This is a genomic window from Nocardioides potassii (genome assembly GCF_021648885.1).
GTDB lineage: Bacteria > Actinomycetota > Actinomycetes > Propionibacteriales > Nocardioidaceae > Nocardioides > Nocardioides potassii.
The window spans coordinates 672,741-897,809 of sequence record NZ_JAKJHZ010000005.1; the positions used below are offsets into that span (position 1 = coordinate 672,741).

General features: G+C 71.8%; 217 protein-coding genes and 4 tRNA genes (2 of these 221 running past the window's edge). 146 read left to right on the plus strand and 75 right to left on the minus strand.

The genetic code is table 11. The annotated features are described in order from the left end of the window. The 3 genes from L2K70_RS07775 to L2K70_RS21850 all read right to left on the minus strand — a co-directional run. A protein-coding gene (locus tag L2K70_RS07775) for a hypothetical protein (protein ID WP_236401000.1) crosses the window boundary here: on the minus strand, nt 1-124 show its 5' portion. The gene continues 35 nt to the left of window position 1, outside the view; only the first 124 of its 159 coding nucleotides appear in the window; the start codon lies at nt 122-124; the stop codon falls past the left edge of the window. After that, nucleotides 124-1,836 (minus strand): nitrite/sulfite reductase, encoded by a 1,713-nt coding sequence (locus tag L2K70_RS07780; protein ID WP_236401002.1) that lies wholly within the window; start codon nt 1,834-1,836, stop codon nt 124-126. Before L2K70_RS07780 ends, L2K70_RS07775 begins: the two co-directional genes overlap by 1 nt. Before the next feature lie 76 nt (nt 1,837-1,912). Further along, the gene (locus L2K70_RS21850; protein ID WP_372477476.1) at nt 1,913-2,002 is read right to left on the minus strand and encodes a putative leader peptide; all 90 of its coding nucleotides are present in this window, start codon (nt 2,000-2,002) and stop codon (nt 1,913-1,915) included. A 215-nt stretch (nt 2,003-2,217) separates the two neighbouring features. Between L2K70_RS21850 and L2K70_RS07785 the strand changes: the two genes are divergently transcribed. Beyond that, nucleotides 2,218-3,654 carry a glycine hydroxymethyltransferase gene (locus tag L2K70_RS07785; RefSeq protein ID WP_236401004.1) on the plus strand — a complete coding sequence of 479 codons (1,437 nt, stop codon included), beginning with the start codon at nt 2,218-2,220 and terminating at the stop codon, nt 3,652-3,654. A 227-nt stretch (nt 3,655-3,881) separates the two neighbouring features. Here the strand turns inward: L2K70_RS07785 and L2K70_RS07790 are convergent, their stop codons facing one another. From L2K70_RS07790 to L2K70_RS07800, 3 genes are read right to left on the minus strand one after another with little or no spacing between them, the layout of a single operon-like run. Further along, complete coding sequence (locus L2K70_RS07790) at nt 3,882-4,271, minus strand: hypothetical protein (RefSeq protein ID WP_236401006.1); 390 nt, start codon at nt 4,269-4,271, stop codon at nt 3,882-3,884. Further along, nucleotides 4,255-4,962, minus strand: coding sequence for a response regulator (locus L2K70_RS07795; protein ID WP_236401008.1), 708 nt, complete (start codon nt 4,960-4,962; stop codon nt 4,255-4,257). The genes L2K70_RS07790 and L2K70_RS07795 overlap by 17 nt, the downstream gene beginning before the upstream one ends. Then, nucleotides 4,959-6,566, minus strand: a complete 1,608-nt coding sequence (locus L2K70_RS07800) for a sensor histidine kinase (protein ID WP_236401010.1) — start codon at nt 6,564-6,566, stop codon at nt 4,959-4,961. Before L2K70_RS07800 ends, L2K70_RS07795 begins: the two co-directional genes overlap by 4 nt. A gap of 158 nt (nt 6,567-6,724) precedes the next feature. On the opposite strand from L2K70_RS07800, the gene L2K70_RS07805 reads away from it, so the two are divergent. Further along, a complete protein-coding gene (locus tag L2K70_RS07805; RefSeq protein WP_236401012.1) occupies nt 6,725-8,089 on the plus strand; it encodes a cation:dicarboxylate symporter family transporter in 1,365 nt (454 codons plus the stop codon). A 118-nt stretch (nt 8,090-8,207) separates the two neighbouring features. Here the strand turns inward: L2K70_RS07805 and L2K70_RS07810 are convergent, their stop codons facing one another. The 3 genes from L2K70_RS07810 to glgA all read right to left on the minus strand — a co-directional run bounded on the left by L2K70_RS07810 (nt 8,208) and on the right by glgA (nt 10,410). Beyond that, complete coding sequence (locus tag L2K70_RS07810; protein ID WP_236401014.1) at nt 8,208-8,471, minus strand: endonuclease domain-containing protein; 264 nt, start codon at nt 8,469-8,471, stop codon at nt 8,208-8,210. Next, a complete protein-coding gene (locus L2K70_RS07815) occupies nt 8,468-9,076 on the minus strand; it encodes a hypothetical protein (RefSeq protein ID WP_236401016.1) in 609 nt (202 codons plus the stop codon). The genes L2K70_RS07810 and L2K70_RS07815 overlap by 4 nt, the downstream gene beginning before the upstream one ends. A gap of 146 nt (nt 9,077-9,222) precedes the next feature. After that, nucleotides 9,223-10,410, minus strand: a complete 1,188-nt coding sequence (gene glgA / locus L2K70_RS07820) for a glycogen synthase (RefSeq protein ID WP_236401018.1) — start codon at nt 10,408-10,410, stop codon at nt 9,223-9,225. 72 nt (nt 10,411-10,482) lie between these two features. Between glgA and glgC the strand changes: the two genes are divergently transcribed. After that, the gene (gene glgC / locus L2K70_RS07825; RefSeq protein WP_236401020.1) at nt 10,483-11,736 is read left to right on the plus strand and encodes a glucose-1-phosphate adenylyltransferase; all 1,254 of its coding nucleotides are present in this window, start codon (nt 10,483-10,485) and stop codon (nt 11,734-11,736) included. Here glgC and L2K70_RS07830 read toward each other — a convergent pair whose 3' ends face one another. Genes L2K70_RS07830 through L2K70_RS07850 form a run of 5 tightly spaced genes read right to left on the minus strand, consistent with a single transcriptional unit; the run spans nt 11,737 to nt 14,418 of the window. Beyond that, a complete protein-coding gene (locus tag L2K70_RS07830) occupies nt 11,737-12,942 on the minus strand; it encodes an RNA polymerase sigma factor (protein WP_236401022.1) in 1,206 nt (401 codons plus the stop codon). It abuts the gene before it with no gap. A 23-nt stretch (nt 12,943-12,965) separates the two neighbouring features. Beyond that, the gene (locus tag L2K70_RS07835; RefSeq protein ID WP_236401024.1) at nt 12,966-13,325 is read right to left on the minus strand and encodes a YciI family protein; all 360 of its coding nucleotides are present in this window, start codon (nt 13,323-13,325) and stop codon (nt 12,966-12,968) included. A 16-nt stretch (nt 13,326-13,341) separates the two neighbouring features. Next, complete coding sequence (locus tag L2K70_RS21600; protein ID WP_236401026.1) at nt 13,342-13,701, minus strand: YciI family protein; 360 nt, start codon at nt 13,699-13,701, stop codon at nt 13,342-13,344. Further along, complete coding sequence (locus L2K70_RS07845; protein WP_236401027.1) at nt 13,698-14,057, minus strand: YciI family protein; 360 nt, start codon at nt 14,055-14,057, stop codon at nt 13,698-13,700. The genes L2K70_RS21600 and L2K70_RS07845 overlap by 4 nt, the downstream gene beginning before the upstream one ends. A 10-nt stretch (nt 14,058-14,067) precedes the next feature. Continuing rightward, entirely contained in the window at nt 14,068-14,418 is a 351-nt protein-coding gene (locus L2K70_RS07850) for a YciI family protein (RefSeq protein ID WP_236401028.1), read from the minus strand. Nucleotides 14,419-14,552: 134 nt separating this feature from the next. Here L2K70_RS07850 and pgm point away from each other — a divergent pair, with 134 nt between their 5' ends. Beyond that, nucleotides 14,553-16,196, plus strand: coding sequence for a phosphoglucomutase (alpha-D-glucose-1,6-bisphosphate-dependent) (gene pgm, locus L2K70_RS07855; RefSeq protein ID WP_236401029.1), 1,644 nt, complete (start codon nt 14,553-14,555; stop codon nt 16,194-16,196). Here pgm and L2K70_RS07860 read toward each other — a convergent pair. The 3 genes from L2K70_RS07860 to L2K70_RS07870 all read right to left on the minus strand — a co-directional run bounded on the left by L2K70_RS07860 (nt 16,177) and on the right by L2K70_RS07870 (nt 18,739). After that, on the minus strand, nt 16,177-16,527 hold the full coding sequence (locus L2K70_RS07860) for a hypothetical protein (protein WP_236401031.1): 351 nt from the start codon (nt 16,525-16,527) through the stop codon (nt 16,177-16,179). The two genes, pgm and L2K70_RS07860, sit on opposite strands and share 20 nt — an antisense overlap. 163 nt (nt 16,528-16,690) lie before the next feature. Continuing rightward, nucleotides 16,691-17,002, minus strand: coding sequence for a hypothetical protein (locus tag L2K70_RS07865; RefSeq protein ID WP_236401033.1), 312 nt, complete (start codon nt 17,000-17,002; stop codon nt 16,691-16,693). 87 nt (nt 17,003-17,089) lie between these two features. After that, nucleotides 17,090-18,739: an acyl-CoA dehydrogenase family protein gene (locus L2K70_RS07870; RefSeq protein WP_236401035.1), complete on the minus strand. Its 1,650-nt coding sequence runs from the start codon at nt 18,737-18,739 to the stop codon at nt 17,090-17,092. An 85-nt stretch (nt 18,740-18,824) separates the two neighbouring features. Here L2K70_RS07870 and L2K70_RS07875 point away from each other — a divergent pair, with 85 nt between their 5' ends. The 3 genes from L2K70_RS07875 to L2K70_RS07885 all read left to right on the plus strand — a co-directional run bounded on the left by L2K70_RS07875 (nt 18,825) and on the right by L2K70_RS07885 (nt 21,520). Beyond that, complete coding sequence (locus L2K70_RS07875; RefSeq protein ID WP_236401037.1) at nt 18,825-19,790, plus strand: YihY/virulence factor BrkB family protein; 966 nt, start codon at nt 18,825-18,827, stop codon at nt 19,788-19,790. A gap of 95 nt (nt 19,791-19,885) precedes the next feature. Next, on the plus strand, nt 19,886-20,881 hold the full coding sequence (locus tag L2K70_RS07880) for a potassium channel family protein (protein WP_268930345.1): 996 nt from the start codon (nt 19,886-19,888) through the stop codon (nt 20,879-20,881). 15 nt (nt 20,882-20,896) lie between these two features. Beyond that, entirely contained in the window at nt 20,897-21,520 is a 624-nt protein-coding gene (locus tag L2K70_RS07885) for a hypothetical protein (RefSeq protein WP_236401040.1), read from the plus strand. A 1-nt stretch (nt 21,521) separates the two neighbouring features. On the opposite strand, the gene L2K70_RS07890 is transcribed toward L2K70_RS07885, so the two are convergent. The 3 genes from L2K70_RS07890 to L2K70_RS07900 form a co-directional block, all read right to left on the minus strand. Further along, nucleotides 21,522-22,421, minus strand: coding sequence for an NAD(P)H-hydrate dehydratase (locus L2K70_RS07890; protein ID WP_236401042.1), 900 nt, complete (start codon nt 22,419-22,421; stop codon nt 21,522-21,524). Next, complete coding sequence (locus tag L2K70_RS07895; protein WP_236401044.1) at nt 22,421-23,170, minus strand: histidine phosphatase family protein; 750 nt, start codon at nt 23,168-23,170, stop codon at nt 22,421-22,423. The genes L2K70_RS07890 and L2K70_RS07895 overlap by 1 nt, the downstream gene beginning before the upstream one ends. Before the next feature lie 61 nt (nt 23,171-23,231). Beyond that, on the minus strand, nt 23,232-24,014 hold the full coding sequence (locus L2K70_RS07900; protein WP_236401046.1) for an IclR family transcriptional regulator: 783 nt from the start codon (nt 24,012-24,014) through the stop codon (nt 23,232-23,234). Nucleotides 24,015-24,149: 135 nt separating this feature from the next. Here L2K70_RS07900 and L2K70_RS07905 point away from each other — a divergent pair, with 135 nt between their 5' ends. Together L2K70_RS07905 and L2K70_RS07910 are read left to right on the plus strand one after the other, a co-directional pair. Further along, nucleotides 24,150-25,511 carry an MFS transporter gene (locus L2K70_RS07905; RefSeq protein ID WP_236401048.1) on the plus strand — a complete coding sequence of 454 codons (1,362 nt, stop codon included), beginning with the start codon at nt 24,150-24,152 and terminating at the stop codon, nt 25,509-25,511. Next, the gene (locus tag L2K70_RS07910; protein WP_236401049.1) at nt 25,508-27,127 is read left to right on the plus strand and encodes an arylsulfatase; all 1,620 of its coding nucleotides are present in this window, start codon (nt 25,508-25,510) and stop codon (nt 27,125-27,127) included. The genes L2K70_RS07905 and L2K70_RS07910 overlap by 4 nt, the downstream gene beginning before the upstream one ends. Nucleotides 27,128-27,227: 100 nt before the next feature. Here L2K70_RS07910 and L2K70_RS07915 read toward each other — a convergent pair. The 3 genes from L2K70_RS07915 to L2K70_RS07925 form a co-directional block, all read right to left on the minus strand. Continuing rightward, nucleotides 27,228-27,302, minus strand: a tRNA-Val gene (locus L2K70_RS07915). A gap of 32 nt (nt 27,303-27,334) precedes the next feature. Further along, a tRNA-Cys gene (locus L2K70_RS07920) sits at nt 27,335-27,405 on the minus strand. Between the two features lie 36 nt (nt 27,406-27,441). Then, nucleotides 27,442-27,514 (minus strand) — tRNA-Gly (locus tag L2K70_RS07925). A gap of 117 nt (nt 27,515-27,631) precedes the next feature. On the opposite strand from L2K70_RS07925, the gene L2K70_RS07930 reads away from it, so the two are divergent. From L2K70_RS07930 to pyk, 12 genes are all read left to right on the plus strand, one after another. Further along, nucleotides 27,632-28,450 (plus strand): aminotransferase class IV, encoded by an 819-nt coding sequence (locus L2K70_RS07930; protein ID WP_236401051.1) that lies wholly within the window; start codon nt 27,632-27,634, stop codon nt 28,448-28,450. 64 nt (nt 28,451-28,514) lie between these two features. After that, nucleotides 28,515-28,865, plus strand: a complete 351-nt coding sequence (gene hisI / locus L2K70_RS07935) for a phosphoribosyl-AMP cyclohydrolase (protein WP_236401053.1) — start codon at nt 28,515-28,517, stop codon at nt 28,863-28,865. Continuing rightward, the gene (locus tag L2K70_RS07940) at nt 28,858-29,484 is read left to right on the plus strand and encodes a Trp biosynthesis-associated membrane protein (protein ID WP_236401055.1); all 627 of its coding nucleotides are present in this window, start codon (nt 28,858-28,860) and stop codon (nt 29,482-29,484) included. Before hisI ends, L2K70_RS07940 begins: the two co-directional genes overlap by 8 nt. A gap of 44 nt (nt 29,485-29,528) precedes the next feature. Next, a complete protein-coding gene (locus L2K70_RS07945) occupies nt 29,529-29,729 on the plus strand; it encodes an HGxxPAAW family protein (RefSeq protein ID WP_236401057.1) in 201 nt (66 codons plus the stop codon). 78 nt (nt 29,730-29,807) lie between these two features. Further along, nucleotides 29,808-30,605 carry an indole-3-glycerol phosphate synthase TrpC gene (gene trpC, locus L2K70_RS07950; protein ID WP_236401059.1) on the plus strand — a complete coding sequence of 266 codons (798 nt, stop codon included), beginning with the start codon at nt 29,808-29,810 and terminating at the stop codon, nt 30,603-30,605. After that, the gene (gene trpB, locus L2K70_RS07955) at nt 30,602-31,888 is read left to right on the plus strand and encodes a tryptophan synthase subunit beta (RefSeq protein ID WP_308195754.1); all 1,287 of its coding nucleotides are present in this window, start codon (nt 30,602-30,604) and stop codon (nt 31,886-31,888) included. The genes trpC and trpB overlap by 4 nt, the downstream gene beginning before the upstream one ends. Continuing rightward, nucleotides 31,885-32,691: a tryptophan synthase subunit alpha gene (trpA, locus tag L2K70_RS07960; protein ID WP_236401062.1), complete on the plus strand. Its 807-nt coding sequence runs from the start codon at nt 31,885-31,887 to the stop codon at nt 32,689-32,691. Before trpB ends, trpA begins: the two co-directional genes overlap by 4 nt. Beyond that, the gene (locus tag L2K70_RS07965; protein ID WP_236401064.1) at nt 32,678-33,307 is read left to right on the plus strand and encodes an SCO family protein; all 630 of its coding nucleotides are present in this window, start codon (nt 32,678-32,680) and stop codon (nt 33,305-33,307) included. Before trpA ends, L2K70_RS07965 begins: the two co-directional genes overlap by 14 nt. Nucleotides 33,308-33,325: 18 nt before the next feature. Further along, entirely contained in the window at nt 33,326-34,360 is a 1,035-nt protein-coding gene (gene lgt, locus L2K70_RS07970; RefSeq protein ID WP_236401066.1) for a prolipoprotein diacylglyceryl transferase, read from the plus strand. A 146-nt stretch (nt 34,361-34,506) separates the two neighbouring features. Further along, nucleotides 34,507-39,090, plus strand: coding sequence for a glutamate synthase large subunit (gltB, locus tag L2K70_RS07975; protein ID WP_308195755.1), 4,584 nt, complete (start codon nt 34,507-34,509; stop codon nt 39,088-39,090). A 35-nt stretch (nt 39,091-39,125) separates the two neighbouring features. After that, a complete protein-coding gene (locus L2K70_RS07980; RefSeq protein WP_236401067.1) occupies nt 39,126-40,586 on the plus strand; it encodes a glutamate synthase subunit beta in 1,461 nt (486 codons plus the stop codon). Between the two features lie 148 nt (nt 40,587-40,734). Then, nucleotides 40,735-42,180 (plus strand): pyruvate kinase, encoded by a 1,446-nt coding sequence (pyk, locus tag L2K70_RS07985; protein WP_236401069.1) that lies wholly within the window; start codon nt 40,735-40,737, stop codon nt 42,178-42,180. Nucleotides 42,181-42,345: 165 nt separating this feature from the next. Here the strand turns inward: pyk and L2K70_RS07990 are convergent. Beyond that, a tRNA-Leu gene (locus tag L2K70_RS07990) sits at nt 42,346-42,421 on the minus strand. Nucleotides 42,422-42,461: 40 nt separating this feature from the next. Here L2K70_RS07990 and L2K70_RS07995 point away from each other — a divergent pair. The 7 genes from L2K70_RS07995 (at nt 42,462) to L2K70_RS08025 (ending at nt 48,961) form a co-directional block, all read left to right on the plus strand. Continuing rightward, entirely contained in the window at nt 42,462-43,109 is a 648-nt protein-coding gene (locus tag L2K70_RS07995) for an ANTAR domain-containing response regulator (protein ID WP_308195756.1), read from the plus strand. 171 nt (nt 43,110-43,280) lie between these two features. Then, nucleotides 43,281-44,444, plus strand: coding sequence for a branched-chain amino acid ABC transporter substrate-binding protein (locus L2K70_RS08000; RefSeq protein WP_236401071.1), 1,164 nt, complete (start codon nt 43,281-43,283; stop codon nt 44,442-44,444). Between the two features lie 92 nt (nt 44,445-44,536). Beyond that, a complete protein-coding gene (locus L2K70_RS08005) occupies nt 44,537-45,508 on the plus strand; it encodes a branched-chain amino acid ABC transporter permease (RefSeq protein ID WP_236401073.1) in 972 nt (323 codons plus the stop codon). Continuing rightward, the gene (locus L2K70_RS08010; protein WP_236401076.1) at nt 45,505-46,644 is read left to right on the plus strand and encodes a branched-chain amino acid ABC transporter permease; all 1,140 of its coding nucleotides are present in this window, start codon (nt 45,505-45,507) and stop codon (nt 46,642-46,644) included. Before L2K70_RS08005 ends, L2K70_RS08010 begins: the two co-directional genes overlap by 4 nt. Then, nucleotides 46,637-47,590 carry an ABC transporter ATP-binding protein gene (locus L2K70_RS08015; protein WP_236401077.1) on the plus strand — a complete coding sequence of 318 codons (954 nt, stop codon included), beginning with the start codon at nt 46,637-46,639 and terminating at the stop codon, nt 47,588-47,590. The genes L2K70_RS08010 and L2K70_RS08015 overlap by 8 nt, the downstream gene beginning before the upstream one ends. Further along, the gene (locus tag L2K70_RS08020; RefSeq protein WP_236401079.1) at nt 47,580-48,290 is read left to right on the plus strand and encodes an ABC transporter ATP-binding protein; all 711 of its coding nucleotides are present in this window, start codon (nt 47,580-47,582) and stop codon (nt 48,288-48,290) included. The genes L2K70_RS08015 and L2K70_RS08020 overlap by 11 nt, the downstream gene beginning before the upstream one ends. A 101-nt stretch (nt 48,291-48,391) precedes the next feature. Beyond that, complete coding sequence (locus tag L2K70_RS08025; protein WP_236401081.1) at nt 48,392-48,961, plus strand: GNAT family N-acetyltransferase; 570 nt, start codon at nt 48,392-48,394, stop codon at nt 48,959-48,961. Between the two features lie 16 nt (nt 48,962-48,977). Here L2K70_RS08025 and L2K70_RS08030 read toward each other — a convergent pair whose 3' ends face one another. Further along, on the minus strand, nt 48,978-49,439 hold the full coding sequence (locus tag L2K70_RS08030; protein WP_236401083.1) for a hotdog fold thioesterase: 462 nt from the start codon (nt 49,437-49,439) through the stop codon (nt 48,978-48,980). Between the two features lie 42 nt (nt 49,440-49,481). On the opposite strand from L2K70_RS08030, the gene polA reads away from it, so the two are divergent. Continuing rightward, the gene (gene polA / locus L2K70_RS08035) at nt 49,482-52,196 is read left to right on the plus strand and encodes a DNA polymerase I (protein ID WP_236401085.1); all 2,715 of its coding nucleotides are present in this window, start codon (nt 49,482-49,484) and stop codon (nt 52,194-52,196) included. Here polA and L2K70_RS08040 read toward each other — a convergent pair. Further along, nucleotides 52,190-53,458, minus strand: a complete 1,269-nt coding sequence (locus tag L2K70_RS08040) for a lipopolysaccharide biosynthesis protein (RefSeq protein ID WP_236401087.1) — start codon at nt 53,456-53,458, stop codon at nt 52,190-52,192. The two genes, polA and L2K70_RS08040, sit on opposite strands and share 7 nt — an antisense overlap. 50 nt (nt 53,459-53,508) lie before the next feature. Next, the gene (locus L2K70_RS08045) at nt 53,509-54,216 is read right to left on the minus strand and encodes a class I SAM-dependent methyltransferase (protein WP_236401090.1); all 708 of its coding nucleotides are present in this window, start codon (nt 54,214-54,216) and stop codon (nt 53,509-53,511) included. Between the two features lie 23 nt (nt 54,217-54,239). On the opposite strand from L2K70_RS08045, the gene L2K70_RS08050 reads away from it, so the two are divergent. Together L2K70_RS08050 and L2K70_RS08055 are read left to right on the plus strand one after the other, a co-directional pair. Continuing rightward, nucleotides 54,240-55,964: an MmpA family trehalose lipid delivery protein gene (locus tag L2K70_RS08050; protein WP_236401092.1), complete on the plus strand. Its 1,725-nt coding sequence runs from the start codon at nt 54,240-54,242 to the stop codon at nt 55,962-55,964. Between the two features lie 36 nt (nt 55,965-56,000). Beyond that, on the plus strand, nt 56,001-56,189 hold the full coding sequence (locus tag L2K70_RS08055) for a hypothetical protein (protein WP_236401093.1): 189 nt from the start codon (nt 56,001-56,003) through the stop codon (nt 56,187-56,189). Here L2K70_RS08055 and L2K70_RS08060 read toward each other — a convergent pair. Genes L2K70_RS08060 through L2K70_RS21605 form a run of 3 tightly spaced genes read right to left on the minus strand, consistent with a single transcriptional unit; the run spans nt 56,177 to nt 60,832 of the window. After that, nucleotides 56,177-57,289: a glycosyltransferase family 4 protein gene (locus tag L2K70_RS08060; protein WP_236401096.1), complete on the minus strand. Its 1,113-nt coding sequence runs from the start codon at nt 57,287-57,289 to the stop codon at nt 56,177-56,179. The genes L2K70_RS08055 and L2K70_RS08060 overlap by 13 nt on opposite strands. 1 nt (nt 57,290) lies before the next feature. After that, nucleotides 57,291-59,366, minus strand: coding sequence for a hypothetical protein (locus tag L2K70_RS08065; RefSeq protein WP_236401098.1), 2,076 nt, complete (start codon nt 59,364-59,366; stop codon nt 57,291-57,293). After that, complete coding sequence (locus L2K70_RS21605; protein WP_236401100.1) at nt 59,363-60,832, minus strand: glycosyltransferase; 1,470 nt, start codon at nt 60,830-60,832, stop codon at nt 59,363-59,365. Before L2K70_RS21605 ends, L2K70_RS08065 begins: the two co-directional genes overlap by 4 nt. Before the next feature lie 167 nt (nt 60,833-60,999). Between L2K70_RS21605 and L2K70_RS08075 the strand changes: the two genes are divergently transcribed. After that, the gene (locus tag L2K70_RS08075) at nt 61,000-61,845 is read left to right on the plus strand and encodes a 2OG-Fe(II) oxygenase (RefSeq protein WP_236401102.1); all 846 of its coding nucleotides are present in this window, start codon (nt 61,000-61,002) and stop codon (nt 61,843-61,845) included. Next, entirely contained in the window at nt 61,842-63,560 is a 1,719-nt protein-coding gene (locus L2K70_RS08080; protein WP_236401104.1) for a hypothetical protein, read from the plus strand. Before L2K70_RS08075 ends, L2K70_RS08080 begins: the two co-directional genes overlap by 4 nt. Before the next feature lie 15 nt (nt 63,561-63,575). Here L2K70_RS08080 and L2K70_RS08085 read toward each other — a convergent pair whose 3' ends face one another. Next, the gene (locus L2K70_RS08085; protein WP_236401106.1) at nt 63,576-64,808 is read right to left on the minus strand and encodes an acyltransferase family protein; all 1,233 of its coding nucleotides are present in this window, start codon (nt 64,806-64,808) and stop codon (nt 63,576-63,578) included. A gap of 141 nt (nt 64,809-64,949) precedes the next feature. Between L2K70_RS08085 and L2K70_RS08090 the strand changes: the two genes are divergently transcribed. Genes L2K70_RS08090 through L2K70_RS08105 form a run of 4 tightly spaced genes read left to right on the plus strand, consistent with a single transcriptional unit; the run spans nt 64,950 to nt 70,267 of the window. Then, on the plus strand, nt 64,950-65,852 hold the full coding sequence (locus tag L2K70_RS08090; RefSeq protein ID WP_236401109.1) for a PorA family protein: 903 nt from the start codon (nt 64,950-64,952) through the stop codon (nt 65,850-65,852). Between the two features lie 34 nt (nt 65,853-65,886). Further along, nucleotides 65,887-66,876, plus strand: a complete 990-nt coding sequence (locus L2K70_RS08095) for an AAA family ATPase (protein WP_236401110.1) — start codon at nt 65,887-65,889, stop codon at nt 66,874-66,876. Next, complete coding sequence (locus L2K70_RS21610; protein ID WP_236401112.1) at nt 66,873-68,033, plus strand: DUF58 domain-containing protein; 1,161 nt, start codon at nt 66,873-66,875, stop codon at nt 68,031-68,033. Before L2K70_RS08095 ends, L2K70_RS21610 begins: the two co-directional genes overlap by 4 nt. After that, nucleotides 68,030-70,267, plus strand: coding sequence for a transglutaminaseTgpA domain-containing protein (locus tag L2K70_RS08105; protein ID WP_236401114.1), 2,238 nt, complete (start codon nt 68,030-68,032; stop codon nt 70,265-70,267). The genes L2K70_RS21610 and L2K70_RS08105 overlap by 4 nt, the downstream gene beginning before the upstream one ends. Here the strand turns inward: L2K70_RS08105 and L2K70_RS08110 are convergent. Both L2K70_RS08110 and L2K70_RS08115 read right to left on the minus strand, forming a co-directional pair. Continuing rightward, entirely contained in the window at nt 70,205-71,023 is an 819-nt protein-coding gene (locus tag L2K70_RS08110; protein WP_236401116.1) for a class I SAM-dependent methyltransferase, read from the minus strand. The two genes, L2K70_RS08105 and L2K70_RS08110, sit on opposite strands and share 63 nt — an antisense overlap. A 91-nt stretch (nt 71,024-71,114) precedes the next feature. Then, nucleotides 71,115-73,160 carry an Ig-like domain-containing protein gene (locus L2K70_RS08115; RefSeq protein ID WP_236401118.1) on the minus strand — a complete coding sequence of 682 codons (2,046 nt, stop codon included), beginning with the start codon at nt 73,158-73,160 and terminating at the stop codon, nt 71,115-71,117. Nucleotides 73,161-73,340: 180 nt separating this feature from the next. Between L2K70_RS08115 and L2K70_RS08120 the strand changes: the two genes are divergently transcribed. From L2K70_RS08120 to L2K70_RS08130, 3 genes are all read left to right on the plus strand, one after another. Beyond that, on the plus strand, nt 73,341-74,267 hold the full coding sequence (locus tag L2K70_RS08120; RefSeq protein ID WP_236401120.1) for a phosphotransferase family protein: 927 nt from the start codon (nt 73,341-73,343) through the stop codon (nt 74,265-74,267). 195 nt (nt 74,268-74,462) lie between these two features. After that, entirely contained in the window at nt 74,463-75,950 is a 1,488-nt protein-coding gene (gene rpsA / locus L2K70_RS08125; RefSeq protein ID WP_236401122.1) for a 30S ribosomal protein S1, read from the plus strand. A 114-nt stretch (nt 75,951-76,064) separates the two neighbouring features. Beyond that, nucleotides 76,065-76,907 carry a patatin-like phospholipase family protein gene (locus tag L2K70_RS08130; RefSeq protein WP_236401124.1) on the plus strand — a complete coding sequence of 281 codons (843 nt, stop codon included), beginning with the start codon at nt 76,065-76,067 and terminating at the stop codon, nt 76,905-76,907. Nucleotides 76,908-76,981: 74 nt separating this feature from the next. On the opposite strand, the gene L2K70_RS08135 is transcribed toward L2K70_RS08130, so the two are convergent. Further along, complete coding sequence (locus tag L2K70_RS08135; protein WP_236401127.1) at nt 76,982-77,140, minus strand: hypothetical protein; 159 nt, start codon at nt 77,138-77,140, stop codon at nt 76,982-76,984. A gap of 93 nt (nt 77,141-77,233) precedes the next feature. Between L2K70_RS08135 and L2K70_RS08140 the strand changes: the two genes are divergently transcribed. Both L2K70_RS08140 and L2K70_RS08145 read left to right on the plus strand, forming a co-directional pair. Further along, nucleotides 77,234-78,184, plus strand: coding sequence for a GlxA family transcriptional regulator (locus tag L2K70_RS08140; RefSeq protein ID WP_236401129.1), 951 nt, complete (start codon nt 77,234-77,236; stop codon nt 78,182-78,184). A gap of 120 nt (nt 78,185-78,304) precedes the next feature. After that, on the plus strand, nt 78,305-79,609 hold the full coding sequence (locus tag L2K70_RS08145; protein ID WP_308195759.1) for an aspartate aminotransferase type Ic: 1,305 nt from the start codon (nt 78,305-78,307) through the stop codon (nt 79,607-79,609). Nucleotides 79,610-79,613: 4 nt separating this feature from the next. On the opposite strand, the gene L2K70_RS08150 is transcribed toward L2K70_RS08145, so the two are convergent. Continuing rightward, a complete protein-coding gene (locus L2K70_RS08150) occupies nt 79,614-81,455 on the minus strand; it encodes an ABC transporter ATP-binding protein (protein WP_303645853.1) in 1,842 nt (613 codons plus the stop codon). A gap of 88 nt (nt 81,456-81,543) precedes the next feature. Here L2K70_RS08150 and L2K70_RS08155 point away from each other — a divergent pair, with 88 nt between their 5' ends. From L2K70_RS08155 to L2K70_RS08165, 3 genes are read left to right on the plus strand one after another with little or no spacing between them, the layout of a single operon-like run. Next, nucleotides 81,544-81,966: a MarR family winged helix-turn-helix transcriptional regulator gene (locus L2K70_RS08155; RefSeq protein ID WP_236401133.1), complete on the plus strand. Its 423-nt coding sequence runs from the start codon at nt 81,544-81,546 to the stop codon at nt 81,964-81,966. Continuing rightward, nucleotides 81,963-82,559, plus strand: coding sequence for a dephospho-CoA kinase (gene coaE / locus L2K70_RS08160; protein WP_236401135.1), 597 nt, complete (start codon nt 81,963-81,965; stop codon nt 82,557-82,559). The genes L2K70_RS08155 and coaE overlap by 4 nt, the downstream gene beginning before the upstream one ends. Nucleotides 82,560-82,600: 41 nt before the next feature. After that, complete coding sequence (locus tag L2K70_RS08165) at nt 82,601-83,923, plus strand: glycoside hydrolase family 3 N-terminal domain-containing protein (protein ID WP_236401137.1); 1,323 nt, start codon at nt 82,601-82,603, stop codon at nt 83,921-83,923. Nucleotides 83,924-83,935: 12 nt separating this feature from the next. Here L2K70_RS08165 and L2K70_RS08170 read toward each other — a convergent pair whose 3' ends face one another. Next, on the minus strand, nt 83,936-84,898 hold the full coding sequence (locus tag L2K70_RS08170; protein ID WP_236401139.1) for a sigma-70 family RNA polymerase sigma factor: 963 nt from the start codon (nt 84,896-84,898) through the stop codon (nt 83,936-83,938). Nucleotides 84,899-85,105: 207 nt separating this feature from the next. On the opposite strand from L2K70_RS08170, the gene L2K70_RS08175 reads away from it, so the two are divergent. The 3 genes from L2K70_RS08175 (at nt 85,106) to L2K70_RS08185 (ending at nt 87,629) form a co-directional block, all read left to right on the plus strand. After that, nucleotides 85,106-85,804 (plus strand): 5-oxoprolinase subunit PxpA, encoded by a 699-nt coding sequence (locus L2K70_RS08175; RefSeq protein WP_236401141.1) that lies wholly within the window; start codon nt 85,106-85,108, stop codon nt 85,802-85,804. 392 nt (nt 85,805-86,196) lie between these two features. Next, nucleotides 86,197-86,790, plus strand: coding sequence for a 5-oxoprolinase subunit B family protein (locus tag L2K70_RS08180; protein ID WP_236401143.1), 594 nt, complete (start codon nt 86,197-86,199; stop codon nt 86,788-86,790). Beyond that, nucleotides 86,787-87,629 (plus strand): 5-oxoprolinase subunit C family protein, encoded by an 843-nt coding sequence (locus L2K70_RS08185; protein WP_236401145.1) that lies wholly within the window; start codon nt 86,787-86,789, stop codon nt 87,627-87,629. Before L2K70_RS08180 ends, L2K70_RS08185 begins: the two co-directional genes overlap by 4 nt. A gap of 3 nt (nt 87,630-87,632) precedes the next feature. Here the strand turns inward: L2K70_RS08185 and L2K70_RS08190 are convergent, their stop codons facing one another. Next, nucleotides 87,633-88,934, minus strand: coding sequence for a DNA polymerase IV (locus tag L2K70_RS08190; RefSeq protein WP_236401147.1), 1,302 nt, complete (start codon nt 88,932-88,934; stop codon nt 87,633-87,635). A 162-nt stretch (nt 88,935-89,096) separates the two neighbouring features. Between L2K70_RS08190 and L2K70_RS08195 the strand changes: the two genes are divergently transcribed. Together L2K70_RS08195 and L2K70_RS08200 are read left to right on the plus strand one after the other, a co-directional pair. Continuing rightward, nucleotides 89,097-90,131 (plus strand): DUF4192 domain-containing protein, encoded by a 1,035-nt coding sequence (locus tag L2K70_RS08195; RefSeq protein WP_236401150.1) that lies wholly within the window; start codon nt 89,097-89,099, stop codon nt 90,129-90,131. A 53-nt stretch (nt 90,132-90,184) separates the two neighbouring features. Continuing rightward, a complete protein-coding gene (locus tag L2K70_RS08200; protein ID WP_236401152.1) occupies nt 90,185-91,648 on the plus strand; it encodes a glutamate-cysteine ligase family protein in 1,464 nt (487 codons plus the stop codon). Between the two features lie 12 nt (nt 91,649-91,660). Here L2K70_RS08200 and L2K70_RS08205 read toward each other — a convergent pair whose 3' ends face one another. Beyond that, nucleotides 91,661-92,101 (minus strand): hypothetical protein, encoded by a 441-nt coding sequence (locus L2K70_RS08205; RefSeq protein WP_236401153.1) that lies wholly within the window; start codon nt 92,099-92,101, stop codon nt 91,661-91,663. A 127-nt stretch (nt 92,102-92,228) separates the two neighbouring features. On the opposite strand from L2K70_RS08205, the gene L2K70_RS08210 reads away from it, so the two are divergent. The 4 genes from L2K70_RS08210 (at nt 92,229) to L2K70_RS08225 (ending at nt 96,003) form a co-directional block, all read left to right on the plus strand. Then, complete coding sequence (locus tag L2K70_RS08210; RefSeq protein WP_236401155.1) at nt 92,229-92,627, plus strand: universal stress protein; 399 nt, start codon at nt 92,229-92,231, stop codon at nt 92,625-92,627. Between the two features lie 104 nt (nt 92,628-92,731). Then, on the plus strand, nt 92,732-93,298 hold the full coding sequence (locus L2K70_RS08215) for an HhH-GPD-type base excision DNA repair protein (protein ID WP_236401157.1): 567 nt from the start codon (nt 92,732-92,734) through the stop codon (nt 93,296-93,298). A gap of 95 nt (nt 93,299-93,393) precedes the next feature. Continuing rightward, nucleotides 93,394-94,908 (plus strand): RNA polymerase sigma factor, encoded by a 1,515-nt coding sequence (locus tag L2K70_RS08220; RefSeq protein ID WP_372477477.1) that lies wholly within the window; start codon nt 93,394-93,396, stop codon nt 94,906-94,908. 99 nt (nt 94,909-95,007) lie between these two features. Further along, entirely contained in the window at nt 95,008-96,003 is a 996-nt protein-coding gene (locus L2K70_RS08225) for a M28 family metallopeptidase (RefSeq protein ID WP_236401159.1), read from the plus strand. 4 nt (nt 96,004-96,007) lie between these two features. Here L2K70_RS08225 and L2K70_RS08230 read toward each other — a convergent pair whose 3' ends face one another. After that, nucleotides 96,008-97,183: a CapA family protein gene (locus L2K70_RS08230; RefSeq protein WP_236401161.1), complete on the minus strand. Its 1,176-nt coding sequence runs from the start codon at nt 97,181-97,183 to the stop codon at nt 96,008-96,010. 96 nt (nt 97,184-97,279) lie between these two features. On the opposite strand from L2K70_RS08230, the gene L2K70_RS08235 reads away from it, so the two are divergent. Next, nucleotides 97,280-97,822, plus strand: a complete 543-nt coding sequence (locus tag L2K70_RS08235; protein WP_236401162.1) for a hypothetical protein — start codon at nt 97,280-97,282, stop codon at nt 97,820-97,822. A gap of 15 nt (nt 97,823-97,837) precedes the next feature. Here L2K70_RS08235 and L2K70_RS08240 read toward each other — a convergent pair whose 3' ends face one another. The 3 genes from L2K70_RS08240 to L2K70_RS08250 form a co-directional block, all read right to left on the minus strand. Beyond that, nucleotides 97,838-98,665, minus strand: coding sequence for an EamA family transporter (locus L2K70_RS08240; RefSeq protein WP_236401164.1), 828 nt, complete (start codon nt 98,663-98,665; stop codon nt 97,838-97,840). Further along, the gene (locus tag L2K70_RS08245; protein WP_236401166.1) at nt 98,665-99,141 is read right to left on the minus strand and encodes a DUF456 domain-containing protein; all 477 of its coding nucleotides are present in this window, start codon (nt 99,139-99,141) and stop codon (nt 98,665-98,667) included. Before L2K70_RS08245 ends, L2K70_RS08240 begins: the two co-directional genes overlap by 1 nt. A 108-nt stretch (nt 99,142-99,249) precedes the next feature. Continuing rightward, on the minus strand, nt 99,250-99,504 hold the full coding sequence (locus L2K70_RS08250) for a DUF7455 domain-containing protein (RefSeq protein WP_236401168.1): 255 nt from the start codon (nt 99,502-99,504) through the stop codon (nt 99,250-99,252). A 293-nt stretch (nt 99,505-99,797) separates the two neighbouring features. Here L2K70_RS08250 and L2K70_RS08255 point away from each other — a divergent pair, with 293 nt between their 5' ends. The 4 genes from L2K70_RS08255 to L2K70_RS08270 all read left to right on the plus strand — a co-directional run bounded on the left by L2K70_RS08255 (nt 99,798) and on the right by L2K70_RS08270 (nt 105,278). After that, a complete protein-coding gene (locus L2K70_RS08255; RefSeq protein WP_236401170.1) occupies nt 99,798-101,870 on the plus strand; it encodes a DNA gyrase/topoisomerase IV subunit B in 2,073 nt (690 codons plus the stop codon). Between the two features lie 109 nt (nt 101,871-101,979). Continuing rightward, complete coding sequence (locus L2K70_RS08260; protein WP_236401172.1) at nt 101,980-103,563, plus strand: GMC family oxidoreductase; 1,584 nt, start codon at nt 101,980-101,982, stop codon at nt 103,561-103,563. Next, nucleotides 103,560-105,074 carry an aldehyde dehydrogenase family protein gene (locus tag L2K70_RS08265; RefSeq protein WP_236401175.1) on the plus strand — a complete coding sequence of 505 codons (1,515 nt, stop codon included), beginning with the start codon at nt 103,560-103,562 and terminating at the stop codon, nt 105,072-105,074. Before L2K70_RS08260 ends, L2K70_RS08265 begins: the two co-directional genes overlap by 4 nt. Nucleotides 105,075-105,083: 9 nt before the next feature. Next, nucleotides 105,084-105,278 (plus strand): hypothetical protein, encoded by a 195-nt coding sequence (locus tag L2K70_RS08270; protein WP_236401177.1) that lies wholly within the window; start codon nt 105,084-105,086, stop codon nt 105,276-105,278. Nucleotides 105,279-105,288: 10 nt separating this feature from the next. Here L2K70_RS08270 and L2K70_RS08275 read toward each other — a convergent pair whose 3' ends face one another. The 5 genes from L2K70_RS08275 to L2K70_RS08295 all read right to left on the minus strand — a co-directional run bounded on the left by L2K70_RS08275 (nt 105,289) and on the right by L2K70_RS08295 (nt 111,187). Continuing rightward, nucleotides 105,289-105,540: a DUF4242 domain-containing protein gene (locus L2K70_RS08275; protein ID WP_236401179.1), complete on the minus strand. Its 252-nt coding sequence runs from the start codon at nt 105,538-105,540 to the stop codon at nt 105,289-105,291. Nucleotides 105,541-105,638: 98 nt separating this feature from the next. Then, the gene (locus L2K70_RS08280) at nt 105,639-106,133 is read right to left on the minus strand and encodes a beta-class carbonic anhydrase (RefSeq protein WP_236401181.1); all 495 of its coding nucleotides are present in this window, start codon (nt 106,131-106,133) and stop codon (nt 105,639-105,641) included. Between the two features lie 20 nt (nt 106,134-106,153). Next, complete coding sequence (locus L2K70_RS08285) at nt 106,154-107,941, minus strand: MFS transporter (RefSeq protein WP_308195762.1); 1,788 nt, start codon at nt 107,939-107,941, stop codon at nt 106,154-106,156. An 8-nt stretch (nt 107,942-107,949) separates the two neighbouring features. Further along, nucleotides 107,950-108,675 carry an LppX_LprAFG lipoprotein gene (locus tag L2K70_RS08290; RefSeq protein WP_236401184.1) on the minus strand — a complete coding sequence of 242 codons (726 nt, stop codon included), beginning with the start codon at nt 108,673-108,675 and terminating at the stop codon, nt 107,950-107,952. A gap of 4 nt (nt 108,676-108,679) precedes the next feature. Then, a complete protein-coding gene (locus tag L2K70_RS08295) occupies nt 108,680-111,187 on the minus strand; it encodes a DNA gyrase/topoisomerase IV subunit A (protein WP_236401186.1) in 2,508 nt (835 codons plus the stop codon). 142 nt (nt 111,188-111,329) lie between these two features. On the opposite strand from L2K70_RS08295, the gene L2K70_RS08300 reads away from it, so the two are divergent. The 3 genes from L2K70_RS08300 (at nt 111,330) to L2K70_RS08310 (ending at nt 115,804) form a co-directional block, all read left to right on the plus strand. Next, nucleotides 111,330-114,035 carry a bifunctional acetate--CoA ligase family protein/GNAT family N-acetyltransferase gene (locus L2K70_RS08300; protein ID WP_236401188.1) on the plus strand — a complete coding sequence of 902 codons (2,706 nt, stop codon included), beginning with the start codon at nt 111,330-111,332 and terminating at the stop codon, nt 114,033-114,035. A 63-nt stretch (nt 114,036-114,098) separates the two neighbouring features. Next, nucleotides 114,099-114,680 (plus strand): DUF5998 family protein, encoded by a 582-nt coding sequence (locus tag L2K70_RS08305; protein WP_236401190.1) that lies wholly within the window; start codon nt 114,099-114,101, stop codon nt 114,678-114,680. A gap of 8 nt (nt 114,681-114,688) precedes the next feature. Continuing rightward, the gene (locus tag L2K70_RS08310) at nt 114,689-115,804 is read left to right on the plus strand and encodes an alkaline phosphatase family protein (RefSeq protein ID WP_236401192.1); all 1,116 of its coding nucleotides are present in this window, start codon (nt 114,689-114,691) and stop codon (nt 115,802-115,804) included. A gap of 6 nt (nt 115,805-115,810) precedes the next feature. Here L2K70_RS08310 and L2K70_RS08315 read toward each other — a convergent pair whose 3' ends face one another. Beyond that, nucleotides 115,811-116,473: a thymidine kinase gene (locus tag L2K70_RS08315; protein WP_236401194.1), complete on the minus strand. Its 663-nt coding sequence runs from the start codon at nt 116,471-116,473 to the stop codon at nt 115,811-115,813. A gap of 64 nt (nt 116,474-116,537) precedes the next feature. Then, nucleotides 116,538-116,999, minus strand: a complete 462-nt coding sequence (locus L2K70_RS08320; protein WP_236401196.1) for a hypothetical protein — start codon at nt 116,997-116,999, stop codon at nt 116,538-116,540. Nucleotides 117,000-117,042: 43 nt separating this feature from the next. Between L2K70_RS08320 and L2K70_RS08325 the strand changes: the two genes are divergently transcribed. Next, nucleotides 117,043-117,858 (plus strand): sulfurtransferase, encoded by an 816-nt coding sequence (locus tag L2K70_RS08325; RefSeq protein WP_236401197.1) that lies wholly within the window; start codon nt 117,043-117,045, stop codon nt 117,856-117,858. Nucleotides 117,859-117,861: 3 nt separating this feature from the next. Here the strand turns inward: L2K70_RS08325 and L2K70_RS08330 are convergent, their stop codons facing one another. Together L2K70_RS08330 and sepH are read right to left on the minus strand one after the other, a co-directional pair. Beyond that, nucleotides 117,862-118,698 carry an MOSC domain-containing protein gene (locus tag L2K70_RS08330; protein ID WP_236401199.1) on the minus strand — a complete coding sequence of 279 codons (837 nt, stop codon included), beginning with the start codon at nt 118,696-118,698 and terminating at the stop codon, nt 117,862-117,864. 9 nt (nt 118,699-118,707) lie between these two features. Further along, on the minus strand, nt 118,708-119,673 hold the full coding sequence (gene sepH / locus L2K70_RS08335) for a septation protein SepH (RefSeq protein ID WP_236401201.1): 966 nt from the start codon (nt 119,671-119,673) through the stop codon (nt 118,708-118,710). Nucleotides 119,674-119,853: 180 nt separating this feature from the next. On the opposite strand from sepH, the gene L2K70_RS08340 reads away from it, so the two are divergent. Then, nucleotides 119,854-120,489 (plus strand): trimeric intracellular cation channel family protein, encoded by a 636-nt coding sequence (locus tag L2K70_RS08340; RefSeq protein ID WP_236401203.1) that lies wholly within the window; start codon nt 119,854-119,856, stop codon nt 120,487-120,489. An 18-nt stretch (nt 120,490-120,507) separates the two neighbouring features. Here L2K70_RS08340 and L2K70_RS08345 read toward each other — a convergent pair whose 3' ends face one another. After that, the gene (locus tag L2K70_RS08345; protein WP_236401205.1) at nt 120,508-121,842 is read right to left on the minus strand and encodes a D-arabinono-1,4-lactone oxidase; all 1,335 of its coding nucleotides are present in this window, start codon (nt 121,840-121,842) and stop codon (nt 120,508-120,510) included. 152 nt (nt 121,843-121,994) lie between these two features. Here L2K70_RS08345 and L2K70_RS08350 point away from each other — a divergent pair, with 152 nt between their 5' ends. From L2K70_RS08350 to L2K70_RS08360, 3 genes are all read left to right on the plus strand, one after another. After that, a complete protein-coding gene (locus L2K70_RS08350; RefSeq protein ID WP_236401207.1) occupies nt 121,995-123,134 on the plus strand; it encodes a ferrochelatase in 1,140 nt (379 codons plus the stop codon). Then, nucleotides 123,131-123,949 carry an inositol monophosphatase family protein gene (locus tag L2K70_RS08355; protein ID WP_236401209.1) on the plus strand — a complete coding sequence of 273 codons (819 nt, stop codon included), beginning with the start codon at nt 123,131-123,133 and terminating at the stop codon, nt 123,947-123,949. The genes L2K70_RS08350 and L2K70_RS08355 overlap by 4 nt, the downstream gene beginning before the upstream one ends. A gap of 215 nt (nt 123,950-124,164) precedes the next feature. Next, nucleotides 124,165-124,455, plus strand: coding sequence for a DUF4193 domain-containing protein (locus L2K70_RS08360; RefSeq protein ID WP_121143038.1), 291 nt, complete (start codon nt 124,165-124,167; stop codon nt 124,453-124,455). Nucleotides 124,456-124,537: 82 nt separating this feature from the next. Here L2K70_RS08360 and L2K70_RS08365 read toward each other — a convergent pair whose 3' ends face one another. Together L2K70_RS08365 and L2K70_RS08370 are read right to left on the minus strand one after the other, a co-directional pair. Next, nucleotides 124,538-124,864: a DUF4235 domain-containing protein gene (locus L2K70_RS08365; RefSeq protein ID WP_236401211.1), complete on the minus strand. Its 327-nt coding sequence runs from the start codon at nt 124,862-124,864 to the stop codon at nt 124,538-124,540. 10 nt (nt 124,865-124,874) lie between these two features. Continuing rightward, the gene (locus tag L2K70_RS08370; protein WP_236401213.1) at nt 124,875-125,345 is read right to left on the minus strand and encodes a DUF3093 domain-containing protein; all 471 of its coding nucleotides are present in this window, start codon (nt 125,343-125,345) and stop codon (nt 124,875-124,877) included. A 27-nt stretch (nt 125,346-125,372) separates the two neighbouring features. On the opposite strand from L2K70_RS08370, the gene dut reads away from it, so the two are divergent. Genes dut through L2K70_RS08390 form a run of 4 tightly spaced genes read left to right on the plus strand, consistent with a single transcriptional unit; the run spans nt 125,373 to nt 127,663 of the window. After that, nucleotides 125,373-125,867, plus strand: a complete 495-nt coding sequence (gene dut, locus L2K70_RS08375; RefSeq protein ID WP_308195763.1) for a dUTP diphosphatase — start codon at nt 125,373-125,375, stop codon at nt 125,865-125,867. Nucleotides 125,868-125,894: 27 nt separating this feature from the next. Then, entirely contained in the window at nt 125,895-126,524 is a 630-nt protein-coding gene (locus L2K70_RS08380) for a DUF3710 domain-containing protein (RefSeq protein WP_236401215.1), read from the plus strand. Between the two features lie 3 nt (nt 126,525-126,527). Further along, the gene (locus L2K70_RS08385; protein ID WP_236401217.1) at nt 126,528-126,890 is read left to right on the plus strand and encodes an OB-fold nucleic acid binding domain-containing protein; all 363 of its coding nucleotides are present in this window, start codon (nt 126,528-126,530) and stop codon (nt 126,888-126,890) included. Beyond that, nucleotides 126,887-127,663: a DUF3159 domain-containing protein gene (locus L2K70_RS08390; protein ID WP_236401220.1), complete on the plus strand. Its 777-nt coding sequence runs from the start codon at nt 126,887-126,889 to the stop codon at nt 127,661-127,663. Before L2K70_RS08385 ends, L2K70_RS08390 begins: the two co-directional genes overlap by 4 nt. A gap of 27 nt (nt 127,664-127,690) precedes the next feature. Here L2K70_RS08390 and L2K70_RS08395 read toward each other — a convergent pair whose 3' ends face one another. Together L2K70_RS08395 and L2K70_RS08400 are read right to left on the minus strand one after the other, a co-directional pair. Then, nucleotides 127,691-128,362: a potassium channel family protein gene (locus L2K70_RS08395; RefSeq protein WP_236401222.1), complete on the minus strand. Its 672-nt coding sequence runs from the start codon at nt 128,360-128,362 to the stop codon at nt 127,691-127,693. A gap of 15 nt (nt 128,363-128,377) precedes the next feature. Further along, the gene (locus L2K70_RS08400) at nt 128,378-129,040 is read right to left on the minus strand and encodes a potassium channel family protein (protein WP_236401224.1); all 663 of its coding nucleotides are present in this window, start codon (nt 129,038-129,040) and stop codon (nt 128,378-128,380) included. A 55-nt stretch (nt 129,041-129,095) separates the two neighbouring features. Between L2K70_RS08400 and L2K70_RS08405 the strand changes: the two genes are divergently transcribed. From L2K70_RS08405 to L2K70_RS08415, 3 genes are read left to right on the plus strand one after another with little or no spacing between them, the layout of a single operon-like run. After that, nucleotides 129,096-131,150 carry an APC family permease gene (locus L2K70_RS08405; protein WP_236401226.1) on the plus strand — a complete coding sequence of 685 codons (2,055 nt, stop codon included), beginning with the start codon at nt 129,096-129,098 and terminating at the stop codon, nt 131,148-131,150. Continuing rightward, nucleotides 131,140-132,354 carry a class I SAM-dependent RNA methyltransferase gene (locus L2K70_RS08410; protein WP_236401228.1) on the plus strand — a complete coding sequence of 405 codons (1,215 nt, stop codon included), beginning with the start codon at nt 131,140-131,142 and terminating at the stop codon, nt 132,352-132,354. Before L2K70_RS08405 ends, L2K70_RS08410 begins: the two co-directional genes overlap by 11 nt. A 37-nt stretch (nt 132,355-132,391) precedes the next feature. Next, entirely contained in the window at nt 132,392-132,748 is a 357-nt protein-coding gene (locus L2K70_RS08415; RefSeq protein ID WP_236401230.1) for a hypothetical protein, read from the plus strand. Here the strand turns inward: L2K70_RS08415 and L2K70_RS08420 are convergent. Next, a complete protein-coding gene (locus tag L2K70_RS08420; RefSeq protein WP_236401233.1) occupies nt 132,745-133,275 on the minus strand; it encodes an AAA family ATPase in 531 nt (176 codons plus the stop codon). The two genes, L2K70_RS08415 and L2K70_RS08420, sit on opposite strands and share 4 nt — an antisense overlap. Nucleotides 133,276-133,429: 154 nt before the next feature. Between L2K70_RS08420 and L2K70_RS08425 the strand changes: the two genes are divergently transcribed. The 5 genes from L2K70_RS08425 to L2K70_RS21615 all read left to right on the plus strand — a co-directional run bounded on the left by L2K70_RS08425 (nt 133,430) and on the right by L2K70_RS21615 (nt 139,651). After that, complete coding sequence (locus L2K70_RS08425) at nt 133,430-136,264, plus strand: aconitate hydratase (protein ID WP_303645854.1); 2,835 nt, start codon at nt 133,430-133,432, stop codon at nt 136,262-136,264. A gap of 1 nt (nt 136,265) precedes the next feature. Further along, nucleotides 136,266-136,856: a hypothetical protein gene (locus L2K70_RS08430; protein ID WP_236401237.1), complete on the plus strand. Its 591-nt coding sequence runs from the start codon at nt 136,266-136,268 to the stop codon at nt 136,854-136,856. A gap of 251 nt (nt 136,857-137,107) precedes the next feature. Further along, nucleotides 137,108-138,454, plus strand: coding sequence for a hypothetical protein (locus L2K70_RS08435; RefSeq protein WP_236401239.1), 1,347 nt, complete (start codon nt 137,108-137,110; stop codon nt 138,452-138,454). Beyond that, nucleotides 138,441-138,947 (plus strand): SigE family RNA polymerase sigma factor, encoded by a 507-nt coding sequence (locus L2K70_RS08440; protein ID WP_236401242.1) that lies wholly within the window; start codon nt 138,441-138,443, stop codon nt 138,945-138,947. The genes L2K70_RS08435 and L2K70_RS08440 overlap by 14 nt, the downstream gene beginning before the upstream one ends. Continuing rightward, nucleotides 138,944-139,651: a thioredoxin-like domain-containing protein gene (locus L2K70_RS21615; RefSeq protein ID WP_236401244.1), complete on the plus strand. Its 708-nt coding sequence runs from the start codon at nt 138,944-138,946 to the stop codon at nt 139,649-139,651. The genes L2K70_RS08440 and L2K70_RS21615 overlap by 4 nt, the downstream gene beginning before the upstream one ends. Before the next feature lie 18 nt (nt 139,652-139,669). Here L2K70_RS21615 and L2K70_RS08450 read toward each other — a convergent pair whose 3' ends face one another. After that, entirely contained in the window at nt 139,670-140,506 is an 837-nt protein-coding gene (locus tag L2K70_RS08450; RefSeq protein WP_236401246.1) for an alpha/beta fold hydrolase, read from the minus strand. A 124-nt stretch (nt 140,507-140,630) separates the two neighbouring features. Between L2K70_RS08450 and L2K70_RS08455 the strand changes: the two genes are divergently transcribed. From L2K70_RS08455 to L2K70_RS08495, 9 genes are all read left to right on the plus strand, one after another. Beyond that, on the plus strand, nt 140,631-140,933 hold the full coding sequence (locus L2K70_RS08455; RefSeq protein WP_236401248.1) for a thiamine-binding protein: 303 nt from the start codon (nt 140,631-140,633) through the stop codon (nt 140,931-140,933). Then, nucleotides 140,933-141,337 (plus strand): YjbQ family protein, encoded by a 405-nt coding sequence (locus tag L2K70_RS08460; RefSeq protein ID WP_236401249.1) that lies wholly within the window; start codon nt 140,933-140,935, stop codon nt 141,335-141,337. Before L2K70_RS08455 ends, L2K70_RS08460 begins: the two co-directional genes overlap by 1 nt. 14 nt (nt 141,338-141,351) lie before the next feature. After that, on the plus strand, nt 141,352-141,879 hold the full coding sequence (locus L2K70_RS08465) for a hypothetical protein (protein ID WP_236401252.1): 528 nt from the start codon (nt 141,352-141,354) through the stop codon (nt 141,877-141,879). A gap of 10 nt (nt 141,880-141,889) precedes the next feature. After that, nucleotides 141,890-142,486 (plus strand): GNAT family N-acetyltransferase, encoded by a 597-nt coding sequence (locus L2K70_RS08470; protein ID WP_236401254.1) that lies wholly within the window; start codon nt 141,890-141,892, stop codon nt 142,484-142,486. A gap of 118 nt (nt 142,487-142,604) precedes the next feature. Beyond that, entirely contained in the window at nt 142,605-142,937 is a 333-nt protein-coding gene (locus tag L2K70_RS08475; RefSeq protein WP_236401256.1) for a hypothetical protein, read from the plus strand. A 25-nt stretch (nt 142,938-142,962) separates the two neighbouring features. Next, nucleotides 142,963-143,436: an NUDIX domain-containing protein gene (locus L2K70_RS08480; RefSeq protein ID WP_236401259.1), complete on the plus strand. Its 474-nt coding sequence runs from the start codon at nt 142,963-142,965 to the stop codon at nt 143,434-143,436. After that, a complete protein-coding gene (locus L2K70_RS08485; protein ID WP_236401261.1) occupies nt 143,433-144,356 on the plus strand; it encodes an SMP-30/gluconolactonase/LRE family protein in 924 nt (307 codons plus the stop codon). The genes L2K70_RS08480 and L2K70_RS08485 overlap by 4 nt, the downstream gene beginning before the upstream one ends. Before the next feature lie 16 nt (nt 144,357-144,372). Next, complete coding sequence (gene dxs, locus L2K70_RS08490) at nt 144,373-146,274, plus strand: 1-deoxy-D-xylulose-5-phosphate synthase (RefSeq protein ID WP_236401263.1); 1,902 nt, start codon at nt 144,373-144,375, stop codon at nt 146,272-146,274. A gap of 64 nt (nt 146,275-146,338) precedes the next feature. Then, nucleotides 146,339-147,823, plus strand: coding sequence for an amino acid permease (locus tag L2K70_RS08495; RefSeq protein WP_236401264.1), 1,485 nt, complete (start codon nt 146,339-146,341; stop codon nt 147,821-147,823). An 84-nt stretch (nt 147,824-147,907) separates the two neighbouring features. Here L2K70_RS08495 and L2K70_RS08500 read toward each other — a convergent pair whose 3' ends face one another. After that, on the minus strand, nt 147,908-149,977 hold the full coding sequence (locus L2K70_RS08500) for a 3-hydroxyacyl-CoA dehydrogenase NAD-binding domain-containing protein (RefSeq protein WP_236401266.1): 2,070 nt from the start codon (nt 149,975-149,977) through the stop codon (nt 147,908-147,910). Beyond that, nucleotides 149,974-151,188, minus strand: a complete 1,215-nt coding sequence (locus tag L2K70_RS08505) for a thiolase family protein (RefSeq protein WP_236401268.1) — start codon at nt 151,186-151,188, stop codon at nt 149,974-149,976. The genes L2K70_RS08500 and L2K70_RS08505 overlap by 4 nt, the downstream gene beginning before the upstream one ends. A 116-nt stretch (nt 151,189-151,304) precedes the next feature. On the opposite strand from L2K70_RS08505, the gene L2K70_RS08510 reads away from it, so the two are divergent. Together L2K70_RS08510 and L2K70_RS08515 are read left to right on the plus strand one after the other, a co-directional pair. Beyond that, nucleotides 151,305-152,258 carry a proteasome assembly chaperone family protein gene (locus L2K70_RS08510; protein WP_236401270.1) on the plus strand — a complete coding sequence of 318 codons (954 nt, stop codon included), beginning with the start codon at nt 151,305-151,307 and terminating at the stop codon, nt 152,256-152,258. Next, nucleotides 152,258-153,124: an acyl-CoA thioesterase gene (locus tag L2K70_RS08515; protein WP_236401272.1), complete on the plus strand. Its 867-nt coding sequence runs from the start codon at nt 152,258-152,260 to the stop codon at nt 153,122-153,124. The genes L2K70_RS08510 and L2K70_RS08515 overlap by 1 nt, the downstream gene beginning before the upstream one ends. Here L2K70_RS08515 and L2K70_RS08520 read toward each other — a convergent pair. Together L2K70_RS08520 and L2K70_RS08525 are read right to left on the minus strand one after the other, a co-directional pair. Beyond that, nucleotides 153,121-154,002 carry a MaoC/PaaZ C-terminal domain-containing protein gene (locus L2K70_RS08520; protein ID WP_236401274.1) on the minus strand — a complete coding sequence of 294 codons (882 nt, stop codon included), beginning with the start codon at nt 154,000-154,002 and terminating at the stop codon, nt 153,121-153,123. The genes L2K70_RS08515 and L2K70_RS08520 overlap by 4 nt on opposite strands. Further along, nucleotides 154,002-155,336 carry a 3-oxoacyl-ACP reductase gene (locus L2K70_RS08525; protein ID WP_236401276.1) on the minus strand — a complete coding sequence of 445 codons (1,335 nt, stop codon included), beginning with the start codon at nt 155,334-155,336 and terminating at the stop codon, nt 154,002-154,004. Before L2K70_RS08525 ends, L2K70_RS08520 begins: the two co-directional genes overlap by 1 nt. Nucleotides 155,337-155,478: 142 nt before the next feature. Here L2K70_RS08525 and L2K70_RS08530 point away from each other — a divergent pair, with 142 nt between their 5' ends. Further along, entirely contained in the window at nt 155,479-156,759 is a 1,281-nt protein-coding gene (locus L2K70_RS08530; RefSeq protein ID WP_236401278.1) for an acetyl-CoA C-acetyltransferase, read from the plus strand. Nucleotides 156,760-156,765: 6 nt separating this feature from the next. Here L2K70_RS08530 and L2K70_RS08535 read toward each other — a convergent pair whose 3' ends face one another. After that, the gene (locus L2K70_RS08535) at nt 156,766-157,344 is read right to left on the minus strand and encodes a class I SAM-dependent methyltransferase (RefSeq protein WP_236401280.1); all 579 of its coding nucleotides are present in this window, start codon (nt 157,342-157,344) and stop codon (nt 156,766-156,768) included. Between the two features lie 141 nt (nt 157,345-157,485). Here L2K70_RS08535 and pyrR point away from each other — a divergent pair, with 141 nt between their 5' ends. The 3 genes from pyrR to L2K70_RS08550 are packed head-to-tail and all read left to right on the plus strand — an operon-like array spanning nt 157,486 to nt 160,252. After that, nucleotides 157,486-158,058 (plus strand): bifunctional pyr operon transcriptional regulator/uracil phosphoribosyltransferase PyrR, encoded by a 573-nt coding sequence (pyrR, locus tag L2K70_RS08540; RefSeq protein WP_236401282.1) that lies wholly within the window; start codon nt 157,486-157,488, stop codon nt 158,056-158,058. After that, entirely contained in the window at nt 158,055-158,981 is a 927-nt protein-coding gene (locus tag L2K70_RS08545; RefSeq protein ID WP_236401284.1) for an aspartate carbamoyltransferase catalytic subunit, read from the plus strand. Before pyrR ends, L2K70_RS08545 begins: the two co-directional genes overlap by 4 nt. Continuing rightward, complete coding sequence (locus L2K70_RS08550) at nt 158,981-160,252, plus strand: dihydroorotase (protein ID WP_236401286.1); 1,272 nt, start codon at nt 158,981-158,983, stop codon at nt 160,250-160,252. The genes L2K70_RS08545 and L2K70_RS08550 overlap by 1 nt, the downstream gene beginning before the upstream one ends. A 9-nt stretch (nt 160,253-160,261) precedes the next feature. Here the strand turns inward: L2K70_RS08550 and L2K70_RS21620 are convergent, their stop codons facing one another. Both L2K70_RS21620 and L2K70_RS08560 read right to left on the minus strand, forming a co-directional pair. Continuing rightward, nucleotides 160,262-160,903 (minus strand): DUF3060 domain-containing protein, encoded by a 642-nt coding sequence (locus L2K70_RS21620; RefSeq protein ID WP_236401288.1) that lies wholly within the window; start codon nt 160,901-160,903, stop codon nt 160,262-160,264. Between the two features lie 46 nt (nt 160,904-160,949). After that, nucleotides 160,950-161,684: a VOC family protein gene (locus L2K70_RS08560; protein WP_236401290.1), complete on the minus strand. Its 735-nt coding sequence runs from the start codon at nt 161,682-161,684 to the stop codon at nt 160,950-160,952. Between the two features lie 32 nt (nt 161,685-161,716). Here L2K70_RS08560 and L2K70_RS08565 point away from each other — a divergent pair, with 32 nt between their 5' ends. Beyond that, entirely contained in the window at nt 161,717-162,139 is a 423-nt protein-coding gene (locus tag L2K70_RS08565; protein WP_236401292.1) for a VOC family protein, read from the plus strand. An 18-nt stretch (nt 162,140-162,157) separates the two neighbouring features. Here the strand turns inward: L2K70_RS08565 and L2K70_RS08570 are convergent, their stop codons facing one another. Further along, entirely contained in the window at nt 162,158-163,402 is a 1,245-nt protein-coding gene (locus L2K70_RS08570) for an acetyl-CoA hydrolase/transferase family protein (protein ID WP_236401295.1), read from the minus strand. A 169-nt stretch (nt 163,403-163,571) separates the two neighbouring features. On the opposite strand from L2K70_RS08570, the gene L2K70_RS08575 reads away from it, so the two are divergent. The 23 genes from L2K70_RS08575 to L2K70_RS08685 all read left to right on the plus strand — a co-directional run bounded on the left by L2K70_RS08575 (nt 163,572) and on the right by L2K70_RS08685 (nt 186,894). Then, nucleotides 163,572-165,209, plus strand: a complete 1,638-nt coding sequence (locus L2K70_RS08575; RefSeq protein ID WP_236401297.1) for an ABC-F family ATP-binding cassette domain-containing protein — start codon at nt 163,572-163,574, stop codon at nt 165,207-165,209. A 107-nt stretch (nt 165,210-165,316) separates the two neighbouring features. Beyond that, complete coding sequence (gene carA, locus L2K70_RS08580; RefSeq protein WP_236401299.1) at nt 165,317-166,489, plus strand: glutamine-hydrolyzing carbamoyl-phosphate synthase small subunit; 1,173 nt, start codon at nt 165,317-165,319, stop codon at nt 166,487-166,489. Between the two features lies 1 nt (nt 166,490). Then, nucleotides 166,491-169,826 (plus strand): carbamoyl-phosphate synthase large subunit, encoded by a 3,336-nt coding sequence (gene carB, locus L2K70_RS08585; protein WP_236401301.1) that lies wholly within the window; start codon nt 166,491-166,493, stop codon nt 169,824-169,826. Next, complete coding sequence (locus L2K70_RS08590) at nt 169,823-170,866, plus strand: quinone-dependent dihydroorotate dehydrogenase (RefSeq protein ID WP_236401303.1); 1,044 nt, start codon at nt 169,823-169,825, stop codon at nt 170,864-170,866. Before carB ends, L2K70_RS08590 begins: the two co-directional genes overlap by 4 nt. Beyond that, on the plus strand, nt 170,859-171,677 hold the full coding sequence (locus L2K70_RS08595) for an iron-sulfur cluster-binding protein (protein ID WP_236401305.1): 819 nt from the start codon (nt 170,859-170,861) through the stop codon (nt 171,675-171,677). The genes L2K70_RS08590 and L2K70_RS08595 overlap by 8 nt, the downstream gene beginning before the upstream one ends. Continuing rightward, nucleotides 171,674-172,531 carry a nitronate monooxygenase gene (locus tag L2K70_RS08600; protein WP_236401306.1) on the plus strand — a complete coding sequence of 286 codons (858 nt, stop codon included), beginning with the start codon at nt 171,674-171,676 and terminating at the stop codon, nt 172,529-172,531. The genes L2K70_RS08595 and L2K70_RS08600 overlap by 4 nt, the downstream gene beginning before the upstream one ends. Next, nucleotides 172,528-173,352, plus strand: coding sequence for an orotidine-5'-phosphate decarboxylase (gene pyrF, locus L2K70_RS08605; protein WP_236401309.1), 825 nt, complete (start codon nt 172,528-172,530; stop codon nt 173,350-173,352). The genes L2K70_RS08600 and pyrF overlap by 4 nt, the downstream gene beginning before the upstream one ends. Continuing rightward, nucleotides 173,349-173,786, plus strand: coding sequence for a hypothetical protein (locus L2K70_RS08610; RefSeq protein ID WP_236401310.1), 438 nt, complete (start codon nt 173,349-173,351; stop codon nt 173,784-173,786). Before pyrF ends, L2K70_RS08610 begins: the two co-directional genes overlap by 4 nt. Nucleotides 173,787-173,879: 93 nt before the next feature. After that, the gene (mihF, locus tag L2K70_RS08615) at nt 173,880-174,203 is read left to right on the plus strand and encodes an integration host factor, actinobacterial type (RefSeq protein WP_201936068.1); all 324 of its coding nucleotides are present in this window, start codon (nt 173,880-173,882) and stop codon (nt 174,201-174,203) included. Further along, nucleotides 174,200-174,796 carry a guanylate kinase gene (gene gmk / locus L2K70_RS08620; protein WP_236401312.1) on the plus strand — a complete coding sequence of 199 codons (597 nt, stop codon included), beginning with the start codon at nt 174,200-174,202 and terminating at the stop codon, nt 174,794-174,796. Before mihF ends, gmk begins: the two co-directional genes overlap by 4 nt. A 23-nt stretch (nt 174,797-174,819) precedes the next feature. Then, nucleotides 174,820-175,131: a DNA-directed RNA polymerase subunit omega gene (rpoZ, locus tag L2K70_RS08625; RefSeq protein WP_236401314.1), complete on the plus strand. Its 312-nt coding sequence runs from the start codon at nt 174,820-174,822 to the stop codon at nt 175,129-175,131. Nucleotides 175,132-175,144: 13 nt separating this feature from the next. Beyond that, nucleotides 175,145-176,362, plus strand: coding sequence for a bifunctional phosphopantothenoylcysteine decarboxylase/phosphopantothenate--cysteine ligase CoaBC (coaBC, locus tag L2K70_RS08630; protein ID WP_236401316.1), 1,218 nt, complete (start codon nt 175,145-175,147; stop codon nt 176,360-176,362). Between the two features lie 82 nt (nt 176,363-176,444). Further along, nucleotides 176,445-177,647 (plus strand): methionine adenosyltransferase, encoded by a 1,203-nt coding sequence (gene metK, locus L2K70_RS08635; protein ID WP_236401318.1) that lies wholly within the window; start codon nt 176,445-176,447, stop codon nt 177,645-177,647. Nucleotides 177,648-177,784: 137 nt separating this feature from the next. Continuing rightward, nucleotides 177,785-179,821, plus strand: a complete 2,037-nt coding sequence (locus L2K70_RS08640) for a primosomal protein N' (RefSeq protein ID WP_236401320.1) — start codon at nt 177,785-177,787, stop codon at nt 179,819-179,821. 87 nt (nt 179,822-179,908) lie between these two features. Continuing rightward, nucleotides 179,909-180,454, plus strand: coding sequence for a peptide deformylase (gene def, locus L2K70_RS08645; protein WP_236401322.1), 546 nt, complete (start codon nt 179,909-179,911; stop codon nt 180,452-180,454). Beyond that, nucleotides 180,454-181,389, plus strand: a complete 936-nt coding sequence (gene fmt, locus L2K70_RS08650) for a methionyl-tRNA formyltransferase (RefSeq protein WP_236401324.1) — start codon at nt 180,454-180,456, stop codon at nt 181,387-181,389. Before def ends, fmt begins: the two co-directional genes overlap by 1 nt. Beyond that, nucleotides 181,386-181,811 carry an MmcQ/YjbR family DNA-binding protein gene (locus tag L2K70_RS08655; protein WP_236401325.1) on the plus strand — a complete coding sequence of 142 codons (426 nt, stop codon included), beginning with the start codon at nt 181,386-181,388 and terminating at the stop codon, nt 181,809-181,811. The genes fmt and L2K70_RS08655 overlap by 4 nt, the downstream gene beginning before the upstream one ends. Beyond that, nucleotides 181,804-183,132 (plus strand): RsmB/NOP family class I SAM-dependent RNA methyltransferase, encoded by a 1,329-nt coding sequence (locus tag L2K70_RS08660; protein WP_236401327.1) that lies wholly within the window; start codon nt 181,804-181,806, stop codon nt 183,130-183,132. The genes L2K70_RS08655 and L2K70_RS08660 overlap by 8 nt, the downstream gene beginning before the upstream one ends. Before the next feature lie 167 nt (nt 183,133-183,299). After that, entirely contained in the window at nt 183,300-184,268 is a 969-nt protein-coding gene (locus tag L2K70_RS08665; RefSeq protein ID WP_236401329.1) for a hypothetical protein, read from the plus strand. Nucleotides 184,269-184,291: 23 nt separating this feature from the next. Further along, nucleotides 184,292-185,263, plus strand: coding sequence for a DNA polymerase domain-containing protein (locus tag L2K70_RS08670; protein ID WP_236401331.1), 972 nt, complete (start codon nt 184,292-184,294; stop codon nt 185,261-185,263). Nucleotides 185,264-185,298: 35 nt separating this feature from the next. Next, complete coding sequence (locus L2K70_RS08675) at nt 185,299-185,589, plus strand: hypothetical protein (RefSeq protein ID WP_236401333.1); 291 nt, start codon at nt 185,299-185,301, stop codon at nt 185,587-185,589. A gap of 166 nt (nt 185,590-185,755) precedes the next feature. Further along, a complete protein-coding gene (rpe, locus tag L2K70_RS08680) occupies nt 185,756-186,418 on the plus strand; it encodes a ribulose-phosphate 3-epimerase (protein ID WP_236401335.1) in 663 nt (220 codons plus the stop codon). Next, nucleotides 186,415-186,894: a DUF427 domain-containing protein gene (locus L2K70_RS08685; RefSeq protein ID WP_236401337.1), complete on the plus strand. Its 480-nt coding sequence runs from the start codon at nt 186,415-186,417 to the stop codon at nt 186,892-186,894. Before rpe ends, L2K70_RS08685 begins: the two co-directional genes overlap by 4 nt. Nucleotides 186,895-186,909: 15 nt before the next feature. Here the strand turns inward: L2K70_RS08685 and L2K70_RS08690 are convergent, their stop codons facing one another. Then, complete coding sequence (locus L2K70_RS08690; protein ID WP_179620627.1) at nt 186,910-187,137, minus strand: DUF5703 family protein; 228 nt, start codon at nt 187,135-187,137, stop codon at nt 186,910-186,912. Between the two features lie 46 nt (nt 187,138-187,183). Next, a complete protein-coding gene (locus L2K70_RS08695) occupies nt 187,184-188,131 on the minus strand; it encodes an aldo/keto reductase (RefSeq protein ID WP_236401339.1) in 948 nt (315 codons plus the stop codon). Between the two features lie 65 nt (nt 188,132-188,196). Here L2K70_RS08695 and L2K70_RS08700 point away from each other — a divergent pair, with 65 nt between their 5' ends. Further along, complete coding sequence (locus L2K70_RS08700) at nt 188,197-189,021, plus strand: undecaprenyl-diphosphate phosphatase (RefSeq protein ID WP_236401341.1); 825 nt, start codon at nt 188,197-188,199, stop codon at nt 189,019-189,021. On the opposite strand, the gene L2K70_RS08705 is transcribed toward L2K70_RS08700, so the two are convergent. Then, the gene (locus L2K70_RS08705; RefSeq protein WP_236401343.1) at nt 188,987-190,210 is read right to left on the minus strand and encodes an MFS transporter; all 1,224 of its coding nucleotides are present in this window, start codon (nt 190,208-190,210) and stop codon (nt 188,987-188,989) included. The genes L2K70_RS08700 and L2K70_RS08705 overlap by 35 nt on opposite strands. After that, nucleotides 190,207-191,187, minus strand: coding sequence for a magnesium/cobalt transporter CorA (gene corA / locus L2K70_RS08710; RefSeq protein WP_236401345.1), 981 nt, complete (start codon nt 191,185-191,187; stop codon nt 190,207-190,209). Before corA ends, L2K70_RS08705 begins: the two co-directional genes overlap by 4 nt. A 53-nt stretch (nt 191,188-191,240) precedes the next feature. On the opposite strand from corA, the gene L2K70_RS08715 reads away from it, so the two are divergent. Genes L2K70_RS08715 through mshC form a run of 4 tightly spaced genes read left to right on the plus strand, consistent with a single transcriptional unit; the run spans nt 191,241 to nt 194,611 of the window. Further along, nucleotides 191,241-191,984 (plus strand): histidine phosphatase family protein, encoded by a 744-nt coding sequence (locus tag L2K70_RS08715; RefSeq protein WP_236401347.1) that lies wholly within the window; start codon nt 191,241-191,243, stop codon nt 191,982-191,984. A gap of 10 nt (nt 191,985-191,994) precedes the next feature. Then, on the plus strand, nt 191,995-192,576 hold the full coding sequence (locus tag L2K70_RS08720; RefSeq protein ID WP_236401349.1) for a DUF3090 domain-containing protein: 582 nt from the start codon (nt 191,995-191,997) through the stop codon (nt 192,574-192,576). Beyond that, nucleotides 192,566-193,354, plus strand: coding sequence for an SCO1664 family protein (locus L2K70_RS08725; protein ID WP_236401351.1), 789 nt, complete (start codon nt 192,566-192,568; stop codon nt 193,352-193,354). Before L2K70_RS08720 ends, L2K70_RS08725 begins: the two co-directional genes overlap by 11 nt. An 18-nt stretch (nt 193,355-193,372) precedes the next feature. Further along, nucleotides 193,373-194,611, plus strand: a complete 1,239-nt coding sequence (gene mshC, locus L2K70_RS08730; RefSeq protein WP_236401352.1) for a cysteine--1-D-myo-inosityl 2-amino-2-deoxy-alpha-D-glucopyranoside ligase — start codon at nt 193,373-193,375, stop codon at nt 194,609-194,611. A gap of 246 nt (nt 194,612-194,857) precedes the next feature. On the opposite strand, the gene L2K70_RS08735 is transcribed toward mshC, so the two are convergent. Then, nucleotides 194,858-195,703: a PAC2 family protein gene (locus tag L2K70_RS08735; RefSeq protein WP_236401354.1), complete on the minus strand. Its 846-nt coding sequence runs from the start codon at nt 195,701-195,703 to the stop codon at nt 194,858-194,860. A 187-nt stretch (nt 195,704-195,890) separates the two neighbouring features. On the opposite strand from L2K70_RS08735, the gene metH reads away from it, so the two are divergent. From metH to L2K70_RS08750, 3 genes are all read left to right on the plus strand, one after another. Next, complete coding sequence (gene metH, locus L2K70_RS08740) at nt 195,891-199,619, plus strand: methionine synthase (protein WP_236401559.1); 3,729 nt, start codon at nt 195,891-195,893, stop codon at nt 199,617-199,619. 128 nt (nt 199,620-199,747) lie between these two features. Further along, complete coding sequence (locus L2K70_RS08745; RefSeq protein WP_236401356.1) at nt 199,748-201,712, plus strand: PAS domain S-box protein; 1,965 nt, start codon at nt 199,748-199,750, stop codon at nt 201,710-201,712. Nucleotides 201,713-201,747: 35 nt separating this feature from the next. Further along, complete coding sequence (locus tag L2K70_RS08750) at nt 201,748-202,410, plus strand: HAD family hydrolase (protein ID WP_236401358.1); 663 nt, start codon at nt 201,748-201,750, stop codon at nt 202,408-202,410. A gap of 7 nt (nt 202,411-202,417) precedes the next feature. Here the strand turns inward: L2K70_RS08750 and L2K70_RS08755 are convergent, their stop codons facing one another. Beyond that, nucleotides 202,418-203,335, minus strand: coding sequence for a RecB family exonuclease (locus L2K70_RS08755; RefSeq protein WP_236401360.1), 918 nt, complete (start codon nt 203,333-203,335; stop codon nt 202,418-202,420). A 79-nt stretch (nt 203,336-203,414) separates the two neighbouring features. Between L2K70_RS08755 and L2K70_RS08760 the strand changes: the two genes are divergently transcribed. From L2K70_RS08760 to L2K70_RS08775, 5 genes are all read left to right on the plus strand, one after another. Next, a complete protein-coding gene (locus tag L2K70_RS08760; protein WP_236401362.1) occupies nt 203,415-204,584 on the plus strand; it encodes a site-2 protease family protein in 1,170 nt (389 codons plus the stop codon). A gap of 56 nt (nt 204,585-204,640) precedes the next feature. Continuing rightward, a complete protein-coding gene (locus tag L2K70_RS08765; protein ID WP_236401364.1) occupies nt 204,641-205,648 on the plus strand; it encodes a tRNA (adenine-N1)-methyltransferase in 1,008 nt (335 codons plus the stop codon). Further along, nucleotides 205,645-205,767 (plus strand): hypothetical protein, encoded by a 123-nt coding sequence (locus L2K70_RS21075; RefSeq protein ID WP_268930188.1) that lies wholly within the window; start codon nt 205,645-205,647, stop codon nt 205,765-205,767. The genes L2K70_RS08765 and L2K70_RS21075 overlap by 4 nt, the downstream gene beginning before the upstream one ends. Nucleotides 205,768-205,880: 113 nt before the next feature. Beyond that, the gene (arc, locus tag L2K70_RS08770) at nt 205,881-207,626 is read left to right on the plus strand and encodes a proteasome ATPase (RefSeq protein ID WP_236401366.1); all 1,746 of its coding nucleotides are present in this window, start codon (nt 205,881-205,883) and stop codon (nt 207,624-207,626) included. A gap of 7 nt (nt 207,627-207,633) precedes the next feature. Continuing rightward, nucleotides 207,634-207,993: a hypothetical protein gene (locus L2K70_RS08775; RefSeq protein WP_236401368.1), complete on the plus strand. Its 360-nt coding sequence runs from the start codon at nt 207,634-207,636 to the stop codon at nt 207,991-207,993. A gap of 142 nt (nt 207,994-208,135) precedes the next feature. Here the strand turns inward: L2K70_RS08775 and L2K70_RS08780 are convergent, their stop codons facing one another. Continuing rightward, nucleotides 208,136-208,759, minus strand: coding sequence for a class I SAM-dependent methyltransferase (locus L2K70_RS08780; RefSeq protein ID WP_236401370.1), 624 nt, complete (start codon nt 208,757-208,759; stop codon nt 208,136-208,138). Between the two features lie 3 nt (nt 208,760-208,762). Between L2K70_RS08780 and dop the strand changes: the two genes are divergently transcribed. From dop to prcA, 4 genes are all read left to right on the plus strand, one after another. Further along, the gene (dop, locus tag L2K70_RS08785) at nt 208,763-210,283 is read left to right on the plus strand and encodes a depupylase/deamidase Dop (protein ID WP_236401372.1); all 1,521 of its coding nucleotides are present in this window, start codon (nt 208,763-208,765) and stop codon (nt 210,281-210,283) included. Nucleotides 210,284-210,347: 64 nt separating this feature from the next. Next, nucleotides 210,348-210,545, plus strand: coding sequence for a ubiquitin-like protein Pup (locus L2K70_RS08790; protein WP_236401374.1), 198 nt, complete (start codon nt 210,348-210,350; stop codon nt 210,543-210,545). Between the two features lie 5 nt (nt 210,546-210,550). Beyond that, nucleotides 210,551-211,381, plus strand: coding sequence for a proteasome subunit beta (gene prcB / locus L2K70_RS08795; protein WP_236401376.1), 831 nt, complete (start codon nt 210,551-210,553; stop codon nt 211,379-211,381). 22 nt (nt 211,382-211,403) lie between these two features. Then, nucleotides 211,404-212,363 (plus strand): proteasome subunit alpha, encoded by a 960-nt coding sequence (gene prcA / locus L2K70_RS08800; protein ID WP_236401378.1) that lies wholly within the window; start codon nt 211,404-211,406, stop codon nt 212,361-212,363. A 51-nt stretch (nt 212,364-212,414) separates the two neighbouring features. Here prcA and L2K70_RS08805 read toward each other — a convergent pair whose 3' ends face one another. Then, nucleotides 212,415-212,825 (minus strand): hypothetical protein, encoded by a 411-nt coding sequence (locus L2K70_RS08805; RefSeq protein ID WP_236401380.1) that lies wholly within the window; start codon nt 212,823-212,825, stop codon nt 212,415-212,417. A gap of 90 nt (nt 212,826-212,915) precedes the next feature. Here L2K70_RS08805 and pafA point away from each other — a divergent pair, with 90 nt between their 5' ends. The 11 genes from pafA (at nt 212,916) to L2K70_RS08860 (ending at nt 224,140) form a co-directional block, all read left to right on the plus strand. After that, the gene (gene pafA, locus L2K70_RS08810; protein WP_236401382.1) at nt 212,916-214,277 is read left to right on the plus strand and encodes a Pup--protein ligase; all 1,362 of its coding nucleotides are present in this window, start codon (nt 212,916-212,918) and stop codon (nt 214,275-214,277) included. An 87-nt stretch (nt 214,278-214,364) separates the two neighbouring features. Next, a complete protein-coding gene (locus L2K70_RS21625) occupies nt 214,365-215,330 on the plus strand; it encodes an FKBP-type peptidyl-prolyl cis-trans isomerase (protein WP_236401384.1) in 966 nt (321 codons plus the stop codon). A gap of 39 nt (nt 215,331-215,369) precedes the next feature. Next, a complete protein-coding gene (locus tag L2K70_RS08820; protein WP_236401386.1) occupies nt 215,370-216,344 on the plus strand; it encodes a helix-turn-helix transcriptional regulator in 975 nt (324 codons plus the stop codon). Then, complete coding sequence (locus L2K70_RS08825) at nt 216,341-217,333, plus strand: helix-turn-helix transcriptional regulator (protein ID WP_236401388.1); 993 nt, start codon at nt 216,341-216,343, stop codon at nt 217,331-217,333. Before L2K70_RS08820 ends, L2K70_RS08825 begins: the two co-directional genes overlap by 4 nt. Before the next feature lie 51 nt (nt 217,334-217,384). Then, nucleotides 217,385-217,693 (plus strand): twin-arginine translocase TatA/TatE family subunit, encoded by a 309-nt coding sequence (tatA, locus tag L2K70_RS08830; protein ID WP_236401390.1) that lies wholly within the window; start codon nt 217,385-217,387, stop codon nt 217,691-217,693. 75 nt (nt 217,694-217,768) lie between these two features. Beyond that, nucleotides 217,769-218,536, plus strand: a complete 768-nt coding sequence (gene tatC / locus L2K70_RS08835; RefSeq protein ID WP_236401392.1) for a twin-arginine translocase subunit TatC — start codon at nt 217,769-217,771, stop codon at nt 218,534-218,536. Between the two features lie 34 nt (nt 218,537-218,570). Then, on the plus strand, nt 218,571-218,987 hold the full coding sequence (locus L2K70_RS08840) for a hypothetical protein (RefSeq protein ID WP_236401393.1): 417 nt from the start codon (nt 218,571-218,573) through the stop codon (nt 218,985-218,987). A gap of 37 nt (nt 218,988-219,024) precedes the next feature. Further along, a complete protein-coding gene (locus L2K70_RS08845) occupies nt 219,025-219,942 on the plus strand; it encodes a diacylglycerol kinase family protein (protein WP_236401395.1) in 918 nt (305 codons plus the stop codon). Next, complete coding sequence (locus L2K70_RS08850) at nt 219,939-222,734, plus strand: DEAD/DEAH box helicase (protein WP_236401397.1); 2,796 nt, start codon at nt 219,939-219,941, stop codon at nt 222,732-222,734. Before L2K70_RS08845 ends, L2K70_RS08850 begins: the two co-directional genes overlap by 4 nt. Before the next feature lie 13 nt (nt 222,735-222,747). Next, entirely contained in the window at nt 222,748-223,677 is a 930-nt protein-coding gene (locus L2K70_RS08855; RefSeq protein ID WP_236401399.1) for a 5'-3' exonuclease, read from the plus strand. A 10-nt stretch (nt 223,678-223,687) separates the two neighbouring features. After that, complete coding sequence (locus L2K70_RS08860; RefSeq protein ID WP_308195767.1) at nt 223,688-224,140, plus strand: Lrp/AsnC family transcriptional regulator; 453 nt, start codon at nt 223,688-223,690, stop codon at nt 224,138-224,140. Nucleotides 224,141-224,251: 111 nt separating this feature from the next. Here L2K70_RS08860 and L2K70_RS08865 read toward each other — a convergent pair whose 3' ends face one another. Continuing rightward, a protein-coding gene (locus tag L2K70_RS08865) for a type IV toxin-antitoxin system AbiEi family antitoxin domain-containing protein (RefSeq protein ID WP_236401401.1) crosses the window boundary here: on the minus strand, nt 224,252-225,069 show its 3' portion. 142 nt of this gene lie beyond the right edge of the window; the window shows 818 of its 960 coding nt (coding positions 143-960); the start codon falls outside the window, past its right edge; its stop codon occupies nt 224,252-224,254.

The window sequence follows — 225,069 nt, forward strand, 5'->3', positions numbered from 1 at the left end:
CGGTCATCCTCACGGTGAAGGCGCGCAGGCACGAGCGGCACTCCCAGGCACCCGCACCCTCCTGGGGGAACAGGTTCTCGTCCCCGCAGTAGGGGCAGTGGAAGGGGACTGCGCGCTCGCTCATCAGACCGTCACCGGCTCCCCGCGCAGCAGCGCCTCGTCGGCGCGCGCGACCCAGGCGGCGAACCGCTCGCCGTCGGTGCGGTCCGCGAGGTAGGCCGAGACGACGGCCGAGACGTAGTCGTCGAGGCCGGCGCTGGTGACCTTGTGGGCCCGCAGCTTGCGACCGAAGTTCGCGCCGAGGGCCAGACCACCGCCGAGGTGCACCTGGAAGCCCTCGACCTGGTTGCCGTCGTCGTCCATGACCAGCTGGCCCTTGAGGCCGATGTCGGCGACCTGCGTGCGGGCGCAGGCGTTGGGGCAGCCGTTGACGTTGACCGAGATGTCGGTGTCGAGGTCGGGGAAGCGCTTCTCGAGCTCGGTCACCAGGCGGCGCGCGCGCTCCTTGGTGTCGACGATCGCGAGCTTGCAGAACTCGATGCCCGTGCAGGCCATCGTCGAGCGCCGCCAGTTGCTGGGCCGCGCAGTGAGCCCGATCGTCTCGAGGTCGTCGGCGAGGGCTTCGGTGCGGTCGGCCGGGACGCCGATGACCACGAGCTTCTGGTACGCCGTCAGGCGGGCGCCACGGGCGCCGTACGCGTCGACGAGGTCACCGAGCGCGCTCAGCGTGGTGCCGTCGATGCGGCCGACGACGGGAGCGGCGCCGACGTAGAACCGGCCGTCCTTCTGCTCGTGGATGCCGATGTGGTCGCCCTGGGAGACGGGCACAGCGGGGGACGGGTTGTCGACGAGCGTGCGGTGGAGGTACTCGTTCTCCAGCACCTCGCGGAACTTCTCCTTGCCCCAGTCGGCGAGCAGGAACTTCAGGCGCGCCTTGGACCGCAGCCGCCGGTAGCCGTAGTCGCGGAAGATCCCGGCGACGCCCTCCCAGGCGTCCGCGACCTGGTCGAGCGGGATCCACACGCCGAGCTTGTGGGCGAGCATCGGGTTGGTCGACAGGCCGCCGCCGACCCAGAGGTCGAAGCCCGGGCCGTGCTCGGGGTGCACCGTGCCGACGAAGGACACGTCGTTGACCTCGGGGGCGACGTCGTGGCTCGGGTGCCCGGTCAGCGCGGTCTTGAACTTGCGCGGCAGGTTGGAGAAGTCCGGGTTGCCGAGCACGCGCCGCTTGATCTCGTCGAGCGCCTCGGTGCCGTCGATGATCTCGTCCTTGGCGATCCCGGCGACGGGGGAGCCGAGGAACGGTCGCGGGCTGTCGCCGCACGCCTCGAGCGTGGTCAGGCCGACGGACTCGAGCCGCTCCCAGATGGCAGGGACGCTCTCGATCTCGATCCAGTGGTACTGGATGTTGTTGCGGTCGGTGATGTCCGCGGTGTTGCGGGCGTACGTCGTCGACAGCTCGCCGAGCGCGCGCAGCGCCTCGCCGTCGAGGACCTGTCCGTCGGTGCGCACGCGCATCATGAAGAAGCGGTCGTCGAGCTCCTCCTCCTCGAGCTGCGCGGTCTTGCCGCCGTCGAAGCCCGGGGCGCGCTGCGTGTAGAGACCCATCCAGCGGAAGCGGCCGCGCAGGTCGGCGGGGTCGATCGAGTCGAAGCCGCGGCGCGAGTAGGTGTAGAGGATGCGGTCCCGCACGTGCAGCGGGTCGTCGTCCTTCTTGGACTGCTCGTTCTTGTTGAGCGGCTCGGTGTAGCCGAGCGCCCACTGACCCTCCGCGCGCTTGGGGCGCGGGATCTCGGTGTTCTGGGCAGCCGTGGGCTTGAACCGGAGGTCGGGCATGGTCAGGAAGTTCCTGTTCGCTGAGGAGTGCCGCGCGCGTCGTTGAGCGCGGAGAGGAGGTCTTCGGGGCGGCGGTTCAGCGATGCCAACAGGTCGCGCTGCCCACGCGCATGAGGTCGACGTGACGTCGAACCACCAGGTGCGTGTGGGTGAAGGCGGTGACCATGTCAAGAAGTCTCAGGGAATGGACACCCGTTCCACAAGACGAAATCTCGTATCATGGGACGGCGCTCCACGATGTGAGATCGACGGTCGGGAGCAGGCGGGTGGACGGTCACGGATGCGGTCCAGGTCACACCGGATCCCGGGTGCGGGACGGCGTACGTCCACTCCCCGCACGTCGCCGACAGCCGACCACGGCGTGGCTCTAGTCTGGGCGCCATGACGGACTCCCTCATCAGCAGCGCGTACTCCCAGGCACTCGAGGTCATCGCGTCGGTGGAGCCGCGCATCGCCGAGGCGACGCGCCAGGAGCTCGCCGACCAGCGGGGCTCGCTCAAGCTGATCGCGTCGGAGAACTACGCCTCGCCGGCGGTCCTGATGACGATGGGCACCTGGTTCAGCGACAAGTACGCCGAGGGCACCGTCGGTCACCGCTTCTACGCCGGCTGCCAGAACGTCGACACGGTCGAGGCGCTCGCGGCCGAGCACGCGCGTGAGCTGTTCGGCGCGCAGTACGCCTACGTCCAGCCGCACTCCGGCATCGACGCGAACCTCGTCGCCTTCTGGTCGATCCTGGCCAACAGGGTCGAGTCGCCGTACCTGCAGAAGATGCAGGCCAAGAACGTCAACGAGCTGACCGAGGCCGACTGGGAGACGCTGCGCCACGAGCTCGGCAACCAGCGCCTGCTCGGCATGTCGCTCGACGCCGGCGGCCACCTCACGCACGGCTTCCGTCCCAACATCAGCGGCAAGATGTTCCACCAGCAGCAGTACGGCACCGACCCGGAGACGCAGCTGCTCGACTACGACGCCGTCGCTGCCAAGGCGCGCGAGTTCAAGCCGCTCGTGATGGTGGCCGGCTACTCGGCCTACCCCCGCCGGGTGAACTTCGCCAAGATGCGCGAGATCGCCGACGAGGTCGGCGCCACGCTGATGGTCGACATGGCGCACTTCGCCGGCCTGGTCGCGGGCAAGGTGTTCACCGGTGACGAGGACCCGGTGCCGCACGCCCACATCGTCACCACGACCACCCACAAGTCGCTGCGCGGCCCGCGCGGCGGCATGGTGCTGGCCCAGGAGGAGTTCGCCGCCGACGTCGACCGCGGTTGCCCGATGGTGCTCGGCGGCCCGCTGTCGCACGTGATGGCGGCCAAGGCGGTCGCGTTCGCCGAGGCCCGCCAGCCGTCCTTCCAGGCCTATGCCCAGAAGGTCGCCGACAACGCCAAGTCGCTGGCCGAGGGCTTCCTCACCCGCGGCGCGACGCTCGTGACCGGGGGCACGGACAACCACATCGTGCTGCTCGACGTGTCGTCCTTCGGACTGACCGGCCGCCAGGCGGAGTCGGCGCTGCTCGACGCTGGCGTGGTGACCAACCGCAACTCCGTCCCGGCCGACCCCAACGGCGCCTGGTACACCTCCGGCGTCCGGCTCGGCACCCCCGCGCTCACCACCCGCGGCTTCGGCCACGACGAGTTCGACACGGTGGCCGAGCTGATCGTCGACGTGCTCATCAACACCACGCCGGGCACGACCAAGGCCGGCGACCCGAGCAAGGCGTCGTACGTCGTGGGCGACGGCGTCGCGGACCGCGTGACGAAGCAGTCCGCCGAGATGCTCGACAAGCACCCGCTCTACCCCGGTCTCGTCCTCAGCTGACCCCTCACGGCGTCGGGAACCGGACGTGGGCCGGGTCGATGTTGACCTGCCAGCTGAGGTAGCCGAGGACGATCCACACGCTGAAGTGGGCCACACCCACGATGGCGGCACCGATCGCGGTGGGCCACGTCCCCGTCGGTCACAGCACGAACGCCGTCACGCCAGCGGCGACGAGGGTGTTGACCACGACGATGAACATCGCCGAGCTGGCCAGGACCTGGCTCGCGCTACGGCGCCGTACCCCCATCGCGTACGTCTGGTCGATCCCAGGCTCGTCGTCGTGGAGGCCGGTGATGAAGTACGGCGCCAGCGTGGGGGTCGATGTCGATGTAGCCGGCGCGCAGGCGGTTCATCCCCTTGATGAACATGTAGTCCTCCTGGCTCGCGTTGTGCACGCGGAACGACGTCAGGGTGCCGGCGACGAGCAGCGTCAGGCCGAGCAGGATCGCGAGCAGCCGGAAGGTCCCGGAGAAGGACATCGCCGGACCCGCGAGCGCGAGGAACAGCAGGGACGCCGAGGTGAACATCAGGTGCGAGGCGATCCGGCCCATCACCTCGCTCCACGTCTGGCTGCGGACCGCGACGGACGGCAAGGGCGGGTCAGCCCGGGTCGGCACCGGTCCAGACATAGCCGACCTCGGGTCGCCCGGCGCCCTTGTAGCGCGGTGCCCGGGTCACCCGGCCCTCGTCGGCGAGGTGCTCGAGGTAGCGGCGTGCGGTGACGCGCGAGACGCCGACCTCCTCGGCAGCCTCGCCGGCCGACAGCCCCTCGGGACGGGCCCGGAGCGCGACCACGACCGCGCGCAGGGAGTCGAGGCTCATCCCCTTCGGCAGGGTGTCGCCCGTCGGGCGTGCCCGCAGGGCGCCGAAGAGCTGGTCCACGTCGTCCTGGACCACGTCGGCGGGGGAGCGCTCGAGCTGCGCGCGGAACTCGGCGTACTGCTCCAGCTTGCCCCGGAAGGCGGCGAAGGTGAACGGCTTGAGCAGGTACAGCACGACGCCCTGCGAGACGGCGCGCCGCACCACCTCGGTGTCGCGGGCGGAGGTCACCGCGATGACGTCCACCTGGCGCCCCTCGGCCCGCAGGCGCTGCAGCAGGCCGAGGCCGTGACCGTCGGGCAGGTGCATGTCGAGCAGGACCAGGTCGATCGCGTCATCGCGGGCGAGCAGTCGCACCGCGTCCCCGGCGGAGCGCGCCACCCCGGCCAGCTCGAAGCCGGGCACACGTCCGACGTAGGTCGCGTGCGCCTCGGCGGCGACCTCCTCGTCCTCGACGACGAGCACGCGGACGGCGGGTCGGGCGTTCACCGCGGCACCGCCCGCCCGGCCGGAGTGCGTACGCCGACCACGAACCGCGCACCGCCGAGCGGGGAGTCGGTGACCTCGAGCGTGCCGCCGTGACGCGAGACGACCTGGGAGACCATCGCCAGGCCGATGCCCCGTCCCTCCTGGGCCTTGCTCGACCAGCCGCGCTCCAGCACGTGGGCGCGGTCCTCGGGTGCGATGCCGGTGCCCGAGTCGTCGACCTCGACGTGCAGGGAGTCGGCGTCCCCCGCCAGGCTCACCCGGACGCGCTGCGGCGTGGTGGCCCGCGTCCCGGCGACGGCGTCGAAGGCGTTGTCGACCAGGTTGCCGACGAGGGTGACCAGGTCGCGCGGGTCGAGCGGGACCTCCGCGGGCAGGCTGCCCGTGACCTCGAGGTCGATGCCGCGCTCGGCCGCCTGCGCGGTCTTGCCGAGCAGCAGCGCAGCCAGGACCGGCTCCTCGACGGCCGAGACCATCTCGTCGGCGAGGCCCTGCGCGACCTCGAGCTCGGACGTGGCGAACTCGACGGCCTGCTCGGCGCGGCCCATCTCGACCAGGGACACGATCGTGTGGAGGCGGTTGGCCGCCTCGTGGTTCTGCGCCCGGAGCGACTCGGTGAGACCGCGCACGAGGTCGAGCTCGCCGGTGACGGCCTGCAGCTCGGTGCGGTCGCGGACGGTGACGACGGCGCCGACCTCGGCCTGGTCCCAGTAGGCGGGCGAGGTGCTGAGGACGAGCACCTGCTGGCCGAGGACGTAGGTCTGGTCGGCCACGGTGGTACGGCGCTCGACGGCACTGACGAGCCCGGGCGGCAGGCCGAGCTCGTCGAGGGATCGGCCCTCGACGTCGTCCGGCAGCGCAAGGAGCCGGCGCGCCTCGTCGTTGACCAGCTCGACGCGTTGCTGGGAGTCGACGAGCAGCAGGCCCTCGCGCACCGCGCCGAGGACGGCCCGGTAGTACTCGTACATCCGGGTGATCTCGCGCTCGCCCATCCCGTGCGTCTGCCGTCTCAGGCGGCGGGAGATGAGCCACGCGCCGATGAGCCCGGCGAGCAGGGTGGCGCCCGCGGCAAGGCTGATCCGGGGGAGGTCGCCCACCAGCTGCCGGTCGAGCCGGTCGACCTTGATCCCCACTGCGACCAGCGCGACGACGTCACCGCCGTCGATGACGGGCACGACCGCGCGGACCGACGGCCCCAGCGTGCCGACGTACTCCTGGGTGAAGACCCTGCCCTGCGGGGCGCCGCCGAGGTCGCCGACGAACTTCTTGCCGATCTGGTCGGGGTCGGGGTGGGTGTAGCGGGTCCGGTCGGTGTCCATGATGACGACGAAGTCGGTGCCGGTGTCGCGCCGCACCTCCTCGGCAAACGGCAGCAGCCGCGCGGTCGGGTCGGCAGACTCGACGCCGCGGCGCACGAAGGGGGAGTCGGCCACCGACCTGGCGACCGCCGTCGCCTGCGCCCGGGCGCTCTCGCGGGTGTCGCCTCGGGCGTCCCACGCGGCCAGCGCGACGGCCGTCACGACGAGCACCACGACCACCGCGACCTGCAGGAGCAGGATCTGCCGGGCGACGGGGCTCTCGCCCGGCTCGGCCGCCCGTCGTCGCATGCGGACAGTGTGCCGCACCCCCACGGGCGTGGCACCCGCCCGCGGAGGGGCGTGAACTCAACGAACACAACGGTGACCGCCGTCACAAGTCCGCGCACGATGTGACGGCTGGCACACAGCCCAGCTCAACCCGGAGCAGCACCGGAGTCGGAGGAACCATGAGCACAACCAGCCCGGAGGCGACGGTCAAGCGGGACCGTACGCACTATCTCTACATCGCCGTCATCGTCGCGGTGGTCCTCGGAGCCGTCGTCGGCCTCGTGTTCCCCGACTTCGCGGTGGGCCTGAAGTGGATCGGTACGACGTTCGTCGCGCTGATCAAGATGATGATCCAGCCGGTCATCTTCTGCACGCTCGTCATCGGCGTCGGCTCCGTGCGCAGCGCGGCCAGCGTCGGCAAGGTCGGCGGGCTCGCCCTGGCCTACTTCCTGACAATGTCGACCGCGGCTCTCGCGATCGGCATGGTCGTCGGCAACCTGCTCGACCCGGGCAAGGGCCTCAACCTCTCCGACGACGTCGCCGGCGTCGGCAAGGAGCAGGCCGCGGCCGCGCACGGCTCCACGACCGAGTTCATCACCGGCATCGTCCCGGACTCGCTGCTCTCCTCGCTCACCTCCGGCGAGGTGCTCCAGACGCTCCTCGTCGCCCTGCTGGTCGGCTTCGCGCTTCAGGCGATGGGCCGCGCCGGCGAGCCGATCCTCATCGGCATCGGCCACCTCCAGCGCCTGGTCTTCCGCGTCCTTGCGATGATCATGTGGGCCGCCCCCGTCGGTGCCTTCGCGGCCATCGCGGCCGTCGTCGGCGAGACGGGCGTCGACGCGCTGAAGAGCCTGGCGACGATCATGATCGCCTTCTACATCACCTGCGCCGTGTTCGTCTTCGGCGTACTCGGCCTGCTCCTCAAGGTCGTGACGGGCGTCAACATCTTCCAGCTGTTCAAGTACCTCGGCCGCGAGTTCCTGCTGATCGTCTCCACCTCGTCGTCCGAGTCGGCCCTGCCCCGTCTGATCGCCAAGATGAACCACGCCGGCGTCGAGAAGACCACGGTCGGCGTCGTCGTGCCGACGGGCTACTCGTTCAACCTCGACGGCACCGCGATCTACCTGACGATGGCCTCGATCTTCATCGCCGACGCGCTCGACAAGCCGCTGAGCATCGGCGAGCAGGTCTCCCTCCTGCTGTTCATGATCATCGCCTCGAAGGGTGCCGCCGGCGTCACCGGCGCCGGCCTCGCGACCCTGGCCGGTGGCCTCTCGTCGCACCGCCCGGAGCTCCTCGACGGCGTCGGCCTCATCGTCGGCATCGACCGGTTCATGTCCGAGGCCCGCGCGGTCACCAACTTCGCCGGCAACTCGGTCGCCACCCTCCTCATCGGGCACTGGACCCACACCACCGACTACGCCCAGCTCGAGCGGGTGCTGTCCGGTGAGGACCGCTTCGACGAGGCCACGATGGTCGACGACCACGACACCTCCCCGCCGCCCGCCTCCCCGGCCGAGGAGCTGACCCCGGCCACCCGCTGACGCACCACGCACCACCCGGACGCCCCGGACCCCTGCGGTCCGGGGCGTTCGGCCTGCTCGGCAGCAGACACGCAGGCATTGGTCGGTCGACCGGGAGGTGTCACACGGCGAAGGACGCTCAGGCGGCGACCAATACCTGCGTGTCTCCGCCGATCGCACGGACGAGCACCTCACGCACCCAGGCGGGACGAAACATCACGTCGTCCCACGTGAAGCGCAGGACCGTCCAGCCCTCCGCTGTGAGCAGGGTGTAGCGGCGGATGTCCTTGAGGAAGCCCTTGCGGTTCCCGTGCCACTCGTAGGACTCGCACTCGATCACCATGCGACGCTCGCGGTCGACGAGGTCAGGCTGCGCCCAGCAGTGGCGCGACGAGATGATCACCTGCGGCTCGACGTCGAGCCCGGGGACGCTGTGCAGATCGCGCGCGTGACGGACTCGAACGCGTTGGCCGACAGGTCGGTCGCCCGTGCCGCCACCCGCTCTGCGTTGACCTGCCCGCGCCCGCGGACCAACGCGGCCGCCCGACGCAAGGTGGCGTGCTCACCATGGCGGAGCGCCGAGTCGGCGATCACGAGCGCTTCGTCGTAGGGCAGCAGTCGGAGGCACTGCGTCAGGGTGAGCTCCCGGCTCGTTGCCTGCCCGGTGACGTCGTCCGGCGCGAGGTCGGCACTGTGCAGGACGACCCTCGACCGGTAGCGCCGGGGGACGTTGCGGTTGCGGGGGACCAGGACGTGCGGCTTGCCCGGCACCGCCTTGACCTCCCAGCCATGGTGCAGGGCGGCGCTCGCGAGGCAGAGAACTCCGTTCATCGCGTGCGCCTGCGCCGCGGCTGCGTCGACGCCGGGCAATGTGTAGCGGCCCTGCCCGACGCGCACGACTGCCTGGGAAGCCAGTGCGCGGTCCACGTCGGAGCGCGAGGTCGCCTGGATCAGCGCGGCGCGGGTGCTGAGCCCGCCCATGCGCTCGATCGCGCCGACGACGTCCATGGGTCCAGCATGTGCGAACCGACCAGCGCCCCGCGTCGTTCATCCACAGACGGGAGACGCGCAGGCAATGGTCCGTCCGGATGACCGGGCCCACGCTCAGCGAGCCGACGTACGTCGACCAATGCCTGCGCGTCTCCGCAGGCGGGTCAGGTGAGGGAGCGGTAGAGGTCGAGGGTGCGGGCGGCGATGGCGTCCCAGCTGAAGGACTCCTCGGCGCGGCGGCGGCCGGCGAGGCCGTAGGACCGGGCGCGGTCGGGGTCGCTGACGGCCTCGGTGAGGGCGGCGGCGAGGTCGGCGACGTAGCGCTCCGGGTCGAGCGGGGTGCCGGTGCCGTCGGTGGCCTGCTCGATGGGGACCAGCCAGCCGGTCTCGCCGTGGACGACGACCTCGGGGATGCCTCCGGTGGCGGTCGCGACGACGGCGGTCTCGCAGGCCATCGCCTCGAGGTTCACGATGCCGAGCGGCTCGTAGATCGACGGGCAGGCGAACACGGTGGCCGCGGTCAGCAGGGCCACGACGTCGGGGCGGGGGAGCATCTCCTCGATCCACACCACGCCGGACCGGGTGGCCGCGAGCTCGGACACCAGCCCGCTGACCTCGCCCATGATCTCGGGGGTGTCGGGAGCGCCGGCGCACAGCACCAGCTGGACCTCCGGCGGGAGCGCGGCGGCCGCGCGCAGGAAGAGCGGCAGGCCCTTCTGGCGGGTGATCCGGCCGACGAAGATCACGCTCGGCCGGTCGGGGTCGACGCCGAGCTCGCGCACCCGGTCGGGGTCGGCGACGGGGGACCACTGCGTCGTGTCGATGCCGTTGTGCACGACGTGGACGCGCGCGGGGTCGACGCTGGGGTAGCTGCGCAGCACGTCGTCGCGCATCGCGGCGCTCACCGCGACGATGCCGGCCGCACCCTCGTACGCCGTCCGCTCCGCCCAGCTCGACAGCGCGTAGCCGCCGCCGAGCTGCTCGGCCTTCCACGGCCGCATCGGCTCGAGCGAGTGCGCGCTGACGACGTGCGGGATGCCGTGCATCAGCGAGGCGAGGTGACCGGCCATGTTGGCGTACCAGGTGTGCGAGTGCACGAGGTCGGCGCCCGCGCAGTCGTCGACCATGGCGAGGTCGACGCCGAGCGTGCGGATGGCGGCGTTGGCGTCGGCGAGCGACGCGGGCTCGGCGTACGCCGTCGTGCCGGGCTCCGAACGGGGCGCGCCGAAGCAGCGCACGCGGGCGTCGACGTCGGGCAGGACCCGCAACGCCCGGACGAGCTCGGCGACGTGGACGCCCGCACCTCCGTAGACCTCCGGCGGGTACTCCTTGCTGAGGACGTCGATGCGCATGAGCCGAAGGTAGTGCGGATCCGAGCCGAGTGGGTGGTCGACCGCGCCCCCACCGAGGGCTAGTTTCGTGACATGGCCGCCACCCCGCCGCGCAAGAAGGTCCTCGCAGTCGTCCTCGCCGGCGGTGAGGGCAAGCGACTGATGCCCCTGACCGCCGACCGCGCCAAACCGGCGGTGCCGTTCGGCGGCATCTACCGCCTGATCGACTTCGCGCTGTCCAACGTCGTGAACTCGGGCTACCTCAAGGTCGTCGTGCTCACGCAGTACAAGTCGCACAGCCTCGACCGCCACGTCACCACGACCTGGCGGATGTCCAACCTGCTGGGCAACTACGTCACCCCGGTGCCCGCCCAGCAGCGGGTGGGCAAGCGGTGGTACCTCGGCAGCGCCGACGCGATCTTCCAGTCGCTCAACCTGCTCACCGACGAGCAGCCCGACATCGTCGTCGTGGTGGGTGCCGACCACGTCTACCGGATGGACTTCTCGCAGATGGTCGCCGACCACATCGAGTCCGGTGCCGGCTGCACCGTCGCCGCGATCCGCCAGCCGATCAGCCTCGCCGACCAGTTCGGCGTCATCGACGTCGACCCGGCCAGCCCGAGCCGGATCCGCGCCTTCCTCGAGAAGCCGACCGACCCGGTCGGACTGCCCGACTCGCCCGACGAGGTGCTCGCCAGCATGGGCAACTACGTCTTCACCGCCGACGCCCTGGTCGACGCGGTCACCCGCGACGCGGACCGCGAGCAGTCCAAGCACGACATGGGCGGCGACATCGTGCCGTGGTTCGTCGACAAGGCCGAGTCGGCGGTCTACGACTACAAGGACAACGACGTCCCGGGCTCGACCGACCGCGACCGCGGCTACTGGCGCGACGTCGGGACCATGCGGTCCTACTACGAGGCGCACATGGACCTCGTCTCGCCGCTGCCGGTCTTCAACCTCTACAACAACGCCTGGCCGATCTACACCAGCTACGGCCCGCACCCGCCGGCCAAGCTCGTCGAGGGTGCCGGCGGCGAGACGGTGTCGACGTTCAACTCGATCCTCTCGCCCGGTGTCGTCGTCAGTGGCGGCACGGTCAACCACTCGGTGCTGTCGCCGGCGGTGTGGGTCAAGGACGGGGCCGAGGTGTCGGACTCGGTGCTGATGGACGGCGTCCGTATCGGTGAGGGCGCGATCGTGCGCAACGCCATCCTCGACAAGGGTGTCGTGGTGCCGCCGGGGGTGCAGATCGGTGTCGACCAGGAGGCCGACCGCGCGCGGGGCTTCGTCGTCGACGAGGGGCTCACGGTCCTCGCCAAGCAGCAGAAGGTCCCCGAGGACTGATCAGAGGTCCGCACGTCGCGCGAGCAGGAACTCCCGCTCGACGTCGTTCCCGCACGCCGCGATCGCCTGGTCGTACGAAGCCCGCGCGGCGTCGGTGTCGCCCGAGCGGGCGAGCAGCTCGGCGCGGACCGCGGCGGGCCGGTGGTTCGACGGGATCTCCAGGCCTTCGAGGGCGGCGAGCCCGGCGGCCGGTCCGCGGTCCTCGGCCACGGCCACCGCCCGCGCGAGCCGCGCCGACGGGGACGGGGAGACCTGCAGGAGCAGGTCGTACAGCCCGACGACGCGGTCCCAGCGCGTGTCCTCGGCGGTGGGCGCGGTCGCGTGCTCGGCCGCGATCCGCGCCTGCAGGGCGTACGACGCCGTGAGCGGGGTGACCGGCCCGGCGAGCACCGGTGACCGCAGCAGCCGCATCGCCTCGGCGACCTCGTCGTGGTGCCAGCGTCCTCGGTCCTGGTCGGCGAGCAGCACCAGCCGGCCGTCCCTGACGCGGGCGTCGCGACGCGAGTGCTGGAGCAGCACCAGGGCGAGGAGGGCGACCAGCGCCGGCTCGTCGGGCCGCAGGCCGAGCACCACCCGCACCAGCCGGATCGCCTCGCCCGACAGGTCGGCGCGGAGCAGGTCCGGGCCGGTGCCGGGGGCGTAGCCGGCCGTGAAGGCGAGGTAGGACACCTGCGCCACGACGTCGAGACGCTCGGGCAGCACGGCGGCGTCCGGGACGGCGAACGGGATGCCCGCCCCGACGATGCGCTTCTTGGCGCGGGTGATGCGCGCGGCCATCGTCGGCTCGGGCACGAGGAACAGGCGCGCGACGTCAGCCGTCGGCACGCCCAGGACGAGCCGCAGGCTCAGCGCCGCGGCCGCCTCGAGCGCCAGTGCCGGGTGGGCGCACATCAGCACGAGGCGGAGGACGTCGTCCTCGACGAGGCTGCCGCCGTCGGCCATCGTGCGCGCTCCTTCCTGCTGGCGTTCGGCGTCGGTGAGGAGCAACGGGAGCTTGCGCTGGGCGACGCCCTCGGTGCGCAGCCGGTCGAGCACGCGTCGCTTGGCGGCGGTCATCAGCCACCCGGCCGGGTTGTCGGGCGTGCCGTCGACGGGCCAGGTCCGGCTGGCCACCTCGACCGCGTCGCCCAGCGCGTCCTCCACGAGGTCGAGACGGCGGAACTGCGACAGGAGCAGCGCGACCAGGCGGCCCCACTCCTGCCGCACGACCTCCTCGAGCGCCGGGTCGCTCAGAGCGCCACGTCCACGGTCGGGTGGATCTGGATGTCGTAGCGCGGCAGGATCCGCAGGAGCTCCACGACGACGTCGAGGTCGGGTGCCTCCAACAGGTAGAACCCGCCCATGCCCTCGATGACCTCGGCGTAGGGACCGTCGGTCAGCAACACCTCTCCCGAGGACGACGTCCGCATCACGGTGGCGTCGCCCGGCTCGGTCAACGCCTCGCCCGCGAGCAGCTCGACACCGTCCCGGGCGGCGCAGGCGGCGGCGAACTCCCCGAACCGCGCCATCGCGGCGGCCTGCTCGGACTCGCTCTGGTCGGGCCAGGCCTTCTCGGCCCCGTCCCCGACCAGCAGCACCAGGTACTTCATGGTGGGCTCCTCGGTCTCAGGTGATCGTGATGGTCGGACGGATCTCGACGGTGTACGCCGACGGCAGCAGGCTCGCCGCCGCGACGGCGTGGTCGAGGTCGGGAAGCTCGACGTCGTAGTAGCCGCCGACGTGCTCGACGGCCTCGGCGAACGGACCGGACGTCACCACCAGCTCCCCGTCGCGTGCCCGGCCCTCCCGTCGGACGGTGGTCGCGCGCTCGGGATCGGCGAGCGCGCCGGAGCCGTGCTCGGTGCCGTGCTGGGCGACGTAGGCCGAGAACGCGTCGTGGGCCGCGAAGTAGTAGTCGCGCGTCTCCTCGCTCGCCCCCTCCCACTCGGACCTGGAGTAGGCGATGAGGACCACGTAGCGCGTCACGAGGCACGCTCCCCGGGGTCCACGCACCGCCGCACCTCCACCGCGTCGCCGGTCGCCGTGAGGACCCGGCAGCAGTCCAGGAGGTCGTCGAGGTCGCTCGACTCGACCAGGTAGAACCCACCCACCTGCTCGGCGGTCTCCGCCCACGGCCCCTCGGTGACCTCGGTGGCGTGGGGGGCGATCGTGCGGGCCTCGGAGGCCCGGTGCAGCTCGGCGCCGCCGGTGATCGTGTGTCCCCGCTCGACGAGCTGGGCGGAGAACGCCTCGTGCGCGGCGTAGCCCTCGCGACGCTCGTCGTCGGACAGGTCCCACCAGCGCTCGGCATCACCCAGCAGCAGGACGACGTACTCGGTCATGTCGGTCTCCTCACTCCGCCATCTTGCGGAACTCGAGGAGCTCGCCCCGCGCGGACCACCGCTCGCAGGCCGCCCGCAGGTCGGCCTCGTCGTCGGAGCGGACGAGGTAGAACCCGACGACCTGCTCCGCCGACTCGGTGAACGGGCCGTCGGTCACGAGCGTGCCGCCCGCACCGTCGGGGCGCATCGAGGTGGCGACGGCGGACGGCTCCAGCGGGCCGGCGACGAGCAGCTCGTGACCGCCCGCCTCCAGGTCCTCGTGGAACTGCTGGTGGGAGCGCATCCCCTTCTCGTGCTCCTCGGGTGGCAGGTCCGCCCACTCGGCCTCGGGTGCCGGCAGCAGGATCAGGTAGCGGCTCATCGGTGGGTCGAGCTCCTTCGGTCGTCGGGTCGCAGGGCCGCGACCTCACCCCGTTGACGGGTCAACCCTGCCTGATTCGACACCACGTCGACACCTTTCTCGACGGGAGTCGCCGGACCCACCAAGATGGGGCCATGGCCACCCACGAGAGAGCTGGACAGCCCGCCCGCCCCGAGGACCTGGTGGACGTCTCCCACCTCGTCACGGCCTACTTCGACCTCGAGCCCGATCCCGACGACGTCTCGCAGCAGGTCGCGTTCGGCACCAGCGGGCACCGCGGCACCTCGCTCACCACCTCGTTCAACGAGGTCCACATCGCCGCGACGACCCAGGCGATCTGCGACTACCGCAGGGAGCAGGGCTACGACGGCCCGCTCTTCATCGGCCGCGACACCCACGCGCTCTCCGAGCCCGCCTGGTCCACCGCGCTGGAGGTCCTCGTCGCCAACGACGTGACGGTGCTCGTCGACGACCGCGACGGCTTCACGCCGACCCCCGCGGTCAGCCACGCGATCATCCGCGCCAACCAGGGGCGTACGACGGGCGCGGGCCTCGCGGACGGCATCGTGGTCACGCCGTCGCACAACCCGCCGCAGGACGGCGGCTTCAAGTACAACCCGCCGCACGGCGGACCCGCGGACTCCGACGCCACGAGCGTCATCGCTGCCCGCGCCAACGAGCTGATCCGCGGCAACATCGCGGGTGTCAAGCGTGTGACGTTCGCCAAGGCCCGGGCTGCGGCCGGGTCCTACGACTTCCTCGGCACCTACGTCGACGACCTGCCGCAGGTGCTCGACCTCGACGCGATCCGCGACGCGGGCTTCCGCATCGGCGCCGACCCGCTGGGCGGGGCGAGCGTGGCCTACTGGGGCGAGATCGCGGACCGGCACCGGCTCGACCTGTCGGTGGTGAACCCGCTGGTCGACCCGACGTGGCGCTTCATGACGCTCGACTGGGACGGCAAGATCCGGATGGACTGCTCCTCGCCCCACGCGATGGCCTCGCTGGTCGGGCGCAAGGACGAGTACGCGGTCGCGACGGGCAACGACGCCGATGCCGACCGCCACGGCATCGTCACCCCCGACGCCGGACTGATGAACCCCAACCACTTCCTCGCCGTCGCCATCGGCTACCTGTTCGGCGGCGCGCGCCCGGGCTGGCCGGACTCGGCCCGCATCGGCAAGACGCTCGTCTCGAGCTCGATGATCGACCGGGTGGCCGCGGCGATCGGCAAGCCGCTCGTCGAGGTGCCGGTGGGCTTCAAGTGGTTCGTGCCGGGCCTGATGGACGGTTCGTTCGGCTTCGGCGGTGAGGAGTCCGCCGGTGCGTCCTTCCTGCGCCGCGACGGCTCGACCTGGACCACCGACAAGGACGGCATCCTGCTGGCGCTGCTCGCCAGCGAGATCCTGGGGGCGACCGGCAGGACCCCGAGCGAGCACTACGCCGAGCTCGTCGCCCAGCACGGCGACCCGGCCTACGCCCGCATCGACGCCCCGGCCGACCGCGAGGAGAAGGCCAAGCTCGGCGCCCTCTCGCCCGACGACGTGGGTGCGACGTCGCTGGCGGGGGAGGAGATCACCGGCAAGCTCACCGAGGCGCCCGGCAACGGCGCGAAGATCGGCGGGCTCAAGGTCACCACCGAGTCGGCATGGTTCGCAGCACGACCGAGTGGCACCGAGGACGTCTACAAGATCTACGCGGAGTCGTTCCGCGGCCCCGACCACCTCGCCCAGGTGCAGGAGGAGGCGCGGGAGGTCGTCAGTACGGCTTTGCGGTGAGGAAGTACTGCTCGCCGCGGCCCTGGGCGGGCACGGTGACGGGACCGGCCTCGATCGGCCCGCGTCCGCCCGGTCCGTGCGAGCGCGCTCCGGTCTCCACGAGGTCGTCCTCCATCGCCGCGCGCGAGAAGGTCACCGCCGCGACCTGGTCGAGCCGGACGAGCGACTGGCTGCCCGCGCCGTCGTCGAGGACCGCGCCCAGGCCGTCGCACCCGAGGACGTTGCCCTCGAGCCAGTAGCCCTCGACCAGGACCTTCACCGGGGCGCCGGTGTCCTCGGCGCGCCGCAGCAGCGTCCCGACGCTGAACATCGTGCTGTGCATCTTCGTCATGGCATACCCCCACAGGTATCGGTGCGCAGCCCCCACAGCCGCGGTGAACCCGAACGTACGGCGCGGGTCCGACGGCGGATGGCCGATGCGCGGAGCGCGACCGAGGCCTGCGACGAAACTTGACGATTGCCGCGGCTTTGGGCCCCCGCTGGTATGGACCGGGTCAGCGGGACGGGGCCGGACCGGCCTCGATCGGTTCGCGGACGCGGCGTCCGTGCGCCCGGACCTCCTGCTCGTCGGAGCCCTGCTCGGCGTCGATCTCCTCGCGGGAGAAGCCCACCGCGACGATGGTGTCGAGGCGCACCAGCACCTGTCGGCCCGGGCCCTCCTCGAGCACCACGCCGTGCTGGTCGGCCGCGACGATCCGGCCGTCGAGCCAGCAGCCCTCCACGAGCACCCGGACCGCCGCGCCCGAGTCCTGGGCGTGCCGGAGCAACGTGCCGACCGTGTAGAGCGTGCTGGACCTGTTGGACATCGCCTCGTCCTCCTTCAAGGAATTGTCAAGACTAGTACGCCGACGAGGTCCGCGGGGCCTTATCGGGTCAGGGACGTCCTGACGAGCTCACCCCCGGGGAGTAGCCCGGTCCACGACCGCGCTCAGCGAGCCGCTGGTGAGCATCCCGAACGTGCCGCCGTACGACGTCCCGAACCGGCTGCCGCAGAAGGCGTCCGCCACCTCCGCCGGCGCGAAGCGCACGAGCAGCGAGCCCTGCAGGCAGGCCGCCATCCGGCCGGCGAGCAGGCGCGCCCCCGACTCGAGCGCACCGGGGTCGCCCATCCCCTCGCCGAGCAGCGCCAGGGTGTCGTCGACGGCCCGGTCCAGGCGGCTGTCCGCGCCGCGGGCGGCGCCGACCTCGGTGATCCACGCCTGCAGGACCTCCGGCTCGCGACCGAGCGCGCGCAGGACGTCCAGCGCGTTGACGTTGCCCGATCCCTCCCAGATCGAGTTGAGCGGCGACTCGCGGAACATCAGCGGCAGGCCGGAGTCCTCGACGTACCCGTTGCCGCCGAGGCACTCGAGCGCCTCGGCGACCATCGCAGGCGTGCGCTTGCACACCCAGAACTTCGCCAGCGGGAGCGCGATCCGCCGCAGTGCGACCTCGTGGGCGTCCCCGGGCCGGTCGACGGCGGCGGCCAGGCGCATGGCCAGCGCCGTGGCCGCCTCGGACTCCACGGCGAGGTCGGCGACGACGTTCTGCATGAGCGGCTTGTCGCCCAGCAGCCCGCCGAACGCCGAGCGGTGTGCCACGTGCCACGACGCCTCGGCGAGGGCGTGGCGCATCAGCGCAGCGGAGCCGAGCACGCAGTCGAGCCGCGTGGCCGCGACCATCTCGATGATCGTGCGCACCCCGCGCCCCTCGTCGCCGAGCCGCTGCGCGAGCGTGCCGTCCAGCTCGAGCTCGCTGGACGCGTTGGACCGGTTGCCGAGCTTGTCCTTGAGCCGGACCACGTCGATCCGGTTGCGGGTGCCGTCGGCGAGCACGCGCGGCACCACGAAGCAGGTCACCCCGCCCGCGGCCTGTGCGAGCACGAGGAACACGTCGTTCATCGGCGCCGAGGTGAACCACTTGTGTCCGTGCAGCGTGTACCACCCGTCCTCGGCCGTCGGCCGGGCCTGCGTGTGGTTGGCCCGCACGTCGGACCCACCCTGCTTCTCCGTCATCCCCATCCCGGCGAGCGCGCCGAGCTTCTCGGTCCGCGGCCGCACGCCCGGGTCGTAGGACCGGGCAGCGAGCAGCGGCGTCCACTCCTTCGCGATCGCGTCGTCGGCCCGCAGTGCCGGCACGGCGGCGTACGTCATCGAGATCGGGCACCCGTGCCCGGGCTCGGTCTGCGACCAGGCGAAGAAGCCGGCCGCGCGGCGCAGGTGGGCGTGCGGGTCGCCGGAGTCCTGCTGCTCCCATGGCGCCGCCTGCAGGCCGTGTCCGACCGCCCGCTCCATGAGCCAGTGCCAGGACGGGTGGAACTCGACCTCGTCGATGCGGTTGCCGAAGCGGTCGTACGTCGCCAGCTCGGGGTGGTGGCGGTTGGCGAGCCGGCCGTGCTCCCGCGCCTCCTCGGTCCCGGCCTCCGCGCCGAGGGGGGACAGCTCGTCGACGAGGGCGGCCGAGCCGTGGCGGGTGATCGCGTCGGTCAGCGCCGCGTCGGAGGTGACCACGTTGTGCCCCACCAGCGGGGGCGGCTGGTTCGTCACTGCGCGCAGGTCGCTCATACCGGTAACCCTATGACCCGGCGCCGGGGCCGGGCCGGGCGTGGGGAAGCAGGTCCGGGGTGGCTGCTCGACTAGCGTTGGCGGCATGGTCGAGGTGCGCGAGGAGGAGCCTGCTCCGCGCCGGATCGAGGTGCTCGCGCGCAGCGGGCGCGAGCACTTGTGGCGGGTGATCGTGACCACCGTCGGGTCGTGCCTGCGCAACCGGGTGACCGGGCTGGCGGCCGAGGCCGCGTTCTTCGCCGTCCTGTCGGTCCCACCCCTGGTCTTCGCGCTCGCCGGCGCGGTGGGCTTCGTCAGCGACAGCTTCACCGACACCCAGGTCGACGACATCCGCAACGCCGTGCTCGAGGTCTCCCGCCAGGCGCTCACCGAGCGCGCGGTCAACGGCATCATCAAGCCGACGATCGACACCGTGCTCGACGGCGGGCGCTACGACGTGATCTCGATCGGCTTCATCCTCGCGCTGTGGTCGGGCTCGCGCGCGCTCAACGTGTTCGTCGACACCATCACGATCATGCACGGACTCGGTGGCCACCGCGGGATCGTCGCGACCCGCGCGCTGTCGTTCGTCCTCTACGTGCTGGCGATGGTCACCGGCGCGGTCAGCATCCCGCTCGTGGTGGCCGGCCCGACGCTCGTCGACCGCGTGCTGCCCGAACGGCTGGACTTCCTCAACAACCTCTACTGGCCGCTGGTGCTCGCGCTCTGCATCTGCTTCCTCGCCACGCTCTACCACGTGTCGGTGCCGGTGCGGACGAAGTGGACCTTCAACCTCCCGGGCGCCACGTTCTCCCTGTTCTGCTGGGTGGCCGGCTCCTACGTCCTGCGTTGGGTGCTGACGGTGACCGCCGCCGAGTCGCGCTCGATCTACGGGCCGCTCGCCGCGCCCATCGCCGTGCTGCTCTGGCTCTACCTGCTGGCCCTCGCCGTCCTCATCGGCGCCGCCGTCAACGCGGCCTTCGACACGGTCTGGCCGCAGAAGACGACGACGCGCGCCCGGCTCGAGATGGTGCAGCGACTGCGCGAGCGGATAGGCGTGCGAGACTCCTGACCGTGCACGACGCGAGCAGCCACCCGAGCGTGGGCCGGGTCTCCCTGCCGGAGACGGTGCGCTCGCCGTGGTGGGAGCTGGGCCGCCGCGTCCTGATGGCCCTGGCCATCCTCGTGGGCACGGTCCTGCTGGTCTACTTCGACCGCGAGGGCTACCGCGACAACGCCCACCCGGGTCGCGACCTGACCCTGCTCGACGCGTTCTACTACACGACCGTCACGCTCAGCACGACCGGCTACGGCGACATCGCGCCGGCCGACGCGCAGGCGCGCCTGATCAACGCCATCGTCATCACGCCGGCCCGCATCGCCTTCCTGGTGCTGCTCATCGGCACCACCCTCGAGGTCCTCGCCTCGCAGGGACGCGAGATGTTCCGGGTCGCCCGGTGGAGGAAGAAGATGGACCAGCACGTCGTCGTGGTCGGCTACGGCACCAAGGGCCGCAGCGCGATCGAGACCCTCGTGAACAACGGCTACGACCGGTCCTCGATCGTCGTCGTCGACCCCGGGCCGGTGGCACTCGAGGAGGCCAACCGCGACCAGCTCGTCGGCATCGCCGGCGACGCCACCCGCCGCGGCGTGCTGCGCCAGGCAGGCGTGGACAAGGCCACCCATGTGATCATCACGACCGACCGCGACGACTCCAACGTCCTCGTCACCCTGACCGTCCGGCAGCTCAACCCCGACGCGTGGATCGTCGCGTCGGTGCGCGAGCACGAGAACGTCCCGCTGATGCGCCAGTCCGGCGCCAACTCGGTGATCACCTCCTCCGACGCGGTCGGCCGCCTCCTCGGCCTGTCGTCGATGTCGCCGACGCTCGGCTCGGTGATGGAGGACCTGATGACGTACGGCGAGGGGCTGGAGGTCGCCGAGCGCGACCTCCTCGTCAACGAGGTCGGCAAGCAGCCCCAGCGGCTGCCCGACCAGGTGATCGCTGTGGTGCGTGACGAGAAGGTCTACCGCTACTTCGACCCGGTGGTCTCGCTGCTCGCCCGCGGCGACCGCCTCATCGTCGTCCGACCGGCGAAGGAGCTGCCGTGGGCGCCGCGCCCCGGCACGCACGGCGAGGACCTCGCCGACGAGGACGACTGACGTGCTGGTGGTCCGTTGATCTGCTCGCACGCCCACCGGTTCGTCTTCGTCAAGACCCGCAAGACGGCCGGCACCAGCCTGGAGATCGCGTTGTCGCGCCACTGCGGCCCCGACGACATCGTCACCAGGATCAGCCCGGCCGACGAGGAGCTGCGCGTGGCGGCCGGGGGAGTGCCGCCGCAGAACGACGACACCGACCCCAGCTCCTACGCCCACATGGGCGCGCGCCGCGTCATCCAGGTCATCGGCCGCGAGACGTGGGACGACTACTTCACCTTCGCCGTGGAGCGGAACCCCTTCGACGTGGTCGCGTCGTCGTGGCGCTACAGCTCGCGCAAGCCGAGCTTCACCAAGACGTTCGCCGAGTTCGTCCGCACCCCGCGCCGCCTCGACCGCCTCGCCCTCAACGAGCGCCTCTACCGCCTGGGCGGCGAGGTCGTCGTGGACCGGGTCTACCGCTACGAGGAGCTGCCGGCCGCGATCGCCGACATCTCGGCGCGGCTCGGCCTCGACCTCGACCTGCCCCACGCCAAGCAGGGGAGCGGCCCGCACTACCGCGAGCTCTACGGCCCCGGCGACGCCGAGATCGTGGCCGCACGGTTCGCGCGGACCATCCGCGAGTTCGGCTACGAGTTCTGACTCAGTCGCCGCCGAGCGAGCGGAGCACGAGCGGCAGCTCGGGGAGCATCTCGGTCGCGAGGTAGCCGACCCGACCCCACCGCGCGGCCAGCACGTCGCCCGCCGCGGCGTGCACGTGCTTGGCCCACACCGTGGCCTGGACCGGCTCGGCCCCGCGGGCCAGCAGACCCGCGACCGCTCCTGCCACGACGTCCCCGCTGCCCGAGGTGCCCAGACCGGTGTCGCCGGTCGACACGCGCCACACCTCGCCGCCTGCTGCGACGAGCGGCCCGCACCCCACGACGGCGCCGTAGCGGTCGGCCGCCTCGAGGCTGGCCCGCGCCTGGTCGTCGTCGGGGACCTCGTCGACGCCCAGCATGCCGGCGAGCTCGCCGGCGTTGGGGGTCAGCACGAGTCGCCCGGCGAGCCGGTCGACGGACGCCGCGGCGACGTCCGGCAGCGCGGTGAGCGCTGCCGCGTCGAGGATGACGGGTACGTCGTCGGGGACCGATGCGCCGACCGCCTCGACCAGCCGGACCGCGCCGTCGCCGCTCCGGAGGCCCGGTCCCAGCACGACGGCGTCCGCCCGCTCCAGCTCGCCGGCCAGCAGGTCCTCCACGTCCTCGCCCGTGATGGCGCCGCGGTCGTCCTGCGGGAGGGGGAGCGTCCCGCACTCGGGCAGCGCCACCGCCACCTGCCCGGCCACCCCCTCCGCCGTCGCGATCGTGAGCCGACCGGCACCCATGCGCAGGGCCGCGATCCCGGCGAGCTGCACGCCACCGGGCGTCGTGCACGACCCACCGACCACCAGCACCTGGCCGCGTGCGTACTTCGTGCCCGAGGTCTCGGGCAGCGGCCACGACCGCAGCACGTCCGGCGTCACGGGCCGCGGCGACTCCGGCGTACCGCCTCGCGCCTCCATCAGGCCTCCCCGGTCGCACTGGGCTCGTCGGTGACGCTGACGTTCTCCTGCTGCAGGTGGTCGCGCAGGTTGTAGTCGGTGACGTCCCACCCGGTCGGCGAGTCGGGGTCCTGCTGCAGGCGGCAGATCGCGGCGTTGCCCAGGGCGTTGTCACGGGCCCGGGCCAGCACCTGCTCCTCGTCCATCGCCTCCGCGACGTAGCAGAAGAGCAGGAGCACCACGTCGTGGCCGGTCACGAGCACGCGCTGGTGCTTCTCGGCGTGCGCGAGGTCGGTCAGCACCGCCCGCACACGCATCGCCACGTCCGCCCAGGACTCCCCGCCGGGGGGCCGGTAGTAGAACTTGCCGAGCCAGTCGCGCCGCTCCGCCTCCTCGGGGTACGCCGCCCGGATGCCCGCACTGGTCAGCTTGTCCGTGATGCCCATGTCCCGGTCCCGCAGCCGCTCGTCCACCCGACGCGGGATGTCGAGGCCGGCGGTGTCGAGGGCGATCTCCGCGGTCTCCCGTGCACGCCGGTAGGGGCTGGTCCACAGCACCTCGGGCCGCTCCTCGGGGGCCAGCGCGGCGAGCCAGCGCCCGACCGCGGCCGCCTGGTCGCGGCCGGTGCCGGACAGCACCACGTCCGGGTCGCGCGCGGGCACCTCGATCCTCTCGAGCCTGTCGCGGGCGGCCGCCTCGGCGGCGACATTGCCCTCGGACTGGCCGTGACGCACGAGGACGAGCTGCTTGAGCGGGTCGTGGTGGGTCATGTCCCCACGCTAGGAAGACCGCCGCCGGCGGCGGCACGTCCATGCAGGTGGGGCGTGGCGGCTACCGGTGGCCGAGCCGGCCCGAGATCACGGCGGCCGCCGCGAGCAGGCTCGGCAGCACCTCGTCCATCCGCCCGTCGGGCAGACGGTCCGACGGCGCGGTGATCGAGAGGACAGCCGCCAGGTCGTCGAGTGCTCCACGCACGGGGACCGACAGGGTGTGCACCCCCTCGATCGTCTCCTCGAACGCCCTCGCGTGCCCCAATCGCCGTACGTCGTCGAGCTGGCGCCGCAGCTCGTCGGGCGTCGGAGGGTTCACCGGCTCGAGGTCGGTCGTCTCGCGATCGGCGAGGACGCGCAGGACCTCCGCCTCGGTGCGCTCGGCGAGCACCACCTTGGCCGGCGCGCCGAACCACAGCGGAAGTGGGCGGCCGACGTCGAAGCGGGCGCTCAGGCGTCGCTGGGCCTCGACCTGCTCGACGTGGATCAGCCGGTCCGCGTGCCCGACGGAGATGCCGACCGTCTCCGTCACGTCGGCAGCGAGGTCGGTCATCGGACCGATCGCGGCGGCGTGGAGGCTCAGCCCGCGCTGGTAGGCCGACCCAAGTGCGAGGGTGCGCGGGCCCAGTCCGTAGCGCTTGGTCGACGGGTCCTGCACCGCCAGGTCGACCCCCTCGAGCTCGACCAGGATGCGCTGCACGGCCGACTTGGAGAGGCCGGTGCGCTCGGCGATGCTCCGCACGCTCGGCGCGGCGGTGTCGGTGGCCAGCAGGTCGAGGACGGCGACGGCCCGCCGCAGCAGGCCGCGCTCCTCGGAACGGTCCGGGGCGGGTGGAAGGGCCACGGGGCACTCCTCGCGAGGTGACAGGGGAAGTCGATCACTCCTTGACAGGGCATGACGCAGTCCGAAGACTGACACGCCGTGTCCCGATAGCGGGACGACTGTCCCACTGAACGGGACGATATGCAAGGAGAACCCATGGCACACGTGAGCCCGACGCTCGACGCAGAGGCCGTCCAGGACCAGGCCGAGATCCGGCGGGTGGCGGGAGCCAGCCTGCTCGGCTCCGTGGTCGAGTGGTACGACTTCTTCCTCTACGGGACCATGGCGGCCCTGGTCTTCAACGGTCAGTTCTTCCCGACGGTCGACCCGCTGATCGGGACGATGCTCTCCTTCGCCACCTTCGCGGCCGGATTCATCACCCGCCCGCTCGGCGGCTTCGTCTTCGGGCACTTCGGCGACCGGATCGGCCGCAAGAAGATGCTCGTCCTGACGATGCTCATCATGGGGCTCTCCACCTTCGCGATGGGCCTGCTGCCCAACTACGCCGCGATCGGGATCGCGGCACCGGTGCTGCTGCTCGTCCTGCGGATGCTCCAGGGCATCGGCCTCGGAGGGGAGTGGGGCGGCGCCGTGCTGCTGTGCGTCGAGCACGCTCCCGACGACAGGCGCGGCTGGTTCTCGTCGTGGCCCCAGCTCGGTGTGCCGATCGGCCTGCTCACCTCCACCCTCGCCGTCACGGCCGTGACACAGCTTCCGGAGGACGCCTTCCAGTCGTGGGGCTGGCGGGTGCCCTTCCTGGTCTCGATCGCGCTCGTCGTCGTGGGCCTGGTCATCCGGCTCAGGATCGACGAGCCGCCGGCCTTCAAGGAGATCGACGAGGCCGACGAGAAGGCCGCCCTGCCGCTCGTCGAGGTCTTCCGCAAGCACCCGAAGGTCACCCTCCTGGCGATGGGCGCGCGGGTCAGCGAGAGCGTCACCTTCAACATCTACAACGCCTTCCTCGTCACCTACACCGTCACCGTGCTCGGCCTGAGGCCCTCGGTGGTGCTCGACGCGCTCCTGGTGGCGTCCGTCGTCGGCTTCGGCGCGATCCTCGTCGCCGGCCGCCTCTCCGACCGCTTCGGCCGACGGCCGGTCTTCGCCACCGGTGCCGGGCTGGCCCTCGTGAGCGCCGTGCCGATCTTCGCCCTCGTCAACACCGAGAACGCCGTGCTCATCACCCTCGGCGTCGTCGTCGGCTGGGGGCTCGCCGCGTGCATCATGTTCGGCCCCGAGGGTGCGATGTTCGCCGAGGTCTTCCCGACCCGCGTCCGCTACTCCGGCATGAGCGCGGTCTACCAGATCGGCGTCATCCCGACCGGTGCCGTCGCCCCACTGATCGGCACCTCGCTGGTCACCGCGTGGAGCGGGTCGGTGTGGCCGGTCGCGGTCTACGTGATGGCCATGGCGGCGATCTCGCTGGTCTCGGTGTTCTTCCTCCCCGAGACCCACCGCCGCGACCTGCGCGACGCGTCGTCGTACGACAGCACCCGCTCGACCGTGGGCGCCGCCCGGTGAGCCCGCGGGAGGGACGCCCCGACGTCCTGCTGATCCTGGCCGACGACATGGGGTTCTCGGACATCACGTCCTACGGCGGCGAGGTGCGTACGCCGTCCCTCGACCGGCTCGCGACCGGCGGCGTGCGGATGACGCAGTTCTACAACACCGCGCGCTGCAGCCCGTCGCGCGCGTCGCTGCTGACCGGCCTGCACCCGCACCAGGTGGGGATCGGCATCCTGAACTTCGACGACGCACCTGACGGGTACCCCGGCAACCTCAGCGAGGAGTGCGCGACCGTCGCGGAGGTGTGCCGCGACGCCGGCTACGCGACGTACCTCTCCGGCAAGTGGCACCTCGCCGTGGACATGGAGACACCCAACCCGGCCTGGCCGACACGACGGGGCTTCGACCGATTCTTCGGGACGCTCGAGGGGGCGGGCTCGTTCTACCGGCCTCGCACGCTCGTGCGGCAGGAGACCAACATCGAGCACGAGGCCGAGGAGCCGGGCTGGTTCTACACCGACGCCATCTCCGACACGGCCGTGGAGTTCCTCGCCGAGCACGAGCAGCAGCGCGCCGACGACCCGTTCTTCCTGTTCCTCGCCTACACCGCACCTCACTGGCCGCTGCACGCGCACGAGGAGGACATCGCGAGGTACGCCGGTCGCTTCGACGCGGGCTGGGACCAGCTGCGCGAGGAGCGGCTCGAGCGCCTGGTGAAGGAGGGCATCATCGACGCGTCGTGGCCGCTGACCCCGCGCGACGAGCGCGTGCCGGCCTGGGAGGACGTCGTGGACCGGGAGTGGGAGGCCTCGCGGATGGCGACCTACGCCGCCCAGGTCGACCGGATGGACCAGGGCATCGGACGGGTGCTCGACCAGCTCGAGGCGACCGGACGGCTCGACAACACGCTCGTCGTCTTCCTCTCCGACAACGGTGGGTGCGCGGAGGAGATGCCCCCCGGTGACGGGGCGCGCGAGTTCGTCACCGCGTTCGTCCCCCTCCAGGAGACGACCCGCGAGGGCGAGCCGGTCGTGCCCGGCAACGACCCGGCGCTCACGCCCGGGCCGGAGTCGACGTACATGTCCTACGGACGGTCGTGGGCCAACCTGTCCAACACGCCGTTTCGCGAGTACAAGCACTGGGTGCACGAGGGAGGAATCTCGACGCCGTTCATCGCGCACTGGCCGGTCGGCCTGCCGACCGACGGCTCGCTGTGCACGGTCCCCAGCCAGCTGGTCGACGTGCTGCCGACGATCGCGGAGGCGGCGGGCGCCCGCTACCCGGCACAGCGCAACGGCGCCGCCATTCCCGGTGCCGAGGGCGTCAGCCTGCTCGCGGCGCTCCGGGGCGAGGGGACGCCGGACGACCGCGACCTGTTCTGGGAGCACGAGGGCAACTGCGCCGTACGCCGGGGCCGCTGGAAGCTCGTGAAGAAGTACCGCGGGGAGTGGGAGCTCTACGACATCGAGGCCGACCGCACCGAGCTCGACGACCGTGCGGGGGACCACCCCGACCTCGTCGCCACGCTCGCCGAGGCGTGGCAGGTGTGGGCGGACCGGTGTGGAGTGATCCCGCGCGAGAGGGTCCTCGAGATCTACGCGGCGCGTGGGCACGGGCTGCCCGAGGAGTAGCGACCGGCGGTGCCGGACCAGGTCCACGGGGGTGAGGTGGTCCGGCGCCGCGGGGAACGACGAAGGCCCCGTCTCGAGGAGACGGGGCCTTCGCTACTGCTGGTGGGCGATACTGGGTTTGAACCAGTGACCTCTTCCGTGTCAAGGAAGCGCGCTACCGCTGCGCCAATCGCCCCAGTCTGGTGAACAGTGTTGAGTTGTGCTGCGAGGTGGGTACGGGATTTGAACCCGTGTACACGGATTTGCAGTCCGTTGCCTCGCCTCTCGGCCAACCCACCGTGTGGAGACTCCGTCGAACCGGGGGAGACCTTCCGAGCGGACAACGAGACTCGAACTCGCGACCTCAACCTTGGCAAGGTTGCGCTCTACCAACTGAGCTATGTCCGCCTGCAATTCCCGGCCGTTTCACCGGCCCGAAGTGCGAGTGGAACAGTAGTACATGGCTTCGGTCGGTCCAAAATCGGCCCCCCGTCGTCGTGTCCCACTGGCCCCTAGAGTGACGCCATGCGCGCATGGCTCAACGGCGAACTGCTCACCGATCCCACCGCCGGGGCCGTCGCGGTCACCGACCACGGGTTCACCGTCGGCGACGGGGTGTTCGAGGCGGTCAAGACGCTGTCCGGCACGCCGTTCGCGCTCGGGCGCCACCTCGAGCGGTTGGAGCGAAGCGCCGCCGGACTGGGGCTGCCGGCTCCCGACCTCGACGACGTACGACGCGGAGTCGAGGCGGTCACCGGCGACGCGCCGATCGGTCGGTTGCGGATCACCTACAGCGCCGGTCCGCACCCGATGGGCTCGGGCCGTGGCGGCGGGCCGCCGACCCTCGTCGTGGCGTGGAGCGCGATCGACTTCGCGCCGGCGGAGACAACGGTCGTCACCGTCCCGTGGACCCGCAACGAGCACGGCGCCACCGCCGGCCTCAAGACGACGTCGTACGCCGACAACGTGATCGCGCTCGCCCACGCCGTCGAGCGCGGGGGGAGCGAGGCGGTCTTCGCCAACACCGCGGGCAACCTGTGCGAGGGCACCGGCACCAACGTCTTCTACGTCGTCGACGGCGAGCTGCGGACGCCGACGCTGGCGTCGGGCTGCCTCGCGGGCGTGACCCGCGCCCTCGTCATCGAGTGGTGCGGGGCACGCGAGGTCGACGAGCCGCTGGCGGAGGTCGTGGCCAGTGCGAGCGAGGCGTTCCTGGCATCGACGACGCGCGACGTGCAGGCGATCTCGCGGTGGGACGAACGCGACCTCCCGTCGCCCGGCCCGGTCACCCAGCGGTGCGCTGAGACCTGGCGCACCCGCGAGGCTGAGACGATGGAACCGTGAACCTCACCCCACGACGTTCTTCTCCTCCGCTTCGCTCCCCCGAACAACGCCGCGGAGGCCCCGAGTGACGACGTTGGATGCACGGTTGAAGGACCGCTTGCGGCGCACGGCCGAGGGACTGGTGCCCGTGGTCGTGCAGCAGCAGGTGTCGGGCGAGGTGCTGATGCTCGCGTGGGTCGACGACGAGGCGCTGGCCCGCACGATCGACACCGGGCGGGCGACGTACTGGTCGCGCTCGCGCCGGGAGTACTGGGCCAAGGGCGACACCTCCGGCCACGTCCAGCACGTCAAGGAGATCCGCCTGGACTGCGACGGCGACACCCTGCTCTTCGTGGTCGACCAGGTCGGTGCGGCCTGCCACACCGGCGACCACACGTGCTTCGACGCCGACCTGGTGCACCGCGTCGATGGCTGACGAGCAGCAGCCCGTGCCCGACCGACGACGTCGCACGTTCGGCCCGGTCGTCCTGCTGGGGGTGGCGTCCGCCGGCCTCGCGTCGGTCGCGGGCACCAAGCCGTGGGTGTCGGGGGAGTCCGGCAGTATCAGGTCCGACGACGCCGGTGCGGTGGGCACCGCGCTGTCGCTCGACACCGTCGCCGAGTCGCCGCTCGCGGCGGCCCTCGCGCTCGTGCTGCTCGCGTGCTGGGGCGTCCTGCTCGTCACCCGCGGTCGCTTCCGGCAGGCGGTCGCCGTGCTCGCGCTGGTCACCGCCCTCGGGCTGGTGGCGGCCACGGTCGAGGCGTTCTGGCGCCTGCCCGGCGCCCTCGCCGACGCCCTCCGGGAGGTGTCGGGCGCCGATGCGGCGTCGACGAGCCTCACCGCCTGGTACCCGGTCGCGCTGGTGGCGTCGTTCCTCGGCGCGGCCACCTCCCTGGCCGCGGTCCGCCTCGTCCGGTCCTGGCCCGAGATGGGGACGAAGTACGACGCGCCGGCGGGCGCGCCGGGGGGCGGCGAGGCGGCGACCGGCGACCTGCCGACCGAGAACATCGACATCTGGAAGGCCCTCGACGAGGGACGCGACCCGACCGCCTAGACTTCCCCCAGCACACCGAGGCACCGACGAAGGAGCACCCCAGGATGGCTGCAGGCCACGGCAACACCCCCGCTGCTTGGACCGCCGTCGCGGTCGGGATGCTCGGCTTCGTCATCGGCAGCGTCGCGCTGCTGCGCTCCGAGGCGCAGATGACGCTACTGTGGATCGGGATCATCATCGCCCTCCTCGCCTTCCCGCTGTTCCTCGTGCTCTCCAAGCTCGGCTTCAACGCCTCCGACCACTGACGAGCGCCCTCACGGGACCACGTCCGCCCGCTGGGCACCGATCCCGCGCGGACTGGTGCCGGGTGAGAGGCTGAACCCATGCCTGCGACCGCTTCCGTGCTCGACGACATCGTCGCCGGAGTGCGAGAGGACCTCGCCCGGCGCGAGGCCGCGCTCCCGATCAACGAGCTGCGGGCCCACCTCGCCGACGCCCCGGCGCCCCGCGACCCGATGCCGCACTTCCGCGCGCGCGGCTCGAGCGTCATCGCCGAGGTCAAGCGACGCAGCCCCAGCAAGGGCGACCTGGCCGACATCCCCGATCCCGCGGTGCTCGCCGCGGCCTACGCCCGCGGCGGCGCGGCCGCGATCTCCGTCCTCACCGAGGAGCGTCGTTTCGGCGGCAGCCTCGACGACCTCCGCGCCGTACGGGCGGCGGTCGACACCCCGCTGCTGCGCAAGGACTTCATCGTCGAGACCTACCAGCTCGTCGAGGCACGCGCCGCCGGCGCCGACCTCGCGCTGCTGATCGTCGCGGCGCTCGACGACGACACCCTGCGCCGCCTGCACGACGAGGCGAGCGAGCTCGGCCTCACCGTCCTGGTCGAGGTCCACGACGAGGGGGAGGCCGAGCGGGCGCAGGCGCTGGACGCCGGGCTGATCGGCGTCAACAGCCGCAACCTCAAGACCCTCGAGGTCGACCCCGACGTGTTCGGCCGCCTCGCCCCGCAGATCCACGCCGACGTCGTGAAGGTCGCCGAGAGCGGCATCACCGGCGTCGCCGACGTCCAGCGCTTCGTGAGCGAGGGTGCCGACGTGGTCCTCGTCGGCGAGGCACTGGTCAAGGACGGCGACCCCGAGGCCGCCGTACGCGCGATGACAGGAGTGACAGCACCGTGAGCCAGGTCCAGGAGAGGCAGAAGAGCCGGTACGACGCGGACGACCGCGGCTACTTCGGCGGCACGTGGGGCGGGCGCTTCATGCCCGAGGCCCTCGTCGCGGCCCTCGACGAGCTGACCGACGCCTGGCACGAGGCGATGGCCGACGAGGCGTTCGTGAGCGAGTTCGAGCGGGTGCTGCGCGACTACGCCGGCACGCCCAGCCAGCTCTACCTGGCCGAGCGGCTCTCGAAGAAGGTCGGCGCCCGCGTCCTGCTCAAGCGCGAGGACCTCAACCACACCGGGGCCCACAAGATCCGCAACGTGATGGGCCAGGCCCTCCTCACCAAGCGGATGGGCAAGACGCGCGTGATCGCCGAGACCGGCGCGGGCCAGCACGGCGTCGCGAGCGCCACCGCTGCCGCCTACTTCGACCTCGACTGCACCGTCTACATGGGCGCCGTCGACACCCGCCGCCAGGCGCTCAACGTCGCGCGTATGCAGCTGCTCGGCGCGAAGGTCGTCCCCGTCGAGTCCGGCAGCGCGACGCTCAAGGACGCGATCAACGAGGCGCTGCGCGACTGGGTCGCCAGCGTCGACCACACGGCATACCTGTTCGGCACCGCAGCCGGCCCGCACCCGTTCCCGAGCATGGTGCGCGACTTCTGCCGCGGCATCGGTGACGAGGCGCGCGCCCAGTGCCTGGACCAGTACGGCGTCCTGCCGGACGCCGTCGCGGCCTGCGTCGGCGGCGGCTCCAACGCCATCGGCATCTTCACCGCGTTCCTCGAGGACGAGGGCGTCGAGATCCACGGCTTCGAGCCCGGGGGCGACGGCGTGGAGACCGGCCGCCACGCGGCGACGATCCACGCCGGGGAGGCGGGCGTCCTCCACGGTGCCCGCACCTACGTGCTGCAGGACGAGGACGGCCAGACGGTCGAGTCGCACTCGATCTCGGCGGGCCTCGACTATCCCGGCGTCGGCCCGCAGCACTCGCTCCTCGCGGCGACCGGGCGGGCGACGTACACGCCCGTGACGGACGCCGAGGCGATGGACGCGATGGCGCTGCTCAGCCGCACCGAGGGGATCATCCCGGCCATCGAGTCGGCGCACGCCCTCGCCGGCGCCCTCGAGGTGGCCAAGCGCCTCGGTGCCGAGAAGGGTCCCGACGCGACGATCATCGTGAACCTGAGCGGTCGCGGCGACAAGGACATGGGCACGGCCATCGAGTGGTTCGGGCTCGGCGACGCCGAGGAGGGCCCGGAGGCCGACCTCGACCAGACGGAGACGGTGACCCAGCAGTGACCTCGACGAGCGCCGCCTTCGAGAAGGCACGAGCGGAGGACCGGGCCGCCCTGATCGGCTACCTGCCCGCCGGCTACCCGACGGTCGACGGCTCGATCAAGGCCCTCCAGGTGCTGGTCGAGGCCGGGTGCGACGCGATCGAGATCGGGCTGCCCTACAGCGACCCGGTGATGGACGGCCCGACGATCCAGGCCGCCGCCCAGGCCGCGCTGGACGGCGGCGTCCGGACGAGCGACGTGCTGCGGGTGGTCGAGGCCGTCGCCGGCACCGGCGTCCCGACGCTGGTGATGACCTACTGGAACCCGATCGAGCGCTACGGGGTCGAGCGGTGGGCCACCGACCTCGCGGCCGCCGGGGGAGCGGGCATGATCACGCCCGACATCACCCCCGACCACGGCAGCGCCTGGATCGAGGCCGCGGACGCCCACGACCTCGACAAGGTCTTCCTGGTCGCGCCGAGCTCGACCGACGACCGGATCTCGATGACGGCGACGCAGAGCCGCGGGTTCGTCTACGCCGCGGCCGTGATGGGGGTGACCGGCGCGCGTGAGGCGACGTCCGACCTCGCCGGACCGCTCGTGCGCCGCGTGCGCGCCAGCGGCGACATCCCGGTGGCCGTCGGCATCGGCGTCAGCACCGGCGACCAGGCCGCCGAGGTGGCGGGCTTCGCCGACGGCGTCATCGTGGGCTCGGCCTTCGTGCGCGCGCTGCTCGACCACCCCGACGACGAGGCCGCGGGCCTCGAGGCCCTGCGCACGCTGACCACCGATCTCGCCGAGGGCGTCCGCCGTGCCGCGAGGTAGTCGCGCCGCGCGCGGCGCCGTCGTCGCCGCGGTCCTGCTCGGCCTGTCCGGCCTGCTGGCCGCCTGCGGCGGGAGCGGGCAGGCGGCCACGACCGAGCTCACCGGCACGCGTCTCGACCCGCCGTTCGACGTCTCCTCCACACCGCTGGTCGACACCAGCGGGGCGTCGTACAGCCTCACGGAGGACACCGACAAGGACCTGACGCTGGTCTTCTTCGGCTACACCAACTGCCCCGACATCTGCGGCCAGGTGATGGCCACCCTCGCCGGCACGCTCGCCCGGCTCGACGACGCGCAGAAGGACCGGCTCGACGTCGTCTTCGTGACCACCGACCCCGCGCGCGACGACGAGGCGACGGTCGAGAAGTACGTCGACGCGTTCGACCCCAGCATCATCGGCGTGACCGGCGACCTCGACGACATCATCGAGGTCGGCCGCAGCATGGCGGTGGCCGTCGACAAGGGCGAGAAGCTGCCCAGCGGCGGCTACGAGGTCACCCACGGCACCCAGGTGCTCGCCATCGACCGGTCCGACACGACGCCGGTCTACTGGAACGCCACCGTGTCGCAGGCCCAGCTGGCCCACGACGTCACCGTGCTGCTCGACGAGGACTGACGAGGAATGATGGCCCCCATGCTCGACGTGTCCCCGCTCGTGACGCTCATGTCCATCCCGAGCCCCTCGGAGGGCGTGTGGCACCTCGGTCCGGTGCCGATCCGCGCCTACGCGCTGTGCATCATCGCGGGCATCGTCCTGGCGATCTGGATCGGCGAGCGCCGCTGGATCGCCCGCGGCGGGGCGGCCGGCGAGGTCAGCGACCTGGCGATCTGGGCGGTGCCGTTCGGCCTGGTCGGCGGCCGGCTCTACCACGTCATCACCGACTGGCACCTCTACTTCGGCGAGGACAAGAACCCGGTCACGGCGCTCTACGTCTGGCGCGGGGGCCTCGGCATCTGGGGTGCGATCGCCCTGGGTGCCGTCGGTGTGTGGATCGGCGCGCGGCAGCGCGGCATCAAGCTCCTGCCGCTGCTGGACGCGCTGGCTCCCGGCGTGCTGGTCGCGCAGGCGCTCGGCCGCTGGGGCAACTGGTTCAACCAGGAGCTCTACGGGCGGCCCACCGACCTGCCGTGGGGCCTCGAGATCGACCCGAACCTGGACGACGGGGTGCGCTCGCAGTTCGGTCCCGGCGTCCTGTTCCACCCGACCTTCCTCTACGAGTGCCTGTGGAACCTCGCTGCGTTCGCTGTCCTCGTCTGGCTGGACCGGCGCTACAAGCTGGGCCACGGCCGGGTCGTCGCGCTCTACGTGATGCTCTACACCGCCGGCCGCGGCTGGATCGAGTACCTCCGCATCGACAACGTGCAGATGAACAACGTGCTCGGCCTGCGGCTCAACGTGTGGACCTCGATCGTGCTCTTCGTGCTGGCCGCCGTCTTCTACCTCTGGTCCGCCCGCCGGCACCCGGGACGCGAGGAGGTCGTCCGGACCCGTCCGCTCGACGACGACGCCGACCACGCCGCCGACGAGCAGGCCGGGGAGAGGGCCGACGAGAACGGCGACGAGAACGGCGACGAGAACGGCGACGAGAACGGCGACGAGCAGGCCGACGAAGAGGCCGATCAGCATGCCGAGGCAGAGCGCCGGGAGAAGGCCGGTCCCACGGCCTGAAACGACGCTCCCCGGTGGCTTTCACCGGTGATAGGTTCCGTGGTGCTCGGGCCAACGTCGTCCCCAGCGGATCCGCCCACCCCTCGCCAGCCGCGGCCCAGCACGACCGGGTCGCTCGACTGGCGGAGACGACGACGGGAGAACCAGTGTCCCCGACACACGAGTTCCCGCCTGGCTTCCCGGCCCCCCAGGGCCTCTACGACCCGCGCCACGAGAAGGACGCCTGCGGCGTCGCGATGGTCGCCACGCTGACCGGCGAGGCGAGCCACGACATCGTGGCCAAGGCGCTCACCGCGCTGCGCAACCTCGACCACCGCGGAGCCGCGGGCGCCGAGGTCAACTCGGGCGACGGCGCGGGCATCCTGATGCAGGTGCCGGACGCGTTCCTGCGCGAGGTGACCGCGGACCTCGGGTTCGAGCTCCCCGGCGCGCGGTCGTACGCCGTCGGCACCGCGTTCCTCGGCGGCGACGCCGACCAGGTCGCCGCCAGCCGTCGGCGCATCGAGGAGATCGCCGACGAGGAGGGCCTGGCCGTCCTGGGCTGGCGCGACGTCCCGGTCGACGACTCCACGCTGGGAGCGACCGCGCGCAGCGTGATGCCGACGTTCGCCCAGCTGTTCGTCGCAGGCAAGGGCGCGCGGGTCAGCGGCATGGCTCTCGAGCGGATGGCCTTCTGCCTGCGCAAGCGCGCCGAGAAGGAGACGGACGTCTACTTCCCGTCGCTGTCGTCGCGCACCCTCGCCTACAAGGGGATGTTGACGACCGACCAGCTCGACCAGGTCTTCCCCGACCTCACCGACGAGCGCGTCGCCTCGGCGATGGCCGTCGTGCACTCGCGCTTCTCCACCAACACGTTCCCGAGCTGGCCGCTGGCCCACCCGTTCCGGTTCATCGCCCACAACGGCGAGATCAACACGGTCATGGGCAACCGCAACTGGATGCGTGCCCGCGAAGCGCTCCTCGAGAGCGACCTGATCCCGGGCGACCTCGAGCGGCTGTTCCCGATCTGCACGCCGGGTGCCTCGGACTCCGCGTCGTTCGACGAGGTGCTCGAGCTGCTCCACCTCGGCGGACGCTCGCTGCCCCACGCCGTGCTCATGATGATCCCCGAGGCGTGGGAGAACCACCGGGAGATGGACGAGCAGCGCCGCGCGTTCTACGCGTTCCACTCGGCCCTGATGGAGCCGTGGGACGGGCCCGCGTGCGTCGTGTTCACCGACGGCACCCAGATCGGCGCCGTCCTCGACCGCAACGGGCTGCGCCCCTCGCGCTACTGGGTCACCGACGACGGGCTGGTCGTGCTGGCCTCCGAGGTCGGCGTGCTCGACCTCGACCCGGCGTCGATCGTCCGCAAGGGCCGCCTGCAGCCGGGCCGGATGTTCCTCGTCGACACCGAGGAGCACCGCATCATCGAGGACGACGAGATCAAGGGCCAGCTCGCCGGCGAGCACCCCTACGACGAGTGGCTGCACGCCGGGCTGGTGCACCTCGACGACATCGACGACCTCGAGCACATCGTGCACACCCACGCCTCGGTCACCCGGCGCCAGCAGATCTTCGGCTACACCGAGGAGGAGCTGCGCGTCCTGCTGAGCCCGATGGCCAACACCGGCGGCGAGGCGCTCGGGTCGATGGGCACCGACACGCCCATCGCCGCGCTGAGCGAGAAGCCGCGGCTGCTCTTCGACTACTTCGCCCAGCTGTTCGCACAGGTGACCAACCCGCCGCTCGACGCGATCCGCGAGGAGCTGGTCACCTCGCTCAGCGGCTCGATCGGCCCCGAGGCCAACCTGCTGGAGCCGACGCCGGCGTCGTGCCGCCAGATCGTGCTGCCGTTCCCCGTCTTCTCCAACGACGACCTCGCCAAGATCCGCCACATCAACCGCAACGGCGACATGCCGGGCTTCCAGGTCCACGTGGTCCGTGGCCTGTACGACGTCGCCGGCGGCGGCGAGGCGCTCGCCGCGAAGCTCGACGAGCTCTGTGCCGAGGTGTCGGCCGCGATCGCCGAGGGCGCCCGCATCATCGTGCTGTCCGACCGGCACGCGACCGCAGACCTCGCACCGATCCCGTCGCTGCTCCTCACCGGCGCGGTCCACCACCACCTCGTCCGCGAGAAGACCCGCACCCAGGTGGGGCTGCTGGTCGAGGCCGGCGACGTCCGCGAGGTCCACCACGTGGCGCTGCTCGTCGGCTACGGCGCTGCCGCGGTCAACCCCTACCTCGCGATGGAGTCCGTCGAGGACCTCGCTCGCGAGGCCTACTACGTCAAGGTCGACCCCGAGAAGGCCGTCGCCAACCTCATCAAGGCGCTCGGCAAGGGCGTGCTGAAGGTGATGTCCAAGATGGGCGTCTCGACGGTCGCCTCCTACACCGGCGCGAAGATCTTCGAGTCCGTCGGCCTCTCGCAGTCGGTGATCGACCGCTACTTCACCGGTACGACGTCCAAGCTCGGCGGCATCGAGCTCGACACGATCGCCGAGGAGGTCGCGCGCCGCCACGCGACGGCGTACCCCCGCGGTGGCATCTCGCCGTCGCACCGGGAGCTGGCGATCGGCGGCGAGTACCAGTGGCGCCGCAGCGTGAACGGGGACGCCGAGCCGCACCTGTTCGACCCGGAGACCGTCTTCCGGCTGCAGCACTCGACCCGCACCGGCAGCTACGACATCTTCAAGCAGTACACCGACCGCGTGAACCAGCAGTCGGAGCGGCTGATGACGCTGCGCGGGCTGTTCGCCTTCAAGGACGGGCTGCGCGAGCCGGTCGACATCGACGAGGTCGAGCCGGTCTCCGAGATCGTCAAGCGCTTCTCGACCGGGGCGATGTCCTACGGCTCGATCAGCAAGGAGGCGCACGAGACCCTCGCGATCGCCATGAACCGGCTGGGCGCGAAGTCCAACACCGGTGAGGGCGGCGAGGACCCCGACCGGCTCTACGACCCGGAGCGGCGCTCGTCGATCAAGCAGGTCGCGTCGGGCCGGTTCGGCGTGACGTCGGAGTACCTCACCAACGCCGACGACATCCAGATCAAGATGGCGCAGGGCGCGAAGCCCGGCGAGGGCGGCCAGCTGCCCGGCCATAAGGTCTACCCGTGGGTGGCCAAGACCCGGCACTCGACGCCGGGGGTGGGGCTCATCAGCCCGCCGCCGCACCACGACATCTACTCCATCGAGGACCTGGCGCAGCTGATCCACGACCTCAAGAACGCCAACCCGTCGGCGCGCGTGCACGTCAAGCTCGTCTCCGAGGTCGGCATCGGCACGGTCGCAGCGGGGGTGTCGAAGGCGCACGCCGACGTCGTCCTGGTGTCCGGCCACGACGGCGGCACCGGCGCCTCGCCGCTGACGTCGCTCAAGCACGCCGGTGGTCCGTGGGAGCTCGGCCTGGCCGAGACCCAGCAGACCCTGCTGCTCAACGGGCTGCGCGACCGCATCGTCGTGCAGGCCGACGGCCAGCTCAAGACCGGTCGCGACGTGGTGGTCGCCGCGCTGCTCGGCGCCGAGGAGTTCGGCTTCGCCACCGCCCCGCTGGTCGTGAGCGGCTGCATCATGATGCGGGTCTGCCACCTCGACACGTGCCCGGTCGGCGTGGCCACGCAGAACCCGGTGCTCCGCGAGCGCTTCAGCGGCCAGGCCGACTACGTCGTGAACTTCTTCGAGTTCATCGCCCAGGAGGTGCGCGAGCTGCTGGCGCAGCTGGGCTTCCGCAGCCTCGACGAGGCCATCGGCCAGGTCGGCACGCTCGACGTCGCCGACGCGATCGACCACTGGAAGGCCTCCGGCCTCGACCTCGCGCCGATCCTCCACCAGGCCTCGCGCCACGGGGAGTTCGGCCAGTTCGAGGACCAGGACCTGCGCAACACGAAGGTGCAGGACCACGGGCTGGAGAAGGCGCTCGACAACGAGCTCATCGCGATCGCGAAGCCGGCGCTGGAGTCGGGCGAGCCGGTGCGTGCCCAGGTGACGATCCGTAACGTGAACCGCACGGTCGGCACGATGCTCGGCCACGAGGTGACCAAGCGCTACCGCGGTGAGGGCCTTCCCGAGGGCACGATCGACATCACCCTCACCGGGTCCGCGGGCCAGTCGTTCGGCGCCTTCGTCCCGCGGGGGATCACCCTGCGGCTCGAGGGCGACGCCAACGACTACGTCGGCAAGGGCCTCTCCGGTGGCCGGATCATCGTGCGGCCGGACCGCGCGGCGACCTTCGCGGCCGCCGAGCAGATCATCGCCGGCAACACGATCGGCTATGGCGCCACCGCGGGCCAGATCTTCCTGAGCGGCCGGGCGGGGGAGCGGTTCTGCGTCCGCAACTCCGGCGCGAGTGCCGTCGTCGAGGGTGTGGGCGACCACGGCTGCGAGTACATGACCGGCGGCGTGGTCGTCGTACTGGGTCCCACGGGGCGCAACTTCGCGGCCGGCATGTCCGGCGGCTACGCGTTCGTGCTGGACCTCGACGAGGACCGGGTCAACCCCGAGCTCGTCGAGCTCGCCCCGGTCACCGGCAAGGCCGCCGACGAGCTCAGGGCGCTCGTCGAGCAGCACGCCGAGGAGACCGGCTCCGAGGTCGCGGCGGCGCTGCTCGCCGACTGGGACACCTCGCTCGCGCGCTTCACCGAGGTGATGCCGAGCGACTTCAAGCGCGTGCTGGAGGCTCGTGAGGAGGCCCTCGAGGAGGGCCTCGACGAGGACCAGGCCGCGGCTCGCATCATGGAGGTGCTGCATGGCTGACCGAGCAAGTGGCACCCAGCGGGAAGGTAGGCACCATGGCTGACCCGAAGGGCTTCCTCAAGCACGGACGCGAGGTCGCCTCGCGCCGCGAGGTCGCCGAGCGCGTGAACGACTGGGACGAGGTCTACCCCGACGGCATCGGCCGCGCGCTGCTGCCGATCATCAACACGCAGGCCAGCCGCTGCATGGACTGCGGGATCCCGTTCTGCCACCAGGGCTGCCCGCTGGGCAACATCATCCCGGAGTGGAACGACCTGGTCTGGCGTGACGACTGGGACGGCGCGATGGACCGGCTCCACGCGACCAACAACTTCCCGGAGTTCACCGGGCGGCTGTGCCCCGCGCCGTGCGAGAGCGCCTGCGTCCTGGGGATCAACCAGGACCCGGTCACGATCAAGAACGTCGAGGTCTCGATCATCGACCGCGCCTGGGGCTCGGGCTACGTCCGTCCGCAGCCGCCGGAGTGGTTGTCGGGCAAGACCGTCGCGGTGATCGGCTCCGGCCCGGCCGGGCTGGCCGCCGCCCAGCAGCTCACCCGCGCCGGCCATACCGTCGCGGTCTACGAGCGAGCCGACAAGATCGGCGGGCTGCTGCGCTACGGCATCCCCGAGTTCAAGATGGAGAAGAAGCACCTCGACCGGCGCCTCGACCAGATGCGCCGCGAGGGCACGGTCTTCCGCGCCGGCGTCACCGTGGGCGACGAGTCCTTCACCGGCCCGCAGCTGCTCGCCCGCTACGACGCGGTCGTGCTGGCGATGGGCGCGACCCACGCCCGCGACCTCCCGGCCACCGGCCGTGAGCTCGGCGGCATCCACCAGGCGATGGAGTTCCTGCCGCAGGGCAACCGCGCGTCGCTCGGCGAGGAGGTGCAGGACCAGATCCTCGCCACCGGCAAGGACGTCGTCATCATCGGCGGCGGCGACACCGGAGCGGACTGCCTCGGCACCTCCATCCGCCAGGGGGCCCGCTCCATCACGCAGCTGGAGATCATGCCGCGTCCCGGCGAGGACCGCCCCGCGGGCCAGCCGTGGCCGACGTACCCCATGACGTTCAAGGTCTCCTCGGCCCACGAGGAGGGCGGGGAGCGGGTGTACGCCGTCTCGACGCAGGAGTTCGTCGGCGACGCCGACGGCAACGTGGCCGCGCTGCGCCTCGTCGAGGTGGACGCGAAGTTCCAGCCGGTCGAGGGCAGCGAGCGCGAGATCCCCGCTCAGCTGGTGCTGCTCGCGATGGGCTTCGTCGGCCCGGAGAAGGCCGGACTCGTCGAGCAGCTCGAGGTCGAGCTCGACGAGCGCGGCAACGTCAAGCGCGACGCGTCGTACGCCTCCTCGGTCCCGGGCGTGTTCGTCGCCGGCGACGTGGGGCGCGGCCAGTCGCTGATCGTCTGGGCGATCGCCGAGGGCCGCAGCGCCGCCGCGGCCGTGGACGCCTACCTCACCGGCTCCACCACGCTCCCCGCGCCCATCAAGCCGCACGAGCGTCCGCTCGTCGTCTGATCGGCGAACTCTGCTGTAACGCCGGGTTAGGTGCTCTTCCCCCTATCTTCCTCCGGGGTGGAGAGAGCACGTAACCCGGCGTTACAGCGCGTCCGCGTGTTGGGCGAGGCTTGCTTGGAACGATCCAAGACACGCTAGGCTGAGGTACGTGCGTAGAGCCAAGATCGTCTGCACCCTCGGCCCCGCGGTGAACACCCCCGAGGGCATCCGAGCACTCGTCGACGCCGGGATGGACGTCGCCCGGCTCAACATGAGCCACGGCGCGTACGCCGACCACGAGGCGGTCTACCGCCTGGTGCGCCAGGCCTCCGACGAGACCGGCCACGCGATCGGCATCTTCGCCGACCTGCAGGGTCCGAAGATCAGGCTGGAGACCTTCGGCGACGGGCCGGTGAAGCTCAAGAAGGGCGCAACCTTCACCATCACCACGCGCGACGTCGTGGGCGACGTCGACCAGTGCGGCACGACCTACAAGGGACTGCCCGGCGACGTGAAGCCCGGCGACCCGCTGCTGATCGACGACGGCAAGGTCCGCCTGAAGGTGACCTCCGTCGACGACACCGACGTCGTGACCGAGGTCGTCGTGCCCGGCAAGGTCTCCAACAACAAGGGCATCAACCTCCCGGGCGTCGCGGTCTCCGTGCCGGCGCTCTCCGACAAGGACACCGAGGACCTGCGCTGGGCGCTGCACCTCGGGGTCGACTTCATCGCGCTGAGCTTCGTGCGCAACGCGGTCGACGCCGCCGACGTGCGGGCCGTGATGAAGGAGGAGGGCATCTTCGTCCCGGTCATCGCGAAGATCGAGAAGCCGCAGGCGATCGACAACATCGACGAGATCGTCGACGCGTTCGACGGGATCATGGTCGCCCGTGGCGACCTCGGCGTGGAGTGCCCGCTCGAGGACGTGCCGATCCACCAGAAGCTCATCATCGACAAGGCCCGTCGCAACGCCAAGCCGGTCATCGTCGCCACGCAGATGCTGGAGTCCATGATCAGCGCACCGGCGCCGACCCGCGCCGAGGCGAGCGACGTCGCCAACGCCGTGCTCGACGGCGCGGACGCGGTGATGCTGTCCGGCGAGACGAGCGTGGGGGAGTACCCCATCGTCGCCGTCGAGACGATGGCGCGCATCGTGCAGTCGACCGAGGAGCACGGCCTGAGCCACATGGCCCAGGTCGACTGGGAGCCGCACACCCGCGGCGGCATCATCGCGAAGGCCGCGGCCGAGGTGGCCGAGCGCGTGGAGGCGAAGTACGTCGTCGCCTTCACCGTCAGCGGCGACTCCGCCAAGCGGCTCTCCCGCTACCGCGGCCCGATCCCGGTCCTCGCCTTCACCCCCGAGTCCCGCACCCGCTCGCAGCTCGCGCTCACGTGGGGCGTGGAGACGTTCCTCGGTGCCGACGTCGAGCACACCGACGAGATGGTGCGGCAGGTGGACGAAGCGCTGCTCGACATCGGCCGCGTCGAGGAGGGTGACCTCGTCGTCATCATCGCCGGCAGCCCGCCCGGCATCCCCGGCTCGACCAACGCGCTCCGCATCCACCGGATGGGTGACGCCATCAACGGCGCCGCGCCGGCCTACCGCCGGGGCTGAGCTCCGCTTGCCGCGATGAGCGGTGGCGGAGCCACATTCCGCCGCGCTCGAATGTGGGTGGGCCACCGCCCGGCCAGCGACCCGCCGATGTGCGACCTCGGGCGGTGGTTCAGCCACATTCCGCCGCGCTCGAATGTGGGTGGGCCACCGCTCGACGCGGTGTCCTGGTGCCCCGGGTGAGATTCGAACTCACACTGAATGGTGTTTGAGACCATCGCCTCTGCCGTTGGGCTACCGGGGCTGAATCGGCCTCGGAACCCTATCCGACTAGCCTTTCGGACGTGACGCAGCCTGACACCAGCCCCACGCCCGACGCCGTACGACGTGTCGTGATCGCGGAGGACGAGGCACTGATCCGGATGGACCTCGCCGAGATGCTGGGGGAGGAGGGGTACGACGTCGTCGGCCAGGCCGGCGACGGGCAGAAGGCCATCGAGCTCGCCCGCGAGCTCCGGCCCGACCTGGTCATCCTCGACGTGAAGATGCCCGTGCTCGACGGCATCGCGGCCGCGGAGACGATCGCGGCCGAGCGGATCGCGCCGGTGGTGATCCTGACGGCGTTCTCCCAGCGCGACCTCGTGTCGCGCGCCCGCGACGCCGGCGCGATGGCCTACCTCGTCAAGCCGTTCCAGCGCGGCGACCTGGTGCCGGCCATCGAGATGGCGGTGAGCCGGTACGCGGAGATCACCGTCCTCGAGCGCGAGGTCAGCGACCTGCAGGAGTCGCTCGCGACCCGCAAGTCCGTCGACCGCGCCAAGGGCGTCCTGCAGGAGAAGCTCGGGCTGACCGAGACCGAGGCCTTCCGGTGGATCCAGAAGACCGCGATGGACCTGCGCCTCTCGATGCGCCAGGTGGCCGACGGGGTCGTCGAGCACGGGGTGCAGGGCCTCGGCACGGCCGCCGGCGGGAGCGACGCGAGCTCGTCCTGATAGCACGTCTCGTTGCGCGAATGTTTCCGGTACAGACCGGTTGGTCACGAAACGACAACGGCGTGACCCGCAGGCCGTTCAATCGTGTTCTGGGCCACATCGCGGATGTTAGGTTCCCGCCACGAGGCTGCCGAGGTGGACAGCCCATATTCCAGAACTGTGGAGGGATCCATGATCCGCTCAACCAAGACGTGGCAGGCAGTCGCTCTGACCGCCGTTGCCACGCTGGCGCTCGGCGCCTGCGGCACCACCGACACCGGCGGTGGCAGCGGCAGCGACGGTGGCGACGGTGGCGACTGCAACTTCAAGATCGCCGCGATGGGCGCCCTGTCGGGCCCCAACGCCAGCATCGTGGTCCCGTCGGTCGACGGTGCCGAGCTCGCCCTCGACCAGTGGGACGGCGGTGACTGCACGGTCTCGCTCGAGCGCTTCGACACCGAGGGTGACCCGGCCAAGGCCACGCCCGTCGCGACCCAGATCGCCGGGGACGAGTCGTTCATCGGTGTCATCGGTGGAGCCTTCTCCGGTGAGACCCGCGCGACCAAGACCATCTACCAGGATGGCGGCATCCCGATGATCAGCCAGTCGGCGACCGCGACCGACCTGACCCAGGACGACCCGGTCGAGGTGTTCCACCGCCTCGTGCCGTACGACGACTACCAGGGCGCGGCGATCGCGAAGTACCTCACCGACGAGCTCGGCGCCACCAAGGTCTTCGTCATCGACAACTCCGAGGCCTACGGCGAGCCGCTGGCCGACCGCGTCGAGGAGACCCTCGGCGACGCGATGATCCAGCGCGACAAGACCGAGGTCGGCCAGACCGACTTCGCCCCGACCATCGCCAAGATGGAGTCGGCCAAGCCCGACGCCATCATGTACGGCGGCTACATCGCCGAGGCGGCCCCGCTGCTCAAGCAGATCCGCGACGCGGGCATCGACGCCCCGTTCATCGGTGGTGACGGCCTCTACGGCGCAGACTTCGGCAACGCCGTCGGCGAGGCCGGCGAGGGCGCCATCGTGATGTGCCCCTGCGCCCCGATCGACGAGTCCAGCACCTTCGCCTCGGACTTCGAGAAGGCCTACGGCGGCGCTCCCGGCGCCTACGCGGCCGAGGGCTACGACGCCATGACGGTGTTCCTCAAGGGCCTCGAGGACGGCGCGCGCGACCGTGCGGCCATGCTCGAGTTCGTCAACGGGTACACCGGTGACGGCCTCAGCAAGTCCATCGCCTTCGACGAGAACGGCGACGTCCCGCAGGACCAGGTCTCCTACTGGGCCTACAAGAACAACGGTGGCACCCTCGAGCCCGAGGTCGAGGTCAAGCCGGCCGAGTAGTCTCACCTGCACCAACCATCGCGGGGGCGGCCGATCTCTTGGCCGCCCCCGCTCCATGGCCCCGGCAGGGGCTCAGCCTGGGAGGGTCCTGAGTGGACTTCGACAACCTGATCAACGGGCTCGACCGTGCCACGTTGGACGGCATCACCCGTGGGTCGATCTACGCGCTCGTCGCGCTCGGCTACACGATGGTCTACGGCGTCATGAAGCTGATCAACTTCGCCCACTCCGAGGTGTTCATGGTGGGCACCTGGACCGTCCTCGGCGTCTACACCGTCATCGGGGCGACGTCGTCCTCCGGACTCGGGATGGTCATCGGAGCCACGCTGCTGGCCCTGCTGGCGGCCATGCTCGCCTCCGCCGGCACCGCGCTCGCCGTCGAGCGCATCGCCTACCGGCCCCTTCGCAAGAAGGGCGCGCCGGCCCTCATCTTCCTCATCACCGGCATCGGCTGCTCGATGGTCCTCGTCGAGGTCTTCGGCCAGGTGCTGCGATTCTTCTTCGGTCCGCCGTTCGGCCGCGTGACCGTCAACATCCCCGCGGTCCTCGAGACCAAGACCGTCTTCACCATCCCGGGTGTCGACCTCGCGGTGAGCAACACCCGCATCCTGATCATCGTCGGCGCCATCGTCATGATGCTCGCGCTCGACGCCTTCGTGAACAAGAGCCGCCTGGGTCGCGGTGTCCGCGCCGTCGCGCAGGACCCCGACACCGCCTCGCTCATGGGCGTCAACCAGGAGCGCGTGATCATGCTGGTCTTCGTGCTCGGTGGCGCGATGGCCGGCGTCGCGGCGCTGCTCTACACGGTCCAGTACGACATCACGAAGTTCGACATCGGCTTCATCATCGGGCTCAAGGCCTTCACGGCCGCGGTGCTCGGCGGCATCGGCAACCTCCGCGGAGCGCTCGTGGGCGGCCTGTTCCTCGGCATCGTCGAGGTCTACGCCTCCGCCATCTGGGACTCGAGCTGGACCAACGTGTACGCCTTCGTGGTCCTGGTCGTCGTCCTGATGTTCCGCCCCACCGGCATCCTCGGTGAATCCCTCGGAAAGGCACGAGCATGAGCCAGATCCTCGACGCCTACCGCGGTCTCCGGCTGGGCGACCGCTGGGACGGTGCACCCACGGTGGTCCGCTGGGCCGTCATGCTGCTGGTGATCGCCTTCGCGTTCTACCTGCCCTACCTCAACATCCTCCCGTTCGCCTACATCCGGACCGACCTCACCTCGAGCGGGTCCGACTGGGCGAGCGTGCTGTTCCTCGTCGTCGTCTACATGATCGTGGCGGTCGGCCTCAACGTCGTGATCGGCCTCGCCGGCCTGCTCGACCTCGGCTACGTCGGGTTCTACGCCCTCGGCGCCTACTCGATCGCGCTCTTCGGCTCGACCAACTCGCCGGTCGTCCAGGCGATGCAGAGCAAGTTCGGCCTCTCGGAGGAGTGGGCGGTCCCGTTCGCGGTCTGCATCCCGATCGCGATCACCATGTCGCTGATCGCCGGCGTCTTCCTCGGCGCCCCGACCCTGCGGCTGCGCGGTGACTACCTCGCCATCGTGACGCTCGGCTTCGGTGAGATCATCCGCATCACCGCCCGCAACCTCGACAACGTCACCAACGGCGCCGCGGGCATCACCCAGGTGCCGGTGCCGCCCGGTCCCGAGATCGACGGGCGCGCGTTCTTCAACACCATCGACGCCGAGCGCTGGTACTGGCTGGCGCTGACGATCCTGATCCTCATCATCTGGCTGGCCCGCCGCCTCGAGCACAGCCGCGTCGGCCGTGCCTGGCTCGCGATCCGCGAGGACGAGGACGCGGCGTCGGTGATGGGCGTCGCCGGCTTCAAGTTCAAGCTGTGGGCCTTCGCCATCGGCGCGACCCTCGGCGGCCTGGCCGGCCTCCTGTTCGGCTCCAAGCAGCAGTACGTCGAGCCCAACGCGTTCATGGTCAACCTGTCCTTCCTCTTCGTGGCCATGGTGGTCATCGGCGGCTCGGGCAACATCTTCGGCGCGCTCCTCGGCGCCTTCCTCCTCACCTACCTGCCCGAGCGATTCCGCGAGTTCGTGGACTGGCGCCCCTTCGCCTTCGGCGTCGCGCTCGTGCTGGTGATGATCCTGCGTCCGCAGGGCCTCGTGCCCAGCAGACGAAGGGCCAGGGAGTTCGAGGACCGACGACACGAGGCCGAGGAGGCTGCTGCAGATGCCTGACCTGACCACACCGTCCAGCGCGAACAGCGACGAGGCCGTCGGGCTCGAGGACACCTCCGACCACGACCTCATCGAGATCGAGACGTCGGGTGCCGTCGGCGAGACCCTGCTCGAGGTCGACCACGTCACCCTCCGCTTCGGCGGCGTCGTGGCGCTCAACGACGTCAACTTCGAGATCCGCCGCGGCGAGATCCTCGGCCTGATCGGCCCCAACGGTGCCGGCAAGACCACCTGCTTCAACGCGATGACCGGTGTCTACACCCCGACCGAGGGCAAGATCCGGTTCAAGGGCAAGGAGATCGCCGGCACCAAGCCGCACAAGATCAACCACCTCGGCATCGCCCGCACGTTCCAGAACATCCGGCTCTTCCCGGAGATGTCCGCGCTCGAGAACGTGATGGTCGGTTGCGACGCCCGCCACAAGTCGAGCGTCGTGGGCGTGCTGTTCCGCAGCTACCGCGTCCGGCCCACCGAGGCGGAGCTGCCCGAGAGCGGGATCCGCCGCAGCCTCGCCAAGGTGTTCGGCGTCAGCCGGCACACCCTGGAGGAGCGCGCCGGACGCCGTCGTTCCATGGAGCTGCTGCGCTTCGTCGGCATCGCCGACCGGGCCCACGAGCTCGCGCGCAACCTGCCCTACGGCTACCAGCGCCGTCTGGAGATCGCCCGTGCGCTCGCCACCGAGCCCGAGCTGATCTGCCTCGACGAACCGGCCGCCGGCTTCAACCCCGCGGAGAAGGAGGACCTCATGGGCCTCATCCGCCGCATCCGCGACCTCGGACACACCGTGCTGGTCATCGAGCACGACATGAAGCTCGTGCTCGGTGTCACCGACCGGATCGTCGTGCTGGAGTTCGGCTCGAAGATCGCCGAGGGCACCCCGGAAGAGGTCGCCCGCAACCCGAAGGTCATCGCCGCCTACCTGGGAGAGCCCGACGATGCTGCTTGAGATGAAGGACGCCGTGCTCAGCTACGGCAAGATCGAGGCGCTCCACGGCATCAGCGTGGAGGTCAACGAGGGCGAGGTCGTCTCGCTGATCGGTGCCAACGGGGCCGGCAAGACCTCGACCATGCGCGCGCTGTCGGGCGTGCGCGGGCTGTCGGCGGGCTCGGTCGTCTTCAACGGTGAGGACGTCACCAAGCTGCGGGCCGACCAGCGGCTGCGCAAGGGGCTCGTGCTGTGCCCCGAGGGTCGCGGGATCTTCCCGGGCATGACGGTCACCGAGAACCTCAACATGGGCGCCTACACCCGCAAGGACAAGGCCGCGATCGACGAGGACTACGACCGCGTGTTCGGCCTCTTCCCGCGGCTCCTGGAGCGCAAGAGGCAGGTCGCCGGCACGATGTCGGGAGGTGAGCAGCAGATGCTGGCCATCGGTCGCGCACTGATGTCGCGTCCCAAGCTGCTCATGCTCGACGAGCCGTCGATGGGTCTCGCCCCGATGCTGATCCAGCAGATCTTCGACATCATCACCGAGATCTCGCAGCAGGGCACGACCATCCTCGTCGTGGAGCAGAACGCCAAGCAGGCGCTCTCCCGCAGCGACCGCGCCTACGTCCTCGAGACCGGCAGCATCGTCAAGACCGGCACGGGCGCGCAGCTGCTCGACGACCCGTCGGTGCGCGAGGCCTACCTCGGCGTAGCCTGATCGCATGCGCGGGCGATAGCATCGCCCGCGTCGTGGTGCCGTGAAAGGACGGCAGGGGGCCACGCTCGTACCTCGGGGAACTCGAGAAGGTTGGTGGGTCGATGAGCCGGACGCCGGTGACCGTACGAGCAGCACAGCCCTCGGACGCCCCGTCGCTCCAGGAGCTCTGGGGCGACATCCTGCGGCGCGGCAGCATCGACGAGCAGCTCGCCGACGTCTCCACGGTCATCGCGACCGCGGGCGAGCGCGAGGACCACTGCCTCGCGGTCGCCGAGGTCGACGGTGAGGTCGCCGGCGCCGTCTACCTCGAGGCCACCACGTTCACGCCGCTCAACCTCGAGCCGGCCGTCCTCGCGGTGTCCCCGCACGTGTTCGCCCGCTTCCGTCGCAAGGGAGTGGGCAGCGCGCTGATGGAGGCGGCCTGCCGCTTCGCCGAGCAGCGCGGCATCACCCACGTGCAGACCGCGGCGGCCGCCGAGGCCCGCGACGCCAACCGGTTCATGGCACGGCTGTCCTTCGCACCGCAGGCGATGCTCCGCGCGGCGACCACGAGCGCCGTACGGGCCCGGCTGCCGCAGGCACGCCAGGTCGCCCACGCCACCGGCAGCCGGCAGCGCATCGACCGCGTGCTGGCCGCGCGCCGCGTGCGCCGCGAGCGCGTCCCGGGCTGAGCCCGGCGAGTCCTCGCTAGCTCCGGGGTGCCGGGGCGTCGAGCAGCGCGCACGTGATGCGCGAGGTGCAGACCCGCTTGCCCGCCTCGTCGGTGATGACGATGTCGTACGACGTCGACGACCGGCCGAGGTGGATCGCGGTCGCCACGCCGGTGACCAGGCCCGAGGTCGCCGAGCGGTGGTGGGTGGCGTTGATGTCGACGCCGACGGCGATCTTGTGCGGGTAGGCGTGGATCGCGGACCCGATCGAACCGAGCGTCTCGGCGAGCACGACCGAGGCGCCGCCGTGGAGCAGGCCGAACGGCTGGGTGTTGCCCTCGACCGGCATCGTGGCGACCACGCGCTCGGCGGAGACCTCGACGAGCTGGACGCCCATCTTGTCGTTGAGGCGGCCGTTGCCCTCGGGCAGGAAGGCGAGCAGCTCGTCGATGCTCAGGTCGGCCAGGCTCTGCGGGGCAGTTCCGTGGGTCTCGCTCATGGTCCTCATTCTGCTGTCGGTGGTGACGGATAGAGTCGGCGGGTGCCCGACAAGAGTGACACCGTGACCGACCGGACCCGGCCCCGCCTCCTCCTGCTGGACGGGCACTCGCTGGCCTACCGCGCGTTCTTCGCGCTGCCGGTGGAGAACTTCGCCACGGCCACCGGCCAGCACACCAACGCGGTCTTCGGCTTCACCTCGATGCTGGTCAATGTCATCCGCGACGAGCAGCCGACCCACATCGCGGTCGCCTTCGACAAGTCGCGCCAGACCTTTCGGCTCGAGGAGTACGGGGACTACAAGGCCAAGCGCAACAAGACCCCCGACGAGTTCAGCAGCCAGCTGCCGCTGATCCGTCGCCTGCTCGACGCGCTGCGCATCCAGCACCTCGTGATGGACGGCTACGAGGCCGACGACATCATCGCCACGCTCACCACGCAGGGTCTCGCGGAGGGCATGGAGGTCCTGATCATGACCGGCGACCGCGACTCCATCCAGCTCGTCACCGACGACTCGACGGTGCTCTACACCCTGCGCGGCGTGAGCGAGCTGGCCCGCTTCACCCCGGCCGCCGTCGAGGAGAAGTACGGCGTCCCGCCGCACCGCTACCCCGAGCTCGCGGCGATCGTGGGGGAGACCTCCGACAACCTGCCCGGTGTGCCGGGCGTCGGCCAGGGCTACGCCGCGAAGTGGATCAACCAGTTCGACGGGCTCGACAACGTCATCGCCCGCGCCGACGAGATCACCGGCAAGAAGGGGGAGGCGCTGCGCGCCCACCTCGGTGACGTGATCCGCAACCGCCGGCTCAACGCACTGGTCCGTGACCTCGCCCTGCCGGTCCGTCCGGACGGCCTCGTCCGCCAGCCGTGGGACCGCACCGAGGGACTGGAGCTGCTCGACGAGCTGGAGTTCCGCGGCGAGCTGCGCAGCCGGCTGCTCGAGACCATCGACCCCGACCCGGGCGAGACCCTCGAGGCGGAGTCGGGCTTCGAGCTCGACGGCCGGCGCCTGGGGCCCGGCGAGGCGGCGGCGTGGCTCGGCGAGCACGCCCCGGCGGGCGAGCGCGTGGGCGTCGCGGTCCAGGGCAGCTGGCGGGCCGGCACCGGCGAGGTGGTGTCCCTGGCGGTGGCCACCTCCGAGGGGACGGCGGCATGGATCGACGTCGCGGACATCGGGCCCGAGGACGACGCGGCGGTCGCCGCGTGGCTCGCCGACCCCGATCGTCCCAAGGCCCTCCACGACGCCAACGGTCCGAGCCTGGCGCTCGCCGCGCGGGGCTGGCAGCTCGCCGGGCTCGTGGTCGACACCGCTCTCGCCGCCTACCTCGTGCAGCCTGACCAGCGCTCCTACGACCTCGCCGACCTGACCCTGCGCTACCTCAAGCGCGAGCTGCGCCAGGACACCGCCGACGCCGACCAGCTCAGCTTCGACGCGATGGACGACACGTCCGCGAGCGACGCCGCGATGCTCACCGCCCGCGCCGTCCTCGACCTGGCCGATGCCCTGGACGGTGCGGTCGAGGAGCACGGCGGCACCCAGCTCCTGCGCGACGTCGAGCTGCCCCTGATCGGCACGCTCGTGCGGATGGAGCAGGTCGGCATCGCGGTGGACACCGACTACCTCGAGGGCCTCGAGTCCGATTTCGGCGAGCAGGTCCGCACTGCGGCCAACGACGCCTACGACGTCATCGGCAAGGAGATCAACCTCGGCTCGCCCAAGCAGCTGCAGGTCGTCCTCTTCGACGAGCTCGACATGCCGAAGACCAAGCGGACGAAGACCGGCTACACGACCGATGCCGATGCCCTGCAGGCGCTCTACGACAAGACCGAGCACCCGTTCCTCCAGCACCTGCTGCGTCACCGCGACGTGATCCGGCTGCGCCAGACGGTCGAGGGACTGCTCAAGACCGTCGCCTCCGACGGGCGCATCCACACCACCTACAACCAGATCATCGCCGCCACGGGACGCCTCTCCAGCACCGACCCCAACCTGCAGAACATCCCGATCCGCACCGAGGCGGGGCGTCGGATCCGCGAGGCGTTCGTGGTCGGTGAGGGCAACGAGTCGCTGATGACGGCCGACTACAGCCAGGTCGAGATGCGGATCATGGCGCACCTGTCGGAGGACGCGCTGCTGATCGAGGCCTTCCGGTCGGGCCAGGACTTCCACTCGATCACGGCTGCCCGCGTGTTCGGCGTCGACGCCGACGCGGTGAGCGTCGAGCAGCGCGCCAAGATCAAGGCGATGAACTACGGACTGGCCTACGGGTTGTCGGCGTTCGGCCTGTCCCAGCAGCTCAAGATCGACACGTCCGAGGCACGCGGGCTGATGGACGAGTACTTCGAGACCTTCGGTGGGGTCCGCGACTACCTCGGCGGCATCGTCGACGAGGCGCGGAAGTCCGGCTTCACCGAGACCATCCTCGGTCGCCGCCGCTACCTGCCCGACCTCACGAGCGACAACCGCCAGCGACGCGACACGGCCGAGCGGATGGCGCTCAACGCGCCCATCCAGGGCTCGGCCGCCGACCTGGTCAAGGTCGCGATGCTCGGCGTCGAGCGCGCGCTCACCGACCAGGGGCTCCGCTCACGGATGCTGCTGCAGGTGCACGACGAGCTGGTGTTCGAGGTCGCGCCCGGCGAGGGCGACGCGCTGGCCGAGCTGGTGCGCACGGAGATGGGCGGCGCCGCCGACCTGCTCGTCCCGCTCGACGTGTCGATCGGCACCGGCCGCAGCTGGCACGACGCGGCTCACTGAGCCGCGGCCGCGCTCCCTTCCGCCCCGTCCGTCGGCACGGGGTCCGACCGGCGTGCGATCCGCAGGCTGACCACGGTCAGCACCGCGAGCAGTGTCGCGTCGACGGCCACCGCGACCGTGACCAGGCCTGCGACCGAGTCGGCCGTCAGCCCCAGGACGACGAGGGCCGCGAGCGCACCCCACACCAGCAGGACCGCTCGGCGGCCCTGTCGCGCCACGACGGCGTACACCTGGAGCTGCAGCATGGCGAGCACCGTGCCGAGCATCGCGAACACCCACAGCAGGTCCTCGACCTCGGCGAAGTCCGCACCACCGACGAACACCATCGCCACGGGCGACAGGAGTCGTGCCGCCGCGGTGGCGACGACACCGAGCGCCCCGATGGCGAGGAGGCTGCGGAGCAGGGCACGCCGACGGCTGTCCGGCGTGGCCATGTCGGGGAACACGACGATGACGACGAACTGCGGCAGGAAGAGCATCACCTTCGTCATGATCAGCCCGGCCGCGTAGAGCCCGGCGTCGTGCTCGGGCAGGACCCGGCGCGCGAGCACCACGTCGAGGCTGGAGAGGGCGAAGAAGGCCAGCAGCACCTGGGCGTTGCTGATGCTCTCGCTGAGCATCGATCGCGCCGAGTGCTCGGGGGCGTCGGTCTCGGGGACGCGTCGGTCGCGCAGCACCCACCAGCCCACGGCGACCGGGAAGAGGAAGCCGATGGCCACACCGAGGATGGCGCTGGTCGCGGTCGGTCGCCACAGGATGATGGCCGTGCCCACCAGCAGCCGCGGGACGCCCTGGGCGAGCAGGAAGCACGAGAGCGCACCCCAGCGCCGCTCGCCCTGGAGGATGCCGGCCTGTCCTCCCGCGAGCGTCAACGGGACGGTCGCGACGGCGACCACCGTGGCGGTGCCGAGGTCGTCGAGGTTGAGGAGCGCGTCGATCGCCGGGATCAGCAGGCAGAGCACGAGGCCCACCGCGAGCGCCACCTTCGTGGTGAGCGCGAGGATGGTGTGCTCGACGGCCGCGACCTGGCTGCGATCCACGGCGATGCGGCGAGCGGCCGTGGCCTGCAGGCCGAGCGCCACGACCTGCACCACGATCAGGAGGCTGAGGCAGGCGACGAACGCGCCGTACTGGCTGGGCCCGATGACCCGCGCAGCCACGATGGTGAAGCCGTAGGTGGCCACGTTCATCACGCTGGTGGCCGCGGCGACCGTGCTCCCGCTGGAGGAGCGCGCTGCTGGTGCGCTGTCCCGGGCCGTCACCCGCGTGATCCTAGGTGCGCGGCAGGCGGGCCACGACAGGCAGCCCGGTCTCAGTAGGGGTCGGCCGTGTCGCGGTGGCCCAGGAGCGCCGCTGCCGGGCGCAGCCGCAGCCGCAGCAGGACCTTCACCAGGAGGTTGCGCGCGAACCACGGGAGCTCGCCCACCACCCGCAACCGGTCGCCGACCGAGGGCGTCGCCACCTCGAAGCGGGCCAGCGAGCCGGTCCGCCCGACGTACCTGTGGCGACGGGTGGCCGTCTGGTCGCGCAGCAGGGCGAGCGTCACCCCCAGCGACGAGAAGGCGTCGTGCACGAGGACCGTGTCGCCGGGCTGGAGGAACGCGCTCCACCGGAGGTCGTCGAGGCACGACCACATGTCGTGCTTGCCGTCGACGTAGACGAGGCGTACGCCGTCGTCCCACGCCGTCCGGACGTCCCGGCTGGTCGCCACGCGCACGTCGACGTTGCCCTCCACCCCGGCGGCGGCGAGGTGGTCCCGGAAGCGTTGCTCGGTGTCCGGGCGGCCGTAGCGCCAGTCGTCCGGGAAGGGGTCGATGGCCGTGACGGCCGCACCGGTCGACGCGAGCACGATCGTCGAGCGACCGAGGTGGCTGCCGATCTCGACCACGCGGCCCGGCGCCACCGCCGACGCGGCGCGGTGGAGGTCACGCGCCTGCGCCTCGGTGAGCCACCCGTCCACGGTGCGGGCGACCCGCCAGGCCGCGTCGAACGAGGCGTCGCGTGGCGTCCGGTCGGGCACCCGGCACAGCATAGGGTGGGCCGGTGGCGCCGGCGCGGATGGTGAGCAGGCGGTCGTGGCAGGACTGGCTGGTCGTCGGGTGGCCGCTCGTCCTCTCCGTCGTGCTGGTCCTGCCGTTGCTCGTCCGTGGCGGGTACCCGCTGGCGCGCGACCTCGTGTTCGTGCCACGCCAGCCCTTCACCGACGCCACGTGGGGGCTCGGCGACGTCGCCCCGCGCGCCGTGCCGCTCGACGCGGTGGTGGCGACCCTCACGCACGTCGTCGACGGCGGTGTCCTCGCCCGGATCGTCCTGCCCGGGAGCGTGGCACTGCTGGGCTGGGGGGTGGCACGGCTGCTCGCCCCTTGGGGGCGGACCGCGCAGCTCGCCGGCTCGGGCTTCGCGGTCTGGAACGCCTTCGTGGTCGAACGCCTCGCGCTCGGCCAGTGGGCACTGGTGCTGGGCTGCGCCGCCCTCCCGTGGCTCGTGGACGCTGCGATGCGCTACCGGAGGGACGGTCGTCGCGTCGACCTGGCAGCAGCGATCGCGTGGACCGCGCTCGCCTCGCTGACCCCGACGGGTGGCCTGCTCGCCCTCGCGGGGCTGGTGGCGGCCGTCGCCCCGCACGTACGTCGTCTCGGGCTGCTGCTCCTCGGCGGGGTGCTGCTTCAGGCGCCGTGGGTGGTGGCCGCGGTGACGGGGCCGTCGGGGTCGGTCTCGGACGCGGCCGGGGTCGCGGCGTTCGCACCGGACACCGGGTCGCCGTACGGACCGGTCGTGGCACTCCTCGGCCTGGGCGGCATCTGGGACGCCCGGTCGGAGCCTGCGAGCCGGACGACCTGGTTCGCCGTGGTCGCAGCGGTGCTGGTCGTGGGCATCCTGCTGGCCGGGGTGCCCGCGCTCCGTCGCGCGTGGGGGACCGGCGACACGCTCCGCTGGGTGGTCCTCGCCGCGGTCCCGGCGGCTGGAGCGCTGGCGGCCGCCACGCCGTGGGGGAGCGACGTCCTGGTCCGGATGGTCGAGACGCTCCCGGGAGCGGGGCTGCTGCGCGACACCCAGAAGCTACTGGTGCCCGCGGCCGTGCTGGCGGCTGCGGCCTTCGGCGCAGTGGCAGGTCGTGTGCACCGGGCCCTCTCGGGGGACGCCCGGCCCCTCGCGGCGCTCGTCCTGGTCGTGACGCCGGTCCTGCTGCTCCCGGACGCCACGACCCAGAGCTGGCCCACCGTGTCACCGGTCAAGCTCCCCGGCGACCTCGACCGCGCGGCCGACGTCCTGGCGGGGCAGCGTGGCATCGTCGTGACGCTCCCGTGGCGGGCCTATCGCGCCTTCGACTGGACGGGACCGGGACAGACCGCGTCCGACCCCGCCCTGCGGATGTTCGACGCAGAGGTAGTCACGAGCGACTCCCTGCAGGTCGGGTCGGTGCTCGTGCCGGGGGAGAGCCCGCTGGCGGCCGACATCGGACGCGCACTCGAGGAGGGACCGCCGGCCGCCACGCTGCCGGGACTGGGGGTGGGTTGGGTCGTGCGCTACCCCGACGATCCCGACGCCGCGCAGGTGGACACCACCGGGCTCGAGGAGGTGCTTGCGACCTCGTCGATCGAGGTCTTCCGAGTGCCCGGCGCGAGGCCCGGCACCGTCACCGAGGACACCGGGCGGAGGACGGCCGTGTGGTCCGCACACCTCCTGGCCCTGCTCGTCGTCGCCGCCGCGCTCGCGACCCGCATCGTGGCGCGCCGAGAGCGAGACGTGCGCGCCGACGTGGGGTAACCTAACGCCCGGTAACTTCGTCAGAGGGAGATGTCAGTGAGCAACACGGGCGACACGGCCAACGCCGGGGGCGGCAGCTTCATCGGCGTCTTCATGGCCACTGCCATCCCGGCTCTGATCGGCGCGCTGCTGGCCGCGGGTCTCCTCTTCGCCCTGGTCTACAGCCAGACGCAGGGTCCTGACACCAACCCCGCCAGCAAGGAGATCCTCGTCTACGGCGACTGATCGCCTCTCGAGGACACCGACCGGAGCACTGCCTCGGTCGCCAGTGCGCACGACTCCCAGGTGAGCGTGTGCGCCATCCGACGCGCCGCGTCACCGAGCGCCGCCCGCCGCGGCGCATCGCCCAGCAGGGCGCCGACCTCGGCCACGAGGTGCTCGAGGTCGCGCACCAGCACACCCGTCTCGCCATCGCGGATCGACTCCGTGACCCCGCCGGCCGTCGCGTAGGCCACGCTCGGCGTGCCCTGTGCGCCGGCCTCGGTGACGGCCAGGCACCAGCCCTCCTTCACCGACGGCATCACCATCAACCAGGCGCGTGCCACGAGCTCGTCGCGCCGGACGTCGTCGACGTGGCCGTGGAACGTCACCCGGTCGAGCACGTCGAGGTCGCGGGCGGCCGTGACCAGCTCGTCGTGCCACCACCCCTCGCCGACGACGTCGAGGTGCAGGTCGGGCCTCTGGTGGCGCAGGCGGTGCACCACTGTGAAGGCGTGCTCGATCTGCTTGTGCGGGACGAGCCGCGACAGCACCACCAGCCGGGCGGTGGGTGACGTGGGCGCGGCGGGCGTCGCCGGCACGCCGACCAGCCCGTTGCGGACCACCGAGACGGTCGACGGGTCGATGCCGATCGCCGCCAGGTCGCGCGCCGAGGAGTCGGAGACCGTGAGGAAGGGCCGCCCCCGGTAGAGCCGCGGCACGACCCGGCTCTCCGCGAACCACCCGATCCGACCCGCGAGACCGGGGTAGATGATGCGCCACTGCTCGGCGTGGACGTGGTGCACGAGCGCCACCACGCCTCGTCGCCGTACGAGCGGCGAGGCGAACGGCAAGCCGTTGATGACGTCGACGACCACGTCGACGTCGCGCCGGTGTCGCACCAGCCACGCCAGGCCCCAGAGGTAGACCGACAGCCGGCCACCGAGGCGGCGCAGCCGTACGCCGTCCCTGAGCTCGCGCGGCGCCGATCCGGGGTGCCGGGCGCAGAGCAGCGTGACGTCGTGGCCGCGGGCGACCAGCTCGCGCCCGACGGACTCCACGAAGACCTCCGAGCCACCCCCGTCCGGGTGCGACGTGTCGCGCCAGGTCAGGACGGCGATCCGCACCTCAGCCCCCGTCGGTCGCCAGACCGGCGCGCGCCGCGAGCCGCTCGCACAGCGGGATGGGCAGGCCGAGCTCGGGGGTCACGCTCAGCCCGTGCGCGGCGAGCTCGGACTCCGACCAGGCGTCCTCGGTGAGCGCCGGAAGGGAGTCCCAGTCGTCGTTGAAGTAGACGGACTCGGTGTAGCCGAAGGGGCCGCCCGGCGTGGTCTGGATCTCGTAGTAGCCGAGGTCGAGCAGGTTGCGGACGCCGATCGCGAACTTGCCGTCGGTCGGGATCTCGAACGCATCTCCGCGGACGAGCTCGTCGTCCTTGTAGAGGAGCGGGCGGACCAGCCGGTCCTCGCGCACGTCGAGCCACACCGACTGCCGCCGCGTGCCGGTGATGTCCATGATCTTGACCTTGCCGGGCACCAGGTCGCCGGTCACCTCGAAACGCCAGACCCGGTCACGTTCCTCGACCGGCACCCACGGCTCGTACTGGTCGCCGGTGTGGAGGTAGAGCGCCTCGCAGTCGCCACGGATCGCCAGGTCGTCGGTGCTGCCACCCTCCGGCAGGCCGTCGACCTGGCTGATCAGGCGGTCCTGGGCGCCGGGGGTGAGGTCGGCCTGGAGCGAGACGTAGCGCTGCAGCGGCTCGCCGCGGTGGAGGGAGGCCGCCATGAAGAGGCCGATGGCCATCTGGGCGAGGATCGCGAAGACCATGCCGAACGCGAGGAACCCGGTCACCGGGGCGAACCAGCGCCGCCGGGTCGTCACGAACCTGGCGAGCAACGCCGTCCCGATCGCGCCGCCGAGCACCATCGCCGGGACGAAGTCGCTCGAGTAGCGGGTGGAGTAGTAGCCGTAGGTCATCACGCCACCGGTGCACAGCACGCTCGCGACCAGCGGCACCCGCAGGCGAGCGACGACCGGGTCGCGCCGTGGCCAGAAGGCGACGACGACAGCGAGGAGCAGGAGGAGCATGAAGATCCACATGAATCCGGTGACGCTGCCGGTGCGATAGGCCTGGTCGACGAAGGCGCCGTTGTAGGGCTTCGCCGGCCGTGCGGGCAGGGTGATCCACGGGAAGTAGTCGGTGAAACGGATGCCGTCGGGTCGCAGGTAGGCCATGAACGACGTGGTGAAGAACTGCGGTCCGCTGAGCGTGCCGCCGTTGGCCGCCAGCGCCGCCTGGCGCTGCTCGTTGACCTGGGTCCACACCTGGTCCTTGAGCGGGAACATGTAGATCGCGTCGAACTTGTAGAGGTTGAGGGCGATCGAGGCGCACAGCGGCCCGACTCCGGCCAGCACGATGCGCCACCAGAGGGCGCGGTGCTCGGCGCTGAAGGGCCGGAACCGCACCAGCAGGCCCAGGCCGATGGCTCCCAGGCAGATCGCCCACCCCTCGGTCGTCCGGCACCCCACGGTGACCAGGGCGAAGACCGCGAGCCAGAACACGGTGTGGGTCGACGGGGCCAGGCAGGTGCGGACCATCCAGTAGAGACCGCCGACGGCTGCAGCCACGGCCCACGTGTAGACCTCGTGGTAGACCCACGGGAGGCTCGCGTCGTAGGTGAGGAAGGTGCCGCCGGTCCCACCCGCGATGAAGACGGCGGCGAGGATCCCGCTGCGGGCGGTCAGCGGCCGGCCCACGACGTGGTCCATCAGCAGCCAGACCAGCTTGGTGGTCATCACCGCCAGCACGATCCATGCGATCGCCATCGACACCAGGGTGAGCTGGTAGTCGAACTCGTGCGTCGTCATCAGCACGGGCAGGCGCAGCAGGGCCGGGAACGGCGGGAAGTAGGTGTAGGTCAGCCCGTCGTGGACGAAGCCCTCGATGGCGAGGGTCTGCGGGTCCATGTCGAGGTGGCCGTCGAGGATGGCGCGGGCCTGGTCGTCGAAGAAGTTCGAGAAGTAGCCGCCTCCCAGCGCCGTACGGCCGATGTCGGTCGACCAGTTCAGCAGCGTCAGGAAGTAGCCCATGCCGCCGACCAGCAGGCCGCTGATGGACGCGACGAGCCGGATCCGGGACGAGTGGTCGGCCTCAGCCGGGTGGGAGGGGGTGGTGCTCGGACGGGTGAGGACTGTCGAGGTCACGCCACTTCCAGGCGGTAGAGGAACTGGTAGCCGAACATGCGCGGCCAGACGCGGACCAGGCCGCGGTCGGTGCGCTCGATCCGCCGGACCACCCGGCCACCGAGGTTGTCCTGCGAGGAGTCGGCGAAGGTGTTGAAGGGGGTACCGACGATGCGCGTCTCGAGGATCCGGAGCCCGGTGTCGTCGATGAGCCGCTCGATCATGTCGCGCGTGAAGAAGCGGATGTGGCCGCGGTCGAGCGGTCCGCGCTGGTCGTAGTCGAACTTCCCGGTCGCGATGCGGCCCCGGGGGTACCAGTGGCCGAAGTTGGGGACCGACACGAGCAGCTCCCCGCCGGGACGGACCTTCCTGGCCAGGTCGGCGAGCAGCAGGTGCGGCTCGACGACGTGCTCCAGGATGTCACCGGCGATCACGACGTCGTAGGAGGCGTCGAGGCCGTGGGGGAGCGGCAGGTTGAGGTCGGCCTCGATGAACTCGTCGACCCGCTCTGCGACGCCCTCGTGCTTGTGGCGGTCGAGTCCGGTGACGTGGTGGCCGAGGGCACGCGCGCGCTGGGCGAAGCGGCCGTCGTAGCAACCGGCGTCGAGGACGCGCGAGCGCGGGTGGCGCCCGAGCCACTCCAGCAGCACCGCGTGCGAGCCGTAGCGGTCCTTGAGGGCGTACTCGTCGGACTCCTCCGACTGCACGCCGCCGCCGAAGCCGTGCTCGCCGGCCCAGTGCCGGACCACGTCGCCGGCGACGTCGCGGGCGTACTTCATCCCGTTGACGTAGCAGATCTCGTCGCCGTAGTAGGTGGGGATGGGCACCTCGACGATGCGCTTGCGCGCCCGGACGAGGCCCAGGATGATCTCGGTGTCGAAGTCGAAGTCGTTGGAGTACGACGCCAGGTCGAGGTCGGCGAGCGCGTCGGTGCGGTAGGCGCGGTAGCCGGAGTGCCACTCCGAGAGCCGCTGGCCGGTGAGCGCGTTCTGGAACCGCGTCAGCACCTTGTTTCCGACGTACTTGTAGGCAGGCATGCCGCCGGCCCGCGCGCCACCCTTGTCGAGCATGCGAGACCCGAAGACGGCGTCCGCCTCACCGCTGACGAGCGGGGCCACGAGGTCCTCGATGCACTCGGGGGCGTACTGGCCGTCGCCGTGGAGCAGCACGACCACGTCGAGACCGTGGTCCTTGGCCCACTGGTAGCCGGCCTTCTGGTTGCCGCCGTAGCCGAGGTTGCGCTCGTGCTTGACGACCGTGATGGGGAACTTCGCGGTGTCGCGGAAGCGCAGGCCGATCTCGTAGGTGTCGTCGGCGCTGGCGTCGTCGCACACCATCACGTGGTCGACCACGTCGAGGAAGGACTCCGGGAGCCGCTTCAACGTCTTCTCCAGCGTGGACGCCGCGTTGTAGGCGACCACGAGGACGCCGATGCGCGCCTCGCGCGGTCCGTCGGACGACCCGACGGGCTCCTCGATCGACTGCACGGATTCTCCCTCCACCTGCTCACCGGGGTTCGGTGACGGCCGTCACCCGGTGATGAACCGGGCGAGTCTAACCCGCCAGTAGCATCCACGCTGGCATGCGCGGAGGACGGCGGGAATTCTTCGGGTCCGGGCGTCCGGTCGCGACCTCGGGTGGCATGATGCGCGCCATGGAGACCGCCCTTGAGCTCGTCGACCAGACGCGCCTGAACGCCGACCTCGCGGCGTCGTCCGAGGCCTACGGCGCCGCCGAGCCGTTCCCGCACATCGTGCTCGACGACGTGCTGCACCCCGAGGCGTTCTCCGCGGCCGTGCGCGACTTCCCCGGGATCGACGACGAGTTCTGGAAGGGCTACCTCCACGTCAACGAGACCAAGTACTGCAACGTGCACCCCGACACCTGGGCGCCGAGCCTCCAGGCGGTGGCGCGTGAGTTCTGCTCGCCGGAGTTCGTGGCCTACCTCGAGCAGCTGACCGGCATCGCGAACCTCATCCCGGACTACACGATGGACGGGGGAGGGCTGCACATGACCAAGCGCGGCGGCCACCTCAACATCCACACCGACTTCAGCACCCACCACACCCACGAGAACTGGGCCCGGCGCGTCAACATCCTCCTCTACCTCAACGAGGAGTGGCACGACGACTGGGGCGGCAAGCTCGAGCTCTGGGACGCCGACATGACCGCCTGCCAGGCGCGGGTCACCCCGGCCGGCAACCGGATGCTCGTCTTCACCACCTCGGACAGCTCGTTCCACGGCCACCCCGACGGCCTGACCTGCCCGCCCGACATGGCGCGCCGCTCGCTCGCGATGTACTACTTCACCGAGGAGGAGGCGCCGGTCCGCAAGTCGACCAACTACCGCGCCCGGCCCGAGGAGAGCGTGGCGAGGAAGGCCGCGATCGCGGCGGACCGCAAGGTCCTCGACGTCTACGACCGGGTCAAGCGTCGCCTCGGCATCTCCGACGACTTCGCGCACTCGGTGCTCGAGCGACTGGCGCGCCGCAAGTCGTGACCGTCGTGAGCCCGGCCCCGGCGCGGCATCGTCCCGCCCGGTCTCGCCGGCGCCCCAGCGCGCCACAGCTGCTGCTGGCGGCCGGTGTCGTGGCGAGCCTCGTCGTGTGCATCTACACCGTGCGCGACGGCTGGTTCGGTGTGGACGCCTACAACTACTTCGCCGACCGCGGTGGGCTCAGGGGCGAGCACACGAGCGTCTGGGCGCCCTATGGCGGTCACTGGGAACCGGTGGTCATCGGTGTCTACCTCGTCATCTGGAAGTTCGTCGGGTTCTCGTCCTACCTCCCCTACGTGCTGCCCGCGATCCTGACCCACCTCGCGATCTGCGTGCTGATGTTCGGCATCCTGCGGCGGCTCGGCCACCAGGAGTGGCTGTCCCTCTCGGTGGTGTGGCTGCTGCTGTTTTACGGCGCTGCGGGTGAGGCATACACGAGCGATGCGCCCGTGGCGCTGACGTCGGCGCTCGCGCTCGGGCTCGGGGCACTGTTCGTCCTGCTCGGGGGGGACTCGCGCAGGCGCGAGGTGACGGCGACAGCGCTGCTCCTGCTCGCGCTGGGATGCTCGGTCACGTCGGTGGTGGCCATCGCGCTCGTAGCCATCTACCTGGTCGGCGTACGACGTCTCCGCACGGCCGCGCTGGCCGGGGGGATCCCGACGGCGTGCTTCATGGTCTGGTTCGCGGTCTCCGGGCGCACCGGGGGGCGCGGCAGCTTCGGCGTCGACCTGCTGCTGGAGATCCCTGCCGCGGTCTGGAAGGCCGTCACCGTCCCGCTCGGCGACGTGTCCGGCATGGCGGGCGCCGGGGTGACCCTGACACTGGTCGTCACGCTGGCCACGCTGATCTCACCCGAGCCGACGCCGGCTCAGCGCGCCGTGGCACTGGCGGGCCTCGCCGCTGCGCTCCTCCAGCTCACCCTCAGCGCCGTGGCCAACGCGAGCACCGTGGGAGCCGGCCTCGAGGACGCCGTCACGGTCGGTCGCTACCGCTACATCGTCCTGGTGTGCCTCCTGCCGGCGGTGGCGGTGACGGTGCAGTGGGGACTGCGCCGGTTCACCACTGTCACGGCCGGCCAGTCCCGGCTCGTGGCGGCGCTGCTGGCCGTCGCGGTGCTCGTCGCCTCCACCATCCACGGCCTCGCGGACCTGCGGGGGGCGAGGAACTTCAACGTCGCGGTCGGCCAGCACTACAAGGACGTCCTCTTCGGGTCCGTGGCTGCGATGGACCTGGGGGAGAAAATGCTCTACTTCGAGGGCATCGTCTTCATGAACGGTCACGACATCGAGAAGCTCGCCCGTCCGGAGGCTCGGGAGCACTTCCCGGAGGACTTCAGGCCGACGGCCGACCAGCGCTTCACCGCGGAGTCCGCACTCTTCGTCGGCGTACGGGACGAGACCATGGACCTGCCGGCACCGGCGGGGGTGAGCTCCGAGGACTTCACCAAGCCTCTCTCGAACAAGTTTGGCTGCCGCTCTTACACGAGCACGAGCATGACGCCTCTCATCACGATGACCAGTTTCGAGGGCGGTCAGATCGCCGTGACGAGCGACAGCTCGACCATCCGGACGCGTCTGACTCGCGACGACCTCTCGTCGGAACCGAAGGCCTGGGCCGTGACCGCGGGCGAGCCCGTCTACATCGCCACGTCCGCGCAGCTCGCGCAGCTCGACATCGCGTTCGACTCCGGCGGGACCTTCAGGATCTGCCGCGCCTGACGCGGTGCATCGGGCTCAGGCCCGGCGCAGCCGTCGTACGCCGTCCGCGGCGCGAGCGCGCGCGAGCGGCACGAGGCCGTCCGCTGCCTCCGCCCAGAGGGGGTGGCGCAACAGGGTGGTCGCCCGCCGCTCCACCGTGCGGTGGGCAACCAGGGAGATGGCCACGGTGAGCGCGAGCGCGACGACCGTGCGGACGGGCCAGCCCCAGTCCTCGGTGTGCCGCGCGAGGAAGGTGAAGACGGGGTAGTGCCAGATGTAGAGCAGCAACGAGTGGCGGCCGAGGAAGACGAGCGGCCGCACGCTCACGGCTGAGACGGCGCGGGACGGCTCGACCAGGAGGGCGGTGGCCCCGAAGAGAAGGGCGAGATCGAGCTCGAGGAGGGCCACGCCCCACGCGAGGAAGCGCTCGTCCTGCACGCAGTAGTAGGCGAGCGGCGCCAGCGCCACCAGGGTCGCGGTCGCCGTCAGCCGCACCGCCCGCTGCGGGAGCTCGAGACGCCGTACGAGCGGGAGAGCCGCGCCGAGGATGACGCCGACGACGAAGGGGTCCATGCGCGCCGTGGTCCGCACGAGCACCTGGAAGACGAACTCGGTGTCGGTGACGTGGAAGCGCCACCAGGTCAGCAGGAGCAGCAGCCCGCCGAGCACGAACAGCACCCCGACCGGTCGACGGCGCATCATGTAGAGGACCGCCGCCATGATGACGAACGCCTGCATGTCGACCGAGAGGTACCAGAGGTGGCCGAAGTCGGGCCGCGAGGTGAGCAGGTTGCCCTGGACGTACCAGTTCCACGTGTAGGTCAGGACGTGCACGACCGAGTCCGCGTTGTCACCGGCCTTCGTCTTGTCGGTGCCGTCGAGCGTCGACACGACCAGCACCACCGCCAGCAGGAGCCAAAGGCTGGGGCCGACGCGCAGCACCCGTCGGACGAAGGTGACACCCGGCCGCATGTTCTCCAGCCCGCGCGAGGCGAGGGAGACGTAGGTGAAGTAGCCGGCGGCGACGAGGAACACCGTCACCGCGAAGTTGCCGCTGCGGAACAGCGGGCGGATCCACGCGGTCTCGTCGATGCGCTCGATCGGCCACAGCACCCATCCGTGCGAGAGGACGACGAGCACGATCGCGATCCCGCGGATGCCGTCGATGAGCGCCACCCGGCGGGGGGTGCTCATCACGGTCGACGCGTCGCCGTCGTGGTCGCCCACCGACGGGTCGTCGATGAGCGCGGCGGGCTTGGTCGAGGCCATGGCGCGGACTCTAACCCGCCGCTCCGGCCCGGGATCAGACACCGCGCAAACCACCGTCGAAAGTGGCCCGTCGATTGGCTACCGGGGAGTCACTTCGCTGCTATTGTCCTCCCGGATCAGGCCAACTGGGAGGAACGTCACATGCGCAAGGGCTTCGGCATCGGACTGACGGTGCTGGGTGGATTTCTCATCACGTTGGCGCTCCTGGCCCAGTTCTGGGCTCCCGGGCAGCTGATGAAGACGCCGCTCGACACCGACAGCCTGACGTTGCTCGACGGTACCGCCCAGCTGTCCGACGGCACCGGGGGCACCAACGAGTTCCCGGTCAAGGCGTTCAGCGTCACCCGCGCCGACTCCGAGCGATCGGACTCCGACGTCATCGTCTTCCAGAACTCGAGCTGCCTGGTCAAGGACGAGGGCGAGATTGACGAGTGCGTGTCCGCCAGTGACCCGCAGGAGCGGCTGCTCTCCGCCAGCACCGACAACTTCGCGACCGACCGTCGCACGGGTGAGGCGGTCGACGACCCGAAGTACCTCCCGCCGAGCGCCGAGCAGAAGAGCGGCCTGGTCAACAAGTGGCCCTTCCTGGCCGAGAAGAAGACCTACCAGTACTGGGACGGTTTCTCGGGCGAGGCGGTCCCGGCCACCTACGACGGCACCGACACGATCGACGGTCTCGAGGTCTACAACTACAAGATCGTGGTCTCCGACGCCCCGATCGAGGTGACCGACGGCGTCCAGGGCACCTACTCCACCGACCGGACGATCCAGATCGACCCGACGACCGGGGCGATCGTCAACCAGTTCGAGACCCAGGAGCGCCTCGACGGGGACGGCAACGTCTTCCTGGCCCTCGACTACGGCTTCACCGACGAGCAGGTCGCGGACAACGCCGAGACGTCCAAGAGCAACGCCAGCAGCCTCAACCTGATCCGCAAGACGGTGCCGCTCATCGGCTACCTCGTCGGCATCCCGGCGCTGCTGATCGGCATCGCGCTCCAGGTGATGCGCCGACGCTCGGCCAACGCCACCGCCGACGCCTGAGGCGAGCCGACCCGAGAGGGAGACCCTCGACCGCATGGCAGCCCCCGCAGCAGGCAGCGCCACCGTCCATCCCGACGACGTCCGGTGGTACGCCGACACCTTCGACCGCGTCGTGCACAACGTCGAGTCGGCGGTCCTCGGCAAGCGGCACGTGGTCCGGCTGGCTCTGACCTGCCTGGTCTCCGGCGGCCACCTGCTGCTCGAGGACCTGCCCGGCACGGGCAAGACGATGCTGGCTCGGGCGCTCGCGAAGTCGCTGGACAGCTCGTTCGCACGCATCCAGTTCACCCCCGACCTGCTGCCGTCCGACGTCACGGGCGTCACCGTCTACGACCAGTCCCACGGCACCTTCACCTTCCACCCCGGCCCGATCTTCCACAGCATGGTGCTCGCCGACGAGATCAACCGGGCGTCGCCGAAGACCCAGTCGGCGCTGCTCGAGGTGATGGAGGAGGGCCACGTCACCGTCGACGGCCGGACCCACGAGGTCGGCCGCCCCTTCATGGTGATCGCCACCCAGAACCCCATCGAGCAGGCCGGCACCTACCAGCTGCCCGAGGCCCAGCTCGACCGCTTCCTGATGCGCACCAGCGTCGGGCACCCCGACGCCGAGACCACCGAGGCGCTGCTCGCGCAGTCGCAGGTGCGTGACCGCGCCGCCGGGCTGGGCCCGGTGGTCAAGCCGAGCGAGCTCGTGCAGATGGGCCAGCTCGCCGACCTCGTCCACGTGGACCGCGCGATCATCGGCTACGTACGACGGCTCGCGGAGGCGTCGCGCGAGGTCCCCGACGTCCGGATCGGCCTGTCGACCCGTGGCTCGCTCGCGTGGATCCGCTCCGCCAAGGCATGGGCACTGGCCGAGGGCCGCGGGCACGTCGTGCCCGAGGACGTCGCGACCCTCGCGCGTCCGGTCCTCGGCCACCGCCTGCTGATGGCCTCGGGTGCGGCGTTCGGGGGCGTGACGCCCGACGAGGTGATCGACGGACTGCTGGCGCAGGTGTCGGTGCCGCGCGACCGCGCGTGAACCTCCTCCGGGTCCTCACGCCCCTCGGGCGCAGCGTCGCCGTGCTCGGCCTCGCGGCGGCGGCGGTGGCGTGGTGGCTGCACTGGCAGGAGTTCACCCAGCTCGCTGTCGTGGCACTCGCGCTGCTCGTGGTGGGACTGGCGTGGCAGGTCGTGCCCGGCACGCCCACCGCGCGGTTGGTCCTGCGGCGCAACAGGCTCGTCGAGGGGGCGGCACCACCCGTTGCCACGCTCGAGCTGCGAGCCGGTGCCGTGCCGATGCTCTTCCCGAAGGTCACCGTCCCGGTCGGCGACGACAGCGTCTCGCTCCGGCTGCCGTTCCTGGCTCCCTTCGCGCAGCACAGCCAGGCCGTCCAGCTCCCGTCGATGCCGCGTGGCGCCCACGCCGTGGGCCCGGTGACCTACGAGAAGGCGGACCCGGTCGGCCTCGTGTCGCGGCGTTTCGAGGCCGGGACGGCGGTGGAGCTGCTGGTCGCCCCACGGGTCACCGACCTGTCGGTGTTCGCCGGCGGCCTGACCAACGACCTCGACGGTGCCACCAGCCAGCAGCTCTCGATGAGCGACCTCGCGTTCCACGCGCTGCGCGAGTACGTCCCCGGCGACGACCTGCGCCACGTGCACTGGCGGTCCTCGGCCAAGGCCGGCGAGCTGCTCGTGCGGCAGTACCACGAGACCCGGCGCGGGCACGTCACGATCCTGGTCGACGACATCGCGGCGTCGTACCCGCGGGCACGGGACTTCGAGCTGGCCGTGTCCGTGGCGGCGTCGATCGCCCTGCGAGCGGTGCGCGACGACTTCGACACCTACCTGCGGTGCGGCGAGCAGGTCGCCCGAGGGCGCAGCGCGACGGCGATGATCGACGCGGCCTGCCGCTTCGAGCGGTCGGTGACGGCCGACGGTGACACCTACGCCGCCCACGCGGCGGCTGCGGCGGAATCCGTCACCGGCACCGGTCTGGTCGTCCAGGTGACCGGATCGGCCCGCGACCTCGTGGAGCTCGATGCGGCCGCCGACCGGTTCGACCGCGGCGCCGACTGGATCGTCGTACGCGCCGACAGCCGGGCGGAGCCCATGCTGCGCGACAGCCGGTCGCTGCGCGAGGTCTCGGTGCCCGACCTGGACCGGCTGCGGCAGCTGCTCGAGCGGGGTATGCGATGAGCACGCGACGCCAGGCCCTGCTGGACGCGGCCGTGGTCCTCCTGCTGCTGGCGCTCTCCCTGTCGGTCCTCGACGACACCTTCGCCGGTCGCAGTCACCTCGTCGTCGGGCTGGTGCCCGCCGTCGTCCTGATCGGCCTCGCGCTGCTCCTCCGTCACTTCCACGAGGGCGTGTGGTGGTACGCCCTGAGTGCGGTGCTCCTGTTCGCGCCGCTGGGTGGGCTCGTCGCCCTCCAGCGCCCGGGTCCTCTGGTCCTGCCCACGCTGGAGACGATGAACCGGGTGCTGGGCGAGACCATCTCCGCGCCCGCGACGCTCGCCGGGACGGTCGCCCCGGTGGACCCCAACGGCCAGGTGATGCTGGTGCCGTTCGTGATCGGGTTCGTCGCCGCCGCCCCGGCCGCCTGGCTCGCCATCGCGACCCGCGCCGCGCTCGCTCCCGTCGTGCCGCTGGTCCTCGCGCTCGCCGCCGCCATCCCGGTCGGCGTCCTCGTCCCGTCCTACCTCGTGCCGCGCGGCGTCGTCATCGCGGTCGTGGTCGTGGCCTGGGCCTCCGCCCGGGCGCGTCGGCGGGAGGCGCTGGTCGACCGGAGCCGCGGCTCGGTGGCCGCCGCGGTCACCGCCGTCCTGACCGTCACCCTCGTCTCGGGGCTGACCAGCCTGCTGGTCCCGGACCGAAACGAGGTGGACCGGACCCTGCTGCGGGGAGAGGGGAGCAGCGTCGCGCTGGCCGAAGCCGCCCGGACGACCGTCCCCAAGCGGGTCGGCGGCCGCAACGAGCTGCTCCGGGCGACCGGCGTCCCGGAGGGACGCCGCCTCCGCTTCGCGACCCTCGACCTGTACGACGGCTCGGCCTGGGTGCCGGCGGACGAGTCGCCCGGCACCAACGGCTTCGGCACCTTCAAGCGCATCGGCCACGACGTCGCGGCACTGCACCAGGGGGAGACCGTCGGCGTGCGCATCCGCATCCGGCCGGGCTACTCCAGCGACTGGCTGCCGATGCTCGGCGAGCTGACGAGCCTGGACCTCGACTACACCGACGGCCGCACCCAGCTCAGCGAGGTCCGGTACAACCAGGCCACGCAGAGCGCACTGGTGCTCGGCGGCGTGGACACCCGCGACGACTACACGTTCGGCTCGGTCCTCACCGAGGACGACGTCACCCGCCGCGACCCCACGAAGGACCCCAGCGACGACCAGCTCCAGCCCGCTGGGGCGTTCCTCGACACCTACCTGCGCCCGTTCCGGCGCGACGAGGTGCGGCCGGTCGAGCGGGTGCTGCTGCTCGCGCGCTACCTGCGGCTCAACGGGACGACCCGGTTCACCGGATCGTCCTCGCAGTCGCCCGTCGACCTCGGGCTGCGGATGCTCGGCTCGAAGGACATGACCGGCACGCCGTTCCAGTACACCGCCGTCATGGCGCTCGGCGCGTCCCGGCTCGGCGTCCCCGCCAGGGTCGTCACCGGCGCGGCTCCCGGGGCCCGCGGCCTGGTCACCCACGACGACGTCACGTCCTGGGTCGAGCTGCAGTTCGCCGACGGCACCTGGCGCACGCTCGATCCCAGCCGCTACACCGGTGTGCACACCGTCGCGGAGACGCCTGACGTCCGAGACCCCGGCGGCTTCGTCCAGGAGCAGCTCGAGGCGGCGGCACAGGGCAAGGACGAGGAGATCCGCGTCCCGAAGGGCACCCCGATCACGCTGCCCGAGGGCACCGTGGTCGAGCAGCCCCTCTCACCGTGGCAGGTGGCGGTGCGGGTCCTGGGCGTCACGGTGCTGCTCGGTCTCGCCCTGCTCCTCCTCGTGCCGCTCGCCAAGGCGGTGCGGCGCTCGCGCCGACGCCGTACGACGTCGTGGTCGGGGCCCTACGTCAACGGCTGGCAGGAGGTGCTCGACGCGGCGCGGGACCGGGGGACACCCGTGCCCGAGGGCTGGAGCAGGATCGCGCAGGCGACCGCGCTCGGCGCGGGCACCGACCTGGCCCGGAGGGCGGACGAGGCCGTGTTCGCCCCGGGCCCGAGCGCCGACCCGGCGGCCGGACGCGCATTCTGGGATGCGTGCCTCGTGCTCCGGCGGGAGCTCCTGCGCGACGTCGACGCACGCCGCCGCTGGTGGGCGGCGTTCAACCCGGCATCGCTCCTCGCCGGATGGGCGCGCCGAAGGGGAGCGGGATCAGCCGGCGAGGAGCGCCACGAAGATCGCCGTACCGGGAGTGAGCAGCCCGCGCGCGCGTGACCACCCGCCCCACACGCGGTCGTGGTGCTCGGGCCACTCGGGCTCGACGAGGTCGGCCAGCACGAAGCCGGCGGCGTGCAGCAGGCGCACCCAGTCGCCGAGCGTGCGGTGGTGCTCGACGTAGGACACGACCCCGGTCTCGTCGTCGACCTCGACGTAGGGGGTGCGGTCCCAGTAGGACTGGCTCGCGGTCAGGCCGGCCTCGCCCGGGTCGTCCGGGAACATCCACCGGGTCGGGTGGGTGATGGAGAAGGCGAAGCGGCCACCCGGACGGAGCACCCGCGCGACCTCGGCGAGCGCGACATCGATGTCGCTGACGAACTGCAGGGCGCCGAAGGAGCAGAAGACGATGTCGAACGACGCCGACGCGAACGGCAGGTCGGTGGCGGTGCCGCGCACCGACGGCACGGCGACGCCCGTCTCGTCGTCGAGGCGCAACGAGTGCTGCAGCTGGCGGTGGGAGAGGTCGAGGCCGACGCCGCGGCCACCGCGCGTGCGGACCCATCGCGAGCACTGGCCGGCGCCGCTACCGACCTCGAGGACGTCACGTCCGGCGACGTCGCCGAGGATCGCGAGGTCCTCCTCACGGTGCCCCTCGGGCCCCCACACGAAACCGGCGTCGCCGAGGAAGGCGCCGTGGGTGGCCTGGTACTCGTCGGCGTAGCGGTCCCAGTCCGGTCCGTTGGCGTCGCGCGACTCCTGCTCGGAGACGGCCCGGCGCTCGACCCGCACGGACTGCGGCAGGTGGTCCTCCACATGACGAGCCTAGTCGCGTGGGAGCGACGTGAAGACGGCGCACCGAGCAGGAGTCCTGCCCGGTGCGCCGCTTCCCTCAGGGGTACGAGGCTCAGCCCCTGATCCGACCGTTCCTCACACCCGGGTCACGCGGGCCCGAGCGCCAGTCGGCGGGGTTCGACCCGGCGCGGACCTCCGCGCCGTCGCGCACGCCACCCTTGTCGGTGTCGCACTTGGTGGGGTCGGTCTTGGCCTTGTTCCACTTCTTGTTGGCCTTGCCGGTCATCTCGGCCTTGTCCTTCAGGCCGTCGCGGTCGGTGTCCTTCTTGGTCGGGTTCGACCGGGTCTTGCCGATGACGAAGGAGCCCTTGCGCGTCTTGATCTTCTGCTTGATCTTGTAGCCCTTGACCTCCTTGCCGTCGCTCAGGCCGTCCTTGTCGGTGTCCTTCACGAGCGGGTTGGTGGTCACGAAGATCGACTTCTTGGCCTTCTTGCCGCAGATCTCGAACCGCTCCTTGATCGTGACGCCGTTGACCTCCTGTCCGTCGGTCAGGCCGTCGTTGTCGGTGTCCGGGTCGAGCGGGTCGGTGCCGTGGGTGTTGACCTCGGCGCCATCGGTGAGGCCGTCACCGTCGGTGTCGGGGTTCAGCGGGTCGGTGTGGGTCGTGTTGACCTCGGTGCCGTCCGAGAGCCCGTCGTCGTCGGTGTCGGGGTCGTTGGGGTTGGTGCCGATCGTGTTCTCCTGGCCAGTGGGCAGGCCGTCCCCGTCAGGGTCGTTGGGGTCCGGTACGACCACGAAGCTGGTCGTGTCCGCGGCGCTCGTCTGACCGTCGAGGGTCTGGGTCGCCGACACGGTGTGCGGACCGGCGGTGAGCGGCGTACCGGGCTCACAGCTCCAGGTGCCGTTCGCGCGGACCGTGGTCGTGCAGATCGTGGTGCCGCCCTCGGTCACGGTGACCTGGGCACCGGGCAGGCCGGTGCCGGAGATCGTCGGCGTGGAGTCGGTGATGGTCGATCCGTTGGCGGGCGTCGTGATGTCGGGAGCGGCGATCGAGCCCGGCGTCGGGCCGCTGCCGTTGCCGCACTCGATGCCACCGGAGGGTGCACCGGCACTGGCCGACAGCGGGACGATGTCCACGTCGGCGATGGTCGTGCCGAGCGAGGGGAGCGGACCCGGGAGGGGAAGCCCCGCCGTCGCGAGCTTGACGTGCAGCAGGGCTGCGGAGCCCGTGGCGCTCGTGCCGTTCGGGTCGACCGTCTTGGTGAGGGCGCCGAGCGAGAGCTCGAGCACCAGGCCCGGGTTGTCCGGGAGGGCGAACGTCGCGACCTCGTTGGCGGCGTCGAGGACCTGCGGCGCCTGCCCGTCCGGCGTGATCGTCACGACGGGCTGGGTGTAGTCCACCGAGGCGCCACCGGGCTGGCCGCTTGCGCGGGCCGTCAGGGTCGGGTCCTGGCTGACGCCGATCGTGACCTGGCCGAAGAGGTCGAGCGAGGCCAGGTTGCTGGCGGACGTGGCCACCACCCGGCGGGCATCGTTGGCGCCACCCGTGGCCTCGAGGTTCACGGACTGGCTGGTCTCGACGGTGCCCGGTGCGTTGAGCAGACGTCCCACACCCGGGATGTCGAGCACCGAGGCGTCGACGGTGGTCGTCGACGACGAGCTCAGCGGCGTGCCGGCGGGCAGGCAGCTGCCGTCGGTGAACTGCGCGTGCGCCACCGACGTGGAGATGCCGGCGTTGAGCAGCGGGTTGTCCGGGATGGCGCCGCTCTGGACGGTCGTGGCCGACGGGTTGGTCGGCGGTGCCGTCTGCTGGGCCGAGGACAGGATGTCCGGGAGCTGCGAGCCCCCGAGCTCGGCGCCGAGGTTGGAGGCCCGGGCCACGACCCTGGGCGACCCACCCTGCAGCGAACCGGTCGCCGAGGCGACGTCGAGCGCAACGGCGTTGATGGCGCCGATCGGCGCGGGGAGGTCCACCCCGAGGACGTCGACGCCGAGGAAGCCCGCGGACGTCGATGCGGTGGCGCCGGTGGGCACCGGCGCAGCAGAGGCGGGCGTCTGCGCTGCGGCCATGAGTGCCGCTGGCAGCGTGAGGGCGGCAGCCACGGCTGCCCCCCGGGCGAGCCGGCTGGACAGCCGGCGGTGTGCGGTGGTGCTCATCTGTCGTACCCCCAATGGTGTCGACCGCGTGGCGGACCCGAGGCATTCACCTCGCGGTTGCGAGTGATCTGCACATCACAACGACAGGGCAACAAGGAGGTAACACGCTTTTTACTCAAAGGGGTGGGTGAGGCTCGCGGTGGGCGAGAGGACGGCCTGCCGCGTGCCACGATGCGGCCCATGTCGGATCCGAGCCCGTCCCTGGTCCCGCTCGCCGGTGGCCACTCCGGGCGCACGTTCGTGAGCGAGGTCGCGGGAGAGCGGACCGTCCTGCGGATCTACCCGCCCGGGGACCCGCGCGGTCCCCAGGCTCCCGAGGTCGACGAGGCGCTGCTCCACCTCGTCCGCGGCCTCGTGCCGGTCGCCGACGTCCTGGAGGTGCGACGGGAGGAGCCGTCGTCCGGACAGCCCGGTGTCCTCGTCACGTCGTGGGTGCCGGGGGAGCGTGGCGACCTCGTCGTCGACCGGCTCGTCGACGCCGGGGACGACGCGGGCCTGGCCAGGCTCGGCACCGCGATGGGGGACGTGGCGGCCACGTTGGCCGGCATGCCGGCGCTGCGTCCCGGGCCGTTCGTCGACGCGGGGCTGCGCATCGGCACCTTCCCGGACGGCGGGCTTGCCGAGTGGGTCGAGCAGCGCCTCGACGCATGGACGCCCGAGGAGCGGGCGACCCTGCTCCCGGTCGCCGAGGAGGCGCAGGACCTGCTGGACACGGTCGGCCGGGCCTGCCTCGTGCACAGCGACCTCAATCCCAAGAACGTGCTGGTCGACCCCGACGGCCTGACGGTCACGGCGGTCCTGGACTGGGAGCTCGCCCATGCCGGGCACCCGTGGACCGACGTCGGCAACCTGGTCCGCTTCGAGCGGCACCCGGCGTACGTCGACGCGGTGCTGGGTGCGTGGACCGCGCGGCACGGCGGGACGGGCCAGGCGGTCCTCGACGGGGCCCGGTCAGCCGACCTGTGGGCTCTCGTCGACCTCGCGGCGCGGGCCGGTCAGAACCCGGTCGCGGACCGGGCTGATGTGCTCCTCCGGACGATCGCAGGGCATGGTGACGTGCACGCGTGGCCGGCATCCTGGGACAGGGTCGGCAGGAGCGCTCGCTGAGCGTGGGTTGAGCGTGCCCGCCGGTTGGACGGCGAGCATCGCGCACGCGTAGTCTTGGGTGTTGCGCCAGTCGCCTGCCCGGCTTCCATACCGAGCGAGGCGGGGCTCGCCAGCCAGCGTCATCGACGCGGGGCAGTGAAATCGGTGGCTGCGTGCGTCCGTACGACTCCATCCATCCAAGGAACTCCTTCCCATATGACGAGCACGCTCTCCACTCTTCCGGACTACGACGCGCCCCAGGTGGCCGTCAACGACATCGGGTCCGAAGAGGACTTCCTCGCGGCGATCGACGCGACCATCAAGTACTTCAACGACGGCGACATCGTCGACGGCACCATCGTCAAGGTGGACCGCGACGAGGTCCTCCTCGACATCGGCTACAAGACCGAGGGCGTCATCCCCTCGCGCGAGCTGTCCATCAAGCACGACGTCGACCCCAACGAGGTCGTTTCCGTGGGCGACAAGGTCGAGGCCCTGGTCCTCCAGAAGGAGGACAAGGAGGGTCGTCTGATCCTGTCCAAGAAGCGCGCCCAGTACGAGCGCGCCTGGGGCACCATCGAGCAGGTCAAGGAGGAGGACGGCGTCGTCGAGGGCACCGTCATCGAGGTCGTCAAGGGCGGCCTCATCCTCGACATCGGTCTGCGCGGCTTCCTGCCGGCCTCCCTCGTGGAGATGCGTCGCGTCCGCGACCTGCAGCCCTACGTCGGCCAGACCCTCGAGGCGAAGATCATCGAGCTCGACAAGAACCGCAACAACGTGGTCCTGTCGCGCCGTGCCTGGCTCGAGCAGACCCAGTCCGAGGTCCGCCACGGGTTCCTGACCCAGCTCCAGAAGGGCCAGATCCGCAAGGGCGTCGTGTCCTCGATCGTCAACTTCGGTGCGTTCGTGGACCTCGGCGGCGTCGACGGCCTCGTGCACGTCTCGGAGCTGTCGTGGAAGCACATCGACCACCCGTCCGAGGTCGTCGCCGTGGGCGACGAGGTCACCGTCGAGGTCCTCGACGTGGACATGGACCGCGAGCGTGTCTCCCTGTCGCTGAAGGCGACGCAGGAGGACCCGTGGCAGCACTTCGCCCGCACCCACCAGATCGGCCAGATCGTCCCGGGCAAGGTCACCAAGCTGGTGCCCTTCGGTTCGTTCGTCCGCGTCGAGGAGGGCATCGAGGGCCTGGTGCACATCTCCGAGCTCGCCGAGCGTCACGTCGAGATCCCCGAGCAGGTCGTCCAGGTCAACGACGACGTCATGGTCAAGATCATCGACATCGACCTCGAGCGTCGCCGGATCTCGCTGTCGCTCAAGCAGGCCAACGAGACCGCTGCCGCCGCCGACGTGGAGGAGTTCGACCCCACGCTCTACGGCATGACCGCGACCTACGACGAGCAGGGCAACTACGTCTACCCCGAGGGCTTCGACCCCGAGACGGGCGAGTGGCTCGAGGGCTACGACGAGCAGCGTGCGATCTGGGAGGACCAGTACGCCAAGGCGCACGCCCGCTGGGAGGCGCACGTCAAGCAGCAGGAGGAGGCCAAGCAGGCCGAGGTCGAGGCCGGCGAGGCCACCTCCTACTCCTCGGGCGGCGACACCTCCGGCGAGGGCGACAACGGTGGCGACACCGGCGGCTCGCTCGCGTCCGACGAGGCGCTGCAGGCGCTCCGCGAGAAGCTCACCGGCGGCCAGGCCTGATCGGCTGACGCCCGCTCACGACCGAGCACCACGAAGGCCCGCCGGGGACTCCCCGGCGGGCCTTCGTCGTACGACGGGGGGCACACCGTTGGTCGGGTCGGCTAGAACGGGCGCATGACTGAACGTGGCCCGTCCGCACTGGTCCTCGGCGGCGGTGGCATCACCGGCATCGCGTGGGAGATCGGGATCCTGCACGGCCTGGCCGAGGCCGGGGTCGACCTGACCGACGCGGACACCGTGGTCGGGACGTCGGCCGGCTCGGTGGTCGGGGCCCAGGTCACCAACGGACTGCCGCTCGCCGACCTGTACGCCGCCCAGCTCGAGCCGCCCGATGCCGAGCTGGGTGGTCGCCTGTCGCGCATCGCCGCCCTCAAGCTGGTGCCGCCCTACGTCCTGCCGGGCAGCGGTCGCGACAAGCTGGCCCGCGTCGGGCGGGTCGCACGAGCCGCCCACGAGCCGGGGAGCATCGACCGCGAGGGCGTGATCCGCTCGCGCCTGCCGGCGCACGACTGGCCGCAGCGGGACCTGCGGATCACCGCCGTCGACACCGAGAGCGGCGAGTTCACCGTCTTCACGCCGGGATCCGGCGTGGACCTCGTCTCGGCGGTCGCGGCGAGCTGCGCGGTGCCGACAGTGTGGCCGCCGGTCGAGATCGGCGGGCGCACCTACATGGACGGCGGGATGCGCTCGACCGCCAACGTCGACGTCGCGGCCGGCGCCGACCGGGTCGTCGTCCTGGCGCCGCTGCCGCGGTCGATCAGCAGGAGGACGTCGATCCGCGCGCAGGTGGAGAAGGTGGGACCCCGGGCGTGGTCGGTCGTCACCCCCGACGAGCAGGCGCTCGCCGCCTTCGGCCGCAACCTCCTCGACCCGGCGAAGCGGGCCGTGGCAGCCGAGGCCGGCCTGCGCCAGTCGCGCGACCTGGTCGACCAGGTCGGCCCGGTGTGGTCCGCCTGACCACCCCCACCACGACGTACGACGGCCCGCCAGGACATCCCTGGCGGGCCGTGCAGGTCGGGGCGGAGGCGGCGTCACGCCCGGTGGACGAGGTGGCCGCGCTCCTCGACGAGGCCGAGCTCGTCGAACGGGTGGGCGGTGGAGGAGGGACCGGCGAACCGGTCGTGGCGGGCGTAGTTGACGAGCAGCGCGGCGACGGCGAGGAGGGCGAGGAGGGCGATGAATGTGGTCATGGCAGTAATTCTGCTCCCGAACACTTCCTGCCACGAGTGGCAGGAATGCCAGTTCTAGTTGATTTACTGCCACCACTGGTGCACCCTGAGCCCATGAAGAAGGTGGCGGTCGTCGTCCAGGAGCAGCCCGAGCCGTTCGGGCTCGGCGCGTTGTGCGAGGTGTGGGCCGAGCCCTACCACCCCGAGGACGACAACCCCGTCTTCGACTTCACCGTCGTGACGCCGAAGCCCGGTCGGCTGCGCACCCGTGCCGGCTTCGACCTCGTCGTCGAGCACGGGCTCGACGCGGCCGCCGACGCCGACCTGGTGTGCCTGGCTCCCAAGAGCAACCACCTGCACTCGCCGCCGGAGGTGTCCGAGCTGCTCCGCGCCACCCATGAGCGCGGCGCGATGCTGTTCGCCCACTGCTCGGCCACGTTCATGCTGGGCGAGGCCGGACTGCTGGACGGACGTCGCTGCACGACCCACTGGCGCTACGCGACCGAGCTCGCCGAGCGCTACCCCGAGGCGATCGTCGACAAGGACGTCCTCTACGTCCAGGACGGCACGATCGTGACCGGGGCCGGCTCGGCCGCCGCGCTCGACGCCGCCCTCCACGTGATGCGCCAGCAGTTCGGCGCCAAGGTGGCTGCCACCACGGCCCGACGGATGGTGATCCCGCCGCACCGCGACGGCGGCCAGGCGCAGTACATCGCGCGCCCGGTGCCCGTGTGCGAGTCCGAGGCCCTCGCCCCGCTGCTCGTCTGGATCTCGGAGAACCTGGGCGAGGAGCTCGACGTCGAGACCCTCGCCCGCCAGATGCACATGTCGGCGCGCACCTTCGCGCGTCGGTTCAAGGAGGAGACGGGCACCACGCCCTACAGCTGGATCCTGGGGGAGCGGGTGCGGGCCGCCGAGGAGCTGCTCGAGCGGACCGACCACTCCATCGACTGGATCGCCGGCGAGGTCGGCTTCGGCAACGCCGCGACGCTCCGCCACCACTTCGGGCGCACCCGCGGGGTCAGCCCGCAGGAGTACCGCCGTACGTTCCGGATGCCCGCCTGACCGACGTGCAGACGCGCGGGCATTGGTCTCGTCGGTCGAGTCACGCGCGCGAGGGAGGCGCCGTCTCGGCGACCAATGCCTGCGCGTCTCCGGTCGGCGGTCCTCGGTAGCCTTGCCCGCGTGAACGCGACTGCGCTGGCCGACCTGTCCGCCGACGACCTCGCCACCCTGCTCGAGGAGCAGCGCGCGGCCTACGAGGAGCTCAAGGGCCGCGGTCTGAAGCTCGACCTGACGCGCGGCAAGCCGTCGTCGCAGCAGCTCGACCTGGCCGACGACCTGCTGCGGCTGCCCACGTCGACGAGGGACGCCAGCGGGGTCGACGTACGCAACTACGGGGGGCTCGAGGGCCTCAAGGAGCTGCGCGAGATGTTCGCCGACCTGCTGTGGGTCGAGCCCGAGCAGGTGGTGGCCGGCGGCAGCTCGAGCCTGACGATGATGCGCGACTGCCTCTTCTACCTCACCCTCTTCGGGGGCGTGGACTCCGAGCGGCCGTGGGGGCAGGAGGAGAAGGTCCGGTTCGTCTGCCCCGTCCCCGGCTACGACCGCCACTTCACCCTGCTGGAGAGCCTCGGCATCGAGATGGTCACCGTCCCGATGAACGACGACGGTCCCGATGTCGACGCCGTCGCCGCGCTGGTCGCCGACGACCCGTCGTTCAAGGGCATGTGGATCGTGCCGACGTACGCCAACCCGACGGGCGCGACCTGCAGCCAGGACGTCGCTGCCCGACTGGCCGCGATGCCGACCGCCGCCCCGGACTTCAAGATCTTCTGGGACAACGCCTACGCGCTGCACCACCTCACCGAGGACGAGGCCAAGAGCGCGGACATCCTCACGCTCGCCTCGGCGGCGGGCCACCCGCACCGGCCGATCATGTTCGCCTCGACGTCGAAGATCACCTACGCCGGGGCAGGAGTCGCCTTCCTCGCCGCGTCGACGGAGAACGTCGCGTGGTACCTGAAGCACCTCGGCAACGGGTCGATCGGTCCCGACAAGGTCAACCACCTGCGCCACGTCGAGTTCTTCGGGTCGCCGGAGGGCGTGCGCGACCACATGGCCAAGCACCGCGAGATCATCGGGCCGAAGTTCGCCGAGGTCGACCGGGTGCTCACCGAGCGCCTCGGTGGCAGGGGAGTCGCCACCTGGAACACCCCCACCGGCGGCTATTTCGTGAACCTCGACGTTGTGCCCGGCACGGCGTCGCGCGTGGTGCAGCTGGCCAAGGAGGCCGGCATCGCGCTGACGCCCGCCGGGTCGTCGTACCCCTACAAGCAGGACCCGGACGACACGAACATCCGGCTGGCTCCGACGATGCCTCCGCTGGGGGAGGTCACCGCGGCCATGGAGGGCGTGGCGACGTGCGTGCTGCTCGCCGCAGCGGAGAAGGCTGCCCAGGAGGCAGCAGGGGAGCCCGCCGGCGCCTGACCGGTCAGGCGGCCGCCGGCTGGGCGTCGAGGCCGCCGCGGACCAGGTCCGCGTAGCGGCCGCCGAGGAGCAGCAGCTCCTCGTGGGTGCCGGACTCGACCACGCGCCCGTGGTGGAGCACCGCGATCCGGTCGGCGTTGCGGACCGTCGAGAGGCGGTGGGCGATCGTGATGGTGGTGCGGGTGCGGCTCAGGTCGTCGAGCGTGGCGAGGAGCGCGCGCTCGGTCCGGTTGTCGAGCGCGCTCGTCGCCTCGTCGAGCACCAGGACGGCCGGGTCGCGCAGCAGGGTGCGCGCGACGGCCAGGCGCTGCTGCTCGCCGCCGGAGAACCGGTGCCCGCGCGAGCCGACGACGGTGTCGTAGCCGTCGGGGAGTCCCGCGACGAGGTCGTGGATGCGCGCGTCGCGGCAGGCTTGCTCGATCTCGGCGTCGGTGGCGTCGGGCCTGGCGTGGCGCAGGTTCTCGCGCACGCTGGCGCGCATGAGGTAGGTCTCCTGCGTCACGACGCCGACCAGGTCGGCGAGGTCGGTGAGCGCGAGGTCGCGTACGTCGACCCCGTCGATGGACACGCGGCCCTCGGTCACGTCGTGCAGGCGCGGCACGAGGGAGGCGAGGGTGGACTTGCCGCTGCCCGTCTCGCCGACGAGCGCCAGCGTGGCGCCCGCCGGCACGTGGAGGTCGATGTCGGCCAGCACGGGCCGCCCGTCGTCGTACGAGAAGCCGACCCCCTCGAAGCGCACCTCGCCCCGCGCCCCGGCGCGGGTCAGGCGGGTCGGGGTGGCGGGCTCCTCGATGTCGACGGGAAGGTCGGCGTACTCGAAGATGCGGCTGAAGAGGGCCATCGACGCGGTCAGGTCGACGCCCACGTTGAGCAGGCCCATCAGGGGGCGGAAGAGGCCGCCCTGCAGGGCGATGAACGCGACCAGCGTGCCGATCGTCATGCCACCGGAGGTGGCAGGGAAGCCGGCCGCGAGGTAGATGACGGCGGGGACGGCTGCGAAGACGACGTTCATCGTCGCCATCCGCCAGCGACCGGCGAGCCGCGAGCGGATCTCGAGCCCGACGAGGTCGGCGGAGGTCTCCTCGAAGCGCTCGGTCAGCCGCGGTGCCGCACCGAGGGTCTTGGTGAGCAGCACGCCGCTGACCGAGAGGCCCTCCTCGATCTGCACGTGCAGGTCGGCGAGCCGGCGCTGCCGCTCTCCGGTGACGCGGTGGCGCATCCGGGCGACCTGGCGGGTCAGCAGGACCGCCGGCGGGACGACGACGAGCGAGAGCAGCGCGAGGCGCCAGCTCAGCGCGACCATCGCGACGGCGGTGCCCACGACGACGGTGAGGTTCGCGGCGATGGACGTCGCGGTCTGGGTGACCACGCCCTGCATGCCGCCGATGTCGTTGACCAGCCGCGACTGGACGTCGCCGCCGCGCGTGCGGGTGAAGAAGCCGAGCGACTGGCGCTGCAGGTGGGCGAAGAGGTCGCTGCGGAGCCGGTGCATCACGCGTTGGCCGACCGCGGTCGACAGCCAGGTCTGGACGACACCGATCACGGCTGTCGCCACGGCGACGCCGAGCATCGCACCGACGAGGAGCAGCAGGAGGCGGACGTCCTGCCGTGGGAGCGCGTCGTCGATGACGTGGCGGACGAGGAACGGCTGGGCCAGGCCGACGGCCGAGCTCAGCACGATGAGGGCGACGACGACGGCGAGGGTGGCGCGGTGGGGCGCGAACAGGCGCGCGATGCGGCGAAGCGAGACGGGCGAGTCCTCCAGCTGGCGGAGGTCCGCCGGGTCGGGCCGCCCGGCACGCGAGCCACGGCCGCCGCGGGTGGGGGAGTCGAGGTGGTCTGCCATGCGACCAGCTCCTCTCTGTGGATCGGGGACATCAAGTGAGGTAACCTCACTATGAGGTAGCAACCGGACAGTGAGTGGAGATATTCCCGTGGACCACGAGCACTCCACCGGCGACCTGGTCCTGGCGCTGGCCCGGCGGGTCCGACGCGAGCACCTGGAGGCCTTGGCCGACTGGGACGTCACGCCGTCGCAGGCCCGGGCACTGCGGGTGCTGTCGTCGCGCGAGGAGGGCATGCGCCCTTCGGTCCTCGCCGACGAGCTGCGCATCGCGCCCCGGTCCGCGACCGACGTCGTCGACGGGCTCGAGGACCGCGGCTGGGTGATTCGGGCGGCGGACCCGACCGACCGGCGCGCCACCACGCTCACCCTCACCGCCGAGGGGCGCGACCTCGCCGACCGGATCGAGGGCGTACGACGTCAGGCGTCCGAGCGGGTCCTCGACGTGCTCACGCCAGCGCAGCGTCGTACGCTCCACGAGATCCTGACCGTCGTCGTGGGGGAGCGCCAGTGACCGTCCGTGTGGGCCTGACCGGAGGTGTCGCCTCGGGCAAGAGCACCGTGTCGGCGATCCTCGCCGACCTCGGCGCCGTCGTCATCGACGCTGACCTGATCGCGCGCGAGGTCGTGGCGCGCGGGACGCCGGGGCTGGAGGCGGTGGTCGCCGAGTTCGGCCCGGAGCTCCTCACGCCGGACGGTGACCTCGACCGGCCCGCGATGGGGGCGTTGGTCTTCGGCGACCCCGACGCCCGACGGCGTCTCGAGGCGATCATCCACCCGCTGGTCCACGCCCGCAGCGCCGAGCTCGAGGTCGAGGCGGGCGACCACGCCGTCGTGGTCCACGACATCCCGCTGCTCGCCGAGGTCGGCCGCGCCGGGTCGTTCGACGAGGTCGTGGTGGTCGACGCTCCGGCCGCGCTCCAGCTCTCCCGGATGCTCGAGGAGCGCGGCTGGACGCGCGAGGACGCGGAGTCGCGGATCGCCGCCCAGGCGGCGCGCGAGGACCGGCTCGCCATCGCCACCCACGTCATCGACAACACGGGGACCCTGGCCGACCTGCGTGCCCGGGTCGAAGAGGTGTACGCCGTGCTGGTGGCTCGCGCCTGACGTTTCCCCGTCTCGCCGGTGCGCCGGGTAACGTCCCGCGCGTGCCCCCGATCCGACCCCGCCTGGCCGTGATCGCCGCCGGCGTCCTGCTGGTCAGCGGGTGCGCGAGCCTCGGTCCTGACCCCGGCGACGCCCCACCAGCGACGTCCTCCGCGTCGTCCTCCGCGTCGTCGAGCCCGTCCGGGACGTCCACCCCCAGCGCCACCGAGACGCCCGTGGACCCGGACACCCCCACCTCGTGGGGCCCCACGGTCGGCGAGGTCCAGCAGGCGCGGCAGATCGTGAGCGGCTGGACCCCGGAGCAGCTCGCCGGGGGAGTGATCGTCGGGCGGTTCCACGGCTACGACCCGGAGGAGCCCGCCGCGATGGTGCGCGACCTCCACCTGGCCGGGGTGTCGATCACCGCCGACAACGTGACCGACCACGACCAGGTGGTCGCGATGACGTCGGCGCTGGCCGACGCGGCCGAGGCCGACGGCCGGAACTTCCCGCCGGTCATCGGCGTGGACCAGGAGGGGGGCTACGTCTCCCACCTGCGCGGCATCGCCACCGACTTCCCGCACTTCCAGTCCGCCGGGCTCGCCATCCAGGCCGACCCGAAGCTCGGTCGACAGGTCACCCGGGCCGCGGCCCTCACCACCGGCCTCGAGCTGCGCGGGCTGGGCTTCACCTGGGTCTTCGCGCCCGTCGCCGACGTCACGATCGGTGCGGCCGACCCCACGATCGGTGCCCGCTCGCCGTCGGAGGACCCGACGGTCGCGGCGCGCGCGGTCGGCGCGGCGATCAAGGGGTACGACGACGCCGGCATCGTCTCGACCGTCAAGCACTTCCCGGGCCATGGGACCGCCACCACCGACAGCCACGACACGCTGCCCGTCGTCGACTCGACGCTCGCCGAGATCGAGTCGCACGACCTCCCACCGTTCGAGTCGGCCATCGCCAACCACGCACCCGCCGTCATGATGAGCCACCTCGACCTGACGTCCATCGCACCCGACGTGCCGGCGAGCATGGCGCCGGAGGTCTACGACCTGCTGCGCGACGACCTCGGGTTCGAGGGCGTCGCGATCACCGACTCCCTCGGGATGGGCGCGGTCGGTGGACGACCCACCCCCGCGCTCCAGGCCCTCGAGGCCGGCGCCGACCTGCTCCTCATGCCGGTGGACACCGCCGTCACCCACCAGATCGTCGTCGACGCCATCGAGGACGGCACGGTCCCCCGCGAGCGGGTCGCGGAGGCCGCCGCCCGCGTGGTCGCCGTTCAGCTGTGGCAGGCGCGGGTGGCAGCAGAACGGCCCGTGCCCGTCGACGTGGTCGAGCAGGCACGGGCCGCGAGCGCGGACCTGTTGTCCGCGGCGTACTGAGTCCCGGTCGGGTCAGGCAGCCAGGTCGGGATCCCCGGCACGGCGCAGCTTCTGCAGCGCCTCCCGCTCGAGCTGGCGGACCCGCTCGGCGGAGATGCCGTGGCGGGCGCCGATGTCGGCGAGCTTGTGCTGGCGACCGTCGGCCAGGCCGTAGCGCGCCCGGACGATGTCTGCGGAACGCGGGTCCAGGATCCCGACGAGGTCCTCGAGCCGCTGCTTGGCCTCGGCGTCGAGGAAGTTCAGGTCGGGCCCCGGTGCGGTCTCCTGCGCCATCAGGTCACCCAGAGAGGTGTCGCCGTCCTCGTCCACCGGGGTGTCCAGGGAGACGTGCTCCCGGCCCCAGCTCATCAGGTCGAGGACCCGGTCGAGGTCCATGCCGAGCTCGGTGGCGATCTCCTGCGGCTCCGGGTCGCGGCCGAGCTGGCGCTCGAGGGTGCGACGGGCGCTGCCGACCTGGTTGAGCTCCTCGACGACGTGCACCGGGAGGCGTACGACGCGGGCCTGCTGCGCGATGCCGCGGGTGATGGCCTGCCGGACCCACCAGGTGGCGTAGGTCGAGAACTTGTAGCCCTTGGTGTAGTCGAACTTCTCGACCGCGCGGATCAAGCCGGTGTTGCCCTCCTGGATCAGGTCGAGCATCGGCATCTGGGAGCGGCCGTACTTGCGGGCGATCGACACCACGAGCCGGAGGTTGGCCTCGATGAAGCGGTCGACGGCGAGGCGGCCCTGCTCGGCGAGCCACTCGAGCTCCTCCTCGCTGGCGCTCATCGGCGCGCCGCCCTTCTTGCGGCCGACACGGCCGGTGTCGAGCAGGTGCTGCGCGAGCAGGCCTGCCTCGATGGTCTTGGAGAGCTCGACCTCGGTCTCGGCGTCGAGGAGCGGGGTGCGGGCGATCTCGTCCAGGTAGAGCCCGACGCTGTCGCGGCCCTCGATCTCACGTGTGGTGCTGGTGCGCTTGGCCTGTGCAGTGCTCATCTTCGTCCTCCTGCTTCCCGTGCGACCACCCCGTGTCGCACATCTGTTCCAACACCCGTGTCCGTGACGAGATTCCCTGCGGATTCCGGTGGGCGGATCTCGGTGCCTTCACCTGCCTTGACGAGCCAGTACCCAGGGAAGTTGCAGGTTGTACGAACTCTCAGGGACTTCTCAGGGGTGCCCCTCGCCGGGTGGGACGATGCGTCCATGGCGCAGCAGCGGGTCGACCTCAACGCCGACCTCGGCGAGGAGGTCACCGACGACGTCGGGCTGCTCGCCGTCGTCACCAGCGCCAACGTGGCGTGCGGCTTCCACGCCGGCACCCGCGCGACGATGCAGGCGGTGTGCGCCGAGGCCGTTCGGCGCGGGGTGGCGGTGGGTGCCCAGGTGTCCTACGCCGACCGCGAGAACTTCGGTCGGGTGCCACTCGACGTCCCGGCCGGCCTGCTGCGCGACCAGGTGGCCGAGCAGGTGGGTGTGCTGGCGGGGATCGCCGCCGCGGAGGGAGGTCGGGTCGCCTACCTCAAGCCGCACGGCGCGCTCTACCACCGCGTGGCGGTCGACGAGGTGCAAGCCGTCGCCGTGCTCGACGGGTCGGGGGACCTGCCGGTCCTCGGGATGCCGGGGTCGCTCCTCCTCGACCTGGCGCGGGCGCGCGGTCGCGGCCGACGGCACGAGGGCTTCCCCGACCGGGGGTACGGCGACGACGGGCGGCTGCTGCCCCGGGATGCGCCGAGTGCCCTGCTGACCGAGGCCGAGGCGGTCGCCGCGCGGGCGGTGGAGCTGGCGGGCGAGGTCGACTCGGTGTGCGTGCACGGCGACTCCCCGGGCGCGGTGCGGACCGCGGTCGCCGTACGTCGTGCGCTCGAGGAGGCCGGCGTGGACGTGATGACCTGCTGGTCGTGACGGTGGAGAACCTGTGCACGAACAACGCTCCTGCTGTGGAGCAGCGCACGAGTTCTGTGGGGAACCCTGTGGGACCCGAAGTTTGTCCGCGAAACCCTTGCGGCCGGTCGCCGCGCCGACATAGAACTCTCCCTACCAGATCCGCTTCGGCGGGGCTGGGGATCGGATCGGACGAACAGCTCCACCCGGCGACTCGTTCGCCGCGCAGGCCCGGTGACGGGGACTGCGGGAGCCGGGAGGCCGGACCGATCGCTCGGACGTCACCATCCCGGGCACACCGAGGGGCTCCTGATGCTCATACCATCTGGAGCCCCTCACCTCATTTGTGCGCCCACGAGGCTGCCAAAGATCCTCGTCATCTCGCAAGTCGGGCCCGGTGAACAATGGGTGGCGTGAGGGTGGTCCCGGTCGGCGAGCGCGCGTGCCTCGTCGAGGTCGAGGATGCGGCGGCGGCCGCCTCGCTCGCCGCCTCCGCACGGGCGTGGCGGATCCGCGCCGACGACATCGTCCCGGCTGCGACGACCGTGCTGTTCGACGGCTGCGACCCGGCCGAGGTGGAGGCCGCGCTGCCGCTACTCGACCGTGAGTCTCCAGGAGACTCAGGGGCGAGCGTCGTGCTCCGGGTGAGCTACGACGGCCCGGACCTCGGGCGCGTCGCGCGCCACTGGGGGTGCTCGACCGACGAGGTCGTGGCCCGGCACACGGGCACCGGGTTCACCTCCCTCTTCTGCGGCTTTGCCCCCGGGTTCGCCTACCTGGGCGGCCTCCCGGCCGAGCTGGCCGTCCCGCGGCTCGACGCCCCTCGGTCACGCGTCGAGCCCGGGTCGGTCGCGCTCGCGGACCGCTGGTGCGGCATCTACCCGACCGCGTCACCGGGCGGCTGGCTCGTCATCGGCCGGACCGACGCGGTGCTGTGGGACGCGGAGCGTGTGGCGCCTGCGCTGCTCGCGCCCGGGACCCGCGTGCGGTTCGAGGCGCTCCGATGAGCATCGAGGTCCTCGACCCCGGGCCGCTGTCGACGCTGCAGGACCTCGGCCGGCCGGGCTGGGCGCACCTCGGCGTGGCGCGGGCCGGCGCCCTCGACCGCGGCGCCGCGGCGCTGGCCCGGCGGCTGGCTGGCGGGGCGGTCGACGACGCGGTGGTCGAGACGACGCTCGGGGGCATCGTGCTGTCCGTCCGCAGGGCGGTGACCCTGGCCGTCACGGGGGCCCGGTGCGAGGTGCGCGTCGGCAGTCGCCAGGTCGCGCACGGAGCGGCGCTCACGGTGCCGGCGGGTTCAGTGGTCACGGTCGGCCCCGCGCTCGACGGCGTGCGGTCCTACGTCGCACTGGCGGGCGGGATCGCGGTCGACCCGGTCCTCGGCTCCCGCTCCACCGACACCCTCGCCTGGGTGGGCCCACCCCGCCTGGCCGCCGGGCAGGTGCTGGCCGTCGGGAGGCCGGTCCGGTGGCCCGAGCCGCCTGCCGCGGTCGTCGTACGGTCCCGGGAGGCGGTGCTGCGCCTGCGGCCCGGCCCGCGACGGGACTGGCTCACCCCGGGCGCGTGGGAGGCGCTGGACGGGGCGTCGTACGACGTCGCGCCGGACAGCGACCGCATCGGGCTGCGGCTCGCCGGCCCGGTGGTGGAGCGGCGGGCGGGGGAGCTGCCGAGCGAGGGCATGGTGCTCGGCGCCGTGCAGCTGCCGCCGTCGGGCCAGCCGGTCGTGTTCCTCGCCGACCACCCGCCGACGGGTGGCTACCCGGTGGTGGGCGTCGTCGAGGACGCCGACCTGGACCTCTGCGCCCAGCTGCGACCCGGTGACCCGGTGGTGCTGCGCACCGGGTGAGCCTCAGTCCTCCGGGGGCGGCTCCCAGCGGTGGAGGGCCGGGTCGTCCATCCGGAAGCTGCGCACCGGCCCGGGCGGGGTCTCGGCGGTCTCGAACCGGACAGTGACGACGCCGGACCCGGACCCCCAGACCCAGCCCGGTCCCATCTCGTCGTGGACGACGTCGGCACCGGGCGGCCAGGTGCGCCGCGGCGGCTCGGGGAGCACGACCTCCTCCTCGGCCTCCTCGGTGTCGTCGCCGAAGAGGTCCTCCTGCACCCAGTCGGCCAGCCCGGACACACCGACGCCGAGGAGCCGCACCCCGCCGGTCGTGTCGAGGTCGCCGAGCAGGGCGCGGGCGACCCGGCCGATCGTCGTGCCGTCGTCGGTCGGGCTCGACAGCGTGCTGGAGCGGCTCAGCGTGGTGAAGTCGTGCAGCCGCACCTTGATGGAGACGGTGCGACCGGAGATGCCGTTCTTGCGCATCCGCGCACCGACCTCCCTGGCCTGGCGGGTCAGCAGGCCCTCCATCAGCCTGCGGTCGGTCAGGTCGGAGTCGTAGGTGCCCTCGACGCTGATCGACTTCGCCTCACGCTCGGCCACGACCGGGCGCGAGTCCTGCGCGCGGGCGAGCTGCCAGAGACCGTGACCCTGCGCCTGGCCGAGCAGCCGGACGAGCTCGTCCTCGCTGACCTGCTCGAGCTCGGCGATGGTGTGGATGCCGGCCCGCCGCAGCCGCTCGTTGGTCGCCGGGCCGACGCCGGGGATGACCGTGACCTTCATGGGGCGCAGCAGGTCGAGCTCCGTGCCGGGCGGGACGACCGTCATCCCGTCGGGCTTGTCGAGCTCGCTGGCGACCTTGGCGAGGAACTTCGACGACGCGATCCCGACCGTCGCGGTGAGGCCACCGGTCACCTCGTGCACCCGTCGGCGCAGCTGCTCGCCGACCTCGGTCACCGTTGACACCTCGAGGTCGGGGAGGTCGGCCGCGGCGAGGTCGACGAAGGCCTCGTCGAGCGACAGCGGCTCGACGAGCGGGGAGAGGTCACGCAGCACCTGCATGACCGCTCGCGAGGTCTCGCGGTAGGCGTGGAACCGGCCGCTCAGGAACGCCGCGTGCGGGCACCGGGCGCGGGCCTCGCGCCCCGACATGGCGGAGCCGACGCCGTACTTCCTGGCCTCGTAGGACGCGGTCGACACGACGCCGCGACCACCGGTGCCGCCGACGATGACCGGCTTGCCGCGCAACGACGGCTTGTCGCGCTGCTCGACGGCGGCGAAGAAGGCGTCCAGGTCCAGGTGGAGGACCGACGCCGTGGCACGCACCGGGCCATCCTCTCAGTCGGGTCCGACGGCTGGTCCGCCCACGGCCGGCCCCGGCTCGGAACGGGCCACGAGGTGTCCACAGGCAGTCACCGATGGCACTTCTCCACAGGGGTGAAGGTCCCACGGCATGCAGCGTCGGTCAGCGCGGGAAGCGTCCTCGTCATGGACCACACCTCACCCACCAACCCGTCCGCCACCACTCCTGGCACCACTCCCGGCACCACTCCCGGCACCACTCCCGCCACGCTGATGCGGGCGCGCACCCCCGACGACCTGGCTGCCTTCGTCCCGCTCGCCCTGGGCTTCGTCCCCGAGCGGTCGGTGGTGATGATCAGCGTCGGCGCCGCGGGCGGCATGCACGCCCGGGTCGGTCTTCCCCACGACCCCGATGACGTCGACGACGTCGTGGAGGCCCTCCTGCGGCCCGCGCGCAGCAACCGCGTCCGCGAGGTGGTGGTGATGGTCTACGACGACGACACGACCGTCGCCGACGAGACCGCCTGGTCGCTCCACGAGGAGCTGACGGCGGCGGGCATCCGGGTGCGGGAGGTGCTGCGCGTCCACGACGGCCACTGGTACGCCGTGCTCCCGGGCGCGCCGTTGGCGGCCTACCGCGGGGTGCCGTTCGACCTCGCCACGCACGCGTTCACCGCTCAGGCCGTCTTCGACGGCAGGGTGGTGCACGCGAGTCGCGACGCGCTGCGCGCGACCCTCGACCCCGACATCGCCTCGGCACGCGAGCTCGAGCCCTTGCTCGCCGACGCGTCCCCGCTGGCGGCCGGTGCGCTCGCCGACCTGGCGCAGCGGCGCCACCGCGACGGGACGACCTTCTCGGCCGCCGAGCTGGCCGCGGTCGCGGTGTCGCTGCCCATCGGCGAGCTGCGCGACGAGGCGTGGACGTGGCTGCACCGCGCCGACGCCCGGCGCGCCGTCGACCTCTGGTCCGACGCCGTACGGCGCGTGCCGGCGAGCCACGTCGCCGCACCGGCCGCGGTGCTCGCCTTCGCCGCGTGGCTCGTCGGCGATGGCGCACTGGCCTGGTGCGCCGTCGACCGGTGCCGCGAGGCCGCTCCCTCCCACTCCCTCGCCACGCTCGTCGCCCAGCTGCTCGACTCCGCCACGTCGCCCGACCTGTGGGAGGATCTGCGTCCCCGGCTCGCGCCGTCGTCGGACCGGACCGCCGACCCGGCCGCGTGAGATCCCCCCTCCGAACGGTTCCTCCGTGAAGGGGCGCTGACTAGGGTTCGGGCATGGGAGAAGAGGTCGACCAGCAGGACTTCAGCAGGGCGGACCGCACGCGCCACCGCGAGAAGGTGCGGCGCAACCTCGACGTGTTCGCCCGGATGCTCCGCGAGGCCCGCTTCGACACCGACGACCCGATGACGGGTCTCGAGATGGAGCTCAACCTCATCGACGAGGTGGGCGACCCCGCGCTGAAGAACGCCGAGGTGCTCGAGGCCATCGCGGACCCGGACTTCCAGACCGAGCTCGGCCAGTTCAACATCGAGATCAACCTGGCGCCCGCCAAGCTCCGCGAGGGCGGCCTCACGACGTTCGAGGAGAGCCTGCGGCGCTCGCTCAACGACGCCGAGGAGAAGGCCGCCAAGGTCGGCGCGCACCAGGTGATGATCGGCATCCTCCCGACCCTCGCCGAGGGCCACATGGATCCGTCCAGCCTCAGCGCCAACCCGCGCTACAAGCTGCTGTCCGAGCAGATCCTCGCGGCCCGGGGCGAGGACATCACCATCAGCATCTCGGGGCGCGAGCGCCTCACCACCACGGCCGACTCGATCGTCCCCGAGGCCGCGTGCACCAGCACGCAATTCCACGTCCAGACCTCACCGGACCAGTTCGCGGCCTACTGGAACGCGGCGCAGGCCGTCGCCGGGGTGCAGCTCGCGGTCTCGGCGAACTCGCCGTTCCTGCTCGGGCGCGAGCTGTGGCGCGAGACCCGCATCCCGCTCTTCGAGCAGGCCACCGACACCCGCAGCGAGGAGCTCAAGGCGCAGGGCGTCCGCCCTCGTGTGTGGTTCGGCGAGCGCTGGATCACCTCGGTCTTCGACCTGTTCGAGGAGAACGTCCGCTACTTCCCGGCCCTCCTGCCCGTCACCGATGAGGAGGACCCGCTCGAGGTGCTCGAGGCCGGTGGCACGCCAGCGCTCCACGAGCTCAAGCTGCACAACGGCACGATCTACCGCTGGAACCGGCCGGTCTACGACGTCGCCGACGACATGCCCCACCTGCGCGTCGAGAACCGCCTTCTCGCCGCCGGCCCGACGGTGGCCGACACCATCGCCAACGCCGCCCTGTGGTTCGGCCTGATCCGCTACCTCGCCGAGAGCGAGCGACCGCTGTGGTCCCAGATGTCGTTCTCCGCCGCCGAGGAGAACTTCCACGTCGCCGCCCAGACGGGGGTCGACGCGCAGGTCTACTGGCCCGGCATCGGGCAGGTCCGGGCGACCGAGCTGGTGCTGCGCCGGCTGCTCCCGATGGCCCGCGCCGGTCTCGACTCGTGGGGCGTGCCGGGCGAGGAGAGCGACCGCTACCTCGGCATCATCGAGCAGCGCTGCCAGGCCGAGACCAGCGGCGCCGCCTGGTTCGTCGAGCGCGTCCGCGAGCGCGGGGGAGAGGACCGCTTCGACGCCCTGCGCGCGACGCTGCTCGACTACCGCGACCGGATGCACAGCAACGAGCCCGTCCACCTCTGGGACTGAGCGACCGGGCGGCTAGCCCCGTCGCCGCAGTCGTCGCCACTCACGTCGTACGCCGCTCACCGGGTCGAACCACCCCCGCCGCGTCACCACGACCAGCCCGAGCGGCTCACCCAGGCTGCTGCACGCCCAGCTGACCGGCCCCAGCCAGCGGAGGTCGTCGTCGTGCGGGCTGAGCTCACCCGGGCGGGTCAGCCACACGACCGACCGCGGGCCGAGCGCCCGCGCGCGAGCGACGAGGGCGAGCGCCACGTCGGCACGCCCGCCGGCGTCGGAGAGCGGCGGGGAGTCGACGTGCACCACGCTGCGGCCGGGGACACCGGCGTGCAGGGCGACCGGGAACCGGCGGCGGTCCTCGCCCTCGACCAGCTCCACGACCGCGGCGCGCAGCACCCGGTGGGTGGCCCGGTCGACGGGTGCGCGGAGCGCGACGTGCTCGACCGCCAGCTGGGGCATGGCCTCACCCTGCCGGAGGTGCGCCGCTCCCGTGCGGCTGTCCACAGGGTGTCGGGACCCCGCGGGTTTCCGTTACGGTGCCACAAGGCCGATCGCGACGCTGCGCCGGCTGCCGAGAGGAGACACCATGGGCACCGTCGTCGTCGGATACGTCCCCAAGCCGGAGGGCGAAGCCGCCCTCGATGCCGGCATCAGCGAGGCGAAGCTGCGGGGCAGCAAGCTCGTCGTGGTGAACTCCCACCGGGGTGGGCACGAGTTCGACCCGGACAAGGCCAGCGCTGCCGAGGACGACATGGCGGGCATCAAGACCAGGCTCGACGAGGCCGGTGTCGAGCACGACATCCGCCAGCTCGTCCGCGGGTTCGAGCCCGCCGAGGACCTCATCAGCATCGCGGAGGCCAACAGCGCCGAGCTGCTGGTGATCGGGCTGCGCCGTCGCTCGCCGGTCGGCAAGCTCATCCTCGGCAGCAACGCCCAGCGGGTGCTCCTCGACGCTCCCTGCCCCGTCCTCGCCGTCAAGGCCTGACCTGGGCTGACGCAGCGTCCGCCCCGAGCCCGCCCCGGACTCATCCGGACGGGGCATCCGCCCCGTCCCCACGACGTCCGGGCGCGGTGGGCGATGATGTCCGCATGGGCTTCCAGATCACCGGCGACCCGGCCGCCGACAAGGTCCTCGACGACTCCGCCTTCGCGCTCCTGGCCGGGATGATGCTCGACCAGCAGTACCCGATGGAGCACGCGTTCCGCGGGCCCGCCAAGGTGGTCGACCGGTTCGGCACCTTCGCGCCGGACGCGATCGCCGCCGCCGATCCCGACGAGTTCGCGGCGATGGCGTCCACGCCGCCCGCCATCCACCGCTTCCCCGGCTCGATGGCCGCACGGCTGCAGGAGCTGGCCCGCATCGTCGAGGACACGTACGGCGGTGACGCGTCGCGGTTGTGGACCGAGGCGGCCGACGGCAAGGACCTGCTCAAGCGGGTGATGGCGTTGCCGGGCTTCGGCAAGCAGAAGGCGCAGATCTTCGTGGCCCTCCTGGCCAAGCAGCTCGACGTGCGCCCCGCGGGCTGGGAGGCCGTCGTCGGCGACTACGCGCTCGAGGGCCACCGGTCGGTGGCGGACGTCGTGGACGCGGAGTCGCTGCAGAAGGTGCGCGACTTCAAGAAGGCGAAGAAGGCAGCGGCGCGCGCGTCGGAGTGACCGGTTCGGCGGCTTCAGGCGGGTCGTGGCAGAATGACGGCGCGGCTCTTGACGTCACCGGGCCTTGCCGCGCCCCGAAGCTCTTTCGACGAGAGGTGTTCGTGTCTTCACACGCACGCAAGTTGCTCCCCGCCGAGGTGCTCACGCACCCCGCCATCGCCTCACTGGTCGCCGCGGCGACCCCCACGGGCACCGTGTCCCCCGAGGACGTACGACGAGCCAGTGACGACGCCGGTGTCGAGCCCCGCCACCTCAAGGCGCTGCTCGTCCACCTGAGCGCCCTGGGGATCTCGGTGCAGGTCGACGCGAGCAGCTCGCGTGCCGTCGCTGCGACGAGCAAGCGTGCCGCGACCACCTCGACGGCGAAGAAGGCGCCGGCCAAGAAGGCCGCCGCCAAGACGGCCAAGACGGCCGAGGCCGCCACCGCCGAGGCGAAGGCTCCGGCGAAGAAGGCCGCCGCGAAGAAGACCACGGCCAAGAAGGCCGCCGACGCACCGTCCGACGAGCCGGTCGACCTCGGCACCGTCGAGGCACCCGCTGTCGGCCCCGACGGCAAGAAGGTCCTGCCCGACATCTCCGACGAGGAGTTCGAGAAGGACGTCGCCTCCGACCCGTCGATCAAGGAGGACGAGAAGGAGGCCTTCACGGTCTCCGCGGCCGACGAGACCGACGAGCCGGAGCAGCAGGTCATGGTGGCCGGCGCCACCGCCGACCCGGTCAAGGACTACCTCAAGCAGATCGGCAAGGTGCCCCTCCTCAACGCCGAGATGGAGGTCGAGCTCGCCAAGCGGATCGAGGCCGGCCTGTTCTCCGAGGAGAAGCTCGCCAAGGGCGGCCGCATCAGCCCGAAGATGCTCGAGGAGTACGAGTGGATCTCGGAGGACGGCCGCCGCGCGAAGAACCACCTCCTCGAGGCCAACCTGCGACTCGTCGTCTCGCTCGCGAAGCGCTACACCGGTCGCGGCATGCTCTTCCTCGACCTGATCCAGGAGGGAAACCTCGGTCTGATCCGTGCGGTCGAGAAGTTCGACTACACCAAGGGCTACAAGTTCTCGACCTACGCGACGTGGTGGATCCGTCAGGCCATCACCCGCGCCATGGCCGACCAGGCGCGCACGATCCGCATCCCGGTCCACATGGTCGAGGTCATCAACAAGCTCGCGCGGGTCCAGCGGCAGATGCTCCAGGACCTGGGCCGCGAGCCCACCCCGGAGGAGCTGGCCAAGGAGCTCGACATGACCCCGGAGAAGGTCATCGAGGTCCAGAAGTACGGTCGCGAGCCGATCTCGCTCCACACGCCGCTCGGCGAGGACGGCGACTCCGAGTTCGGTGACCTCATCGAGGACTCCGAGGCGATCGTCCCGGCCGACGCCGTGTCGTTCACGCTCCTCCAGGAGCAGCTCCACGCCGTGCTCGACACGCTGTCGGAGCGCGAGGCGGGTGTGGTGTCGATGCGCTTCGGCCTGACCGACGGCCAGCCGAAGACGCTCGACGAGATCGGCAAGGTCTACGGCGTGACCCGCGAGCGGATCCGCCAGATCGAGTCCAAGACGATGTCGAAGCTGCGGCACCCGAGCCGGTCGCAGGTCCTCCGCGACTACCTCGACTGAGCCACCAACGAGCAGCATCCAGCGGCGCCGTCCTGTGGGACGGCGCCGCTGACATGTCAGCATCCACCCGGGCCTCCGGTGTCCGGCTACGGTGACGGCATGGCTCGTCGTCGCCGGTTCGCCGTCGCGGCTGCGGCGCTCGCCCTGACGGCCTGCTCGGTGGACCGGGCGGATCAGGCGCTCAGCGAGCCGCAGCAAACGCCCTCGCCCGAGTCGTCCTCCGACGCGAGCACCGAGCCACCCGTCGAGCACAGCCCGCGTAACACACCGCAGCAGCGCTCCGTCGCTCCCGATGACCTCGACGCCCCCATCGCGATGGGTGCGGTCCGGCACCTGGCCGGGACCATCGGGCCGCGGGAGGCGACGAGTCGGTCGTTCCGGCGGGCTGCGACGTGGGTGGGCTCGGCCTTCGAGCGGCTCGGGTACGACGTCTCGCGCCAGCGCGTCGACGTACCGGCCGGCACCTCGTGGCTCGGCGACCCCGTCCCCGCCGGACGGTCGGTGAACGTGATCGCCACCCCGGCCGGCTTCGACCCCACCGAACCGCACCTGGTCGTCGGGGCGCACCTCGACACGGTCGCGGAGGCGCCGGGCGCCGAGGACAACGCGTCCGGGGTCGGAGTGGTGCTCGCCGCCGCGTCGGCGGTCGCGGAACGTCGTACGCGGCTCCCGGTGGTGTTCGTCGCGTTCGGAGCCGAGGAGCCGCGCGGCCCCGGTGACGACGACCACCACTTCGGCTCGCGGGCGTACGTCGCCTCGCTCGGCCCGGAGGAGCGGCGGGCCGTCCGGGGCATGGTGTCCCTCGACCGGGTCGGCGTCGGCACACGAGTGCCGGTCGGCTCGGCCTCCGGCAGCGACCCGGTGCAGCGCAGCCTGCTCGCGGCCGGTCGACGCGCCGGGGTGGCGACGGTCGCCGACCCCGACCAGCGCAGCAGTGACCACTGGTCGTTCGTGCGGGCCGGCCTGCCCGGCGCCCGCCTGGGCTCGACGTCGTATGCCGCCTACCACGACGCGAGCGACCTCCCGCCGGTCGTGTCGCCTGCCCAGCTCGAGCGGACCGGTCGGCTGCTGCTCGCCTGGCTCGGGCCCCGCTGAGGCGTCAGGGTTCGAGGCCGGAGCACGCGCGCAGCGACTCGCGGTCGGTCCGGAAGCGCTTGGCGTCCTCCGCGCTCGCCGTCGAGGGGAGCCCGTCGGCGCCGATGCGCTGGGGCTCCCACGCCGCGCGGACGACGTACGGCGGACGCGGGCCGTCCGGGCGCGGGCGGACCGTCAGGAGGAGCACGCCGGTCCGCGACGTGGCGTCGTCGCCGGGGGAGTACCAGGCGTAGTTGCCCAGCCCGTAGGCGACGTAGCCGCCGTCGAGCCTGCCGTCACCCTGGAGCAGGTGGGCGTGCGAGCCCACCACGAGGTCCGCGCCGGCACCGACCAGGGAGCGGGCCAGCGCGCGTTGGTCGACGCTCGGGCAGCGCCGACCCTGGACGCCCCAGTGGAGGTAGACCACCACCACGTCGGCATCGCGTCGGGTACGGCGCACCTGGGCGAGCAGCCGGGCGGGGTCGACCGCGTCGGCGATCCCAGGACGCGTGTCGGTCGCGGCCCAGTCCCCGGTCGGATCGGCCGTGGGATCGAGGTCGGCGACCGACGCGCCGATCGTGGCGACGAGGGTTCCGCGGACCTCCACCACGGCGGGGGCGAACGCCTCGCCTGCGTCGCGGCCGATCCCGACGACGTCGAGCGGCGGTCGTGCTCGCGCCGCGGCGCGGACCGCCCGGAAGGTGCTCGGCAGGCGGGCCCGGCCGAAGTCGAGTGCGTGGTTGTTGGCCATGGTCACCACGTCGACACCGGCCGCGGCGAGCGCGGTCAGTGCTGACGGCGGTGCGGAGAACGTGAAGCGCTTGCCGGGCTCCGGCCGCCCGTTCGACCCCAGCGAGGTCTCCAGGTTGGCGATGGTCAGGTCCGCCGCCGAGAGCACGTCCCGGACCGGGGCGAGCGCGGAGCCCGGGTCGCGGAGCCGGCCGGCCAGCACGCCCTCGAAGTGGATGTCGCCGACGACGGCGATGCGGACCGGTCCCCGGTCCGGCTCCCCGGATGTCGGCGGGTCCGCCGGTTCGGCGGACGGGGTCGCCGGTGGGGCGCTGGTGGACGCCGACGGGGACGGGGGAGGAGCGGCACGGTCGGGCGAGGTGCAGGCGGCCAGCGTCGAGAGCACGGCCCCGGCGAGAAGGACAGCACGGGGACGTCGTACGCCACGCGCCCCGCGGCCAGGTCCCGCCATGCCGCCATCGTGCCACCCGTGACGGCCGCCCCGGGCGTGTGCACACCTCCGCAAGTAGGTGGACGTCCGGGCGGAGAGGTTGCGAGACTCGGAGCCATGAGGTCTCGAATCGCACTGGCCGCAGGATCCGCCCTGGCGCTCGCGAGCATCGTCGCCGCCCCGGCGCACGCGGAGTTCTACAGCATCGACGACCCCGCCGACGCGAGCGGCTCGCTCTCGGACATCCAGGGCTTCGAGGCCAACCACGGCTCGGACAACCTGCGGGTGAAGGTCTACTTCGACGAGCTGGTGCGCTCGAGTGCGGCCGGGGTCTCGGTCTTCATCGACACCGACCGCGCCGCGAAGGGGCCGGAGTACGTCCTCAGCAGCGGCCTCGGGGACGGCACCGACTACGTCCTGACCGAGGCCGTCGCGTGGCGCGGCAGCGACAACCGGGTCACCTGCGACTACCAGGCGCGCCCGCGGTGGGGCAAGGACGTCTTCCGTGCGGTGATCAGCCGCGACTGCTTCGACGACGCGGCGTCGGTGCGGGTCTCGGTCAAGATGGTCGACCCGACGGACGGGTCGACACCGGTGGTCGACTGGGCGCCCAAGCGGCACCGCTGGAGCCTTCCGGTCGCGTCGGGCCTGGGCGTCTGAGCGTCCTCGGAGCCTTCAGCCCGCAGCGACGAGGGCGACCGCCGCGCCGCAGAGCAGGAGCCCGACTCCCTGGGAGGCGTGGACGCGCTCGCGGAGCACGACTGCGGCGAGCGCGATGGTGACCGCGGGGTAGAGCGAGGTCACCACCGACGCCACCGTCAGCAGCCCGGTCTGGGTGGCCAGCAGGAAGGCGACCACCGCCGCGGTCGCGAGCATCCCGGCCGCGATGCCCCACGCCTGGGCCTTCTCGTGGGGCACCCACCGGCCCCCGAGCAGCGCGGCGGTCATCGCGACGCTGACCATCGCCACCGCCTGCGACACGGCGAGCGGGGCGAACCCTGCCTCCTCGGGCACCTGGCCCATGGCCGCGAAGAGCAGCCCGAAGCCGAGCCCGGCCAGGACGCCGTCGACGATCCCCGCGGCCAGGTCGCCCGCGCCGCCGGGCTCCCGGCTGACCAGCCAGATGCCCGGCACGGCGGCCGCGATGCCGAGCCACACCAGGAGGGCGGGGCGCTCGCCCGTGCCGACGCCGACGCACACCGGCAGGAGGGCGGCGCCGACGGCCGAGATCGGCGCGACGACGCCCATCCGTCCGGCGGCGAGGCCGCGGTAGAGGAACGCGCCGCCGGCACCGGTGCCGACACCGGCCAGCGCACCCCACAGGAGGTCGGTCCGCGTGGGGGAGCCGTCCACGACGAGCGCGACCACGACGGCGCCGGCGAAGGCGGCCGCGTTGCCGGTGAAGGCGACCGCCCACGCCGACGTACGGCGTGAGGCGAGGCCGCCGATGAAGTCCGAGAGGCCGTAGGCGACGGCGGCGACGAGGGCGAGGACGACGACCATCAGGTCAGGACCACGCCCGCCACCCACGTGCTGGCCGCGAGGAAGGCCGCGACGAGCTCGATGAGGATCGAGACTCCGACCGCCCGCAGGGCCGCCTTGGTCGACGGCCATGCCGCGGCCGCTCCGACCCGCGCCCGCTCGGCGACGTACACGCCGAGCACGAAGCCGATGAACATCCCGACGACCGGGATGACGAAGAAGCCGATGAACGCGAGGAGGGCACCGACCAGCAGGGTGCGGCTGGGCACGCCGGACGCCTTGAGCTGCCGGCCGGGCACGAGGTACTTCACGACCGTGCCGAGCGCCAGGAAGGTGGTGGCGAGCGCGAAGACCACCCAGGCGGTCGCGGTGCCGACCTCGAGCGCCCAGACCAGGATCGCGCCGAGGACCAGGATCGTGCCGGGCAGGACCGGCACGATGATGCCGACGATGCCGACGGCGATCGCGAGGGCGACGAGGAGCTCGGTGGCGGTCACGGGGCCAAGCCTCCCAGATCCCGGACCGGCGGATCGCTCAGGTCCCGGGACGCAGAACGGCCCCGGAGAGCGTGTCCGGGGCCGTGCTGGAAGTCTGGTGGGTGGGTGTCAGGCGTCGCTGTCCGCGGTCGGGGTGGCGGGACCGTCGAGCTTGTGGGTCTCGTCGTGGACGTTGGCAGCGATCTCGCGGAGCTTCTCGCCGTGCTCGCGTGCGTGGTGGGCGCAGAAGAGCAGCTCGCCGCCCGTCTGGAGCTCCACGCGGAGGTAGGCCTGGGCACCGCAGCGGTCGCAGCGGTCGCCAGCCGTGAGGACGGCTTGGGAGGGTGCGGTGGCAGTGGTCACGTCAGCCTCATTTCTGTTCATCGGTGTCTGGCCCAACGTAGCCAGTGGGACAAAGATTCCCTGCTGTCGTTTCAGTTGCGAGAACTCATCAAGTCAATCACGTCACACCCCACGCCGTGGGCGTTGTCCGCAAGCACGGACGAGCCGTTGCCGAAGTGATACCTGACCGGTGCCCACGCTAACCCCGGCCATGCGTCGCCGGCGGCAGGCGTGCCTCCGCTGGCGCGCGGCGTGTCGCAGGTAGTGTCGGCGTGTTCCACACCAGCAGTTCGGAGCACGCGCACCAGCCGGATTTCACGTACGACAGGACCCCTGTGGCAGCACCCGCCGACAACACCTACAACGCAGCACACCTCCTCGTCCTCGAGGGCCTCGACGCCGTCCGCAAGCGTCCCGGCATGTACATCGGGTCGACCGACACCCGCGGCCTCATGCACTGCCTGTGGGAGATCATCGACAACGGCGTCGACGAGGCCCTGGCCGGCGTCGCGCGGCTCGTCGAGGTCACGCTGCACGACGACGGCTCCGTGGAGGTGTACGACGACGGGCGCGGGATCCCGACCGACAAGGAGCCCAAGACCGGGCTGCCCGGCGTCGAGGTCGTGGCGACCAAGCTGCACGCGGGCGGCAAGTTCGGTGGCGGCTCCTACGTCGCGACCGGCGGCCTGCACGGGGTGGGCCTGTCCGTGGTCAACGCGCTGTCGTCCCGCATGGACATCGATGTCGACCGCTCACCGGCCCAGCAGGGCCTGTCGTTCCAGCGCGGCGTCCCCGGCGTCTTCGACGGTGACGGGCCGACGGCCCCGTTCTCGCCGCAGTCGGGGCTGACCCGCAAGGGCAAGCGGGTGGCCAAGGGGAGGACGGGCACCCGCATCCGGTTCTGGCCGGACCGGCAGATCTTCACCAAGGACGCGCGCTTCGAGATGGAGGGCCTGATCGGCCGCGCCCGGCAGACGTCGTACATCGTCCCGGGCCTCGAGCTGGTCATCCGTGACCAGCGCACCAGCGAGGTCGTCGAGGAGCGGTTCCGCCACGACGGTGGCATCGCGGAGTTCGTCGACTTCCTCTCCCACGGGGAACCGGTGACCGACATCCTGCGGCTGCAGGGCACCGACACCTTCACCGAGACCGTGCCGCTCCTCGACGACAAGGGGCACATGACGCCGCAGGAGGTCGAGCGCGAGCTCAGCGTCGACGTCGCGGTGCGGTGGGACACGGCCTACGACACCGAGGTGCGCTCGTTCGTCAACGTGATCGCGACGCCCAAGGGCGGCACCCACGTCAGCGGCTTCGAGGCAGCACTGACCAAGACGTTCAACGACGCGATGCGCGGTGCCAAGGTGCTCCGGGCCGCAGACACGGACGTCATCAAGGACGACGTGCTCGAGGGCCTGACCGCGGTCGTGACCGTCCGGCTCGCCGAGCCGCAGTTCGAGGGGCAGACCAAGGAGATCCTCGGCACCCCCGCCGCCCGGAGCGTCGTGCGCAAGGTCGTCGCGGGCGAGCTGAAGTCGTTCCTCACCTCCACCAAGCGCGCCGAGAAGGCCCAGGCCAAGCTGCTGATGGAGAAGGTCGCCGGCGCCTCCAAGACCCGTCTGGCGGCCCGTCAGCACAAGGAGAACCAGCGGCGGAAGACCGCTCTGGAGTCCTCCGCGCTGCCGGCCAAGCTCTTCGACTGCCGCAGCACCGACACCGAGCGCACCGAGCTCTTCATCGTCGAGGGCGACTCGGCGATGGGGACCGCCAAGGCGGCGCGCAGCAGCGAGTTCCAGGCGCTGCTGCCGATCCGCGGCAAGATCCTCAACGTCCAGAAGGCGTCGGTCGGGGACATGCTGAAGAACGCCGAGTGCGCCTCGATCATCCAGGTCGTCGGCGCCGGGTCGGGTCGTACGTTCGACCTCGAGGCCGCCCGCTACGGCCGCATCATCCTGATGGCCGACGCCGACTCCGACGGCGCCCACATCCGCTGCCTGCTCGCGACGCTGTTCTTCAAGTACATGCCCGAGCTGGTCCGCGACGGCCGGCTCTACTCGGCCGTGCCGCCGCTGCACCGCATCGAGCTGTCCAACCCGAAGAAGGGGATGGACAAGTACATCTACACCTACTCCGACGGCGAGCTGCAGCGCCGGCTGGCTGAGCTCAAGAAGAAGAACCTGCGGTGGAAGGAGCCGGTCCAGCGCTACAAGGGGCTCGGCGAGATGGACGCCGACCAGCTGGCCGAGACCACGATGGACCCCCGCCACCGCACGCTCCGCAAGCTGACGATCGAGGACGTGGACGAGGCGAGCCGCGTCTTCGAGCTGCTGATGGGCTCCGACGTCGCCCCCCGCAAGGACTTCATCGTGCAGGGTGCCTACGAGGTCGACGCCGAGTCCATCGACGCGTAGGACGCGTGAAACGCACGTCCTGGAGCTGACCGACCCTGACAGTGGTTGTGTCGCGGTCGCCGCGGTCGTACGTTGTGGTCCTCGCCACATCTGCGTCGACAGGGAGCCCATGCCCGACGAATCGTTCGACTACATCGTCATCGGATCGGGCAGCGCCGGCGGCGTCGTCGCCGCCCGCCTCACCGAGGACCCCGACGTCAGAGTCCTCCTGCTGGAGGCCGGTCCGCCGGACGATGACGACAACATCCACATGCCCCTCGCGTTCTCGATGCTGTTCAAGACCAAGTGGGACTGGAACTACGAGACGACGCCGCAGAAGCACCTCGACGGTCGTCGGGCCTACTGGCCGCGGATGAAGGCGCTCGGCGGCTGCTCGTCGATGAACGCCATGATCTACATCCGTGGCAATCACGCCGACTACGACGAGTGGCGCGACGGCTACGGCGCCACCGGCTGGGGATTCGAGGACGTCCTGCCCTACTTCGTCAGGGCCGAGGGGAACACCCGACTCGGTGGTCGCTTCCACGGCACCGACGGCCCGTTGCACGTCGAGGACCGGACCTACAACCACGAGCTCAGCACGTCGTTCATCGAGGCGGGCGTCGCGGCCGGGCTCAAGCGCAACGACGACTTCAACGGCGCTGAGCAGGACGGGATCGGCCCCTACCAGGTGACGTGCAAGAAGGGCCGCCGCTGGTCCGTCGCCGACGCCTACATCCACCCGGCCGCCGGGCGCCCCAACCTCACCGTCCGCACCGAGGCCCTCGTCACCCGGATCCTCGTGGAGGGCACTCGGGCCGTCGGGGTCGAGTACACCCGCGGTGGCGAGCACCACGTCGTACGCGCCGACGCGGAGGTCGTCCTGAGCGGCGGCGCGATCAACAGCCCTCAGCTGCTGATGCTGTCGGGAATCGGGCCCGGTGCACACCTGAGGGACATGGGCATCGACGTCGTGGTCGAGTCGTCAGGGGTCGGTCAGCACCTGCAGGACCATCCCGTCTCGGGCGTCCTGAGCTACACCAAGGACACCACCGACGTCGCGGAGATGCTCGGCGTCGGCAACCTGATCAGGTGGAAGGCGACCGGGAGGGGACCGCTGAGCTCCAACGTCGCGGAGACGGGCGCGTTCTACGCCTCCCGCGACGACCTCGACCTGCCCGACATCCAGCTGCACGTCGCGCCGACGGGCTTCTACGACAACGGCATGCACGAGCCCGTACGGCGTGCGCTGACCACCGCCGTCACCCTCGTCAACGTCCAGAGCTCGGGCCATGTCTCGCTGCGGTCCGCCGACCCGACCTGGCATCCCGAGATCGACCCCGGCTACTTCGACGACCGCGCGGACCTCGAGGCCATGATCGGGGGTTTCCGCACCGCGCTGGAGATCCTGCGCCAGGGTCCGATCGCGCGCTACATCGACGAGCCCTGGGTGCCCGCGTCGGCCGACCCGACCGACGACGAGATCATCGAGGGCATCGGCCGGCTCGGTCAGACCCTCTACCACCCGGTCGGCACCTGTGCGATGGGCACCGTCGAGGGCAGCGTCGTGGGGCCGGACCTCCGGGTGCACGGGGTCGAGGGCCTGCGGGTCGCCGACGCCTCCGTCATGCCTCGCGTCCCCCGCGGCAACACCAACGCCCCCACCATCATGATCGGCGAGAAGTGCGCCGACCTCATCAAGGAGTCGCGATGAGCAGCACCCTGGAGCACAGCGACACCGCGGAGGCGGTGACGACCTTCGACTCGCTCGACCCGGCGACCGGCGACCTCGTCGGCACCCACCGGGTGTGCAGCGCGGCCAACGTCGATGCCGCGGTCGGCCGTGCCCGCGACGCGGTCGACTGGTGGGGGAACCTCTCCTTCGACGACCGTGCGGACTTCCTGCTGACCTGGCGCTCGGTCATCACCCGCCGCATCGCGCAGCTCGCCGACCTCTCCCACCGCGAGACCGGCAAGCCGCACGGCGATGCCCAGCTCGAGATCGTCCTGGCGATCGACCACATCGCGTGGGCGGCGAAGAACGCCAAGAAGGTGCTCGGTCCACGCAAGGTCTCGCCCGGACTGTTGATGACCAACCAGGCGGCGACGGTCGCCTACCACCCGCTCGGGGTCATCGGCGTGATCGGCCCCTGGAACTATCCCGTCTTCACGCCCATGGGTTCCATCGCGTACGCCCTCGCCGCAGGCAACGCCGTGGTCTTCAAGCCCAGCGAGTACACACCGGGCGTCGGCCAGTGGCTGGCGGACAGCTTCCGTGAGGTGGTGCACGGACGTGACGTGCTGCAGGTCGTCACCGGGCTGGGTGACACCGGCAACGCGCTCTGCCGCGCCCGCATCGACAAGCTCGCCTTCACCGGGTCGGGTCGCACCGGCAAGAAGGTGATGGCCGCCTGCGCCGAGAACCTGACGCCGGTCATCATCGAGGCCGGCGGCAAGGACGCGCTGATCGTCGACGAGGACGCCGACCTGCCCAAGGCCGCCGAGGCGGCGCTGTGGGGCGGGATGTCCAACGCCGGCCAGACGTGCATCGGCACCGAGCGGGTCTACGTCCACGAGAAGGTCTTCGACGCCTTCATGACCGAGATCCTCGCCCAGGCCGACGGGCTCCGCGCCGGGTCGGACTCGGGCGCACAGATCGGGCCGATCACGATGCCGTCGCAGCTCGACGTGATCAGGAGCCACATCGACGACGCGGTGGCCCGGGGCGCCAAGGTGGCCCTCGGCGGCCCCGGCGCCGTGGGGGAGCGGTTCGTCCAGCCGACGATCCTGACCCACGTCCCCGAGGACTCCACGGAGATCACCGAGGAGACCTTCGGGCCGACGCTCGCGATCAACCCGGTGGCGAGCATGGACGAGGCCGTCCGCCTCACCAACGCCACCGACTACGGCCTCGCCGGTGCGGTGTTCTCGAAGGCGAACGGCCCCTCGATCGCGCGACGGATCCGCTCCGGGATGACCTCGATCAACTCCGTGATCGCCTTCGCAGCCGTCCCCGGCCTGCCCTTCGGCGGCGTGGGTCAGTCCGGGTTCGGGCGCATCCACGGTCCCGACGGCCTGCGCGAGTTCACGTACGCCAAGGCCACGACGCGGCAGAAGTTCGCGCCGATGATGAACCTGACGTCCTTCACCCGCACCGCAGCCACCGACGGCAAGGTCGCGCAGCTCATCACGCTGCTGCACGGCGGCAAGCAGACGCTCCGGTAGCGTGCGCGCATGCTCGCACCGTCGGGGGCCGAGGGCCTGATCGTGATCGTCGTCCTGCTGATGTACGCCCTCGCAGCCCTGGTCTTCTACTGGATCATCCGGCTGGGGGTGCGGCACGGGACGCTCGACGCGTACCGGCGCGACAGGATCGACCAGCGGATCGCCGCCATGAAAGCCGACCCGGACGGCCCGACCGCCAGGTGAGGCGCCGGGCTCAGCTGCCCTCGCTCACCTGGTAGATCTCGTCGGCGACCAGGCCGTGCGCCTCCCGGTGCACGGTGTTCGCGGCATCGGCGTCGGGGGCGTCGACGAGGCAGAAGATCCGGCCCTGCTCCTCGTTGACCCAGTACTTCAGGTAGCTGACCCCGTGCTGGGCCTGCTCCTGCAGGTCGGCCATGTGGGCCTGGGCGACGTCGCCGACGGCGACCCCGCCCTCCATGTGGTGGACGTCCATGAACAGTGGCATCTCGCCGCTCCTTCCGGTCGGGTGGACGACGTTCCACTCTGCTCCCGGTCGGAGGAGTTGGGGAGGCCGGTCTGGACCTCCCACGGTGCAGCCCCAGCTCAGACGTGCTGGGTGAGCAGGCCGGTGTCGACGTCGTAGAGGAAGCCGCCGACCTTGGCGCGCTCGCCGATGAGCGGGTGGGTGCGAACCTTGGCGACGTCCTGGCGCAGCTGGTCGAGCTGGTCGGTGACCACGCCGAACGACTGCCAGCTGGCGTCGGTGCCGGCGGACGCGCCGACCTTGACCCGCAGCTCCTCCTCGGAGGCCGAGGCCATCGCGCACCGGGTGTGCGGGACGACCAGGACGCGCTGGACGTTGAGCAGGTGCACGCCGAGCACCAGCGCCTCGAGGGCCTGTGGCGTCACGCGGCCACCCGGGTTGCGGAAGATCTTGGCGTCGCCGTGCTTGAGCCCGAGCATCCGCAGCGGATCGATGCGCGAGTCCATGCACGTCACCAGGGCGATGCCCGCGTGCGCCTTGCCGTCGAAGCCGCCGAGGTCGAAGTCCGCGGCGAAGGCCTTGTTGGCATCCATCAGGTCGTCGAAGTCGCTCACGGATCGCAGGTTAGCGCTCGTCAGCCGGCGCCCGTGAACAGGTCCCGCGCAGCGAGCCGGGTCGGCCGGACCTGGCGGAACAGGACGAGCGCGAGGACGGCCGCGACGACGGCGCAGCCTGCGGCCCCCCAGAACACGGCGTGCTCCTGCGCGATGCCGGCGACGCGCAGCAGGTCGGAGAACTCCTGGCACCGGCTCTTGCCGTCGCACACCTCCTGCACCGGGGGGACCGCCTTCTGCTCGGCGTAGTAGCGCCGCAGTCCGACGGTGGTGAGCGCCGAGATGCCGACGAGCATGCCGACCATCCGCGACACGACCACGAACGCGGTGGCCACGCCGTGCACGTCGTCGTCGGTGGAGGCGAGCAGCGCGGCGTTGACGGGCGCCAGCGCGAGGCCGAAGCCGAGGCCGCCAACGAAGAGGGCGACGTTGGCGACGGGTTCCTCGAGCGTGGTGAGGCCCCAGCGGGTCATCAGGACGAAGCCGCCCGCGGCCATCAGCATCCCGGTCGCAGTGACGACGCCCGGGGAGAGGAGGCGGATCAGGTAGCCGCCGACGACCGCTCCGACGGGCAGGGCGAGCAGGAAACGGACGAGGACCAGCGCGGCCGGCAGCTGGTCGTCGGGGTAGACGGTGGTCCGGGCGAACAGCGGGATGTCGATGAGGGCGGCGATCAGGGCGGCGCCGACGAAGAAGCTGACCAGCAGCGCACCCCACGCCGGCGTACGACGGAGCGCGCCGCGGGGCACGAGCGGGTCTGCGGCGCGACGGACGTGCCAGGCGAAGGCCGCGGCCGCGACGGCGGCGCCGAGGAGGTACCAGCGACCGCGGGGGGAGAAGACCTCGATCTTGGGGTCGGCCGTGGCGAAGGCGAGGATCACCCCGCCCAGCGCGAGGGCGAGGAGCAGCGCGCCCACGAGGTCGGCGTCGACCAGCACGCGGACCCAGCCGCGGAGGTCCAGGAGGGGCCGGGGGGCGAACCAGCACCACGCCAGGAGCAGCGCCAGCGCAGCGACGGCGATCGCGCCGATCGGGGTCAGCCAGCGACCGTCGCCGGCGAATGGGATGAAGAGCTGGCCCCACGTGAGGTCGCGCATCAGGGCCGAGGGTCGGAGGAACACGACCGCCCCCGCGACGAGGGTGGTGAGGAGCAGGAGGATCCCGACGAGGTCGGGGACGCGTGGTCTGGAGGCTCGCTGCGCTCGCACCTCGATCGTCGAGGTGGGTGCGAGGGCGCGGATCGCAGCGGCGAGGACGAGGCCGACCGCGAGGTTGATGGCGAAGATCGCGCGCCAGTCCGACACCGCGAGCACGGCCGCGCCGAAGAGCGGGCCGAGGACCGAGCCGATCTCCTGCACCGCGGAGACCACGCCGAGCGGGATCCCACGACGGTGGACGGGGTAGAGGTCGGCGACGAGCGCGAGGGTGGCGGGGACGAGGCCACCGCCGCCGACGCCCTGGAGGAACCGACCGGCGAGGATGCTCGGCATGTCGTAGGCGAGCGTGGTGATGAGCGAGCCCAGCGCGAGCAGCACCAGCGCCATCACGAGCACCGGCACCCGCCCGCGGAGGTCCGCGATCCGGCCGATGAGCGGCAGCATGGCGACGTAGCCGAGCAGGAAGCCGCTGACGATGGGGGCGGCGCGCTGGAGCTGGTCGATCGGCACGCCGACGCCGGTCATCATGTCGGGCAGCGCCAGCACGACGACGTACGTGTCGGCGGCGGCGAACGCCACCGCGACGGCTGCCATGGCGAGGAGGACGCGCGACGTTCGCGAGACCTCGCCCGGCCCCACGACGTGGTCCACGCGGCCGCTCACCTCGCCGGCGCCGAGATGTCCTTGGTCTTCCCGTAGTCGCTGAACTCGACCGTGTAGGTCATCGGATCGGAGTGCGGGTAGAAGACGCCCTCCATCGTGGCCTTGGTGAGCCGGCCGTCGTCGTCGACCTGCCACTCGACGTCGAAGGAGTCGCCGGACGAGGAGGGGATGACCGCGTCCATCGCGTCACCGGGCACGGTGCCGGAGTAGGTCGTGAGGACCTGCGAGTTGTCGGCGCCGCCGCGCACGCTCTCGCCCTTCTCCGGCGACTCGGTCAACGTGAGCAGCCCGGGGAAGCCGTCCGGACCGATCAGGTCGGTCGGGTCGGGAGCGCCGTACTCCTTGGGGTTGACGGTGTCCCAGGCGCCGTTGGTGAAGGGCAGCTGGGCGAAGACCTTGTCGTCGACCGCGATGACCGGGACGTCGACGGTCTGGCCCGCGAAGACGACCGTGAGGGTCCCGTCGAAGGCCGGTGCGTCGGTGAGCAGGCCCGACGCCTTGGCGATGCCCGAGACGCCTTCGGGCAGCGCGCCCGCGCTCAGGCTGAGCTGCACGCCGGTGGCCTCGAGGAGGTTGTCGGAGGCCGTGGCCAGCACCTCCTCCGGGGCCGGCCCGTCGGCTCCACCCTGGCCGCCGGACGAGTCGGCGGAGCAGGCAGCAAGCCCGGGGACGGCGAGGAGGACGGCCGTGGCGACGGCGGCGAACCGGGAACGGGCAGGCATGTCGTCAGCCTTCCACAGGGGCGGGCGCGTCGTCGGTCGGCGTGGCCGCACGCCCGGCGACCTGGACGGCGACCGGCGAGGCGACGGCGGCGATCGGCTGCGCCGCGGGTACGCCGGAGCCGTCCCGCTTGCCGGTGGCCTCGGGCAGGTCGATGGGTGCGCCGCTGTCGGCGGCGGCACGCGCCGGTCCGGGGCCGGCCCAGGCCGCGACGAGCGTGTCCTCGCCCTTGAGGAACCGGTGGCTGCGGACGCCGCCCGTGGCGCGCCCCTTGCCGGGGTACTCGGTGAACGGCGTGACCTTGACGGCCCCGGCCTCGGTGCCCGGAAGGGCGGTCGAGGAGCCCGAGGCGGTCACCACGACGGCGTCCGTCGGCACGAAGGCGCCGAAGAAGGCGACCTTCTGCCCCGCGGCGAGCTTGATGCCGGCCATGCCGCCGCCCGACCGGCCCTGCGGGCGCACGCCCGAGGCGGGGAAGTGGAGGAGCTGCGCGTCGGTCGAGATGAAGCAGAGCTCCTCCTCGCCCGTCGTGAGCTCGACGGCGCCGACGACCTCGTCGTCGTCCCTGAGCCCGATGACGTCCCACTCGTCACGGCCGAGCACCTCGGGGTTGACCCGCTTGACCACGCCGTCGCGGGTGCCGAGCGCGAGGCCCGGCCCTTCGGTGGTCAGCGAGGTGAGGGCGAGCGCGCGCTCGCCCGCGTCGAGGGAGAGGACCTCGCTGAGCGGCAGCCCGCCCTGGAGGTTGGGGTCGTTGGCGGAGTCGGGGAGCTCCGGCATGTCGAGGACGCCGACCTTGAGGAGCCGTCCGCGGCTGGTGACCACGCCGACCTCGCCGCGGGCGGTGGTCGCCACGGCGCTCGTCACCACGTCGTGGTTGGCGCGGCCCTCGCCATGTCCGGGCGGGGACGCGGACGTCGTACGGGCGAGGAGGCCCGAGGACGACAGCAGCGCGAAGCACGGGTCGTCGGCGACCTCGAGCGGCGTCGCCGACGGGGCGGTGACGGTGGTGCCGGCGGAGGCCAGCAGGACCGTACGGCGCGGGGTGCCGTGCTCCTTGGCGACGTCGGTGAGCTCGTCGGAGACGACCTTCCGCAGCAGCTTCTCGTCGGCGAGGATCGCGTCGAGGTACTCGATCGTGCGCTCCAGCTCGGCCTGCTCCTTGTCGAGCTCGAGCTTGGAGAACTTCGTCAGCCGGCGCAGCGGCATGTCGAGGATGTAGTCGGCCTGGACCTCGGACAGGTCGAAGATGTCGATGAGCCGCTCCTTGGCGGCCGCCGCGTTGTCGGAGCCGCGGATGACCTGGATGACCTCGTCGATGTCGAGGATCGCGATCAGGAGGCCGTCGACGAGGTGGAGGCGGTCGGCGGCCTTGCCGCGGCGGAACGCGGAGCGACGCCGTACGACGTCGAAGCGGTGGCCGAGGAAGACGTCGAGCATCTCGCGGAGGCTCAGCGTGCGCGGCTGGCCGTCGACCAGGGCGACGGCGTTGATGCCGAAGGAGTCCTCGAGGGCGGTCTGGCGGTAGAGCTGCTCGAGTATCGCCTCGGGGACGAAGCCGTTCTTGACCTCGATCACCAGGCGCAGGCCCTGGTGGCGGTCGCCGAGCTGCTTGATGTCGGCGATGCCCTGGAGCTTCTTGGCCAGGACGAGCTTCTTGATCTGCTCGACGACGCGCTCCTCGCCGACGCCGTAGGGCAGCTCGGTGACGACGATGCCCTTGCGCCGCGGGGTGACCGACTCGACGCGGGCGGTCGCGCGCATCCGGAAGGTGCCACGGCCGGTCTCATAGGCGTCGCGGACGCCGTCGAGGCCGACGATCTTGCCGCCGGTCGGCAGGTCCGGACCGGGGATGAAGCGCATGAGGTCGTCGAGCGTGGCCTTCGGGTGGTTGATCAGGTGCTTGAGCGCCTGGACGACCTCGACGAGGTTGTGCGGCGCGATGTTGGTCGCCATGCCGACCGCGATGCCGGCCGAGCCGTTGACCAGCAGGTGCGGGATCGCCGCCGGCAGCACGACGGGCTCCATCTCGCGGGAGTCGTAGTTGGGCTTGAAGTCGACGGTGTCCTCGTGGATCGACGTCGTCATCGCGACCGCGGCGGGCGCCATCCGGCACTCGGTGTAGCGCATTGCGGCGGGCGGGTCGTCGGGCGAGCCGAAGTTGCCGTGCCCATCGACCGAGGGCAGCCGCATCGACCACGGCTGCGCCATCCGGACGAGGGCGTCGTAGATCGCGCCGTCGCCGTGCGGGTGCAGCCGGCCCATCACCTCACCGACGACACGGGCGCTCTTGACGTGCCCGCGGTCGGGCCGCAGTGACATGTCGTCCATCGTGTAGAGGATCCGTCGCTGCACCGGCTTGAGCCCGTCGCGCGCGTCGGGCAGTGCCCGGGAGTAGATGACGGAGTAGGCGTACTCCAGGAACGACGTCTGCATCTCGTCGCGGATGTCGGTGTCGAGGATGTGCTCCTCGAAGTCGTCCGGGAGGTCCTGCTTCGTCGTACGTCGTGCCATGCGCGCCATTCTCCCCGCTGCCCCGCCGCCGTGAGCCGGGGGCACGCCGGTGCAGGTAGTTCCGATCGAATGGGTCGTCAGCGGCCTCCCCGGACAGCCCATCTGATGGGGACTACGCAGCCGTGGCCGATAGATTGCTGCCGTGACCGACGTCGAGGCCGAGCAGGCGCCGCCCCGCCACTGGGAGGCGGACGTGCTGCTGCGCGACGGGCGGACGGCGCACATCCGCCCGATGCAGCCCGACGACCGCGAGCTGCTGGTCGACTTCTACAGCCGGGTGTCCGACCAGTCGAAGTACTACCGGTTCTTCTCGCCGATGCCGGAGCTCTCCGATCGCGACCTCGACCGGTTCACGCAGGTCGACCACCGCGACCGGGTCGCCCTGATCCTGCTGGTGGCGGGGCACATGATCGCCGTCGGGCGCTACGACATGATCCGCCCGGGCTACGCCGAGGTCGCGTTCCTGGTGGAGGACAAGCACCAGGGCCGCGGCATCGGGCAGCTGCTGCTCGAGCACCTCGCCCAGGCCGGGCGCGAGCGCGGGATCGAGGAGTTCGTCGCCGAGGTGCTGCCCGACAACCAGGCGATGATCCACACGTTCAAGGACGCCGGCTACCAGGTGAAGAGCGCCTTCGAGGACGGCGTGATGGAGCTGGTGTTCCGGATCGACCCCACGGACACCGCGATCGGCGTGATGGAGCAGCGCGAGCACCGCGCGGAGTACGCCTCCATCGAGCGCTTCTTCCGCCCCAGGTCGGTCGCCATCATCGGTGCCAGCCGCCGCCAGGACACCATCGGCCGCGCGCTCGTACGGCACATGGTGCTGGGCAACTTCGCCGGCCGGATCCACGTCGTGAACCCGACCGCGGACTCGGTGGCGGGCATGCCGGCGTGGAAGACCGTCGCGGAGATCCCCGGCGACGTCGACGTCGCGATCGTCGCCGTGCCGGCGGAGTCCGTCCAGGACGTCGTGCTCGACTGCGCCGCCAAGGGCGTCCACGGCTTGGTCGTCATCTCGTCGGGCTTCGCCGAGACGGGGGAGGAGGGCCGGATGCGGCAGCGCAGGCTCGTCGGGCTGTCCCGCTCCTACGGGCTGCGCCTGATCGGCCCGAACGCCCTCGGTGTCATCAACACCGACCCGGAGGTCTCGCTCAACGCCTCCCTCTCCTCGGTGATGCCGCCGCGGGGTCGCGCCGGCTTCTTCTGCCAGTCGGGCGCGCTCGGCACCGCCATCCTCGAGAAGGTGCAGAACCGCGGCCTCGGCCTGACGACGTTCGTCAGCGCGGGCAACCGCGCCGACGTCTCCGGCAACGACCTCCTGCAGTACTGGGAGGAGGACGACGCGACCGAGGTCGTCCTGCTCTACCTCGAGTCCATCGGCAACCCGCGCAAGTTCTCCCGCGTCGCGCGTCGCGTCAGCAGGCGCAAGCCGATCGTCGCGGTCCGCTCGGGTCGCAGCTCGCAGGGTGTCCCCATGGGCCACGCCGTCCGCAAGATCGGTGCCCCTGCGGAGGCGGTCGACGCCATGTTCCGGCAGGCCGGGATCATCCAGGTCGAGTCGCTCGAGGAGATGTTCGACGTCGCCCAGCTGCTCGCCCACCAGCCGTTGCCGCGCGGGCGCCGCGTGGCGATCGTCGGCAACTCCGACGCCCTCGGCCTGCTGGCCGCCGACGCGGCCAACTCCGTCGGTCTGGTCGTCAACAAGCAGGTGCCGCTGGGTGCCGACGCCACCTCCGAGGACTTCGAGGACGCCCTGGACGGGGCGATCGACGACCCCGAGGTCGACGCGGTCGTGGCGATCTTCATCCCGCCGCTCAACGTCCCCGGTGCGCGCGAGGACGTCGCCAACGTGCTCGCCGCCGTCGGTGAGCAGTCCGACAAGCCGATCGTCTCGACGTTCCTCGGCACCGAGGGCGTGCCCGAGCTGCTGCGCGTGCCCGACGTCGCCGGGTCGTCGGCCGGTCGCGGCTCCGTGCCGTCGTACCCCGCCGTCGAGGCCGCCGTCCGCGCGCTGGCACACGTCGTGGAGTACGCCGTCTGGCTGCGGGTGCCGCAGGCGACGTTCACCGACACCGAGTCCGCCGACCTCGGCTCGGCGCGCCACCTCGTCAACGAGGTGCTGATGAACCACCCCGAGGGTCGCGACCTCGACTTCGAGGAGCAGAACCGGCTGCTCCGCGCCTACGGCATCGACCTCTGGGACACCTACGCGGTCCAGACGCTCGACGAGGCCCAGACGGCGGGGGAGACGCTCGGCTGGGACGTGGTGCTGAAGGCGACCGCCGACCACCTGCGTGACCGGCCCGACCTGGCCCACGTGTGGCGCAACATCGACTCGGCCGACGAGATGGCCGTGGCCTGGCGCGCGCTCAACGAGCTCATCACCGACCCCGACCGGGCCGGCTTCGTGGTGCAGCGCAACGCACCCCCGGGGGTGCCGGTCACGATCGCGACGATGGAGGACCCGCTGTTCGGGCCGGTCCTGTCCTTCGGCATCGGCGGCCCGCTGACCGAGCTGCTGGGCGACCGGTCCTACCGGATCCCGCCGCTGGCCGACCACGACGCGCAGGACATGGTCCGCGAGATCAAGGCATCACCCCTGCTCTTCGGCTACCGCGGCAGCGAGATCGTCGACGTCGAGGCGATCGAGCGCCTCGTGCGTCGTGTCGCCCAGCTCCAGCACGACCTCCCCCAGGTGCGCGCCCTGCAGCTCCCGCTCGTCCTGGCCGGGGCCGACGGGGTGACCGTCCTCGGGGCCACCGTGCGCGTGGAGCCGGTCAAGGACCCCCGCTCGGACTGGTTCGTGCGACGGCTCACCACGATGCCCGGGGACACCATTCCCGACTGACGACCACGACCGACGACCACGACTGACGACCACGACCGACGACCTGCGTGACAGACTGCCACCATGCCCCGCTCCACCCGTGACGCGGACGTCTCCCACGACCTCCGCGAGGCGATCCACCGCACCGGCTACTACCCCGAGGTCGTCGCCGACGGCGTCTTCTCGGCCGCCGGTGGCGAGGAGGTCGTCTCCTACTTCGTGCACCACGAGACGACGTTCGAGCACGAGGAGGTACGCCGGCACCTGACCGCCCTGCTCCTCACACCGACCCGCCTCGTCATCGCCCACACCGACGAGCACCCGGGCGACGACATGCTGCCCGAGCCCTACACGTCCACGACGACCGAGGCCGTCACGCTCACCTCGATCCGGACGGTCGTCGTCACCCGGATGGTCGCCAACCCCACGAAGGGCGTGGCGCCGCCGGCCGAGGCGGTGCTGACCATCGGCTGGGGCGGCGTCGGCCGCGTGGACCTCGAGCCCGCCGGCTGCTCGGACCCCAGCTGCGAGGCCGACCACGGCTACACCGGCACGATCGCCGGCGACGACTACACGCTGCGGGTCTCCGCGGCGGCCGAGGGCGCCGACGCCGTCGGTGCGCTGCTGGCCTTCTCCGACGCGCTGTCCTCCCGCACGCGAGGCTAGCCAGTCCGGTGACCCTCACCCCGCCGGCGTACGGCGACCGCTCGCTGGCCGACGTCCTGCCGTCGGTCGCCCGCGCGCTCGGCGTACCCCTCGATGGGCACCCCGTCGGGCTCGAGCTGCCCAGTGCGCCGTCCTACGTCGTGTTCCTCGTCGACGGCCTCGGTGCCGAGCTGCTGCGGCGCCACGGCCACGCCGCGCCCTACCTCTCGTCCCTCCTCGACGGGGGATCGACGGGCACCGCGGGCGTCCCGTCCACGACGGCCACCTCGCTGACCTCGCTCGGCACCGGCCTGGCACCGGGTGCCCACGGCCTGGTCGGGTTCACCGCCAGAATCCCCGGCACGGACCGGCTGCTCAACCACCTCTCGTGGGACAAGAACGTCGACGCGCTGGAGTGGCAGCCGCACGAGACGGCGTTCGGTCGGCTGTCCCGCGCCGGCGCGCACGTCACGTCGGTCAACAAGCGCGAGTTCCACGGCTCGGGCCTCACGCTGGCCTCGCAGCGCGGCGCGGCCTACGTCGGCGCCGACCGCGTCGGCGAACGCATCGCCGCCACCGTGAGCGCCTCCGCCCACCACCCCTCGCTCACCTACGTCTACGACTCCGACCTCGACTGGACCGGCCACAAGTTCGGCGTGGCGTCGACCCAGTGGCTCCAGCAGCTCGCGATGGTCGACGCCGAGGCCGAGCAGATGCGCGAGGCCCTCCCGCCGTCGACGCGGCTGCTCGTGGTCGCCGACCACGGCATGGTCGACAGTCCACGAGAGGGGCGCGTCGACGTCGACGAGGTCGACGGCATGCGCGACGGGGTCTCCCTGCTCGGCGGCGAGGCACGCTTCCGCCACCTCTACTGCGCGGCCGGAGCCGTCGACGACGTCGTCACCACGTGGCGGGAGGTGCTCGGGGACCGCGCCACGGTGCTGACCCGCGAGGACGCGGTCGGTCGTCGATGGTTCGGCTCGGTCGACCCGGGCGTCCTCCCGCGCCTCGGCGACGTGATGGTCGCCTGTCACGGCGACCTCGGGGTGATGTCGTCACGCGACTTCGCCTACGAGGACACCCTGGTCGGCCTGCACGGCTCGCTCACCTCGACGGAGATGCTGATCCCGATCCTCGTGGGCTGACGCGCCTCAGCCGAACGGCAGCGGCTCCGGCGCGAGGCTGACGGCCTTGGCGCGGTCGGCGGTGAGCCGACGGCGGAAGTGCTGACGGCACAGCACCTCGTACGCGACGTCCTGGGGGCCGGCCGACGGCTCGTCGGCCTGGTCGACGTCACCGACGACGATCACCTCGCCCTCGACGACCATCGCCCCGTTCTCGGTCCGCGCGTTGTGGGTGGCGCGCTTGCCGCACCAGCACAGCGCCTCGACCTGGAGGACGTTCATCCGGTCGGCGAGCTCCACGAGGCGCGCACTGCCCGGGAACAGGATCGAGCGGAAGTCGGTGAGGATGCCGAAGGCGAACACGTCGATCTGGAGCTCGTCGACGACCTTGGCGAGCTGGTCGATCTGGTCGGGGGCGTAGAACTGGGCCTCGTCGCAGATCAGGTAGTCGATCCGGCCGCCACGCGTCAGGGTGTCGACCACGTAGGACCAGAAGTTGAAGTCGGACTCGACCTCGAGCGCCTCGTGCGTGAGCCCGAGCCGGCTGGAGACGGTGGCGGCGCCGGCACGGTCGTGGGTGGTGAAGATCCGGCCGACACGTCCGCGGGCCGCGTGGTTGTGGTTGGTCTGGAGCGCCAACGTGGACTTGCCGGAGTCCATCGTGCCCGTGAAGAAGTGCAGTTCAGCCATGACCCGGCGATCCTGCCACAGCAGGACCCCGCGCCGACGGCTACCGCGCCGCCGGGACCTGAGCTCAGGAGGCGCCGGCCCCGTTGCTGTGGGCGCGCCGGGTGAACTCGACGTGGCTCACCCAGAGCAGGAAGCACCCGACCTGCGGCGTCACCGGCTCGGTCAGCTCGATCCGGCTCCGCGTCGTGAAGACGCCCGACATCCGCGCCTCCCCGACCTGGGTGCCCCGGCGCGAGATGGCGAGGCGGGTGCCCCAGAACCCGCTGTTGGTGACCTCGTAGGGCTCCGGACCGCCGGTGACCGCCCACCGGTTGGTGAAGAACCCCGACCGCCGGGCCTGCAGCCGCTCGACGCCGTCGAGCTCGGCGACGAGGCTGCTCCACGTCCACCCGCTCGTGGCCCGGTAGAGCCAGGCCTCGGGACCGATCTGCACCTCGGCTCGCTCGCGGAACCACGACCGCTCCGCCCGCGCCACCTCCACGCCGTCGGCGAGGATGACGTTGCCCTTGGCCCAGTCGAGCTCCATGCCCCCAGCCTGCCAGTCGGCCCGCACGTGGGACAGTGACGCCATGAGCGACGGGCCCCTCATCAGTCCGGACGAGCTGGCGGCGGGCCTGGACCGCGTCACCGTGCTCGACGTGCGCTACCTCATGGGCGGTCCGCCCGGGGAGGAGCAGCACCGCGCGGGGCACGTGCCGGGCGCCGCGTACGTCGACATGGACCGCGACCTCGCCGGTCCTCCGGGCGTCGGTGGCCGCCACCCGCTGCCGGACGAGGCGCGGTTCACCGAGGCCATGCGCCGCGCCGGCGTTCGCGCCGACCGCCCCGTGGTGGCGTACGACGACTGGCAGGGCCGCGGTGCCGCCCGCGCGTGGTGGCTGTTGCGCCACCACGGGCACCCCGACGTGCGGGTGCTCGACGGTGGCTGGTCGGCCTGGGTCGCAGCCGGGCTGCCGGTCGAGACGGGCGAGGTCCGGAGCACGACCGGCGACTTCGTGGTCGCGGCCGACAAGCAGATGCCCGTGATCGGGCCGGACGACGTGCTCGGTGTCGGCGTCCTGGTCGACGCACGCGCGGCCGAGCGCTGGTCCGGGGCGGTCGAGCCGGTGGACCCGGTCGCCGGGCGCATCCCGGGCGCGGTCAACGTGCCCACGACCGAGAACCTCGACGCGGACGGGCGGTTCCGGTCGGTCGACGAGCTGCGGGCGGCGTACGCACGCGTCGGAGCCGACACCGCGGGCTCGGTCGCGGCCTACTGCGGCTCAGGAGTGACGGCCGCCCACGACATCCTCGCCATGGAGGTCGCGGGCATCCGCGCCGCGCTGTACCCCGGCAGCTGGAGCGGGTGGATCACCGACCCCGACCGTCCGGTCGAGCGCGACTGACGATCAGGAGACGTCGACCTCGTCGCCGACGGTGAGGGTGCCCGAGCCGTCCGGCACGAGGTGCATCGCGAAGAGGGTCTTGCCGTCCACGCGTCGATGACGGGCCAGCGTGCGGATCGGCTCCTTCGCGGTCGTCAGCGATCCCGCGTCGATCGTGGTCATCACGCAGCGGCCGACCGGCTTGGTCACCCGGAACGGCACCCCGCCGACGATGAGCGAGGTCCACCGGTCCTCCGCGAAGGGCTCGTCACCGTCGACCACGAGGTTGGCGCGGAACCGCTCGATCGGCAGCGGCTCCGGCGCCTGCTCGCCGTGCTCGAGCGCCGTCTCGAGGATCCAGTCGCCGAGCCGGCGCATCGATGCCTGCGACGCGACGGTGACAGGGAACGAGTCGGGGAACGTGGCGTGGTCGCCCGGCCGCGAGAAGCCGGGCTGGAGGGTCCGGCGCGTCGGGTCGTCGCACCACACGAGGCGTACGTCGTCGCGGCCGAGGGCCGCGCGCACCCACTCGTCCGCGTGGGCACCGGCGGGCACGGCGCCCAGGTCGAGCGAGAACAACCGGACCGGCTCGGGCTCGCCCGCCGGCCGGTCGAGGTGCAGGTCGGGGAGCCCGGGTGCCCGCAGCCGCAGCGCGCGCCCGACGGCCGGGTCGGTGTCCGGGGTGTCGGGCACGACGTGGAACAGGCCGTGCGCCTCGCGAGCGGAGACGAGGCTGCCCTCGCCGTCGACCACCATCCAGGTGCGGTCGCCGCGCAGTCCCGCGGGACCGACCTCGATCGAGCGGACCGGCCGGATGGCGCCGGACTTGAGCGGGTGGACGTTGATCCCGGTGAGCCGCACGCGAGGGGCTCAGTCGTTCTTGCCGCCGCCGAACATGATCTCGTCCCAGCTCGGCACCGACGCGCGACCGCGCTTCTTGGCCGGGCGACGCGGCTCGGGGGCCTCGGCGGCCGGCTCGTCGGGGGTCGGCGCGGTCGTGGGCTCGTCGGTGCCCCCGGACTCGTCGTCGAGGTAGGCCTCGACGGGCTGCTCGGTGCCGATCTCCGCCCCGATCTCCATCGTGGTCTCGGTGGGGGAGACCGTCTCGGCGCCGGGGGAGGCGGGCCGCTCGTCGTCGGAGACCAGCTCGATCGCGTCGTCACCGAGGCCGGGCTCCTCGCCGACCGCGCTGAGCCGGCGTTGGCGGGCGGCGGCGAGGTCGTCGGCGGCGGGCTCGTCGGGCGCCGCGGGAGCCGAGTCGCCGACCAGCCAGCGGGCGTCCTCGTCGTCCACGGTCACGAAGTTGCCGCGGGGGTCGTGGGAGAACGTGCCGGTGCCGGTGCGCCCGGCGACGTCGTAGAGCGCGGTCAGGGTCCAGCGCCCGTCCTCGCGCCGCCACGCGTCCCACTCCACGGCGCCGGGGTCGACATTGTGGGCGCGCAGGTGCGCACTGACGCTCTCGCCCAGGGTCCGGGCGCCCGACTCGGTCGAGCGGCGGCGGACGGAGGCGAGCTGGGCGCGCTCGGCGACGTGGGCGCGCTCGGCCATCACCGGCGCAGCGAACGGCATGATCTTCTCGACCGACGTTCCGGCCGCGTGGGCGACCGCCTCCGGGGTCTCACCAGCACGGATGCGGGTCTGGATGTCACGGGGACGGAGGCTTGATTCCATCGGGATCTCCAACTGGCCGGGTGTGCTGGGGCCGCCTGCCGATGCGCCGCCGAGGGCGCGACGGAGCCGGGTGTCGATCACCAGGGTGTGCTCCTGGCCCGACTCGTCCACCATCAGCAGGCGCTTGCCGTCCGCGCTGCGTCCCTTGAACGTCAGCTTGGCCATCGACAGCGTGCTCCTGCCTGGTTGCCGGATGTGGGTGGGCGGGCTCGGTGCGTCTGGCGCACCGCTTCGTTCGAGCCTACGCCAGCGGCACGCTCCGGCACGGTTGCCGCTGCGGCGCGCCGAGCGAGGAGCATCACGCTCGTTTCGCGCGCCACCGGCGTCTGGACCTAGCCTTCGGAGGTGCCCGAGACGGAGTTCGTCACGACGCTGGTCGTCTACGACCTCGTCGGCATCTTCGTCTTCGCGGTGTCGGGTGCGCTCGTGGCGGTCAGGAAGAACCTCGACCTCTTCGCCGCCCTCGTCCTCGGTGGTGTCACCGGCCTCGGCGGCGGCTTCATCCGCGACGTGCTGATCGGGGCGACGCCCCCCGCCGCGCTCGCCGACTGGCGCTACCTGATCGTCCCGGTCGCGGCCGGCCTGCTGACCTTCTTCCTCCACGCACCGCTCGGCCGGCTCGAGCGGTTCATCACGGTCTTCGACGCGTTCGGGCTCGCGCTCTTCTGCGTCACCGGGGCGTTGAAGGCGGTGGGCTACGGCCTGGAGCCGGTCCCGGCCGCGCTGCTCGGCATGGTCACCGGCATCGGCGGCGGCATGATCCGCGACGTCCTCGCCGGCAGCGTGCCGGTGATCTTCGAGGGCGTGGTCTACGCGACCCCGGCGCTCGCCGGCGCCACCGTCGCCGTCCTCCTCAACGAGACGGACCTGCCGATGTGGGTGGTGGCGGCGGCCGGCTTCGCGACGTGCCTGTCCTTCCGGCTGCTCGCGATGGTGCGCGGCTGGCGCGCCCCGATGCCCAAGGGGCCCGCCAACGTCTGAACGACGTCGGCTCCACCGTCAGGGGCCCAGCACCCGGCGCAGGTAGGGATTGGCGAAGACCCGGTCCGGGTCGAGCCGGTCGCGCATCGCGAGGAAGTCGTCGAAGCGGTCGTACGCCGGCGCCAGGTCCGCCGCCGTACGCGTGTGGACCTTGCCCCAGTGGGGTCGCCCACCGGCCTCACGCAGGATCGGCTCGAGGCCGCCGAAGTAGGGGCGGTGGTCGGTGTCGTGCGGCACGTGGAAGGCGAGGTAGAAGCTGTCGCGCCCGTGCGAGGTGGACATCGGCACGTCGTCGGCACGCGCGGTGCGGATCTCGACCGGGAAGGCGATCCGCCAGTCGCTCGCCTCGATGGCCTGGCGGCACTCGCGCAGCACGTCGAGGCCGACCTCGCGCGGGACGGCGTACTCCATCTCGCGGAAGCGCACCCGGCGCGGGCTCACGAAGACCCGGTGGGCCAGGTCGCTGTAGCGGCGCTCGGACAGGGCACGACCCGCGACCCGGTTGATCCGCGGGACCAGACCCGGCGCCCGGGACCCGACGCGGCACAGCGCGCCGAAGAGCGTGTTGGACATCAGCTCGTCCTCCCACCACGCGGCGAACGCCGACGGCGGCTCCTGCTCGCCGGGCGCGAGGTCGGTGCGGTGGTTCTGCTTCACCATCATCCGGTCGGTGTGCGGGAACCAGTACATGTCGACGTGGTGGGCCGACCCGACCATGTCGTCGTACGACGTCAGGGCCTCGTCCCAGGTCATCGGCTGCTCGTGCGCCTCGATGACGAACAGCGGCTCGACGTGGAAGGTGAGGCTGGTCAGGATGCCGAGCGCGCCGAGGCCGACCCGGGCGACGTCGAAGACGTCGGCGTTCTCGTCGGCGGAGGCGCGGAGCACCTCACCGGTGCCGGTGACCAGCTCGAGCGCCGCCAGTTGGGCGGCCAGCCCGGCGGCGACACCACCGGTGCCGTGGGTGCCGGTCGAGGTGGCGCCGGCCAGCGTCTGCTCGGCGATGTCGCCCATGTTGTGCAGGGACAGGCCCTGCCGTTCCAGGGCGAGGTTGAGGTCCTTGAGCGGGGTGCCGGCGCGGGCGGTCACGGTCATCGCCTCGTGGTCGACCGCCACGACCCCGTCGAGGCCCTCCGGGCGCAGCAGCGTGTGCTCGGGCGCGGCGATCGCGGTGAAGCTGTGCCCCGTGCCGGCCATCTTCACGGTCGTCCCGCCCTCGCGCGCCCGTCGTACGGCGTCCACGACCTGCTCGACGGACACCGGCGTCTCGGTGACCACCGGCGTGGCCTCCTCCAGACCGGACCAGTTGCGCCAGGTGGTGGCCGAGGCGGTCGGTCGGACGGACGTGGTCATGCCCGCAGGCTAGGCGATCGGGCCCCGGCGCGAGCCTGCTCAGGGCGAGCGGTCCGGACCGCGCTGCTGGAGCGGAGGGCGCCGGGACGGGACAGCGAGCGGCGGCAGGAGTCGAGCATCGGGGTGTTCGTCGGTCTGTCTACGCTGAGTTCATGAATCCCGCGGGCACCCCCGATGCCACCCCCGACGCGAGCCCCGACGCGAGTCCGTACGACGCCCTGCTGGTCCTCTCCTTCGGCGGCCCCGAGAAGCCCGAGGACGTGGTCCCGTTCCTGGAGAACGTGACCCGTGGCCGGGGCATCCCGCGCGAGCGGCTGGAGCAGGTGGGGGAGCACTACTTCCTCTTCGGCGGGCGCAGCCCGATCAACGACCAGAACCGCGCGCTCATCGCCGCGCTCGAGAAGGACTTCGCCGACCAGGGCATCGACCTGCCCGTCTACTTCGGCAACCGCAACTGGGACCCCTACCTCGCCGACACCCTCGCCGCCATGAAGGCCGACGGGGTCAGCCGCGCGGCCGTCTTCGCCACCTCGGCCTACTCGTCGTGGTCGTCGTGCCGCCAGTACCGCGAGAACCTGTACGACGCCGTGGAGCAGGTCCCCGGCGCCCCCCGGCTCGACAAGCTCCGGCAGTACTACAACCACCCGGGCTTCATCGAGCCCGCCGTCGACGCGGTCGTGGCGGCGCTCGCCGAGCTGCCCGACGCTGGCGACCGGGCGCGCCTGGTGTTCGTCACCCACTCCATCCCGACCGCGATGGGCGAGAGCAGCGGCTCGGAGGACCCGGAGGGCCAGCCGCGGCCGGCCTACGTCCGCCAGCACCGCAGCGCCGCCGACGAGGTGGCGAGCCGGGTCAAGCAGATGACGGGTCGCAGCCACCGCCACGACCTCGTCTACTGCTCGCGCTCCGGTTCGCCGTCGACGCCGTGGCTCGAGCCCGACGTCAACGACCACCTCGAGGACCTCGCGAGCGACGGGGTGTCCGAGGTGGTGCTGATGCCGATCGGCTTCGTCTCCGACCACATGGAGGTCATCTACGACCTCGACACCGAGGCGATGGAGACCGCCAAGCGCCTGGGCATGAAGGCGGTGCGCGCCGACACGGCAGGCACGGACCCGCGCTTCGTCGCGATGGTGCGCGACCTCGTGCTGGAGCGGGCGGCCGCCGAGCGCGGCGAGACGCCCGTGCGACCGGCCGTCGGATCGCTGCCCGCGGGCCCCGACCTGTGCGGCGTCGGCTGCTGCCCCAACCCGCGCGCGCCACGCCCCGCCCTCTGCGGCCGCGACTCGTGAGCGCCACCACCGACGACGCCGCCGACCTCCGCGACCTCGCCGTCGGCCTCGCCCACGCAGGCGCCGAGCTGGCGCGCGAGATGCGGCGCGGTGGCATCGACGTCGCCGACACCAAGACCAGCGTCGTCGACGTGGTCACCGAGGCCGACACGGCGGTGGAGCGGCTGCTCCGCTCCCGGATCACCGCGGTCCGGCCCGACGACGCGATCCTCGGCGAGGAGGGCGACGACCGGCCCGGCACCAGCGGCGTGCGGTGGGTGCTCGACCCGATCGACGGCACGGTCAACTACCTCTACGGGCTGCCCGACTGTGCCGTGTCGGTCGCCGCGGAGGTCGACGGTGAGGTCGTCGCGGGCGCGGTCGTCGCCATCCCCTCCGGCGTCGAGTACGCCGCCGCCCGGGGCCACGGAGCCACCCGCGACGGCGAGGCGATCGGCGTACGTCCGACGCCGCCGCTGGGGGAGCGGCTCGTGCTGACGGGCTTCGGCTACCAGCGCTCCGTGCGCGAGCACCAGGCCGGCTGCGTCGCCCGGTTGCTCCCGGAGGTGCGCGACATCCGTCGGATGGGGTCGTGCGCCCTCGACCTGTGCCACGTGGCGGAGGGCAGCGCGGACGCGTACGTCGAGGCCGGCCCGCAGCCGTGGGACTGGTCGGCGGGCGGACTCGTGCTGCGCGAGGCGGGGGGTCGCTTCGAGCTCCTCGACGGCACCATGACCCTGCCCGGGTACCCCCGCCGCAACGTCGTCGTCGGGACGCCCGAGGACGGGTGGGACAGCTTCGTCGACGCGCTCGAAGCAGCCGGGTTCCTCGCCTGACGGAGGTGCCGTGGCTCACTCCAACGGGTGACCCGGTGGACCCGGTGTTGCGGGAATAGTGAGCCGTACCCCACTGTTCATCCGACACGTCGCGGACCGGCCCACCACAGGGCCCGTCCATGGTGCACAATCTGGCGCCGACGACGAGCACAACTGGGTCCCACTCCGCGCCGTTGACCGGCCGGCCCGGGACCCTCGTATGGGGAGAGGAACCGATGGCCACCGACTACGACGCGCCGCGCAAGACGGAGGAGGACCAGAGCGAGGAGAGCATCGAGGAGCTCAAGGCCCGACGTCACGACAAGAACTCGGGCAAGGTCGACGAGGACGAGACCGAGGCGGCCGAGTCCTTCGAGCTGCCCGGCGCCGACCTCTCGCACGAGGAGCTCGCTGTCGAGGTCATGCCTCGACAGGACGACGAGTTCACGTGCATGAGCTGCTTCCTGGTCCACCACCGCTCGCAGCTGGCCGATGAGAAGAAGCTCATCTGCCGCGACTGCATCTGACCCGCGGTAGCGCCACGAACGACGACAGCGCCCGTCCCCTCACGGGGGCGGGCGCTGTCGCGTCTCCGGCGGTGCGGTGCGGTCAGGACTGGGGCGCGGCGGCCTTCGACGCGTCCTGGCCGTCCCTCTTCAGCTGGGGCGGGAGGTGGCCGGTGGACTTCGCGTAGTAGCCGGCGGCCCGACGGGCCGCGAGCATGCGGGCGACGCCGATCAGCGTGCCGCTGACGGCCGCGAACATCACGGCCTCGGCCATGCCCACGTCGGGATCGGCGGGGTTGGCCGGCGGGTTCTTGCCCGTGGCGGCGCGCCACGAGGTGTTCAGGACCTTCTTCGCGACGGCGGCGGCGCCGATGGCGGCTGCGAGGGAGAAGGCCGAGAAGACCTTGCTGTTGGATTCCTGGGAGGCCATGTCGCGCAGCCTATCCAGAGTGGTCGGCGCTCCGGCCCACCCGGACGGCCGAGACGATGGCCTCCGGCCGACGGCAGCTCACGAGCCAGTACGGCGTGGGGTCGGCCGGGTCGGTGATGTCGACGCGCACCCCCCGCTTCAGGTAGGGCCGCAGCAGCAGGTAGGCGCGGGCGTCGGCGTCCACGCCCGCCTGGCGCCGTACGCCGTCCGCGTCCAGCGCCGTCACCTCGCCGACGTGCTCGAGGCCGATGTGGGCGCGACCGGCGTGCAGGACGCCGTCCTCGACGGCCACTCGCGGGCTCCCGTAGGCCACGAACAGGGCGATCATCACGACGAGCGCGAGCGCCGTCACGGTCCACGCGACGAACTCGTACTGGGTGTCGGCCGTCGCGGCGATCGTCGCCAGCCACACCGACGCGACCAGCATGGTGCCCTGCGCCCACCAGCGCAGCGGCACGGTGAGGCGTTCGGCGTGGTCCACGGCGCAGAGCCTATAGATTCAGTCCTCGTGCCCGACCAGCCCCTCACCCCTGACCCCCAGGCCGACCTCGCGTCCGACCTCGACGTCGCCGTGGTCCGTCTCGACCCCGACCTGCCGCTGCCGTCGTACGCCCACCCGGGTGACGCGGGCGCCGACCTCCACGCGACGGTGGACGTCACCCTGGGGCCGGGGGAGCGGGCGATGGTGCCGACAGGCCTGTCGATCGCGCTGCCGGACGGCTACGTCGCCCTCGTTCACCCGCGCTCGGGCCTCGCCGCCCGGCACGGCGTGTCGGTGGTGAACACCCCTGGCACCATCGACGCGGGCTACCGCGGCGAGATCACGGTGATGCTCATCAACCACGACCCCCGGGAGTCGGTGACGCTGGCGCGCGGGGACCGCATCGCGCAGCTGGTGATCCAGCGCTTCGAGCGCGCCCGGTTCGTCGAGGTGGGGGTGCTTCCGGAGTCGGTACGGGGGACCGGGGGCTACGGTTCTACGGGTACCGGTGCGCGATCATGAGCCGGTCCACCAGCAAGGAGACGTGACGTGAAGTTCCGCCGCAAGGCACAGTCCACCGACCCGGTCCAGGACGCGGGTACCGCGATCGAGGCCGCCGCGACGCCGGACCCCACCACCGGTCCGTTCGACGTGTCCCAGGTCGAGGGCGACGGCGTCGACCGTGCCGACCTCGGATCCGTGCTCGTCCCGCCGATCGCCGACCGCGAGCTGCGGCTCCAGGTCGACGAGCAGAGCGGGCAGGTGCGCGCGGTGATGCTCGCCGGTGCCGACGGGGCGTGTGAGTTCCAGGCCTTCGCCGCGCCGCGCAACGGCGACCTGTGGTCCGAGGTGCGTCCGCAGATCGCCGCGGACATGACCCGCCGCGGTGGGCAGGCCGTCGAGCGCGAGGGGCGCTGGGGGACCGAGCTGGTGTGCCAGATGCCGGTCAAGCGGCCCGATGGCACCGACGCGACGCAGCCCTCGCGGATCATCGGCATCAACGGCGATCGCTGGATGCTGCGTGCCTCTTTCCTCGGCCGGCCCGCGATGGACCCGGACAACACGGCCGACTGGGAGGACGCGCTCGCGCAGATCGTGGTCCGGCGCGGCGACGGCGCCATGCCCGTCGGTGAGCCGCTGCCCGTCAAGCTGCCGGACGACGCGCGTCGGGTGCGCTGAGCCGTGGCGGAGAAGAGCCGGTTGCGGCAGGCGCTGTCCAAGTGGGCCGACAGCGGCGAGGCGCACCAGCGTGACCTCCGTCAGTCGCACGCGACGGCGGAGGCCGTGGCCATCGCCGACGCGCCCGAGCGCGAGCAGGTCGTGGTCAACGGCGTGCTGCGCACGGTGACGCTGCGCCCGCGCGGTGGCGTGCCCGCCCTTGAGGCGGAGCTCGACGACGGGTCGGGCGTCATCACCGTGGTGTGGCTGGGTCGTCGGCGGATCACCGGTGTCGACCCGGGTCGCTCCGTGACCGTGACGGGCTGCATCGGGCGCCAGGGTGGCGTCCCGCTGATGTTCAACCCGCGCTACGAGCTGCGCCCGTGACGGAGGCGAGCCGCGCGTCCGGCGACGAGGTGCCCGAGCAGGTCGACCCCGCCGGGTCGGACCAGACGGACAGGGCCGCGAAGGTCGAGGCCGACACCGTCGAGGCCGTCGTGCGCCAGCAGCTCTCCAAGGCGCTGGGCGGACGGCGCGGGATGGCCGAGGCCGCCGTGCCGACGATCCTGTTCACCGTCACGTGGCTGACGCAGCGCGACCTCGACCTCGCGCTCGAGGTCAGCGTGGGGGCCGCGCTCGTGCTGCTCGCGATCCGCCTGGTGCAGCGCTCGACGGTCCAGTTCGTCGTCAACGCGTTGTTCGGGATCGCGATCGGCTGGTACTTCGTGCACCGTTCGGCCGCGTCCGGCGGCTCCGAGCAGGACCAGGCGCTGGCCTACTTCCTGCCCGGCATCCTCTACAACGGCGGGTACGCCGTCGTGCTGGCGTTCACGTGCCTCATCGGCTGGCCCCTGGTCGGCTTCATGGTCGGGAGCATCACCGGCGACGCGACGGCATGGCACGACGACCGGCAGGTCGTGCGGCTGTGCTCGCGGCTGACATGGCTCCTCGTCGCGCCGTGCGTGCTGCGAGTCCTGATCCAGGCCCCGGTGTGGCTCGCCGGCAGGTCCGGGTCGCTCGACCCCGACACGGCCGTGGCGATCCTCGGGGTCTCGAAGATCGCGCTGGGCTGGCCGCTGCAGCTCGCCGCCCTGGGCTCGATGGTGTGGCTGCTCTCGCGCAACCGCACGCCCGTGGCACCCGGCGCGGCGCCCGCCTGATCGTCGTACGGCGTCCGGGGGCCGGGCTCAGTTGGGGTGGGAGTCGGGCGAGAGCAGGTTCTCCAGCTCGGCCTCGACCTCGGCGGGCACGACGAAGAGGAGCTCGTCGCCCGACTCCAGCGGCTGCTCCGCCTCGGGCGTGTAGACCTGCCCGTCGCGCAGGATCGTGACGAGCGCGCAGTTGTCCGGGAACGGCACGAGCCCGGCGGGCGTGCCGACGTAGGGGGAGTCGGCGGACAGGGTCAGCTCGACGAGGTTCGCGTTGCCCTGGCGGAAGGTGAACAGGCGGACCAGGTCGCCGATGGAGACGGCCTCCTCGACCAGCGCCGACATGATGCGCGGTGTCGAGACGTTGACGTCGACGCCCCACGCCTCGGTGAACAACCACTCGTTGTTGGGGTGGTTGACCCGCCCGACCGTGCGCGGCACCCCGAACTCGGTCTTCGCCAGCAGCGAGGTGACGAGGTTGGCCTTGTCGTCACCGGTGGCGGCGATGACGACGTCGCACTTGCCCAGCTGGGCCTCGGCGAGGGAGGACAGCTCGCAGGAGTCGGCGAGGAGCCACTCGGCGTTGGGCACGCGCTCGGGGCGGATGGACGACGGGTTCTTGTCGATGAGGAGGACCTGGTGGCCGTTCTCGATCAGCTCGCGCGCGATCGAGCGACCCACGGCGCCGGCTCCGGCGATGGCGACACGCATCTCTCAGCTGCTCCTTCAGTCGTCTTCGGGGCCGGACTCGAGCACGGCGTAGGCGTGGGCGGCGTGCTCCTCGCGCATGACGAGGTGGAGCATGTCGCCCTCCTGCAGGACCGTCTCGCGGGTCGGGAGCATGCCCTCGCCGAGGCGGTCGATCCACGCGATGCGGCTGCGCGACTGCATCTGGAACTCGACGGTGCGGTTGCCGATCCACGCCTCGGGGATCGGCACGTGGTCGACGCGGATCGTCCCGGACGGGTCCCGGAAGTCGGGCTCGGCGCCGGCCGGGAGGAGCCGCCGCAGGATCTGGTCGGCCGTCCACTTGACCGTCGCGACCGTCGTGATGCCCAGGCGCTGGTAGACCTCGGCCCGGCCGGGGTCGTAGATGCGGGCGACGACCTGCTGCAGGCCGAACGTCTCGCGCGCCACGCGCGCGGCGATGATGTTGGAGTTGTCACCGCTGGAGACCGCCGCGAAGGCGTCGGCCCGCCGGATGCCGGCCTTCTCGAGCACCTGCTGGTCGAAGCCGTAGCCGGTGATCTTGTCGCCGTTGAACTCCGGGCCGAGGCGCCGGAACGAGTCGGGCTCGCTGTCGATGATCGACACGGTGTGGTTGCGGTCCTCGAGGCTGCGGGCGAGCGTCGAGCCGACGCGGCCACAACCCATGATCACGACGTGCACGCCAGAACCGTATCCCAGCGGGGAGTTCGGCGTCGGGCGGTCTACGCTCTCGTTCGTGAGTGTCGGTGACGTCTCGAAGCGGATCCTGCTCGGGCGCAAGCTCCGCAGCAGCCAGCTGGGCGAGACCCTTCTCCCCAAGCGCATCGCGCTCCCGGTCTTCGCGAGCGACGCGCTGTCGTCGGTGGCCTACGCACCCGACGAGGTCTTCATCATGCTCGCCGTCGCTGGCGCGTCGACCTACGTCTGGTCCTGGAAGATCGGCATCGCGGTCGCGGTCGTGATGCTCACGGTCATCGCCTCCTACCGGCAGACCGTGCACGCGTACCCCTCCGGTGGCGGCGACTACGAGGTCGCGACGGTGAACCTCGGACGCAACGCCGGCGTGACCGTGGCGAGCGCGCTGCTGGTCGACTACGTCCTGACCGTCGCCGTGTCGATCTCCTCCGCGGCGCAGTACGCCGCCGGGGCCATCCCGGGGCTGATCGGGCACGAGGCGACGGCCGCCACGATCGCGGTGATCCTGCTGACCGCGATGAACCTGCGTGGTGTGCGCGAGTCGGGTGCGTTCTTCGCGGTGCCGACCTACCTGTTCATGGTCGCCATCCTCGGCATGTGCGCCTACGGCCTGCTGCGGCTCCTCGCCGGTGACCTCCCCCAGGCCGAGAGTGCGGGCCTGGAGATCCGGCCCGACGAGGGCTGGGACGGCCCGCTGTCCCAGGTCGCGCTCCTCTTCCTCCTGGCCCGCGCGTTCTCCTCGGGGTGTGCGGCGCTGACCGGTGTCGAGGCGATCAGCAACGGCGTGCCTGCCTTCCGCAAGCCCAAGAGCCGCAACGCCGCCACCACGCTGCTCCTGCTCGGGCTGATCGCCATCTCGATGATGATGAGCGTCATCGTCCTCGCCAAGCAGATGAGCATCCGCTACGTCGACCCGCACCACCTCGACAAGCTGCGGGAGGCCGGCGGTGGGGGGTTGCCGGAGGGCTACGACCAGCACCCGGTGATCTCGCAGATCGCCAGCGGTGTCTTCGACCACTTCCCGCCGGGCTTCTACTTCGTCGTCACGGTCACGGGGATCATCCTCGTGCTCGCGGCCAACACCGCCTTCAACGGCTTCCCGGTCCTCGGGTCGATCCTGGCCCAGGACGGCCTCGCCCCGCGCTCGCTGGGCTCGCGCGGGGACCGGCTCGCCTACAGCAACGGCATCGTCTTCCTGGCGGCCATGTCGATCCTGCTGATCGTGATCTTCGACGCCGAGACCACCAAGCTGATCCAGCTCTACATCGTGGGCGTCTTCGTGTCGTTCAACCTCAGCCAGCTCGGCATGATCCGGCACTGGTCACGCAACCTCGCTACCGAGCGCGACCCCGCCGTGCGCCGGCGGATGCTGCGCTCGCGCGCGATCAACACGTTCGGCCTGGGCATGACCGCGGTCGTGCTGGTGATCGTCCTCATCACGAAGTTCCTCGCCGGTGCGTGGATCACGATCCTCGCGATGGCGTTCTTCTTCATGGTCATGAAGGCGATCTCGCGCCACTACAGCCAGGTCGAGCTCGAGCTCGCGGCCGACGAGCAGGACAAGGTCATGCCGACCCGCGTGCACGCGATCGTGCTGGCCTCCAAGCTGCACAAGCCGACCCTCCGGGCGCTTGCCTTCGCCCGCGCGACGCGGCCCAACGTGCTGGAGGCGATCTACGTCAGCATCGACACCAAGGCCACCAACCGGCTGCTGGAGGAGTGGGACGAGCGCCACCTCGACATCCCGCTCAAGGTGCTGCACTCGCCCTACCGCGAGGTCGTCCGGCCGATCGTGGAGTACACCCAGGAGATCCGCCGGGCCAGCCCGCGCGGCGTCGTGGCGGTCTACATCCCGGAGTACGTCGTCGGGCGCTGGTACGAGCAGCTGCTGCACAACCAGACGGCCCTGCGGCTCAAGGGTCGGCTGCTCTTCACGCCCGGCGTGATGGTCATCAGCGTCCCCTACCAGCTCCGGTCCTCGCAGGCCGCGCAGGAGCGCGAGAGGCGCGACGAGGTCCGCGTGCACGCAGGCGACCTGCGCCGCGGCCGCGTCACGTCGGCCAGCCGCCCGGGTCAGATCGACAGTGAGCCGTAGCAGCCGGCCGCGCCGGGCCCGTGGTCGCTCGCGGGTGGGCGAGCGCTTCGAGGCCGAGGTCGGCCCGGTCGCGCACGGCGGCCACTGCGTCGTACGGCTCCCGGATCCGGAGTCCCGCGTGGTGTTCGTCCGCCACGCGCTGCCCGGCGAGCGGGTCGTCGTCGAGATCACCGAGGGCACGGACGGTGACCGGTTCTGGCGCGGCGACGCCGTGTCGGTCATCGAGGCCTCGGCCGACCGGGTGGAGGCGCCCTGCCCCTACGCCGGGCCCGGCCTCTGCGGCGGCTGCGACTTCCAGCACGTCGCCCTTCCTGCCCAGCGCGCCCTCAAGACGTCGGTGGTGCGCGAGCAGCTCGTGCGTCTCGGCCGGCTCGACGCCGGGTCGCCTCTCGTGACCGGCCTCGAGGTCGAGGCCGTCCCGGTCGCCGGTCGCGAGGACGACGGGCTGCGCTGGCGGACGCGGCAGCGCTACGCGGTGACCGACGACGGCCGTCCCGCGATGCGCCAGCACCGCTCCCACGACCTGGTCCTCGTCGACGACTGCCTGATCGCCGTCGACGATGCCCGACCGGTCGCCGGCGCCCGCGCCGGACGTCATGGCGAGTGGTCGCCCGGGCAGCCGGACACCATGACGTCCCACGACGTCACCGTGGGCAGCGCGACCCATCCGTTCTCCGTCGCGGCCGACGGGTTCTGGCAGGTGCACCCAGAGGCCCCGCGGGTCCTCGTCGGCGCGGTGCTCGACCTGCTGCGCCCGGCGCCGGGGGAGCGGGCGCTCGACCTCTACGCCGGCGTCGGGCTGTTCGCCCGCTTCGTCGGTGAGGCGACCGGTGCCCGCATCGTCGCGGTCGAGGCCGACCGCGCCGCGTGCCAGCACGCCCGCACCAACCTCGCCGCCCTGGACAACGCGAGCGTCGAGTGCGGTCCCACCGACCGCGTCCTGCGGGCGGGTCTCGACGAGCCGTTCGACCTGGTCGTCCTCGACCCGCCCCGCGAGGGTGCCAGGCGCGCCGTCGTCGAGCAGGTCGTCGACCGCCGCCCCCGCGCGGTGGCGTACGTCGCCTGCGACCCCGCCGCCCTCGGCCGTGACGTGGCGATCTTCGCCGAGCACGACTACGAGCTCACCGCGATCCGGGCCGTCGACCTCTTCCCGATGACGCACCACGTCGAGTGCGTGGCACTGCTGGAGCCGGTCCGCCGCTGACCTTGCTGCCCCCACCGCGGCGGGGCAGGGTGGAGGCATGGCCACCTACGAGGTCAACCAGGACGCCGTCGCCCATGCCCAGCGGCTGATCGACAAGCGCCAGTACGTGCTCGACAGCGACTGGGGATCGGGGCAGCCCGGGGCCGAGGCGGAGAACGCCTACCTCGAGAGGCACTCGTTCGCCGACTACGCGCTGTGGCACCTCGGGCTCACCGTCGGGGCCAACGACGGCACCAAGGCCCGCCACGCGTTCGTGTACGGCGACCTGCGCCGCGTGCACCGCAGCGGCCTGATCGCGTGCGTCTACCGCGCGTCTGAGTGGCGGCACAAGAAGGTCGAGCTGGCCGCCCACGAGCTGCTCCAACGCCTCGACCAGAAGGCCGGCATCGGCTAGGGCACGAGCGCGGCCAGCTCGGCCAGCGCCGTCGACCGGTCGGTGGTGTCGACCACGGGCCAGCCGTTGGCAGCGGCGAGGTCCAGCAGCTGCAGGCGGCCCTCGAGGACGAGCGGGTCGCCGCCGCGCTCCTCGATGATCCGCGAGATCACCGCGGTCACGGGCGTCTCGGTCCGGTGGTGCAGCCGGTGCAGCACGACGTCGGGTGCGGCATCGAGCACCACACCGACGTACGACGCTCCCGCCACGTGCGCCGCCGCGACGAAGCGGTCGACCTGCGCGGGCGCCACGATGAGCTGGGGGAGGACCACGTCGCGACCGGTGCGCAGGTAGGCCGTCATCAGGGCGAGCGCGGTCTGACGGACGGCCTCGCCGGTGCCGACGAAGTCGTCCTCCCAGCCCGCGACCCACGATCGGAGCTCGTCGATGTCGCAGACGAGCGTGCCCGGGTGCGCGTCGGAGTGCGCGCGGGCCAGCGTCGACTTGCCGACGCCCGAGGGACCGTTGAGGTGGAGGAGGGTCGGCACGCCGGGAGGCTAGCCGAGGGGACTGGCACCGTGTGTTATCTTGACGTCAAGATACTGCGGACGTCCCAAGAACAGGGTCACCCACCTTCCCGAGTCCTCGCGTGCGAGGGCAGGATGGCCGGGTACCCGCGAACCTCCCGAGGAGATGTGGCTGATGGCCAGTCAGGACAGCTTCGGTGCCAAGGGCACCCTGGACGTGGACGGACAGTCCTACGAGATCTACCGCCTGGACGCGGTGAAGGGTGAGGGCCTCGACGTCGAGAGCCTGCCCTTCTCGCTGAAGGTGCTGCTGGAGAACCTGCTCCGCACCGAGGACGGCGCGGACATCACCGCGGACCACATCAAGGCGATCGCCGGCTGGGACGCGAGCGCCGCGCCCGACCAGGAGATCCAGTTCACGCCGGCGCGCGTGATCATGCAGGACTTCACGGGCGTCCCCTGCGTCGTCGACCTCGCCACCATGCGCGAGGCGATGGCCGAGCTCGGCGGCGACGCCACGAAGATCAACCCGCTCGCGCCGGCCGAGATGGTCATCGACCACTCCGTCATCGCCGACGTCTTCGGCACGCCCGGCGCCTTCGAGCGCAACGTCGAGATCGAGTACGAGCGCAACCGCGAGCGCTACCAGTTCCTGCGCTGGGGCCAGGGCGCCTTCGACGACTTCAAGGTCGTGCCGCCCGGCACCGGCATCGTCCACCAGGTCAACATCGAGCACCTCGCGCGCGTCGTGATGGTGCGTGACGGCGTCGCCTACCCCGACACCTGCGTCGGCACCGACTCCCACACCACGATGGTCAACGGCATCGGCGTGGTCGGCTGGGGCGTCGGCGGCATCGAGGCCGAGGCCGCGATGCTCGGTCAGCCGGTCTCCATGCTCATCCCGCGCGTCGTCGGCTTCAAGCTGTCCGGCGAGCTGCCCGAGGGCTCCACCGCCACCGACCTGGTGCTCACGATCACCGAGATGCTCCGCGAGCACGGCGTGGTCGGCAAGTTCGTCGAGTTCTACGGCGAGGGCGTGTCCGCGCTGCCGCTGGCCAACCGCGCCACGATCGGCAACATGAGCCCGGAGTTCGGCTCGACCATCGCCGTCTTCCCGATCGACGACCAGACCGTCGACTACCTCCGCCTCACCGGCCGCACCGACGAGCAGCTCGCGCTCGTCGAGGCGTACGCCAAGGAGCAGGGGCTGTGGCACGACCCGAGCGCCGAGCCGCGCTACAGCGAGCGCCTCGAGCTCGACGTGTCCACCGTGGTGCCGTCGCTGGCCGGGCCGAAGCGCCCGCAGGACCGCGTCGAGGTCTCGGTCGCGAAGGACTCCTTCCGCGCCGCGCTGGCCGACTACGTCGACGAGGGTGACTCCGACCCGGACGACGCCGTGAAGGCGTCCGGCTACGACGAGGCCGTCGAGGAGTCGTTCCCGGCCTCCGACGCGCCGAGCCACGAGGGCGGCAACGGCAAGCCCGTCCACGCCGACGCCCCGAAGGACGCCGGACGCCCGAGCAAGAAGACGAAGGTCTCGCTCGACGGCCAGGAGGTCGAGATCGACCACGGCGCCGTCGTGATCGCCGCGATCACCTCGTGCACCAACACCTCCAACCCGAGCGTGATGATCGGCGCGGCCCTTCTTGCCAAGAACGCCGTCGAGAAGGGTCTCTCGCGCAAGCCGTGGGTCAAGACCTCGCTCGCGCCCGGCTCCAAGGTCGTGTCCGACTACTACGAGCGTGCCGGCCTGACGCCGTACCTCGACAAGCTCGGCTTCAACCTCGTCGGCTACGGCTGCACCACCTGCATCGGCAACTCCGGCCCGCTCATCCCCGAGGTCTCGGCCGCCGTCAACGAGGCGGACCTCGCGGTCGTCTCGGTGCTGTCGGGCAACCGCAACTTCGAGGGCCGGATCAACCCGGACGTGAAGATGAACTACCTCGCGTCGCCGCCGCTCGTCGTGGCCTACGCCCTGGCCGGCTCGATGGACGTCGACCTGTTCGGCGACCCGCTCGGCCAGGACACCGACGGCAACGACGTGTTCCTCAAGGACATCTGGCCGAGCCCGCAGGAGGTCGAGGAGACGATCGCCCGCGCGATCACCTCGGACATGTTCGGCTCGTCCTACGCCGACGTGTTCAAGGGCGACGAGCGCTGGCAGTCGCTCCCCACGCCCGAGGGCAACACCTTCGAGTGGGACGAGGACTCCACCTACGTCCGCCGTCCCCCCTACTTCGACGGCATGCCCGACGAGCCGGAGCCGGTCACCGACATCGTCGGCGCCCGGGTGCTGCTCAAGCTGGGTGACTCGGTCACGACCGACCACATCAGCCCGGCCGGCGCGATCAAGAAGGACAGCCCCGCCGGGAAGTACCTCGCCGAGCACGGCGTCGAGCAGCGCGACTTCAACTCCTACGGCTCGCGCCGCGGCAACCACGAGGTGATGATCCGGGGCACGTTCGCCAACATCCGCCTGCGCAACCAGATCGCGCCGGGCACCGAGGGCGGCGTGACCAAGGACTTCACGAAGGACGGCGAGGTCACCAGCGTCTTCGAGGCCAGCCAGAACTACCAGGCGGCCGGCACGCCGCTGGTCGTCCTGGCCGGCAAGGAGTACGGCTCGGGGTCGTCGCGCGACTGGGCGGCCAAGGGCACGGCGCTGCTGGGCGTGAAGGCCGTCATCGCCGAGTCCTACGAGCGCATCCACCGCTCCAACCTCATCGGCATGGGCGTCATCCCGCTGCAGTTCCCCGACGGGAAGACCGCCGACGACCTCGGCCTCACCGGTGCGGAGATCATCAGCATCAGCGGGATCACCGAGCTCAACGACGGCACGACGCCCAAGACCGTGACGGTCAAGGTGGAGCCGGCTCCCGGCACCGACCAGGCGCACGGCGAGACCAGCGAGTTCGAGGCGACCGTCCGCATCGACACCCCCGGCGAGGCGAACTACTACCGCAACGGCGGGATCATGCAGTACGTCCTGCGCAACCTCCTGCGCGGCTGACGTGGCTGCTGCCGATCCGGCAGAGGTGTGGCGCGGCCGCGTCCAGGGCCACCTGGACGCGGCCGGCCGCCCGCCCCTCGGCGCCATGGCCGGGTGGGAGGTCTTCCCGTTCGAGCGCGACGGCCTGACGCCGAAGCCGCTGGGGGAGCGCGTCGTCCCCGAGCCGTCGCGCGAGCGTTCGGCCGATGCCTGCGGCACCTGCCGCGCCCTGGCGCGTGAGGACCTGGTCCTGCACACCGGCACGCGCCTCGCGGTCATCCGGCCCGGCGGCACCAGCCTGATGTTCGTGGCCAACGTCGTCGCGCGCGAGCACGAGCGGCTCGACGACCTTGACGAGGCCGCCGACGAGGAGCTCGGCCGGCTCGTCGCTCGCACCTTCCGGGCCCTGCGCGCCCTGCCCGGCGTCGGCAACGTGCAGGTCAGCAAGTGGGAGAACGGCGGCGGCCACCTCTCGGTCAACGTCCTGGCCCGCCCCCTCGGCGTCCTCGAGCTCCGGGGCTCGAACCTCCCCGTCTGGGCGGACATGCTCCCGGACATCCCGCAGGACGAGTACGACGCCCGCGCGGACGTCGTACGGTCTGCGCTGGCCTGACTGTGCGGTGACGGTGACGCACGGGTGCGTCGCCGCCACCGCACAGGCCCGTACAGGGAGCCCGACGCCACACGTGTCCGAGAAGTGGCCCTCGACCGGCGCGTCCGAGGGCCGTACGACGGACACGTGTGCGACTGCCCGGGCCTGCAGGGGCGGTCAGCCTGAAGGATCTTCGGGCGGCACCCCACCAGACGGCCCGCTCGGAGCGTGTGGACGTGTGAGGCTGTCCGCACACAGGGGGTACATCGCGCATGCCAGCACCGACCGACGTCGTCGACCGGCTCGACCGACTGGCGGCGCGTGCGCCCTCGGGCGCGGTCGACCCGGAGGCGCTCTGGGCCCGCGGACGGCGCCGGCAGCGTCGTCGTACGGCGTCCGCGCTGGCCGCGATCGTCACCGTCGGCGTGCTCGCCACCGCGTTGACGCCCTCCGTCCTGGCCCGGATCGACCCGCCTGTTGCCACCTCGACCGGCCGGATGGTGCTGCCCGACGTGGTGCGCCAACCGGGCGAGTGGGAGCCGTCGTTCTCCAGCGTGCCCGGCAGGCTCGTCGCAGCGGGCGTCGGCAGCCGAGCGGGATGGTGGTCGTCTCGTCCCGCGCTCTGGGGCGTGTCGGCTGTCACGGGCGAATCGCGCTTCCTCGACCTTCCGGACGCGGTCCCCGTGACGACCACGCCCGTAGCGCTGTCGGCGGACGGTCAGCTCCTGGCGTACTGGTTCACGAACGACGACGTCGACGTGCTCCCCGCGGACGTGGACGAGAATGACGCTCCTGCTGCCCGACCAGCGGGCGTGGCCGTGCTGCACCTGGCCACCGGGGAGGTCGAGCGCTGGGACGCGAAGTCCGCGCACGGGCTGCAGGTCGACGGGCTCGCGTGGGCCGGGGACGTGTTGTGGTGGTCGGCAGGGTCGGTGGAGCCCGTCGGGACGATCGGCCTCAAGTCCGGCCTTGCGGCGCACACCTGGGACCTCGGGTCCGGTGTGCGCAGGACGATGACGTCCGACGAGCCCGGGTGGGCCCTCCCGTTGAGCACGGCTCGATCGACGGCCGACGGGTTCCTCGTGAATGGCGCTCGCGACCTCAGGCTGGTCCGCGGCAACCACGTCGATCGTCGCGTGTGGCTCGAGAGGCGCATCCGGAACGCCGCGGCGCTCGGCGCGGACGGGAGACAGGTGGCTGCCGTTCTCGATGCCGATCCATCGAGCGGCGCGTCGATGGAGGGGCTGGAGCCCGTCGTCGTGGGCGACCTCACTGACGACCCCGTGGCCATGGCGCCTGTGGGCGATGTCCGGGCCGACGACGTGTACGGATGGCGGTCGGATACCGAGGTGGTCGTGGGGACACGTGTCGGCGCAGGGGCAGACATGCACCTTGCGGCGTCGACAGTGGACGTGCGCACCGGTGAGGAGGCTCGCCTGCTGGAGTTCGAGGGCGCGGTTCCGACCTTCGCGGCCGACGCCTGGTCCGCCGACGTCGTCCAGGCGCCGGACGCGCCGTTCGCCCCGGACCCCCGCCTCGTCGGAGCGGGCGGCGCGGTCGTGCTCGTCTTCCTCGTCTCCCTCTGGCGCGACCTGAGGCGGCGGCGTGGCCGCGCCTGAGGGCTTCGCGGAGTTCGTCGTCGCGCGGCAGGCCGCGCTGCTGCGGACGGCGTACCTCCTCACCGGGCACGCGCACGACGCGGAGGACCTCGTCCAGGCGACCTTGGTGAAGATCGTGCCCCAGTGGCGCCGCATCGCGGACGACCCCGAGCCCTACGTGCGCCGCGTGCTCGTCAACGAGAACATCTCGCGCTGGCGCAGGCGTCGCTGGCGCGAGCACCCCACGGACGAGGTGCCCGAGCAGCTCGCCCACGACCCGGACGTCGCCGAGCTGCTCGCCGTCCGAGCCGCCCTCGCCACGCTCCCCCCGCGGCAGCGGGCGGTGCTCGTGCTGCGCTACTACGAGGGCATGTCGGAGGCCGACATCGCTGCCACCCTCGGTATCGCTCCGGGGACCGTGAAGTCGCAGGCCCGCGACGGGCTGTCCCGACTCCGGGAGGCCCTGCCGGCGGACGGAAGCGCTGTGGAGGGCGCCGGTAGCCTGACGCGGTGAGCGACGCCGACCCGACGACCGAGCCCGCGCGGGACGGGTCGCCCGAGTCGTCGTACGAGTCGACAGACGGCCAGCCCGACGCGCAGTCGTACGGGCAGCCCCCCGTCGTCGAGGAGCAGCGCCCCAGCAGGCTCCCGCTCGTCCTGGCCAGTGTCGGGGCCGCCCTCGTGCTCGGTGCCGCCCTGGCCGCACCTCTGGTCGACAAGGCGCTGCGGGGCGAGGAGGAGGCGAAGCGCGCGCTCGACCTGACGCTCGTCCGGACGTGGGAGATCACCGACCGCGCGCACACGATGGATGACGTCGCCTACCCGCAGGACCCGCCCGCCGGCGGGCCGCACGCACCGGTCTGGCTCGCCTGCGGGGTGTACGACGAGCCGGTGCGCGAGGAGAACGCCGTGCACGACCTCGAGCACGGCACGGTGTGGATCACCCACGACCCCGGGCTCTCGGACGCCGACGTCGAGGCGCTCGCCGCGCAGCTCCCGGACAACGGGATCATGTCGCCGCGCGAAGGCCTGCCGTCCCCGGTGGTGGTGACCGTCTGGGGCGCCCAGCTGCAGCTCGACGGCGCCGACGACCGCAGGCTCGCCCTCTTCCTGGAGGAGTACGGCGACGGGCACACCGCGCCGGAGTTCGGCGTCAGCTGCCAGGGCGGCACCCCCGACCCGGGCGGCGCCATCCCGGGCGAGGGTGCCAACGCCTGACGGCCAGCGGAGCGCCGATCAGCGCTGGAGGAAGCCCAGCAGCGCCCGGTTGAACTCGTCGGCGTGGCTGACGTTGAACCCGTGGGGCGCGTCCTGGACGACGACGAGCTCCGAGCCGGTGATCGTCTCGTGCGTGCGCTTGCCGGAGCCCTCGAAGGGGACCGTGGCGTCGCTGTCGCCGTGGATGACGAGGGTCGGGACGGTGATCTTGGTCAGGTCGTCGCGGAAGTCCGTCGTGCCGAAGGCCTCCATGCAGCCGAGCGCGGCGGTCTGGTCGCTCTGGTGGCACAGGACCAGCGCCTCCTGGCGCTGCTCCTCGCTCACCTTGAGCTCGCCCTTGGCGGAGAAGAAGTCCGTCATGAAGCCGTCGAAGAACGTGGTCCGGTCCTCCTCGAGCCCCTTCGTCATCTCGGCAGCGGCGTCCTCGGTGAGGGGGCCGTCGGGGTTGTCGTCGCCCTTCATCAGGTACGGCGGCACGGCGGCGGCGAAGACCACCGAGTGGATGCGGTCCTCGCCGTGCTTGGCGACGTAGCGGGCGACCTCGCCGCCGCCCATCGAGAAGCCGACGAGCGTCACGTCGGTGAGGTCCAGCTCGGACAGCACGCCGTCGAGGTCGTCGGCCAGCGTGTCGTAGTCATAGCCCTTCGACGGCTTGTCGCTGCGGCCGAACCCGCGGCGGTCGTAGGCCACGACGCGGTAGCCGGCGGCGCTCAGCGGGCCGACCTGCTCGCTCCAGGACTCGCCGGACAGCGGCCAGCCGTGGATGAGCACGACCGGGCGGCCGGAGCCGCCGGAGTCCTCGACGTGGACCTTGGTGGAGCTGAGCAGACCGGAGCTTGCGGTGACCTCGGGCACGGGTAGTCCTTCCCTTGCGGCCGCCCCCTGGTGGGACGGCCGGTGACTCCCTCAACCTAACGTCTTGTGCACAAGACAACACGTCCGTCGGGGTGGTGCGGCGGGACGTGGGTAGCGTGGGGTCATGCTCGTCGCCTTCTCCATCTCGCCCACGTCCAGCGACCCGAACGGATCGGTCACGGCTGCCGTCGCCGAGGCCGTACGCGTCGTCCGTGCCTCCGGGCTGCCCCACGAGACCACCTCGATGTTCACCACGATCGAGGGGGAGTGGGACGAGGTGATGGCGGTCGTCAAGCAGGCGGTCGACGTCGTGGCTCAGGTCTCGCCGCGAGTGGGGCTCGTGCTGAAGGCCGACATCCGGCCCGGCTACGAGGGCCAGCTCACCGCCAAGGTGGAGCGCATCGAGCAGGCGCTGGCGGACGACTGATGGACTCCGAGAGCCGCACCTACCGCACCGGCGGCGACGAGGTCGTGCTCGACCTGACGGACGACGCCGCGGACTTCGTGGCGGACCGGGGCGACGGCCTGCTGCACGTCTTCGTGCCGCACGCGACCGCCGGCCTGGCGATCATCGAGACGGGAGCGGGCTCGGACGACGACCTGCTGGCCGCGCTCGGCGACCTGCTGCCCGCCGACGACCGTTGGCGGCACCGCCACGGGTCACCCGGCCACGGCCGCTCCCACGTGATGCCGGCGATCGTCCCGCCCTACTGCACCGTGCCGGTGCTCGGCGGACGACTCGCCCTCGGCACGTGGCAGAGCATCTGCCTGGTGGACCTCAACGTCGACAACGCCACCCGCGAGGTGCGCTGGTCCTTCCTGGCCGGTTGATGGAGGGCTGACCGGTGGACCTCGCGCGGGCCACGGCAGCCGAACGTCGTACGACGCTGCCCGGCGACGACCTCGTCGACGCCGACGTCGTGATGGACCGCGGCTTCGACGTGCCCGCCCCTCCCGAGGTCGTGTGGCCGTGGCTGGTGCAGCTGGGGAAGCGGCGAGCGGGGTGGTACCTGCCGGCCCGGGTCGAGCGGTTCGTCCCACCGTCGCGCCGCGCGCTGCGCCACCTCGAGCCGCGGTGGCTCGAGCAGGAGGTCGGCGACGTGATCCCGGACTGGGGTGGCGCGGACGCCACGTTCACCCTCGCCTCCGCGGAGGCTCCCGACCACCTGCTGTACACCTCGCGGCGCGGGCACACCGACCTGACGTGGTGCCTCCACCTGTCGCCGGCCGGGGCGGACGGCGCGCGGGTCCACCTCCGCCTGCGGCTGGGTCCCGTCCGCCACCGTCGGCTCGCGGAGGTGGGCGGCGGGCTGTTCGACGCACTCACGATCGTCGGGCTCGCGGCCGGTCTCCGCGAGCGGGTGAGGGGCTAGCGTGGCGCGGGTGAGCGAGCAGGCCTTCGAGATGCGCGACGTCGAGCCCGGTGACGTCGACGCGGTCCTCGCGGTGATCCGGGCGGCCTTCGGTGCCGGCGGGTCCACCCACGGCGACCAGGTCGCCCTCCTCTGGGCCGAGGTCCGGCAGGGTGCCCACCTGCTCGCCGAGCGCGTCGCCGTCGTCGAGGGGGAGGTGGTCGGGCACGTCGGTGTCAGCCACTGCTGGCTGGACGCCCGGCGCGAGCTGGTGTCGCTCGCGATGCTGTCTCCACTGAGCACCAGGCCCGGGTGGGAACGGCGGGGGATCGGCACAGCGCTGGTCGCGGCCGCGATCGAGGCGGCCCGCAGCAGTGGCCGTCCTGCCCTCGTGCTGGAGGGCAGTACGATGTTCTACGGCGCGCGTGGCTTCGCGCCCGCGGTGGCACACGGCATCGAGCCGCCCTCGGTGCGGGTCCCCGCCCCTGCCCTCCAGGTCGTCCCCTTCCGCCTGGAGGACTGGATGACGGGTCGGATCGTCTACCCCGACGTCTGGTGGCGGCACGACTGCGCCGGGCTCCGCGACCCCGACCTGGCTGCCGTGGAGGAGGCGCTCGGCCTGGCCTGACACGTGTCGAACACATGTTCGATATGCTCGTGAGGTGTTTCCCCCGCCACCGCCCCGGCAGCGCCCCACGCCGCCCGAGGGGCACAGCGGTGTCGCCCCGCCCGGTTGGCCGAGACAGGTGCGCCCGCCCGATGCCCCGGAGTGGGAGGACACGGCCGCCAGCTGGCTGCTCGACCTGTGCCCGCCCGACTACCGGCGCTTCACCGGGCTGCGCCGCCACGTCGTCGTCCTGGCCAGGTTCGCGGTTCTCCACGTCGAGGCCCAGCAGCTCGCCACCCGGCGCGGGCTGAGCGAGATCCGCGGCGACCTGAAGGACGTCGCCGACGAGGCGGTGGTGACCGCCGCCGTGCAGACCTTCCAGCTCGAGGACGCCCGCCTGCTCGCCGTACGCCGCGAGGTGGGCCTGGTCGAGGAGGCGTTGCGTGGGCGGCGCTACCGCGTCCGGATGTGAGTCCCGGGGTGGCTAGGGTCGAGTGGTGCACCCATCCGAGCAGCGCCCCGACGAGCCCTCGGCCGGCCACCGCCGCTTCGCCGGCGTCGTGCTGGTCGACCGGGAGGGGCGGATCCTGCTGCAGGAGCGCGACGAGCACGCCCCCATCGACCCCGAGAAGTGGGGCCTGGCCGGTGGGCACGTCGAGCCGGGGGAGGAGTTCGAGCCGGCGGCCTACCGCGAGCTCGAGGAGGAGACCGGTGTCCGGTTGGAGCCCGGGACCCTCGTGCTGCACCGCGAGCTCGTCGTCGACCACACCCACGCGCACGGCACATGGGACCGGATGCAGGTCTTCGTCGCGGCCACCGACCTCACGGACGCCGACATCGACTGCCGCGAGGGCCGCCAGATCGTCTTCGTCGAGCCCGAGGTGGCGCGCGACCTGGACCTGACCTCGGCGGCAGCGGACGTCGTACCGGCCTTCCTCGACGGTCCCGGCTACGCCGGCATGGTGCGATGAGCTCGCCCTCGCTGACCGTGCACCCCGTCCCGTCGATGGGCGCGGAGGACGTCCTCGTCGGGCCCGACGGCACCGTGTGGACGGGCACGGAGGACGGTGCGGTCTGGGCCGTCGACCCGGTGAGCGGGAACGTCCGTCGGGTCGCCGACACTGGCGGTCGTCCGCTCGGCCTCGAGCTGCTCCCCGACGCGCGGTTGCTCGTCTGCGACGCACAGAGGGGCCTGCTGGCCGTCGACACCGGCACGGGCGACGTCGACGTCCTGCTCGACAGGGTCGACGGGCGTCCGATGCGGTTCTGCAACAACGCGGCCGTGGCGGTCGACGGGACGATCTGGTTCAGCGACTCCTCGCTGCACTACGGCGTCGACCGGTGGAAGGAGGACTTCGTCCAGGACACCCACACCGGCCGGCTGCTGCGCCGGGACCCGGACGGCACGGTCACCGTGGTCCTCGACGGGCTGCGGTTCTCCAACGGCGTCGCCCTCGCCGCGGACGAGTCCTACGTCGCCGTGGCCGAGTGCCGCGGCAGGACCGTCGTACGCCTGTGGCTGACGGGCCCGCGGGCGGGCGAGCGCGACCACCTCGTCACCGACCTGCCTGGTTACCCCGACAACATCAGCCTGGGCAGCGACGGACTCATCTGGGTCACCCTCGCCAGCCCGGTGGACGGCCTCGTCGAGCGACTCGGCACGGCGCCGATGGCGCTGCGACGGGCCATCACGAAGATCCCCGATAGGTTCCAGCCCGCGCCGCAGCGCACCATCCGCGCCCAGGCGTACGACGGCGACGGCCGGCTGGTGCGCGACCTCGACATCGAGCACCCCGCCTTCCACATGGTGACCGGGGTCCGGGAGCACCAGGGCCGGGTCTGGCTCGGCAGCCTGCACGAGCCGGCGGTGGCGGTCCACGACCTGCCATGAAATAGACTCGGTCGACATGGCACTCCTCGACTCGATCTCGTCCCCGCGCGACCTCCGCGGGCTCTCCGAGGGGCAGCTGGACGAGCTGGCCGCCGAGATCCGTGACGTGATGATCCGCACCGTCGCGACCAACTCCGGGCACCTCGGTCCCAACCTCGGCGTCGTCGAGCTGACGCTCGCGATCCACCGGGTATTCGACTCGCCGCACGACCGGGTCGTCTTCGACACCGGCCACCAGTCCTACGTGCACAAGCTGGTCACCGGCCGCCACGCCAGGTTCGACACGCTCCGCAAGGAGGGCGGCGTCAGCGGCTACCCGAGCCAGGCCGAGTCCGAGCACGACATCGTCGAGAACTCCCACGCCAGCACCTCGCTGTCCTACGCCGACGGACTGGCGAAGGCCTACGCGATCCGCGGCGACGACCGGCACGTGGTCGCCGTGATCGGCGACGGCGCCCTCACCGGCGGGATGGCCTGGGAGGCGCTCAACAACATCGCCATCGCGCGGTCGAGCCGGCTCGTGATCGTCGTCAACGACAACGAGCGGTCCTACACCCCGACCATCGGCGGCCTCGCGACCGCGCTCACCTCCCTGCGCACCAACCCGCGCTACGAGCAGGTGCTCGACCTGGTGAAGAAGCGCCTCAACGCGGTGCCCGGCGTCGGGCACGCCGCCTACGACGCGCTCCACGCGGTCAAGAAGGGCATGAAGGACGCGCTCGCCCCGCAGGGCCTCTTCGAGGACCTCGGCCTGAAGTACGTCGGCCCCGTCGACGGCCACGACCGGGCGGCGATGGAGCAGGCGCTGACCAAGGCCAAGCGCTTCGGCGGGCCCGTCATCGTGCACGCCATCACCCGCAAGGGACAGGGGTACGACCCCGCGCTGCGGCACGAGGCCGACCAGTTCCACGCACCCGGGCCGTTCGACGTGCAGACCGGCGCCGAGAAGCCCAAGGGCAAGATCTGGACCGACCACTTCTCCGAGGCCATCGTCGAGCTCGGCGAGCGGCGCGAGGACGTCGTGGCCATCACCGCTGCGATGATGCACCCGGTCGGGCTCGACGTCTTCGCCGAGAAGTTCCCCGAGCGGACCTTCGACGTCGGCATCGCCGAGCAGCACGCCGTCACCTCGGCGGCGGGGCTGGCGATGGGCGGGATGCACCCGGTCTTCGCGGTCTACGCGACCTTCCTCAACCGGGCCTTCGACCAGGTGCTGATGGACGTGGCACTGCACAGGTGCGGCGTCACGTTCGTCCTCGACCGCTCGGGCGTGACCGGCGACGACGGTGCGAGCCACAACGGCATGTGGGACATGTCGATCCTCCAGGTCGTCCCCGGTCTCCGGCTCGCCGCTCCGCGTGACGTGGCCCGGCTGCGCGAGCTGCTGGACGAGGCCGTGCAGGTCGACGACGCGCCGACCGTGGTCCGGTTCCCGAAGGGCCCCCCGCCCGAGGACGTGCCGGCCATCGACCGCATCGGTGGTGCCGACGTGCTCGTGCGCGAGGGCGAGCCCGACGTCCTGGTCGTCGCGGTGGGCTCCATGGCCACGACGGCGGTCGAGGTCGCGGCGCGGCTGACCGACCAGGGCATCGGCGTGACCGTCGTCGACCCACGCTGGGTCAAGCCGGTCGACCCCGCCGTCGTCGAGCTGGCGCGCGAGCACCGCCTCGTGGTCAGCATCGAGGACAACGGCCGTGTCGGCGGCTGTGGCGCCGTCCTGCTCCAGACCCTCAACGACGCCGGCGTCGAGACGCCGTACCGCCTCCACGGGATCCCGCAGGAGTTCCTCGACCACGCCAAGCGCGACGCGATCCTCGCGCGGATCGGCCTGGACGCCCAGACGATCGCGCGCGACATCGTCGAGACCGTGACGGCGCTCGACCGACCGGCCCTCGTCGAGGTCGACCACACGGCCTGACACGCTCCGGCCCCCCGGTGGGACGGTGCTCGCGAGCACCGGTCGGTGGGTCTACGTTGCTGGGATGAGCATCTGGCGCACCAAGTCCGTCGAGCACTCGATGGCGGACACCGAGGACCCCGAGTTCAAGCTCAAGAAGAGTCTCACGGCCCTCGATCTGACGGTCTTCGGCATCGGCGTCATCATCGGCGCCGGGATCTTCACCCTCACCGGGCGCGTGGCGCAGGCCTACGCCGGGCCGGGCGTCGTCTTCTCCTTCGTGATCGCCGCGATCTGCTGCGGCCTGGCCGCCCTCTGCTACGCCGAGTTCGCCTCGACCGTGCCGGTCTCCGGGTCGGCGTACACGTTCTCCTACGCGACCCTCGGCGAGATGATCGCCTGGATCATCGGCTGGGACCTGATCCTCGAGCTGATGCTCGGCGCGTCCGTCGTGGCGCAGGGCTGGTCGTCGTACTTCGAGACCTTCCTCGGCGAGATCGGCCTCACGTGGCCCGGGAGCCTCGGCTACGGCGACACCTTCGACCTGCCGGCCTTCCTGCTGGTCGCGGTCCTGACGATCCTCGTGGCGTTCGGCATCAAGGAGTCGCTGCGCGTGAACCTCGTGCTCGTCGCACTCAAGCTCTTCATCGTGCTCTTCGTGATCATCGCCGGCATCCAGTTCATCGACACCGACAACTACAAGCCGTTCGTGCCCGACAGCGCGCCCGGCACCACCGGCGACGGTTGGCTGCACACCCCGCTGATCCAGACGGTCTTCGGCGCGCCCGGGGTGTACGGCGTCGCGGGCATCCTGTTCGCCGCGTCGCTGGTGTTCTTCGCCTACATCGGCTTCGACGTGGTCGCGACGACGGCCGAGGAGGCGCGCAACCCGCAGAAGGACCTGCCGCGCGGGATCATCGGCTCGCTGGTGGTCTGCACGGTCCTCTACGTCCTCGTCGCGCTGGTCATCACCGGCATGGTGAAGTACGACGAGATCAACCCCGACGCAGCGCTGGCGACGGCCTTCATCGACCAGGGCAAGGACGGCTACGCGACGCTCATCTCCGCGGGTGCGGTCGCCGGCCTCACGACCGTGGTCATGACGCTGCTGATCGGCGCGGTCCGCGTCTTCTTCGCCATGAGCCGCGACGGGCTGATGCCGACCGCGCTGGCGCACGTCAACCCGCGCACCGGCACGCCCGTGCGGATCACCCTGGTGATCGGGCTCGTCGTCGCGTTCGTCGCCTCCCTCACACCGATCGGGAAGCTGGAGGAGATGGTCAACATCGGCACCCTCTCGGCCTTCGCCCTGGTGTCCATCGCCGTACCGATCCTGCGCAAGAACCGCCCCGACCTCGAGCGGTCGTTCCGGGTGCCCTTCTCGCCCTTCCTGCCCTGGCTCTCGGCGGCGATCTGCGTGTTCCTGATGCTCAACCTCACCGCCGAGACGTGGCTGCGGTTCCTGATCTGGATGGCCCTCGGCTTCGCGATCTACTTCGGCTACGGCTACCGCCACAGCCGCGTCGGCCGCGGTGAGGGCGTCCCGGCGCAGGACTACTCCGCGCGCTGAGTCGCCGTACCTCCGCGGAGGGTGGTCCAGCCACATCTCCGTCGTACGGGATGTGGCTGGACCACCGGCGCGAGGGACGAGCGATCAGTGGAAGCGGCGGCCCGTGGCCTGCTCCGAGATCCCCGCGACGTCGAGCATGAAGGTCAGCCCGCCGTTCCAGAAGGAGAAGCCGGCGCCGGTGATCATCGCCAGGTCGATGTCCTGCGGTGCGGCGACGACGCCCTCGTCGAGCATCAGGCGCGCCTCCTCGGCGAGGCCAGCGAGCGTCTTCGCGCGGACCTGGTCGGCCGTCAGGACGACCGGATCGGCCGGTTTCTCGAGCATGGCCTCGACCTCGGGGTCGAGGGTGCCGTCGGGCCCGTAGTAGGCGGGCTTGCGAGCCGCGACGATCCGCTCGAGGGCGGGGGAGACGTAGAACCGGTCGGGGAACGCGCGCTTCAGCGTCTCGTTGTTGTGCAGCGCGATCGCGGGACCCACCAGCGAGAGCAGCATGAACGGCGGCATCGGCGCGATGCCGGCGAACGCGCCGTCTGCCACCTGGACCGGCGTGCCCTCGTCGACGATCCGGCCGACCTCGCTCATGAACCGGCCGAGCAGGCGGTTGACGATGAAGGAGGGGCTGTCCTTGACCAGGATCGACGTCTTCTTCAGCGCCTTGCCGGTGGCGAACGCGGTCGCGAGGGTGGCGTCGTCGGTCTTCTCGCCGGTGACGATCTCCAGGAGCGGCATGACCGCCACCGGGTTGAAGAAGTGGAAGCCCACGACCCGCTCGGGGTGCTCGAGGTCGGCGGCCATCTCGGTGATCGACAGCGACGAGGTGTTGGTCGCCAGGACGCACCCGGCGCTGACGACCTTCTCGACGTCGGCGAAGACGGTCTTCTTGACCGACATCTCCTCGAAGACGGCCTCGATCACGAAGTCCGCGTCGCCGAAGGCGACCTGCTTGTCGGTCGCGCCGGAGACGAGCGCCTTGTGGCGGTTGGCCTTGTCCTGGTTGATCCGGCCCTTGGCGAGCAGCTTGTCGATCTCGGCGTGCACGTAGGCCACGCCCTTGTCGGCCCGCTCCTGGTCGAGGTCGGTGAGCACGACGGGGACCTCGAGGCGTCGTACGAAGAGCAGGGCGAGCTGGCTCGCCATGAGGCCGGCACCCACGATGCCCACCTTGGTCACCGGCCGCGCGAGCGACTTGTCCGGAGCGCCGGCGGGCCGCTTGGCCCGCTTCTGCACCAGGTCGAACGAGTAGAGCGACGCCAGCAGCTCCGGCGTCTGGGACAGCGCGTGCAGCGCGTCGTCCTCGGCGGCGAACCCGGCGTCGCGGTCGGTGTCGCGCGCGGCGGCGATGAGCTCGACGGCCTTCTTCGCGGCCGGCGAGGCGCCACCCGTCTTCGACGCCACGATGCCCTCGGCGCGGGCGATCGCCGCGTCCCAGGCGTCGCGGTCGACCTCCGGCCGCTCAACCGTGGTCTCACCCCGCACGACCGAGGCCGCCCACAGCAGCGACTGCTCGAGGAAGTCCGCGCCGTTGAAGACCGCGTCCGCCAGCCCGAGCTCGTAGGCCGCCTGCCCGCCGAGCGTCTTGCCCTGGTTGAGCGGGTTCTCGAGGATCAGCGTCACGGCCTTGTCGGCACCGACGAGGTTCGGCACGAGCCACGCGCCACCCCAGCCCGGCACCAGCCCGAGCATGACCTCGGGCAGGCCCAGCGCGGGCGCGGAGTCCATCACGGTGCGGTAGGTGCAGTGCAGCGCCACCTCGAGGCCGCCGCCCAGTGCGAGGCCGTTGATCAGGCCGAACGAGGGCTTGCCGCCGTCCTGCAGCTTGCGGAAGACCGCGTGCCCGAGCTCGGCCACGACGCGTACGGCGTCGGGGCCGCCGCCCTGGATCGAGGTGAGGTCGGCGCCGGCGGCGAGGATGAACGGCTTGCCGGTCACCGCGATCGCGTCGATCGACTCGTCGGCGAGCGCCGCGTCGATGGCCGTGTTGAGCGACAGCAGCCCGGCGGGACCGAACGTGTTGGGCTTGGTGTGGTCCTCGCCGTTGTCCAGGGTGATCAGGCCGATCGTCGCGCCGGGGAGCGCGACGGTGCGCAGGTGGGCCTGCGTGACGCGCTCGGCGTCGGAGACGATCGCCTCGGCGCGCTCGAAGATGGTGCTCATGCGTTCTCTCCAGTCCAGTGCGGGTTCTCCCAGATGACCGTGCCGCCCATGCCGATGCCGATGCACATGGTGGTGAGGCCGTAGCGGACCTCGGGGCGCTCCTCGAACTGGCGCGCCAGCTGGTTCATCAGGCGTACGCCCGACGAGGCGAGCGGGTGGCCCATCGCGATCGCACCGCCGTAGGGGTTCACGCGCTCGTCGTCGTCGGCGATCCCGTAGTGCTCGAGGAACGCCAGCACCTGCACGGCGAACGCCTCGTTGACCTCGAACGCGCCGATGTCGTCGATCGTCAGTCCGGCCAGGCGCAGCGCCTTCTCCGTCGCGGGGATCGGACCGGCGCCCATCACCTCGGGCTCGACTCCGACGAAGGCGTAGGTCACCAGTCGCATCTTGACCGGCAGGCCCAGCTCGCGCGCGGTCTCCTCGTCGGCGAGCAGGGCGGCGGTGGCGCCGTCGTTGATCCCGGCGGCGTTGCCCGCGGTCACGTTGCCGTGCGAGCGGAACGGCGTCTTGAGGCCGGCGAGCGACTCCATCGTCGTCTCGGGACGCATCGGCTCGTCGAGCGTGGCCAGGCCCCAGCCGGCCTCGGCCGAGCGGGTGGCGACCGGGACGAGGTCGGGCTGGATCCTCCCGGCGTCGTAGGCCGCCTTGGTCTTCTGCTGGCTGCGCACGGCGTACGCGTCCACGCGCTCCTTGGTGATCGTGGGGTAGCGGTCGTGGAGGTTCTCCGCGGTCTTGCCCATCACGAGCGCGTCCGGGTTGACGATCCGCTCCGACAGGATCCGCGGGTTGGGGTCGACCCCCTCGCCCATCGGGTGGCGACCCATGTGCTCCACTCCGCCGGCGATGGCGACGTCGTAGGCACCGAAGGCGATGCCCGACGCGGTGCTGGTCACGGCGGTCATGGCGCCTGCGCACATCCGGTCGATCGAGTAGCCCGGCACGCTCTGCGGCAGGCCCGAGAGCAGTGCCGCGGTCCGGCCGAGGGTCAGGCCCTGGTCGCCGATCTGCGTCGTGGCGGCGACGGCCACCTCGTCGACCCGCTCCGGCGGGAGGGAGGGGTTGCGCCGCATCAGCTCGCGGATGCACTTGATGACGAGGTCGTCGGCACGCGTCTCGGCGTACTGGCCCTTGGCCTTGCCGAACGGGGTGCGCACGCCGTCGACGAAGACGACCTCACGCTGGACCCTGCTGGATGGGTGGGAAGACACGGGTGCTCCTGCATCTCGGGGACTCGGGAGGCGTCACGTTACCCCTCGGTAACAACGGCTGCCCAGCAGGGCGGGTGTGTGTCGGGTCACTGGTCGGGAGTCACTAGGGTTGACCCATGGCCGACAGACTCGTGCACATCGTCGACGACGCCGAGGTCCTCGCCGATGCGGGCGACCTGACGCTGGTGTGCGTGCTCACCGGGTTCCTCGACGCGGGCAAGTCCGCGGAGCTCGCCGCGGGGCACCTCGCGACGCTCTCCGACGGAGGCAAGGTCGTCGCGACCTTCGACGTCGACGCCCTCCACGACTACCGCGCCCGGCGCCCACCGGTGACCTTCGTGCGCGACCACTACCGCGACTACGAGGCACCGCGGCTCGTCGTGCGTGCGCTGCGCGACGCCGGCGACACGCCGTACCTCCTGCTCGCCGGCCCCGAGCCCGACATCCGCTGGGAGGCCTTCGCCCGCGCCGTGCGCGAGGTCGTCGAGCACTTCGGCGTGTCGCGCGTCGTGGGCCTGGGTGCCGTGCCGATGGCCGTCCCGCACACCCGCCCGATCGCGATCACCCCGCACGCCAACCGCCCCGACCTCGTCCCCGGCGAGAGCCCGTGGCAGGGCGAGCTGCGGGTCCCAGCGAGCGCGCAGGCGCTGCTCGAGATCCGGCTGGGGGAGTGGGGCCACGACGCACTGGGCTTCGTCGCCCACATCCCGCACTACCTCGCCCAGATGGAGTACCCGCAGGCCGCGCTGGTCCTGCTCGAGCACCTCGAGATCGGCGCCCGGTTGACGATCGACCTCAGCGACCTGCGCGAGGCGGCCGAGATCACCGAGGCCGAGGTGGACCGTTACCTGTCCCAGAACGACGAGGTGGCCGACGTCGTCCGCGGCCTGGAGCAGCAGTACGACGCCTTCCGCCAGGCCGAGGCCGCCGGCACCTCGCTGCTGGCCGGCGACGAGCAGCTGCCGACCGGCGAGGAGATCGGCAGCGCCTTCGAGGCCTTCCTCGCCGAGCTCGACGACCAGGGCGATCCCAAGGACTCCGGCGACGACGCCGGCTGGGACGGCCGCTGATGGCCGGCAGCGCCGAGGAGCTCGTCGCACTCCTCGACCTCGAGCAGCTCGAGGTCGACCTCTTCCGCGGCATCCAGGCCAGGACGGAGCGACAGCGCGTCTTCGGCGGCCAGGTGGCCGCGCAGGCCGTGGTGGCGGCGACCCGCAGCGTGGAGGACCGCTTCGTCCTGCACTCGCTCCACTCCTACTTCCTGCGCCCGGGCGACACGACGGTGCCGATCGTGTACGACGTCGAGCGCATCCGCGACGGACGCTCCTTCGTCACCCGCCGGGTCTCGGCCCGTCAGCACGGCCGGCCGATCTACTACCTGACGGCCAACTTCCAGGTCCCCGAACCGGGTCTCGAGCACCAGGACGCGATGCCCGACGTCGTACCCCCCGAGCACGGCATGCCGCTCGTCGAGCTCGCCCGCCAGCAGGGTCCGGAGGCCGCCGAGCACTGGGAGCGCGAGTGGTCCGCGCTCGACATCCGCCACGTCGGCGTGACCGGTCGCGGCATCCCCGAGGACGGCGACCACGCAGCCCGCGCGCGGCTCTGGATCAAGGTCGACGGACCGATCGCGGACGACCCGACCCTCCAGACGGCGGCGTTCACCTACGCCAGCGACCTGACGCTCCTCGGTGCGGCGCTCGTGCCCCACGGCATCCACATCGCCTCGCCGCGCCTGCAACCGGCCTCGCTCGACCACACGATCTGGTTCCACCGCCCGTTCCGCGCCGACGACTGGTGGCTCTACGACCAGTTCTCGCCGTTCGCCGGTGGCGCTCGCGGACTCGCCCTGGCCCGGGTGTTCTCGCGGTCAGGTGAGCTGGTCGCGACCGTCGCCCAGGAGGGGCTGATCCGTCTTCGCGAGCCGCGGGACTAGCGCGTGCGCCCCACCAGGTGGGGCGAGCCGTCCTTCGGGCTGGTGAGCGCGAAGGTCCAGCCGGCGTCGTCCTGGCGGGCGGCGTACGCCACGGTGCCGGGGAGGAAGACCGGCTTCTTGAAGGCGACCTCGACGGTGACGGCCTCGGGCAGCCGGTTCTCGATCGCCGCGATCGAGCGCGCCTTGGTCCACATGCCGTGGGCGATCTGGCGCGGGAAGCCCAGCGCCTTCGCGGTCAGCGGGTAGAGGTGGATCGGGTTGGCATCGCCCGACACCGCGGCGTACCTGCGACCCAGGTCGGCCGGCAGCCGCCACTCGACGCCGCCCGTCGGTGCGTCCGGGATCGACAGCCCCGGTGCAGCGTCGCCGTCGATGGTGCGGCCGCGGCGGAGGTAGGTCGAGGTCGACTCCCACGCCGCCTCGCCGTCGCCGGTCACGGTCGTCACGAAGTCGAGCAGGACGCCCTTGGCGTGCGGCCGGGGCGCCCCGACCGACGTGGTGACGTCGAGCGCCTCACCGATCCCGATCGCGCGGTGCGCGGTGATCGTGTTCTCCACGTGCACCATGCCGATGGCGGGGTAGGGGAAGGCCGGGTCGCTCATGATCGCCATGTGCAGCGGGAACGCCAGCATGTGCGGATACGTGAGAGGTACGACGTCCTTGCGCGGGAAGCCGCACACGGCGGCGTACACGTCCACGCGGGCGCGCTCGGCCGTGACACCGGTGCGGTCGTAGGCCAGGCCGGTGAACGCGCCGGCCGGTGCCTTGCGGACCCCGGGCAGCTGGTTGACGCCGGGGACGACCGGGAGCGCGGCGCGCAGCAGCGTGCCGAGGCTGCCCGGCTCGCCGTGGAGGGTCTTGGCCGTGGGCTCGGACATCAGGCGCCCAGCATCATCTGGCCGCACACGCGCACGACGTTGCCGTTGACCGCGCCGGACCCGGCACTGGCGAACCACGCGATCGTCTCGGCGACGTCGACCGGCAGCCCACCCTGCGACATCGCGTTGAGCCGCTGGCCGACCTCGCGGGTCGCGAACGGCACGGCGGCGGTCATCTGGGTGATGATGAAACCCGGCGCGACGGCGTTGACCGTGATGCCGTCGGACAGCTCGTCGCGCAGGCTCTCGACGAGGCCGATGACCCCGGCCTTGGACGTGGCGTAGTTGGTCTGGCCGACGTTGCCCGCGATGCCGGCGATCGAGGCGACGCCGATGATCCGGCCCCCAGCGTTGATCACACCGGCGTCGAGCAGCTCACGGCTGATCAGCTCGGGCGCGGTGAGGTTGACCGCGATGACGCTGCTCCAGCGGTCCTCGGCCATGTTGGCGAGCTTCTTGTCGCGGGTGATGCCGGCGTTGTGCACGACGACGTCCACGCCGCCGTGGTGCTCACGCAGGTGGTGGGCGATCCGCTGCGGCGCGTCCTTGGCGGTGATGTCGAGGACGAGGTGGTCACCGTCGAGCTCGGTCATCAGGGTCTGCAGCTCGCTGGCCGCCTGCGGGACGTCGACCCCGACGACGGTCGCGCCGTCGCGGTGGAGGACGCGGGCGATCTCCTCGCCGATGCCCCGGCTCGCGCCGGTGACGAGCGCGACATTGCCGGCGAGCGGCTTCGTCCAGTCGTCGACGGTGTCCGTCGACGTGGAGCCGTGGGCGCCGATGCGCACGACCTGGCCCGACACGTAGGCCGACTTGGGGGAGAGGAGGAACGCGAGGGTCGAGCTGATGGCGCCGTCGGCGGCAGGGGCGACGTACACGAGCTGGACGGTGCCGCCGCGACCGATCTCCTTGCCGAGGCTGCGGGTGAAGCCCTCGAGGGCGCGCTGCGCGATCCGCTCGGAGCCCGACACGGTCTCCGGGGGCGTGCCGAGGACGACCACGCGCGGGCAGGTCTCGAGCCTGCGCATGAGGGGCGTGAAGAACTCCTGGAGGACGAGCAGCCCGTCGGTGTCCGTGATGCCGGTGGCGTCGAAGACCAGCGCCTTCGCGCGCGCGCCGTCCTCGAGGCCGGCGGCCGAGGCGATGCCGAGCCCGTCGAGGGTCGTCGGCAGCACCTCGGCGAGCCGGCCCTGCCCACCGAGCACCACCACGCCGTCGACGAGCGGGGCGCCCTCGCTCCAGCGCTCCAGCGGGGTGGGGTTGGGCAGGCCGAGGTTCTTGACGAACAGCTGGCCGATCGAGGTGGACACGAAGCCCTGGTAGCGGTCGCTCATGGAGATCCCTCTTGCGCGGTATGGGTAGCGGGGTGAGTCCGAGGTCGGCATCATGTAACTCGGTGTGACACTCGGAGTCCACTTTTCGTGACGTGCCCCTCACACCGTTGGCGCGCGGCACCTGTCAGGCAAGGATAGGAACATGCAGAAGACCACTCGCCCCGTCGCCGTCGTCGGCGGCAACCGCATCCCCTTCGCCCGGTCCAACACGGTCTACGCCGGGGTCTCCAACCAGGAGATGCTGACGGCAGCGATCGACGGGCTGGTCGACCGCTTCGACCTCCGCGGCGAGCGCCTCGGCGAGGTCGTGGCCGGTGCGGTCCTCAAGCACTCCCGCGACTTCAACCTCACCCGCGAGTCGGTCCTCGGCTCCACGCTGGCGCCCGAGACGCCCGCCACCGACATCCAGCAGGCATGCGGCACCGGCCTGCAGGCAGCGATCCAGGTCGCCAACAAGATCGCCCTCGGCGTCATCGACGCGGGCGTGGCCGGCGGCACGGACACCACGTCCGACGCGCCGGTCGCCATCAGCGACAAGCTCCGCAAGAAGCTGATGAAGGTCAACTCCGCCAAGGACACCGCGAGCCGCCTCAAGGCGCTCGGCGCGATCCGCCCCGGCGACATCGGCCTCGACATCCCGCAGAACGGCGAGCCCCGCACGCGGCTGTCGATGGGAGAGCACGCCGCACTGACCGCCCTCGAGTGGAGGATCACCCGCGAGGCGCAGGACGAGCTCGCGGCCCGGTCGCACCACCACCTCGCGAAGTCGTACGACGACGGGTTCCAGGACGACCTCATCACGCCCTTCCGCGGCGTCGAGCGCGACAACAACCTGCGCCCGGACTCCTCGGTCGAGAAGCTCGCGACCCTCAAGCCGGTCTTCGGCAAGGGCGCGGCCGCCACGATGACCGCCGGCAACAGCACCCCGCTGTCCGACGGCGCGTCCGCGGTCCTGCTCTCCAGCGACGAGTGGGCCGAGGAGCGCGGCCTCCCGGTCCTCGCGCACCTCGTCGACGCCGAGACCGCTGCGGTCGACTACGTCAACGGCCACGAGGGCCTGCTGATGGCACCGGCGTACGCCGTCCCGCGGATGCTGGAGCGCAACGGCCTGACGCTGCAGGACTTCGATTTCTACGAGATCCACGAGGCCTTCGCCTCGCAGGTGCTCTCGACGCTCGCAGCCTGGGAGGACCCGGTGTTCTGCAAGGAGCGGCTCGGCCTCGACGGCCCGCTCGGCGAGATCGACCGCGACAAGCTCAACGTGTACGGCTCCTCGCTCGCAGCGGCGCACCCCTTCGCCGCGACCGGCGGCCGGATCGTGCCGGTGGCCGCGAAGCTGCTCGCGCAGAAGGGCTCGGGCCGCGCGCTGATCTCGATCTGCGCCGCCGGCGGCCAGGGCGTCGTGGCGATCCTCGAGCGCTGAGCGGCCTCAGGCCCGCACCAGCCTGAACCAGCTGCCCCATCCCTCGTCGGCCGACTCGGGGTCGTAGGGCTGCGACACCCTCCAGCCCTCGAAGGACTGCTCGAGGTGCTCGGCCTCCACCTGGCGCGCGCCCGGCCAGCGACGCGGCGACGTGCTCAGCAAGATGGTGGCGCCAGGTGCGGCCAGCGTGGTGACCCCGCCCGCCATCCGTGTCCTGCCCGCGGCGTCGAGCCCCTGGAAGCACCCGACGTCGAGGAAGAGGTCGAAGGCCGTCCCCACCCCCGAGTGCACGAGGTGGCGCACGTCGCCGATGACGAACCGGGCGTCGTCGAGCCCGTTTCGTCGCACGGCGACGTCCACGGCCTGTCGGACGTTGTCGATGCCCATGGCGTCCCAGCCGCGTTCGACGAGGAGCCGGGTGTGCGCCCCCCGACCGCAGCCGAGGTCCAGCGCGCGCCGGACCTGGTCGGGCCGATCGCGCTCCTCACGACCGAGGAGGCGCTCGAGGGCCGGCTGGTCCCGTCGGCCCGCCTTCTCCCACGGGATGATCCCTGCGCGGTATGCGGTGGCGTAGCCGATGCCCATGTTCAGTTCCTGACCTGCGTGAGCGGAAAGTACCGCTCGCCTGCGACGGTACTCCCTCCCGGCCGCACTGCTATGGTCGGCGCCGATCGACATCCTTTAACGAGCCGTCCCGTGAGGCGGAGAAGGAGGTCCGGCGAGCGGATGCCTGCCACCACCAGCGACAACACCCCGGACACCAGCCCCGAGCGGCTGGACCGCACCGTTCTCGACGCCCGTGACATCTCCCGGGCGCTGACCCGGATCTCGCACGAGCTGCTCGAGCGCAACAAGGGCGCCACCGACCTGGTGCTCCTCGGCCTGCACACCCGCGGCGTACCGCTCGCGCGGCGCATCGCCGACAAGATCGCCGCCGTCGAGGGCGCACCCGTCGCGGTGGGCGAGCTCGACGTGACGATGTACCGCGACGACCTGCGCTCACAGCCCACCCGCCGCGCGCACAAGACCGCGCTGCCGCCGGGCGGGATCGACAGGAAGGTCGTCGTGCTGGTCGACGACGTGCTCTTCTCCGGCCGGACCATCCGAGCCGCGCTCGACGCGCTGGCCGACCTCGGGCGGCCGAGCGCCGTACGCCTCGCCGTACTGGTCGACCGGGGACACCGCGAGCTCCCGATCCGTGCCGACCACGTCGGCAAGAACCTTCCCTCCGCGCTGGCCGAGCGCGTCAGCGTGCGGCTGGCCGAGGTCGACGGCACCGACGAGGTGACCATCTCGTGAAGCACCTGCTGTCCATCGACGACCTGGGCACCGACGACATCGCCCAGCTCTTCGAGACCGCCGCCGACATGCACGACGTGCAGAGCCGCGAGGTCAAGAAGCTCCCGGCGCTGCGCGGCCGCACGGTCGTCAACATGTTCTTCGAGGACTCCACCCGCACGCGCTCGTCGTTCGAGATCGCCGGCAAGTGGCTCTCCGCCGACGTGATCAACGTGAGCGCCAAGGGCTCGAGCACGTCCAAGGGCGAGAGCCTGCGCGACACCGTGCTCACCGTCTGCGCGATGGGGGTCGACGGCCTCGTCATCCGCCACCCTGCGAGCGGCGCGGCCGTCCAGGTCAGCGAGTGGGTCGACGCCTCGGTCGTCAACGCCGGCGACGGGATGCACGAGCACCCGACCCAGGCGCTCCTCGACGCCTACACGCTCCAGCGTCACCTCGGCTCCCTCGAGGGCCGGCACGTCGCGATCATCGGCGACCTCACCCACAGCCGGGTGTTCCGCTCCAACGTGCAGTGCCTGACCAAGCTCGGCGCCCGGGTCACGGTCGTGGCCCCACCGACGCTGATGCCCAGCGGTGTCGCCAGCTGGTCCGCCGCGGCGGGCTTCGAGACGTCGTACGACGTCGACGCGGTGCTGCCGGAGGCGGACGCCGTGATGATGCTCCGTGTCCAGCGCGAGCGGATGTCCGGGGCGTACTTCCCGAGCCCGCGCGAGTACACCGTGGGCTACGGGCTCACCCGCAACCGGCTCGCGCTGCTCAAGCCCGACGTCCCGATCTGCCACCCCGGTCCGATGAACCGCGGCCTCGAGATCGCCGCCGACGCCGCCGACGCGGCGCAGTCCGTGGTGCTGGAGCAGGTCTCCAGCGGCCTCGCGATCCGCATGGCCGTGCTCTACCACCTGCTCGCAGGAGAGGAAGCCTGATGTCGCTCGTGATCACCGGAGCCTCGCTGCTGGGCGAGAGGACCGGGGACCTGTACGTCGACGACGCCGGCGTCCTCGTCGACGAGGCACCGGCCGGTGCCGAGACCATCGACGCCGACGGCCTGGTCGCCCTGCCCGGGCTCGTCGACCTGCACACGCACCTCCGCGAGCCGGGGCGCGAGGACGCCGAGACCGTGCTGACGGGTTCGCAGGCGGCCGCCCTGGGCGGTTACACCGCGATCCTCGCGATGGCCAACACCTCGCCCGTGACCGACACGGCGGAGGCGGCCACCCGCGTGTGGGAGCTGGGTCGCGAGGCCGGGCTCGTCCACGTGCAGCCGGTCGGCGCCGTGACCCGCGGGCTGGCCGGCGAGGAGCTCGCCGAGCTCGGGCTGATGCACCGCTCGCGCGCCGGCGTGACCGTCTTCTCCGACGACGGAAAGTGCGTCCACGACGCCCGCGTGATGCGGCGGGCGCTGGAGTACGTCAAGGCGTTCGGCGGCGTCGTGTCCCAGCACTCGCAGGACCCCGCGCTGGCGGGACCGTCCGCGTGCTGCCACGAGGGTGAGCTGTCCGGTCGTCTCGGGCTGCCCGGCTGGCCCGGCATCGCCGAGGAGGTCATCGTCGCGCGCGACGTGATGCTCGCTCGCCACACCGGTTCGCGGGTGCACGTCGCGCACGTGTCGACCGCCGGCTCGGTCGAGGTGCTCCGCTGGGCGAAGGGCCAAGGCATCGACGTCACCGCCGAGGTGACGCCGCACCACCTGCTGCTCACCACCGACCTGCTCGCGGGCTACGACCCGACGTTCAAGGTCAACCCGCCGCTGCGGCCGCAGGAGGACGTCGACGCCCTACGCGCCGCGCTCGCCGACGGCACCATCGACGCCGTCGCGACCGACCACGCGCCGCACGCCCGCCACGACAAGGAGCACGCCTTCGTCGACGCCGCCTTCGGGATGGTCGGCCTCGAGACCGCGCTCGGCGTCGTCCGCACGGCCCTTCCCGACCTGTCGTGGGCCGACGTCGCCCGGGTGATGTCAGTGACGCCGGCCCGGATCGCCGGCCTGGCGGACCACGGCCGGCCGCTCGAGCCCGGCTCGCCCGCGAACGTCGTACTGGTCGACCCGTCCGCCACCGTCACGGTCGACCGCGACGCCTCCGCCTCGCTGTCGCGCAACAACCCGTGGCACGGTCGGGGGCTGACCTCGCGGGTCGTGCACACGGTCCACGGCGGCCGGGTCACCGTCCGCGACGGCGCGCTGGCGGACTGACCCGCCGCGTCAGCGGCGGCGGGGGCGCAGGTCGAGGACGTTGGCCGTGCCGCGGTCGCGGAGCGTCGTACGGCCCCGCGCGACGGTGACCGTGTTGCGGTCGCCCGTGAGCACGACTCGGTCGGCGCGGGTGAGCGCGAGGGAGTTGTCCGAGCCGGTGATGCGGGTCGTGTAGGCCTTGCGGGCCCGCACCGCGTCGGTGCCGCGCATGCGGAGGACGTTGACGGTGTCGGCGGTGACGGTGGCGCCGGAGCCGAGGAGCTCCACGCGCTCGGCCAGGCCGGCGACGGTGACCGTCGAACCCGTGCCGGAGACGACGAGGGAGGTGAGCGACGGGGTGCTGACGGCGTTGCCGGCGCCGGACACCACGACGTCGTACACCGGCTTCGCGGTCACCGTGTTGCCGGCGCCCTCCACCACGAGCTTCGTCGCCGCGGGCATCGTCACCGTGGCGTCGTCGGCTGCGACGCGTACGACGCCACAGGTGCCGCGCAGGTCGTAGGTCGCGTCGTCCCAGGTCAGGACCGTCTCGGAGCCGACCTCGCACTGGACCGGGATCGTGAGGAGACCGGCCGCGTGCGCGGGGGCGGCCCCCAGAGCAGGGGCGGCCACGACGACGGCGAGGACACGGGCAAACCGGGAGAAGGACACATACTGAGAGTACGCACGTGCACCCGGACCCGCCGCATGGGCCTCGTCACACCGGCCGGACCGTGCCCGTGGACGGGTCGCGGTCCGTGAGGCAGTAGACCTGACCGCCGGGCGCGGTCAGCACCGTCCAGAAGTCGTGGACACCCCGCACGGTCGCGCCGAGCGAGACATGGAGGTCCGAGTCGGCCGCCCGGTTCGCGCTGGCGAGGTCGGGGTGCGCCCGGACCGGGCCGTCGGTCTCATCGAGGCGCTGCAGGAGGAGCCGGAGCCGCCCGTCCTCGACGAGCCGCACGAACCCCGGGAGCGATCCCTCCTGCGGCTCGCGACCGGTGAGCGCCGCCCAGAACCCGACCTCGGAGTCCCAGCTGGACGACGGGACGTCGAGGCAGACCTGGTCGAGGATCGTCGCGCCGTCGCGCGCCAGCACGGGCTCGCCGTCGACCAGGGTCTGGCAGAACGTGAAGCCACCGGGGGAGCGCATCACCTCGACGTCGTGGTAGGTCCACGCGTGGGTGGCACCGAGCGCGCTCGCGTGCTCCACGGCAGCGGCACGACCGGTGGCGTCGAGGTCGAGGTGGAGGCCCGCGGGGCCGTCCACCGCCTGGACCTTGACGTACGGCGACCCTGCCGCCGGCAGCAGCGTGAGGAACTGGCCGTCCTCGCCGCGCCGCTCCGAGGGCTGCCAGCCGTTGACGGCCGACCAGAAGGCGACGGCCTCGTCCATCCCGGCGGCCGGGACGTCGAGGAAGACCTGGATCCACGCGGGGGTCGGAGCGCTCATGGGCCGATGCTCGCACGTCGTAGGGTCGACGGATGAGCGACTTCCCTCCCGTCATCCCGCAGCTCCAGCACACGGTGCTGGACGCCACCGACGTGCGGGGCGAGGCCGAGTTCTGGCGCGACCTCCTCGGGCTCGCCTACCGTCCGGGCGACGAGGTGCCCGAGGACGGCGCGGACGACGCCGACTGGCTGGTGCTCACCCACCCCGACGGCCGGCGGTGCCTGGCGATCCAGGAGGTCGCCTCCCTGCCGCGGAACCGCTGGCCCGAGCCCGGCCACCCCTCGGTCAGCCACCTCGACACGACGGTGCCGTCGACCAGTGCGCTCGACGCCGCCCACGAGCGCGTCCTCGCCCTGGGCGGGGAGCTCAGGCTCGACCGCACCGACGACCCGGACGAGCCGCTGCGTGCCTACGCCAGCCCGGCGGGCCACGTCTTCTGCGTGTTCGTGGCCTGAGCCGTCCCCGGCCTGCGGTCACGCCAGGCCGAGGGCCCGGGCCTCCTCCCACAGGTCGTCGCGGACGCTGGGGTGGGCGGCGTGCTCGATGAGGTTGCGGGCCTGCTCGCGCTCGGTGCGACCCCACATCCAGGCGACGCCCTGCTCGGTGACGACGGCGCCGTGCTGGAACGACGTGACGGGCTCGTCGACCAGCGGGACGATCGTCGAGACGTCCGCACGCGGGTGCCAGCTGCGCAGCGCCATGAAGGCCCGCCCGCCCGGCGAGTGGCTGGCCCCCACGGTGAAGTCGGTCTGCCCGCCGAAGCCGCTGTAGATCCGAGCGCCGATCCGCGAGGCGTTGGCCTGGTCGAGGAGGTCGACCTGGAGCGCGGTGTTGATCGAGGTCATCGCCGGCTGCTGGGCGATCGCGGCAGGGGAGTTGGTCGTCTCGGTCCGCAACATCTGCACGCGAGGGTTGTCGTCGACCCAGTCGTAGAGCTCTTGGCTGCCGAACACGAACGACGTACGGACCGGCGTCCCGCGGTCGAGCGCACCCGCGCTCTCGAGGGTGAGCACCCCGTCGCTGAACATCTCCGTCCAGACCCGCAGGCCGCGCCGGTCGAGGAGCCCGGCGATGGTGGCGTCGGGCACCTCGCCGATGCCGGCCTGCAGGGTGGCGCCGTCGGCGATCTCGGCGGCGACGCGCGACCCGATCAGCCGGGCGTCGTCGCTCGGCGGACGTGCGGTGTGCGTGGTGAGCGGGGCGTCGACCTCCACCCCGAGGTCGAGGTGGTCGACGGACAGGACCGCGTCGCCGTACGTCCACGGCATCCGGGGGTTGAGCTGCGCGACCACCAGTGCGCCGCGGGAGCGCGCCGCCTCGATCGCTGCCGGCAGCACGTTGACCTCGAGGCCCAAGGAGACCTGACCGTCGCGCGGCGTGGTCGTGTGGACCACGACCACGTCGGGGGCGAGCGGGCCGTGGAACAGGCGGGGCACCATCGACAGTCGGCACGGGACGTAGGCCAGGCGCGGGTGCCGGCGGAAGCCCGGACCGACGAACGTCGTCTCCGGGACGACGCCCTCGTGCAGCGGCAGGTCGGGCTGCGCGTTGAGGGCGTGCAGTCGTACGTCGGCCAGCTCGGCGAGGAGCGGGCCGAGCAGCGTGACCGGCGAGGCAAAGTTGCCGCTCGTGACCACGCGCGGGACCACCGGGGCCTCGATCCCCGCGCAGTGCTGGTGGACGGCCCGGGCGGCCTGGTCGATGTCGACGACGTGCATGCAGCCAGCCTGCCAGCGGCCTGCCGTAATTCAGTGGGCCGAAAGTCCCTGGCCGCCTAGGCTGGCGTCATCATGTGGATCCAGGACTGACCCGACTCGCGTCCGCGGCGGCGCACCAGTGCGCCCGATGCCCGGCGAGTCCCTCTCCTGACCTCGCAAGGACGTCCGCATGCCTGCCTCCGCCGCTCCATCCGCCACCCTCGGCCCGCTGGTCGTGACCGGGCTGTCCGTCACGTACCCCGACCGGACCGTCCTCTCCGGCGTCGACCTGCTTGCCCAGCCGGGCCGCCGGATCGGGCTCGTCGGTGAGAACGGCGTCGGCAAGTCCACGCTGCTGCGCACCGTCGCCGGGCGGCTCCCCTCCCTGGCGGAGGTGTCCGGCAGCATCGAGGCGCCGAGCGACCTCGTGCTGCTCGGCCAGGAACCCCCGTTCCGCGACCGGGCGACCGTGGCCGATGTCCTCGCGATGACCCTCGCGCCGCTGAGGACCGCGGTCGCGGACGTCGAACGTCTCGCCGCCGCGGTGGGCACACCTGACGGCGACGCGGCCTACGAGCGCGCCCTGGAGACCGCCATCGTCCACGACGCGTGGGACGCGGACCGTCGCGCGGCGATGTCCGCGGCGCGACTGGGGCTCGACGGCCTCGACCCGCAGCGCCGGGTCGGCACGCTGTCGGGCGGCCAGCGCACGCGGCTGGCGCTCGCCACCATCATGACGACGCGGCCGACCTGCCTCCTGCTCGACGAGCCCACCAACCATCTCGACGACGACGCGATCGAGGTGCTCACCGCCTTCCTGCGCGACCTGCCCGGCGTGGTGGTCCTCGCCAGCCACGACCGGGTGCTGCTGGACGACGTGTGCACCGACCTGGTCGACCTCGACGCCGGTGAGCTCGGCACGGACGGCGGTGGCGGGCAGCGGTTCGGCGGCGGCTGGAGCGACTACGAGGCGGCTCGGGTGGACGCCCGGCGACGCTGGGAGGAGACGTACGTCGCCCAGCAGGAGGAGATCGCCCGGCTGCGTGACGCCACGCGGATCGGCACCAGCGCCATCGCCCACGACCGTGGGCCCACGGACGGCGACAAGTACGTCTACTCCTTCAAGGGCGGCCGGGTCGACCAGACGCTCGCACGCCGCAAGAAGGACGCGCAGCGCCGGCTGGACGCGGCGGAGCGGGACCAGGTCCGCAAGCCACCGGCCCCGCTCCGGTTCCGGGGTGACCTCACGGCCGCGCCTGCCTCGTCGGGCCGACTGGTGCAGGTGCGGGACCTCGAGGTCGAGGGGCGGGTGCGGCTGGAGCGCCTCGACCTGGCGGCGGGGGAGCACCTGCTCCTCACCGGGCCCAACGGCTCGGGCAAGTCGACCCTCCTCGGCGTGCTGTCCGGCCGTCTGTCCGCGACGGCGGGCTCGGTCGAGGTCTCGGCCCGGACCGTGCGCGAGCTCACCCAGGACCCGCAGGTCACCGACCCGTCACGCTCCGCCCTGGCGACGTACGACGCCGCAGTGCGGACCGTCGCCGACGCACCAGCCCTGCGCGACCTGGGCCTGCTGCACCCGCGCGACCACCGCACGCCGGTCGGCGCCCTGTCGGTCGGCCAGCGACGGCGGCTCGGCCTGGCCGTCGCGATCGCGGCCGCACCGGACCTCCTGCTCCTCGACGAGCCCACCAACCACGTGTCGCTGGCGCTGGCCGGCGAGCTCGAGGACGCGCTCGCGACCTCCCCGGGCGGGGTCGTCCTGGCCTCCCACGACCGGTGGCTGCGGCGGCGTTGGGAGGGCCCCGAGCTGCGGCTCGCGGGCTGGTGACAGGCCGTGGACACGATGCCGTCGCGGGGCCGCTCCGCTGGTAGGGTCGGCGTCGGCTCGAACATCCTTTAACGATCCGTCCCGTGAGGCGGAGAAGGAGGTGCGGCATGGCTCTGCCTGCCCCTGCGATCATGGTCCTCGAGGACGGTCGCACCTTTCGCGGTGAGTCCTTCGGTGCCGAGGGCGAGACCTTCGGCGAAGCCGTCTTCTCGACCGGCATGTCCGGGTACCAGGAGACGCTGACGGACCCCAGCTATCACCGCCAGGTCGTCGTCATGACGGCCCCGCACGTCGGCAACACCGGCATGAACGACGAGGACCCGGAGTCCTCGCGCATCTGGGTCTCCGGCTACGTCGTGCGCGACCCCTCCCGCGTCCCGTCCAGCTGGCGCAGCGTCCGCGGGCTCGACGAGGCGCTGCGCGACCAGGGCGTCGTGGGCATCAGCGGCGTCGACACCCGCGCCCTGACCCGCCACCTGCGCGAGCGCGGGGCGATGCGTGTCGGGATCTCCACCACGGAGACCGACCCGGAGCGGCTGCTCGCCCGCGTCCGCGAGTCGGGCGAGATGGAGGGCGCGAACCTCAGCGAGGCGGTCACCACCCGGGAGTCGTACGTCGTCCCGGCACAGGGCGAGCGTCGGTTCACCGTCGCAGCGATCGACCTCGGCATCAAGGCCAACACCCCGCGGATGATGAGCGAGCGTGGCATGGAGGTGCACGTGCTCCCGGCGACCGCGTCGCTCGACGAGGTGCTCGCGGTCGAGCCGGACGGGCTGTTCTTCTCCAACGGTCCCGGCGACCCGGCCGCGACCACCGCCCAGGTCGAGCTGCTGCAGGGCGCGCTGCGCGCCGGCCTGCCCTACTTCGGCATCTGCTTCGGCAACCAGCTCTTCGGCCGCGCGCTCGGCTTCGGCACCTACAAGCTGAAGTACGGCCACCGCGGCATCAACCAGCCGGTGATGGACCGCACGACCGGCAAGGTCGAGGTCACCGCCCACAACCACGGGTTCGCCGTCGACGCCCCGCTCGAGAGCTCCACGACGACCGAGTTCGGCGAGGCGACCGTGAGCCACGTGTGCCTCAACGACGACGTGGTCGAGGGCCTCGAGCTCCGTGACGCCGACGGGCGGCTGACGTCGTTCTCCGTGCAGTACCACCCCGAGGCAGCGGCCGGCCCGCACGACGCGGCGTACCTCTTCGACCGGTTCGCGGACCTGATGGGTGGTGGTCTCGAGGCTCGCTCCGCTCGCACCTCGACCACCGGGAAGACGGGGGCCTGACATGCCGAAGCGCACCGACATCCAGAGCGTCCTGGTCATCGGCTCCGGGCCGATCATCATCGGCCAGGCCTGCGAGTTCGACTACTCCGGCACCCAGGCGTGCCGGGTGCTGCGCGAGGAGGGCCTGCGGGTCATCCTGGTGAACTCCAACCCGGCCACGATCATGACCGACCCCGAGTTCGCCGACGCCACCTACGTCGAGCCGATCACCCCGGAGTACGTGGAGAAGGTCATCGCCCACGAGCGTCCCGACGCGCTGCTCGCCACCCTCGGCGGCCAGACGGCGCTCAACTGCGCGATGGCGCTCGACCGGGCCGGCGTCCTCGAGAAGTACGGCGTCGAGCTGATCGGCGCCTCCATCGAGGCGATCGAGCGCGGCGAGAACCGCCAGCAGTTCAAGAAGATCGTCGAGCAGCTCGGCGGCGAGTCCGCCCGCAGCACTATCTGCCACTCGATGGACGACCTGCTCGCCGCCGCCGACGACCTCGGCTACCCGATGGTCGTGCGTCCGTCGTTCACGATGGGCGGCACCGGCTCCGGGATCGCCTACGACGAGGCCGACCTGCGCCGCATCGGCGGCGCCGGCCTGGCTGCCAGCCCGACCACCGAGGTGCTCCTCGAGGAGTCCATCCTCGGCTGGAAGGAGTACGAGCTGGAGGTCATGCGCGACCGCATGGACAACAGCGTGATCGTCTGCTCGATCGAGAACCTCGATCCCATGGGCGTGCACACCGGCGACTCGATCACCGTGGCGCCCGCGATGACCCTGACCGACCGCGAGTACCAGAAGATGCGCGACCTCGCGATCGGCATCATCCGCGCGGTCGGCGTCGACACCGGCGGCTGCAACATCCAGTACGCCGTCAACCCGGCGGACGGCCGCCTGATCGTCATCGAGATGAACCCCCGCGTGTCCCGCTCGAGCGCGCTGGCCTCGAAGGCGACCGGCTTCCCGATCGCCAAGATCGCCGCGAAGGTCGCGATCGGCTACACGCTCGACGAGATCCGCAACGACATCACCCAGGAGACGCCGGCCTCCTTCGAGCCGACGCTCGACTACGTCGTGGTGAAGGTGCCGAGGTTCGCCTTCGAGAAGTTCCCCGAGGCCGACCCGACGCTGACCACGCACATGAAGTCGGTGGGCGAGGCGATGGCCATCGGCCGCAACTTCACCGAGGCGCTGCAGAAGGCGCTGCGCTCGCTGGAGAGCAAGCACGCGCCCTTCGACTGGCACAAGGAGTTCGTCGAGCTCGACAAGGACGCGCTGCTCGCGGAGGTCGCCACCCCGCACGACGGTCGCCTCAAGAAGGTGATGGACGCGATCCGCGCGGGCGCCACGCCCGAGGAGATCCACGACGCGACGAAGATCGACCCGTGGTTCGTCGACCAGCTCGCGCTGATCAACGAGGTCGCCGTGGAGCTGATCGACGCGGTCGAGCTGACGCCCGGCCTGCTCCGCACCGCCAAGCGGCACGGCTTCTCCGACGAGCAGATCGGCAAGATCCGCGGCCTGTCCGCCGACGTCGTCCGCGGCGTGCGCCACGCCCTCGGGATCCGGCCGGTCTACAAGACCGTCGACACCTGCGCCGCCGAGTTCGCCGCGCAGACGCCGTACCACTACTCGTCCTACGACGAGGAGACCGAGGTGCAGCCGCGCGCGGAGGGCAAGGAGGCCGTGATCATCCTCGGCTCCGGGCCCAACCGCATCGGGCAGGGCATCGAGTTCGACTACAGCTGCGTGCACGCCTCGCTCGCGCTCGCCGAGGCCGGCTACGAGACGATCATGGTCAACTGCAACCCGGAGACGGTGAGCACCGACTACGACACCTCGGACCGGCTCTACTTCGAGCCGCTCACGCTGGAGGACGTGCTCGAGATCGTCCACGCCGAGCAGCTCGCCGGCCCCGTCGCCGGCGTCGTGTGCCAGCTCGGCGGCCAGACGCCGCTCGGCCTGGCGCAGGGCCTCGCCGACGCCGGCGTTCCGATCGTCGGCACGACGCCCGAGTCGATCCACCTGGCCGAGGAGCGGGGCGCCTTCGGCCGCGTCCTCGCCGACGCCGGCCTGCCGGCGCCCAAGCACGGCACCGCGACGTCGTACCCGCAGGCGCAGCGGATCGCCCACGAGATCGGCTACCCGGTGCTCGTCCGGCCGTCCTACGTCCTCGGCGGGCGCGGCATGGAGATCGTCTACGACGACGGCGCGCTGGAGGCCTACCTCGAGAAGTACGTCGCCAACGGGCTGATCAACGAGCGCCAGCCGGTGCTGGTCGACCGGTTCCTCGACGACGCGGTCGAGATCGACGTGGACGCGCTCTTCGACGGCGAGGAGCTCTTCCTCGGCGGCGTGATGGAGCACATCGAGGAGGCCGGCATCCACTCCGGCGACTCGTCGTGCGCGCTGCCGCCGATCACCCTCGGGCGCGAGGAGGTCGAGCGGATCCGCCGCTCGACCGAGGCGATCGCCCGCGGACTCGGCGTGCGCGGCCTGCTCAACATCCAGTTCGCGCTGGCCTCCGACGTGCTCTACGTCCTCGAGGCCAACCCGCGCGCGTCGCGCACGGTGCCGTTCGTCTCCAAGGCGACCGCGACTCCTCTGGCCAAGGCGGCGGCCCGCGTCATGCTCGGCGAGTCGATCGCCGAGCTGCGCACGGCCGGCGTGCTGCCGGCCGAGGGCGACGGTGGCCACCTGCCGGACGGCTCGCCGATCGCGGTCAAGGAGGCGGTCATGCCGTTCGACCGCTTCAAGACCGCCGACGGCCGCACGGTCGACGCGCTGCTCGGGCCGGAGATGCGCTCGACCGGTGAGGTGATGGGGTTCGACTCCGTCTTCGGCACGGCGTTCGCCAAGGCGCAGGCCGCGGCCTACGGCTCGCTGCCGCTGTCGGGCCGGGTGTTCGTGTCGGTCGCCAACCGCGACAAGCGGCACATGATCTTCCCGGTCAAGCAGATCGCCGACATGGGCTTCGAGATCCTCGCGACCGCCGGCACCGCCGAGGTGCTGCGCCGCAACGGCGTCGAGGCGACCGTGGTGCGCAAGCACTCCGAGGGGGAAGGCCCCGACGGCGAGCCGACGATCGTCGGACGGATCTGGGCGCGCGAGGTCGACCTCGTGATCAACACCCCGCACGGGTCCACCAGCGGCGGCTCGCCGCGCGCCGACGGCTACGACATCCGCACGGCGGCCGTGTCGACCGACATCCCCTGCATCACCACGATCCAGGGGCTGGGTGCGGCGGTGCAGGGGCTGGAGGCGATGCGTCGCGGCCAGATCGGCGTCCGGTCGCTGCAGGACTGGGCCGCGCTCGGAGCGGCCGCCCGCGAGGGTCGCGACGGGTGAGGCCCTACGACGTCCTGTTCGACCAGGCGCTGACCCGGGTCGACGCCGAGCGCATCCACCACGTGGCGTTCCGCGCGATCCGGGCCGCGGCGCCCGTCACGGGGCGTGCCGTGCGGGTGCCGTCCCGGCCCGTGCAGGCGCTGGGCCTGACGTTCCCGCACCCGCTCGGCCTCGCCGCCGGCTTCGACAAGAACGCGGTCGGGATCGACGGCCTGGCGGCGCTCGGGTTCGGGCACGTCGAGGTCGGGACGGTGACGGGGGAGGCCCAGCCGGGCAACCCGCAGCCGCGGCTGTTCCGACTCAAGGCCGACCGGGCGATCGTGAACCGGATGGGCTTCAACAACGACGGCGCCGAGGTCGTCGCCCGCCGGCTGGCGGCCTGGCGGTCCGCGGGCGGCTCGACCGTCCTCGGGGTCAACATCGGCAAGACCAAGGTCGTGCCGGAGGAGGACGCGGTCCGCGACTACGAGAAGTCGACCGGGCTGCTGGCCCGCTACGCCGACTACCTCGTCGTCAACGTCTCCTCGCCCAACACGCCCGGGCTGCGCGACCTCCAGGCCGTGGAGAAGCTCGAGCCGCTGCTGGCCGCCGTACGACGACGCGCGGACGAGGCCTCCCCGGACCGCCGGGTCCCGCTGCTGGTGAAGATCGCCCCCGACCTCAGCGACGAGGACGTGCTCGCCGTCGGTGACCTCGCGCTCGCATCCGGCCTGGACGGGATCATCGCCACCAACACGACGATCAGCCGCGACGGGCTCGCCACCTCGGCCGCCGAGGTCGAGCACGTCGGTGCGGGAGGGCTCAGCGGCCGGCCGCTCACCCAGCGGTCCGAGGACGTCGTACGGCTCCTGCGGGGGCACGTCGGGCCGGACCTGACCCTCGTCGGGGTCGGCGGCATCACGACCGTCGACGACGCGCGACGGCGCCTGGCAGCGGGGGCCGACCTGCTGCAGGGCTACACCGCGTTCGTGTACGAGGGTCCGCTGTGGCCGCAGACGATCGTGAAGGGCATCGTCCGGGGGCTCGCCACGGATGACTGACGTGCCGGGGGTGCAGGGGCCCGTCCACGTCGAGGCCGAGGTCGTCGCCACCAGGCGCATCGGCGGCTACCGCCACCTCACCCTCACCGCTCCGGGAGTGCCCGAGCGCTTCCGCGCGGGCAACTTCGTCGCGGTCACGGTCGCGGGCCACGTCGCACGCCGGGCGCTGTGGGTGCACCGGGTCCGCGCGTCCAGCTCGTTCGGACCCACCCTCGACGTCGTCGTCGAGGCGCGAGGCAGCGGCACCGAGTGGATCGCCGCCCAGCCCGTGGGTGCCCGCGTGGCGCTGACCGGTCCACTGGGCCGGCCGTTCGCGCTGCCGAAGGACGCGGTGTCGTGCCTGCTCGTCGGCGAGGGCTACGCGGCCGCACCGCTCTTCCCGCTCGCCGAGCGGCTCCGCGAGCGCGGCTGCGCCGTCTCGCTCCTCGTCTCCGCGCCGGACGAGGCGCGGCTGCTCGCCGCGCTCGAGGCCCGCCGGTCCGCGCGATCGGTCACGGTGCTGACCGCCGACGGGTCCGTGGGCGTGCGCGGCACGGTCGCCGAGCACGTCGACGACCTCCTCGCGCGCAGCGAGGCCGACGTCGTCTACGCCGCTGGGCCGACCCCTGTGCTGCGCGCCGCGGCCGGTGCGGCGGAGCGAGCCGGGGCGTGGAGCCAGGTGGCGGTCGAGGTGCCCGCACCGTGCGGCACCGGGCTCTGCCACGGCTGCCCCCTCCCGGTCGTCGGGGAGGACGGCGTCGAGCGTGTCGTCCGCGCCTGCGCCGACGGCCCGGTCGTCCGCGGCGACCGCGTCCGGTGGGACAGCCTGTGACCGCCCTCGACCACGGCCTGGGCCTCGGCCCCGTCATGGTCGCCGCGGGGTGCGGGGGCACCGGCCGCGAGCTGGCGTCGTACTGCGGACCGGGTGGCCTCGACGGCCTCGACTTCGTCACCCGCTCGATCACCCTCGACCCCCGCGCCGGCGGGCCGGGACCACGCATCGAGGAGGTCCCCGGCGGGCTCGTCAACGCGGTCGGCCTGCCCAACCCCGGCCTCGAGCACTTCCTCGCCACCGAGCTCCCGTGGCTGGTGCGCGCCGGCGTCCGCGTGATCGTGTCGATCGCCGGCGCGACGATGGGGGAGTACGCCGACCTGGCGCGCCGCCTCAGCCGGGCGCCCGGCGTCGCGGGGCTCGAGGTCAACGTGGGCGCCCCGGACGACGCCGGGGCCGGGCTGTTCGAGGTCCGCGAGCCCTACCACTCGGCCAGCGTCATCTCGGCCGTGCGCCGCGAGTTCCCCGTCGACCGGCCGGTCCTCGCCAAGCTCCGCCCCGACGTGTCGCGCATCGTCGAGGGCGCCCGCTCGTGCCACGAGGCCGGTGCGAGCGCCGTGGTCGTCGGCAACGCCGTACCGGCCGCGTTCCGCGACGGTCGCTCGGGCGGCCTGAGCGGGCCCGCGGTCGCGCCCGTCGCACTGCGGTGCGTGGCCGAGGTGGCCCGCGTGCTGCCCGAGCTGCCCGTCATCGGGTGCGGGGGAGTGCACGACCTCCGCTCCGCCAACGCCTACCTCGATGCCGGCGCCACCGGCGTCCAGGTCGGCACCGCCCTGCTCCACGACCCCACGACCGTGGCCCGGCTCCGGGTCGCGCTCGCACCCCACACCAGCCCGAACGAGGAGACCAGATGACCAGCTTCGGCACCCGCCTCGCCCGCGCCATCGACGAGCGCGGCCGCTTCTGCGTCGGGATCGACCCGCACGTCGGGCTGCTCCAGCAGTGGGGCCTGTCGGACGACGTCGCGTCGCTCGAGCGCTTCGCCCTCACCGTGGTCGAGGCGGTCGCGCCCGTGGTCGGCGTGGTGAAGCCGCAGAGTGCCTTCTACGAGCGCTTCGGCAGCCGCGGCGTCGCGGTGCTCGAGCGGGTGATCTCCGAGTCACGCGACGCCGGAGCGCTGGTGCTGCTCGACGTGAAGCGCGGCGACATCGGCTCCACCAGCCAGGCCTACGCCGACGCCTACCTCGACCCGGCCTCGCCGCTCGCCGCGGACGCGATCACCGCCAGCCCCTACCTGGGCTTCGGCTCGCTCGACCCGATGGTCGAGGCGTGCCGGGTGCACGAGCGCGGGCTGTTCGTGCTCGCGCTGACGTCCAACAAGGAGGGCCCGGAGGTCCAGCACGCCCGCGGCGAGGACCGCACCGTGGCGGGCACCGTGCTCGACCACCTGCGCCGCCTCAACCAGGGTGCCGACCCGGTGGGCTCCTTCGGCGCGGTCGTCGGGGCGACGATCGGGTCCACCGAGGAGGACCTGGACATCAACGGACCGTTCCTCGTCCCGGGCTACGGCGCCCAGGGCGGCACCACCGACGACCTGCGCCGGATCTTCGGCCCCGCCGCCCGGTGGGCGCTGCCGAGCTCGTCGCGCGAGGTGCTGGCCGCCGGTCCCTCCGCCGCGGCCCTGCGCGAGGCCGCGCAGCGCGGCAACGACGCCGTGCGACAGTTGGGCGTGTGACCCGTGCCCTCCTCGTCGCGCTCCTCGCGACGCTCGCCCTGACGGGCTGCTCCAGCAGCCCGCAGGAGGAGTACTGCGACGCGGTGACCGAGCACCAGCCCGAGCTCACCGACATCGCCGCGTCGGACGACACCGGCGCCCTGTTCGACGCGCTCGACACCTACGACGACCTGCGCGACAAGGCCCCCCGCGACATCGTCGACGACTGGGACGCGGTCATCGAGCCGCTGCGCGAGCTGCAGCAGGCGCTCGCGGACAACGACGTCGACGCGTCGTCGTACTCCTCCGACGACCCGCCCGCCGACCTCGACGCGACCGGCCGCGCGGAGATCGAGGCCGCTGCCCGCAAGGTCGGGTCCGAGCGGACCGTCACCGCGATGGCCGCCGTCGAGCAGCACGCCCTCGACGTCTGCGGGACCCCCTTGTCGCGCTGACCGTGGTGGAGGAACCACGCCGATTGCAGCCGTCGTCGCGACGTGACTAGATTGACCCGCACCCGATTCTCCCGCACCAGAAGGACCTTCTTCGTGGCCTTGCCCCCACTGACGCCCGAGCAGCGCCAGGCAGCCCTCGACAAGGCTGCGGCCTCCCGACGCGAGCGGGCCGAGGTCAAGAACCGCCTGAAGAACTCCGGGGGCTCGATCCTCGACGTGCTGGAGGAGGGGCGGACCAACGAGGTCATCGGCAAGATGCGCGTGGTCGAGCTGCTCCAGTCGGTGCCCGGCCTCGGTCGGGTCCGCGCCCGTCAGGTCATGCAGCGCCTCGGCATCGCCGAGAGCCGTCGCGTGCGCGGTCTCGGCGTGAAGCAGGTCGCCGCGCTCGAGCGCGAGTTCGGCCCCGACGCGCAGTGATCGAGGGAGCACCTGCCGGCAACCCGAACCGGCGCTCGCGCCTGATCGTGCTCGCCGGCCCGACCGCGGTCGGCAAGGGCACCGTCGCGGCCGACGTACGCCGTACGCACCCCGAGGTCTGGCTGTCCGTGTCGGCGACGACGCGCCAGCCTCGACCCGGCGAGGAGAACGGCATCCACTACTGGTTCGTCTCCGATGAGGAGTTCGACGCGATGATCGAGCGGGGCGACCTGCTCGAGTGGGCGGTCGTCCACAAGGCCGCGCGCTACGGCACGCCGCGGGGGCCGGTCGAGCTCGCGCTGGCGTCGGGCCACCCGGCGATGCTCGAGATCGACCTCCAGGGCGCGCGGCAGGTGCGCGAGACCATGCCCGAGGCGCTGTTCGTCTTCCTCAAGCCGCCGTCGTGGGAGGAGCTCGTACGACGTCTCGTCGGGCGCGGCACCGAGAGCGAGGCCGAGCGGGAGCGCCGGCTCGAGACGGCGCGCGCCGAGCTCGCCGCGGAGAGCGAGTTCGACGTGACCATCGTCAACCACGAAGTTCACGCTGCAGCCGAGCAGTTGGTAGCCTTGATGGTTGGATCCGATTCCTCCTAGCTGCATTGCGAGGCACCATCACCGTGGCTTCTCCCACCATCGCCGCCGAGGGCGTCACCAACCCCTCGATCGACGACCTGCTCGACAAGACCGACAGCAAGTACAAGCTGGTGCTCTACAGCGCCCAGCGTGCGCGCCAGATCAACGCCTACTACTCCCAGCTCGGTGAGGGCCTCCTGGAGTACGTCGGCCCGCTCGTCGACACCCACGTCCAGGAGAAGCCGCTGTCGATCGCGCTCCGCGAGATCAACGACGACCTCCTGACCTGCGAGGACATCGACCCCGCCGCCGAGGCCGCTGCCGCCGAGGCTGCTGCGGGCGACGCCACGGAGTGATGCGAGCCCCTCGATGACCGTCAGGGTCGTGCTCGGTGTCTCGGGCGGCATCGCGGCCTACAAGGCCTGCGAGCTGCTGCGCCGGTTCACCGAGTCCGGCCACGACGTCACCGTGGTGCCGACGGCCGCCGCGCTGGAGTTCGTCGGCGCCCCCACGTGGGCCGCGCTGTCCGGCAAGCCCGTCTCCTCCGAGGTGTGGCACGACGTCCACGCCGTGCCCCACGTGCAGATCGGCCAGCACGCCGACGTCGTCGTGGTCGCTCCCGCGACCGCCGACATGCTCGCGAAGGCCGCCCACGGGCTCGCCGACGACCTGCTGACCAACACGCTCCTCACGGCCCGCTGCCCGGTCGTCTTCGCGCCGGCGATGCACACCGAGATGTGGGAGCACCCGGCCACCCAGGCCAACGTCGCCACCCTGCGCCAGCGCGGCGCCGTCGTGATCGAGCCCGCCGAGGGCCGCCTCACCGGCGCCGACACCGGCAAGGGCCGGCTGCCCGACCCGGCCGAGATCTTCGAGCTCGTGCGCGGCGTGCTCGACCGCGGCGCCGACGCCTCGCTCGACCTCGCCGGGAGGTCCGTCGTCGTGTCCGCCGGTGGCACGCGCGAATACCTCGACCCGGTGCGGTTCATCGGCAACCGCTCCTCGGGCCTCCAGGGCTACGCGCTCGCCCGGGCCGCCGCCTCGCGGGGGGCACGCGTCACGCTGGTCAGCGCCAACGTGTCACTGCCCGACCCCGCCGGCGTGGGCGTCGTACGGGTCGAGACGACTGCTCAGCTGCGCGACGCCGTGGTGTCCGCCGCGGCGGGCGCCGACGCCGTGGTGATGGCGGCTGCCCCCGCCGACTTCCGGCCCACCGCCGTCAGCGAGGCCAAGATCAAGAAGGCCGACGACGGGTCGGCGCCGGCGATCGAGCTCGAGCAGAACCCCGACATCCTCGCCGAGATCTCGCACCACCGCGCCCGGCCCGGCGCGGTCGTCGTCGGCTTCGCCGCGGAGACCGGCGACGCCACCGGCTCGGTGCTCGACCTGGGCCGCGCCAAGCTCGCCCGCAAGGGCTGCGACCTGCTCGTGGTGAACGACGTGAGCGGGGGAGCGGTGTTCGGGAGCAGCGACAACGAGGCCGTCGTCCTGGCTGCCGACGGCGCCTCCGTGGAGGTGCCCCGAGGCAGCAAGACGGCCCTCGCGCACGTCATCTGGGACGAGGTCTCCCGGCGATTCGCCGACTGAGACATGCATCCCGGATGCTGGGCAGCAGGTACGTTTCCATCTACTTCCCACTCGATAGACCCACTCAAGAATTGAGAGCAACGTGGCAGGACGCCTCTTCACCTCGGAGTCAGTGACCGAGGGACACCCGGACAAGATCGCCGACCGGATCAGCGACTCGGTGCTCGACCACCTGATGAGCGAGGACGGCGACCGCGCCAACCTGCGCGTGGCGGTGGAGACGCTGCTCACCACGGGTCTGGTGGTCGTCGCCGGCGAGGTGCGCACCACGGCGTACGCCCCCGTCGCCGACATCGTCCGCAAGGCGATCCTCGACATCGGCTACGACTCCTCGGAGAAGGGTTTCGACGGCGCGTCCTGCGGCGTCCAGGTCGCCATCGGCGCCCAGTCGAGCGACATCGCTGCGGGCGTCGACGCCGGCCACGAGTCGCGCGTCGGGTCGTCCGAGGACGAGCTGGACAAGCGCGGCGCCGGCGACCAGGGGCTGATGTTCGGCTACGCCTGCGACGACACCCCCGAGCTCATGCCGCTGCCGATCACGATCGCCCAGCGCCTCGCCCAGCGCCTCACCGAGGTCCGCAAGGACGGCACGCTCGCCTACCTGCGACCCGACGGCAAGACCCAGGTCACCATCGAGTACGACGAGGACGACCGCCCGGTGCGGATCGACACCGTCGTCCTCTCGACCCAGCACGACGCCGACGTCGACCACGCCACGCTCGAGGCCGACATCAAGCAGCACGTCATCGACCCGGTGCTCGCGACCTTCGAGCTGCCGTCCGACGGCTACCGGATGCTGGTCAACCCGACCGGCACGTTCGTGATCGGTGGCCCGATGGGCGACGCCGGCCTCACCGGCCGCAAGATCATCGTCGACACCTACGGCGGCATGGCCCGCCACGGCGGTGGCGCCTTCTCGGGCAAGGACCCCTCGAAGGTCGACCGCTCGGCCGCCTACGCGATGCGCTGGGTCGCCAAGAACGTCGTCGCCGCGGGCCTCGCGCGCCGCTGCGAGGCGCAGGTCGCCTACGCCATCGGCAAGGCCGCCCCGGTCGGCGTCTTCATCGAGACGTTCGGCACCGGTGTCGTCCCCGACGAGAAGATCCAGGACGCCGTGCTCGAGGTCTTCGACCTCCGTCCGGCCGCGATCATCCGCGACCTCGACCTGCTCCGCCCGATCTACGCCCTCACCTCGGCCTACGGCCACTTCGGGCGCGAGCTCCCGGAGTTCACGTGGGAGACGACCGACCGCGCGGACAAGCTGAAGGCTGCCGCCGGCATCTGATCCGCTGGTGGGGGAGTCACCGCTTGAGCGGTGAGTCCTGCGCTGGTCGGCCGTTGCAACGCCCCAACAGCGCAAGGCTCCCCCACCTGGCCAGCGGCGCGCGAAGGGTGTCCGCGTCCGCTGATTGAATGCAGCCCATGACCGCAGACGAGGCCCCGGGAGCAGACATGCTCCCGGGGCTTCGTGCTGCCGTGGACGACGCCAGGGCCAAGGCCGCGGCCACCCGGCTCCGCAAGGCCGCGTCGTGGGAGCCGGCCGCCGTCGACCCGGTGGCGCGGGTGCTGGTCGACATCGCGCTGGCCCACCTCGACCGCCCGTTCGACTACGCCGTGCCGACGGCGATGGCCGACACGGCCGTGCCTGGTGCCCGGGTGAAGGTGCGCTTCGCGGGCCAGGAGGTGCAGGGCTTCGTCGTCGAGCGGACCAGCCAGACCGACCACACCGGCACCCTCCAGCCGCTGCGCCGCGTGGTCAGTGCCGAGCCCGTCCTCGCGCCCGAGATCGCCGAGCTGAGCGCCACCCTGGCGACCAGGTACGCCGGCGCCCGGTCCGACGTGCTGCGGCTCGCCGTCCCGCCGCGCCACGCCACCGCCGAGAAGGCCTCGTCGGCGCCCGCGCCACCGCCGCCCGCGGTGACGTCCGGGTCGTGGACCGAGGTCGAGCACGCCGCTGCCTTCCTCCGGCGCCTCGCGGCCGGGGAGACGCCGCGGGCGGTGTGGACCGCCGCACCCGCCGACGACTGGCCGCGGATGGTCGCCGAGGCGGCGGCGACGTCGTACGGCGCAGGGCGCGGGGTGCTCGTCTGCGTGCCCGACGGTCGCGACGTCGAGCGGGTCGGCGCGGCGCTCACCGCAGTGCTCGGCGAGGGTCACCACGTCTGCCTCACCGCCGAGGGCGGTCCCGCGAAGCGCTACCGCGACTTCCTGGCAGTCGTGCGCGGCTCCAGGCGGGTCGTCGTCGGCACCCGTTCGGCCGCCTTCGCGCCGGTCCACGACCTCGGGTTGGTGGTGGTCTGGGACGACGGCGACGACCTCCACGCCGAGCCGCGCGCGCCCTATCCCCACACCCGTGAGGTGCTCCTCGCCCGCGCGGAGCAGCAGTCGACCGCCGTGCTGGTCGGGGGGTTCGCCCGCACGCCCGAGGCGCAGCAGCTGCTCGCGTCGGGGTGGGCGCACGAGCTCGCCGTGCCGCGCGACGTGCTGCGCGCCCGCGTGCGCGCCGTCGTCGTACCGGCCGAGGACCGTCAGGTCGGCACGCGCATCCCCCGGGCGGCGTACGACGCCATCCGCCGCGGGCTCGAGCTCGGACCGGTCCTCGTCCAGACGCCGCGCGCGGGCTATGCCGCCTCGCTCGCCTGCGACACGTGTCGCACCCCGGCGAGGTGCTCGGTGTGCACCGGCCCGCTGGCGGTGCCCGGACCCGCCGTGCCGCCACAGTGCCGGTGGTGCGGTCACGTCGAGCGCGCCTGGGCGTGCAGCACCTGTGGTGGTCGCGGCCTGCGCGCGCCCGTTCGCGGCGAGGCCCGTACGGCGGAGGAGCTCGGGCGGACGTTCGCAGGGACGACGGTGCGGAGCAGCTCGGGAGAGCGGGTGCTCGAGCGGGTCGGACCCGCGGCCGCCATCGTGGTGGCGACCGTCGGCGCCGAGCCCGTGGCCGACGAGGGCTACGCCGCGGTCGTCGTCCTCGACACGTGGCTCACGCTCGCCCGCGACGACCTGCGGGCCGCCGAGGAGGCGCTGCGACGCTGGCTCAACGCGGCGGCGCTCGTCCGTCGCGGAGGTCACGTCGTGGCCGTGGGCGACCCCGCCCATCCTGCGCTGCAGGCGCTGGTGCGCTGGGACCCTGCCGGCTTCGCCCGGCGTGAGGTCGAGGAGCGCTCGCAGGCGCACCTGCCGCCCGCCGCCCGGATGGCCACCGTCACCGGTGACCTCGGCGCGCTCGACGACGTGCTCCACCTGCTCGACCTGCCCGAGGGCGCGGAGGTGCTCGGGCCGGTGCCCCTCGACAGCCGGCCCCCGCGCGACGGGCACCGCGAGGAGGAGCACCGCGTGCTGCTGCGCGTCCCCCGGACGCACGGGGCCGAGCTGTCCATCGCACTCGGTGACCTGCAGCGGGTGCGATCGGCGCGCAAGCTCGACCCGGTCCGCATCCAGGTGGACCCCCTCACGATCTAGGTCCCTCCACGGGTCCGTCGCCCGCAGCGGGCCACCGTGCGAGGGCGTCGATCCGTGGACGAGGCTCGTCCTCCCTAGACTGGCGCCATGGCAGTCCAGCCCATCCGGCTCTTCGGTGACCCCGTGCTCCGCCAGCGCGCGATCGAGGTCGACAGCTTCGACCGCGACCTGCGCCAGCTCGTCACCGACCTCACCGACACCATGCTGGCGGCGCCGGGCGCGGGCCTGGCGGCGCCCCAGATCGGTGTGGGCCTGCGGGTCTTCACCTGGAACGTCGAGGGGGAGCTCGGGCACCTGGTCAATCCCTCGCTCGAGCTGTCCGACGAGACCCAGGACGGCGCTGAAGGCTGCCTGTCGCTGCCGGAGCTCACCTACGACTGCCTGCGCGCGCTGCGCGTCGTCGCCACCGGTTTCGACATGCACGGCGAGCCCGTGCGGATCGAGGCGTCGGAGTACCTCGCCCGTGCGATGCAGCACGAGACCGACCACCTCGACGGGATCCTCTTCATCGACAAGCTCGACACCGACGCGCGCAAGGCGGCGATGAAGGAGATCCGCGAGTCGGAGTGGTTCGGCCTCGAGCAGCCGACCGTGCGGATCAGCCCGCACGCGACCGGCGGTCTCGCCCGCTGATGCGCGTCGTCTTCGCCGGCACCCCCCAGGTCGCCCTGCCCGCGCTGGACGCCGTCGCCGCCAGCCGGCACGAGCTGGTCGGAGTCGTCACCCGTCCCGACGCCCCGAGCGGCCGCGGCCGGAAGCTGGTCGCCAGCCCGGTCGCCCAGCGGGCCGAGGAGCTCGGCGTACCCGTGCTCAAGCCCGAGCACCCGCGCGACCCCGACTTCCAGGTCGCGTTGGCCGACCTCCGACCCGACGCGTGCCCAGTGGTGGCCTACGGCGCGCTCCTGCCGCAGTCGGCGCTCGACCTCGTGCCGCACGGCTGGATCAACCTGCACTTCTCCGTCCTCCCGTCGTGGCGCGGTGCGGCGCCCGTCCAGCACGCGCTGTGGGCGGGGGACGAGGTCACCGGGGCGACGACGTTTCGGATCGTCAAGGAGCTCGACGCCGGACCGGTGTTCGGCGTGATGACCGAGCGCGTCCGCCCCGACGACACCGCCGGTGACCTGCTGGCGCGGCTCGCGGAGGGTGGCGCCGGGCTGCTGGTGCAGACCCTGGACGGGATCGAGGACGGATCGCTCGACGCCCGCGAGCAGCAGGAGGAGGGCGTCTCGTTCGCGCCGAAGATCCTCGTCGACGACGCCCGCATCGACTGGGGGCACCCCGCTGTCGGCATCGACCGGCAGGTCCGTGCGTGCACCCCGGGCCCCGGTGCCTGGAGCACGTTCGGAGGCGAGCGGATCAAGGTCGGACCCGTCCGGGTCGTCGACCGCGAGGCGATCCCACCCGGCGTCCTCGAGGTCACCAAGAACGCCGTCCTCGTCGGGACCGCGACCGCGCCCGTCCGGCTCGGCGAGGTCAAGCCGTTCGGCAAGAAGCAGATGGCCGCCGCCGACTGGGCCCGCGGCGTACGTCTCGAGTCCGGCGCGCGCCTGGGCGAGGACGTCTCGTGAGCTCACCGGCCGACCGTGCGGCCCGCCCCGAGGACATCGACGAGATCTGTGCGTCGTTGCCCGAGACCGAGCTCGGCACCTCGTGGGGCGACCGGCCGACGTGGAAGGTGCCGCGCGGCGCGAAGGGCAAGGGCTTCGTCCTCTACCGCGCGCCCGACAGGACGGCCGTCGACCCGGACACGGGGGAGATGTGGGACGACCTGGTCGTCATCCAGACGCCGACCGAGGTCGAGAAGGAGGCGCTCGTCGCGGACGGGTCGACGCCGTTCTTCACGATCGACCACTTCCGTGGCTACGCGGCCGTCCTCGTCCGGCAGTCGCGGCTCGGTGAGATCAGTCGGCAGGAGCTCGTCGAGGTCATCACCGACGCCTGGGCCGCCAAGGCGCCGAAGAAGCTGATGCGGGAGCACCTCGGTGAGTGATCGCCGCCCCGCGGCTGACCGCCCCCGGCGGGCGGCGCTCGACGTCCTGACCGCGGTGCGGGCCGACCAGGCCTACGCCAACCTCGTGCTGCCGCAGGTGCTCCGCAAGCACGGCCTGGCGGGCCGGGACGCGGCGCTGGCGACCGAGCTGGCGTCCGGCGCGATCCGGATGCGGGGGCTCTACGACCCGGTGATCGACGCGTGCCTGACCAGGCCGCGGCTGCAGGAGCAGGTGCGCGACGTGCTGCGGCTCGGGGTGCACCAGCTGCTGTCGATGCGGGTGCCCGACCACGCCGCGATCTCCACGAGCGTGGACCTCGTCAAGGCGAGCGTCGGGCGGGGGCCTTCGGGCCTGGTCAACGCCGTGCTGCGCAAGGTCAGCACGCGCTCGTACGACGACTGGGTCGACGAGGTCGCGCCGGACGCGAAGCGCGACCGGCACGGTCATCTGGCAGTGGCGCGCTCGCACCCGCGCTGGGTGGTCGACGCACTGGCCGAGGCGCTCGCGGCCGAAGGCGCGTCCGACGAGCTCGACGCGCTGCTCACCGCCGACAACGCCCCGCCGCGGGTCACACTGGCCGCCCGCCCGGGGCTCGCCGACGTCACCGAGCTGGAGGCCGTCGGTGGCACCCGCACCACCCGGTCGCCGTACGGCGTCGTGCTCGAGCGCGGTGACCCCGGCAGCATCCCGGCCGTGGCGGAGGGGCGCGCGGGGGTGCAGGACGAGGGATCGCAGCTCGTCGCCCTCGCGATGGCCGATGCGGACCTCGACGGACGCGACGAGCAGTGGCTCGACCTCTGCGCCGGGCCCGGGGGCAAGGCCGCGCTGCTGGCCGCGATCGCGGCGCAGCGCGGTGCCCACCTGGTCGCCAACGAGCGGCAGCCGCACCGTGCGGAGCTCGTGTCCTCGGCGATGCGGGCGGTCCCCGACGGCACCGTCCACGTGCTCGCCGGCGACGGCACCCGACCGCCGTGGGTGCCCGGGACGTTCGACCGGGTCCTCGTGGACGCGCCCTGCTCCGGGCTCGGCGCCCTACGTCGCCGGCCCGAGTCACGCTGGCGTCGTGCACCCGGGGACGTGGACGTGCTCGTCGGGCTCCAGCAGGTGCTGCTCGACGTGGCCATCGACTCCGTGCGTCCGGGCGGCGTCGTGGTCTATGCGACGTGCTCGCCCGTGGTCGCCGAGACGACCGCCGTGGTGGCCGCGGTGCTGGGCCGCCGGGGCGACGCCGACGAGGTGGCCCGGTTCCAGCTGTGGCCGCACCGCGACGGCACCGACGCCATGTTCGCCGCCACGCTGCGTCGCCGACCGCTCGGATGAGCCGGCACGCGAGCCACCCCGACAGGTGGGACCGAGCGGACTTCGCGGATTCACTTGCCGGACACCTGTTCACAAGGCTGCGGTAGCCGAGCATGATGTGATCAGCGCGGCGCATCGGGCGTCGCGTGATTGGGGAAGCGGGACGACGGATGCGGTTGCGTAGCACCATGGCGCTGGTGGCGTCGGCGACGATGTTGGCTGCCCTCGGCGCGGCCCCGGCGCAGGCGGCAGAGGGGGCGCAGCGGCTGACCGGCCCCGGTACCGGCGACCCCGACGTGTTCCTGACCTACGTCGGCTGCGACGCGCTGTTCGGAGCGGCCCAGCCGCCGCAGTCGCGCCTCAACCTCGGTCCCTACACCTCCCCGCTCGGGCGACGGTCGCTCGGCCTGGTGCCGGCCTCCGGCGGCACGGCCTCCGGTCCCTTCACCCGCTTCGGTTCGCTCGCGGCGCTCGACGCGTCGGTCGCCGTCGCGTCGACCTCGGGCAGCACCGGCGTCTCCTACGTCATGGCGATCACCCCGGACAACGTCCCCGGCACCGCTTGGCGCGGACGGGCGGCGCTGAGTGCGCCCGCCGGGTCCTGGACGACCGTGTCGACGGCTGCGACGTCGTACGACTGGACGCTCGTGGACCTCGCCACCCTCGCCTCGCTCGGGTCATCGGAGACCGCCACCCCGGCCGCCTTCGCCGCCGGGCACGGTGACGGTGCGGGCTTCGTCGTGACCGGGTTCGGCTGCGACGGCTCACCCTTCAACATCGACGCGGTCCGGGGCGCCGGGAGGACCTTCGACTGGGAGGGAACGGCGCTCGCCACCGGGATGTCCGTGGACCGCACCTCGGTCGACGCCGGGCAGTCGGTCTCGCTGACCGGCCGGGTGTCCGACCCGGGCGGACGCGTCACGGGTGACCCGCTCGTCCTCGAGTCCCGCCGTCCCGGTGGCGCCTGGGCCCCGGTCGGCGACCTCGTCGTCAGCGGCCCCGGGGGCCTCTCGCGAGTCGACGTCCCCGTCACCGAGACCACGGAGTTCCGCTGGCACCGGCCCGAGAGCCAGTACGCCGACGAGGGCTGGTCCGACGCGGTCACCGTCACGGTCGCCGAGCCCGCTGCCGCTCCCGAGGGTGCGTCGAAGAAGTAGCGCCCCGGCTAGGCTCCGTGACCATGGCGTCGCCGTTCACCGAGATCGAGGTCGACGATCGCGTCGTCAAGGTGACCAACCCGGACCGGGAGTACTTCCCGCCGCACGCCGGCCGGCCCGGCGCGACCAAGCTCGACCTGGTCGAGTACTACCTCGCGGTCGGCGACGGCATCGTCAACGCGCTCTTCGAGCGCCCGTGCATGCTGCACCGCTTCCCCAAGGGGCTGGCGGGGGACAAGGTGCACCAGAAGCGCCTGCCGGCCGGTGCGCCCGGGTGGGTGGAGACGGTCCAGCTGTTCTTCCCGCGGTGGAAGCGGACCGCCGACGAGCTCTGCGTCACCGAGCTCGCCAGCGTGATCTGGGCCGTGCAGATGTCGACCGTCGAGTTCCACCCGTGGAACAGCCGGCGCGCCGACACCGAGAAGCCCGACGAGTGGCGCATCGACCTCGACCCCGGCCCGGAGTGCGACTGGGCGACCGTCCAGCGCACGGCCCACGTCGCGCACGAGGTGCTCGACGAGCTCGGCGCGGTCGGCTTCCCGAAGACCAGCGGCGGCTCGGGGCTGCACATCTACGTGCGGATCCCGCCCGACCACGGCTTCCAGGACGTACGACGCGGCGCCCTGGCCTTCGCCCGCGAGGTCGAGCGCCGGGCCGACGGTGACGTCACCACGGCGTGGTGGCGCAAGGACCGCGACCCCTCGCAGCTCTTCGTCGACTACAACCAGAACGCGCGTGACCACACCATCGCGGCGGCCTACTCCGTGCGCGGCGTGCCGCAGGCGCGCGTCTCCGCGCCGATCCGCTGGGACGAGATCGACGACTGCACGCCCGACGACTTCACCATCTTCACGATGCCCGGGCGCTTCGCCGAGCTCGGCGACCTCCACGCCGACATCGACGCGCACGTCTTCGACATCGCCCCCCTCCTGGCCTGGGCCGACCGCGACGACGCCGAGGGCGCCGAGACCCCGCCCGAGCCCGAGGAGTCGTGAGCGCCGAGGCGTCGGGAGCGTTCTAGGGTGCGTCCATGGATGCCTCCCGCGACATCATCGAGTCCGCCAAGCCCCCGAAGCCGCCCAGGCCGGGAGCGCGGCCCGAGCCGATGGACCGTGGGCGCGGCGCGAGCCCCCTGGCGTGGATCATCGCCGCCTGCGCCGCTGCGGCTGCCGTCTTCACCGGCATCACCGCGTGGGAGACGCACCAGGACCGCCTGAACACCGAGACGGTCTACTGCACCTTCATGTCCGGCGCCCAGCCCGACGAGATGACCCCGTCGCAGAAGCGGATGGCCGACCAGCTCGGGTGTTCCTTGGGCTGACCCGCGGTCGGCGGCCGGTCCGCGCCTGCGCACGTGTCCGCGAGGTGGCCCCCGGAACGGTAGATCGCGGGCCAGGAGTCGGACACGTGTGGCGGACGTGGCCCCAGTGTGCGTCGTACGGCGGCCACGACCGCCGCCCAGTCGAGGCACTGCCTAGGATCGACCCGTGGGCATCCAGATCACGCCGAGCATCCTCAACGCCGACCTCTCGCGCCTGGCCGACGAGGTCGCCCGGATCCCGAGCGCCGACTGGGTGCACGTCGACGTGATGGACAACCACTTCGTCCCCAACCTGACCCTCGGCCTGCCGGTCGTCGAGGCGCTGGGCAAGCACGCCACCCAGCCGATCGACGTGCACCTGATGATCGAGGACCCCGACCGGTGGGCGCCGGCGTACGCCGAAGCCGGGTGCGGGTCCGTCACGTTCCACGCCGAGGCGGCCACGGCGCCCGTACGCCTCGCGCGCGAGATCCGCAGCCAGGGCGCCCGCGCGTCGATGGCACTCAAGCCAGCGACTCCCATCGAGCCCTACGAGTCGCTCCTGCCCGAGCTCGACATGGTCCTGATCATGACGGTGGAGCCGGGCTTCGGCGGTCAGGAGTTCCTCGACCTGTGCCTGCCCAAGATCCGTACGGCGCGCGAGCTGATGCGCAAGCACGACGTCGAGACGTGGCTCCAGGTCGACGGCGGCGTCTCCCTGGAGACCATCGAGCGCTGCGCCGAGGCGGGCGCTGACGTCTTCGTCGCGGGGTCGGCCGTCTACTCCGCCGACGACCCGGACGCGATGGTCCGCGAGCTGAAGGCAAAGGCCGAGGGGGCGCAGTCGTGACCGAGCGACCGACCGAGTCCGTGTGGGACTACCCGCGTCCGCCGCGGGTCGAGCCGAGCGACGAGCACGTGGTGGTCGAGCACGGGGGAGTGGTGGTCGCCGACACCACCCGCAGCCTCCGCGTGCTCGAGACCAGTCACCCACCGACGTACTACCTGCCCCGCAGCGCCTTCGCCGACGGCGTGCTCCGGGAGGCCCAGAAGGGCGCCAGCTGGTGCGAGTGGAAGGGTGCGGCCGACTACTTCGACCTCGTGGTCGGCGACGAGGTGTTGCGCTCGATCGCGTGGGCCTACCCGACGCCGTCGCCCGGGTTCGAGGCGCTGCTCGACCACGTCGCGCTCTACCCCGGCCGCGTCGACCGGTGCACGGTCGACGGCGAGGTCGTCGAGCCGCAGCCGGGCAGCTTCTACGGCGGCTGGATCACCTCGCGGGTCACCGGTCCGTTCAAGGGAGCACCCGGCACCCAGGGCTGGTGACCCCGCTCAGGAGCGTCAGCCGGCGAAGAGCGTCAGGCGCTGGCGGATGATCTTGCGGCGCAGCACGACGCGCCGCTTGCCGTCGTTGCCGATCCGCAGCCGGTCGAGCTCCCAGCCGCCGTGCTCCGCGCGCTCGACGAGCACCCGCGTGACGACGTTGCGCGAGAAGTCCTTCGGGAGCACGAGGGTCTCGAACTCCCACTCGACACCACGCCCGGGTGGGCGCCGCTGGATCCTGGCCACGGGTTCTCCTCTCGATGACAGGGGTCGAACGGGGACGGGCCGGGGACTATTCCGCCGACACGTCGTCGAGGGCGTCGACGATCTCGGCGGGGAGTGACAGCTCCTCGACGCCCAGGGCGCCGTCGAGCTGGGCGGCGGTGCGGGCACCGACGATGGGGGAGGTGACCCCCGGCCGGTCGCGGACCCACACGAGCGCCACCTCGAGCGGGGACCAGCCCAACCCGTCGGCAGCCCGCGCGACCGCCTCCACGATGCTCCGGCCGCGCTCGTCGAGGTAGGCGCCGACGAAGCCGGCGAAGTGCTCGGTCGCGGCACGCGAGTCCGACGGCGTACCGGTGCGGTACTTGCCGGTCAGGACGCCGCGACCCAGCGGGGACCACGGCAGCACGCCGAGGCCGAGCGCCTGCGCGGCGGGCACGACCTCGTGCTCGACGTGGCGGTTGAGCAGGGAGTACTCGACCTGGGTGGAGGCCAGCGGCACGCGGCCGGGCACGGCGCGCTGCCACGTCGCGGCCTGCGCGGTCTGCCACCCGGTGTAGTTGGAGATGCCGACGTAGGACGCGCGGCCGGACGTCACGGCGAGGTCGAGCGCACTCAGCGTCTCCTCGACGGGCGTCTCGTCGGTCCACACGTGCACCTGCCACAGGTCGACGTGGTCGACACCGAGCCGCTTCAGCGACGCGTCGAGGGTGGTGAGCAGGGTGCCGCGCGAGGTGTTGGTCACCCGCTCGCCCGTACGACGCGAGATGCCGGCCTTGGTCGCCAGGACCACCTCGTCGCGGGCGACGACGTCGCCGAGCAGGGTGCCGATGAGCTCCTCGCTCGCCCCGTCGCCGTACCCGGCCGCGGTGTCGAGGAGCGTCCCGCCCGCCTCGGCGAAGGCGATCAGCTGGTCGCGCGCCTCGTGCTCGTCGGTGTCGCGACCCCAGGTCATGGTGCCCAGGCCGAGCCGGGAGACCTTGAGTCCGGTGGCGCCGAGCGAACGCTGCTGCATGGACGCGAGCGTATCCACGCGCCCTCCAGGTTGGTTGCAGGGACGCGCCCGTAGGCTCACCACCCGTGACGGATCTCCTCAAGGCAGTCGTCCTCGGCCTGATCCAGGGGCTCACCGAGTTCCTGCCGATCTCCAGCAGCGCGCACCTGCGGATCTTCCCCGAGCTGTTCGGCTGGGGCGACCCGGGCGCCGCCTTCACGGCCGTCATCCAGATCGGCACGGAGCTCGCGGTCCTCATCTACTTCCGCAAGGACATCTGGCGCATCGCGAGCGCGTGGGTGCGCTCGGTGTTCCGCGCCGAGCACCGCGGCACGATGGACTCCCGGATGGGCTGGTACATCATCATCGGCTCGCTGCCGATCGTCGTGCTGGGCGTGCTGCTCAAGGACGTCATCGAGCGCGACTTCCGCAACCTCTGGATCATCGGTACCACGCTCATCGTGATGGGCATCGTGCTCGGCGTCGCCGACCGCGTCGGCCGCACGGACCGCTCGCTCGGGAAGATCACCCTCAAGGACGCCGTGCTGCTGGGTGCCGCGCAGGCACTCGCGCTGATCCCGGGCGTCTCTCGGTCGGGTGCGACCATCTCGATGGGCCGATTCCTCGGCCTCGACCGCGAGGCCGCGACCCGGTTCGCCTTCCTGCTCGCGATCCCCGCCGTCGTCGGCGCCGGCGTGTTCGAGCTCAAGGAGATCCCGCACGGCCACAACGACTTCGGCTGGGGCCCGACGATCACCGCGACCGTCGTCTCCTTCGTCGTGGGGTACGCCGCCATCGCGTGGCTGCTGCGCTACGTCAGCACCCGCTCCTACACGCCGTTCGTCGTCTACCGCGTCCTGCTCGGCGCTGCGACGCTCATCCTGCTCGGCGCAGGCGTGCTGACCGCCTGAAGGTGTCGGCCAGCAGCGCCAGCGCCACGACCTGCGTGATCGCGACGACCACCACGAGGGCGACCAGCGACCGCTCGTAGAGCCAGCCGGCCCCGACCCCGCCGACGATGGCGAGCAACCCCTGGATGCCGGCGAAGACGCCGTAGGCCGTCGCGCGCCGCGGGGCCTCGACGAGCTCGGCGACGACGGCCTTGATGGTGGAGTCCTGCACGCCCTGGGCGAAGCCCCACGCGGCGACACCGACGAGGACGGCCACGAGGGCCGACCCGAGGGCCAGGGCGGGCACCAGCGCCACGAGCACCGGCACCACCAGGAGGACCCGTGGCCCCGTGCGGTCGTAGACCGAGCCGACGGCCAGGGCAGCGACCGCCTCGACCGCCATCGCGGCGGCGTACACCACCGGGACCGCGGCGACGGGGAGCAGCCCCTCGACCGTGAGGTGGTAGCCGATGATGCCGAAGGTGACGAGCGCGCCGGTCGTCAACGACGCGGCGACCGCGTAGCGGAAGAAGTCGCCAGAGAGGCCCGCACCGACCGCCTCGGCCCACCAGCCGCGGCGCTCGGCAGGTGCCGTCGGGGCCGTCGCGGTCTCGTCGTACGCCGACGGGTCGGGGACGCGCGCCCGGAGAACCAGCAGCAGCACCATCGCGATCGCGCCCGGGACGGCCAGCACGGCCATGCCGGTCCAGATCGAGCTGACCGCGACCACGCCCGCGACCAGGAGCGGTCCGGCGAAGGCGCCCACCTGGTCGAGCGCCTTGTGCACGCCGAAGCCGCGGCCGCGGCCGACCGCCGCGGCGACGTGTGCCAGCAGGGCCGACTTCGACGGCGAGCGGACCGCCTTGCCGAGCCGCTCGAGCAGGATCATCGTCGCGCCGAACGCGAGCCCGGCGGCGCCGAGGCGGGGGGCCAGGGCGAGAAGCGGCACGCACACCGCGGTCAGGCCGTAGCCCAGGATCGTCAGGGACCAGTAGCGACCGGTGCGGTCGGCGATCGGGCCGAAGGCCAGCCGCAGCACCAGCGCGACGGCCTCGCCCGCGCCGGTGACGAGACCGACGACCAGCGCGGACGCGCCGAGCGCGGCGAGCAGGGGTCCGTAGACCGAGCGGGCGCCCTCGTAGACCATGTCCGCGAAGAGGCTGACGAAGCCGAACCACCACACGACGCGCCAGGCGGACGGTCGGCTCACAGCCACCCGGACTTCTTGAACCAGACGAACAGACCGCCCACCATCGCGGCCATCAGCAGGAGCGCGTAGGGGTATCCGTAGGTCCAGTGCAGCTCGGGCATGTGGTCGAAGTTCATGCCGTAGACCCCGGCGACGAGGGTCGGCACGACGACCAGCGCAGCACCGGCCGAGATCTTGCGCATGTCCTCGTTCTGCTGGATCGAGATCCGGGCGAGGTGCGCGTCGAAGGCGGTGGACAGGAGCTGGTCCAGGCTGTCGATGACGTCGGCGACGCGCTGCAGGTGGTCGGAGACGTCGCGGAAGTACGTCGCGGTGTCCGTCGAGATGGCCGGGTGCAGGCCCATCGCGAACTTCCGCATCGGCTCGCGCAGCGGCAGGACCGCCCGACGCACCTCCGCGATCTCGCGCTTGAGGACGTAGATCCGGTTGGAGTCGTCCGTGCGCGCCTCGGAGAAGACGGAGACCTCGACCTCGTCGACGTCCTCCTCGAGCGCGGCGCCGACCTTCTCGTACTCGTCCACCACCCGGTCGCAGATCGCGTAGAGCACGGCCATCGGTCCGTGCTCGAGCACTCCGGCCCGGTCCTCGACGTCGCGGCGGGACGACGACAGGTCCACGCCCTCGCCGTGGCGCACGGTCACCACGAAGTCCTTGCCGACGAAGATGTTGATCTCGCCGGTCTCGACCGCGTCCTCCTCGTCGACGTACCAGAGCGTCTTGAGCACGAGGAAGAGCGTGTCGCCGTAGCGCTCGAGCTTGGGCCGCTGGTGGGAGTCACCGGCGTCCTCGACGGCCAGCGGGTGCAGGTCGAAGGTGCGCGCGACGAGCTCGAGCTCCTCGTCGCTCGGGTCGTGGATGCCGACCCACTGGAAGTCGCCCGGGTCGCACGGAACGCGCGCATAGCCGAGGCTCTGGTCGTCGTCGCCGGCGATGGGCACCCGCTTGCCCGAGTGGTAGAGGGCGTTGTCGACGATCACGTCGTCAGGCTAGTGCCCCCGACGCTCATCACGGCCTCGGTAGGGTCGCATCCGTGCCCACGGTCATCCTCGTCCGACACGGCCGCTCGACGGCCAACACGGCCGGCGTCCTCGCCGGTCGCACGCCAGGAGTCCACCTCGACGACGCCGGCGTGCAGCAGGCGGTCGCCGTCGGCGAGCGGCTCGCCGGAGTCCGCCTGGCCGCGGCGGTCACCAGCCCGCTCGAGCGGTGCCGCGAGACGTGCAAGGAGGTCACGGCGCGACAGGCGTCGCCGCTGCGGGCGAGCACCGACAAGCAGCTCTCCGAGTGCGACTACGGCGAGTGGCAGGGCCGGGCCCTGAAGGACCTGGCCAAGGAGAAGCTCTGGAAGACCGTGCAGGCGCAGCCGTCCGCGGCCGCCTTCCCGGGCGGTGAGTCGATGCGGGCCATGCAGGACCGGGCGGTCGCCGCCATCCGCCGTCACGACGCCCGCGTCGCCGCCGAGCACGGCGACGACGCGGTCTGGCTCGCGGTGAGCCACGGTGACGTCATCAAGTCGATCCTCGCCGACGCGCTCGGCACCCACCTCGACCTCTTCCAGCGCATCCACGTGGACCCGGCCTCGGTGTCCGTCGTGCGCTACACCGAGTCGCGGCCGTTCGTCCTCGGCACCAACACCCATGGCGGCGACCTGTCGTGGTTGACGCCCGCGAAGGCCGCGAAGAAGTCGTCGCGCCGCCGAGCCACGTCGAGCGACGCCATGGTGGGCGGGGGAGCAGGACCGGGCACCCCGTCGACCCAGACAGCGACGTCCTAGGGTGAGTGACATGCCCGTCGTGCACCGCTTCGACCCACCCGAGCGCTTCGTCGCCGGCACCGTCGGCGAGCCCGGCTCGCGGACCTTCTTCCTCCAGGCACGTGAGGGCACCCGGATCGTCAGCGTCTCGCTGGAGAAGCAGCAGGTCTCCGCGCTGGCCGAGCGCATCGACGAGCTCCTCGACGAGCTGATGGGCGCCGCGGGCGACGTGCTCATCCCGGCGATCGCCCCGCGCGACATGGTCGACGGCCAGCCGCTCGAGCAGCCGATCCAGGAGGAGTTCCGCGCCGGGACCATGACGCTGTCGTGGGACAGCAGCGACGAGCGCGTCGTGATCGAGGTCTTCCCGTTCACCGAGGCCGCCGTGGTGTCGCCCGAGCAGCTGCAGGAGGACCTCGAGGACCTGCTCGAGCCCGAGCCCGAGGAGATCTTCCTCGTCAGGATCACCGCGGCCGCGGCCCGCTCGTTCGTCGAGCGCTCACGCACCGTGGTCGGCGCCGGCCGGCCCGACTGCCCGTTCTGCGGCGAGCCCATCGACCCCGACGGCCACCTGTGTGTCCGTGCCAACGGCTTCCGGCGCCGTGACCCCTGAGACCTCACCGCTGGTCCCGCGCGACTTCCCGACCGGCGAGCTGACCCTGCACGGCCGGGTGCTGCCGGCCTCCAACGCGACGTTCGTCGGCGAGATCGGCGGCGTCCGCGTCGTCTACAAGCCCATCGCGGGCGAGCGGCCGCTGTGGGACTTCCCCGACGGCACGCTCGCCAACCGTGAGGTGGCGGCGTACGCCGTCTCGGAGGCGCTCGGCTGGGACGTCGTACCCCCGACGGTGTTGGGCGACGGGCCGCACGGTCCCGGCATGGTGCAGCTGTGGCGCGACGAGGTCGAGGACCAGGACCCCGTCGACATCGTGCGCGAGGGCCAGGTCCCGGGCGGCTTCCGTCACGTCTTCGACGGCCTCGACGCCCACGACGAGCCGGTGTCGCTCGTGCACGAGGACTCTCCCGAGCTGCGCCGGATGGCGCTGTTCGACGTCGTGGTCAACAACGCCGACCGCAAGGGCGGCCACGTCCTGCCGATGGCGGACGGGCACCGGCACGGCGTCGACCACGGGCTGACCTTCCACGTCGAGAACAAGCTCCGCACCGTCCTGTGGGGCTTCGTCGGCGAACCCGTGACCGACGAGGAGGCCGAGGGGCTCCGGCGTCTGGCCACGGCCCTCGACGACGACCTGGGAGCGAGGCTCGCGGGGCTGCTGACCCGCGACGAGGTCGCGGTCACGAAGCGGCGGGTCACCCGGCTGCTCGACCGCGGGACGTTCCCCGCCCCGGCCTCGTCGGCGTACCCCGTGATCCCGTGGCCTCCCTTCTAGCCGGATAGGCTGCCGCCCATGCGCGCCTGGTCGTCCCCCGACGTTCCCCGACTGCCGGTCACGGCCCCCGCGGTGCGGATCCACGACACCGCGAGCGACGAGATCGTCGAGACGCGTCCGGAGGGTGCGGCGCGAATGTACGTCTGCGGCATCACGCCCTACGACGCGACCCACATGGGGCACGCCGCGACCTACGTCGGCTTCGACCTGCTGCACCGCGCGTGGCGCAACGCCGGCCACGAGGTCACCTACGTGCAGAACGTCACCGACGTCGACGACCCGCTGCTCGAGCGGGCCGCCAAGGTCCACGTCGACTGGGTCGAGCTCGCCGAGCGCGAGACCCAGCTCTTCCGCGACGACATGGAGGCACTGCGCGTCCTGCCGCCCGCGCACTACACGGGGGCGGTGGAGTCGATCCCGCAGGTCATCGAGCTGATCGAGCGCCTCGACGAGACCGGCGCGGTCTACCAGGTCGAGGACGACCTCTACTTCTCCGTCACCGCCGACGACGCCTTCGGCGCGGTGTCCCACCTCGACCGCGAGTCGATGCTCGAGATCTTCGGCGAGCGCGGTGGCGACCCGGACCGCGAGGGGAAGAAGGACCCGCTCGACTGCCTGCTCTGGCGCGCCGAGCGTCCCGGCGAGCCGTCCTGGCCCAGCCCGTGGGGTCCGGGCCGGCCCGGCTGGCACATCGAGTGCTCCGCGATCGCGCTGCACCACCTCGGCACCGCCTTCGACGTCCAGGGCGGCGGCAGTGACCTGGTCTTCCCGCACCACGAGATGTCGGCCGGCGAGGCCCAGGTCGCGCACCCGGGGGAGCGGTTCGCCCGCGCCTACGCGCACGCCGGGATGGTGGCCTACGACGGCGAGAAGATGTCGAAGTCCAAGGGCAACCTGGTCTTCGTCTCCGCGCTGCGGATGAGCGACGTCGACCCGATGGCGATCCGGCTCGTCCTGCTGCGCCACCACTACCGCAGCGACTGGGAGTGGACCGACGACCAGCTCTGGGACGCCGTCGACACGCTCGCCGACTGGCGCCGCGCCCTCGCGCTCGGCCACGGTGCCGACTCGGCTCCCGTCGTCGAGCGGGTGCTGGCCGCCCTGGCCGACGACCTCGACGCCCCGACGGCCGTCGCGGCCGTCCAGGAGTGGGTCGACGCGACCCTCGGCACGACCGGGCTCGCCGACACCTCGGACCACGACGCGGCGACGACTGTCCACCGCCTCCTCGACGCGGCGCTCGGCCTGTCGCTCTGACGTACGGCTCGGGCGGGCTCGAGCGGTGGCTGAGCCACATTCTCTAGGCTGGGAATGTGGCTGGACCACCGCCCACCGGCGAGTCGCCGTACGACACGCGGGGCAGCGGTGGCTGAGCCACATTCTCGAGGCTGGGAATGTGGCTGGACCACCGCCCACCGGCGAGTCGCCGTACGAACGCGGGGCAGCGGTGGCTGAGCCACATTCTCGAGGCTGGGAATGTGGCTGGACCACCGCCCAGCAGGGTCAGTCGGTGTCGCGGCGCTTGAGGTAGCGCTCGAACTCGCGCGCGATGGCCTCGCCGGAGGCCTCGGGGAGGTCGGCGGTGTCCCGGGTCTCCTCCAGCGCCCGGACGTAGTCGGCGACGTCCTCGTCCTCGGCGGCGAGCTCGTCGACGCCGCGCTCCCAGGCCTTGGAGTCCTCGACCAGGTCGCCGAGGGGCATCGGGGCCTGGAGCAGCTCCTCGAGCTGCCCGAGCAGGGCCAGCGTGGCCTTGGGGCACGGCGGCTGGGCGACGTAGTGGGGGACCGCTGCCCAGTAGGAGACGGCCGGGATGTCGAGCTGCGTGCAGGCGTCGTTGAAGACGCCGACGATGCCCGTCGGCCCCTCGTAGGTGGACTGCTCGAGGTCGAGCCGGTCGACGAGCTCCGGCTCGGACGCCGTGCCGGTGACGGGGATGGGCCGCGTGTGCGGGGTGTCGGCGAGGAGCGCGCCGAGGGTCACGACCAGCTCCGCGCTCAGGTCGTCGCAGGCGGCGAGGAGCTCGGCGCAGAACTGGCGCCACTTCATGCTCGGCTCGATGCCGCGCACCAGGATCACGTCGCGGTCCAGCTCGGCGGGCCGGGCGACCGCGATCCGCGTGGTGGGCCAGGCCAGCCGACGGTGCCCGTTGACGTCGGTGCTGATGACCGGCCGGTTGACCTGGAAGTCGTAGAACTCCTCCGGGTCGATCGCGCCGATCACTTCGGCCTTCCACTGCTCCATCAGGTGGTCGACGAGGCCGGAGGCCGCATCGGCGGCGTCGTTCCATCCCTCGAAGGCGGCGATCACCACGGGGGAGACGAGGTCCTGCACGTCGTCGAACTCGATCACCACTCCACCCTAGGACCCACGCACCAGCGTTCCGCCGTGATTTCGTGAGGGGTGTCGCCCGGTGCCACGATGTGGGAACCAGGTCCGCGTGTCGGACACCGTTCCTACGCTGGATCTCCACCAGCACGGAAGGCAGCCTGTGAAGCAGCACCACCGTCCCGACGCCACCGACACCCTCACCCAGGTGATGGGCCAGCGGATCATGGTGCTCGACGGGGCGATGGGCACGGCCATCCAGCGCGACCGCCCCGACGAGGCGGGCTACCGCGGCGAGCGATTCGCCGACCACCCCAGCGACCTCGTCGGCAACAACGACCTGCTGACGATCACGCAGCCCCAGATCATCCGGTCGATCCACGAGGAGTACCTCCGCGCGGGCGCTGACATCATCGAGACCAACACCTTCAACGCCAACGCGGTGTCGCTCGCCGACTACGGCCTCGAGGAGCTGGCCTACGAGCTCAACTACGAGTCCGCGCGGCTCGCACGTGCCGCCGCCGACGAGGTGGCCACCGACGACCGCCCCCGCTGGGTCGCCGGTGCCCTCGGCCCGACGACGCGCACGGCGTCGATCTCGCCCGACGTCAACGACCCGGGCGCGCGCAACGTCTCCTTCGACCAGCTCGCCGACGCCTACCTGACGGCCGCCCGCGGCCTCGTCGACGGCGGCGCCGACCTGCTGATGATCGAGACGATCTTCGACACCCTCAACGCCAAGGCCGCGATCTTCGCGGTCGAGACGCTGTTCGAGGAGCAGGAGCGCCGCTGGCCGGTGATCATCTCCGGCACCATCACCGACGCCTCCGGCCGGACGCTGTCCGGCCAGGTCACCGAGGCGTTCTGGGACTCCGTACGCCACGCGCGCCCGCTGGCGGTCGGCCTCAACTGTGCCCTCGGGGCGCGGGACATGCGCCCCTACGTCGCCGAGCTGTCGCGCCTGGCGGACTCGTTCGTCAGCGTCTACCCCAACGCCGGGCTGCCCAACGCCTTCGGTGAGTACGACGAGACCCCCGACCAGACGGCGGGCGTCCTGGCCGAGTTCGCCGACGCCGGCTTCCTCAACCTGGTCGGCGGCTGCTGCGGCACCACCCCCGACCACATCGCCGCCATCGCCGCGGCCGTCGAGGGCAAGGAGCGCCGAGCGCCGGCGACCCACGAGCCGGTCATGCGCCTCTCGGGCCTCGAGCCGCTGACCATCACCGAGGACAGCCTCTTCGTCAACGTCGGCGAGCGCACCAACATCACCGGGTCCGCCCGCTTCCGCAAGCTGATCAAGGACGGTGACTACGACACGGCCCTGAGCGTCGCGGCGCAGCAGGTGGAGTCCGGTGCGCAGGTCATCGACGTCAACATGGACGAGGGGATGATCGACGGCGTCGCCGCGATGGACCGCTTCCTCAAGCTCATCGCCGCCGAGCCCGACATCAGCCGCGTGCCGGTGATGGTCGACTCGTCCAAGTGGGAGGTGATCGAGGCCGGCCTGAAGTGCGTGCAGGGCAAGGCGATCGTCAACTCCATCTCGATGAAGGAGGGCGAGGAGGCGTTCCGCGACCACGCCCGCCTGTGCCGCAAGTACGGCGCCGCTGTCGTGGTGATGGCGTTCGACGAGGACGGCCAGGCCGACAACCTCGAGCGCCGCAAGGCGATCTGCGAGCGGGCCTACCGCATCCTGGTCGACGAGGTCGGGTTCCCGCCCGAGGACATCATCTTCGACCCCAACGTCTTCGCCGTCGCGACCGGCATCGAGGAGCACGCCACCTACGGCGAGGACTTCATCGAGGCCACCCGCTGGATCAAGCAGAACCTCCCCGGCGCCAAGGTCAGCGGTGGCATCTCCAACGTCTCGTTCTCGTTCCGGGGCAACAACCCGGTCCGCGAGGCGATCCACGCGGTCTTCCTGTTCCACGCCATCCGCGCCGGTCTGGACATGGGCATCGTCAACGCGGGCGCGCTCGTGGTCTACGACGAGGTCGACCCCGAGCTGCGCGAGCGCATCGAGGACGTCGTGCTCAACCGGCGACCGGACGCTGCCGAGCGCCTGCTCGAGATCGCGGAGCGGTTCAACGTCGCGGCGGCGGACGCCGAGGTGCCCCAGGACGAGTGGCGCGAGCTGCCGCTGCGCGAGCGGATCACGCACTCGCTGGTCAAGGGCATCGACGGGTTCGTCGAGGCGGACACCGAGGCGCTCCGCCTCGAGATCGCCGAGGCCGGAGGGCGGCCGATCGAGGTCATCGAGGGTCCGCTGATGGACGGGATGAACGTCGTCGGCGACCTGTTCGGCGCCGGCAAGATGTTCCTTCCCCAGGTCGTCAAGAGCGCCCGCGTGATGAAGAAGGCGGTCGCCTACCTCATCCCGTTCATCGAGCAGGAGAAGGCCAACGACCCCGAGCTCGCCAAGTCCAAGGACACCAACGGCACGATCGTCATGGCGACCGTCAAGGGCGACGTGCACGACATCGGCAAGAACATCGTCGGCGTCGTGCTCCAGTGCAACAACTACGAGGTCATCGACCTCGGCGTCATGGTGCCGGCCCAGAAGATCCTCGACACCGCGACCGAGGTCGGTGCCGACATCATCGGCCTGTCCGGCCTGATCACGCCGTCGCTCGACGAGATGGTCAACTTCGCCTCCGAGATGCAGCGCCTCGGCCTCGACATCCCGCTCCTGATCGGCGGCGCGACGACCTCCCGCGCGCACACGGCGGTCAAGATCGACCAGAAGTACGACGGCCCGGTCGTCTGGGTGAAGGACGCCTCGCGGTCGGTCCCGACGGCTGCCGCCCTGCTGCACCCGGAGCGTCGCGAGCAGCTGATGGCCGACGTGCAGGCCGACTTCGACTCGCTCCGCGCGCGCCATGCGTCCAAGAACGACCGGCCGATGGTGACCCTCGAGCAGGCTCGCGCCAACGCGAGCCCGATCGACTGGACCGGCTACCACCCGCCCCGGCCCAAGATGCTGCTCCAGCAGGACCACGCGGTGTCGACCGTCATCGGGACGCCCGTCACCCAGCACGTCCGCGTGCTGCGTGACGTCGACCTCTCGGTGCTGCGCCGGTACATCGACTGGCAGCCGTTCTTCAACGCATGGGAGATGAAGGGCGCCTTCCCCGACATCCTCAACAACCCGAGCTCCGGCCCGGCCGCCCGCAAGCTGTACGACGACGCGCAGGCGATGCTCGACACGATGATCGAGGAGAGGTGGATCCGCGCCCACGGCGTGGTCGGGTTCTTCCCGGCCGCCTCGGTGGGCGACGACGTCGAGCTCTACCTCGGCACCGACCGCGACGAGGTCCACGCGACGCTGCACCACCTGCGGCAGCAGGGCCAGCACCGCGACGGCGTACCCAACCGCAGCCTCGCCGACTACGTCGCCCCCAAGGACTCCGGCCTGCGCGACCACGTCGGCGCCTTCGCGGTGACGGCTGGCGACGGCCTTGCCGAGCGGGTCGAGGCGTTCCGCGCCGAGCTCGACGACTACAACGCGATCCTGCTCGAGTCGCTGGGCGACCGCCTCGCCGAGGCCTTCGCCGAACGGCTCCACGAGCGGGTCCGCAAGGAGCTGTGGGGCTACGCGCCCGACGAGCACCTCGACAACGTCGGGCTCATCAAGGAACAGTACGACGGCATCCGGCCGGCGCCGGGCTACCCCGCCTGCCCGGAGCACACCGAGAAGCAGACCCTGTGGAGGCTCCTCGACGTCGAGGAGCACACCGGCATCAGGCTCACCGAGTCGATGGCGATGTGGCCGGGTGCCTCCGTCAGCGGCTTCTACTACTCCCACCCGGAGTCGCAGTACTTCGTGGTCGGCCGCCTGGGCCGCGACCAGGTCGCCGACTACGCCGAGCGCAAGGGCTGGACGCTCGCCGAGGCCGAGCGGTGGCTCTCGCCCAACCTCGGCTACGACCCGGAGGACTGAGCAGCGCCGCCCGGACGATACGTCGCTGCGCATCGCGGACAGGAAAGACGGGAACCGTCCGGGATGGGTCGGTGTGCGGTACAACTGACGCCGACCTGACGAGGAGCGCGAGCAGGAGGTCGGTCGGCGTGGTGGACACCCCTCGGGTCTCGGTCGTGCTCGTGGACGACTCGACGGACGTGCGCACGCTGGTGCGGATGCGCCTCGAGGCCTCCGGCGCGTTCGACGTGGTCGGCGAGGCCGAGGACGGCGAGGGCGCGATCGCGATGGTCGTGCGCCACGAGCCCGACCTGGTGCTGCTCGACGTCTCCACACCGACCATGGACGGTCTCGAGACCTTGCCGACGATCCTCGCCGTGCGGCCCGACACCTCGGTCGTCATGTTCACCGGCTTCGGCGGGGCCGACCTCACCGCCGAGGTCCGTGGACTGGGCGCGCTCGACCTGATCGAGAAGTCGATCCCGCTGAACCAGCTCGCCGATCGCCTGCTCCGGATCCTCCGCGGCGGGTCCGGGCAGGACGCGCAGGAGGGCGCAACCGCGACGCCGCGGGAGGACCGTGCGGTCGGGTCCGGTCCGGCGGTGGACCTCGACCTTGGCGCCTTCGAGCAGCGGGTCCTCGACGAGCACGTCGAGGGCTTCCAAGCCCTCTTCGAGCGAGCAGCGATCGGGATGGCGACGCTCACCGTCGACGCGACGATCGTGCGCGCCAACCGAGCCCTGGCCGACCTCGTCGCCTCCGACCCGGCCGACCTCGTCGGCGTCGACTACGGCCGTCTCACCGGAGGGCAGGGGGACGTCCTCGACCACCGGCTGGAGGTGCTCCGGACCTCGCGTGCGAACGTCGCCACCTTCGAGCACCCGATCCCCGTGCCGCGGGGGTCGGCACGCACGCGCACGGCCTCGGTCACCCTCGTCCCCATCCGCGACTCCAGCGGGCAGATGCTCTACGTGTTCGCCCAGGTGCAGGACATCACCGCGCAGCGCGACGCCGAGGACGAGCTGCGGCGCAGTGAGCAGCGCTTCTCGCTCCTCGTCGACGCGGTCGAGGAGTACGCGATCTTCAGCCTCGACACCGACGGCGTCGTGATGAGCTGGAACGCCGGCGCCCGCCGCATCAAGGGCTACGAGGCCGACCAGATCGTGGGTCGCCACTTCCGCGTGTTCTACCCGGACGAGGAGCAGCGCACCGGACATCCCGAGCACAACCTCGCCGTGGCCCTGCGAGCGGGCTCCTTCGCCGAGGAGGGGTGGCGCGTACGTCGGGACGGCACCGCGTTCTGGGCCAGCGTCGTCATCACGGCCGTGCGCGACAGGAGCGGGCGGCACGTCGGCTTCGCCAAGATCACCCGCGACCAGACCGAGCAGCGGCGGCACGCCGACGACCGGCACGAGGCGATGGAGGAGCAGGCCCGACTGCTGGCCGTCACGGCCCACGAGCTGCGTACCCCCACAGCGGTCATCGAGGGCAGCGCCCTGGTGCTCCAGGCGCCGGAGGAGGACCTGACGCCTGCCGAGCGCGACCAGCTCGTCGGCGGCATCCGCAGCAGCGCCGAACGCCTGCGTCGGCTCGGCGCCGACCTGGCCGCGGCCTCCCAGCTGCAGCGGTCCGGCATGGAGTTCCGCCTCGAACCGGTGGCCATCGCGGAGCTGGTGTGGAGCACGGTCGCGCGGCGGGCCACCACGTCGGCCGACGTGCGGGTCGACGTCGACGACGTGCCGCACGGCGTCGTCGTACGGGCGGACGAGGTCCGCATCGGACAGGCCCTGGACAACCTGGTCGACAACGCCCTCCGCCACGGTGAGGCTCCCGTCGCGGTGACCGCCGCGCTGCTCGCGGACCTCGTCGAGGTGCGGGTCACCGACGCCGGTCCCGGAGCGCCCCGGGAGATGGCCGGTCGGATGTTCGAGCGGTTCGCGACCGGCGGTCGCACGAGCGGGACCGGGCTCGGGCTCTACCTGGTGCGCGAGATCGCGCGGCACCACGGGGGAGACGTGACGTACACGCCTCCTCGCGCCGGCAGCCCGACGACGTTCACGCTCACCCTCCCGGTGGACGGGGTCCTCGACGCGCGGGCGGCCTCGATAGGCTGACGAAGCCGCATCGCGAACGCTTCGGAGGAACTGCTTTGGCTCCCACGCCCTTCCCGGCGGCCGTGCTCTGGGACATGGACGGCACCCTCGTCGACACCGAGCCGTACTGGATCGAGACCGAGTACGCGATGGCCGAGAAGTACGGCGGCACCTGGTCGCACGAGCACGCCATGAACCTCGTCGGCAGCGCCCTGCTCGACTCGGGCGACTACATCCGCGTGCACATGGGCATCGACCGCACACCGCAGCAGATCGTCGACGAGCTGCTCGACGGCGTCGTCGTCCGGGTCGAGGACGAGGTGCCGTGGCGTCCCGGCGCGCGTGAGCTGCTCGAGGACCTCGTGGCCGAAGGCGTCCCCTGCGCGCTGGTCACCATGTCGTGGCAGCGGTTCGTCGACCCGATCCTGCGCCGGCTGCCCGAGGGCACCTTCGCCACGATCGTCACCGGCGACCGCGTCGAGTTCGGCAAGCCGCACCCCGAGCCCTACCTCACCGCTGCAGCCGAGCTCGGCCTCCGGGCCGAGGACTGCGTGGCCATCGAGGACTCCAACACCGGCGCGAAGTCGGCGGTCGCCGCCGGCTGCACGACGCTGTGCGTGCCGCACCACGTGCCGATCCTCGAGGGCGAGGGGCGGGTCTTCGTCGAGACCCTCGCGGGCCTCGACACGGCCGACCTGGCTCGGCTGGTTCGCGCCTGACCGCTCGCTAGTCCTGCGACTCGTCGGTCGAGGCGTCGACCGCGACGGGGACGGGCTCGGGCAAGGGCGGGACGGTGCCGCCCTTGGTCGGGCAGTACTCGTGGAACGAGCACCAGTCGCAGAGGCGCGACGGGCTGGGCTGCCAGTCACCGGTCTCCTGCGCGCGGGTGATCGCGGCCCACACGGCCTCGACCTTGCGCTCGGTGGCGCGGAGGTCGTCCTCGTCGGGCTCGTAGCGCAGGATCTCGCCGTTGCCGAGGTAGATCAGCTGGAGCACGGACGGGACGACGCCCCGCAGCTTCCAGATCACGAGCGCGTAGAACCTCATCTGGAACAGCGCCTTGGCCTCGAAGCCCTCACTCGGGCTCTTCCCGGACTTGTAGTCCACCACCCTGATCCGCCCGTCGGGAGCGACGTCGACGCGGTCGACGAAGCCGCGCAGGAGCAGCTTGGAGTCGAGCAGGGCCTCGACGTAGAGCTCGCGGTCGGCCGGCTCGAGCCGGCGCGGGTCCTCCAGGTCGAAGTAGCGGTCGAGGACGGTGCGGCACGAGGCCAGCCAGGCGGTGACGTCGGGGCCGGCCCCGCCGAACATCTCGCCCAGACCCGGCTCGGCGTCGAGCAGCGCGTCCCACGTGGGAGCGAGCATCTCGCCTGCCCGCTCGGGAGTGCGCTCGAGCGCCGGCAGGTCGAAGAGGTCCTCGAGCACCTTGTGGACCACGGTGCCGCGCGTCGCGTCGGGCGACGGCGCCTCGGGCAGCCGGTCGATGGTGCGGAAGCGGTACATCAGGGGGCACGCCATGAAGTCGCCCGCCCGGCTCGGGGAGATCGCACCCAGCACGTCGACGCCGTCGACCGGCGTCGAGACCCGTGCGGCGGGGGACTCGACCGGAGGGTGGTCAGCGGGTGCTGCGGGCGGGGTGGTCATGGCGCGCCTCACCCTAGGCGAGGCGTCCGACAGCATCGGTCCGGCCGGCGGTGTCGCTGCGGTTGGCTAGGCTCGGGGTGTGTCCGACCCCTCTGACCCAGCCACCGGCGAGCGACGTCCCGCAGCCTCGCCACGCGCTCCCGGAACGTTCCGGATCGGGTCGATCGCGGGCATCGACGTGCTCGTCACGAGCACGTGGTTCATCGTCGCGCTCCTGATCGCGGTCACCTTCGCCCCCCGCATCGACGAGGTCCAGGCGGACCTCGGCGTGCTGAAGTACGTCGCCGGCTTCGTGATGGCGGTGGTGCTCTACCTCTCGGTGCTGCTCCACGAGGCGTCGCACGCGGTCGTGGCCAAGCGGCTCGGCTACGGCGTCACCTCGATCACCCTTCACTTCCTCGGGGGGATGACCGAGATCGACGGCCAGTCCCGCAAGCCGCGCCACGAGTTCTGGATCGCGGTGGTCGGCCCGTTGACGTCGATCGCCATCGGGGCCGTGGCGGCCGGGCTCTGGTTCGTCGTGCCGAAGGGGCTCGTCCAGCTCGCCGTCGGCTACCTCGCCGGCGCCAACCTCCTGATCGGGGTGATGAACCTGGTCCCCGGCCTGCCGCTCGACGGCGGCCGGGTGCTCAAGGCGGCTGTCTGGGGCGCGTCGGGCAACCAGCACCGCGCCACGATCGTCGCCGGCTGGGGCGGCCGACTGACCGCCCTCGCGCTGCTCGCATGGCCGATCGTGATGGAGCCCCTGTTCGGCCTCGAGCCGACCATCCTCGACGTCGTCCTGGTGTTCATCCTCGGGCTCTTTCTCTGGACCGGGGCGACCGCCGCGATGGCGCACGCCCGGCTCCGCGAGCGGCTGCCGGCGCTGGTCGCGCGCCCGCTCGCCCGTCGTACGCTCACGGTCCCGTCCGACCTGCCCCTGGCCGAGGCCGTCCGGCGCGCCCAGGAGGAGCAGGCCGGCAGCATCGTCACGGTCGCCCCCGACGGTCGGCCGCTGGGGATCGTGAGCGAGGCGGCGGTCATCGCGATGCCTGCCGACCGGCGCCCGTGGGTGCCGGTGTCGACGGTCGCGCGGTCGCTCGAGGACGGTCTCACGCTGCCCGCGACGGTCGCGGGCGAGGACCTCGTCCTCGCGATCAGCCGCCGTCCCGCCGAGGAGTACCTCCTGGTGGAGCCGGACGGCCGCATCTACGGCGTGCTCTCGACGGCCGACGTCGACAAGGCCTTCCGGGCCAACGCCGCACGCTGAGCCGGTCGACCTCGTCGGCTGAGTGATTCCGCCGTCCCGCCACTAGTCTTCCGGCCATGTCCGAGCCGTCCGAGCCCTCCACCGACAGCGCCGACGTCCCCGCCGAGGCGTGGTCCGGGGTCCACCGCGGCCCCCTGCGCGAGGGCGAGTGGGTGCGGCTCGTCGACCAGAAGGGTCGCAAGCACAACTTCGAGCTGGTCGCCGGGAAGCGGTTCTTCTCCAACAAGGGTCACCTCGACCACGACGACATGATCGGTCGCGACGAGGGGTTCACGCTCGTCTCGTCGGCAGGCGGGCAGTACCTCGTCTTCCGCCCCCTGCTCAACGAGTTCGTCGTGTCCATGCCGCGCGGTGCGGCGGTCGTCTACCCCAAGGACGCTGCGCAGATCGTGGCGCTCGCCGACATCTACCCCGGTGCGCGGGTCGTCGAGGCCGGCGCGGGGTCGGGTGCGCTGACCTGCTCGCTGCTGCGTGCCGTCGGGCCGTGGGGGAGCGTGACGTCGTACGAGCTGCGCGAGGAGTTCGCCGACGTCGCCCGTCGCAACGTCAACCAGTTCTTCTCCGCCCCGGAGGGGCAGACGCACCCGGCGTGGGACCTGCGGCTCGGCGACCTCAAGGAGGGCCTGGCCTCGCACGGCGCCCACCAGGTCGACCGGATCATCCTCGACATGCTCGACCCGTGGAACTGCGTCGACGCCGTCGCCGAGGCGCTCGTGCCCGGCGGCATCGTGTGCGCGTACGTCGCCACGACGACGCAGCTGTCCCGCGTCGTCGAGACGCTGCGGGTGCACGGAGGCTTCACCGAGCCCCAGCCGTGGGAGTCGCTCGTGCGGGACTGGCACGTCGAGGGACTGGCCGTGCGACCGGGCCACAAGATGATCGGCCACACGGCGTTCCTGGTCACCGCGCGCCGGATGGCGCCGGGGGAGCGGCCCCCGCGCAAGACCCGCCGGCCCGCCCCCGGGGCGTACGGCCCGGACTACACCGGGCCCCGGCCGAGCGACGTGCCGCCTCACGACGCGAGCATCGCCGGGGTCGACCTCGGTGAGCCCGGCGACGCGTGAGCGACTTCCGGGTCGTCCCGTGGTCGCCCGACTGGGCGGTGCAGCTCGAGGCGGTGATGCCGTCCTGCGTGACGCGCTGGTCGACGTTCCGTCGGATCTGGCGGCTCGACGGCGGCTGACACACGCCTGCGTGAGCCGGTGTGGGCAGGCGTTGCCAAACGGTGATCGACACGGCGAGATATTCACTTCCGTCCCGTGCGTTCATGGGTAGTGTCGAAACAGGAGGTGCGACATGACCGAGCCGACACGCGAGCAACTGGCCACCCAGGTGCGCTACCTGGAGGCCGAGGTCACGGACCTGCGCCGCCGCCTCGACGACGTACCGGGCCAGGCCCGCGGCCTCGAGTCGCGCCTCGCCGACGCACAGCGGTCGCTGGCCGCCGTCTCGAGCCAGAACGAGCGCCTCGCACAGACCCTGCGCGACGCCCGCGACCAGATCACCACGCTCAAGGAGGAGGTCGACCGGCTGGCGCAGCCGCCCGCCGGCTTCGGCACGTTCCTCGGGCGCAACGACGACGACTCGGTCGACGTGTTCACCGGCGGCCGCAAGCTGCGCGTCAGCGTGAGCCCGGCGGTCGACCTGGACGGCCTCGTGCGCGGCCAGGAGGTCATGCTCAACGAGGCCCTCAACGTCGTGGCCGCGCTGGACTTCGAGCAGGTCGGCGAGGTCGTGATGCTCAAGGAGATCCTGGCCGACGGCGAGCGCGCCCTGGTGATCGCCAACGCCGACGAGGAGCGGGTCGTCCGCCTCGCCGAGCCGTTGCGCGCCGAGGACGTGACGATCCGCGCCGGCGACTCGCTGCTGCTCGACACGCGTGCCGGCTACGTCTACGAGGTCGTGCCGAAGTCGGAGGTCGAGGAGCTCGTCCTGGAGGAGGTGCCCGACATCGACTACTCGCAGATCGGCGGGCTCACCACCCAGATCGACGCGATCCGCGACGCGGTCGAGCTGCCCTACCTCTACCCGGACCTGTTCACCGACCACCAGCTCAAGCCGCCGAAGGGCGTGCTGCTCTACGGCCCGCCCGGATGCGGCAAGACGCTGATCGCCAAGGCGGTCGCCAACTCGCTGGCCAAGAAGGTCGCCGAGCGCACCGGCGCCTCGGGGAAGTCCTACTTCCTCAACATCAAGGGCCCCGAGCTGCTCAACAAGTACGTCGGCGAGACCGAGCGCCACATCCGGCTGGTCTTCCAGCGGGCGCGCGAGAAGGCGTCGCTCGGCACGCCGGTCATCGTGTTCTTCGACGAGATGGACTCGCTCTTCCGCACGCGGGGGTCGGGTGTCTCCTCCGACGTCGAGAACACCATCGTGCCGCAGCTGTTGAGCGAGATCGACGGTGTCGAGGCGCTGGAGAACGTGCTGGTCATCGGCGCCTCCAACCGCGAGGACATGATCGACCCGGCCATCTTGCGGCCCGGGCGCCTCGACGTGAAGATCAAGATCGAGCGCCCCGACGCCGAGTCGGCGCGCGACATCTTCTCCAAGTACCTCACCTCGTCGCTGCCGCTGCACACCGTGGACCTCGCGGAGTTCGACGACGACCGGGACGCCACCGTGGCCGCGATGATCCGCGCCACCGTCGAGCGGATGTACACCGAGTCGGAGGAGAACCGCTTCCTCGAGGTCACCTACGCCAACGGCGACAAGGAGGTCCTCTACTTCAAGGACTTCAACTCCGGCGCGATGATCCAGAACATCGTCGACCGGGCCAAGAAGATGGCGATCAAGGACTTCCTCGACAGCGGGCTCGACCCCGCCCAGCGGGGCCTCCGGGTCCAGCACATGCTCCAGGCGTGCGTGGACGAGTTCAAGGAGAACGAGGACCTGCCCAACACCACCAACCCCGACGACTGGGCGCGGATCTCCGGCAAGAAGGGTGAGCGCATCGTGTTCATCCGCACGCTCATCACCGGCAAGCAGGGCACCGAGCCGGGTCGCTCGATCGACACGGTGGCCAACACCGGCCAGTACCTCTGACGTCGCCATGACCCGCGACGGGGAGCGCGAGGACGACCTCGGCCACAGCGACATCGAGGCCGCCCTCGCCACCCGTCGCGAGCTCGGCGCCCGCTACGACGCCGAGCTCGTCGAGGGGTTCGCCGAGCGCATCGAGCGCGCCGTCGAGCGTCGCGTGGCCGACCAGGTCGCGGTCCAGCAGCGTCGTACGGCGGCCGTGGCGGGCGCCGGCGGCCGGCAGCTCGCCCTCGGCATCCTCTCCCTGATCGCGTTCATCCCGATCAGCATCGTGCTCGGCGTCAACGGGGAGCTGCTCGCACTCCTCGTCACGATCGCTGGGATCGTGGGCGTCAACGTCGCCCACGCGTGGCAGTCTCGCGGGCGCTGACATTCGCCGAGCACCCCTGAGAGGGTGTGTCGGACGTCGTGGGCCCACTAGGTTGAGGGCATGAAGACCATCCTGATCATCGTCGTCATCGTCCTCATCGTGCTGTTCCTGGCCGGCTTCCTGCGCCGCGGCCGCTGATCCGTCACCCGGCGACCAGCCGGTAGCCGTAGGTCCACGGTCGCGATGCGGCCGGTCCGGGCAGGTACGACTGCTCGGACTCCTCGATGCGCCATCCCACCTCCTCCACGAGGGACGGGATGTCGCGCGTCAGGTGGCAACCGCCCGCCACGGCGCGCTGCAGCGGCTCGAGCCGGCGCTGCCAACGCCGTACGGACTCGTCGGGCGCGAGCCCGTGCTCGAGGACGTGGAGCATCCCGCCCGGCCGCACCACCCGCCTCGCCTCGCGCAGAGCCAGCAACGGGTCGGGGATCGTGCAGAGGCTGAAGGTGACCAGCGCGCTGTCGTGCGAGTCGTCCGGCAGGTCCAGCCGCTGCCCGTCCAGGCCTGCTCGCTCGACGGAGACCTGCGTCCGTGCGCGCCGGAGCTCGGACAGCTCCCAGCCCAGGTCGGACGGCTCGATCGCCGTCACCGAGGCCACCTCCGGCGGGTACCAGCGGACGTTGAGCCCGCTGCCGAAGCCGATCTCGAGCACCCGACCCGTCAGGCCCGCGCACGCTACCTCGCGCAGCTCGCCCACCTCGTGGCCGCGCAGGCTCGCGTCGGTCAACCGCGGCACCACGCGCTCGTCCCACACCCGTAGGCTCATTCCATGAGCGTACGACGGGTGATGGGCACCGAGGTCGAGTACGGCATCTCCGTGCAGGGCCAGCCCGCGGCCAACCCGATGGTCGCCTCGTCGCAGATCGTCAACGCCTACGCCTCGTCCACCGCCCGGGCCCGCCGGGCCCGCTGGGACTTCGAGGAGGAGTCGCCGCTGCGCGACGCCCGCGGCTTCGACATGGCGCGGCAGATGGCCGACCCCACCCAGCTGACCGACGAAGACCTCGGCCTCGCCAACGTCATCCTCACCAACGGCGCGCGGCTCTACGTCGACCACGCGCACCCGGAGTACTCCTCGCCCGAGGTCACGACCCCGCTCGACGTCGTGCGCTGGGAGAAGGCGGGGGAGCAGATCATGCTGGACGCCTCGCGGATGGCTGCGCAGGTGCCCGGGAGCACGCCGATCCTGCTCTACAAGAACAACACCGACAACAAGGGCGCGTCCTACGGCGCCCACGAGAACTACCTGATGCGCCGTTCGACGCAGTTCGCGGAGATCGTGCGCCACCTCACGCCGTTCTTCGTCTCGCGGCAGGTCGTCACCGGTGCGGGGCGTGTCGGCATCGGCCAGGACGGGCGCGACACGACGCCCGAGCGCGGCTTCCAGATCAGCCAGCGCGCCGACTTCTTCGAGGTGGAGGTCGGTCTCGAGACGACCCTCAAGCGGCCGATCATCAACACCCGTGACGAGCCGCACGCCGACCCCGCGGTCTACCGGCGCCTGCACGTCATCCTCGGGGACGCGAACCTGGCCGAGACCTCGATCTACCTCAAGGCCGGCACCACCGCGCTCGTGCTGGCGATGATCGAGGACGGCTTCATCGACCGCGACCTGACCGTGGAGGGTGCCGTGCGCACGCTGCGCGAGGTCTCGCACGACCCGACGCTGAGGCAGCTCGTCACGCTTCGCGACGGCCGCCGGCTCACGGCCGTGCAACTGCAGATGGAGTACCTCGAGCTCGCCCGCAAGCACGTCGAGGACCGCCTCGGCGCCGACGCCGACGAGCAGACCGTCGACGTCCTGGCTCGCTGGGAGTCGGTGCTCACCCGCCTCGAGCGCGATCCGATGGAGTGCGCCACCGAGCTCGACTGGGTCGCCAAGCTCAAGCTGCTCCAGCAGTACCGCGACCGCGACTCCCTCGACTGGGACGACGCCAAGCTGCACCTCATCGACCTGCAGTACTCCGACGTACGCCCCGACAAGGGCCTCTACCACCGGCTCGCCGCGTCGGGACGCATCCAGCGCCTGCTCGACGACCAGCAGGTCGAGCACGCCATGCACGAGCCCCCGACCGACACCCGCGCCTACTTCCGCGGCCGCTGCCTCGACAAGTACGCCGACGCGGTGGCCGCCGCGTCGTGGGACTCGGTGATCTTCGACCTCCCGGGACGCGAGTCGCTCCAGCGGGTGCCCACGATCGACCCGCTGCGGGGCACCCGCGCCCATGTCGGCGACCTGATCGACCGCTCCGACACCGCCCAGGCGCTGGTCGCCGCCATCACCCGCTGAGACTCGCCCGTCCACCGAGGGTGAACCTCCTTGTGGCGTCGGTGCGAGTGGATAGGGTCGAGTCATGGCCCAGGAGCAGAAGCAGCCGCGCAAGTCCTCGCAGGAGGAGACGGCGACCGAGGAGGTCGTCGAGAGCGACCTCGCCGAGCGCAAGGAGATGATCGACGAGGACGTCGACGCGATCCTCGACGAGATCGACGAGGTCCTCGAGACCAACGCCGAGGACTTCGTGAAGTCGTTCATCCAGAAGGGCGGCGAGTAGTCCGGATGGGCGACTCCCGCCTGCCCACGTCCTACATGACGCCCGGCACCTCGAGCTTCGCCGACTTCCTCGGCGTCGAGGCGCCCGACCTGCTGCCGTCGCGCCGCGCCGTCCCCACGGGTGACGCCGGTGACCTCGCGCCCCACGGCACCACGATCGTGGCCGCGACCTTCGACGGCGGCGTCGTGATGGCGGGTGACCGCCGGGCCACGATGGGCAACATCATCGCCCAGCGCGACATCCAGAAGGTCTTCCCGGCCGACGAGTTCTCCGTCGTCGGCATCGCCGGCACCGCCGGGCTGGCGGTCGAGATGGTGCGGCTGTTCCAGACCGAGCTCGAGCACTACGAGAAGATCGAGGGGACGACGCTGTCGATGGACGGCAAGGCCAACCGTCTCTCTGCCCTGATCCGTGCCAACCTCGGGCTCGCGATGCAGGGCCTGGCCGTCGTCCCCCTCTTCGCTGGCTACGACGTCGCGGCCGACCATGGCCGGATCTTCAGCTACGACGTGACGGGCGGGCGCTACGAGGAGACCGCCTTCCACTCGGTCGGCTCGGGCTCGCTCTTCGCCCGCGGCTCGCTGAAGAAGCTCTACCGCGAGGACCTCGACGAGGAGGGCACCGTCACGGCGGTGGTGCAGGCGCTCTACGACGCCGCGGACGACGACTCCGCCACCGGCGGTCCCGACCTGACCCGCCGGATCTTCCCGGTCGTCCACGTGATCACCGCCGACGGTGGTCGCCGCATGCCAGATGCGGAGGTGTCGGCCATCGCGGACCGGATGATCGCCTCCCGGATGCAGCGTCCCGACGGCCCCGCCGCCCCCCTGACCTGACGCTGACGTAGGAGCCACCCAGATGTCCATGCCGTTCTACGTCTCGCCCGAGCAGCTGATGAAGGACCGGGCCGACTTCGCCCGCAAGGGCATCGCCCGCGGCCGGTCCGTCGTCGCCGTCCAGTACGCCGACGGGATCCTCTTCGTCTCGGAGAACCCGTCCCAGGCGCTGCACAAGGTCAGCGAGATCTACGACCGGATCGCCTTCGCCGCGGTCGGGCGCTACAACGAGTTCGAGAACCTCCGCATCGCCGGCGTACGACTCGCGGACATGCGCGGCTACGCCTACGACCGGCGCGACGTCACCGGTCGCGGCCTGGCCAACGCCTACGCCCAGACGCTCGGCACCATCTTCTCCTCGGGCGGCGAGAAGCCCTACGAGGTGGAGATCTTCGTCGCCGAGATCGGCGACGAGCCCGCCGACGACCAGCTCTACCGGCTCACCTACGACGGCCAGGTCGCCGACGAGCACGGTTTCGCCGTGATGGGCGGTGCCGCGGACGTCGTCGCCGGGCACCTGCGCGAGCACTACGTCGCCGGCAGCTCCCTCGAGGACACCCTCCGGGTCGCCGTCGCCGCACTGGGCCACTCCGAGACCGAGGACCGCGTCATCCCCGCCGGGGACCTCGAGGTCGCCGCCCTCGACCGCACCCGCACCCAGCCGCGCAAGTTCCTGCGCCTGCGCGCCGCCCGGCTCGCCGAGATCCTCGGTGGTCGTGGGGCTCCGACGTCCGACGCCGCCTCACCCGAGGACGCGCTCGCCGGTGCGGCACCGCACCAGTCCGGGACCGACGACCCGTCGGACCCGACCGACCAGGTCTCGGGCGCCGTCCCGCCGCTCGAGGACCCGGTGACGGGGGAGCCGCCCGTCGCGCCGCCCGTGGCGCCCCAGCGTCAGGAGCCGGCTCCCGGTGATTCCCCGGCCGGTGAGCCGCCGACCCCGGGCAGCCCGCCGCCGCCGACCGAGCCAGGTCAGGTCTGACCGGTCCCACCAGGCGCGACCAGGCCGGCCGGGCCCAGGTGAAGGTGCGGCTCAGCGGACGTTGAGTCCTGGCCAGTCGTCGGTGGCCACGGTCGGGATGCCGCTGAGCCGACGCCGGTAGCGCACGAGCGGGCCGAACTCCGCGAGGGCTCCCCACAGCCGCTGGTGCGCGGCCCACGGGAGCGGGCCCGTCGGCTGGACGTTGCCGTCGGGGCCGAACTCGTGCCACGCGTCGCCGAAGCCGATCCACGCCGGCGTCCACGTCGCCGCGTCGTCCCAGTCGCCGCGCCGCTGCTCGACCAGGCGCCTGCGGAGCTGGAACTCCATCCGCGGGCCGTCGACGACCACGGGCGCCGTGCGGACGGGCCACAGCCACATGTCCTCGGTCATCACCCGCAGCTCGAGGTCCTCCACGACGCTCGGCTCGGCGAGCACCGTGGCGACCAGGTGGCGGGGTCCCATGGGGGAACGCTCACCCGCGGAGGCGCCACGCGTCAAGGTTTCCGCGTCGAGTGACCGCCCGCGCGTGGTCCCCGCGCCTAGGGTGGAGGCATGGACCGTCGGATCTTCGGCATCGAGAACGAGTACGGCGTCACGTGCACGTTCAAGGGCCAGCGCCGCCTGAGCCCCGACGAGGTCGCGCGCTACCTGTTCCGCAAGGTCGTCAGCTGGGGTCGCTCGTCCAACGTCTTCCTCCGCAACGGCGCGCGGCTCTACCTCGACGTCGGCAGCCACCCCGAGTACGCGACGCCGGAGTGCGACGACATCGTCGACCTCGTCACGCACGACAAGGCGGGGGAGCGGATCCTCGAGGGCCTGCTGCTCGACGCGGAGAACCGCCTGCACGAGGAGGGCATCTCGGGCGACATCTACCTGTTCAAGAACAACACCGACTCCGCCGGCAACTCCTACGGCTGCCACGAGAACTACCTGGTCGGCCGGGCGGGGGAGTTCAGCAAGCTCGCCGAGGTGCTGATCCCGTTCCTGGTGACCCGCCAGATCGTCGTCGGCGCGGGGAAGGTCGTGATGACCCCGCGCGGGGCGTCGTACAGCGTGAGCCAGCGTGCGGAGCACATCTGGGAGGGCGTCAGCAGCGCCACCACCCGCAGCCGGCCGATCATCAACACCCGCGACGAGCCGCACGCCGACGCCGAGCGGTTCCGCCGGCTCCACGTGATCGTCGGCGACTCCAACATGAGCGAGACCACCACGATGCTCAAGGTCGCCTCGTGCGACCTGGTCCTGCGGATGATCGAGGACGGCGTCGTGATGCGCGACCTCACCATGGAGAACCCGATCCGCGCCATCCGCGAGATCAGCCACGACCCCACCGGACGCCGCAAGGTGCGCCTGGCCAACGGCCGTGAGGCGAGCGCGCTGGAGATCCAGGCGGAGTACCTGGGCAAGGCGCGCGACTACGTCGACCGCCGGCAGATCTCGACGCCCCTGATCGAGCGGGCGCTCGACCTGTGGGAGCGCGGGCTGAAGGCTGTCGAGTCCGACGACCTCGGTCTGGTGGACCGCGAGATCGACTGGGTCATCAAGCACAAGCTCATCGAGCGCTACCGCGCCAAGCACGGCCTCTCGCTCGGTGACCCGCGCATCGCGCAGCTCGACCTCGCCTACCACGACATCCACCGCGGCCGCGGCCTCTACTACCTCCTCGAGAAGCGCGGCGCCGTCGCCCGCGTGACGACCGACCTCAAGATCTTCGAGGCCAAGAGCGTCCCGCCGCAGAACACCCGCGCCCGCCTGCGCGGCGAGTTCATCCGCAAGGCGCAGGAGCGCCGTCGCGACTTCACCGTCGACTGGGTGCACCTCAAGCTCAACGACCAGGCGCAGCGCACCGTCTTGTGCAAGGACCCGTTCAAGGCCCACGACGAGCGCGTGCAGAGGCTCATCGACGGGATGTAGGGCCCGCTGGATAGGGTGACCCGGCACCATCGTGACCAGCTCGCGATACCTGCTGTGACCTGTTGACGACTTGATGAGGTTGAACCTGTGTCCCGTGTACGTTCCGCTGCGCTCAGCGGTCTCCTCGCCGTCAGCCTGCTCGGCCTCGCGGCCTGCGGCTCCGACTCGAGCGACTCCGAGGAGGCCGGCGCGTCGCTGAGCTCGGTCACGATCACCGGCGACCAGGGCAAGGCACCGAAGGTGACCTTCGACGGCCCCCTCGACGGGTCCAAGACCGAGTCCGAGGTGCTCATCGAGGGCGACGGCGAGGAGGTCGCCTCCGGCGACACCGTCGAGGCCCAGTGGTGGATCGGCAACGGCTTCACCGAGGAGGAGACCCAGAGCACCTGGGGCGAGGACGGCAAGGGCAAGCCGCAGTCCCTCGAGGTCGGCGACGAGGTCCTCCCGTTCCTCACCGACACGATGGTCGGCAAGAAGGTGGGCGACCGCGTCGTGCTGATGACGCCGTCGGACAAGGCGTTCGGCGAGGGCGGCGGTGCCCGCTTCAACATCGGCAACCGCGACGCCGCGCTGATCATCGTCGACATCATGGGTCGCAAGGACACCGTGCCGCCGCTCGACGGCCCGAAGGGCGAGGAGAAGAAGCCCGCGAGCTGGGCGCCCACCCTGATCGAGAAGGACGGCGTCATCACCGGCCTCGACTTCTCCACCGCCCACAAGCCCAGCGGCAAGCTGATCGCCACCACGCTCGTCAGGGGCGACGGTCCGGTGGTGAAGTCGGGGCAGACCCTCACGGTGAACTACCTCGGCCAGGTCTACGACGCCGACAAGCCCTTCGACGAGTCCTACTCCAAGGAGCCCGCGGAGTTCCCGATCGGCGTCGGCAGCGTCATCAAGGGCTGGGACGAGCGGCTCGTCGGTCGCACCGTGGGCTCGCGCGTGATCCTCGAGATCCCGCCGGCCGACGGCTACGGCGAGGAGGGCAACGAGGGCGCCGGGATCAAGGGCACCGACACGCTGTTCTTCGTCGTCGACATCCTCGGCGCGAGCTGACTGCGCGAGCCGGTCCACGAGAAGGGCGGGAGGAGAGGCATGGCGCAGCCACGGGCAGAGCGGCTGATGAACCTGCACATCCTCCTGCTGGGCGCGAAGCGGTTCATCGGCAAGGACGCCATCCGCGACGCCGTCTACCCCGACTACGACCGCGGGCCGGCCGGCGACGAGGCGTTCGAGCGCGCCTTCGAGCGTGACAAGGACGCCCTGCGCCAGATCGGCGCCGTGATCGAGGTCGGCAGCGCGGACGCGTTCTTCGACGACGAGATCGGCTACCGCATCCCCACCGAGCAGACCTCGCTGCCGGAGATCCGCTTCGAGTCCGACGAGGCCGCCGTGCTCGGCCTCGCTGCCCAGGTCTGGCAGCAGGCGACGCTCGCCAAGGCGACCGCCCGGGCGCTGGCCAAGCTCAAGGGCCAGGGCGTCGAGATCGATCCCGCCCGGCTCGAGGTGGTCGCCCCGGCCATCACCGCCGACGAGCCCGCCTTCGAGCCGCTCTGGGACGCCGTCGGCAAGCGCCGCCAGGTCAGCTTCCCCTACCAGCGCGCGAGCCAGACCGAGCCGACGACCCGGCGCGTCCAGCCGTGGGGGCTGGCCCGCTCGTCCGGTCGCTGGTACGTCGTCGGCTTCGACGTCGACCGTGGGGCCGAGCGCGTCTTCCGCCTGTCCCGCATCGTCGGCCCGGTGCGTGCGAGCGGCAAGTCCGGAGCGTACGACGTCCCGGAGGGCACCGACGTACGCGCGGTGGCCCGCCGGCTCGCTCCGTCGTTCCCCTCGGTCCGGGCCGAGCTGAGGGTGCGCCAGGGCACGGCCGTCGCGCTGCGCCGCCGTGCGGAGTCCGTGACGCCGCACGCCGAGGACGGGTGGGACGCCGTGGTCGTCGAGGGCCCCGTGCACGAGATCTCCGACGAGGTGCTGACCCACGGCACGTCCGTCGTCGTCGAGGGTCCGGCGTCACTGCGCGACGAGGTGGTCGCTCGCCTGACCGCCGTGGCCGCGGGAGGCGCGCGTTGACCAGCCAGTCCGCCGACACCGCCCCGGACCAGGTGGCCCGCCTGCTCGCGCTGGTGCCCTACCTGCTCGCGCGTGGCGAGGTGCGCCTCGACGACGCGGCCGCCCACTTCGGCACCGACGCCGACCAGATCGAGCGCGACCTGCGCCTGCTCTTCATGACCGGCGTCTCGCCGGGCCTGCCCGGTGACCTGATCGAGGTGGACCTCGAGGCGCTCGAGGGCGACCGGATCATCCGCGTCGACAACGCCGACTACCTGGCGCGCCCGGTGCGGTTCTCACCCGCGGAGGCGACCTCGCTGGTGGTGGCGCTCCGGACGATGGCCGAGGCCGCACCGGAGGAGGCGCGCGACGTCATCCAGCGCACGCTGACCAAGCTCGAGGAGGCGGCCGGCCAGGACGGCGACGGACTGCTCAAGCTGCACGTCGACCCGACGGCGCTCGAGGCCAGCGCCGTCGTACCCGTGCTGGAGTCGGCGATCGCGCACAGCCACCAGGCCGAGATCGTCTACCACGTGCCGTCGCGCGACGAGGAGTCCCGCCGGGTCGTCGACCCGCGGGGCCTGGCCCGCGTCGAGGACCTGCTCTACCTCGACGCGTGGTGCCACACCGCGCAGGGCGACCGGGCGTTCCGGGTCGACCGCATCGTCGCTGCCACCGAGCTGGACTCGCCGGTCGCCGACCCGGGTGCCCGTGCCCGCGACCTCACCGGCGGCTGGTTCACCGACTCCGAGACCCGGACCGTGACCCTGCGGCTCGCCCCGCCGGCGCGGTGGGTGACCGAGTACTACCAGGTCACCGACCAGCGCCCCGGCCCGGACGGGACGATCGACGTGGACCTCGAGGTGGCCAGCGAACAGTGGGTGCGCTCCCTGTTGTTCCGCCTCGCGCCGCACGCGACCCTGCTCGCCCCCGACGACTACGCCGAGGCGTTCAGGGCCGCCGCGCGGGCAACCCTCCGCCTCTACGAGGGCGACCGCGTAGACTCGTAGGGTCCCTTCCGGGCTCGGCTCACACGAACCTCAACGAAGACGGAGCGTCTCATGATCAACCCGATGATCGGCATGCCGCAGGGTGCGGAGTGGCTGGTGATCCTCGCCATCGTCGTGCTCGTCTTCGGCGCCGCCAAGCTGCCCGAGCTCGCCCGCAGCTCGGGCCAGGCCCTGCGCATCTTCAAGACCGAGACGAAGGACCTGCGCGACGGGGACAAGGCCGACAAGCAGGCCACCGCCGAGCAGCGCGAGATCGAGACGCGCAACGAGGCCACGGGGGCCACCGGTTCGACGGGCGCGACGACCGACCCCGCCACCGGTGAGGTCGTCCACGAGCGGCGCGACGACACCACCGCCTGACCCGGGGTGAAGCTCACCTCCGTCGCCGGCCTGTTCAGGGGCGGCCCCCGACACCCGGTCGGACCCGATGGGCGGATGGCCCTGTCCGACCACTTCCGGGAGTTCCGCGCCCGGCTGCTGCGCTGCCTGCTGGTGTTCGTCGTCGCGTTCGCGATCGCCCTGTTCTTCCGCCACGCTCTGCTCGACGCGGTGTTCGGCCCCTACGAGGACGCCCAGCAGCAGCTGCCCAACGGCACGACCGAGGCGACCACGAGCGGCGCCTCCGCGGGCCTGATGCTGTGGCTCAAGCTGGCCGGGTTCGCGGCCGTCGTGGTCACCGCGCCCTACTGGCTCTACCAGATCTGGGCCTTCGTGCTGCCCGGGCTCTACGCCCAGGAGCGGAAGATGACGCGCATCTTCGTCGCCATCGCCGGACCGTTGTTCCTCATCGGGGTGGCGCTCGGGTACTTCACGCTCCCGATCGCGCTCGAGGTGCTCATCGGCTTCAACCCGAGCGGTGTCACGAACCTGATCGACTTCAGCGACTACCTGCAGTTCTTCACCCGGACGCTGCTGGTGTTCGGGCTCTCCTTCAACATCCCGGTCTTCGTCGTGCTGCTCAACTTCGCCGGGGTCATCAAGGGGCGCCAGCTCGCGGCGTACCGCCCGTGGATCGTGATCGGCACGTTCATCTTCGCCGCCGCCGCCACGCCGTCGACCGACCCCTTCTCGATGTGCCTGATGGCCGTGCCGATGATGCTGCTGTTCTTCGCCTCCGAGGTCATCGCCCGGCTCAACGACCGGCGTCGTGCCAACCGCGCGCCCAACGCCGGACTGGGACCCGACGACCTGTCTCCCATCTGAGCCGCGCTCCGTCGCGCTCTGAGAGGGTGGCTCCATGCAGGCCGCGATCTCCGACATCGATCCGTTCGACCTGCCCGAGTGGCTCGGCACCCGCGACGTCGTGTGGCGCGCCGAGGCCGGCCTGAGCACCGGTCACCACGTGCGCGGGCGCCTCGCGACGGGTGACGACGCTGAGCCCGCCGAGGTCGTGTGCGACCTGCTGGCGGTCGACGAGGCCTACCCGGAGCCCGTGGTCGACGACGCGACCCGGTTGCGGGTGCACCAGGCCTGGCGGCACGGGCAGGTCGTGCTGGGGAGCATCGCCACCGCGGACGGCACGGACCGGATGGTGCTCGCCGTCCCGGGCACGGCATTCAGCCCCGACCTCGTCCTCGACGCCCTCGGCCGGCTCGCCCGGGCCGTCGGTGCACGCGCCGAACGCTACGCCGCGTTGCTGCGCCTGAGCCGGTAGCCGCTGCACGGCGACCCTGCGGGATAGGGTCGCACTCATGCACGACCCGTCAGGACCGGACGGCTCCGTCCGGGGTCGCGAGATCGCCCTGCTCACCAATCCCACGTCCGGCAGGGGACGGGGCGCTCGCCATCGTGACGCCGCCCTGGGCCGGCTCCGGGAGAGCGGGTTCGTGGTGCGCAACCTCCAGGGTCGCGACGGCGACGAGGCCCTCGACCTGGCCCGCGCCTGCGTGGCCGACGGTGTCGAGGCGCTGGTCGTCTGCGGGGGAGACGGGCTGGTGCACCTCGGCGTGCAGGCGGTGGCCGGCACCGGCGTACCGCTCGGCCTGATCCCCAGCGGCACCGGGAACGACGTCGCCCGCTACCTCGGCCTCCCGCGCACCGACCCGGTGGCCGCCGCCGACCGGGTGATCGCCTCGCGGCGCCGCACCATCGACCTCGCGCGCAGCGGCGACCGCTGGTTCGTCACCGTGCTGGCCGCGGGCTTCGACGCGATCGTCAACGAGCGGGCCAACGCGATGACCTGGCCGAAGGGCCAGATGCGCTACAACCTCGCCACGCTCGCCGAGCTGCGCACGTTCCGCCCGCTGCCCTACGTGCTGCAGCTCGACGACGGGGCCGGGGTCCAGACGATCGAGCACGAGGCGATGCTCGTCGCCGTCGGCAACGGCCCGTCGTTCGGCGGCGGCCTCCGGATCACGGAGGGCGCCTTGCTCGACGATGGTTTGCTCGACGTCGTGGTCATCACCCGGATGAGCAAGCCCAAGCTGGTGCGCTCCTACCCCCGCCTCTTCACCGGCAGGATCGACGGCGTCGCGGAGTACGTCCACCGGCGGGTCCGCTCGGTCACCGTCGCGGCGCCCGGCATCGTGTCGTACGCCGACGGCGAGCGCTTCGGCCCGCTGCCCCTCACCGTCACGTGCGACCCCGGCGCACTGGAGGTTCTGGCATGAACGACGAGCTCACGCCGGCCGAGCGCTACGCGGCCTTCCAGCGCGAGAAGCCCTACCCGATGCTCAAGGACTTTGCCGGGCTCCACGGCTTCGAGCTCGACGACTTCCAGCTGCGCGCGTGCCGGGAGATCGAGGACGGTCGCGGGGTGCTGGTGGCCGCACCCACCGGCTCGGGCAAGACGATCGTCGGCGAGTTCGCCATCCACCTGGCCCTGCAGACCGGGCGCAAGGCCTTCTACACGACGCCGATCAAGGCGCTGTCCAACCAGAAGTTCCACGACCTGGTGAAGCGCTACGGCGCGGACAACGTCGGCCTGCTCACGGGCGACAACGTCGTCAACGGCGAGGCGCCTGTGGTCGTGATGACCACCGAGGTGCTGCGCAACATGCTGTACGCCGGCTCGCGCACGCTGCTCGGGCTGGGCTACGTCGTGATGGACGAGGTCCACTACCTCGCCGACCGGATGCGCGGCGCGGTGTGGGAGGAGGTCATCATCCACCTCCCCGAGTCGGTGACGCTGGTGTCGCTGTCGGCCACCGTGTCCAACGCGGAGGAGTTCGGTGAGTGGCTGGCCACCGTGCGCGGCGAGACGACGACGATCCTGGAGGAGAAGCGGCCGGTGCCGCTGTTCCAGCACGTCATGGTGGGGCGCCGCCTGCTCGACCTGTTCGCCTCCTCCGACGTCGACGCGAGTGCGGGGTTCGTCAAGGAGGGCGCCCCGGTCAACGACGAGCTCACCCGGATCGCCCGCGACGACTGGGCCAGCTCGCGGCTGATGCGCGACCGTCGTTCGCCTCGCAAGGGCAAGCCGGGCTCGTCGAAGAACCCGCGTGCCGTCGGCAACGGCCGTCGCGTGTGGATCCCGAGCCGGGTCGAGGTCGTGGAGCGGCTCGACCGCGAGGGCCTGCTCCCGGCGATCGTGTTCATCTTCAGCCGGGCCGGCTGCGACGCGGCGGTCAGCCAGCTCGTCCAGGCCAACACCCGGCTCACCACCGCGGCGGAGCGGGACGAGATCTTCGCCCGCGTCGAGGAGGCGTCCCGGTCGCTGCCCGAGGAGGACCTGCACGTCCTGGGCTACCACGAGTTCCTCGACGGACTCACCCGCGGCATCGCCGCCCACCACGCCGGTCTCCTGCCGGCGTTCAAGCAGGTCGTCGAGGAGCTGTTCCAGGAGGGCCTGGTGAAGGTCGTCTTCGCGACCGAGACCCTCGCCCTCGGCATCAACATGCCGGCCCGCACGGTCGTGATCGAGAAGCTGTCGAAGTGGAACGGCGAGACTCACGCCGACCTGACGCCGGGGGAGTACACCCAGCTGACCGGTCGCGCCGGTCGCCGGGGCCTCGACATCGAGGGCCACGGCGTGGTGCTCTACCAGCCCGGGATGAACCCGCGGGAGGTCGCCGGCCTCGCCTCGACCCGCACCTACCCGTTGCGCTCGTCGTTCCGGCCGTCCTACAACATGGCGGTCAACCTCGTGCACCAGTTCGGCCGCGCCCGCTCGCGCGAGCTGCTGGAGCAGTCCTTCGCCCAGTACCAGGCCGACAAGGCCGTCGTCGGTCTCGCCCGGCAGGTCCACAAGGCGGAGGAGGCGCTCGAGGGCTACAAGGAGGCGGCGCACTGCCACGTCGGCGACTTCATGGAGTACGCCGCCATGCGCCGGAAGATCTCCGACCTCGAGAAGGGCGCGGCGCGCGAGCGCCGGCAGGACCGCCGCGACGAGGCGGTGGCGTCGCTGGGCCGGCTGAGGCCGGGCGACGTGATCAAGGTGCCGGCCGGCAAGTTCAGCGGCCTGGCCGTCGTGATCGACCCGGGGCACTCCGGCGACGAGCCGCGGCCCTACGTCGTGACGGCGGACCGCCAGGCACGACGGCTGGCCCCGATGGACTTCCCCGTCCCGGTCGAGGCGATCGGCCGGATGCGCATCCCGAAGAGCTTCAACGGCCGCAATCCCGCGATGCGGCGCGACCTGGCCACCCAGCTGCGGGCGAAGGCGCGCGACGACGACGGCCGGCCGCAACGCCGTACGGGCAAGCAGGACTCGTTCAGCGACACGCCGACCGATCGGGAGATCGGTCGCCTGCGCGCCGACCTCAAGGCGCACCCGTGCCACCAGTGCCCCGAGCGCGAGGACCACGCGCGCTGGGCCGAGCGCTACTTCAAGCTCGAGCGCGACACCGAGACCCTGAAGCGGCGCGTCGAGACCCGGACGAACACCGTCGCGCGGACCTTCGACCGGGTCTGCGACGTGCTGACCGCGCTCGGCTACCTCGACGGCGACAAGGTGACCGAGCAGGGCGCCCACCTGCGCCGGATCTACACCGACATGGACCTCGTCGCAGCGGAGGCGATCCGTGCGGGCCTGTTCGACGACCTCACCTCCTCCGAGCTGGCGTCCGTGCTGTCCGCGCTGGTGTTCGAGGCACGACGGGCCGACGACGCGTCGTCGCCCAAGATGCCCGGCGGCCAGGTGCGGCCGGTCCTCGGCGAGCTCGTCCGGGTCTGGGGGCAGCTCGACGCCCTCGAGCGGGAGCACAAGCTCGACTTCCTGCGCGAGCCCGACATCGGCTTCGCCTGGGCGGCCTGGCGCTGGGCGGAGGGCGACGACCTCGACGACGTACTGATGGTGACCGGCCTGTCGGCGGGCGACTTCGTGCGCTGGATGAAGCAGCTCCTCGACCTCTGCGGTCAGGTCGCGGACGCTGCGGGCGACAGCCCGCTGCGGACGACCGCCCGCGAGGCGGCGAAGAAGCTCAAGCGGGGCGTGATCGCCTACAGCGTCCTGGCCGAGTGAGAGGGTCGACCCCATGACGGACCGCTTGATGCTGCTCGACACCGCATCGCTCTACTTCCGCGCGTTCTTCGGCGTCCCCGATTCGATGAAGGCCCCCGACGGCACCCCGGTCAACGCCGTGCGCGGGCTGATGGACTTCATCAGCCGGCTGGTGGGGGAGTACGACCCGACGCACCTGGTCTGCTGCTGGGACGACGACTGGCGCCCGCAGTGGCGCGTCGACCTGATCCCGTCCTACAAGGCGCACCGGGTCGTGCAGGCCAAGCCGGGCTCGACGCCCGACGTCGAGGAGGTGCCCGACCCGCTCGAGACCCAGATCCCGATCATCCTGTCGGTGCTCGAGGCCTACGGCATCGCCGTGGTGGGCCATCCCGAGATGGAGGCCGACGACGTCATCGGCACCCTCGCCACCGACGCCGGCATGCCGGTCGACATCGTCACGGGGGACCGCGACCTCTTCCAGCTCGTCGACGACGAGGCCGAGGTGCGCGTGCTCTACGTCGCCCGCGGGGTCAGCAGGCACGAGCGCGTCGACAACGCATGGGTGCGCGACAAGTACAGCGTCGACGCGCGCCAGTACGCCGACCTCGCGACGCTGCGCGGCGACACCTCCGACGGCCTGCCCGGTGTCGCGGGGGTGGGGGACAAGACGGCGGCGACCCTGCTCAACCGCTTCGGCACGATCGACGCCGTCGTCGCCGCCGCCAGCGACCCCGACTCGGACATGGGGCCCGGTCCGCGGGGGAAGATCAAGCAGGCGCTGGACTACCTCGACGTCGCGCCCGAGGTGGTCGCCGTACGCCGCGACCTGGACCTCGGGTCGCCGGACCTCACCCGCCCGCGGACGCCCGCCGACCCCGACGCCGTCGTCGCGCTCGACGAGCGGTGGGGCCTCGGCTCGTCGGCCGTGAGACTGGTGGAGGCGCTCTCCGGCCCCCACTAGTCTGAGGCCCGTGAGCGCACCCGAGGTCGAGTCCAAGGACCGGCAGATCCTCTCGCTGCTGGCGGTCGACGGACGGATGTCCTACACCGATCTCGGCAAGGCGACCGACCTGTCGACCTCGGCGGTGCACCAGCGAGTCAAGCGTCTCGAGCAGCGCGGGCTGATCACCGGCTACGGCGCCACGATCGACCACGACCAGCTGGGTCGACCGCTGACGGCGTTCATCTCGATCACCCCGATCGACCCGTCCCAGCCCGACGACTACCCCGAGCGGCTGCGCGGGATCTCCGAGATCGAGTCGTGCTGGTCGGTGGCGGGCGACGAGTCCTACATCCTCAAGATCCGCGTCGCCACCCCCCGCGACCTCGAGGACCTCCTCGCCCGCATCCGCGGCGTGGCCAGCGTCTCCACGCGTACGACCATCGTCCTCTCGACGGCCTACGAGAACCGCCCGGTCGACTGAGCCGCTCGTTGATGTGGGACTCACCGCTGAAGCGGTGACTCCTGCGCAGCGTGGGCGTTGCAACACCCCAACCGCGACAGAGTTCCCCACCTGGTTCGGCCCGGACGGCGCTCACGCCGCCGTCGGCGCACGGGAGGCAAGGATCGCAAGGATGCGTCGGGCGAGGGCCGACGGATCCGCCAAGTCGGCCCACGTGATGCGGATGCACATCCACCCGGTCGCCCGGACGATGAGTTCCTCGCGGCGCTTCTCGCGCTGGATGTAGTCGGCCAGCGACTCTCCGGGCCGGCGGAATACCTCGTACTTGATCCGACCGTCGAACTCGACGAACAATCGGTGCTTGCGCCAGAGGAAGTCGACGAACCCGAGCAGCTGCGACGTCTCGTCACGCACCTCGACTTGCGGCTCCGGAAGCGGCACGCCCTCGCGGAAGCACAGGAACATGAACCGGCTCTCAGCGACGCTCCCCAGACGAGGATCAGCCAGCCCGATGGCGATGCGGGTGCCGAGGGTGTTGGGCCAGCGCTCGGTCTGCGCCGCGATGCGTCGGACCTCCTCGAGCCTCGTGTGCCCCAGGTTGAGGAACCCGTTGAGGAGGCAGTAGCCGAGCTCCGCGTCTGTCGTCGACAGCAGCTCGACGGCCGTACGGCCTGCCGTCGAGACCGGTACGCCGTGCCGGACGGTGATCTGGTCGAGAGGCAGGCGACCTGCGTGGTGCGTGATGCCTGCCTCGCGTCGTCCGGACACCTCATCCGTACGGGTCAACGAGACGTCGTCGAGGCAAAGACGCCACAGCGGGATCTCCCACTCGGCGGCTGAGGACTGATGTGTGAGAACGCTGCTCGAGTGGGCGGTCCTGAGGACGGCGCGGGCGCGCACCCGGTGCTCGTCGCGCTGACCTTCGATCCGTGACCAGAGGCAGGCATCGA

What these genes read in the sequence shown, in the direction of transcription:
- L2K70_RS07780 (WP_236401002.1), bottom strand. Translation starts at nt 1,836, where the DNA reads ATGCCCGACCTCCGGTTCAAGCCCACGGCTGCCCAGAACACCGAGATC.
- L2K70_RS21850 (WP_372477476.1), bottom strand. Translation starts at nt 2,002, where the DNA reads ATGGTCACCGCCTTCACCCACACGCACCTGGTGGTTCGACGTCACGTC.
- L2K70_RS07785 (WP_236401004.1), top strand. Translation starts at nt 2,218, where the DNA reads ATGACGGACTCCCTCATCAGCAGCGCGTACTCCCAGGCACTCGAGGTC.
- L2K70_RS07800 (WP_236401010.1), bottom strand. Translation starts at nt 6,566, where the DNA reads ATGCGACGACGGGCGGCCGAGCCGGGCGAGAGCCCCGTCGCCCGGCAG.
- L2K70_RS07805 (WP_236401012.1), top strand. Translation starts at nt 6,725, where the DNA reads ATGAGCACAACCAGCCCGGAGGCGACGGTCAAGCGGGACCGTACGCAC.
- L2K70_RS07815 (WP_236401016.1), bottom strand. Translation starts at nt 9,076, where the DNA reads ATGGACGTCGTCGGCGCGATCGAGCGCATGGGCGGGCTCAGCACCCGC.
- glgA (WP_236401018.1), bottom strand. Translation starts at nt 10,410, where the DNA reads ATGCGCATCGACGTCCTCAGCAAGGAGTACCCGCCGGAGGTCTACGGA.
- glgC (WP_236401020.1), top strand. Translation starts at nt 10,483, where the DNA reads ATGGCCGCCACCCCGCCGCGCAAGAAGGTCCTCGCAGTCGTCCTCGCC.
- L2K70_RS07835 (WP_236401024.1), bottom strand. Translation starts at nt 13,325, where the DNA reads ATGAAGTACCTGGTGCTGCTGGTCGGGGACGGGGCCGAGAAGGCCTGG.
- L2K70_RS07845 (WP_236401027.1), bottom strand. Translation starts at nt 14,057, where the DNA reads ATGACCGAGTACGTCGTCCTGCTGCTGGGTGATGCCGAGCGCTGGTGG.
- L2K70_RS07850 (WP_236401028.1), bottom strand. Translation starts at nt 14,418, where the DNA reads ATGAGCCGCTACCTGATCCTGCTGCCGGCACCCGAGGCCGAGTGGGCG.
- pgm (WP_236401029.1), top strand. Translation starts at nt 14,553, where the DNA reads ATGGCCACCCACGAGAGAGCTGGACAGCCCGCCCGCCCCGAGGACCTG.
- L2K70_RS07860 (WP_236401031.1), bottom strand. Translation starts at nt 16,527, where the DNA reads ATGACGAAGATGCACAGCACGATGTTCAGCGTCGGGACGCTGCTGCGG.
- L2K70_RS07865 (WP_236401033.1), bottom strand. Translation starts at nt 17,002, where the DNA reads ATGTCCAACAGGTCCAGCACGCTCTACACGGTCGGCACGTTGCTCCGG.
- L2K70_RS07870 (WP_236401035.1), bottom strand. Translation starts at nt 18,739, where the DNA reads ATGAGCGACCTGCGCGCAGTGACGAACCAGCCGCCCCCGCTGGTGGGG.
- L2K70_RS07875 (WP_236401037.1), top strand. Translation starts at nt 18,825, where the DNA reads ATGGTCGAGGTGCGCGAGGAGGAGCCTGCTCCGCGCCGGATCGAGGTG.
- L2K70_RS07880 (WP_268930345.1), top strand. Translation starts at nt 19,886, where the DNA reads ATGGCCCTGGCCATCCTCGTGGGCACGGTCCTGCTGGTCTACTTCGAC.
- L2K70_RS07890 (WP_236401042.1), bottom strand. Translation starts at nt 22,421, where the DNA reads ATGGAGGCGCGAGGCGGTACGCCGGAGTCGCCGCGGCCCGTGACGCCG.
- L2K70_RS07895 (WP_236401044.1), bottom strand. Translation starts at nt 23,170, where the DNA reads ATGACCCACCACGACCCGCTCAAGCAGCTCGTCCTCGTGCGTCACGGC.
- L2K70_RS07905 (WP_236401048.1), top strand. Translation starts at nt 24,150, where the DNA reads ATGGCACACGTGAGCCCGACGCTCGACGCAGAGGCCGTCCAGGACCAG.
- L2K70_RS07930 (WP_236401051.1), top strand. Translation starts at nt 27,632, where the DNA reads ATGCGCGCATGGCTCAACGGCGAACTGCTCACCGATCCCACCGCCGGG.
- L2K70_RS07940 (WP_236401055.1), top strand. Translation starts at nt 28,858, where the DNA reads ATGGCTGACGAGCAGCAGCCCGTGCCCGACCGACGACGTCGCACGTTC.
- L2K70_RS07945 (WP_236401057.1), top strand. Translation starts at nt 29,529, where the DNA reads ATGGCTGCAGGCCACGGCAACACCCCCGCTGCTTGGACCGCCGTCGCG.
- trpC (WP_236401059.1), top strand. Translation starts at nt 29,808, where the DNA reads ATGCCTGCGACCGCTTCCGTGCTCGACGACATCGTCGCCGGAGTGCGA.
- lgt (WP_236401066.1), top strand. Translation starts at nt 33,326, where the DNA reads ATGCTCGACGTGTCCCCGCTCGTGACGCTCATGTCCATCCCGAGCCCC.
- L2K70_RS07980 (WP_236401067.1), top strand. Translation starts at nt 39,126, where the DNA reads ATGGCTGACCCGAAGGGCTTCCTCAAGCACGGACGCGAGGTCGCCTCG.
- L2K70_RS08000 (WP_236401071.1), top strand. Translation starts at nt 43,281, where the DNA reads ATGATCCGCTCAACCAAGACGTGGCAGGCAGTCGCTCTGACCGCCGTT.
- L2K70_RS08010 (WP_236401076.1), top strand. Translation starts at nt 45,505, where the DNA reads ATGAGCCAGATCCTCGACGCCTACCGCGGTCTCCGGCTGGGCGACCGC.
- L2K70_RS08015 (WP_236401077.1), top strand. Translation starts at nt 46,637, where the DNA reads ATGCCTGACCTGACCACACCGTCCAGCGCGAACAGCGACGAGGCCGTC.
- L2K70_RS08020 (WP_236401079.1), top strand. Translation starts at nt 47,580, where the DNA reads ATGCTGCTTGAGATGAAGGACGCCGTGCTCAGCTACGGCAAGATCGAG.
- L2K70_RS08025 (WP_236401081.1), top strand. Translation starts at nt 48,392, where the DNA reads ATGAGCCGGACGCCGGTGACCGTACGAGCAGCACAGCCCTCGGACGCC.
- L2K70_RS08030 (WP_236401083.1), bottom strand. Translation starts at nt 49,439, where the DNA reads ATGAGCGAGACCCACGGAACTGCCCCGCAGAGCCTGGCCGACCTGAGC.
- L2K70_RS08075 (WP_236401102.1), top strand. Translation starts at nt 61,000, where the DNA reads ATGGAGACCGCCCTTGAGCTCGTCGACCAGACGCGCCTGAACGCCGAC.
- L2K70_RS08085 (WP_236401106.1), bottom strand. Translation starts at nt 64,808, where the DNA reads ATGGCCTCGACCAAGCCCGCCGCGCTCATCGACGACCCGTCGGTGGGC.
- L2K70_RS08090 (WP_236401109.1), top strand. Translation starts at nt 64,950, where the DNA reads ATGCGCAAGGGCTTCGGCATCGGACTGACGGTGCTGGGTGGATTTCTC.
- L2K70_RS08095 (WP_236401110.1), top strand. Translation starts at nt 65,887, where the DNA reads ATGGCAGCCCCCGCAGCAGGCAGCGCCACCGTCCATCCCGACGACGTC.
- L2K70_RS08105 (WP_236401114.1), top strand. Translation starts at nt 68,030, where the DNA reads ATGAGCACGCGACGCCAGGCCCTGCTGGACGCGGCCGTGGTCCTCCTG.
- L2K70_RS08115 (WP_236401118.1), bottom strand. Translation starts at nt 73,160, where the DNA reads ATGAGCACCACCGCACACCGCCGGCTGTCCAGCCGGCTCGCCCGGGGG.
- L2K70_RS08120 (WP_236401120.1), top strand. Translation starts at nt 73,341, where the DNA reads ATGTCGGATCCGAGCCCGTCCCTGGTCCCGCTCGCCGGTGGCCACTCC.
- rpsA (WP_236401122.1), top strand. Translation starts at nt 74,463, where the DNA reads ATGACGAGCACGCTCTCCACTCTTCCGGACTACGACGCGCCCCAGGTG.
- L2K70_RS08130 (WP_236401124.1), top strand. Translation starts at nt 76,065, where the DNA reads ATGACTGAACGTGGCCCGTCCGCACTGGTCCTCGGCGGCGGTGGCATC.
- L2K70_RS08135 (WP_236401127.1), bottom strand. Translation starts at nt 77,140, where the DNA reads ATGACCACATTCATCGCCCTCCTCGCCCTCCTCGCCGTCGCCGCGCTG.
- L2K70_RS08140 (WP_236401129.1), top strand. Translation starts at nt 77,234, where the DNA reads ATGAAGAAGGTGGCGGTCGTCGTCCAGGAGCAGCCCGAGCCGTTCGGG.
- L2K70_RS08150 (WP_303645853.1), bottom strand. Translation starts at nt 81,455, where the DNA reads ATGGCAGACCACCTCGACTCCCCCACCCGCGGCGGCCGTGGCTCGCGT.
- L2K70_RS08170 (WP_236401139.1), bottom strand. Translation starts at nt 84,898, where the DNA reads ATGAGCACTGCACAGGCCAAGCGCACCAGCACCACACGTGAGATCGAG.
- L2K70_RS08175 (WP_236401141.1), top strand. Translation starts at nt 85,106, where the DNA reads ATGGCGCAGCAGCGGGTCGACCTCAACGCCGACCTCGGCGAGGAGGTC.
- L2K70_RS08185 (WP_236401145.1), top strand. Translation starts at nt 86,787, where the DNA reads ATGAGCATCGAGGTCCTCGACCCCGGGCCGCTGTCGACGCTGCAGGAC.
- L2K70_RS08195 (WP_236401150.1), top strand. Translation starts at nt 89,097, where the DNA reads ATGGACCACACCTCACCCACCAACCCGTCCGCCACCACTCCTGGCACC.
- L2K70_RS08200 (WP_236401152.1), top strand. Translation starts at nt 90,185, where the DNA reads ATGGGAGAAGAGGTCGACCAGCAGGACTTCAGCAGGGCGGACCGCACG.
- L2K70_RS08205 (WP_236401153.1), bottom strand. Translation starts at nt 92,101, where the DNA reads ATGCCCCAGCTGGCGGTCGAGCACGTCGCGCTCCGCGCACCCGTCGAC.
- L2K70_RS08210 (WP_236401155.1), top strand. Translation starts at nt 92,229, where the DNA reads ATGGGCACCGTCGTCGTCGGATACGTCCCCAAGCCGGAGGGCGAAGCC.
- L2K70_RS08215 (WP_236401157.1), top strand. Translation starts at nt 92,732, where the DNA reads ATGGGCTTCCAGATCACCGGCGACCCGGCCGCCGACAAGGTCCTCGAC.
- L2K70_RS08225 (WP_236401159.1), top strand. Translation starts at nt 95,008, where the DNA reads ATGGCTCGTCGTCGCCGGTTCGCCGTCGCGGCTGCGGCGCTCGCCCTG.
- L2K70_RS08230 (WP_236401161.1), bottom strand. Translation starts at nt 97,183, where the DNA reads ATGGCGGGACCTGGCCGCGGGGCGCGTGGCGTACGACGTCCCCGTGCT.
- L2K70_RS08235 (WP_236401162.1), top strand. Translation starts at nt 97,280, where the DNA reads ATGAGGTCTCGAATCGCACTGGCCGCAGGATCCGCCCTGGCGCTCGCG.
- L2K70_RS08240 (WP_236401164.1), bottom strand. Translation starts at nt 98,665, where the DNA reads ATGGTCGTCGTCCTCGCCCTCGTCGCCGCCGTCGCCTACGGCCTCTCG.
- L2K70_RS08250 (WP_236401168.1), bottom strand. Translation starts at nt 99,504, where the DNA reads ATGAACAGAAATGAGGCTGACGTGACCACTGCCACCGCACCCTCCCAA.
- L2K70_RS08260 (WP_236401172.1), top strand. Translation starts at nt 101,980, where the DNA reads ATGCCCGACGAATCGTTCGACTACATCGTCATCGGATCGGGCAGCGCC.
- L2K70_RS08265 (WP_236401175.1), top strand. Translation starts at nt 103,560, where the DNA reads ATGAGCAGCACCCTGGAGCACAGCGACACCGCGGAGGCGGTGACGACC.
- L2K70_RS08270 (WP_236401177.1), top strand. Translation starts at nt 105,084, where the DNA reads ATGCTCGCACCGTCGGGGGCCGAGGGCCTGATCGTGATCGTCGTCCTG.
- L2K70_RS08275 (WP_236401179.1), bottom strand. Translation starts at nt 105,540, where the DNA reads ATGCCACTGTTCATGGACGTCCACCACATGGAGGGCGGGGTCGCCGTC.
- L2K70_RS08290 (WP_236401184.1), bottom strand. Translation starts at nt 108,675, where the DNA reads ATGCCTGCCCGTTCCCGGTTCGCCGCCGTCGCCACGGCCGTCCTCCTC.
- L2K70_RS08295 (WP_236401186.1), bottom strand. Translation starts at nt 111,187, where the DNA reads ATGGCACGACGTACGACGAAGCAGGACCTCCCGGACGACTTCGAGGAG.
- L2K70_RS08305 (WP_236401190.1), top strand. Translation starts at nt 114,099, where the DNA reads ATGCCCCGCTCCACCCGTGACGCGGACGTCTCCCACGACCTCCGCGAG.
- L2K70_RS08315 (WP_236401194.1), bottom strand. Translation starts at nt 116,473, where the DNA reads ATGGCTGAACTGCACTTCTTCACGGGCACGATGGACTCCGGCAAGTCC.
- L2K70_RS08320 (WP_236401196.1), bottom strand. Translation starts at nt 116,999, where the DNA reads ATGGAGCTCGACTGGGCCAAGGGCAACGTCATCCTCGCCGACGGCGTG.
- L2K70_RS08325 (WP_236401197.1), top strand. Translation starts at nt 117,043, where the DNA reads ATGAGCGACGGGCCCCTCATCAGTCCGGACGAGCTGGCGGCGGGCCTG.
- sepH (WP_236401201.1), bottom strand. Translation starts at nt 119,673, where the DNA reads ATGGCCAAGCTGACGTTCAAGGGACGCAGCGCGGACGGCAAGCGCCTG.
- L2K70_RS08345 (WP_236401205.1), bottom strand. Translation starts at nt 121,842, where the DNA reads ATGACCACGTCCGTCCGACCGACCGCCTCGGCCACCACCTGGCGCAAC.
- L2K70_RS08350 (WP_236401207.1), top strand. Translation starts at nt 121,995, where the DNA reads ATGAATCCCGCGGGCACCCCCGATGCCACCCCCGACGCGAGCCCCGAC.
- L2K70_RS08360 (WP_121143038.1), top strand. Translation starts at nt 124,165, where the DNA reads ATGGCCACCGACTACGACGCGCCGCGCAAGACGGAGGAGGACCAGAGC.
- L2K70_RS08365 (WP_236401211.1), bottom strand. Translation starts at nt 124,864, where the DNA reads ATGGCCTCCCAGGAATCCAACAGCAAGGTCTTCTCGGCCTTCTCCCTC.
- L2K70_RS08395 (WP_236401222.1), bottom strand. Translation starts at nt 128,362, where the DNA reads ATGCGTGTCGCCATCGCCGGAGCCGGCGCCGTGGGTCGCTCGATCGCG.
- L2K70_RS08415 (WP_236401230.1), top strand. Translation starts at nt 132,392, where the DNA reads ATGGCCACCTACGAGGTCAACCAGGACGCCGTCGCCCATGCCCAGCGG.
- L2K70_RS08425 (WP_303645854.1), top strand. Translation starts at nt 133,430, where the DNA reads ATGGCCAGTCAGGACAGCTTCGGTGCCAAGGGCACCCTGGACGTGGAC.
- L2K70_RS08435 (WP_236401239.1), top strand. Translation starts at nt 137,108, where the DNA reads ATGCCAGCACCGACCGACGTCGTCGACCGGCTCGACCGACTGGCGGCG.
- L2K70_RS08455 (WP_236401248.1), top strand. Translation starts at nt 140,631, where the DNA reads ATGCTCGTCGCCTTCTCCATCTCGCCCACGTCCAGCGACCCGAACGGA.
- L2K70_RS08460 (WP_236401249.1), top strand. Translation starts at nt 140,933, where the DNA reads ATGGACTCCGAGAGCCGCACCTACCGCACCGGCGGCGACGAGGTCGTG.
- L2K70_RS08485 (WP_236401261.1), top strand. Translation starts at nt 143,433, where the DNA reads ATGAGCTCGCCCTCGCTGACCGTGCACCCCGTCCCGTCGATGGGCGCG.
- dxs (WP_236401263.1), top strand. Translation starts at nt 144,373, where the DNA reads ATGGCACTCCTCGACTCGATCTCGTCCCCGCGCGACCTCCGCGGGCTC.
- L2K70_RS08495 (WP_236401264.1), top strand. Translation starts at nt 146,339, where the DNA reads ATGAGCATCTGGCGCACCAAGTCCGTCGAGCACTCGATGGCGGACACC.
- L2K70_RS08500 (WP_236401266.1), bottom strand. Translation starts at nt 149,977, where the DNA reads ATGAGCACCATCTTCGAGCGCGCCGAGGCGATCGTCTCCGACGCCGAG.
- L2K70_RS08510 (WP_236401270.1), top strand. Translation starts at nt 151,305, where the DNA reads ATGGCCGACAGACTCGTGCACATCGTCGACGACGCCGAGGTCCTCGCC.
- L2K70_RS08515 (WP_236401272.1), top strand. Translation starts at nt 152,258, where the DNA reads ATGGCCGGCAGCGCCGAGGAGCTCGTCGCACTCCTCGACCTCGAGCAG.
- L2K70_RS08520 (WP_236401274.1), bottom strand. Translation starts at nt 154,002, where the DNA reads ATGTCCGAGCCCACGGCCAAGACCCTCCACGGCGAGCCGGGCAGCCTC.
- L2K70_RS08525 (WP_236401276.1), bottom strand. Translation starts at nt 155,336, where the DNA reads ATGAGCGACCGCTACCAGGGCTTCGTGTCCACCTCGATCGGCCAGCTG.
- L2K70_RS08530 (WP_236401278.1), top strand. Translation starts at nt 155,479, where the DNA reads ATGCAGAAGACCACTCGCCCCGTCGCCGTCGTCGGCGGCAACCGCATC.
- L2K70_RS08535 (WP_236401280.1), bottom strand. Translation starts at nt 157,344, where the DNA reads ATGGGCATCGGCTACGCCACCGCATACCGCGCAGGGATCATCCCGTGG.
- pyrR (WP_236401282.1), top strand. Translation starts at nt 157,486, where the DNA reads ATGCCTGCCACCACCAGCGACAACACCCCGGACACCAGCCCCGAGCGG.
- L2K70_RS08550 (WP_236401286.1), top strand. Translation starts at nt 158,981, where the DNA reads ATGTCGCTCGTGATCACCGGAGCCTCGCTGCTGGGCGAGAGGACCGGG.
- L2K70_RS08560 (WP_236401290.1), bottom strand. Translation starts at nt 161,684, where the DNA reads ATGAGCGCTCCGACCCCCGCGTGGATCCAGGTCTTCCTCGACGTCCCG.
- L2K70_RS08565 (WP_236401292.1), top strand. Translation starts at nt 161,717, where the DNA reads ATGAGCGACTTCCCTCCCGTCATCCCGCAGCTCCAGCACACGGTGCTG.
- L2K70_RS08570 (WP_236401295.1), bottom strand. Translation starts at nt 163,402, where the DNA reads ATGCACGTCGTCGACATCGACCAGGCCGCCCGGGCCGTCCACCAGCAC.
- L2K70_RS08575 (WP_236401297.1), top strand. Translation starts at nt 163,572, where the DNA reads ATGCCTGCCTCCGCCGCTCCATCCGCCACCCTCGGCCCGCTGGTCGTG.
- carA (WP_236401299.1), top strand. Translation starts at nt 165,317, where the DNA reads ATGGCTCTGCCTGCCCCTGCGATCATGGTCCTCGAGGACGGTCGCACC.
- carB (WP_236401301.1), top strand. Translation starts at nt 166,491, where the DNA reads ATGCCGAAGCGCACCGACATCCAGAGCGTCCTGGTCATCGGCTCCGGG.
- L2K70_RS08595 (WP_236401305.1), top strand. Translation starts at nt 170,859, where the DNA reads ATGACTGACGTGCCGGGGGTGCAGGGGCCCGTCCACGTCGAGGCCGAG.
- pyrF (WP_236401309.1), top strand. Translation starts at nt 172,528, where the DNA reads ATGACCAGCTTCGGCACCCGCCTCGCCCGCGCCATCGACGAGCGCGGC.
- coaBC (WP_236401316.1), top strand. Translation starts at nt 175,145, where the DNA reads ATGACCGTCAGGGTCGTGCTCGGTGTCTCGGGCGGCATCGCGGCCTAC.
- L2K70_RS08640 (WP_236401320.1), top strand. Translation starts at nt 177,785, where the DNA reads ATGACCGCAGACGAGGCCCCGGGAGCAGACATGCTCCCGGGGCTTCGT.
- def (WP_236401322.1), top strand. Translation starts at nt 179,909, where the DNA reads ATGGCAGTCCAGCCCATCCGGCTCTTCGGTGACCCCGTGCTCCGCCAG.
- fmt (WP_236401324.1), top strand. Translation starts at nt 180,454, where the DNA reads ATGCGCGTCGTCTTCGCCGGCACCCCCCAGGTCGCCCTGCCCGCGCTG.
- L2K70_RS08665 (WP_236401329.1), top strand. Translation starts at nt 183,300, where the DNA reads ATGGCGCTGGTGGCGTCGGCGACGATGTTGGCTGCCCTCGGCGCGGCC.
- L2K70_RS08670 (WP_236401331.1), top strand. Translation starts at nt 184,292, where the DNA reads ATGGCGTCGCCGTTCACCGAGATCGAGGTCGACGATCGCGTCGTCAAG.
- L2K70_RS08675 (WP_236401333.1), top strand. Translation starts at nt 185,299, where the DNA reads ATGGATGCCTCCCGCGACATCATCGAGTCCGCCAAGCCCCCGAAGCCG.
- L2K70_RS08695 (WP_236401339.1), bottom strand. Translation starts at nt 188,131, where the DNA reads ATGCAGCAGCGTTCGCTCGGCGCCACCGGACTCAAGGTCTCCCGGCTC.
- L2K70_RS08720 (WP_236401349.1), top strand. Translation starts at nt 191,995, where the DNA reads ATGCCCGTCGTGCACCGCTTCGACCCACCCGAGCGCTTCGTCGCCGGC.
- mshC (WP_236401352.1), top strand. Translation starts at nt 193,373, where the DNA reads ATGCGCGCCTGGTCGTCCCCCGACGTTCCCCGACTGCCGGTCACGGCC.
- metH (WP_236401559.1), top strand. Translation starts at nt 195,891, where the DNA reads ATGGGCCAGCGGATCATGGTGCTCGACGGGGCGATGGGCACGGCCATC.
- L2K70_RS08755 (WP_236401360.1), bottom strand. Translation starts at nt 203,335, where the DNA reads ATGACCACCCCGCCCGCAGCACCCGCTGACCACCCTCCGGTCGAGTCC.
- L2K70_RS08765 (WP_236401364.1), top strand. Translation starts at nt 204,641, where the DNA reads ATGTCCGAGCCGTCCGAGCCCTCCACCGACAGCGCCGACGTCCCCGCC.
- arc (WP_236401366.1), top strand. Translation starts at nt 205,881, where the DNA reads ATGACCGAGCCGACACGCGAGCAACTGGCCACCCAGGTGCGCTACCTG.
- L2K70_RS08775 (WP_236401368.1), top strand. Translation starts at nt 207,634, where the DNA reads ATGACCCGCGACGGGGAGCGCGAGGACGACCTCGGCCACAGCGACATC.
- L2K70_RS08780 (WP_236401370.1), bottom strand. Translation starts at nt 208,759, where the DNA reads ATGAGCCTACGGGTGTGGGACGAGCGCGTGGTGCCGCGGTTGACCGAC.
- dop (WP_236401372.1), top strand. Translation starts at nt 208,763, where the DNA reads ATGAGCGTACGACGGGTGATGGGCACCGAGGTCGAGTACGGCATCTCC.
- L2K70_RS08790 (WP_236401374.1), top strand. Translation starts at nt 210,348, where the DNA reads ATGGCCCAGGAGCAGAAGCAGCCGCGCAAGTCCTCGCAGGAGGAGACG.
- prcB (WP_236401376.1), top strand. Translation starts at nt 210,551, where the DNA reads ATGGGCGACTCCCGCCTGCCCACGTCCTACATGACGCCCGGCACCTCG.
- prcA (WP_236401378.1), top strand. Translation starts at nt 211,404, where the DNA reads ATGTCCATGCCGTTCTACGTCTCGCCCGAGCAGCTGATGAAGGACCGG.
- L2K70_RS08805 (WP_236401380.1), bottom strand. Translation starts at nt 212,825, where the DNA reads ATGGGACCCCGCCACCTGGTCGCCACGGTGCTCGCCGAGCCGAGCGTC.
- pafA (WP_236401382.1), top strand. Translation starts at nt 212,916, where the DNA reads ATGGACCGTCGGATCTTCGGCATCGAGAACGAGTACGGCGTCACGTGC.
- L2K70_RS08820 (WP_236401386.1), top strand. Translation starts at nt 215,370, where the DNA reads ATGGCGCAGCCACGGGCAGAGCGGCTGATGAACCTGCACATCCTCCTG.
- tatA (WP_236401390.1), top strand. Translation starts at nt 217,385, where the DNA reads ATGATCAACCCGATGATCGGCATGCCGCAGGGTGCGGAGTGGCTGGTG.
- tatC (WP_236401392.1), top strand. Translation starts at nt 217,769, where the DNA reads ATGGCCCTGTCCGACCACTTCCGGGAGTTCCGCGCCCGGCTGCTGCGC.
- L2K70_RS08840 (WP_236401393.1), top strand. Translation starts at nt 218,571, where the DNA reads ATGCAGGCCGCGATCTCCGACATCGATCCGTTCGACCTGCCCGAGTGG.
- L2K70_RS08845 (WP_236401395.1), top strand. Translation starts at nt 219,025, where the DNA reads ATGCACGACCCGTCAGGACCGGACGGCTCCGTCCGGGGTCGCGAGATC.
- L2K70_RS08850 (WP_236401397.1), top strand. Translation starts at nt 219,939, where the DNA reads ATGAACGACGAGCTCACGCCGGCCGAGCGCTACGCGGCCTTCCAGCGC.
- L2K70_RS08855 (WP_236401399.1), top strand. Translation starts at nt 222,748, where the DNA reads ATGACGGACCGCTTGATGCTGCTCGACACCGCATCGCTCTACTTCCGC.